The sequence below is a fragment of the Pseudarthrobacter niigatensis genome (assembly GCF_030812615.1).
Classification (GTDB): domain Bacteria; phylum Actinomycetota; class Actinomycetes; order Actinomycetales; family Micrococcaceae; genus Arthrobacter; species Arthrobacter niigatensis.
Window position 1 is genome coordinate 1 of record NZ_JAUSTB010000009.1, and the last position, 172,009, is coordinate 172,009.

The 172,009-nt window shown below is 66.1% G+C and carries 150 protein-coding genes, 2 tRNA genes, 1 rRNA gene, 1 pseudogene and 3 riboswitches; of the genes and pseudogenes, 100 read left to right on the forward strand and 54 right to left on the reverse strand.

The genetic code is table 11. From position 1 onward, the window contains the following. Together rrf and J2T23_RS13550 are read left to right on the forward strand one after the other, a co-directional pair. Positions 1 to 96, forward strand: a 5S ribosomal RNA gene (gene rrf, locus J2T23_RS13545); the annotation flags it as partial. A gap of 104 nt (positions 97 to 200) precedes the next feature. Further along, a complete protein-coding gene (locus tag J2T23_RS13550) occupies positions 201 to 728 on the forward strand; it encodes an SRPBCC family protein (protein WP_307360720.1) in 528 nt (175 codons plus the stop codon). Between the two features lie 16 nt (positions 729 to 744). On the opposite strand, the gene J2T23_RS13555 is transcribed toward J2T23_RS13550, so the two are convergent. Both J2T23_RS13555 and J2T23_RS13560 read right to left on the reverse strand, forming a co-directional pair. Further along, a complete protein-coding gene (locus tag J2T23_RS13555) occupies positions 745 to 1,800 on the reverse strand; it encodes a LacI family DNA-binding transcriptional regulator (protein WP_307360722.1) in 1,056 nt (351 codons plus the stop codon). A gap of 2 nt (positions 1,801 to 1,802) precedes the next feature. Then, positions 1,803 to 3,548 (reverse strand): glycoside hydrolase family 13 protein, encoded by a 1,746-nt coding sequence (locus tag J2T23_RS13560; protein ID WP_307360724.1) that lies wholly within the window; start codon positions 3,546 to 3,548, stop codon positions 1,803 to 1,805. A gap of 177 nt (positions 3,549 to 3,725) precedes the next feature. Here J2T23_RS13560 and J2T23_RS13565 point away from each other — a divergent pair, with 177 nt between their 5' ends. Next, the gene (locus J2T23_RS13565) at positions 3,726 to 5,096 is read left to right on the forward strand and encodes an FAD-binding oxidoreductase (protein WP_307360726.1); all 1,371 of its coding nucleotides are present in this window, start codon (positions 3,726 to 3,728) and stop codon (positions 5,094 to 5,096) included. Between the two features lie 3 nt (positions 5,097 to 5,099). Here J2T23_RS13565 and J2T23_RS13570 read toward each other — a convergent pair whose 3' ends face one another. From J2T23_RS13570 to J2T23_RS13585, 4 genes are all read right to left on the reverse strand, one after another. Then, positions 5,100 to 6,518, reverse strand: coding sequence for a DUF4032 domain-containing protein (locus J2T23_RS13570; RefSeq protein WP_141158077.1), 1,419 nt, complete (start codon positions 6,516 to 6,518; stop codon positions 5,100 to 5,102). 106 nt (positions 6,519 to 6,624) lie between these two features. Next, a complete protein-coding gene (locus J2T23_RS13575; protein WP_018762103.1) occupies positions 6,625 to 7,707 on the reverse strand; it encodes an ABC transporter ATP-binding protein in 1,083 nt (360 codons plus the stop codon). A gap of 217 nt (positions 7,708 to 7,924) precedes the next feature. Next, positions 7,925 to 8,758 carry a trehalose-phosphatase gene (gene otsB, locus J2T23_RS13580; protein ID WP_307360730.1) on the reverse strand — a complete coding sequence of 278 codons (834 nt, stop codon included), beginning with the start codon at positions 8,756 to 8,758 and terminating at the stop codon, positions 7,925 to 7,927. Beyond that, a complete protein-coding gene (locus J2T23_RS13585) occupies positions 8,748 to 10,250 on the reverse strand; it encodes an alpha,alpha-trehalose-phosphate synthase (UDP-forming) (protein WP_307360731.1) in 1,503 nt (500 codons plus the stop codon). Before J2T23_RS13585 ends, otsB begins: the two co-directional genes overlap by 11 nt. A 179-nt stretch (positions 10,251 to 10,429) precedes the next feature. Between J2T23_RS13585 and J2T23_RS13590 the strand changes: the two genes are divergently transcribed. From J2T23_RS13590 to J2T23_RS13610, 5 genes are all read left to right on the forward strand, one after another. Continuing rightward, positions 10,430 to 11,317, forward strand: a complete 888-nt coding sequence (locus J2T23_RS13590; RefSeq protein WP_141158074.1) for a DsbA family protein — start codon at positions 10,430 to 10,432, stop codon at positions 11,315 to 11,317. A gap of 149 nt (positions 11,318 to 11,466) precedes the next feature. Continuing rightward, a tRNA-Thr gene (locus tag J2T23_RS13595) sits at positions 11,467 to 11,543 on the forward strand. A gap of 68 nt (positions 11,544 to 11,611) precedes the next feature. Then, positions 11,612 to 12,037 carry a ChaB family protein gene (locus tag J2T23_RS13600; RefSeq protein ID WP_141180793.1) on the forward strand — a complete coding sequence of 142 codons (426 nt, stop codon included), beginning with the start codon at positions 11,612 to 11,614 and terminating at the stop codon, positions 12,035 to 12,037. Between the two features lie 85 nt (positions 12,038 to 12,122). Continuing rightward, positions 12,123 to 14,294, forward strand: a complete 2,172-nt coding sequence (locus J2T23_RS13605) for an elongation factor G-like protein EF-G2 (protein ID WP_307360734.1) — start codon at positions 12,123 to 12,125, stop codon at positions 14,292 to 14,294. A 34-nt stretch (positions 14,295 to 14,328) separates the two neighbouring features. Beyond that, positions 14,329 to 15,579 (forward strand): MFS transporter, encoded by a 1,251-nt coding sequence (locus J2T23_RS13610; protein WP_307360736.1) that lies wholly within the window; start codon positions 14,329 to 14,331, stop codon positions 15,577 to 15,579. Positions 15,580 to 15,680: 101 nt separating this feature from the next. Here J2T23_RS13610 and mmsB read toward each other — a convergent pair whose 3' ends face one another. From mmsB to chvE, 3 genes are all read right to left on the reverse strand, one after another. After that, entirely contained in the window at positions 15,681 to 16,961 is a 1,281-nt protein-coding gene (gene mmsB, locus J2T23_RS13615) for a multiple monosaccharide ABC transporter permease (protein WP_141180796.1), read from the reverse strand. 4 nt (positions 16,962 to 16,965) lie between these two features. Continuing rightward, positions 16,966 to 18,495: a multiple monosaccharide ABC transporter ATP-binding protein gene (gene mmsA, locus J2T23_RS13620; protein ID WP_307360739.1), complete on the reverse strand. Its 1,530-nt coding sequence runs from the start codon at positions 18,493 to 18,495 to the stop codon at positions 16,966 to 16,968. 107 nt (positions 18,496 to 18,602) lie between these two features. Beyond that, positions 18,603 to 19,730 (reverse strand): multiple monosaccharide ABC transporter substrate-binding protein, encoded by a 1,128-nt coding sequence (chvE, locus tag J2T23_RS13625; protein WP_210411293.1) that lies wholly within the window; start codon positions 19,728 to 19,730, stop codon positions 18,603 to 18,605. 268 nt (positions 19,731 to 19,998) lie between these two features. Between chvE and araB the strand changes: the two genes are divergently transcribed. The 7 genes from araB to J2T23_RS13660 all read left to right on the forward strand — a co-directional run bounded on the left by araB (position 19,999) and on the right by J2T23_RS13660 (position 26,492). Beyond that, positions 19,999 to 21,759, forward strand: a complete 1,761-nt coding sequence (araB, locus tag J2T23_RS13630) for a ribulokinase (protein WP_307360742.1) — start codon at positions 19,999 to 20,001, stop codon at positions 21,757 to 21,759. Then, the gene (locus tag J2T23_RS13635) at positions 21,756 to 22,484 is read left to right on the forward strand and encodes an L-ribulose-5-phosphate 4-epimerase (RefSeq protein ID WP_307360746.1); all 729 of its coding nucleotides are present in this window, start codon (positions 21,756 to 21,758) and stop codon (positions 22,482 to 22,484) included. The genes araB and J2T23_RS13635 overlap by 4 nt, the downstream gene beginning before the upstream one ends. Positions 22,485 to 22,529: 45 nt before the next feature. Continuing rightward, positions 22,530 to 24,050 (forward strand): L-arabinose isomerase, encoded by a 1,521-nt coding sequence (gene araA / locus J2T23_RS13640; protein WP_307360749.1) that lies wholly within the window; start codon positions 22,530 to 22,532, stop codon positions 24,048 to 24,050. 43 nt (positions 24,051 to 24,093) lie between these two features. Then, positions 24,094 to 25,110, forward strand: coding sequence for a LacI family DNA-binding transcriptional regulator (locus J2T23_RS13645; RefSeq protein WP_307360960.1), 1,017 nt, complete (start codon positions 24,094 to 24,096; stop codon positions 25,108 to 25,110). A gap of 76 nt (positions 25,111 to 25,186) precedes the next feature. Next, positions 25,187 to 25,390, forward strand: coding sequence for a hypothetical protein (locus J2T23_RS13650; protein ID WP_307360750.1), 204 nt, complete (start codon positions 25,187 to 25,189; stop codon positions 25,388 to 25,390). A gap of 92 nt (positions 25,391 to 25,482) precedes the next feature. Continuing rightward, positions 25,483 to 25,785: a DUF4193 domain-containing protein gene (locus J2T23_RS13655; protein ID WP_018762118.1), complete on the forward strand. Its 303-nt coding sequence runs from the start codon at positions 25,483 to 25,485 to the stop codon at positions 25,783 to 25,785. A gap of 158 nt (positions 25,786 to 25,943) precedes the next feature. Further along, positions 25,944 to 26,492, forward strand: a complete 549-nt coding sequence (locus J2T23_RS13660) for an AMIN-like domain-containing (lipo)protein (protein ID WP_141158064.1) — start codon at positions 25,944 to 25,946, stop codon at positions 26,490 to 26,492. A gap of 69 nt (positions 26,493 to 26,561) precedes the next feature. On the opposite strand, the gene J2T23_RS13665 is transcribed toward J2T23_RS13660, so the two are convergent. After that, positions 26,562 to 28,118, reverse strand: coding sequence for an APC family permease (locus tag J2T23_RS13665; RefSeq protein ID WP_307360752.1), 1,557 nt, complete (start codon positions 28,116 to 28,118; stop codon positions 26,562 to 26,564). Positions 28,119 to 28,339: 221 nt separating this feature from the next. On the opposite strand from J2T23_RS13665, the gene J2T23_RS13670 reads away from it, so the two are divergent. After that, positions 28,340 to 28,819, forward strand: a complete 480-nt coding sequence (locus J2T23_RS13670) for a Dps family protein (RefSeq protein WP_307360754.1) — start codon at positions 28,340 to 28,342, stop codon at positions 28,817 to 28,819. Between the two features lie 87 nt (positions 28,820 to 28,906). On the opposite strand, the gene J2T23_RS13675 is transcribed toward J2T23_RS13670, so the two are convergent. After that, positions 28,907 to 30,463: an MFS transporter gene (locus J2T23_RS13675; protein WP_307360756.1), complete on the reverse strand. Its 1,557-nt coding sequence runs from the start codon at positions 30,461 to 30,463 to the stop codon at positions 28,907 to 28,909. 82 nt (positions 30,464 to 30,545) lie between these two features. On the opposite strand from J2T23_RS13675, the gene J2T23_RS13680 reads away from it, so the two are divergent. The 4 genes from J2T23_RS13680 (at position 30,546) to J2T23_RS13695 (ending at position 37,199) form a co-directional block, all read left to right on the forward strand. Beyond that, the gene (locus J2T23_RS13680; RefSeq protein WP_141158060.1) at positions 30,546 to 31,082 is read left to right on the forward strand and encodes a TetR/AcrR family transcriptional regulator; all 537 of its coding nucleotides are present in this window, start codon (positions 30,546 to 30,548) and stop codon (positions 31,080 to 31,082) included. A 91-nt stretch (positions 31,083 to 31,173) separates the two neighbouring features. Next, a riboswitch (glycine riboswitch) is annotated at positions 31,174 to 31,271 on the forward strand. Between the two features lie 193 nt (positions 31,272 to 31,464). Then, complete coding sequence (gene gcvP, locus J2T23_RS13685) at positions 31,465 to 34,323, forward strand: aminomethyl-transferring glycine dehydrogenase (protein ID WP_307360760.1); 2,859 nt, start codon at positions 31,465 to 31,467, stop codon at positions 34,321 to 34,323. Positions 34,324 to 34,335: 12 nt separating this feature from the next. Further along, positions 34,336 to 35,484 (forward strand): glycine cleavage system aminomethyltransferase GcvT, encoded by a 1,149-nt coding sequence (gene gcvT / locus J2T23_RS13690; RefSeq protein WP_307360763.1) that lies wholly within the window; start codon positions 34,336 to 34,338, stop codon positions 35,482 to 35,484. Positions 35,485 to 35,768: 284 nt separating this feature from the next. Continuing rightward, complete coding sequence (locus J2T23_RS13695; RefSeq protein WP_141158410.1) at positions 35,769 to 37,199, forward strand: L-serine ammonia-lyase; 1,431 nt, start codon at positions 35,769 to 35,771, stop codon at positions 37,197 to 37,199. A 10-nt stretch (positions 37,200 to 37,209) separates the two neighbouring features. Here the strand turns inward: J2T23_RS13695 and J2T23_RS13700 are convergent, their stop codons facing one another. Next, entirely contained in the window at positions 37,210 to 37,755 is a 546-nt protein-coding gene (locus tag J2T23_RS13700; RefSeq protein ID WP_307360766.1) for a TspO/MBR family protein, read from the reverse strand. Between the two features lie 120 nt (positions 37,756 to 37,875). Here J2T23_RS13700 and J2T23_RS13705 point away from each other — a divergent pair, with 120 nt between their 5' ends. The 3 genes from J2T23_RS13705 to J2T23_RS13715 all read left to right on the forward strand — a co-directional run bounded on the left by J2T23_RS13705 (position 37,876) and on the right by J2T23_RS13715 (position 41,970). Continuing rightward, positions 37,876 to 39,009, forward strand: a complete 1,134-nt coding sequence (locus J2T23_RS13705; RefSeq protein WP_307360770.1) for a lipid II:glycine glycyltransferase FemX — start codon at positions 37,876 to 37,878, stop codon at positions 39,007 to 39,009. Positions 39,010 to 39,131: 122 nt separating this feature from the next. Next, complete coding sequence (locus J2T23_RS13710; protein WP_307360773.1) at positions 39,132 to 40,448, forward strand: peptidoglycan bridge formation glycyltransferase FemA/FemB family protein; 1,317 nt, start codon at positions 39,132 to 39,134, stop codon at positions 40,446 to 40,448. Positions 40,449 to 40,482: 34 nt separating this feature from the next. After that, positions 40,483 to 41,970, forward strand: coding sequence for a threonine/serine exporter family protein (locus J2T23_RS13715; RefSeq protein ID WP_141158053.1), 1,488 nt, complete (start codon positions 40,483 to 40,485; stop codon positions 41,968 to 41,970). Positions 41,971 to 41,976: 6 nt separating this feature from the next. Here the strand turns inward: J2T23_RS13715 and J2T23_RS13720 are convergent, their stop codons facing one another. Next, the gene (locus J2T23_RS13720) at positions 41,977 to 42,816 is read right to left on the reverse strand and encodes a siderophore-interacting protein (protein WP_141158052.1); all 840 of its coding nucleotides are present in this window, start codon (positions 42,814 to 42,816) and stop codon (positions 41,977 to 41,979) included. A gap of 13 nt (positions 42,817 to 42,829) precedes the next feature. After that, the gene (locus J2T23_RS13725; protein ID WP_307360779.1) at positions 42,830 to 43,600 is read right to left on the reverse strand and encodes a uracil-DNA glycosylase; all 771 of its coding nucleotides are present in this window, start codon (positions 43,598 to 43,600) and stop codon (positions 42,830 to 42,832) included. 134 nt (positions 43,601 to 43,734) lie between these two features. On the opposite strand from J2T23_RS13725, the gene J2T23_RS13730 reads away from it, so the two are divergent. The 6 genes from J2T23_RS13730 (at position 43,735) to J2T23_RS13755 (ending at position 49,399) form a co-directional block, all read left to right on the forward strand. Then, on the forward strand, positions 43,735 to 44,064 hold the full coding sequence (locus tag J2T23_RS13730; RefSeq protein ID WP_141158050.1) for a DUF3263 domain-containing protein: 330 nt from the start codon (positions 43,735 to 43,737) through the stop codon (positions 44,062 to 44,064). A gap of 52 nt (positions 44,065 to 44,116) precedes the next feature. After that, positions 44,117 to 44,755: a LytR C-terminal domain-containing protein gene (locus J2T23_RS13735; protein WP_307360782.1), complete on the forward strand. Its 639-nt coding sequence runs from the start codon at positions 44,117 to 44,119 to the stop codon at positions 44,753 to 44,755. A gap of 65 nt (positions 44,756 to 44,820) precedes the next feature. After that, positions 44,821 to 45,027 carry a cold-shock protein gene (locus tag J2T23_RS13740; RefSeq protein ID WP_307360785.1) on the forward strand — a complete coding sequence of 69 codons (207 nt, stop codon included), beginning with the start codon at positions 44,821 to 44,823 and terminating at the stop codon, positions 45,025 to 45,027. A gap of 29 nt (positions 45,028 to 45,056) precedes the next feature. Next, positions 45,057 to 46,295: an ABC transporter substrate-binding protein gene (locus J2T23_RS13745; RefSeq protein WP_307360789.1), complete on the forward strand. Its 1,239-nt coding sequence runs from the start codon at positions 45,057 to 45,059 to the stop codon at positions 46,293 to 46,295. A 290-nt stretch (positions 46,296 to 46,585) separates the two neighbouring features. Further along, complete coding sequence (gene groL, locus J2T23_RS13750; protein ID WP_141158046.1) at positions 46,586 to 48,220, forward strand: chaperonin GroEL; 1,635 nt, start codon at positions 46,586 to 46,588, stop codon at positions 48,218 to 48,220. Between the two features lie 168 nt (positions 48,221 to 48,388). After that, entirely contained in the window at positions 48,389 to 49,399 is a 1,011-nt protein-coding gene (locus J2T23_RS13755) for a ribonuclease HI family protein (protein ID WP_307360793.1), read from the forward strand. 8 nt (positions 49,400 to 49,407) lie between these two features. Here J2T23_RS13755 and J2T23_RS13760 read toward each other — a convergent pair whose 3' ends face one another. The 4 genes from J2T23_RS13760 to J2T23_RS13775 form a co-directional block, all read right to left on the reverse strand. Then, the gene (locus J2T23_RS13760) at positions 49,408 to 49,695 is read right to left on the reverse strand and encodes a WXG100 family type VII secretion target (RefSeq protein WP_141180814.1); all 288 of its coding nucleotides are present in this window, start codon (positions 49,693 to 49,695) and stop codon (positions 49,408 to 49,410) included. A gap of 104 nt (positions 49,696 to 49,799) precedes the next feature. After that, entirely contained in the window at positions 49,800 to 51,311 is a 1,512-nt protein-coding gene (locus J2T23_RS13765) for a sensor histidine kinase (protein ID WP_307360796.1), read from the reverse strand. 2 nt (positions 51,312 to 51,313) lie between these two features. Beyond that, complete coding sequence (locus tag J2T23_RS13770) at positions 51,314 to 52,024, reverse strand: response regulator transcription factor (RefSeq protein WP_056331118.1); 711 nt, start codon at positions 52,022 to 52,024, stop codon at positions 51,314 to 51,316. A gap of 73 nt (positions 52,025 to 52,097) precedes the next feature. Continuing rightward, on the reverse strand, positions 52,098 to 52,598 hold the full coding sequence (locus J2T23_RS13775) for a DUF427 domain-containing protein (protein WP_307360799.1): 501 nt from the start codon (positions 52,596 to 52,598) through the stop codon (positions 52,098 to 52,100). 243 nt (positions 52,599 to 52,841) lie between these two features. Here J2T23_RS13775 and J2T23_RS13780 point away from each other — a divergent pair, with 243 nt between their 5' ends. Together J2T23_RS13780 and J2T23_RS13785 are read left to right on the forward strand one after the other, a co-directional pair. Then, a complete protein-coding gene (locus tag J2T23_RS13780; RefSeq protein ID WP_141158041.1) occupies positions 52,842 to 53,099 on the forward strand; it encodes a hypothetical protein in 258 nt (85 codons plus the stop codon). A gap of 5 nt (positions 53,100 to 53,104) precedes the next feature. Next, complete coding sequence (locus J2T23_RS13785; protein WP_141158040.1) at positions 53,105 to 53,974, forward strand: FHA domain-containing protein; 870 nt, start codon at positions 53,105 to 53,107, stop codon at positions 53,972 to 53,974. 21 nt (positions 53,975 to 53,995) lie between these two features. On the opposite strand, the gene J2T23_RS13790 is transcribed toward J2T23_RS13785, so the two are convergent. The 3 genes from J2T23_RS13790 to J2T23_RS13800 are packed head-to-tail and all read right to left on the reverse strand — an operon-like array spanning position 53,996 to position 58,372. After that, complete coding sequence (locus J2T23_RS13790; RefSeq protein WP_141158039.1) at positions 53,996 to 55,642, reverse strand: DNA repair helicase XPB; 1,647 nt, start codon at positions 55,640 to 55,642, stop codon at positions 53,996 to 53,998. 11 nt (positions 55,643 to 55,653) lie between these two features. Beyond that, the gene (locus tag J2T23_RS13795; protein WP_307360802.1) at positions 55,654 to 58,128 is read right to left on the reverse strand and encodes a helicase-associated domain-containing protein; all 2,475 of its coding nucleotides are present in this window, start codon (positions 58,126 to 58,128) and stop codon (positions 55,654 to 55,656) included. A gap of 10 nt (positions 58,129 to 58,138) precedes the next feature. Then, entirely contained in the window at positions 58,139 to 58,372 is a 234-nt protein-coding gene (locus J2T23_RS13800) for a hypothetical protein (RefSeq protein ID WP_141158037.1), read from the reverse strand. A gap of 222 nt (positions 58,373 to 58,594) precedes the next feature. Here J2T23_RS13800 and J2T23_RS13805 point away from each other — a divergent pair, with 222 nt between their 5' ends. Then, on the forward strand, positions 58,595 to 58,978 hold the full coding sequence (locus J2T23_RS13805; protein WP_141158036.1) for a cold-shock protein: 384 nt from the start codon (positions 58,595 to 58,597) through the stop codon (positions 58,976 to 58,978). A 5-nt stretch (positions 58,979 to 58,983) separates the two neighbouring features. Next, positions 58,984 to 59,493, forward strand: coding sequence for a DUF3027 domain-containing protein (locus J2T23_RS13810; protein WP_246857356.1), 510 nt, complete (start codon positions 58,984 to 58,986; stop codon positions 59,491 to 59,493). Between the two features lie 112 nt (positions 59,494 to 59,605). Here J2T23_RS13810 and serC read toward each other — a convergent pair whose 3' ends face one another. Next, positions 59,606 to 60,736 (reverse strand): phosphoserine transaminase, encoded by a 1,131-nt coding sequence (gene serC / locus J2T23_RS13815; protein ID WP_307360804.1) that lies wholly within the window; start codon positions 60,734 to 60,736, stop codon positions 59,606 to 59,608. Positions 60,737 to 61,030: 294 nt separating this feature from the next. On the opposite strand from serC, the gene J2T23_RS13820 reads away from it, so the two are divergent. From J2T23_RS13820 to J2T23_RS13860, 9 genes are all read left to right on the forward strand, one after another. Next, positions 61,031 to 61,732 (forward strand): iron-dependent transcriptional repressor DtxR, encoded by a 702-nt coding sequence (locus J2T23_RS13820; RefSeq protein ID WP_141158034.1) that lies wholly within the window; start codon positions 61,031 to 61,033, stop codon positions 61,730 to 61,732. 138 nt (positions 61,733 to 61,870) lie between these two features. Further along, positions 61,871 to 62,081: riboswitch (cyclic di-AMP (ydaO/yuaA leader) on the forward strand. 10 nt (positions 62,082 to 62,091) lie between these two features. Then, a complete protein-coding gene (locus tag J2T23_RS13825; protein ID WP_141161358.1) occupies positions 62,092 to 62,913 on the forward strand; it encodes a M23 family metallopeptidase in 822 nt (273 codons plus the stop codon). A gap of 127 nt (positions 62,914 to 63,040) precedes the next feature. Next, positions 63,041 to 63,219: riboswitch (cyclic di-AMP (ydaO/yuaA leader) on the forward strand. Positions 63,220 to 63,289: 70 nt separating this feature from the next. Next, a complete protein-coding gene (locus J2T23_RS13830; RefSeq protein WP_307360963.1) occupies positions 63,290 to 63,964 on the forward strand; it encodes a C40 family peptidase in 675 nt (224 codons plus the stop codon). A 163-nt stretch (positions 63,965 to 64,127) separates the two neighbouring features. Next, positions 64,128 to 64,901, forward strand: a complete 774-nt coding sequence (locus J2T23_RS13835) for an NlpC/P60 family protein (RefSeq protein WP_307360806.1) — start codon at positions 64,128 to 64,130, stop codon at positions 64,899 to 64,901. A 271-nt stretch (positions 64,902 to 65,172) separates the two neighbouring features. Then, complete coding sequence (locus tag J2T23_RS13840) at positions 65,173 to 65,673, forward strand: HNH endonuclease (protein ID WP_056331149.1); 501 nt, start codon at positions 65,173 to 65,175, stop codon at positions 65,671 to 65,673. Between the two features lie 55 nt (positions 65,674 to 65,728). Then, on the forward strand, positions 65,729 to 66,736 hold the full coding sequence (locus J2T23_RS13845; protein WP_307360809.1) for an NTP transferase domain-containing protein: 1,008 nt from the start codon (positions 65,729 to 65,731) through the stop codon (positions 66,734 to 66,736). After that, a complete protein-coding gene (locus J2T23_RS13850) occupies positions 66,733 to 68,151 on the forward strand; it encodes a molybdopterin molybdotransferase MoeA (protein WP_307360811.1) in 1,419 nt (472 codons plus the stop codon). Before J2T23_RS13845 ends, J2T23_RS13850 begins: the two co-directional genes overlap by 4 nt. Positions 68,152 to 68,245: 94 nt before the next feature. Further along, the gene (gene fdhD / locus J2T23_RS13855; RefSeq protein ID WP_307360813.1) at positions 68,246 to 69,124 is read left to right on the forward strand and encodes a formate dehydrogenase accessory sulfurtransferase FdhD; all 879 of its coding nucleotides are present in this window, start codon (positions 68,246 to 68,248) and stop codon (positions 69,122 to 69,124) included. A gap of 125 nt (positions 69,125 to 69,249) precedes the next feature. Then, complete coding sequence (locus tag J2T23_RS13860) at positions 69,250 to 72,282, forward strand: alpha-mannosidase (RefSeq protein WP_307360815.1); 3,033 nt, start codon at positions 69,250 to 69,252, stop codon at positions 72,280 to 72,282. Between the two features lie 221 nt (positions 72,283 to 72,503). Here the strand turns inward: J2T23_RS13860 and J2T23_RS13865 are convergent, their stop codons facing one another. Together J2T23_RS13865 and J2T23_RS13870 are read right to left on the reverse strand one after the other, a co-directional pair. Beyond that, complete coding sequence (locus J2T23_RS13865; protein WP_141180823.1) at positions 72,504 to 73,241, reverse strand: hypothetical protein; 738 nt, start codon at positions 73,239 to 73,241, stop codon at positions 72,504 to 72,506. Then, on the reverse strand, positions 73,238 to 73,969 hold the full coding sequence (locus tag J2T23_RS13870) for a hypothetical protein (protein ID WP_307360818.1): 732 nt from the start codon (positions 73,967 to 73,969) through the stop codon (positions 73,238 to 73,240). The genes J2T23_RS13865 and J2T23_RS13870 overlap by 4 nt, the downstream gene beginning before the upstream one ends. Positions 73,970 to 74,215: 246 nt before the next feature. On the opposite strand from J2T23_RS13870, the gene J2T23_RS13875 reads away from it, so the two are divergent. Together J2T23_RS13875 and J2T23_RS13880 are read left to right on the forward strand one after the other, a co-directional pair. Next, entirely contained in the window at positions 74,216 to 75,877 is a 1,662-nt protein-coding gene (locus tag J2T23_RS13875; protein WP_141180824.1) for an ABC-F family ATP-binding cassette domain-containing protein, read from the forward strand. 2 nt (positions 75,878 to 75,879) lie between these two features. Next, the gene (locus J2T23_RS13880; RefSeq protein ID WP_307360821.1) at positions 75,880 to 77,793 is read left to right on the forward strand and encodes an ABC transporter ATP-binding protein; all 1,914 of its coding nucleotides are present in this window, start codon (positions 75,880 to 75,882) and stop codon (positions 77,791 to 77,793) included. Positions 77,794 to 77,817: 24 nt separating this feature from the next. On the opposite strand, the gene J2T23_RS13885 is transcribed toward J2T23_RS13880, so the two are convergent. From J2T23_RS13885 to J2T23_RS13895, 3 genes are all read right to left on the reverse strand, one after another. Beyond that, entirely contained in the window at positions 77,818 to 78,234 is a 417-nt protein-coding gene (locus tag J2T23_RS13885) for an NUDIX hydrolase (RefSeq protein ID WP_141180826.1), read from the reverse strand. Further along, positions 78,231 to 78,710: a DUF6314 family protein gene (locus J2T23_RS13890; protein ID WP_307360824.1), complete on the reverse strand. Its 480-nt coding sequence runs from the start codon at positions 78,708 to 78,710 to the stop codon at positions 78,231 to 78,233. The genes J2T23_RS13885 and J2T23_RS13890 overlap by 4 nt, the downstream gene beginning before the upstream one ends. Position 78,711: 1 nt before the next feature. Further along, positions 78,712 to 78,784 (reverse strand) — tRNA-Arg (locus tag J2T23_RS13895). An 82-nt stretch (positions 78,785 to 78,866) separates the two neighbouring features. Between J2T23_RS13895 and J2T23_RS13900 the strand changes: the two genes are divergently transcribed. Next, positions 78,867 to 79,640: a DUF998 domain-containing protein gene (locus J2T23_RS13900; RefSeq protein ID WP_141158023.1), complete on the forward strand. Its 774-nt coding sequence runs from the start codon at positions 78,867 to 78,869 to the stop codon at positions 79,638 to 79,640. On the opposite strand, the gene J2T23_RS13905 is transcribed toward J2T23_RS13900, so the two are convergent. Next, on the reverse strand, positions 79,637 to 80,263 hold the full coding sequence (locus tag J2T23_RS13905) for a hypothetical protein (protein ID WP_141158022.1): 627 nt from the start codon (positions 80,261 to 80,263) through the stop codon (positions 79,637 to 79,639). The genes J2T23_RS13900 and J2T23_RS13905 overlap by 4 nt on opposite strands. A 32-nt stretch (positions 80,264 to 80,295) precedes the next feature. On the opposite strand from J2T23_RS13905, the gene J2T23_RS13910 reads away from it, so the two are divergent. From J2T23_RS13910 to J2T23_RS13985, 16 genes are all read left to right on the forward strand, one after another. Further along, a complete protein-coding gene (locus J2T23_RS13910) occupies positions 80,296 to 81,126 on the forward strand; it encodes an inositol monophosphatase family protein (protein ID WP_307360829.1) in 831 nt (276 codons plus the stop codon). 83 nt (positions 81,127 to 81,209) lie between these two features. After that, positions 81,210 to 83,753: a DNA helicase PcrA gene (gene pcrA / locus J2T23_RS13915; RefSeq protein ID WP_370871449.1), complete on the forward strand. Its 2,544-nt coding sequence runs from the start codon at positions 81,210 to 81,212 to the stop codon at positions 83,751 to 83,753. Positions 83,754 to 83,775: 22 nt separating this feature from the next. After that, on the forward strand, positions 83,776 to 84,483 hold the full coding sequence (locus J2T23_RS13920) for a hypothetical protein (RefSeq protein ID WP_307360833.1): 708 nt from the start codon (positions 83,776 to 83,778) through the stop codon (positions 84,481 to 84,483). 224 nt (positions 84,484 to 84,707) lie between these two features. Further along, the gene (gene sucC / locus J2T23_RS13925) at positions 84,708 to 85,877 is read left to right on the forward strand and encodes an ADP-forming succinate--CoA ligase subunit beta (protein ID WP_141158019.1); all 1,170 of its coding nucleotides are present in this window, start codon (positions 84,708 to 84,710) and stop codon (positions 85,875 to 85,877) included. An 11-nt stretch (positions 85,878 to 85,888) separates the two neighbouring features. Next, on the forward strand, positions 85,889 to 86,791 hold the full coding sequence (gene sucD, locus J2T23_RS13930; RefSeq protein ID WP_018769572.1) for a succinate--CoA ligase subunit alpha: 903 nt from the start codon (positions 85,889 to 85,891) through the stop codon (positions 86,789 to 86,791). Positions 86,792 to 86,974: 183 nt separating this feature from the next. Next, the gene (locus tag J2T23_RS13935) at positions 86,975 to 87,706 is read left to right on the forward strand and encodes a FadR/GntR family transcriptional regulator (RefSeq protein ID WP_307360836.1); all 732 of its coding nucleotides are present in this window, start codon (positions 86,975 to 86,977) and stop codon (positions 87,704 to 87,706) included. A gap of 223 nt (positions 87,707 to 87,929) precedes the next feature. Continuing rightward, positions 87,930 to 89,279: an MFS transporter gene (locus tag J2T23_RS13940; RefSeq protein ID WP_141158017.1), complete on the forward strand. Its 1,350-nt coding sequence runs from the start codon at positions 87,930 to 87,932 to the stop codon at positions 89,277 to 89,279. 9 nt (positions 89,280 to 89,288) lie between these two features. Next, positions 89,289 to 90,065, forward strand: coding sequence for an SDR family NAD(P)-dependent oxidoreductase (locus tag J2T23_RS13945; protein ID WP_141158016.1), 777 nt, complete (start codon positions 89,289 to 89,291; stop codon positions 90,063 to 90,065). Between the two features lie 118 nt (positions 90,066 to 90,183). Beyond that, positions 90,184 to 90,873 carry a GntR family transcriptional regulator gene (locus tag J2T23_RS13950; protein ID WP_141158015.1) on the forward strand — a complete coding sequence of 230 codons (690 nt, stop codon included), beginning with the start codon at positions 90,184 to 90,186 and terminating at the stop codon, positions 90,871 to 90,873. Between the two features lie 130 nt (positions 90,874 to 91,003). Further along, the gene (locus J2T23_RS13955) at positions 91,004 to 92,002 is read left to right on the forward strand and encodes a sugar phosphate isomerase/epimerase family protein (RefSeq protein ID WP_141158014.1); all 999 of its coding nucleotides are present in this window, start codon (positions 91,004 to 91,006) and stop codon (positions 92,000 to 92,002) included. Between the two features lie 43 nt (positions 92,003 to 92,045). After that, positions 92,046 to 93,767 carry a dihydroxyacetone kinase subunit DhaL gene (gene dhaL / locus J2T23_RS13960; protein ID WP_307360839.1) on the forward strand — a complete coding sequence of 574 codons (1,722 nt, stop codon included), beginning with the start codon at positions 92,046 to 92,048 and terminating at the stop codon, positions 93,765 to 93,767. Positions 93,768 to 93,781: 14 nt separating this feature from the next. Then, positions 93,782 to 94,276, forward strand: a complete 495-nt coding sequence (locus J2T23_RS13965; RefSeq protein WP_141158012.1) for a ribose-5-phosphate isomerase — start codon at positions 93,782 to 93,784, stop codon at positions 94,274 to 94,276. Then, on the forward strand, positions 94,273 to 95,226 hold the full coding sequence (locus J2T23_RS13970) for a 3-hydroxyacyl-CoA dehydrogenase family protein (protein WP_141158011.1): 954 nt from the start codon (positions 94,273 to 94,275) through the stop codon (positions 95,224 to 95,226). The genes J2T23_RS13965 and J2T23_RS13970 overlap by 4 nt, the downstream gene beginning before the upstream one ends. A 17-nt stretch (positions 95,227 to 95,243) precedes the next feature. Further along, positions 95,244 to 96,011 carry an SDR family NAD(P)-dependent oxidoreductase gene (locus tag J2T23_RS13975; RefSeq protein WP_141158010.1) on the forward strand — a complete coding sequence of 256 codons (768 nt, stop codon included), beginning with the start codon at positions 95,244 to 95,246 and terminating at the stop codon, positions 96,009 to 96,011. Positions 96,012 to 96,096: 85 nt separating this feature from the next. Beyond that, complete coding sequence (locus tag J2T23_RS13980) at positions 96,097 to 97,443, forward strand: MFS transporter (protein WP_141180832.1); 1,347 nt, start codon at positions 96,097 to 96,099, stop codon at positions 97,441 to 97,443. A 29-nt stretch (positions 97,444 to 97,472) separates the two neighbouring features. Next, on the forward strand, positions 97,473 to 98,291 hold the full coding sequence (locus J2T23_RS13985; RefSeq protein ID WP_307360843.1) for a triose-phosphate isomerase family protein: 819 nt from the start codon (positions 97,473 to 97,475) through the stop codon (positions 98,289 to 98,291). Here J2T23_RS13985 and J2T23_RS13990 read toward each other — a convergent pair. Then, positions 98,249 to 98,731, reverse strand: a complete 483-nt coding sequence (locus J2T23_RS13990; protein WP_141180834.1) for an SRPBCC family protein — start codon at positions 98,729 to 98,731, stop codon at positions 98,249 to 98,251. The two genes, J2T23_RS13985 and J2T23_RS13990, sit on opposite strands and share 43 nt — an antisense overlap. Then, positions 98,728 to 99,087, reverse strand: a complete 360-nt coding sequence (locus tag J2T23_RS13995) for an ArsR/SmtB family transcription factor (RefSeq protein ID WP_141161354.1) — start codon at positions 99,085 to 99,087, stop codon at positions 98,728 to 98,730. The genes J2T23_RS13990 and J2T23_RS13995 overlap by 4 nt, the downstream gene beginning before the upstream one ends. Positions 99,088 to 99,239: 152 nt before the next feature. On the opposite strand from J2T23_RS13995, the gene J2T23_RS14000 reads away from it, so the two are divergent. The 9 genes from J2T23_RS14000 (at position 99,240) to J2T23_RS14040 (ending at position 109,713) form a co-directional block, all read left to right on the forward strand. Continuing rightward, positions 99,240 to 99,644 carry a tautomerase family protein gene (locus J2T23_RS14000; RefSeq protein WP_141158006.1) on the forward strand — a complete coding sequence of 135 codons (405 nt, stop codon included), beginning with the start codon at positions 99,240 to 99,242 and terminating at the stop codon, positions 99,642 to 99,644. A 184-nt stretch (positions 99,645 to 99,828) separates the two neighbouring features. Then, positions 99,829 to 100,845, forward strand: coding sequence for a 5-dehydro-2-deoxygluconokinase (gene iolC, locus J2T23_RS14005; protein ID WP_307360847.1), 1,017 nt, complete (start codon positions 99,829 to 99,831; stop codon positions 100,843 to 100,845). Continuing rightward, positions 100,842 to 101,780: a Cgl0159 family (beta/alpha)8-fold protein gene (locus J2T23_RS14010; RefSeq protein ID WP_307360849.1), complete on the forward strand. Its 939-nt coding sequence runs from the start codon at positions 100,842 to 100,844 to the stop codon at positions 101,778 to 101,780. Before iolC ends, J2T23_RS14010 begins: the two co-directional genes overlap by 4 nt. Before the next feature lie 2 nt (positions 101,781 to 101,782). Further along, positions 101,783 to 103,753, forward strand: a complete 1,971-nt coding sequence (iolD, locus tag J2T23_RS14015; protein WP_307360852.1) for a 3D-(3,5/4)-trihydroxycyclohexane-1,2-dione acylhydrolase (decyclizing) — start codon at positions 101,783 to 101,785, stop codon at positions 103,751 to 103,753. Positions 103,754 to 103,784: 31 nt separating this feature from the next. Further along, entirely contained in the window at positions 103,785 to 105,299 is a 1,515-nt protein-coding gene (locus J2T23_RS14020; protein ID WP_307360854.1) for a CoA-acylating methylmalonate-semialdehyde dehydrogenase, read from the forward strand. A 75-nt stretch (positions 105,300 to 105,374) separates the two neighbouring features. Next, positions 105,375 to 106,286, forward strand: a complete 912-nt coding sequence (locus J2T23_RS14025) for a sugar phosphate isomerase/epimerase family protein (RefSeq protein ID WP_307360856.1) — start codon at positions 105,375 to 105,377, stop codon at positions 106,284 to 106,286. A 29-nt stretch (positions 106,287 to 106,315) separates the two neighbouring features. Beyond that, positions 106,316 to 107,329 (forward strand): Gfo/Idh/MocA family protein, encoded by a 1,014-nt coding sequence (locus tag J2T23_RS14030; RefSeq protein WP_307360858.1) that lies wholly within the window; start codon positions 106,316 to 106,318, stop codon positions 107,327 to 107,329. A gap of 72 nt (positions 107,330 to 107,401) precedes the next feature. Next, positions 107,402 to 108,277 carry a sugar phosphate isomerase/epimerase family protein gene (locus tag J2T23_RS14035; protein ID WP_307360860.1) on the forward strand — a complete coding sequence of 292 codons (876 nt, stop codon included), beginning with the start codon at positions 107,402 to 107,404 and terminating at the stop codon, positions 108,275 to 108,277. Further along, positions 108,274 to 109,713 carry a sugar porter family MFS transporter gene (locus J2T23_RS14040; RefSeq protein WP_307360862.1) on the forward strand — a complete coding sequence of 480 codons (1,440 nt, stop codon included), beginning with the start codon at positions 108,274 to 108,276 and terminating at the stop codon, positions 109,711 to 109,713. The genes J2T23_RS14035 and J2T23_RS14040 overlap by 4 nt, the downstream gene beginning before the upstream one ends. Positions 109,714 to 109,801: 88 nt before the next feature. Here J2T23_RS14040 and J2T23_RS14045 read toward each other — a convergent pair whose 3' ends face one another. After that, positions 109,802 to 110,251 carry a MarR family winged helix-turn-helix transcriptional regulator gene (locus tag J2T23_RS14045; protein WP_141180842.1) on the reverse strand — a complete coding sequence of 150 codons (450 nt, stop codon included), beginning with the start codon at positions 110,249 to 110,251 and terminating at the stop codon, positions 109,802 to 109,804. 164 nt (positions 110,252 to 110,415) lie between these two features. On the opposite strand from J2T23_RS14045, the gene J2T23_RS14050 reads away from it, so the two are divergent. Further along, on the forward strand, positions 110,416 to 111,618 hold the full coding sequence (locus tag J2T23_RS14050) for an MFS transporter (protein ID WP_307360864.1): 1,203 nt from the start codon (positions 110,416 to 110,418) through the stop codon (positions 111,616 to 111,618). Here the strand turns inward: J2T23_RS14050 and J2T23_RS14055 are convergent. The 3 genes from J2T23_RS14055 to J2T23_RS14065 are packed head-to-tail and all read right to left on the reverse strand — an operon-like array spanning position 111,615 to position 114,329. Next, positions 111,615 to 112,631, reverse strand: a complete 1,017-nt coding sequence (locus tag J2T23_RS14055; protein WP_307360867.1) for a LacI family DNA-binding transcriptional regulator — start codon at positions 112,629 to 112,631, stop codon at positions 111,615 to 111,617. The two genes, J2T23_RS14050 and J2T23_RS14055, sit on opposite strands and share 4 nt — an antisense overlap. Before the next feature lie 46 nt (positions 112,632 to 112,677). Further along, positions 112,678 to 113,571 carry a 5-deoxy-glucuronate isomerase gene (iolB, locus tag J2T23_RS14060; RefSeq protein ID WP_141180845.1) on the reverse strand — a complete coding sequence of 298 codons (894 nt, stop codon included), beginning with the start codon at positions 113,569 to 113,571 and terminating at the stop codon, positions 112,678 to 112,680. 17 nt (positions 113,572 to 113,588) lie between these two features. Next, the gene (locus tag J2T23_RS14065; RefSeq protein ID WP_141180846.1) at positions 113,589 to 114,329 is read right to left on the reverse strand and encodes a GntR family transcriptional regulator; all 741 of its coding nucleotides are present in this window, start codon (positions 114,327 to 114,329) and stop codon (positions 113,589 to 113,591) included. Between the two features lie 316 nt (positions 114,330 to 114,645). Here J2T23_RS14065 and J2T23_RS14070 point away from each other — a divergent pair, with 316 nt between their 5' ends. Further along, on the forward strand, positions 114,646 to 116,043 hold the full coding sequence (locus J2T23_RS14070; protein WP_168225703.1) for a sugar porter family MFS transporter: 1,398 nt from the start codon (positions 114,646 to 114,648) through the stop codon (positions 116,041 to 116,043). Positions 116,044 to 116,105: 62 nt separating this feature from the next. Then, the gene (locus tag J2T23_RS14075; protein WP_141157980.1) at positions 116,106 to 117,242 is read left to right on the forward strand and encodes an LOG family protein; all 1,137 of its coding nucleotides are present in this window, start codon (positions 116,106 to 116,108) and stop codon (positions 117,240 to 117,242) included. 40 nt (positions 117,243 to 117,282) lie between these two features. Here J2T23_RS14075 and J2T23_RS14080 read toward each other — a convergent pair whose 3' ends face one another. After that, positions 117,283 to 118,422, reverse strand: coding sequence for a VIT1/CCC1 transporter family protein (locus J2T23_RS14080; protein WP_370871447.1), 1,140 nt, complete (start codon positions 118,420 to 118,422; stop codon positions 117,283 to 117,285). 266 nt (positions 118,423 to 118,688) lie between these two features. On the opposite strand from J2T23_RS14080, the gene J2T23_RS14085 reads away from it, so the two are divergent. Continuing rightward, entirely contained in the window at positions 118,689 to 118,913 is a 225-nt protein-coding gene (locus J2T23_RS14085) for a hypothetical protein (RefSeq protein ID WP_141157978.1), read from the forward strand. Positions 118,914 to 118,987: 74 nt separating this feature from the next. Here the strand turns inward: J2T23_RS14085 and J2T23_RS14090 are convergent, their stop codons facing one another. Further along, positions 118,988 to 120,514: a sodium:solute symporter family protein gene (locus J2T23_RS14090; protein ID WP_307360872.1), complete on the reverse strand. Its 1,527-nt coding sequence runs from the start codon at positions 120,512 to 120,514 to the stop codon at positions 118,988 to 118,990. 259 nt (positions 120,515 to 120,773) lie between these two features. Here J2T23_RS14090 and J2T23_RS14095 point away from each other — a divergent pair, with 259 nt between their 5' ends. After that, a complete protein-coding gene (locus tag J2T23_RS14095; protein WP_141157976.1) occupies positions 120,774 to 121,349 on the forward strand; it encodes a helix-turn-helix domain-containing protein in 576 nt (191 codons plus the stop codon). A 123-nt stretch (positions 121,350 to 121,472) separates the two neighbouring features. Here J2T23_RS14095 and J2T23_RS14100 read toward each other — a convergent pair whose 3' ends face one another. Then, positions 121,473 to 122,303, reverse strand: a complete 831-nt coding sequence (locus J2T23_RS14100) for a DUF559 domain-containing protein (RefSeq protein ID WP_307360876.1) — start codon at positions 122,301 to 122,303, stop codon at positions 121,473 to 121,475. 283 nt (positions 122,304 to 122,586) lie between these two features. On the opposite strand from J2T23_RS14100, the gene speB reads away from it, so the two are divergent. The 10 genes from speB (at position 122,587) to J2T23_RS14150 (ending at position 136,549) form a co-directional block, all read left to right on the forward strand. After that, positions 122,587 to 123,651 (forward strand): agmatinase, encoded by a 1,065-nt coding sequence (speB, locus tag J2T23_RS14105; RefSeq protein ID WP_307360879.1) that lies wholly within the window; start codon positions 122,587 to 122,589, stop codon positions 123,649 to 123,651. Positions 123,652 to 123,654: 3 nt separating this feature from the next. Further along, positions 123,655 to 125,343, forward strand: a complete 1,689-nt coding sequence (locus J2T23_RS14110) for a thiamine pyrophosphate-binding protein (RefSeq protein ID WP_307360883.1) — start codon at positions 123,655 to 123,657, stop codon at positions 125,341 to 125,343. Positions 125,344 to 125,498: 155 nt separating this feature from the next. Next, on the forward strand, positions 125,499 to 125,993 hold the full coding sequence (locus J2T23_RS14115; RefSeq protein WP_141157973.1) for a MarR family winged helix-turn-helix transcriptional regulator: 495 nt from the start codon (positions 125,499 to 125,501) through the stop codon (positions 125,991 to 125,993). Continuing rightward, entirely contained in the window at positions 125,986 to 128,187 is a 2,202-nt protein-coding gene (locus J2T23_RS14120) for an MDR family MFS transporter (RefSeq protein ID WP_307360886.1), read from the forward strand. Before J2T23_RS14115 ends, J2T23_RS14120 begins: the two co-directional genes overlap by 8 nt. Before the next feature lie 208 nt (positions 128,188 to 128,395). Continuing rightward, the gene (locus J2T23_RS14125) at positions 128,396 to 130,129 is read left to right on the forward strand and encodes an ABC transporter ATP-binding protein (protein WP_141180855.1); all 1,734 of its coding nucleotides are present in this window, start codon (positions 128,396 to 128,398) and stop codon (positions 130,127 to 130,129) included. After that, on the forward strand, positions 130,126 to 132,207 hold the full coding sequence (locus J2T23_RS14130; protein ID WP_370871448.1) for an ABC transporter ATP-binding protein: 2,082 nt from the start codon (positions 130,126 to 130,128) through the stop codon (positions 132,205 to 132,207). The genes J2T23_RS14125 and J2T23_RS14130 overlap by 4 nt, the downstream gene beginning before the upstream one ends. Before the next feature lie 38 nt (positions 132,208 to 132,245). After that, positions 132,246 to 132,662, forward strand: a complete 417-nt coding sequence (locus tag J2T23_RS14135; protein WP_141157970.1) for an acyl-CoA thioesterase — start codon at positions 132,246 to 132,248, stop codon at positions 132,660 to 132,662. A 95-nt stretch (positions 132,663 to 132,757) separates the two neighbouring features. After that, positions 132,758 to 133,015, forward strand: a complete 258-nt coding sequence (locus J2T23_RS14140) for a PLD nuclease N-terminal domain-containing protein (RefSeq protein ID WP_141180857.1) — start codon at positions 132,758 to 132,760, stop codon at positions 133,013 to 133,015. Positions 133,016 to 133,086: 71 nt separating this feature from the next. Further along, positions 133,087 to 135,318 (forward strand): McrB family protein, encoded by a 2,232-nt coding sequence (locus J2T23_RS14145; protein WP_307360894.1) that lies wholly within the window; start codon positions 133,087 to 133,089, stop codon positions 135,316 to 135,318. Then, positions 135,305 to 136,549 carry a 5-methylcytosine restriction system specificity protein McrC gene (locus J2T23_RS14150; RefSeq protein ID WP_307360897.1) on the forward strand — a complete coding sequence of 415 codons (1,245 nt, stop codon included), beginning with the start codon at positions 135,305 to 135,307 and terminating at the stop codon, positions 136,547 to 136,549. The genes J2T23_RS14145 and J2T23_RS14150 overlap by 14 nt, the downstream gene beginning before the upstream one ends. Here J2T23_RS14150 and J2T23_RS14155 read toward each other — a convergent pair. After that, positions 136,527 to 138,182, reverse strand: coding sequence for a sensor histidine kinase (locus J2T23_RS14155; RefSeq protein WP_307360900.1), 1,656 nt, complete (start codon positions 138,180 to 138,182; stop codon positions 136,527 to 136,529). The two genes, J2T23_RS14150 and J2T23_RS14155, sit on opposite strands and share 23 nt — an antisense overlap. Before the next feature lie 94 nt (positions 138,183 to 138,276). Here J2T23_RS14155 and J2T23_RS14160 point away from each other — a divergent pair, with 94 nt between their 5' ends. Further along, positions 138,277 to 139,041 carry a response regulator transcription factor gene (locus J2T23_RS14160; RefSeq protein WP_210411285.1) on the forward strand — a complete coding sequence of 255 codons (765 nt, stop codon included), beginning with the start codon at positions 138,277 to 138,279 and terminating at the stop codon, positions 139,039 to 139,041. Here the strand turns inward: J2T23_RS14160 and J2T23_RS14165 are convergent. Next, positions 139,014 to 139,424, reverse strand: coding sequence for an Hpt domain-containing protein (locus J2T23_RS14165; RefSeq protein WP_141157966.1), 411 nt, complete (start codon positions 139,422 to 139,424; stop codon positions 139,014 to 139,016). The two genes, J2T23_RS14160 and J2T23_RS14165, sit on opposite strands and share 28 nt — an antisense overlap. Before the next feature lie 278 nt (positions 139,425 to 139,702). On the opposite strand from J2T23_RS14165, the gene J2T23_RS14170 reads away from it, so the two are divergent. Further along, positions 139,703 to 140,887 (forward strand): glycosyl hydrolase, encoded by a 1,185-nt coding sequence (locus tag J2T23_RS14170; protein ID WP_442439576.1) that lies wholly within the window; start codon positions 139,703 to 139,705, stop codon positions 140,885 to 140,887. Positions 140,888 to 141,001: 114 nt separating this feature from the next. On the opposite strand, the gene J2T23_RS14175 is transcribed toward J2T23_RS14170, so the two are convergent. Together J2T23_RS14175 and J2T23_RS14180 are read right to left on the reverse strand one after the other, a co-directional pair. Then, a complete protein-coding gene (locus J2T23_RS14175) occupies positions 141,002 to 141,484 on the reverse strand; it encodes a very short patch repair endonuclease (protein WP_307360905.1) in 483 nt (160 codons plus the stop codon). 19 nt (positions 141,485 to 141,503) lie between these two features. Further along, the gene (locus tag J2T23_RS14180) at positions 141,504 to 141,938 is read right to left on the reverse strand and encodes a pyridoxamine 5'-phosphate oxidase family protein (protein WP_141157963.1); all 435 of its coding nucleotides are present in this window, start codon (positions 141,936 to 141,938) and stop codon (positions 141,504 to 141,506) included. A 186-nt stretch (positions 141,939 to 142,124) separates the two neighbouring features. Between J2T23_RS14180 and J2T23_RS14185 the strand changes: the two genes are divergently transcribed. The 4 genes from J2T23_RS14185 to J2T23_RS14200 all read left to right on the forward strand — a co-directional run bounded on the left by J2T23_RS14185 (position 142,125) and on the right by J2T23_RS14200 (position 146,864). Then, on the forward strand, positions 142,125 to 143,852 hold the full coding sequence (locus J2T23_RS14185) for a purine-cytosine permease family protein (protein WP_307360906.1): 1,728 nt from the start codon (positions 142,125 to 142,127) through the stop codon (positions 143,850 to 143,852). A gap of 355 nt (positions 143,853 to 144,207) precedes the next feature. Beyond that, positions 144,208 to 144,732 (forward strand): DUF6318 family protein, encoded by a 525-nt coding sequence (locus tag J2T23_RS14190; protein ID WP_307360908.1) that lies wholly within the window; start codon positions 144,208 to 144,210, stop codon positions 144,730 to 144,732. Positions 144,733 to 144,941: 209 nt separating this feature from the next. Then, positions 144,942 to 145,676 (forward strand): hypothetical protein, encoded by a 735-nt coding sequence (locus J2T23_RS14195; RefSeq protein WP_307360910.1) that lies wholly within the window; start codon positions 144,942 to 144,944, stop codon positions 145,674 to 145,676. A gap of 117 nt (positions 145,677 to 145,793) precedes the next feature. Then, on the forward strand, positions 145,794 to 146,864 hold the full coding sequence (locus J2T23_RS14200; protein WP_141157961.1) for an alkene reductase: 1,071 nt from the start codon (positions 145,794 to 145,796) through the stop codon (positions 146,862 to 146,864). A gap of 233 nt (positions 146,865 to 147,097) precedes the next feature. Here J2T23_RS14200 and J2T23_RS14205 read toward each other — a convergent pair whose 3' ends face one another. Next, a complete protein-coding gene (locus J2T23_RS14205; protein WP_141157959.1) occupies positions 147,098 to 147,415 on the reverse strand; it encodes a hypothetical protein in 318 nt (105 codons plus the stop codon). 138 nt (positions 147,416 to 147,553) lie between these two features. Between J2T23_RS14205 and J2T23_RS14210 the strand changes: the two genes are divergently transcribed. Further along, positions 147,554 to 149,977, forward strand: a complete 2,424-nt coding sequence (locus J2T23_RS14210) for a Tex family protein (protein WP_370871451.1) — start codon at positions 147,554 to 147,556, stop codon at positions 149,975 to 149,977. Between the two features lie 33 nt (positions 149,978 to 150,010). Here J2T23_RS14210 and J2T23_RS14215 read toward each other — a convergent pair whose 3' ends face one another. From J2T23_RS14215 to J2T23_RS14235, 5 genes are all read right to left on the reverse strand, one after another. Continuing rightward, on the reverse strand, positions 150,011 to 150,817 hold the full coding sequence (locus J2T23_RS14215) for a YqjF family protein (RefSeq protein WP_141157957.1): 807 nt from the start codon (positions 150,815 to 150,817) through the stop codon (positions 150,011 to 150,013). A gap of 63 nt (positions 150,818 to 150,880) precedes the next feature. Next, a complete protein-coding gene (locus J2T23_RS14220; protein WP_141157956.1) occupies positions 150,881 to 151,660 on the reverse strand; it encodes an isocitrate lyase/PEP mutase family protein in 780 nt (259 codons plus the stop codon). A 64-nt stretch (positions 151,661 to 151,724) separates the two neighbouring features. Beyond that, positions 151,725 to 152,120 (reverse strand): DUF1622 domain-containing protein, encoded by a 396-nt coding sequence (locus tag J2T23_RS14225; protein ID WP_307360927.1) that lies wholly within the window; start codon positions 152,118 to 152,120, stop codon positions 151,725 to 151,727. An 81-nt stretch (positions 152,121 to 152,201) separates the two neighbouring features. Then, positions 152,202 to 153,062 (reverse strand): SDR family oxidoreductase, encoded by an 861-nt coding sequence (locus J2T23_RS14230; protein ID WP_307360929.1) that lies wholly within the window; start codon positions 153,060 to 153,062, stop codon positions 152,202 to 152,204. Positions 153,063 to 153,065: 3 nt separating this feature from the next. Next, positions 153,066 to 153,986 (reverse strand): MSMEG_6728 family protein, encoded by a 921-nt coding sequence (locus J2T23_RS14235; protein WP_307360931.1) that lies wholly within the window; start codon positions 153,984 to 153,986, stop codon positions 153,066 to 153,068. Between the two features lie 156 nt (positions 153,987 to 154,142). Between J2T23_RS14235 and J2T23_RS14240 the strand changes: the two genes are divergently transcribed. Further along, positions 154,143 to 154,730, forward strand: coding sequence for a hypothetical protein (locus tag J2T23_RS14240; protein WP_141157952.1), 588 nt, complete (start codon positions 154,143 to 154,145; stop codon positions 154,728 to 154,730). Positions 154,731 to 154,911: 181 nt separating this feature from the next. On the opposite strand, the gene J2T23_RS14245 is transcribed toward J2T23_RS14240, so the two are convergent. After that, complete coding sequence (locus tag J2T23_RS14245) at positions 154,912 to 155,553, reverse strand: LysM peptidoglycan-binding domain-containing protein (protein WP_141157951.1); 642 nt, start codon at positions 155,551 to 155,553, stop codon at positions 154,912 to 154,914. 335 nt (positions 155,554 to 155,888) lie between these two features. Between J2T23_RS14245 and J2T23_RS14250 the strand changes: the two genes are divergently transcribed. From J2T23_RS14250 to J2T23_RS14260, 3 genes are all read left to right on the forward strand, one after another. Beyond that, the gene (locus tag J2T23_RS14250; protein WP_246857364.1) at positions 155,889 to 156,950 is read left to right on the forward strand and encodes an adenosine deaminase; all 1,062 of its coding nucleotides are present in this window, start codon (positions 155,889 to 155,891) and stop codon (positions 156,948 to 156,950) included. A gap of 261 nt (positions 156,951 to 157,211) precedes the next feature. After that, complete coding sequence (locus tag J2T23_RS14255) at positions 157,212 to 158,132, forward strand: pullulanase X25 domain-containing protein (RefSeq protein ID WP_307360934.1); 921 nt, start codon at positions 157,212 to 157,214, stop codon at positions 158,130 to 158,132. Between the two features lie 104 nt (positions 158,133 to 158,236). Beyond that, entirely contained in the window at positions 158,237 to 158,563 is a 327-nt protein-coding gene (locus J2T23_RS14260; RefSeq protein WP_307360937.1) for an acylphosphatase, read from the forward strand. 22 nt (positions 158,564 to 158,585) lie between these two features. Here J2T23_RS14260 and J2T23_RS14265 read toward each other — a convergent pair whose 3' ends face one another. The 4 genes and pseudogenes from J2T23_RS14265 to J2T23_RS14280 form a co-directional block, all read right to left on the reverse strand. Then, positions 158,586 to 162,236 carry a TM0106 family RecB-like putative nuclease gene (locus J2T23_RS14265; RefSeq protein ID WP_307360938.1) on the reverse strand — a complete coding sequence of 1,217 codons (3,651 nt, stop codon included), beginning with the start codon at positions 162,234 to 162,236 and terminating at the stop codon, positions 158,586 to 158,588. A gap of 146 nt (positions 162,237 to 162,382) precedes the next feature. Then, positions 162,383 to 163,585 carry a TerC family protein gene (locus J2T23_RS14270; protein WP_307360940.1) on the reverse strand — a complete coding sequence of 401 codons (1,203 nt, stop codon included), beginning with the start codon at positions 163,583 to 163,585 and terminating at the stop codon, positions 162,383 to 162,385. Positions 163,586 to 163,622: 37 nt separating this feature from the next. Then, a pseudogene (locus J2T23_RS14275) lies at positions 163,623 to 165,289 on the reverse strand (RecQ family ATP-dependent DNA helicase). Positions 165,290 to 165,411: 122 nt separating this feature from the next. Beyond that, entirely contained in the window at positions 165,412 to 166,386 is a 975-nt protein-coding gene (locus tag J2T23_RS14280) for an aldo/keto reductase (RefSeq protein ID WP_307360942.1), read from the reverse strand. Between the two features lie 304 nt (positions 166,387 to 166,690). On the opposite strand from J2T23_RS14280, the gene fdhA reads away from it, so the two are divergent. Together fdhA and J2T23_RS14290 are read left to right on the forward strand one after the other, a co-directional pair. Next, positions 166,691 to 167,902: a formaldehyde dehydrogenase, glutathione-independent gene (gene fdhA / locus J2T23_RS14285; RefSeq protein WP_141157944.1), complete on the forward strand. Its 1,212-nt coding sequence runs from the start codon at positions 166,691 to 166,693 to the stop codon at positions 167,900 to 167,902. 112 nt (positions 167,903 to 168,014) lie between these two features. Then, positions 168,015 to 168,368, forward strand: a complete 354-nt coding sequence (locus tag J2T23_RS14290; protein WP_307360945.1) for a GNAT family N-acetyltransferase — start codon at positions 168,015 to 168,017, stop codon at positions 168,366 to 168,368. Positions 168,369 to 168,437: 69 nt separating this feature from the next. Here the strand turns inward: J2T23_RS14290 and J2T23_RS14295 are convergent, their stop codons facing one another. Further along, positions 168,438 to 168,896: a hypothetical protein gene (locus J2T23_RS14295; protein ID WP_307360947.1), complete on the reverse strand. Its 459-nt coding sequence runs from the start codon at positions 168,894 to 168,896 to the stop codon at positions 168,438 to 168,440. 374 nt (positions 168,897 to 169,270) lie between these two features. Between J2T23_RS14295 and J2T23_RS14300 the strand changes: the two genes are divergently transcribed. Beyond that, positions 169,271 to 170,224 (forward strand): serine hydrolase, encoded by a 954-nt coding sequence (locus J2T23_RS14300; protein WP_307360950.1) that lies wholly within the window; start codon positions 169,271 to 169,273, stop codon positions 170,222 to 170,224. 68 nt (positions 170,225 to 170,292) lie between these two features. Next, positions 170,293 to 171,654 (forward strand): MFS transporter, encoded by a 1,362-nt coding sequence (locus J2T23_RS14305; protein ID WP_307360955.1) that lies wholly within the window; start codon positions 170,293 to 170,295, stop codon positions 171,652 to 171,654. A gap of 6 nt (positions 171,655 to 171,660) precedes the next feature. Here the strand turns inward: J2T23_RS14305 and J2T23_RS14310 are convergent. Next, positions 171,661 to 172,009, reverse strand: a 349-nt coding sequence (locus J2T23_RS14310) for an integrase core domain-containing protein (RefSeq protein WP_307360957.1), incomplete at its 5' end; no start/stop codon positions are given.

A 172,009-nucleotide genomic window follows, 5' to 3' on the forward strand; every position in this document is an offset into this window, starting at 1 on the left:
GAAACGCCCGGTCCCATTCCGAACCCGGAAGCTAAGACCCACAGCGCCGATGGTACTGCACCCGGGAGGGTGTGGGAGAGTAGGTCACCGCCGGACATACATTACGAAGGGCCCTGACAAGGAATGTCAGGGCCCTTCGACTTTAACCACAAGACCGATGCCGACGGAGGGCCAAACGACCGCCGGTAGGATTGACCCTCATGAGCAGCATCTTCAGCCACGCCCAGGACCCCTCCCAAGACGACGGCCGGCAGGCTTCGGATCCCTTGGAGCCGGTGGTGAACACGGTCCGGGTTCCGGGCCCCGTCTCCCGGGCCTTCGCAGGCTTCACCGACCATACGCACTTGTGGTGGCCCCTGGAAAAGCACGGCGTTTACGGGGCCGGCTCCTACGTGGAGTTCGAGGAGAACCTCATCCTTGAGACGGCTGACGATGGCCGCACCAGCATCTGGGGTACCCTCGACGACTGGCAGCCGCCACTGTCCTTCCATGCCTCCTGGCACCCCGGAACCACGGCGCTCTGGTCCACCGAGCTCCTGGTGGCGTTCCGTGCTGTTGGGCCGGAGACGGAGGTCCGTGTGTTCCATGAGGGGTGGGAAGGGGCCGAGGATCCCGTTGCCGCCCGCGAAGCGTACGTGGAGGCGTGGCCCCTGATCCTGGAAAGGTTCGCACGGTTCATGGGTGCCGGCGACTCAACGGATGCGGTCCCCTCCGAAGACCTGTCCTAGGCTGTCCGCGCGGCTCCTAGGCTGTCCGCGTGGCCGGGCCCGGTGCTACGGCGGTGCTGTGCCGGATCACGAATTCCGTGGGGTATTCCTGGTCTTGTGCTGACGTAGCCGCTGTACCGCCGTCGGAATCCCCGACGGCGCCTTCCAGCAGGGCCAAAGCCGTGGCTGCCGCAAGCCTTCCCTGGCCGCGTGGATCCTGGCTGACGGTGGTCAGCCCGAAGGTTTCCGAGAGCTCGTGCCCGTCAATTCCCACCACGGAAAGATCTTCCGGGACCCGAAGCCCAAAGTCGCGCGCGGCAAGCATGATGCCCACCGCCATCTCGTCGGACGCGGCAAAGACGGCCGTAGGACGCTCGGTGGAGGTCCCCAGCAGCCGGCGGCCAGCTGCGTACGCGCCCTGGATGGTGAAGTCGGCAGTCACATGCCACTCCGGCCGGAACTCCAGTCCCGCTCCTGCCAGGGCCGCGCTGAAGCCCTTCTGCCGAAGCTGGGGTAACTTGAAATCCCGGTTCAGCCCCGCGTCACCGGTGATGTGGGCAATCCGGGTATGTCCCAGGCCAATCAGGTGGCGGGTGGCCATCATGGCCAGTCCTTCGTCATCGATCCGGATGGTAGAGGCTCCGCGCAGGGCACCTCCGATGCCCACAATAGGACGGTGCACGGCCAGCAGCTGGCCGATTTCCTCTTCGCTGAGCACCAGTGCCACCGTGATCACCGCATCCAGGCGCTTGCGCAGCAGGAAGTCAGTCAGGATGCTGTTTCGCCGCTCCGGCTGCTCACCCACGTTGTACAGCGTCAGGTCGTAGCCGGCGTCGAGCAGGGTTTCGGAGACGCCTTCGAGTACCGACGAGAAGTACCAGCGCTGGACGTTGGGCACCACCAGCCCGATGTTGTGGTTCCGCCCGGACGCGAGGCTCGACGCATGGTACGAGGGGACGAATCCGAGTTCCCGGGCGGCTTCCTGGGCCAGCCGGCGGCTCTTGGAAGAGACGTTGGACTTGCCGCTCAACGCCCGTGAGACCGTGGCAACGGACAGGCCTGCCCGGCTGGCAACTTCTTTGATGCCTGCCATCGTCAGAAAGCTGCTGCGGCGTCCGGTCCAAGCTGTATCCACGCGGTCTCACCGGAGGCAAGGGCGTGGCCCGCGCCTGCGGGCAGGCTGCGGATCAGGACGTTGCCGGCGGGCATTTCCAGCGGCTCGTGGTTCAGGTTCATAAGCACCAGCGTAGTGCCGTTCACGTAGCCCAGGGAGGAGCCGGTGCACCAGTCCTCGGCCCATGACAAGGACCCCCGGCCCAGGTCCAGTTCACGACGGCAGGCCAGGGCCTGGCGGTACAGGGAGAGGTGCGACGCCGGTGATTCCGCCTGCAGGTCCCTTGCCAGTGCTTTGAAGGAGTCAGGGATTGGCAGCCAAGGATCCCTTCCCGAACCGAATCCCAGATGCGGGTCCTCGCCGCGCCACGGCAGGGGAACCCGGCAGCCGTCGCGGCCAAGCCGCTGCCCGCCGGTGCGGGCGAACGTGGGGTCTTGGCGGAGGTGGTCCGGAATCTCAATCCCGTCAGGCAGTCCCAGTTCCTCGCCCTGGTACAGGTAGGCGGCCCCGGGCAGCCCCAGCATGAACATCGAAGCAGCGGCCGCGCGGCGGCGGCCAAGGTCATGGTCCGGCTGGGGGTCTGCGAAGCCGATGCCGTCCCCGTCCCGCGGACCCAGCCCGTTGTAGCCAAACCGGCTGGCGTGGCGGACCACGTCATGGTTGGAAAGTACCCAGGTGCTGGGGGCTCCGACGCCGTCAAGGACGGTCAATGAGTCGGTGATGACGGAGCGGAGCCGGTAAATGTCCAGGCCAGCGTGGAGATAGGGGAAATTGAAAGCCTGGTGCATCTCATCCGGTCGGACCCAGTGGGCAAGCCGGTGGAGGTCCACGCTGGCCTCGGCGCAGAGAATGCGGTCGGGGCCGTATTCGTCCAGGAGCATCCGCCACTTCCGGTAGATGTCGTGGACGCCGGGTTGACCGAACATGGGTGCCTCGTGGCCGGGATAGCCGTCGCTGCTGCCGCCGTCCGCGCGTCCGCCCCAGGCCGGCAGTCCCGGAGCCTTGACCAGGGCGTGGGCCACGTCCACGCGGAAGCCGGAAACGCCGCGGTCCAGCCAGAACCGGAGCACCCGCTCGAACTCTGCGTGGACGGCCGGGTTGTCCCAGTTGAAATCGGGCTGCGAGGAGTCGAAGAGGTGCAGGTACCACTGGCCGGGCCGTCCACCCTGCCCTTCCACCTGGGTCCATGCAGGGCCGCCGAAGTGGGACTGCCAGTTGTTCGGCGGTTCCTGCCCGTCGGGACCGGTCCCGTCACGGAATATGAACATGTCCCGTTCCGGGCTTCCATCCGGCGCTGCAAGGGCCGCTTGGAACGCGGGATGCTGGGCAGAGCAGTGGTTGGGGACCAGGTCCACGATCACCCGCAGGCCCAGGCGGTGGGATTCGGCCATCATGACGTCGAAGTCGCCAAGCGTGCCGAAGATGGGATCCACGTCGCAGTAGTCGCTGACGTCGTAGCCGGCATCCCGCTGCGGGGACTTGAAAAAGGGAGACAACCACACGGCGTCGACGCCCAGGTCCGCCAGATGCGGCAGTTCCTCGGTGATCCCGGCGAGATCGCCAATGCCGTCGCCGTTCAGGTCACGGAATGACCGGGGATACACCTGGTAGATCACCGCGGAGCGCCACCAGCCCGGGACGGTGTCAGCAGTGTGGATGAGCGTCAGGGGACCGGCGGAGGCGGTAGTGTCCTGGGTCACAGTTTCGACAGACATGCAAGCCAGCATAACGGCGAAGGGCTAAATAACTGAAAACGCTTCCATAAATGTTTCCGGCCACCTATTCCTGGATGCGGCCCAGCGGCAGGGACGGAACTGGAAGCGATTACAGCAGGGAAAGCTTCAAGGCTCCGCATGCTGCGCACCTAGACTGGTTAGGTATGTCCGACGACGGATGGAGGCTTTGTGGGAAGCATCGTTGACGAGCTGGAAGCCATCCTGGCACCTGGCCAGGTGGACACGGGCGAAGTCCCGCTCCGCCGGTACGCCGTGGACCAGGCGCCCGTGATCGATTTCCAGCTTCCGCTGGCCGTGGTGTTCCCCGAGTCGGTGGCCGACGTGCAGTCGGTAGTGAAGGCCTGCGCGGACAGCGGCGTGGCCATCGTGCCCCGGGGAGCCGGCACGGGCGTATCCGGGGGCGCCCATGCCACCGCCAACTGCATCATCCTCTCACTGGAGCGGATGGACCGGATCCTCGCCCTGAGCCCGGATGACGAAACAGCGGTGGTGGAGCCCGGCGTCGTGAACGCCGTGCTCAACGAAGCCGCGGCGGAGCACGGCCTCATGTACGCGCCGGACCCTGCCAGTTTCCGGAGCTCTACAATCGGCGGCAACGTGGCCACCAACGCCGGCGGCCTGCGGTGTGCCAAGTACGGCGTCACCAGGGACTCTGTCCTGGCGCTGGACGTCGTCCTGGCGGACGGCTCCCTCATCCACACCGGCCATCAGACCTTCAAAGGCGTGGCCGGGTACGACCTCACGGGCCTCTTCGTGGGGTCGGAAGGCACGCTGGGGATCGTCGTCGGGATCACGGTGCGGCTGAAGTACCTGCCCCGGGAAGTGCATACCGTCGCCGCGTTCTACCCGGACTTCAGGCTTGCCGCTGCCGGCGTCCTGGCGGTGGGACGGGCCCGCGTCCAGCCCGCCATCATGGAACTGCTCGACGGCGGTACGCTGGCGCAGCTCGACGACATCCATGGGTCCGACCTCACCGCCCGCGGGAAATCATTGCTGCTGGTCCAGACCGACGGGTTTGGGGCTGCGGCCGAGGCGGAGGTGGTGCGGCGGGTCCTGCGCGACGGCGGGGCCACGGTCACCACCGAGGCGAGCGCCGAGGCGGAGCGGCTGGTGGAGTTGCGGCGGCACAGCCGCGGTACGGAGGTGGACGACGAGTACCGGGTGGGCGAAGACGTCGCTGTTCCGCGCTCCCGCCTGGTGGACTACGTTGCAGCGCTTGAAGCTATGGCCGCCGGGCAGCAGGTGCACCTCAAGGTGGTGGCACACGCCGGGGACGGAAACCTGCACCCCACGTTCTGGATCGACAGGCAGGGCCCGGACGTGGAACCCGGTGCAATGGATCGGCTCCAGGTGGCCCTGGACGAGTCCATCACCGCGGCCCTGGCCATGGGCGGGACCATCACGGGGGAGCACGGCATAGGCCAGTACAAGCTGCGCTGGCTGGGCCAGGAGCAACCGGAGGCCGTCCGGGAACTCCAGCGCAGGATCAAGGACTTGTTCGATCCTGCCGGAGTCCTCAACCCTGGGAAGGCCATCTAGGAGTCAGTCGTCCGAATCCGGGTATTCGTCATCGGATTCATCGGCACCATAGCGGGACTCCTCGTTTTCCACTTCGAGGATCTTTAGCAATTCGGTGTCCGGGTTGAGCATGATCGCTGCTTCGTCGCGCCGGTGCCGCAGGATCGAGTCGATGTAGGACTGCACGGCTTCTGCCAGCGGGATGTGGCGCTCCTGCTTCTCCGACATGTACCACCGGTGCTCCAGGACCTCGTGGACCACCTCGGCGTGCTCGAGCTTGCCGGAGAGGTCCCGGGGGATGGAGCGCACGATCGGCTCGAAGATCTGGCTGACCCAAAGGTGGGCGCTGTATTCCTCGTCCATCTCCGGGTTGTTGTCCGCCCGGAACGAGTCCATGTCATTGAGGAGGCGGCGGGCCTGGTTCTCCTGCGCGTCCAGGCCGGTCAGCCGGAGGAGCCGCCGCTGGTGGTGCCCCGCGTCCACCACCTTGGGCTGCAATTGGATGGTGGAGCCGTTTTGGGTGGTCTTGATGGCATATTCCTCGACGTCGAAGCCGAGTTCGTTCAGGCGCCGGATGCGGGCGCCCACCCGCCAGCGTTCGCCCAGCTCAAAGGATTCCTTCTCCGTCAGTTCAGCCCACAGCCGCCGGTAACTGTCCATGATCAACTCACTGGTGGCTACGGGGTCCACCTTCTCCTCGATCAGGCCGCCGTCCAGCAGGTCCATCAGCTCCCCGGCGATGTTGACCCGCGCAATTTCGAGGTCGTATTCGCGCTGGCCCGTGGACAGGTCCGGGTACAGCTCGCCCGTTTCGGCGTCCACCAGGTAGGCGGCAAAGGCTCCGGCGTCGCGGCGGAAGAGGGTATTGGACAGCGACACGTCTCCCCAGTAAAAACCGATCAGGTGCAGCCGCACCAGCAGCAGGGCCTGCGCGTCGATGAGGCGCGTCAGTGTGTCCTTGCGCAGCATTTGGGAGAACAGCGCGCGGTAGGGCATGGAGAACTTCAGGTGCCGGGTTACCAGGACCGGGTTGAGCGGACGCCCGTCGGGGGTGGTCCGCCCGGTGATCACCGCAACAGGCTCCACGCAGGGCACATCGAAGCGGGCGAGCTTGCGGAGCATGTGGTATTCGTGGCGGGCCACATGCTCGGAGGTTTCCTTAATGGCGATGACAGAGCCGCCCAGGTGGGCAAAGCGCACGATGTGCCGCGAGATGCCTCGGGGGAGGGCCGCCAGGTATTGCGCCGGCCACTCCTCCAGGGCGATATGCCAGGGAAGGTCCAGCAGTTCCGGATCCGCTGCCGCGGCAGTGATGTTCAGCGACGAGGCTACCGAGGCCGCCTTGTTGTCATCTGCACTGGCCGCCACGAACCGCGGCAGCTTCCCGATCTGCGCGTAGTCGGTGGGTTCGTCGTGCCACTGGGCGCTGTATTCCTCGGTCATGGCTCAATTCTTCCGTACTTGGGGGTACCGCGCCTAAAATTTGCCGCTTAAAAACCGACGGCGGCCCTCCCGGAGGAGGACCGCCGTCGGTCTCTAAGCTGGAACGTCAGTCGCCGAGGCGCAGGCCGGTCTTGGTGTCGAACAGGTGCACGTGGCCCGACTGCGGGCGGACGTAGATGACCTCACCCTTCATCGGAGGGCGGCGGCCGTCGACGCGGGCCACGATGTCGTGGTCCTTGCCGTCGAGGGTGGTGTGGCCGTAGACGTAGGCGTCGGCGCCGAGTTCCTCGACAACGTCCACCTCCACCTTCAGGCCTTCACCCTGCGGAGCGGTTTCCAGGTCCTCCGGGCGGCTGCCCAGCGTGACCGTGGAGCCGTGTGCCTCTTCGAGGACGTCGCGCGGCACGGGGTAGACGGTGCCGCCGAACTGCACGCCGCCGTCGACCACGGGAAGCTCCAGCAGGTTCATGGCGGGGGAGCCGATGAAGCCGGCAACGAAGACGTTCTTCGGGCGGTCGTAAAGGTTGCGCGGGGTGTCCACCTGCTGCAGCAGGCCGTCCTTCAGCACAGCCACGCGGTCACCCATGGTCATGGCTTCAACCTGGTCGTGCGTCACGTAGACGGTGGTGACGCCGAGGCGGCGGGTCAGGGACGCGATCTGGGTGCGGGTCTGGACGCGGAGCTTGGCGTCCAGGTTGGACAGCGGCTCATCCATGAGGAAGACCTGGGGGTTACGGACGATGGCGCGGCCCATGGCAACGCGCTGGCGCTGGCCGCCGGAGAGTGCCTTTGGCTTGCGGTCCAGGTACTGCTCAAGGTCAAGGAGCTTGGCGGCTTCGCGGACGCGCTCGGCGCGCTCTTCCTTGGAGACACCGGCGATCTTCAGGGCAAAGCCCATGTTGTCGGCCACAGTCATGTGCGGGTACAGCGCGTAGTTCTGGAAAACCATGGCGATGTCGCGGTCCTTCGGCGGAACATCGGTAACGTCACGGTCACCGATCAGGATGCGGCCGGCGTTGACGTCCTCAAGGCCTGCGAGCATGCGCAGGGAGGTGGACTTGCCGCAACCGGAGGGTCCCACGAGGACCAGGAATTCGCCATCGGCGATGTCGATGTTGAGCTTATCGACGGCGGGCTTATCTGTGCCCGGGTACAGACGCGTAGCGTTATCAAAAGTAACTGTAGCCACAGTTATCAATCCCTTCACCGGCAGGTACGTGCCGGACGATCCGTTGTGAATGGTTCATGTTTATTCAGTTTTGTTCCTGCAAAGCGCTCCGAGCCTGGGCCCGGAGCGCAGAATGACGCCGCACGGTGCTTGTGCGCCACATCACACCTAGAGTATGCCAGAGGTTGCGCTTCCTCGCCGAAATGTTACGGACGTCACATGTGCCGCCAGCCACGTCCTAACCGGACGCGGCCTGCGGATCCTCTTCGGCAACAGCAATGCTCCGCTCCTGAAGCAGGGCCTCCAGCAGTTCCGCAATGTGGACGGGAGCCTCCACCCGATACTGGGCCTGGGTGAAATCAAGGCCCACCTTGACCCCCACGTCGCCCGGTTCGAGCCGGCCAAAAGCGTCCTCGTCCGTGACGTCGTCGCCGGCGAACAGCACGGCAGTGGCCCCGGTGGCCTGCCGCAGGAAGGCGACACCTTCGCCTTTGGAGGCATTGACAACCGAAGTCTCCAGGACGCGTTTGCCTTCCTTCAGGAAGACTCCCTTGCGGTCCCGCAGCACCGACCGTGCTGCCGCTACTGCGTCTTCTGCCACGTCGTCCCCAGCCTGGCGGGTATGCAGGACGACGCCGGCAGGCTTGTCCTCAAGGGAGGTGCCGGGCGCCTCGGCAACGATGCCGGCCAACTCGGCGCGGACCTCTTCAAGGAGTGCCTTCTGGTCCTCTTCAAGAGCCAGTTCGGTGGAACCGGGCCCCAGCCATGCCTCGGCGCCATGGCTGCCGATCAGGAGCGTGTCGACCGGCGGGGAGGCGACCTCCCGCAGGCTGGCGAGGGCGCGTCCGGAGATGAGGGCCGTCGTCGTCCGTGGAAGGACGGCGAGGCCTGCGAAAGCGGTGGCCGACCGGGGAAGCGGCCGTGCGTCCTGCGCCCGGCCGACGATGGGTGCCATGGTGCCATCGAAATCCATGGCCACGAGCAGGTGCTCCGTGCCGGCGATCCGGCGCAGGGCTTCGCGGAGTTCGGGGGTGAGCGCCAATGGCGCGCTACCGGGGCGCTCAGGAGTCATCGCGGACCACTTTCTCGTTCAGGGCGCGCAGGAAGTCCGCTGACCAGTGGTCTACGTCGTGGTCCAGGATCTGCTTGCGCATGGCCCGCATGCGGCGCGAGGCCTCCCTCGGGGTGAGTTCCACGGCGGCCATGATGGTGTTCTTGAGGCCGGCGATATCGTGCGGATTGATCAGCAGCGCCTGCTTCAGCTGATCGGCCGCCCCGGCGAATTCGCTGAGGACCAGCGCGCCGTCGTTGTTGTTGCGGGCGGTGACATATTCCTTGGCCACAAGGTTCATTCCGTCGCGCAGCGCGGTGACCAGCATGACGTCCGCGGCCAGGTACAGCGCCACCATCTCCTCCACGGGGTAGCTGTGGTGCAGGTAGCGGACGGCGGTGTTCTCCAAGGTGTCGTAGGTGCCGTTGATGTGGCCCACGGTGCCTTCAACTTCCTCGCGCAAAAGCCGGTACTGTTCCACGCGCTCCCGGCTGGGGGAGGCAACCTGGATGAGGGTTGCATCGCCCACCGTGAGCCTGCCGTCCGCAAGGAGTTCCTCGAAGGCCTTCAGCCGGTGGCGGATGCCCTTGGTGTAATCCAGGCGGTCCACTCCGAGCAGGATGGTCTTGGGGTTGCCAAGGTCCTGGCGTATCTGGCGGGCGCGTTCGATGATGTCCGGCCGGGCGGCGAGTTCGGTGATCTGCTTGACGTCGATGGAGATGGGGAAGGCCTGGGACCGGGCGATGTGGGTCAGTTGGCCGTTGTGGTCCTTGACGTGAACCTGCTGCTGCTTGACGCTGGCTCCGAGGAAGCGGCGGGCGGAGCGCATGAAGTTTCCCGCGTCGCTGGGCCGCTGGAAGCCCACCAGGTCCGCGCCCAGCAGCCCGTCGATGATGGCCTGGCGCCAGGGAAGCTGGGCGAAGATCTCCGGCGGCGGGAACGGGATGTGGTTGAAGAAACCGATCCGCAGGTCCGGCCGTGCTTCACGGAGCAACCGGGGGACCAGCTGGAGCTGGTAGTCCTGCACCCACACCGTGGCGCCCTGGTCCGCGTGGCGCACCACGGCGTCGGCGAACCTGCGGTTAACCCTGCGGTAGGCGTCCCACCAGGTGCGGTGGAACTCCGGCGGGGCGATGACGTCGTGGTACAGCGGCCAAAGGCTGGCGTTGGAGAACCCTTCGTAGTACAGCTCCACGTCATCGGTGCTGAGCTGGACCGGGACAAGGTCCATGCCTCCGTGGCTGAACGGCTCGACCGTTTCGTCAGGGGCGCCGTGCCAGCCCACCCAGGCGCCGTCTGTCTTGGTCATCATCGGCGCCAGTGCAGTCACCAGGCCGCCGGGCGACCGGCGCCAGCCGGAGCCGTCGTCGCTGTCGTCCCCTGGTGCCACCCGGTCCACGGGCAGCCTGTTGGAGACCACCATGAAGTCGTATTTCGTATGGCCGGCGTGGCCGGAACCGGAACTGCCGGCCGTAGCTGTTCCGGCTGGTTTTTCCTGGACGGGTGTTTGCATTGCGGCCCCCTGGGGTTGCTTGTGCCTCTAAGCCACCCTAGCCGGACGGAATCATCGGGGCTATTCGTCCGTTGGTCAACCCGGAAGAATGGTTGAAACCGCAAGCTCTCAGCTTTCTCCCCTAAAATGTTTGGGGTGCCACCAAGTGGTCCCCCTACGTCGACCGACCCAAGGAACTCATGAGCCCCGCAAACGAAGTACGTAAGTCCAAGGCTGAGCGAACCGCGGAGGCGCGCGAAAAGGCGCGCCTGATCCGCGAAGCGCAGGTAAAGAAGGACAAGCGCAACAAGCTCCTCATTGGCTGGGGCATCGTGGCGGCGGTTGTGGCCATCCTTGTGGTGGTGGCCCTGGTTGTGACCAACAGCCTCAAGCAGAACGCGCCGATAGCCGACCAGGGCCCGGTCCCCGCCAACGCCAACGCCCACGGGGGCGTGACCCTGCTGGCCAACACGGACGTGGCCAAGACGGGACCGGCTACCGTCGACGCAGCCTCCCTGGGGGACGCCCCCAAGACCCCGCCGGCCGAGGTAGTGGCCCCCGGCGCCGAAGCTGAGGCGGGCAAGCCGGTGAAGGTTGTCCTCTACATCGACTTCATCTGCCCCGTCTGCAAGAATTTCGAGGCCCAGTACAACGACCAGCTCACCTCGCTGCGCAATGACGGCAAGATCACCGTGGAATACCGGCCGCTGGGCTTCCTGGACAGCCGGTCCACCACCAACTACTCATCGCGTGCGGCCAATGCGGCGGCCTGCGTTGCCAACACGGCTCCGCAGAAGTACGCCGACTACTTCAATGCCTTGTACGCCCAGCAACCGGCTGAAGGAAGTGCCGGCCTCTCGGACAACGACCTGAAGAAGATGGCCTCCGACATGGGCGTGGATATCGGTTCCTGCGTCGATGACAAGACGTACCGCCCGTTCGTGAAGTTCACCACCAAGGAAGCGGCGGCCATCGGCGTGACGGGTACGCCCACCGTGTTCGTGGACGGCAAGCAGTGGGGCAAGGGGGACAGCGCCCAGACGCCGTTCCCGGACTTCCTGCAGGCAGCCATCGCGGCCAAGGGCTAACGGGAAACAGCCCGTGCAGGGGCCCGCTCCGGATTCGCTCCGGGGTGGGCCCTTGCGCATCCACCGCCGGTTCAGCGGGCGTTTTTACCCCCGGCTGGAGTTGGGCTAACCTTATCTAGCGCCTGCGGGCGCACGCCCTTCCGGGGCATGCCTCCTTAGCTCAGTTGGCCAGAGCACCGCTCTTGTAAAGCGGGGGTCGTCGGTTCGAATCCGACAGGGGGCTCCATATCACCTCCGGGTCTAAGCTGGATCCATCCGAATAATCAGCCTGCTGACTAAAGGAGGATGGGTGCCATGCCCAAGACCGGCAAGAACGACCATGCCCGCAAGGACGAACTGCCGTCCACACTGCAGCGTTCCGACCAAAAGGCCCAGGACACGTTCGCGAAGACCTATGACTCCGCCCTCGAGTCCTACGACAACGACGAAGAGCGCGCTGCCCGTGCAGCCTACGCCTCACTGAAGCACAGCTATGAGAAGGTGGGCGACCATTGGGAGCCCAAGGAAAAGCGCGGCCCGTCTGACAAACGCGCGGAGCAGGGCGTCCGGTCATCCGAGCCCACCGCCGGCGGCGTCGACGCCAATGCGTCCAAGGAGCACCTCTACAAGCTGGCCAGGGAACTGGACGTCAAGGGCCGGTCGAAGATGGACAAGGACCAACTGGTCCACGCCCTCCAGAAGGCCAACGACGCCGCCACCCGCAAAGCCCGCAGCAAATAGCCTGGGCACTTGCCGTCCCGCCGTCCCAAGGTGTCGAATCAGAGGACACATCCGGTCCGGTCGGCAACGATGCCAGGAGGTTCCAATGTCGGTGAAGAGCACCAAGGAGTCCGCGCGGGGTGCCGGCGGCAGGAACGGGCCTGACGCAAAGCGGGCAGACCAGGCCACCGGGATCGCGGCGGAGGACCCGGCCCGGATCCGGAACGTGGCGCTGGTGGGGCACTCCGGCGCCGGGAAGACCTTGCTGATCGAGGCACTGCTCGCAGCCACCGGGGTGATCACCCGCAAGGGATCCATTGCTGACGGCTCCACGGTCAGCGACTCGGATCCGGCCGCGGTGCACCAGCAACGCTCGGTCACGCTGTCATTGGTTCCGTTGCTGGTGGGCGACGTCAAAGTGAACCTCCTGGACACCCCCGGCTACCCGGATTTCATCGGGGAACTCCGGGCCGGACTGAGGGCTTCGGACGCCGCCCTGTTCGTGGTCTCGGCCGTGGACGGCATCGATGCCACCACTACGGCGCTGTGGGGCGAGTGCGCGCACATGGGGCTGCCACGCGCCGTCGTCATCACCAGGGTGGACCATCCGCGGGCGGATTACGACGGCGCCCTGGCCGCCTGCCGGAAAGCGTTCGGCGACGGGGTCCTCCCGCTGTACGTCCCGGTGCCCGCCGAGGGTGGGGCGGCCGGCCTCCTGGGCCTGCTGTCCCAGGAGGTAACGGACTACTCGTCCGGCGATCCGTCACCGGATGTCCGTCCGGCCGCACCGGAGGAACTCGCTGCCGCCGGGACCGCCAGGGGCGCCCTGATCGAGGGCATCATCGCCGAGAGCGAAGACGAAACCCTGATGGACCGGTACCTGGACGGGGAGGACATCGATACCGCGGTGCTGGCAGACGACCTGGAAACCGCCGTCGCCCGGGGCTCGTTCTTTCCCGTCCTGCCAACGTCTGCTGTTACGGGACTCGGCACGGCAGAGCTGCTCGAGGTCCTGGTGCGCGCCTTCCCGGCACCGTTGGAAGGCAGACTGCCGGACATGACCGACCTCGCGGGGGAACCGGGTGGAAGGCTGTCCTGCGATCCTGATGGCCCGCTCGCCGCTGAAGTGGTGCGGACCTCCAACGATCCCTTCCTGGGCCGCATCTGCCTGGTGCGGGTTTTCTCCGGGACGCTGCGGGAAGATACTCCCGTCCACGTGGGCGGACACGGCCTGGCTGACCGCGGGCACCAGGACCACGACACCGATGAACGGGTCACCCACATCTACTCCCCGCTGGGCGCCAGCCTGCGGCCTGTCCCCTTCTCCGTGGCAGGGGACATGTGCGCCCTGGCGAAGCTGGGCAGCGCTGAAACCGGGGACACCATTTCCGCCCGGGAAAGCCCGCTGTTGCTGGCCACGTGGGAGATGCCCGAACCGCTGCTGCCGGTTGCCGTGGAAGCGGATTCCCGCAGCGACGAGGATGCGCTGGCCCGCAGCCTCGGCCGGATCGCCGCCGGGGATCCCACCCTGCGGGTGGACCGGAACGCGGAGACCCACCAACTGGTGCTGTGGTGCATGGGGGAGGCACACGCCGAGGTGGTCCTGGACCGGCTGCGCGAGCAGGGCGTGAAACTGCATACCGTTGACGTGGTGACACCGCTGCGGGAAACCTTCGCTGCCCCCGCCTCCGGCCACGGACGCCACGTCAAGCAGTCCGGCGGCCATGGCCAGTACGCCGTGTGCGATATCGAGGTGGAACCGCTGGAGCGCGGCGGGGGATTCGAGTTCGTGGACAAGACGGTGGGCGGCGTCATCCCGGGAACGTTCATTCCGTCCATCGAAAAAGGGGTCCGGGCGCAAATGGAGCGGGGGGTGTCGGCAGGTTTTCCCGTCGTGGACCTGCGGGTGACCCTTACCGGCGGCAAGGCCCACAGCGTGGATTCGTCGGATGCGGCGTTCCAGGCGGCAGGGGCCTTGGCGCTGCGCGAAGCTGCGGCCGCCGGGAAGGTCCAGTTGCTGGAACCGGTGTCCTCCGTGACCATCACCGTTGCCGACGAACACGTGGGTACCGTAATGAGCGATTTGTCGGGCCGCAGGGGGCGCCTCACGGGCACCACCTCATCAGGCGAAGGACTGACGGAGATCAGCGCTGAAGTCCCCGACCAGGAGCTCCTGCGCTACGCGGTGGAACTGCGGGCCCTCACGGCAGGCACCGGCCGGTTCCGGCGGCAGTACCTGCGCCACGACCCCGTCCCGCCAAATTTCAGCCCGTCCTGATCCGCCCCGGAACAGTCCGAAGGAACGGCCGCCGGTGAACGCCGCAGCACGAAAGATCCAGAACGTCTACCTGACGCTGACGTTGGGAAACACGCTTGCGGCGTCCTTCATCTGGGGAATCAACACACTCTTCCTGCTCGACGCGGGGCTCAGCAACCTCGAGGCCTTCGCCGCGAACGCCTTCTTCACCGCAGGGATGGTTCTCTTCGAGGTGCCCACCGGGGTGGTGGCGGACAGCTGGGGACGCCGCGCATCCTTCCTGCTGGGCACCGTGACCCTGGCGGCGTCTACCTACCTGTACTACCTCCTCTGGCAGCTGTCGGCCCCGTTCTGGTGGTGGGCAGCCGTGTCTGCGCTGCTTGGCCTTGGCTTCACCTTCTTCTCCGGAGCCGTGGAAGCCTGGCTGGTGGATGCCCTCCACTTCTCCGGCTACGACGGCGGCCTGGAAGCCGTCCTGGGGCGGGGCCAGATGGTGTCCGGAATCGCAATGCTGGCCGGATCCGTGGCAGGCGGCGTCATTGCCCAGGCCACGAACCTTGGCGTCCCTTTCCTGCTGCGGGTGGGAGTTCTGGTGGCGATGTTCGCCGTTGCGTTCCTCCTCATGCACGACGTCGGCTTCACCCCCGAGCGGTCGGCCCACCCGGTGCAGGCCACGCGGGCAGTCCTGCGCGCCTCGTTGGAGGGCGGACTGAAGAACCCTCCGGTGCGGTTCATGATGTTGGCGGCCCCGTTCACCGAGGGGGTGGGGTTCTACGTCTTCTACGCCCTCCAGCCGTACCTGCTGCAGCTCTTTGGCGACCCCAAGGCCTATGCCATCGCAGGACTGGCAGCTGCGATCGTTGCCGGCGCGGACATCGTTGGTGGTTGGCTTGCGCCGCTGGTCCGGAAACTGGTGGGCCGCCGCACCACGGTCTTGATCGGCTCCACGATTGCCAGCTCAGTGGTCCTGGTGGCGCTCCTGGCCACCCACTCCTTCTGGCTTGCCCTGGTCCTGCTGTCGCTGTGGGCCGTGGTTGCCTCCGCCGGCACCCCTGTCCGCCAGGCGTACCTGAACGACATGATTGCCTCGAAGCAGCGGGCCACGGTCCTGAGCTTCGCGTCGCTCATGGGTTCGAGCGGGGGAGTGGTGGTGCAGCCGGTGCTGGGCAGGACCGCGGACCTTTACGGCTACCCGGCGTCCCTGGCCCTGGGCGGCGCGGTGCAGCTGCTGGCGGCGCCCTTTATTGTGCTCAGCCGGCGCCGGCGCTCGCCGGCTGATGTTGCCACCGGCCTGGCTGCCCCTTAAAGAGCTGCCTGGGCGTTTGCTTCCCGGCGCCGGACGCAGGAAGGCCCCCGTTGCCGGGACGTCGTCCGGGCAGCGGGGGCCGGCAGGTGCGCGTGACCCGCCTACTTCACGCCTGCCTCCACCGTTTTGCTGGCGGCCGGCGCCGGCTTTTCCTGGGCCGGCGGAGGGCTGGTCTTGAGCTTGAAGCGCTTGCCAATCTCCCCTCCGCCGCCGCTGCGGTTCTTGTTGAAGATGTCGAACCCGACGGCGACCAGGAGGACCAGGCCCTTGATGAGCTGCTGGTAGTCGGTGCCCAGTCCCAGGATGGACATGCCGTTGTTCAGTACGCCCATGATGAGGCCACCGATCATGGCTCCGGCTACTGTTCCGATACCGCCGGTGACAGCTGCTCCACCGATGAATGCTGCCGCGATGGAATCGAGCTCGAAGCCGGTTCCGCCGGCGGGCTGGGCGGAGTTGAGCCGGGCGGTGAACACCAGGCCGGCCAGCGCGGAGAGGACGCCCATGTTCACGAAGAGCCGGAACGTGACGGCCTTGGTCTTGATGCCTGACAGTTCGGCGGCGTGGAGGTTGCCGCCGATGGCGTACGTGTGGCGGCCGAAGACGCTGTTGTTCATGAGGGCGGTGTAAGCGATCACCAGGGCAGCAAGGACCACCAGGACGATCGGAGTGCCCCGGTAGGACGCCAGAAGGAACGTGATGACCAGCATGAGCAGCGCGGTGAAGGTGGTCTTGATGACAAACCAGACCAGGGGTTCGCTTTCGAGGTCGAACTTGCGGCGGATCCTGCGCTCCTTGAAGGCCTGGATCAGCAGGGCCGCCGTGGCGCCGAGGCCCAGGATGACGGTGAGCCATTCCAGCACGGAAGTGCCGCCGGAAATGTCCGGAAGGAAGCCGCCGCCCAAGGCCCGCAGTTCGGCGGGGAACGGGGTGATCTGCTGGTTCTTGAGCGTGATGAGCGTCAGCCCGCGGAAGATCAACATGCCGGCGAGGGTGACGATGAAGGCGGGAATCCCCACGTAGGCGATCCAGTAGCCCTGCCACGCGCCGACCAGGGCTCCGACCAGAAGGCATGCCGGGATGGCTGCCCACCACGGCCAGCCCCAGTGCACGATCATGACCCCGGCCACGGCGCCGATGAACCCTGCCACCGATCCAACGGAAAGGTCGATGTGCCCGGCGATTATGACCATCACCATGCCGATGGCCAGGATGAGGATGTAGCTGTTCTGGACCACCAGGTTGGTGACGTTCTGCGGTTCCAGCAGGATTCCGCCGGTCAGTCCCTGGAACAGCAGGACGATCAGGATCAGGGCAACGAAGATGCCAACCTGGCGGAGGCGGCTGGTGAGGAATCCAAGCGATTCTCGTAAGGCGGACATGTCGCTATTCCTTCTCTTTGGTCATGTAGTGCATCAGGGTTTCCTGGGTGGCGTCGGCGATGGGCACTTCGCCTGTGATGTGCCCGGCGGCGAGGGTGTAGATGCGGTCGCAGATTCCCAGGAGCTCGGGTAGCTCCGAGGAAATGACAATGACGGCTTTTCCTTCGGCGGCGAGCTTGGCGATGATCGTGTAGATCTCGTACTTGGCGCCGACGTCGATGCCGCGGGTGGGTTCATCAAGGATGAGCACGTCGGGATCGGAGAACATCCATTTGCTGAGAACCACCTTCTGCTGGTTTCCACCGGACAGCTTCCCGGTAACGGCAGCCACCGACGGGGCTTTGATGTTCATGCTCGTGCGGTAGCCGTTGGCCACCACCGTCTCCTGGTTCTTGTCCACGAAGCCGCGTTTTGCCAGCTTGCGCAGGGATGCCAGGGAAATGTTCCGCTTGATGTCCTCGATAAGGTTCAGGCCGTAGTGCTTGCGGTCTTCGGTGGCATAGGCAATGCCGTGCCTGATGGCGTCAGACACCGTGGCGGTGTTGATTTCCTCGCCGTACTTGTAGACCTTCCCGGAGGTGGCGGTGCCGTAGGTCCGGCCGAAGACGCTCATGGCAAGCTCGGTGCGCCCGGCGCCCATGAGGCCGGCCAGCCCTACCACCTCGCCTTTCCTGACGTGCAGGTTGGCATTGTTGACCACCATGCGGCTGTGGTCCTGGGGGTGGCGCACGGACCAGTCCTCGATCCGCAGCACTTCCTCGCCGATGTTCGGTTGGCGGTCCGGATACAGGCTTTCAAGGTCGCGGCCCACCATGCCGCGGATGATCCGCTCCTGGGTGATCTGGCCTTCGTCGAGCCGCAGGGTCTCGATGGTCTTGCCGTCACGGATGATGGTGACGGCGTCCGCCACCCTTCGGATCTCATTGAGTTTGTGGCTGATGATGATGCTGGTGACGCCCTGTCCCTTCAGATGCAGGATCAGGTCCAGGAGGTGGCCGGAGTCCTCGTCATTGAGGGCGGCCGTGGGTTCGTCCAGGATCAGCAGCTTCACCTCCTTGGACAGGGCCTTGGCGATCTCCACCAGCTGTTGCTTGCCCACGCTGATGTGCTGCACCGGTGTGACGGGGTTTTCGTCGAGGCCCACGCGGGCCAGCAGCTTGGCGGCCTCCAGGTTGGTCTTGCGCCAGTCCACCCAACCGTTGGTGGCCTGTTCGTTGCCCAGGTAGATGTTCTCGGCGATGGAGAGGTACGGGCTCAGGGCCAGTTCCTGGTGGATGATGACGATTCCGCGCTTCTCGCTGTCCGAGATGCTGGAGAAGTTGCACGGTTCGTTTTCGAAGAGGATCTCCCCGTCAAAGGAGTTGTGTGGATAGACGCCGGACAACACCTTCATGAGCGTTGATTTGCCGGCTCCATTTTCGCCGCAGATGGCGTGGACCTCGCCGCGGTTTACGTCCAGGGTGACGTCCTGGAGGGCCTTCACGCCCGGGAACGTCTTGGTGATTCCTCGCATCTGAAGAATGGGTGTGTTCATCGGTCAATTCCCACTGACTGGTCGGAGCTGGGCCGTCCTGCTGCTGCAGGAGGCTGCGGGAGGGGCTGTGGCCGGATGGAGGTCCGGCCACAGCCTCCGGACGCTGACTACTTGACGTCGGAGTCCTTGTAGTAACCCGAGTCGATCAGTTCCTTCTTGTAGTTGTCCTTGGTGATGATCAGGGACTTCAGCAGGAAGGCCGGGACAACCTTGACCTTGTTGTTGTAGGTCTTGGTGTCGTTGGTCTCCGGTTCCTGGCCCTTCAGCACTGCATCGACCATCTTGACGGCCTGCGCGCCGAGCTGGCGGGTGTCCTTGAAGATGGTGGAGTACTGCTCGCCGGCGATGATGGACTTGACGGAGCCCTTTTCGGCATCCTGGCCGGTAACAACCGGGAGGCTGCCCTTGGCGTAGCCGCCGGTGCTGGTGAGGGCCGAGATGATGCCGATGGACAGGCCGTCATACGGGGACAGGACGCCGTTCAGCTTGGTGCCTGAGCTGTAGGCGGAGGTGATGATGTCCTCCATGCGCTTCTGGGCCACGGGGGCCTGCCAGCGAAGAATGGCGGCCTGTTCGAACTTGGTCTGGCCGCTGGGGACCTTCAGGGTGCCGGCGTCCATGTACGGCTTGAGGGTGTCCATGGCGCCGGTCCAGAAGAAGTTGGCGTTGTTGTCGTCGGGGCTGCCGGCGAAGAGCTCAATGTTGAACGGGCCCTTGCCGTCGACCTTCTTGCCGCTGGCATCAACGAGGCCGAGGCCGGTCAACAGCGAAGTGGCCTGCTGGACGCCAACAGTGTAGTTGTCGAACGTGGTGTAGTAGTCGACGTTCGGCGTGCCGTTGATGAGGCGGTCGTATGCGATCACTTTGACGTTCTGCTCCTTGGCCTTGGCCAGGACGTCGGTCAGGGTGGTGCCGTCAATGGCGGCAATGATCAGGGCCTTGGCGCCCTTGGTCAGCATGTTCTCGATCTGCGAGACCTGGGTGGGGATGTCGTCATTAGCGAACTGGAGGTCTGTCTTGTAGCCGAGGTCCTTCAGGGACTTTTCCACGTTGGCGCCGTCGGCGATCCACCGTTCGGAAGTCTGCGTCGGCATCGAGATGCCTACCAGTGAATCGCTGGGCTTCGCGGCACCGCTGGATTCGCTGGCCCCGCCGCGGGAGCCACAACCGGTGGCGCCCACCGTCAGGGCGACGACGAGGGCCACCGCGCCCATCAGTTTCTTGATTCTCACCATTTTCTCCTTCCGCGGCAGCACTGCCACGAAGCGTTGGTGGACCAGGCAGCACCAGTGCTCCCTGGTCCTGGCCACATTGTTGATGTGTCGGTTCAATATAGACTGATTTGTGAACGCTAACAAGAGTGTCCAGCCGGAATCCCCGAAAACTTTCCAGCTCATTGACTTCCGGTTTGTTAGCGTTCACACTAGCTGCAGCACGTAGCTCCACCCTGACCCCTACAAACCCGGTAATGAGGCCTATGCCTCCCGGACGGAGGCAACCCCCATGCCAGATGCGCTGACCACGTCCAGCTCCGAGCCCAGCCATGACCCCTGCGTCATCGGCGTGGATTACGGAACCCTTTCAGGCCGCGCCGTGGTGGTGCGCGTCCGCGACGGCGCGGAACTGGGCAGCGCCGTCCATGAGTATGCCCACGCGGTGGTCACCGGCGTCCTGCCCCGGGATACAGCGGGCGACGACGGCGCCCGGCTTCCCGGGGAGTGGGCACTTCAGGTGCCCAACGACTACCGGGACGTCCTGCGTACCGCCGTCCCCGCCGCCGTGGCCGACGCCGGGATCGACCCGGCCGCCGTCGTCGGTATTGCCACCGACTTCACCGCCTGCACCATGGTGCCGGTCACGGCCGACGGCACACCCCTGAACGAACTTGCCGCATTCGCGAACCGCCCGCACGCCTACGTAAAGCTCTGGCGCCACCACGCCGCGCAGGGCCAGGCCGACCGGATCAACCGGCTCGCCGCCGAACGCGGCGAAGACTGGCTTCCCCGCTACGGAGGACTGATCTCCTCCGAATGGGAGTTCGCCAAGGGACTGCAGCTGCTGGAGGAGGATCCGGAGGCCTACGCCGCCATGGATCACTGGGTGGAGGCGGCGGACTGGATCGTCTGGCAACTCTGCGGCCGGTATGTCCGCAACGCATGCACCGCCGGTTATAAGGGCATCTACCAGGACGGCCGGTATCCGTCCGAAGAGTTCCTGGCCGCCCTCAACCCTGACTTCAAGGATTTTGTCAGCTCCAAGCTGGAGCACACCATCGGCCGGCTGGGTGATGCCGCCGGCACCCTGACGGCGGAGGCCGCCGCCTGGACCGGGCTGCCGGAGGGCATCGCGGTGGCCGTGGGAAACGTTGACGCCCACGTCACCGCCCCGGCCGCGAAGGCCGTGGAGCCCGGCCAACTGGTGGCGATCATGGGCACCTCCACCTGCCACGTCATGAACGGCAGCGAACTGCGGGAAGTGCCGGGCATGTGCGGCGCCGTGGACGGTGGAATCGTTCCGGGCCTGTGGGGCTACGAGGCAGGACAGTCAGGGGTGGGGGACATCTTTGGCTGGTTCACCAGGCACGGCGTCCCGCCCGAATACCACCAGGCCGCCAAGGACGCCGGGCTGGGGATCCACGAGTACCTGACCGAACTGGCTTCCCGCCAGGCCATCGGGGAGCACGGCCTGATCGCGCTCGACTGGCATTCGGGAAACCGCTCGGTCCTGGTGGATCACGAGCTATCCGGCATGGTGGTTGGCCAAACCCTGGCCACCAGGCCCGAGGACACCTACCGCGCCCTTCTGGAAGCCACGGCCTTTGGAACCCGCACCATCGTGGACGCCTTCCGCGACGCCGGAGTCCCGGTCAAGGAATTCATCGTTGCCGGCGGGCTGCTGAAGAACCGGCTCCTGATGCAGATCTACGCCGATGCCACCGGCCTGCCTCTGTCCACCATCGGCTCGGAACAGGGGCCGGCACTGGGTTCTGCCATCCACGCCGCCGTCGCAGCGGGCGCCTACGCGGATATCCGCGAAGCCGCCGCGGCCATGGGCGCCGAGCCCGGCGAGGTCTACACCCCAATCCCGGAAAACGCGGCCGCCTACGACGAACTGTTCCAGGAGTACCGCACCCTGCACGACTACTTCGGCCGGGGCAGCAACGATGTCATGCACCGGCTCAAGGCCATCCAGCGCAAGGCCGCCCAGGCGGCCCGGCCCGGAGCAGGCGTCGCCGCCAAAGCAACCGTGGGGGTGTCCGCATGACCGCCGGAACAGGCGCCGGAACCGGCCTCCTGGAAACCATCGCCCGGATCCGGACGGAAGTGTGCGCCCTGCACGCCGAGCTGACCCGGTACGGCCTGGTGGTGTGGACTGCGGGCAACGTCTCGGCGAGGGTGCCCGGCACCGACCTCATGGTGATCAAGCCGTCCGGTGTCTCCTACCAGGAACTCACCCCGGAGCAGATGATCGTGACCGACCTGTACGGCACCCCGGTCAGGGGCACCAATGTTGGCGGCAGCGGCACGGTGGACTGGGGCAATCCCGCGCTGTCGCCCTCGTCGGACACCGCCGCGCACGCCTACGTGTACCGGCACATGCCGGAGGTGGGCGGGGTGGTGCATACGCACTCAACGTACGCCACCGCCTGGGCTGCCCGGGGCGAGGCCATCCCCTGCGTGCTCACCATGATGGGGGACGAGTTCGGCGGTTCCATCCCGGTGGGACCGTTCGCCCTGATCGGTGACGACTCCATTGGCCACGGGATCGTGGAGACCCTGAAGAATTCCACGTCCCCGGCCGTCCTGATGCAGAACCACGGCCCCTTCACCATCGGCAAGGATGCCCGCGCCGCCGTCAAGGCCGCCGTCATGTGCGAGGAAGTGGCCCGCACCGTGCACATTTCCCGGCAGCTGGGTGAGCCGCTGCCCATCGACCAGGCCCACATCGACTCCCTTTACGCCCGCTACCAGAACGTCTACGGCCAATAACACGCACCGGCCACCAACCGGCCAGAAGATCTTTCCAGGAGAATCATGAGTACCGCTGCAACCACTTCCCTCGACGGCTACGAAGTCTGGTTCCTCACCGGCAGCCAGCACCTCTACGGCGAGGAAGTCCTCAAGCAGGTGGCCGCGCAGTCGCAGGAGATCGCCAACCAGCTCAACGCGTCCGCCACCGTCCCCGTGCGGATCGTCTGGAAGCCGGTGCTCACCGACTCGGATGCCATCCGCCGCACCGCGCTGGAGGCGAACGCCGATGACTCGGTCATCGGCGTGACGGCCTGGATGCACACCTTCAGCCCCGCCAAGATGTGGATCCAGGGCCTGGACCTCCTGCGGAAGCCCCTGCTGCACCTGCACACCCAGGCCAACCGGGACCTGCCCTGGGCGGACATCGACTTCGACTTCATGAACCTGAACCAGGCAGCACACGGTGACCGCGAGTTCGGGTATATCCAGTCCCGCCTGGGCATTGCCCGGAAGACCGTCGTCGGGCATGTCTCCAACCCCGAGGTCGCCCGCCAGGTGGGATCCTGGCAGCGCGCCGCCGCTGGCTGGGCAGCCGTCCGCACCCTGAAGCTCACCCGCTTTGGCGACAACATGCGCAACGTCGCCGTCACCGAAGGCGACAAGACCGAGGCCGAGCTGCGGTTCGGCGTTGCGGTGAACACCTGGTCCGTCAACGAACTCGCGGACGCCGTCCACGGCGCGGGGGAGGCCGACGTCGACGCGCTGGTGGCCGAGTATGAGGACCTTTACGATGTGGTGCCGGAGCTTCGCGCAGGCGCGGCCCGGCACGAATCGCTGCGGTACGGCGCCCGGATCGAACTGGGCCTGCGCAGCTTCCTCGAAGCCAATGGTTCGGCCGCGTTCACCACGTCCTTCGAGGACCTCGGTGCCCTCCGCCAGCTGCCCGGGCTCGCCGTGCAGCGGCTCATGGCCGCCGGTTACGGGTTCGGCGCCGAAGGCGACTGGAAGACCGCCATCCTGGTGCGCGCCGCGAAGGTAATGGGCGCGGGTCTGCCCGGCGGTGCCTCCCTCATGGAGGACTACACGTACCACCTGGAGCCCGGGTCCGAGAAGATCCTGGGCGCCCACATGCTCGAAGTTTGCCCTTCCCTGACGGCAGCAAAGCCGCGGCTGGAAATCCACCCGCTGGGCATTGGCGGCAAGGAAGACCCGGTCCGCCTGGTGTTCGACGCCGACGCGTCCGCGGGCGTCGTCGTCGCCCTGTCCGACATGCGGGACCGGTTCCGCCTGGTGGCCAACGCCGTCGACGTCGTCCCGCTCGACCAGCCGCTGCCCAACCTCCCCGTGGCCCGCGCTCTCTGGCAGCCGAAGCCCGACTTCGCTACCTCCGCCGCCGCCTGGCTCACGGCCGGCGCAGCCCACCACACCGTGCTCTCCACCCAGGTGGGCATGGACGTCTTCGAGGACTTCGCCGAGATCGCCAAGACCGAACTCCTTACTATCGACGAAGGCACCACCATCCGCCAGTTCAAGAAGGACCTGAACTGGAACGCCGCCTACTACAAACTGGCCGGCGGGATCTGATCCGGTGGCCAAGGTCCCGGCGGCGGCCAGGGACGGGAACCCCGTGACGGACAGCGTGCCGCGGCGGCTGCCCAGGCTCGAGGATGTGGCGGCACGTGCCGGGGTATCGCACCAGACCGTCTCACGGGTGGTCAACAACCACCCCAACGTGAGTCCCGGCACCCGCCGGAAGGTGGAAGTTGCGATCGCGGAACTCGGCTACCGCCGCAACTCTGCCGCCCGAAGCCTGGTCACCCGGCGCTCGCAGATCATCGGTGTCCTGGGCAGCGAGCTTTCGCAGTACGGCCCGGCCAATACCCTGCTCGGGGTGGAACGGGCTGCGCGGGATGCCGGCTACTTCGTCAGCGTCGCGGCGCTGCGCGAGGTCACCCGGGACGCGATCCTGGACGCCGTCCGGCACTTCCTGGACCAGTCGGTGGACGGAATCGTGGTCATCGTCCCGCATTTGGAAACGCTGGCTGCCCTGGCGGAACTGCCCATCGGAGTGCCGGTGGTGGCCGTGGGACCTGACGGCAATGACACCGTGGGCGGGGTCAAGGTGGACCAGCGGCGCGGCGCCGAACTGGCGGTGGAACATCTCATCGCCCAGGGGCACGTCCGGATTGGACACGTTGCGGGGCCGCAGGACTGGATCGACGCCGTAGCCCGCGCCGAGGGCTGGCGGGCAGCCCTCTGCTCGGCCGGGCTCGCGGCAGACCTGGTCACCGAGGGTGACTGGAGCGCGGGCAGCGGATACGAGATCGGCCGGCGGCTGGCTGCCGGCCGCCGCGCCACTGCCCTTTTCGTCGGCAACGACCAGATGGCCCTTGGGGTCCTGCGTGCCCTGAACGAGGCGGGCATCAGGGTGCCGCAGGATGTTTCGGTGGTGGGCTTCGACGACCAGCCGGAGGCCGGCTACTTCAGTCCGCCCCTGACGGTGGTCCGCCAGGACTTCGAAGAGCTGGGCCGGCGGTGCATGGACATGATGCTCACCGCGTTCCAGGGCGGGGACGGGCCGCGGACCCTGGTGGTGGAGCCTGAGCTCATCGTGCGCAGAAGTACGGCGCCACCCGCCCCGTAGCGTGGCCGGCGCCGAATTAATCAGCGGGAGACCCGCGCGAAACGTGGCCACAACAATAACTGCGTAGTTTTCAGGCATGACCGCTACCTTGCTCATCCGCCTCCGCGACTGGCTGCTGGACTCCGTCACCTTCGACTGCGAAACGGACGCTGCCGGTGCCATGGCCGACGCCACCCTCTGGGGCTGGCTGCCGGCCTTGAGCGGGGTGTCCATCGGAGCCGGCCACGCCCGCTCGGAGCACGCAGGAACAACGGCAGAAACCGGCCCAGTGTCTGGTTAAGCACACTATTGCGCCGGTAGAGGGATCATGCCCTAAACTGCTTCACTGAGGTGCCTGAAATGGCGCTGCGCAGCAACGAAAGTGAACATGCTATGGCTACCGATTACGATGCTCCACGCAAGCAGGAAGAAGAGTCGCCGGCTGACTCCCTCGAGGCCCTCCAGGCATCACGGAGCGGCAACGCGCAGACCGCGGTTATCGATGTCGACGAGAACGACACCGCTGAAGGTATCGACCTGCCCGGCGCAGACCTGTCCAATGAGGAACTGACGGTCATTGTGGTTCCCGAACAGTCGGACGAGTTCACCTGCTCGTCGTGCTTCCTGGTCCGCCACCGCTCGCAGGTCGCCCGCGAAAAGGACGGCCTGAAGTACTGCCGCGACTGCGAAGGCTAGAATCCCATCCTGGTTTTCCCGGCGCCGGCCACCACACCCGAGGTGGCCGGCGCTTCTTTGTCCCCGGACGCCGTCGTTATCAAAATGGACCTCGTTTCCGCCCGCCAACGCTCCTACGCTGGAAGCATCCAATAGCCCTTATTTTGGGTGGCACCACAATGAAAAAGTTCTCCATCTGGCTCGCGGCCATCCTGCTGGCGGTCGGGCTGGGAATCGTCGTCGAGGGGCCCGCCTCCGCGGCTCCCTACTGCGGACTCACATGGGGTTCGCTGATCAAGTCGGACGGCGCCATGGGCCGCGTGCCCGTGACGAACGTCCGGACCGGGCAGCACTATTGCTTTGACCGGCTGGTGGTTGACCTGGGCGGCGCGCCGGCCCCCGGCTACACCGTGCGCTACGTCCCGCAGGTCATCCAGGACGGCTCGGGCGCAATCGTGCCCACCCGGGGCGGCGCCCGGCTGCAGGTCGTCGTCAAAGCGCCTGCCTACGACGCCAACGGCCAGCCTACCTACACACCCGCCGACAAGGCCGGGCTCTCCGACGTTTCCGGATACCAAACCTTCCGCCAGGTGGTCTGGGCCGGAAGCTTCGAGGGCCAGGCCACCATCGGCGTGGGCGTCCGTGCCCGCCTCCCGTTCCGGGTGTTCGCCCTTGACGGTCCGGGCGCCGGCTCCCGCCTGGTCATCGACGTGGCGCACTACTGGTGAGCGTCCGTCGCCGCCACACCGAAAAGGTGCCGGGCCCCGGTGGGGGCGCGGCACCTTTTGGGTTGGAAGTTATTCCGGAACCACCAGCGCGGGGGTGTCCTGCTTGAGGGTTTCGCCGCGGAAGAAGCCCGGGTGCGTACGGGACATGACCAGCATGACCACGGCGCCCAGGGCCAGGATGCCGACGCCCAGGATGAATACCAGGCCTATGCCAAACACCTCTGAACCGCTGCCAAACTCAGGTGCCAGGCTGTCCATGGCGGTCTGGACGAATACTACGAACAGCCCCACGCCGCCCATCACCGGGCACACCAGCCGCAGCACGAAGTGCCGCATGCTGTTGAACAGGCTGTAGCGGAAGTACCACGTGCAGGCCAAGGCGGTGAGCCCGTAATAGAAGCAGATCATCAGGCCCAGGGCCAGGATGGTGTCGTTCAGGACGTTCTCGCTGACCACATGCATGACTGCATAGAACCCCGCAGACATGACGCCGGCGGCGATGGTGGCGAAGCCCGGCGTGGAGAACTTGCTGCTGATGCGGCTGAAGGGTGCCGGCAGCGCGCCGTAGTGTGCCATGGCCAGCAGGCTGCGCGAGGGCGACATGAAGGTTGACTGCAGGGACGCGGCGGAGCTGGACAGCACGGCCAGGGACATCAGGATGGCGAATGGGCCCATGATGGGGGAGGCCAGCGCCGTGAAGATGTTCTCGTGGTTCTCGGCGTTGTTCAACCCGTTCCCGGTATCGCCGACGCCGGCGAACATCATGGTGGCGATGCTGACCAGCAGGTAGATGGCAAGGACGATGACGGCGGTCAGGGTACCGGCCACGCCGGCGGTCTTCTTGCCGTTGGCTGTTTCCTCGTTGACCGTCAGGCAGACATCCCAGCCCCAGTACACGAAAATTGAGAGGGAGATGCCGGCGGCGATCTGTCCGAACGTCTCGATCTTGGTGACGTCGAACCAGTCCCAGCTGAACGGGATTGCTGTTTCCGAGGTGGACCAGTTGGCGAAGGCCATGGCCACGAACAGGCCCAGCACCAGCAGTTGGAAGCCCACCAGGCTGTATTGCACCAGCTTGGTGGTGTGCAGGCCGCGGTAGCTGACCCAGACGGCCAGCGCCACGAACACGAAGCATGTGATGACGTTGAGCGCCTTGTTGTCCGCCAGGTCTGCCAGTTCGGGGGAACCGGTGAGCTGGGAGAGGAAGAGGTAGAAGAAGTCGACGGCGACGCCGGCCAGGTTGGACAGCACGATGATGTTGGCGGCGAGCAGGCCCCACCCGCCCATCCAGCCGATCCACGGACCGAAGGCCTTGGTCACCCAGGTGAAGGTGGTGCCGCTGTCCGGGGAGTCGGCATTGAGCTCCCGGTAGGCGAGCGAGACCAGGATCATGGGGATGAACCCAATGAGGAAAATGACGGGCAGCTGCAGGCCGGCTTCATTGACGGTGGGTCCCAGTGCGCTGGTGAGGGTGTAGGCGGGGGCAATGGTGGAAATACCCAGGACGACGACGGCCAGGAGCCCGAGCTGGCCGCCCTTGAGTCCCTTGGCGCTGACGCCGTCCGCGGAGGGCGCGTGCGCGTGCGGGCCGGGTTTGGCAGTACTGGTGCGGATTGTCTCTGTCATGGCACCACTTTCTGGAAGGCTGTGAGACGGAGGTCACTATATGAATGGCGTTCATTTAGTATGGGGGTGCCCCGCCTGTGATGCAAGACGCAATATGAATCACATTCGTTTATGACTGGTTTCCGAAATTAGTAAGCTCACTGAGAAATTGCCTTTTGCCCTGCCGCCGCGCCGTTCGGGGCTGGTAGCGTCTGCCGTACTGGACCAATTGAGGAGGATGCATGAAAGCTTCACCGACACTGACCAACAACCTGCAGGCCGTCCTGGCGGACCTGATCGAGCTCCACGTTCAGGGCAAGCAGGCGCACTGGAACATCGTGGGCACCAACTTCCGCGACCTTCACCTGCAGCTTGACGAGATTGTGGACGCTGCCCGCCAGTTCGCCGACGACACCGCCGAGCGCATGCGCGCCCTGCACGCGCTTCCCGACGGCCGCAGCGCCACCGTTGCCGAGACCACCAGCCTGGCCCAGTTCCCGGAAGGGCTGATCAGCACCGCGGATGCCATCGAGCGGATCGTCGCTGCCATGGAGGCAGCCGTGGGCACCATGCGCAAGGTCCATGACGAAGTGGATGAGGAAGACCCCACCTCCGCGGACCTCCTGCACGAGTTCATCGCCCGGCTGGAGCAGTTCGCCTGGATGGTGCAGGCGGAAAACATGAAGCCCAGCGCCAAGGTCACCGCGGCCGACTCCAAGTAGCGGGCAGTCCACACGGGCGTCCGGCACCGGCGGATCCCGCCGCGCCGGACGCCTGGCTGTTGTCCGGACAACACTGCGGATGTTCCGCTAAGCCGCTTTGGGCACTTTCCGGAGGACGACGGCGGCGAGCACTGCCGCCGTCGCCATGAGGACCAGCCCAATTGCCGCCGTAACATGCACGCCGGAATCGAAGGCGGCCGCCGCAGCGTCCTTGAGGGCTCCGGCGAGCGGTGCCGGCACCAGGTTGGCTGCGTCCACCGCACCGGCCAGCGTTTCCCTGGCGTTGTGCAGCGAGGTTCCGGGCAGCATGGCCTCCAGCCCCGCCGGCAGCCGGAGGTTCTGCTGGTAGGACGCGGTCAGGATGGAACCCAGCACCGCGGTCCCCAGCAGCGATCCCACCTCGTAGCCCGTCTCGGAAATCGCTGCCGCAGCGCCGGATTTCGCCGGCGGGGCCGAGCCGAGGATGAGGTCGTTCGAGATGGTTTCCGCCGTGCCTACGCCCAGCGCCAGGACCAGCAATGCTGCCAGCAGCAGGGGCGGGCCCCCGCCGTCGTTTCCGAACGCCACCATGCTGTAGCCGACGGCGCTGAAGGACAGGCCCGCGGCCACGACGTACCCCGGACGGACCTTCCGGACCAGCGGGACCACCACCAGCCCTGCCGTCACTGTGGCTGCCAGGGCCGGGAGCATGGCAATGCCCGCCGCCGACGGTGTCATCCCCTCCAGGAGTTGGAGGTGCTGGGCAAGGAAAAGGATGAACCCGTTGAAGGAAAACAGGGCCAAAACGTTGGCGCTGATGGCCATGCTGAACACCCTGTTGCGGAACAGTGACATGTCCAGCAGCGGGTGCTCCAGCCGGTGCTGGCGCCGCACGAACACAATGCCCATGGCCAGGCCGAAGGCGATGCTTCCCAGCCCGGCCGGCCCCGGACCTTCGGTGGCTACCGACTTTATGCCGTAGACCGCGGGCACCATGACCAGCATGGAGAGCAGGACGCTGGGAATATCCGCTCTTCCCGGCGCGGGATCCCTGGACTCCGGAATGAAGGCCGGCCCCAGCGCCAGCAGGGGCAGCATGAGTGGCACGGCCACCAGGAACACGGCACCCCACCAGAAGTGCTCCACCAGCCATCCACCGAGGATGGGGCCCAGGGCGGCGCCGCCGGAGAATCCGGCAGCCCAGATGGCAATGGCCATCCGCCGGCGGTTGGGCTCCGGGAAAATGTTGCGGATCAGCGACAAGGTGGACGGCATCAGCATGGCGCCGAAGAACCCGAGCGCCGCGCGGCCGGCGATCAGCCACTCCGGGGTGGGCGCGAATGCCGTGGCGGCGGACAGCCCTGCGAAGCCCAGGCTGCCGACGACCAGCAGCCGCCGCCGCCCAATCCGGTCGCCGAGGCTTCCCATTGATACCAGCAGCCCTGCCAGGACCAGTGGATAGGCGTCCACGATCCACAGCAGCTGCAGGCCCGTCGGTTCCAGGGCGCGGGCGATGGCGGGCAGGGCGAAGGTCAGGGCGGTATTGTCCACTGCCACCAGCAGCACGGGAAACATCAGCAGCCCCAACGCAAGCCAATCCCGCCACGGTGGCCGCATGGCGGAGCTGTCCCTTTGTACGGAGGCCGGGCTGATGGAGGTCGTCATGTAATAACTGTACCGTCTGGACGGTACAGTTTGAAACCGAAGCATTCCTTCTTCCCTGCCGGTGGAGGGCATGATGGAAGGCATGCCCCGAAAGCCTGTAGCCCGTGATGCGGTCCTTGACGCCTTCGAGTCCCTGCTGATCGAAGTGGGGGAGCGCGCTGCAACCCTCGACGCCGTAGCCCGTAAGGCCGGGGTGTCCAAAGGTGGCCTCCTCTACCACTTTCCCAACAAGGAAGCGCTCATCGCCGTGCTGCTGGACCGCCTTGAGGGGTTGGCCAAGGCGGATGCCGACGCGATGGCTTCGGCCAGCGAAGGTGCCGCCGCGTATTTCATCCGTTCCTCTGTCTGGGCGGATACTCCTCTGGACCGGGTCATTGTGGCCGCCACGCGGCTTGCCGAGGTGGCGCATGAGGAGACCCGCCGCCGGTTCGCCGCCATCCAGCAGCGGTGGCTGGACGAGATTGCTGCGGATGTGGGGCCCGGCCTGGCAAGGGCTGTCCTGTATATGGGTGACGGTTTGTACTTCAATGCCATGCTTTCCGTGGGCCCTGCGCCGGAAGGCGGAGCAGCCGCTGACGTGGAGGAACTCCTGGCCGCGTTGGAACGGCTCCGCAGGTAGTTTTCCATTTGCCGGAGGGCTTCTGGCGTAGGACAATGGAGAGTTGTGAGGGCTGTCACCGGCCGTCATGATCCAACAAATGAATAGCCTTTGATCTGCGGCGGGAGAGTTCTGCCGGAAGTACAGGCAGGCGCCGTAGGAGCAAATCCTCCCCAGGAATCTCGCAGGCCCCTGTACCGCCGCGGCGAGGCACCTCTGGAAAGCAGCAGGCAGTTGTCCGGCCTCCCTTGGGGGGAAGCGGGACGGCTGTTGTGCTCACCGACGGTGCAAGCGGTTCCTGCGCAGGCAGGCAACGCGGAAACTCTCAGGTCCAATACAGAGCGGGGAGGGACCCGAATAGCTGTGGCGTACCCTGCGCCGCCTGAATAAATGGAGTTCCTTCGTGTCGGTTACCCCAGCCTCCACCACCTTCGTAGACCGCCACATTGGCGCACGCCGCCAGGACGACGTCGACACCATGCTCAAAGCCGTGGGCTACGGCACGGTCGATTCCCTGGTGGACACGGCCGTGCCCAAGGTCATCCGCCAGGACACTGCCCTCCGCCTGCAGGATGCCCTCAGCGAGGTTGAGGTGCTTGCTGAATTGCGCCGGCTGGCCGCCAAGAACAAGACCGCGGTCCAGATGATTGGCCAGGGCTACTACGACACCATCACCCCTGCCGTGATCCGCCGGAACATCCTCGAGGCCCCGGCCTGGTACACCGCCTACACCCCGTACCAGCCCGAAATTTCCCAGGGCCGGCTTGAGGCACTCCTGAACTTCCAGACCATGGTCCAGGACCTGGTGGGCCTGCCCATCGCCAACGCCTCCCTGCTGGATGAAGCCACCGCCGTGGCCGAAGCGGTGCTGCTCATGCGCCGCGCCAACAAGACCAAAGACGCCCACGACGGCAAGACCGTCCTGGACGCCGACGTCCTGCCCCAGACCATTGCCATCGTCAAGGGCCGCGCCGAGGCGCTCGGCTTCGAGGTTGAGGTTGCCGACCTGTCCAAGGGCCTCCCTGAAGGTGCGATCAACGGGATCGTGCTCCAGCAGCCCGGCGCCTCAGGCCGGGTCTGGGATCAGTCCGCCACCATTGCGGCGGCGAAGGACCGCGGTGCGCTGGTTACCGTGGCCGCCGACCTGCTGGCCCTGACCCTGATAACGCCTCCGGGCGAGCAGGGCGCCGACATCGCCGTCGGCTCCACGCAGCGTTTCGGGGTGCCGCTGTTCTTCGGCGGGCCGCACGCCGCCTACATGGCCGTTCGCAAGGGCATGGAGCGTTCGCTGCCCGGCCGCCTGGTGGGCGTGTCCAAGGATGACTCAGGGATGCCCGCGTACCGCCTCGCGCTGCAGACGCGCGAGCAGCACATCCGCCGCGAAAAGGCCACGTCCAACATCTGCACCGCGCAGGCCCTCCTGGCCATCGTCTCCTCCATGTACGCCGTCTACCACGGCCCCGACGGGCTGAAGGCGATCGCGGAAACCGCCCACGGCCACGCGCGAACACTGGCGGCCTCGCTGGCGGGTGCCGGCGTGGAGGTGCTGCACACGAGCTTTTTCGACACCCTGACGGTCCGGGTCCCGGGACGCGCTGCCGCGATTGTCGCCGCCGCCGAAGCACGCGGGATCAACCTGCGTCCCGTCGACGCCGACACCGTGGGCATTTCCCTGGATGAAACCACGACGCCGGCCATCGTCGCCGAGGTTGCCGACGTCTTTGGCGCCACCGTTGCCGGGATCCGCGGCGAGGGCCGGGGCTTTGGGCTGGAGGCCGCCGTGGAGCGTTCCACCGACTACCTGCAGCACCCGGTCTTCAACACGTACCGGTCCGAAACCCAGCTCCTGCGCTACATCCGGAAGCTGTCGGACCGGGACCTGGCGCTGGACCGCACCATGATCCCGCTGGGCTCGTGCACCATGAAGCTGAACGCCACCGCCGAGATGGAAGCCATCTCCTGGCCGGAGTTCGCCTCCATCCACCCCTTCGCCCCGGACTCCCAGACCGAAGGCTGGCGCGAACTCATCGCGGACCTGGAAGCGGACCTGACCACGATCACCGGGTATGACCAGGTGTCCATCCAGCCCAACGCGGGCTCCCAGGGCGAACTGGCCGGGCTGCTGGCTATCCGCGGGTACCACCACTCCCGCGGCGAGCAGCAGCGCAACGTCTGCCTGATCCCGGCCTCGGCCCATGGCACCAACGCTGCCTCCGCCGTCCTGGCCGGCATGAAGGTCGTAGTGGTTGCCACCGCCGCGGACGGCACCATCAATCACGATGACCTGACGGCCAAGATCGAAGCCAATAAGGACGTCCTGTCCTGCATCATGATCACCTACCCGTCCACCCACGGCGTCTATGACGGGGACGTCCGGGAGGTTTGCGACGCCGTGCACGCTGCCGGCGGCCAGGTCTATATCGACGGCGCCAACCTGAACGCCCTGGTGGGCCTGGCCCAGCCCGGCCAGTTCGGCGGGGATGTGTCCCACCTGAACCTGCACAAGACCTTCTGCATCCCGCACGGCGGCGGGGGACCCGGCGTCGGGCCGGTCGCGGCGAAGGCCCACCTGGCACCGTTTATGCCCGGCGACGCGAACAAGGCAGCGCATGAGGAAGGCCACGGGGTAGCCATCTCGGCGTCCCGGTTCGGTTCGGCGGGTGTGCTGCCGATCTCCTGGGCCTACGTGAAGCTCATGGGCGGGGAAGGCCTGACCGAGGCCACCAAGGCAGCATTGCTCGCGGCGAACTACGTTGCCGTGCGCCTGAACGACTACTTCCCGGTCCTCTACACCGGCGAAGGTGGCCTCGTGGCGCATGAATGCATCCTGGACCTGCGCGAACTCACGGCCAGGACCGGCGTCACCGCGGAGGATGTGGCCAAGCGGCTGATCGACTTCGGTTTCCACGCCCCCACCCTGGCGTTCCCCGTAGCGGGCACGCTGATGGTGGAGCCCACCGAGTCCGAGGACCTGGCCGAGATCGACCGCTTCATCGAGGCCATGATCACCATCCGCAGGGAGATCGACCAGGTGGCCAACGGCGACTTTGCCGTGGCGGATTCACCCTTGCGGCGCGCACCCCACACGGCAGCCGCCGTCGTCAGCTCCGACTGGGACCGTGCCTACCCGCGCGAGCAGGCCGCGTTCCCTGCCCACCACAAGCAGGACAAGTACTTCCCGCCGGTGGGCCGGATCGACGGCGCCGCCGGAGACCGGAACCTCATCTGCTCCTGCCCGCCGCTCGAAGAGTTCGAAAACTGACGGACCGGCACCGTGACCGAGAAATACACCGCCCTTTACGACGAACACAAGAAGCTGCGCGCTTCCTTCACCGACTTCGGCGGCTGGCAGATGCCGCTCAAGTACAGCTCCGAACTGGCCGAGCACCACGCCGTCCGCAAAGCTGCGGGCCTGTTCGATCTCTCCCACATGGGCGAAGTCTGGGTCACCGGGCGGCAGGCTGCCGCCTTCCTCGACTTTGCCCTGGTGGGAAAGATCTCCGCCATGGCCGTGGGCAAGGCCAAGTACTCGCTGATCTGCAACGAGGACGGCGGCATCATCGACGACCTCATCACCTACCGCCGTCCCGCCGCTGAAGACGGCACGGACGTCTTCCTGGTGGTGCCCAACGCGGGTAACGCCGCAGTGGTGGCGGCAGCCCTTCAGGAACGCGCCGCAGGGTTTGACGTGCTGGTGGAGGACGCCTCGGCCCGTACATCGCTGATCGCGGTGCAGGGCCCCAAGGCCCAGGAACTCCTGTTGCGCCTGGTCCCGGCCGCACAACACTCCCTGGTGGTGGACCTGAAGTACTACGCCGCCGTGGAGGTTCCGTTCCTGGTGGGCGGGGCCGGCAAGGAACTCCTGCTCGCGCGCACCGGGTACACCGGTGAGGACGGGTTCGAGATCTTCGTGGCCAACGATGACGCCCCGGCACTGTGGCAGGCACTGGCCGCCATCGCCGACGACGGGGAACTGACCCCCGCCGGCCTCGCCTCCCGCGACTCCCTCCGCCTGGAAGCGGGGATGCCGCTGTACGGCAACGAACTGTCGCTGCAGGGTGACCCGTTCGCTGCCGGCCTGGGCCCCGTCGTCGCACTCTCCAAGGAGGGCGACTTCGTTGGCAAGGCCGCGCTGGCAGCAAAGAAGGAAGCCGGCGCCGGCAGCACCTCCGGCCGCCGCCTCGTGGGCCTCAAAGGCAAGGGCCGCCGCGCAGGCCGGGCCCACTACCCCGTACTCAAGGACGGGGACACAGTCGGTGAAGTCACCTCCGGCCAGCCATCACCCACCCTCGGCTACCCGATCGCCATGGCCTACGTCGACGTCGATTACTCGGCACCCGGCACGGCCTTGGACATCGATCTCCGCGGCAAGGCAGAACCGTTCGAAGTGGTCGACCTCCCGTTCTATCGCCGCGCCAAGTAGCTTTTGGTGCCCCTCCGTGGTCACCTTCGCGACGGCGGACTGGACATTTTCACGCCTGCTGCTCCTTCGTCGCTTTGACGCAGGCTTTCGAAAAGTCCGGCTCCGCCGGCCCTTGTGCGCACCCCGCCTTGGTGACGTGCTTGCGGAGTGGGCGGGGCATCCGGCAGCGTGCGTCTAAGGGAGCGTCACGTCCGCGCAGCGGGCGTCTTCGCGACCGAGCACGCAGAGGATGTCCTGCTCCCTTCCCACCCAACCAAACACCTGTCTAGTTAGGAACCGATCGCGTGGCTGTTGGCGTTTTTGATCTTTTTTCGATCGGGATTGGCCCGTCGTCTTCGCATACTGTGGGGCCGATGCGGGCTGCTGCTGTGTTCGCTGAGGAGTTGAAGGCCTCGGGGAAGCTGGCTGGGGTGGCGGGGTTGCGGGTGGATTTGTATGGGTCGTTGGCAGCGACGGGGCACGGGCATGGGACGATGACGGCGGTCCTGCTGGGCTTGGAGGGGTTCCATCCGGAGTTGATCCTGCCCGAAGAGGTCGAGGAGCGGCTGGCCTCGATCGCGGAGACCGGGGTCCTGAACCTGGCCGGGTCGGTGGCGCTGCCGTATGGGGTGAAGGACATGGTGTTGCGGCCGTTGACGGTGCTGCCGCGGCACACGAACGGGATGACGTTCACGGTCACCGACGCGCAGGGTTCGGTGGTGCACGCGGCGACGTTCTTCTCGGTCGGTGGCGGGTTCATCGTCCGGGAGGGGGAGGAGGACGCGGCGCAGCAGGAACTGGACGCGTCCAAGGACGGGCTGCCGCTGCCGTTCCGGACCGCGGCGGAGTTGTTGGCGCACTGCGCGGTGACCGGGCTGGGCATCGCCGACGTGATGTCCACGAACGAGTTGGCCTCCCGCTCCGGGGAGGAGATCCGTGCCGGGCTGCTGCACATCTGGTCCGTGATGGAGAACTGCGTGCAGACCTCGCTCAAACGCGAAGGGGTGCTGCCGGGCGGGTTGAAGGTCCGCCGCCGCGCCCCTGACTGGTACGAGCGGTTGAAGAAGGAAACCGCCCGCCCCGAAGACACCGGCCAGGACGGGCAGGACCACTACGACCCACGGTATTGGCAGGAGTGGGTTAACTTGGTGGCGTTGGCCGTGAACGAGGAAAACGCCTCCGGCGGCCGGGTGGTCACCGCGCCCACGAACGGGGCGGCCGGGATCATCCCCGCGGTGTTGTTCTACGCCCTGCATTTCGCCCCGGGCATGGACCAGGCAACGCAGGCGGACCGGGATGATGTGGTGGTGCGGTTCCTGCTCGCTGCCGGCGCCGTGGGGGTGCTTTACAAGGAACAGGCCTCGATCTCCGGGGCCGAGGTAGGCTGCCAGGGCGAGGTAGGCTCCGCGTCCTCGATGGCCGCCGCGGGCCTGGCCGAAGTCATGGGCGGCACCCCCGCCCAGGTGGAGAACGCCGCGGAAATCGCGATGGAACACAACCTGGGCCTGACCTGTGACCCGATCGGCGGGCTGGTCCAGGTCCCCTGCATCGAACGGAACGCGATCGCGGCCGCGAAAGCGATCAACGCCGCGAAAATGGCGCTCTGGGGCGACGGCACCCACCGCGTCTCCCTCGACGAAGTCATCATCACCATGCGCGAAACCGGCAAGGACATGAGCGACAAATACAAGGAAACCGCCATGGGCGGCCTCGCCGTCAACGTCGTCGAATGCTGACCCAAGGTGCCTAGTTGTGGACGGCCGCCCACCAGTTGAGGCTGGCCGCGAACACCAGCCATGAGATGTATGGCAGCAGGAGTAACCCTGCCATCCGGTTGATGGGACCGAAATGCAGCACCGTCACCGTAACGGCAGCAATCAGGGCCAGGATGATGGCCAGGCCCAGCCACAGCGCTGCCGTGCCAAGGGCAGGATAGAGGGCGAAGAACGCCGGGGTCCAGGCCAGGTTGAGGGCCAGTTGGATGCCGTAAACCACCATGGCCTGCCGTGTCCCATCGGCACGTTGGCGCCATACCAGCCACGCTGCAAGGGCCATTGCCGCATAGAGGATGGTCCATACGGGGCCGAACACACCATTGGGCGGGGACCAGGGGGCCTTGTCCGCGGCGGCGTACCAGCCCGTGACGTTTGCCGCCGAAGCGAGTCCGCCCAGCGCCGCCACGAGCAGTGAGGCCAGCAGGAAACCGGCAAGCCCAGCAGCCTGCACGGCTGCGCTGTACGGCCGGCTTCCGCCTCCCGCGGCAGCCATGCCTTGTTCCCCATCCAGCTTCATACCCCAACCCTTGTTGACCCTGCTGAGCTCCGTCAAGGTGGCTCGCCACAACGGGGTGGTGTCGCTCCAGGGATGCTGAAGAAGAGCCGGAGCCGCCCGAGGCTTTAGACTTGAGGCTGCATGTCCGCACGCATCCAGAAGTACCGAAACCGCGCACAAACCCGATTGGACACGGCCCCCTTGCGAGAATTCACCGCACGTTTTGCCACAGCCGAGGAAATTGAGAACTGGGACAAGCACGTCACGGCCAACCCGAACGGCGGCAACATGCTGCAATCCGCCGCCTACGCATCGGTCAAGAACGGAAGTGGCTGGAAAGTCCGGTTCCTGGTGCTGGAAGGCGGAGGGAACTCCAGCTACAACCTGGTCCTGGAAAAGAGCTTTCCCGTCCTGGGCCGGCTCTGGTACCTCATTAAGGGCCCTGACCTGGCAGGGGCAGCGGACCTGGGACCTGCCCTCGAAGCGTGCGCCCGGTTGGTCCGCGGCAGGAGGCTGAACGTCTTCACCATCAAGGTGGAACCGGACATCATCGACTCCGACGACGCGCGGCGGGAACTCGCAGCGGCCAACCTGGCCAAGGCCCCCAACATCCAGTCCAACGACTCCACCGCCCTGCTGGACATCTCCGGCACGGAAGAGGAAGTGTTCAAGGCCGTCTCCTCCCGCGCACGGAACGCCATCCGGCGTGCAGAGCGTGAGGGCTGCCAGGTGGTCCGGCAGGAGCATGGGCCGGAAACCTACCGGACGTTGTACGACCTGATGGCCAATACCGTCAGCGCAAAGGGATCCATGCCGCTCCGCAGCTACGACTACTACGCCCGGTTCTGGGACGAGTTCTGCAACCGCGGCCAGGGCAACTTCTTCTTCACCTACGAGGACGGAAAACCCAGCGTCGGCGCCTTCGTGATCAACTACGGTGCCAAGGCAACCTACAAGGACGGCGGCTCCACCCAGAACCGCAAGCAATACGGGGATTCGCACCTGGTGCAGTGGACTGCCATTAAACGGATGCAGGAACTCGGCTGCACGGAATACGACTTCTGTGGAACCCCGCCTGCTGAGCGCATCAAGGACAAGGCCCACAACCTCTACGGCATGGGGATGTTCAAGACCAGCTTCACCAAGACCGTCACCGACTTTGTGGGCTGCCACGACTACGTCCTGTCCCCACTCCGGCACCGGCTCTGGGTCAACGGAGGAGAAAAGGTGTTCCGCCGGATCGAAACCGCACGCACCGGCCAGCAGTTCTACTGACCAGCCCCCACCACGCGCCAACACCCAGGCACCCGCCGGGCCGCACCCCTGTGCAGCCTGCCCCGAATACCGTCCGCCCCGTGAGCCCCCCGGCCGCGAAGAGTCGAGAAGAAGGTCACCCCTTGAACACAGTTTCCGCCGCTACCGGGCTTCAGTACGCCAACCTCAGCGACGCCGACTTCGAGGCCTTCGCCCTGAAGCACCCGCAGAACAGTTTCCTGCAGTCCATCGACTTTGCCCGCTTCCAGCGCGCCCGTGGACAGCAGGTGGAACTCTTCGGAGTCCGGCGCGACGGCGAACTTGTCGCCGCCGGAAAGCTCAACTTCACCACCACCCGGCTGGGATACACCGTCTGCGAATGCGCCAAGGGCCCCCTCATGGACTACACGGACCGCGAACTGGTGGGCGCCGTCGTCGGGCTCCTCCGCAAGCATGCGGCCGGCCGCAAAGCCGCTGAGCTGCGGATCTCTCCCAACATCCGGTACATCGCCCGGGACGCCGACGGCGCGGAGCAGCCGGACGTCGAAGACAACCGGCCGCTGGTGGCAGACCTGGAGCGACTGGGCTTCCAGCACCAGGGCCTGGACATGAACTTCGTCAACGTCAACTGGATGTTCATCAAGAACCTGGTAGGGATCCAGGACGCCGAAGAACTGATCATGGGCACCAGCTACCGGACGCGGAAAGCCATCCGCAAGGCGGAGAAGAACGGCGTCTTCCTCGAACAGGCCACCCTGGAAACCCTCGAAGATTTCTACGGCGCACTGAGCCGCGCCGGCGACGAAAAGGGCTTCGTGTACCGCGAACGCGCCTACTACGAGAACCTGCTCCGCACCACCTCCGCGGAATTCACCAAGCTGATGATGGCCAAGATCGACATCCCGGCCTACCGCAAGTCCATTACCGAACGCCTGGCCGCGGAGTCAGCCACGGCAGCCGAACTCCGCCGCGAGGTTGAGGAGACAGGCAGCAAGAAGAAGGCCAACCGGCTCAAGGTGGTCCAGGACCTGGTGGACAGCTACGAGCGGAGCCTGAAGGACATCGAGCGGTTCCCCGACTCGGTCGGAACGGCAACCGTGGCAGCCATCCATTTTGTTTGCTACGGCGACGAGGTGGTGTGCGTCATCGGAGGCACCGTCCAGGACTACATCTACTTCAACGGCGCAACCTCCCTCTACTGGGGAATGATGCTGCACGCCCTGGAGAAGGGCTACCCGCGCTACAACTTCTATGGCACGTTCGGCATCTCCGGGCAGGACGAGGAAGGCCACGGCGGCTACGAGTTCAAGAAGGGCTTCGGCGGTGAGGTGGTCCAGCTGGTGGGCGACTTCGTCCTGCCGGTGCGTCCGGCCATCTTCCATGCCAACAAGCTCGCCAGGTCCGCCGCGGCGGCCGCCCGCACACTGCTGGGCAAACTGCCGCTGAAGCGCGCATCCTGACAGTCCATCAACCGCGCACAGGGAGGAACCGGGCATGACCAACCGGCCCGAACGGCCCGGGTCCAGGCCGACAACTGACGGCCTGCCCAAGACTGAACCGCTGACCCCTGCGCAGCTCCGGCAGGATGCTGCGGCCAAACGGATGCTGCGCCGCCTGGTCCAGGGCGAGAACCCTCCCACGGCTCCGTTAAGCATTGTGGACCGGCTGGCGGGCAGCCCGTACGCCAACCCCACCATCCAGGTGGGCGGCGTGGACACCTCAGCGCGCAAGACCTTGGACTTTGCCTTGCACCTGGCGGAAACCATGTTCCGTTACGGCGCCGGTGCCCTCGAAGTCGAAACCAGCATCATCGCGGTCACGGCCGCCCTGGGGCTGAAGAACATCGAGGTGGACATCACGAACCAGTCCGTAGGCATCAACTACGCACCCAAGGACCAGACTCCCATCGCCCTGCTGCGCGTGGTGAGGTCATGGACCAACAACTACGCGGGCCTGGCAAAGGTGCACCAGCTGGTCACCGACATCGTCGCCGGCGGCGTGGGCCGTGACGAAGCGATCCGCAGGCTCAACGAGGCCATCACCAGTCCCAAACCGTACCCCCGGTGGATGGTTACCGTGGCGTTCGGCATCTTCGCGGCGGTGTTCGTGGGAGTTCTGGGCGGCGGCCCGGTGTCATCGGCGATCGCGTTCGCGGCAAATATCGGAATCAGCCTGCTGGCCCGGCAGTTGGGACGCTGGCGGGTCCCTGACTTCTTCATCACCGCCAGCTGCTCCTTTGTGGTCACCATCCTGGCGCTGCTGTTGTGGCAGCTGGGGCTCACCACGTCACCGTCAATTGTGGTGGTGGGCGGCATCCTGCTGCTCCTGCCCACCGGCCGCCTGGTGTCCTCCGTGCAGGACGCCATCAACGGCTTCCCCGTAACCGCGGCGGGCCGGTTCCTGTCCACCCTCCTGACCTTCGGCGCCATCGTGGCAGGAATCGCCGTTGCCTTCGTCGTGGGGGAGCTCACCGGCCTGCAGCGCATCGACGTCACCCAGACTTTCCCGCCCGCCTACGACCTCTGGGTCCTCATTCTCTTCGTGGCCGCAGCGGTGATGGCCATCGGCATCACGGAACAGACCACCTGGAAGCTGTTGCTGCCCACGGCGGCCGTTGGCGTCGCCGGTTACCTGGTGCTGCTCGGCTGCGGAGTGTTGGGTATCGGCGACCGGTTCTCACCTGCCATCGCCGCCGTCGTCATTGGCCTGCTGGCCCGGGTGGTGGCACTGCGCATGGGCGCACCGCAGCTGGTAGTGGCGGTGCCCGCGGCACTGATCCTGCTGCCTGGCCTCACAATATTCCGGTCAATGTACGTGCTCACCGTTGAGGAATCAGAGGTCCTGGCGGGCGCCGGCGGGATGCTCAGTGCCGGTGCCATCGTGCTGGGCACGGCAGGGGGCATCGTCCTGGGCGACGTGCTGGCCCGCCCCCTGACCCGCAGCCTTGCCAGCAACGAGCGGCGCCGGGCGCGCCGCCGCTAGCAAAACCTAGATCTGGCCGACCGGAAGTTTCTTTTCAGCCTGGAACACGTCCTCCACCCGGCCCTGCGCCCAGTAACCGGAGAGGGACACCTGGCCGCGTTCGAGGCCGCGCTGCTTGAACAGGACCTCCCGCAGCGCCTTCATGTAGCCGCGTTCGCCGTGCGCAAAGACGTCCACCATGCCGCTGGGCCATTCGGCGTCCGCCACGGCCTTGACCAGCAGGTCGCTGGAACCGGCCGGGGTGCCGTTGCGGGGCAGCCAGGTCACCTGCAGACCCGCAGGCGCCGAAAGGGGCTGGATGTCGGCTTCGGAGCCCACCTCCAGGAAGGCAAGGCCGGTTGCCCCGGCCGGGAGGGCCTCGATGCTGGCGGCGATGGCGGGCAGGGCCGCTTCGTCACCGGCAAAGAGATACCAGTCGGCCCCGGGATTGGGATTGTACGCACCGCCCGGGCCGGTGAACGTTAGGGTCTCGCCCGGCTGGGCCTTGGCCGCCCAAGGACCGGCGAGCCCTTCGTCGCCGTGGACCACGAAGTCGATGGCCAGTTCCCGGGTTTCCGGGTCCACCCAGCGGACCGTATAGGTGCGGGTGAAGGGCCACTGGTCGCGCGGCATGGTTTCCCGGACAACCTCCAGGTCCAACGGGGAGGGGTACTGCACGTCCGGCTGCGGGAAAATGATCTTCACGTACCGGTCAACGAACCCGTTGTTGATGAAGTCGCCGAAACCCTCTCCGCCGGCAACGATCCGGACCATGTGCGGGGACAGCTGCTCCTTGCGCAGTACGGTGAGGTTGACCTGCGGACGGCTCTTCTTGGTTGCGCTGGTGGCGGCGGGGACAGTGCTCATAGGGCAAGCCTAGCTAGGGCAGCGGCGGGAGTTCCCAGGTTACGCCAGATGCCCCTTGTTCCCGGAGCAGTTGGTTCACCCGGCTGAACGGCCTCGAGCCAAAAAACCCGCGGGACGCGGACAGGGGACTGGGGTGGGCGCTGGCGACGGCCGGGGCGCCGGCAAGCAGCGGCCGGACCCCCTCAGCCTCCTTGCCCCACAAGAGGGCCACCAAGGGCAAGCCCGTCCCGTCCGGGGCTTTCCGTGCGGCCAGCGCCGTGACTGCCGCCGTCGTAATTTCCTCCCATCCCTTCCCGCGGTGGGAGCCGGCCGCACCGGCCCTGACGGTCAGGACCCGGTTCAGGAGCAGCACGCCCTGCTGCGTCCACGCCGAAAGGTCGCCATGGACGCGCGGGGGAATGCCCAGATCGGATTCCAGCTCCCGGTAGATGTTTACCAGGCTGCGGGGGAGGGGGCGGGTGCGGGAGTCGACGGAAAACGACAGGCCGACGGCGTGTCCAGGCGTGGGGTAGGGGTCCTGGCCCACGATGAGGACCTTCACACCGGCGAGCGGCTGGCGGAAAGCGCGCAGGACGTTCGACGGCGCCGGCAGCAGCTGGTGTCCGGCCGCCTCCTCGCCTGCCAGGAAGGCCAGCACCTTCCGCAGCTGGGCTTCCACGCCCTGCAGTGCCGCGGCCCAGTCCGGAGCCATGAGCTCTGCCAGCGGCAGCTCGGCCAGGCCGGCGAAGCTGAGCGTGTCCGCCGGGTCCTGCTGGAGCTCGAACAGCGCATCCGATTCAACCATCGTTCCATTGTCGCAGGGACCATGTGGAGACCAGGCACCGTGCGGCGGCGGCCCGGGGCGCCGAATGACACTGCTGTTATTCGGCGGCTAGCATAGGGGTAAGACATTGACCGTAACCAGCGAAGGAGTGCGCCGTGGCGGAACCGGCCCGGGAACACCTGCCGGAGCAGGATCCGCAGAAGTCCCTCCTGGCGGATTTCATCCTCCGCGAGTCCTCCCTGTCGGAGCGCGAACAACAGATGCTGGCGCTGGAACGGCAGTGGTGGAAGTACGCGGGAGCCAAGGAACAGGCCATCCGCGAGCTCTTTGACCTCTCCGCAACCCACTACTACCAGCTCCTCAACGCACTGATCGACCGCGAGGACGCCGTGGCCCACGATCCCATGCTGGTCAAGAGATTGCGTAGACTACGTACGTCGCGCCACCGTGCACGTACTGCCCGGCGCCTGGGATCCGACGCTTAGAGACGCCCCAGGCCGGGACAACAGCCGCAATCAACAAGGATGTCCTTCCACCATGACCAGATACGCCCGCGATGAATTCGACAAGGTCCCCGAGGCCGCGTCGCGACAAGGTGTCCACCGGACGGCTTCGGCCCCGTCCCGGGTACGGCTTTGGCCCATCCTGGCGGTGGGAATGGCAGCCCTTGCCATTGGGCTGGTGTCCTTCCTGATCCTTCCCAAACTCGGCTTCAACGCCAACGCGAGCCAGGCATCGGCAAGCGTGGAGTCAGCTCCGCTGGCCGGCACCGGATCCACGCCCACGGCCACGCAGGCTGCCGGCTCCGCCGCCACGGGGACACCCACGCCGTCCCCCTCTGCCGGGCCAACCCAGGTCAGCGAGCCAGCGCCCACGTCGTCGGCCACCCAGCAGGCCGTGGTCGACAGGACGCAGGCAGTGGCTGTCTATAACGCCGCCGGTACGGCCGGGCTGGCCAGCCGGGTGGGCGGCACGGTCCAGGCCGACGGCTGGCGGCTCGGCCCGGTGGGCAACTGGTCCGGCGCCCCGCAAAAGTCCTCCGTGATTTTCTATGCCGGCCCCCAGCAACTGGCAAGCGCCCAGGAACTCGCCGGGCTGTTGAATATCCCCACCGTTGTGAGCAGTACCGAGTTCCAGGTACCACTCGTCGTGGTCCTTGGCCCGGGTTACCGGTAGCCGCACCCCGTCCAGTTACGCCGGTCTGGTCTCCACCCGGCCCCCGATGGAAAGAGTTGTTGATCATGGCACTGGGAACCGTCAAATGGTTCAACGCTGAAAAGGGCTACGGCTTCATCACCGTTGACGGTTCCGGTGACGACATTTTTGTCCACTGGTCCGCCATCCAGGGGGAGGGCTACCGTGCCCTGGCCGAAGGCCAGCGGGTCCAGTTCGATGTCGGCGAGGGCGAAAAAGGTCCGCAGGCTGAAAACGTCCGGCCCGCGCAGTGATGCCCGCATTGCGTCCCGGAGCCCGAGCCATGCCGGTACTCGCGCTGTCCCTGGGAGCCGTCCTTTCGCTGGGTGCATGCGCCGGCACCGGCGGCAACGCCAGGGTGGAACCTGCCGAGGCTTCCGGCGACGGTGTGCTCCGGGTGGGCGTCATCCTGGACAACTCCGGTGACAACGCCTTCCTCAACGCCCCGCAACTGGCTGCCGCCAAGCTTGCCATCCAGGACATCAACGCCGCCGGCGGACATAAAGGCCGGCCAGTGGAGCTCCTTCCGGTGCACCAGGACCAGGACACGGCGAAGCAGGCAAGCGACGCAGCGGCCGCCAAAGCGGACGTGGTGATCGGGCCCACCGACTCCAGCCACGCCCCGGCAGCAGCGGACATCCTGTCCCGCGCACACATCCCCCTGATCTCGCCGGCCAATACCGCTGCCGGTCTTTCCGGGCTGGCGAGCGGAGGCTACTACTTCCGGACCGCAGCGGCCGACGTCGCGCAAGGACCCGTGCTGGCCAAACTTGCCAAGGACGCCGGCGCCGCCACGATCAGCGTGCTGTACCAGGAAGGCTCCTACGGCAAGGACCTCTCCGGAGCAGTCTCGGAGGCAGCCAAAGGGGCCGGACTCACGGTCCTGCCCGGCGCCCGTTTCAAAGCCGGTGCTGCCGCCGAGGCCGCCCGCTCCGCGTCCAAGGCCAAGCCGGACGCCGTCGTCGTGATTGCCCGCGAGGGTGCACGGGACGCCCTGGTGGAGCTGAACAGTGCAGGCGTTGCCGGCTCCCGGATCATCCTCAGCGACGGCGCGTTTGCCCGCTACGGGTCCGGGCTCGCACCCGGGACACTCGAAGGTGCCCGCGCCGTCGTGCCCGGGCAGTTGCCCGGCGCTGCGTTCCAGGCGAAACTGCTGGCCGTTGACCCGGCACTCAAGGATGTCTCCTTCGCCGCTGAAACCTACGACGCCGTCACACTGGCGGCCCTGGCCGCGGCCCGTGCACAGGATGACGCCGGCCGCTCCATTGCCGCGAACCTGGTCCCGGTCTCCGGGGGAACGGCTTCCTCCGGTGCCGGCGCGCCGGCCGCCCCCTGCCTGAGCTACAAGGAGTGCCTCGGTGGTCTCGCAGGCACCCCGGACATCAATTACGACGGCGAATCGGGCCCGGTTGCCTTCGATTCCAATGGGGACATCACCTCGGCCGCTTTCTCCGTGTACACCTTCGGGGCCGACAACAACCCCTCTCTGTCCGGCCGGGAGACGGCGGGCCACTCCGGCTGATCGCCCTGGGCGAAGCGGACCCTGCCTGCGGGGCGTTACGCGTCTTTTCGCTTGCACTCTCACCTGGGGAGTGCTAATTATTGACTTAGCACTCTGACGTACCGACTGCTAAAGCAACGCCTGGTTCCGGCCGGCAGCGCACGGCACCGGTCGACGAGCGAAAGAAACACCTCACTTCAGTGAGATCCCCGCCCGGAGGCATACAGAGGCCCCCGGCAAAGGATCGTCCGTCGCGGGCACTGCAGCGAAGGTTCATTCTTAACGACTGTCCCGAAAGGACTATTGCCGTTATGGCCAAGATCATTGCATTTGATGAAGAGGCACGCCGCGGCCTTGAGCGTGGCCTGAACACCCTCGCCGACGCCGTTAAGGTCACCCTCGGCCCGCGTGGACGCAACGTCGTCCTCGAAAAGAAGTGGGGCGCCCCCACGATCACCAACGATGGTGTCTCCATCGCCAAGGAGATCGAGCTGGACGATCCTTACGAGAAGATCGGCGCCGAGCTGGTCAAGGAAGTTGCCAAGAAGACCGACGACGTTGCCGGTGACGGCACCACCACGGCAACCGTCCTGGCCCAGGCCCTGGTCAAGGAAGGCCTGCGCAACGTTGCTGCCGGCGCCGACCCGCTGTCCCTCAAGCGCGGCATCGAGAAGGCCGTTGACGCCGTCACCGCCGAACTGCTGAACTCCGCCAAGGAAATCGAAACCAAGGAAGAGATCGCGGCCACCGCCTCCATCTCCGCCGGTGACGACGAGATCGGTGCCCTCATCGCCGAAGCCCTGGACAAGGTGGGCAAGGAAGGCGTCATCACGGTCGAGGAATCCAACACCTTCGGCCTGGAGCTGGAACTCACCGAAGGCATGCGCTTCGACAAGGGCTACATCTCCGCCTACTTCGTCACCGACGCTGAGCGCCAGGAAACGGTCCTCGAGGATCCGTACATCCTGATCGTCAACTCCAAGATCTCCAACGTCAAGGAACTGGTTGCTGTCCTGGAAAAGGTCATGCAGTCCAACAAGCCGCTGCTGATCATTGCCGAGGACATCGAGGGCGAGGCCCTGGCCACCCTGATCGTGAACAAGATCCGCGGCACCTTCAAGTCCGTCGCCGTCAAGGCTCCGGGCTTCGGCGACCGCCGCAAGGCCCAGCTCGCCGACATCGCCGTCCTCACCGGCGGCCAGGTCATCTCCGAGGAAGTTGGCCTCAAGCTGGAGACTGCCGGCCTGGAGCTCCTGGGCCAGGCCCGCAAGGTAGTTGTCACCAAGGACGAGACCACCATCGTCGAAGGTGCCGGCGACGCCGACCAGATCGCCGGCCGCGTTTCCCAGATCCGCGCCGAGATCGAGAACTCCGACTCCGACTACGACCGCGAGAAGCTGCAGGAGCGCCTGGCCAAGCTGGCCGGCGGCGTTGCAGTCATCAAGGCCGGAGCCGCAACCGAGGTTGAGCTCAAGGAGCGCAAGCACCGCATCGAAGACGCAGTGCGCAACGCCAAGGCTGCCGTTGAGGAAGGTATCGTCGCCGGTGGCGGCGTGGCCCTGATCCAGGCCGGCGCCAAGGCATTCGCCAACCTGCAGCTCTCCGGCGACGAAGCAACCGGCGCCAACATCGTCCGCGTTGCCATCGACGCGCCGCTGAAGCAGATCGCCTTCAACGCCGGCCTCGAGCCGGGCGTTGTGGTCGACAAGGTCCGCGGCCTGCCCGCCGGCCACGGCCTGAACGCAGCAACCGGCGAGTACGTCGACCTGCTGGCTGCCGGCGTCAATGACCCCGTCAAGGTGACCCGCTCTGCCCTGCAGAACGCGGCCTCCATTGCCGGCCTGTTCCTCACCACCGAAGCAGTGGTTGCTGACAAGCCGGAGAAGGCTGCAGCACCCGCCGGTGGCGACGACATGGGCGGCATGGGCGGCATGGGCGGCTTCTAAGCCTCCCGGCCGGGACCTGCCCGCCAAACCGCAAAGTGCGGCCCCCTCTTCGGAGGGGGCCGCACTTTCCGTTATGGCGGGGATCCTGTTGCGGCCGGAACCGCATCCGGTGGACACCCCGCTGCGGAGGCAGGGCCGGGTGTCGGCCGCTTCTGGCAGGATGGACCAGTGACGATTACTGCAGCGGCTGATGGTTCGGCCTTGGGAAACCCCGGCCCGGCCGGCTGGGCCTGGTATGTGAATGACGATTGCTGGCGTGCCGGCGGCTGGCCCCACGGGACCAACAACCAGGGGGAGCTGATGGCTGTCCTTGACCTCCTGCGCGCTACCGCGCACCTGCCGGGGGAAGACCTTCGCATCCTCTGCGACAGCCAGTACGTGATCAATTCCATTACCAAGTGGATGCCGGGATGGAAGCGCAAAGGATGGCGCAAAGCCGATGGCAAACCCGTCCTCAATGTGGAACTGCTGAAGGAACTCGACCGCGAACTGGCCGGACGCACCTACACGTTCGAATGGGTCAAGGGCCACGCCGGGCACGACCTTAATGAAGCTGCCGATGAACGGGCCAGGGCCGCGGCCACGGCGTACCAGCAGGGAGTGGCGGCACGGTCCGGCCCCGGTTTCCCCGGCGGCCATCACCCGGGGGCCTCCGAGCGCCCGGCGGCGGCCCGGGCGGCGCGAGGCGCAGGCTCCCCGCCGGCAACGCTGGATATCCCGGCCGCGGCGCCGGCCCGTTCCACGGCGCCGGTGTCTTCCTACGAGGAACCTGACCTGTTCAGTGAACTGGACAATGAAGCCCTCGAAGCGTCCGAAGCAACCCAACAGGCGGGCTCCATACCGCCGGAAGCGCTGGTGGAGGAGCTCGAACGTGAGCTTCTGGGCCCGCTGGTGCGCGGGGACATCGGGCGGACCGCCGTCCTCCTCCATCCGGACTTCATGGAAATCGGAAGTTCGGGAAGGGTGTGGACCCGGGATGCCATGATGATGGCACTGGAAGAGGACCCGGGGGAACGGACCGACATCGAAATCCTGGGTGCTGACCGTATCGGCACCAGCGCGGTCCTGCTGACGTACCGAAACTTTGCGCGTACCGGCACGACGCTCCGCAGCTCACTGTGGGTCCTGGACGGGGAACGGTGGCGGCTGCGGTTCCACCAGGGAACCCCGGAGGCCTGACCGGCAGGTCAGCTGAACCGCTGGGCGTTTCCCTGTTCGGCCTGGGCATAGGTGGCAGCGGCAGAGGAAAGAGCGGCGTTGATGGATGCCAGCGAGGCCTCCACCCGGCCCTGGGTGATGGTCCACTCAGTGACGAGCGCCTGGAAGTTTGTGGCTGCGGAACCCCGCCATGAACCCTGCAGCTCGTCCAGGCCGCGCTTCATGGCGTGGACGTCGGCGCTGATCCGGTCCACGGTGGCCTGCACGTTGGCGGACTTTAGCTGCAGCAGGTCTGTGTCGACGGAAATGATGGTCATGGCTGTGCCTCTCGGATACAGCGGGGCTGCCCCCGCGCCCGGCGGTTCCGGGCTGCTGGGACGAGCCTATGGAGCCGGGGAAGGCGTGGGCCACGGCCGGCAGGCTATATGTGGATAACCGATCCGTCGCCGCCCCTGGAAGCGGGAATGCTGCCATCCGCTTCTTCCCGGCCGTCTCCTCCGCCATCGCGGGGTGCGTCTTCGCGCCGCGGCAGGCTGACCACCAGGGTGGCGCCGCCGCCGTCGGTCCTTTCCACCCGCACCGTCCCCCCGTGGGAGCCCACGATTGCCGCCACGATGGCGAGGCCCAGGCCGCTGCCGCCGGTCTCCCGGGTGCGGGACGTGTCAGCCCGGTAGAAGCGTTCGAAGACCTTGGCTGCGTCCTCTTCCGATATACCGGGCCCATGGTCACGTACTTCAATCACGGACCGCTCGCCGCCGCCTGTTCCCCGGACACCGACGGCAAGCTCGATCGGAGTGCCCTCAGGGGTGTAGCGCAGCGCGTTGCCCACGAGGTTTCCCACCACCTGGCGCAGCTTGGCCTCATCACCCAGAACGGGGGCCGGTCCCGCCGGCCCGCCGTCGAGCCCGGTCAGGGAGATCACCCTGGAACGGTCGCTTGCCTGGGTGTCCACTACGGCATCGTGCGCAATCAGTTGCAGGTCCACCGGCTTTTGCTGCAGCGGGCGCTGCTCGTCGAGCCGGGCCAGCAGGAGCAGGTCCTCCACCATGGACCCCATGCGCTTGGCTTCGCTTTCGATCCGGCCCATGGCGGTGGCCACGTCCTCGTCCGTGGCCAGGGCGCCGTGGCGGTACAGCTCGGAGAACCCACGGATGGTCACCAGCGGGGTACGCAGCTCGTGGGACGCATCCGCGGCGAAGCGGCGCATCCGTGCCTCCGAGGCAGTCCGGGCCGCGAACGCGGTCTCAATATGCGCAAGCATGGCGTTCAGTGAGCTGCTCAGGCGGCCCAGTTCTGTGGTGGGGTTTTCCACTTCCACGCGCCGGGAGAGGTCCCCGGCGGCAATGGCGGCCGCCGTCTTCTCCACCCTGGCCAGCGGCCGGAAGGACCGGGACACAGTCCAGCTGGCAATGAGCGAGGCCAGCAGCAACGTCAGCAGGCCCACTCCGGTGACCACCAGGGTGGCATGCTTGAGGACGTCGTCAACACTCTCCAGGGGCAGGCCGATGACCACCACGGCCATGGTCTGGCCGTTCTGGACCGTCACCGCCACTACGCGCCAATTTTCCCCGTCCGTCCCGCGGACCTGGAAGGGAGTCTGCCCGCGCGCCTGGGCCTGCTCCACCGTGAACGCATTGATGTCCGGGTGGTAGTCAGGATCCCCGCCGAAGGTGTACGGCTGCTCGCCGGGGGCGAAGAGCATCAGCGAGTAGTCGGTGGGTATGGAGCTGGGTGCCTGCAGCTGGGTGAAGGAGCGCTGTTTCCGGGCAGAGTCGACGGCGGCGTTCAGTTTGTCATCCACCTGGCCCTGGAGGTAGCTGTGCAACAGCGTCAGGGTGACCGCACCGGTCACCGTCAGGGCCACGATCAGCAGGGCCATGATCATGGCCACCAGCTGCGACCTGAGGGAGGCCGACTTCCACCGCTTCAGCAAGGTCAGCGCTTTTCAGCCGTCCGCAGGACGTAGCCCACGCCGCGCTTGGTCTGGATCAGGGCGGGCGCCTCCGGGTCGATGTCCACTTTCCGCCGCAGGTAGGAGATGTAGGACTCCACGATGGACGCGTCGCCGTTGAAGTTGTACTCCCAGACGTGGTCCAGGATCTGCGACTTGGACAGGACCCGGTTGGGGTTGAGCATGAGATAGCGCAGCAGCTTGAACTCGGTGGGGGACAGTTCGATGACCGTTCCGCCGCGCCGCACCTCGTGGGCGTCGTCGTCGAGCTCCAGGTCGTCCACCCGGATCACGGCGTCGTCGTCCAGCAGGGGCTGGGTGCGGCGGAGCACGGCCCGGATCCTGGCCACCACTTCGTCCAGGCTGAAGGGTTTGGTGACGTAGTCGTCACCGCCAACGGTCAGGCCGGTGACCTTGTCCTCGGTGTCGTCCTTGGCGGTCAGGAAGAGAACAGGGAAGTGCTTGCCGGAGGCGCGGAGCCGGCGGGTCACGGTGAAGCCGTCCATGTCGGGGAGCATGACATCCAGCACGGCCAGGTCAGGGGCGTGGGTATCGGCAGCGGCGAGGGCATCGCGGCCGTTGGCGGCGGAGACCACTTCAAAACCGGCAAACCGCAGCGACGTGGAGAGGAGCTCGCGGATGTTGGGTTCATCATCAACGACGAGCAGCCGGGCTTCTGGACCGTTCTTGTTCATGTTCCCATCATGCTCCCAGTCTCTGGGAGTTGTCTGGATATTCGTTGTGAGCATGGTGATGGTGGGCTTGCGGTTACCAGTCCATGGTCCCCGGTTCGCCCTTGAATGGGCCCACCACCTTGCTGGTGATCCAGCCGCCGTAGAAGCGGCCCGGTTGCGCCTGGACCCGCTCCCCATCCACCTCGCAGTAATCCATCCGGCCGGGGTAGACGGCCACCCGGTCGGCGAGGGCCTCGAAACCGGACGCCGGCTCAGGGTAGGACCAGGCGGCGCTCTCCGCTTCCTTTCCGCCGCCGCGCACGGTGAGGTACTTTGCCGAGCCCTTGAACTCGCAGAAGCTGCTGCCCGACGCGGGCTCCAGCGCGCCCTCGGCGAATGCTGACCTGGGAACGTAGTACACCGGCGGATGGCTGGTCTCAAGGACCCGCAGGGAATCGGTGGTGTCCAGGATCAGCTCCCCGCCCAGGACGATGCGTACCCGTTCGCTGCTGTGTTCGATCCGGGGCGGGCGGGGGTAGTCCCACACCGACTCCTGCCCGGGCCCGGGGACGGCCGGAACGATTCTCGTTGTCATGGTTCCAGTGTGCATCCGCGTGCGGCGTTCCGCATCCGGGAACCCAATCGGCGTCGAGAACGTTCCGGTTCCCGCATCTTCCCCAGCCCCGGGCGCGGGAATACAGTGATCCTTGCCGGACGGTCAAGCCCGGCACCAGCGCTCCACAGGACCACCGGCAGCTGCTCCCTGCCGCCCCGGTGGCTCATTCCAATAGCGATAGTTATCCGATAGCTCCTGGCCCATCGAAGGGGATTGACCATCATGACTGATCTGAGTGCCACTGAAAAGCCCGCTGCCAGCGAACGCAGCATTCGGGACTGGGCGGACCTTGCCGAGGAGATGTGGTCCTATCTCACCGGCAAAGGCGCGGCCATCAATTACCAGTTCGTTGACATGACCGTTGAAGTTCCGCGTGACATCGGACCGGACGCACCGCGTGCCACCTGGAAACTCAACGGAAGCCTGCGCGTCACCACCAGCGACCGGGACGCGGCAGGATCGGACTCGAACCGCGGTTGACGGAGATGACGGAGAACCGCCTGGACATCGATCTGGACTTCTCGTACACGGATGAGTCCGGGGCGGTCACCAATGGGCGTGCCACGGCTGCCGGTACGGAAGTTACCGTGTCCCTGGACCGCCTGGCGCCACTTGCAGGCGCTGGACTGCCGCCCCTGGAGGAGATCAGGCCGCTGGCGGACCTGCTGGCCCGCAAGGGGGTCAGCGTCACGGTGGCAGGTCCAGACGGAAACATTGTCAGCCTGGGCAAGGTGGATGCACCGGCATCACAGCGGTTGGTGACGCGCTCGCCGCATATCAAGCTGGGCAACCTCGGCTCCCTGCTTCCGCTGCTCCGGCAGGGCAGGCGGCGGCCCAGGGGCGTGCCCCTGCTGCCCCCGTCCACGCCGTTGCCGTTGGTCCCCACTGTCCAGCGGAAGATCATCCGGCGCATCACTACCACCCACTACGCCAGGGGCGGCGGCCGGCCACGGCTGATCTTTGTCCAGGATGCCGCCACCTGGACCGGCCAGATCCCCCGGGAAGTTGCCCTCCCGGAGGACGTCACCACGATTGGCAGCGGGCCAGGATCAGATATCCAGCTGGAGGGCCTGGAAGCACTCCACGCCGAGATCAGGCACGACGGGCAGGATGAATACGTCCTGGTGCCGCACGGACCGGTCAGCGGCAGCGTGTCCAGAACCGGACCCTCGGTCCTGCGGACCGGAGCGAGGATCCAGATGGGCCAGTGGTGCCTGGCTTTCTTCCGCGAGGAATTTGCCGATCACGGCCGCCCCTACGGTGGCAGGAGCGGCGGTGAGCTGGCATACGAACGTCCGCAGCTCGATCCCCGGACGGGAACCATGGAACGGGACAGCTCCGAGGGCGTGCGGTGATTGGGGGGTGCACGTTGCGGACTACTCCGCGGCGTGCACGTCCTTGGCATCCATGATCCGGTAGGCGTAACCCTGCTCGGCAAGGAACCGTTGGCGCTTGGCAGCAAACTCCTGGTCCAGGGTGTCCCGGGCCACCAGGGAGTAGAAGCGGGCGGCGCGGCCGTCCTTCTTGGGCCGAAGCAGCCGGCCCAGCCGCTGTGCTTCCTCCTGCCGGGAACCGAAGGAGCCGGAAACCTGGATGGCCACGGAGGCCTCCGGCAGGTCGATGGAGAAGTTCGCCACCTTGGACACCACCAGGGTCTGCAGTTCCCCGGAACGGAACGCGTCAAAGAGCTTCTGCCGGACCTTCACCGGGGTATCGCCCTTGATGACGGGTGCCTCCAGGCGCTCGCCGAGCTCGTCAAGCTGGTCGATATATTGGCCGATGACCAACAACTGCTCTCCGGCGTGCCGCGCCACCAGCTGTTCCACCACCAGCGTCTTGGACTCGGACGTGGCGCAGAGCCGGTACTTGTCCGCATCGTCGGCCATTGCATAGGCAACCCGCTCATCCTTGGGCAAGTCCACACGGACCTCCACGCAGTCTGCAGGTGCGATATAGCCCTGCGACTCGATGTCCTTCCACGGCGCGTCGTAGCGCTTGGGCCCGATGAGGCTGAAGACCTCGCCCTCGCGCCCATCCTCCCGGACCAGCGTCGCGGTGAGCCCAAGGCGCCGCCGGGCCTGCAGGTCTGCGGTCATCCGGAAGATCGGCGCCGGCAGGAGGTGGACCTCGTCGTAGATGATCAGTCCCCAGTCGTGTCCGTCGACGAGTTCCAGGTGCGGGTAGATGCCGCCCCGCTTGGTGGTGAGCACCTGGTAGGTGGCGATGGTCACCGGCCGCACTTCCTTGAGCGCGCCCGAGTATTCACCCACCTCCTCCTCGGTGAGGGAGGTGCGCCGGAGCAGTTCGTCCTTCCACTGACGGGCCGCCACGGTGTTCGTGACCAGGATCAGCGTGGTGGTGGATCCGGTGGCCATCGCAGCGGCTCCCACCAGGGTCTTGCCCGCGCCGCAGGGAAGTACCACCACGCCGCTGCCGCCTGCCCAGAAGTTCTCGCTGGCCAGGCGCTGGTAGGGGCGGAGCTCCCAACCGTCCTGGTTGAGGGAAATAAGGTGCGGGGTGCCATCCACGTAGCCGGCAAGGTCTTCCGCAGGCCAGCCGATCTTCAGCAGCAGCTGCTTGAGCTGGCCGCGCTGGGAGGCGTGCACCACCACCGTCTCACCGTCGATCCTGGGCCCCAGCAGCGGTGCGATTTTCTTGGCACGGATTACTTCCTCCAGGACCGGGTAGTCATCCGTCCGCATGACCAGGCCGTGGCGGGGATCCTTTTCGAGGCGCAGCCGGCCATACCGCGACATGGTTTCCTCGACGTCGATCAGCAGGGAATGCGGGACCGGGAAGCGTGAATACTTCAGGAGGGCGTCCAGCACCTTTTCCGCGTCCAGTCCGGCGGCGCGCGCGTTCCAGAGCCCCAACGGGGTCAGCCGGTAGCTGTGCATGTGCTCGGGTGCCCGTTCCAGCTCGGCGAAAGGCGCGATGGCATGCCGGGCCTCGGTGGCCAGTTCGTGGTCCACCTCGAGGAGGATGGTCTTGTCGCTTTGGACGATCAGGGGTCCGTCGGTCACGCGGGAATCCTTTACTGGCGCAGTTCCTCTGCGGCCTCAATGTCGATGATGCGGTGCACGGACAGGACCCGCTCTGTGTCCTTCGCGGGATCGAACACCCGGACCCTGCCCCCGCTCACAGAGAGCGGAACAACGATTTCCAGGCTGGCATTCCCCAGGCTGTCCACCACGTTCATGTGGATCCGCTGCTTCAACCGGATGGCCCTCTGCAACGCTTCAAGCCCCAGCTGGGTGGCCGCCTCGCTGCCGGCAGCGGTGCCGGAAAGATGTCCGACGCCGGGGCCCGCCTTCCGCAGGACCGCCAGTTGGGCTTCTACGTCCTCCGCCGGGGGCGCCATCCGGGGTGCGGTATAGACCGGGCGCGCGCTTTCCTGCCCCGGGGCGGCACGGCGCGGGTGGGCGGCTTCGGCGCCGTCAACGGACGGGGACAGGCCCAGGCTCCGGAGGGCGGCGGCGAGTTCGCGCGGCGGCGACGACGACGTCAGGACGGTCGGCGACAGCCTGGCCAGGCCCAGCTGGGCGGCCTTGGGTCCGGCCAGCAGCTCGCGCAGGGCTGCTTCGTCATCGCTTTGGATGAAGCTGGCAGCCTGGCCCACGCGGAGCCTGCCGTGCCGGGAGGCCGTATCCTCCACGAGGTACTCCAGGGGCTGGGGTACCGCTGTCGCGGAGTGCTCGCGCAGGAAGCGCAGCAGGCCTGCGGCGTCGTATCCGTGGTCCAGTGCCCGTTTGACGGAGGCCGCGGAAAACCGGTAGATCGTGGCCGGGCCCTGCCCTTCGGCGTCGGCCATGGCCAGGAGTTTTTCGGTCAGCGCGGGAGTGAGGTAGCCGGGCGCGACCGCCGTGAGGTCAGCCTGCAGGAGCACATGGTTGAGGGCCGCCGGCAGGTGTTCACCAAGGATGGCGAGGGCGGCATCCGGGTTGTCTTCGGCGAAAGCGCTCCCCAACTGGCTCAGCGCCCCGGAACCCACCAGGCCCAGCAGCTCCGCTTCGGCCAGCACGCCGCGGATCAGCGAGCTGAAACGCCTGGCCATCCGCGGCTGCGACCACTCCGCGCGCTGCAGGACAGCGGCGGCGTCCAGCACCGGGGCGGTACCGTCGGACGCGGACACCTCCTGGGTGAGCTCATGCAGGATCTCCAGGATCCGCTTGCGGACCACCGGAGCGTCAGGCCGCTGCGCTCCGGCGGCCAGTGCGGCGATGGTGGTTCCGGCCGCGGACCGGCCGGCCGCTGCGCCAGGGGCTGAGTTCACGGGCTGGCCCACCATGGACGGCACGCGTTCGCTGGCCAGCCAGGCGTTCACCAGCCACAGCCATTGTTCCTGCCGGGGAAGGACCAGCCATTCCAGTTCCGGCGGCTGCACCCACGATGAGGAGTCGACGTCGAGGCGGATCAGGCCGGCCAGCCCGCACAGCTCCAGGAGCAGGCCTGCGGCGCTTTGGTCTGTCCGCAGGTGTTCGGCCACGCGGCGCACTTCGCGGACGCCCACGCCGCCACTGCGCAGTGTGGCAAGCGGCTGTTCCCGGACGGCATGCAGCAGCTCGGAGACCAGCCGCAGGGTTTCGGAGATGGCGCTCAGGGCCGCGTTCCTGCGCAGCGCCGCCGTGGTCCGGCCAAGCTCCGGGACCGGCGGCGACAGAGTGAAGTCATTGATGATTGCCCCGCCGCGCAAAGCCAGTCCTACGCTGTGGGGCAGTTCCACATGGGCGGCGTCCAGCGGAACCAGCAGCCCGCGGGCAAGGAGCCAGTCAACAGGCCCGACGTCGGCCGCCTCCGTCGTGACCGACGCTTTCCGCTGTGCCTGGGGGACGGCACCCATGGCCCAGTTCCGGAACCTGGCGAGCAGCGCCGTCGTCCGTTCCGGGGCGCCGGCGAGGATGTCCTGCAGGGCCTCCGGTGAGGACGTCCAGTGCTGAAGGGCCAGGGCTGCTTCCATGGGCGTGGTGGCATCGTGGATCGCGAAGCCGCTGCGGTGCAGTTCTGAGACCAGTTGCACCGCCCGCTGGGCGAAGGCCGGTTGCAGACGGACCAGTTCGGTATAGCTGCGCCCCAGGCCGGCGGGATAAATTCCCACCACATCCTTGAGCGAGCCCACGGGGAGGTAGTACGGCTGGCTGGCCGCAGGGGGCGGCGTGCCGTGCGGGGGAGCGGCGGGGTGCACCAGGCCGAGCTCCTGCAGGCCGGCCAAAATACCGTCGACAGTGGCCAGTGTGGAACCGTGGATCAGTTTGTGCACGGCCTCCGCTGAGGCGCTGTGCCCGGTATCGGTGTTGGTGCACAGGTGCAGGGTCTCCAGTACCTGCATGTGAGGCTTGTTGAGCCGCTCCAGGGCGCGCTGGACGCTGACCCTGGAACTTGCGCGGGCAGCCAGCGCGGCGAAGTCAGGAACCGAAGGGGTGATGAGGTCCGGCCGCGCGGCGAACAACGCCCGCAACGAATCGTCGCTGCGTGCCTCCAGGTCCTTGCCAAGCGCGCGAATGAGGGACATCAGTCCAACGTTACCGCTGCTGGGGCCTTCCCGCCCGCCGCCGGGCGGCAACTCCGTCCAGGACCAGCAGGAGCATGAGGATGAAGGCTGCTGGCAGGCCGTACAGCGCGGTGTAGGTGATCCAGGCGGGAGCTACCGAGCCGGCGAAGGCCAGGGCCATGACAGCTGCCACGGCTATCAGGGACAGCACGGCAACAACTGCGGCGAGGACCATCAGGGGCCGCCGGTAACGCGAGGGAGTCATGGACGCAACGCTACCGCGCCTGGCGCGGTGCGGGTAAAGCGGGGCCTTGCGCCTGCGGCGGAACAGTGCCGCCCAAAGCGTCGATAGGCCATGCGGCAGGATAACCTTGAAGCATACAGACCAACACGGTCCCGGTTCGCCATACCCTGAACCCGCACAACCATGCGGATGCGGTGGTGGCCGGCCGTGTCTCATGACAGCAGAACGAAGAAGGTTGATTACGTGCCTACCGGCAAGGTCAAGTGGTATGACAAGGACAAGGGCTTTGGGTTCCTCGCGGGCGAGGACGGCCAGGAGGTCTTCCTGCCCAAGTCGTCGCTGCCCGACGGCGTCAGCGAGCTCAAAGCCGGCACCCGCGTGGAGTTCGGCGTAGCGGACGGTCGCAAGGGCGCCCAGGCGCTGGGCCTGCGCGTCCTGGACAAGACTCCCTCGATTGCCAAGGCCAAGCGGCCGAGCGCCAAGGACCTTGCCCCGCTGGTCCAGGACCTGGTGACGGTACTGGACAACCTGTCCGGGACCTTGTCCAAGGGCAAGTACCCGGACGGCAACAAGGGCAAGGCCATTGCTGCCGCCCTCCGCAAGGTCGCCGACGAGCTCGACGTTTAGCGCCGATGACTCCCGATTCCGAACAGCCGGGCACGCCGGTGCAGGAGCAGGCTGCCAGGACGCCGCCCAAGCGCAAGGCAGGCGTGCCCGTGTGGCGCACGGGCAAGCCGGACGCTTTCCTGGCCGCCGCCGTGGACACTGCCCGGACCGCCGTGGAGGGCATCACGCCTGCGGCCACCATCGGGCCGCACCTGGCGGCCAAGAGCGAGGGCGACCGGCTGGTCACCCACCTGTTTGAGTCCCGGCTGCCCGGATACGCGGGGTGGCAGTGGTACGCGGTGCTGACGCGCAACTCCCGCTCAAAAGTGGTCACGGTCAATGAGCTGGGCCTCCTGCCGTCGGAAGATTCGATCCTGGCCCCGGAGTGGGTGCCCTGGGCCGAACGTGTCCGCCCCGAGGACCAGCAGCAGGAGTCCGAAGCGGACAGCCAGGTAACGGCCGCCGCGGAAACTGAAGGCCACGCAACAGCGGCTGACGATCCAACTGACGACGCCGGCACGCAAGCGGAAGCCTGACCGCACCTCGCCACCGGGAGTCCGGCCACCCCGGAAGGGGACAACGAAAACGGCGCCGTCCGGGATGAACCCGGGCGGCGCCGTCGTACGTTGTCCCGACTGTTCTCCGCGCCTACTTCCGCAGCTCGCCCACCACGTAGTCGATGCTGGACAGCAGGGCTGAGACATCGCTGGGCTCGATGGCCACGAAGGTGGCGATCCGCAGCTGGTTGCGCCCCAGCTTCCGGTAGGGTTCGGTGTCAACGATGCCGTTGGCGCGCAGGACCTTGGCCACGGCCGCTGCATCAACCGATTCGTCGAAGTCGATGGTGGCGATGACATTGGAGCGTGCCTCCGCCTTGGCCACAAACGGGGTGGCAAACTCGGAGGCCTCGGCCCAGCTGTAGATGCGTCCGGCGGAGTCTGCGGTGCGTGCGGCGGCGAAATCCAGGCCGCCGTTGGAGTTCAGCCACTGGACCTGGGCGTCCAGCGTGACCAGCGTGGACAGCGACGGCGTGTTGTACGTCTGGTTCAGGCGGGAGTTGTCGATGGCGGTCTGGAGGTCCAGGAAGTCCGGGATCCAGCGGTTGCCTGCCTTGATCCGCGCGGCGCGCTCGAGGGCGGCCGGGGAGAACAGGCCCAGCCAGAGGCCGCCGTCGGAAGCGAAGTTCTTCTGCGGGGCGAAGTAGTAGACGTCGCTTTGGGCAACGTCCACTTCCAGGCCGCCGGCCGCGGAGGTGGCGTCCACCAGGACCAGCGATCCCTCGTCGGCTCCGGAAACGCGCGTGACAGGGGCAGCAACACCGGTGGAGGTCTCATTCTGGGGCCAGGCATAGACATCAACGCCTGCCTCGGCCTGGGCCGCCGGCCGCGTGCCTGGCTCGGACTTGATGATCGAGGAAGCCTCCAGGAAGGGCGCCTTGTTGGTGGCGGCCGCAAACTTGGACCCGAACTCGCCGAAGGACAGGTGCTGGGCCTTCTTCTCCACGAGGCCGAAGCTCGCGACGTCCCAGAATGCCGTGGAGCCGCCCACGCCGAGGACCACTTCATAGCCCTCCGGGGCGCGGAAGAACTGGCTCAGCCCTTCGCGGACGGATCCCACCAGGTTCTTGACCGGCGCCTGCCGGTGCGAAGTGCCGAGGATGGTCTTGGACGCTGCTGCCAGCGCATCGATCTGTTCCTGGCGGACCTTTGACGGGCCGGCGCCGAACCGCCCATCCTTCGGCAGGAGGTCGGCGGGGATCGTGATGCTGGTGTCGCTCACAGGTGCTCCAATTCGGCGGGGACGAAAGTTTGGTCCGGACGGGCGGGTCATGGCTCGGCCGGCAGCAGGCGATGGCTGCGCAGCGGGCCTTCACCATTCTGCCTGAATGGCAGGGGCGGCGGGAGCCGGCGGGCCCAAAGTCCAGACAATGAGACGCGCCGTCCGGGCGACGCCGCCCGACGCTCGGCTATTCGGACAAACTCAAAATAGGCTAAGCTGGCCCCCGGACTACCTCGCGGGAAGAGGCGATACGGTGGGACAACGCAAGGTACTGCGCTCGAGGAGCTGAGCTGGATGACGGATCTGATCGACACTACGGAGATGTACCTCAGGACCATCCTGGAGCTTGAGGAAGAAAACATCGTTGCCCTCCGGGCCCGTATTGCCGAGCGCCTGCGCCACTCCGGCCCTACCGTGTCCCAGACCATCGGAAGGATGGAGCGCGACGGGCTCGTGGTGGTCTCCGGTGACCGGCATCTGGAACTCACTGACACCGGCCGCAAGCGGGCAACCGAGGTCATGCGCAAGCACCGGCTGGCCGAACGCCTGCTGGCCGACGTGATCGGCCTGGACTGGGCCTACGTGCATGACGAAGCCTGCCGCTGGGAACATGTCATGAGCGAGCGGGTTGAGCGGCGCATTTACGAGATGCTGGACCACCCTACCGAATCGCCCTATGGCAACCCCATCCCCGGGCTCGCCGCCCTGGGTGGACAGCCTGCCACCGGCGGCGCCGACGGAGCCATCAGCCTGGTCGAAGCCATGAAGGGCTACGCATCGGCCTCTGTTGTCACCATCAGCCGGCTCGCTGAACCGATCCAGGTGGAGCCGGAACTGCTGGCGCAACTGGACGAAGGTGGAATCCGGCCCGGTGCCGCCGTGGCGCTGGAACGCGTGGGTGACTACATCTCCGTGCGGGTCCCGGGCATCGAGGGCGCACTGGAGCTGCCGCCCGAGGTTGCCGCCCACGTTTTCGTGGCCGTGTCCCAGCCCTGAGGCCCAGCCTTTTACCCCGGCAAGGCACTTCCACGCAAAGATAACGGAATTGTTACCTAGGGTCTAAAGGCCCTATAGTGGAACCAATCGTTGATACTTAAGCGTTACCCGATCCGGAGCCGAGCTCTGCCAGCGGATCGGGTGCACGAGTCGTTACTGGCAGAGGCGGGGGAACCACAAGCGGCAGCGGGGGACTGCCTTGGGGTGAAGTCCGTCAGCAGCAAGCCTCTCCAGTGAAGGATTCTTCCGGGAATACCCCTGTGCAGAAGCTTGCCGCGGCGGGCCGGGTCTTTGATCTCTCTGACCCGAATCCGACAGCTAACTCCGCAGGCTTTTCCAGAGAGGAACCCTTCTTGACCATGCAGACCTCCAGGGGGCGCCGCCGCGCAGCCAGCCCCCCTTCGGCACCCCGGGTTGTCGAAGACGCAGCAGTGGAGCGCCCCCGCGATCTGCATCGCGACGCGCGCCGCCGTCGGGGGCCCTTGCGGCAGGTAACGGAGTTCGCCGCCGCAAGCGGGATTGGCCAGAAGGCCGGAATCGCTCTGGCTGCCACCGGACTGGTGCTGACGGTCACAGTGCCCGCCACCAGCCCGGTCATGGCCACTGATGCGTCCGGCAACGCGCCCCTGGCAGCTTCCTCCGTCAGCCCGCAGCCGCAGATTTCCGCCGATGTTGGTGCCCAGATCGACTTCAGCCGCTCCGCCGTGGTGACCCAGGCCGACCCGGACGGGAAGCTCAAGCAGCTCCTGAGTGCCCAGTCCGCCGGCTCCGTCACGCGGGCGGCGTCGGCCGGCACCCTGGCTGCACCACTAGCCTCCCTCGTGACCGCGTCACCGTTCGGATACAGGGTGAGCCCGATTACCGGGGGCTCCGGCGACTTCCACCGGGGCCAGGACTTCGTGGCTCAATGCGGGACGTCCGTCCTTGCCGCTGCGACCGGCACCGTTACCTTCGCAGGCTGGCACCAGTTCGGCGGCGGAAACCGGGTGGTCATCGACCACGGCAACGGACTGGAAACCACGTACAACCACCTGTCCTCCTTCAACGTCAAGGTGGGCCAGACGGTCTCTCGTGGAGAAGTCGTGGCGCTCAGCGGCACCACAGGTGCCTCCACCGGCTGCCACCTGCACTTCGAGGTGCAGGTCAACGGCGAAGTGGTCGACCCCATGGGCTGGCTGTAACGAATGATTGCCCACTCTCAGATCGCAGCGACCTGCCGTGACCTGAATGTGACATTGAAACAAAACTGCTGTACCGTCTAACTCGCGTCAACTTTTCCGAAGTTGACGCTCTTGAGTGGATTGCCTAACTCTGCCACCGCTCAAGGTCCGTTCGCATTTCATCGTCTGGCAGGGGCGGGGGAACCAATTTTGGCCTTCTCTTCAGAAGGCCTTGGGGTTAAGTCACCAGCTTCCCAGGAAGCTGTGTGGCCGGGTGACTCCCATCCGAATCCGACAGCTCACCTCGCAGGCATTGGGAGAGGCTACCTTCGTGTCTTCACGCCATCATTCTGCGCGCCACCGTGCGCAAACGGTTCGCACCAGCCCCTTGGACGCCGTGTCCAAGGCCGTGAGTGCAAATGCCGGGACCGTAGGCCGCCAGGCTGCCGTAGTGGCAGCCGCATCGGGCCTGATCCTGAGCATGGGCCTGCCAGCAAACGCAGCTGACACCACCGCCGGTGTCTCTGCATCCACCGAGTCCGGCTCGGCACAGACGGCACTGGCCGTCACGGCCGCCCCCACGGCCACGGTTTCCTTCGAGCGCCCGGTCGTCAAGACCACCGCCGCTCCGAAGGTGGAGGCGGTACGTCCCCAGTCCACCGCGCCGGCCGAACGCGCCGCCACCGCTGGCCAGGACGCCGCTCCCGCCGCCAAGGCTGCCGAGACTGTCTCCGCCGCAACCTCCGGCATTGCAGCCATCGCCTACACCGGCATCGGCCACTCCTATGTATGGGGCGGCACCAGCCCGGTCACCGGCTGGGACTGCTCCGGGTTCGTCCAGTGGGTCTACGCACAGGCCGGGATCAGCATCCCGCGCACCAACGCGTGGAACATCATGACCCCGACCTCCACCCCGCAGGCGGGCGACCTCGTTGTCCAGAACGGCGGCGCGCACGTGGGTATCTACGTCGGCAACGGCATGATGATCAGCGCGCTCAACCCCTCCCAGGGCACGCTGCTGCACTCGCCCGCAGCCACCGGTACCTCGTCGTACTACCACCTCAACAAGTAGTTCTTGGGCTTAGCGCTCCAAGGGCTATTTCTTTGCCCACAGCTCTTCCGCTAGAAACCAGATCCCCGTTCGGGATGCGCCGGCTTACCCCCAAGATGCCGGCGCGTCCAGCCCCCTTTGCCTGCCTACACGCGGTCCGAAGGAAAAACGAAAGAGAGAACTCATGACGACTCGTGCTACCGCACGGCACCGCGCCGAGGTCACCAAAACCAACTCGATCGCCATCATTGCCAAAGCTGTCAGCGACAACGCCGGTGGCATGGGCCGCCAGGCTGCTGTTATCGCCGCGGCTTCCGGCCTGGTCCTGACCAGCGGGCTCGCAGCGAACGCTGCCGACGCCAACGTCAAGCGCGATTCCGCTCCGGCGTCCCAGCTCGAAGTTGAATCGGCCGTCGACGCCCCGATTTCCGCGGCTTCCACCATTGCCATCAGCTACGAGAAGCCTGCTGTCACCACCACGCCGGCTCCCGTCGTCGAGCCCGAGCCCCAGGTCCAGGTGCAGGAAGCTGCTCCCGCGCCTGTGGCGCAGCCTGTTGCTGCTGCCAAGGTCACGGCCAAGGTTGTTACCGCCGCTGCTCCGGCTGCTCCCGCCGCCCAGGTTTCCGCAAGCGGGAAGGGAGCAGCCATCCTTTCCGCCGCATACGCCCAGCTCGGCGTGCACCAGGACTGCACCATGCTGGTGACCAACGCACTGGCTGCCGTCGGCATCCATTTCCACGACTGGCCGGCAGGCTACCTGTCGCTGGGTGACACCGTGCCCATGTCCCAGGCCCAGCCCGGCGACCTGCTGTACTACGCCGACGGTGGCGGCGGCATGGCCCACATTGCCGTTTACGCCGGTAACGGCATGGCCGTCCACGGCGGCTTCAATGGCAACGACACCGTGGTCTTCAGCGCCAATGTTGGCTCCGGACCGGTAGCCATCCGCGTACGTTAGGCATTCCTGTGCCGGCCTTAACCAACGCCGGCCCGCGTGCTGCTTGCCAGAGGACCCCCGCCAGCAAGGCGGGGGTCCTTTGCGCTTAAGGGCTTTGCCGCCGGCGTCCCCGCCTTTTCCCTGGCATGGTGACGGAAGGGGCCTCCGGGGCGGCGATTACCTGATTCTGCACTTCTTTGTTTACTCTTGTGATGTCGATCCATAGCCCGGACATGCCGAGGGCAGCCGGCCCTCGTGCCCCTGACGGGTGCGGCCGTGAAGAGGTAAGTGCATGCGCACTCTCGTTCTGAATGCTGGATATGAACCGCTGGCGGTTATCACTTTCCGCCGGGCGCTGGTGCTTGTGCTCACGGGCAAGGCAAGCGTCGTGGCCGAAGGGGACGACCCGGTGGTGGGGCCCACCGACGTCCTGGGCCGCCCGTCCGTGATCCTCCTCAACCGTTACATCCGGCCCAGGTACAACCACTCAACGGCCGTCAGCCGCAGGGGCGTACTCCGGCGGGACGGTCACAAATGTGCCTACTGCGGCAAGGCTGCGCACACAATCGACCACGTTCACCCAAAGTCGCGTGGAGGTGCCGATTCGTGGGAGAACCTGGTGGCCGCCTGCCTGCGGTGCAACAACGTCAAGGGCGACCACACTCCCGCCGAGATGGGGTGGACCCTTCGGTTTGTTCCCGAGCCGCCGCACGGGACGATCTGGCAGATCAAGGAACTGGAGAAGCCGACCCCCGCATGGGATCCGTTCCTGCTGCCGGAGCGCGCTGCCTGACAGTTTCCCGGCGCCTCCCGGCGCCGGAAAGGGTGCCGGTCGCTAGGCTGGGGAAGTGCACAAGAACAGCGTGGCTTTTGATGCCCTGATCCTTGCCGGGGGACGATCATCGCGCCTGGGCGGCGTGCCCAAGCAGTCGTTGGTTTTCCACGGCCAAACCCTTCTGGAGCGCGCCGTTGCCGCGGCGGCCGGTGCCCGGCTGACCGTGGTTGTCGGCGATGCGGGAGTCCTGCCGGGTGAATCCGGGGAGGGCCACCCGCTGCCACTGTCGGTCCGCCCTGCCAACCTGCTTGCATGCCGGGAGGAGCCGCCCTTTGCTGGTCCGGCGGCTGCGATTGCCGCAGGCCTGGATACCCTGGCGAGGAACGGGGGAGGGGCCCCCTACTCCCTGGTGCTGGCCTGCGACATGCCGTTGGCCGCCCAGGCGGTGGCAGTGCTGCGGGACGCATTGCTGCAGTCCGATCCCGGCGTCCGCCCAGGTGGGGTGGTGGCCCGTTCCGAGGACGGCAGGACCCAGCCGTTGGCAGGTTTCTACAGCACGGCTGGGTTAAAAAGGTCCTGCGCTGACCTGGCTTCACGCAACGCCCTGGTCAACGGCTCGGTCAGGGCGCTCCTTGCTAGTCTGGACGTGCAGCTTGTCACAGTCCCCGCCGGGTCCACCGCCGATGTGGATACCTGGGACGATGCTGCCGCGCTGGGTGTTGCCGCCGGGAACCAGCACGCATGGGAAAGTCCGGCGCACAGCCGGAGACAACGTGGGAGGCAAGTCGTGAAAAGCCAGGACGAGACACTGGAAGAGTGGTGCAGGGCGCTCCTCCAGGCGTACAAACTTGAGGACGTTCAGGTGGATATCAACGCCGTGCTGGCGCTTGCAGGCGTGGCCGCCCACTCTGTTGTGCGGCCCGCCGCACCGCTGACTACCTTCATCGCAGGCTTCGCCGCCGGACTGGCTGCCGCACCCGGCAGGGAGATGGATGCGGCATCGATGGACGCGGCACTGGCCGTGGCCCGTTCGCTGGCGGCCGACTACGACGCTGAAGCCGCCGGGACTCCCGGCGAATGACCGCAGAACCCCATCACGGTCCTGACGCGCCGCCGGGAGCGGAGCCGCAGGCGCGCAGGGGCGAAACTGAACACACGCCTGCTGACCATCACCAGGCAGCGCACACCTGGCAGGAAGCCCGGCAGGCTGCCTTCGATGCAGCAACCCCCATTCCGCCAGGCCCCGTTGCCCTGCGGATAGCCCTTGGCCGCAAGCTCGACCGGGACATCGTTGCCCTCCAGGACATGCCCCATTACGCCTCCTCAGCCATGGACGGCTGGGCAGTCAATGGAAGCGGCCCGTGGATCCCGGTGGAGGCCGGTAGCCGGCTGGCGCCGCACCAGGCCAGCCCCATTGCCACCGGTGGCCTCATCCCGCCCGGTGCAAAGGCGGTGCTTCGCAGCGAGAACGCGGTCCTGGGGCAGGATGACGAGGGGCTGCCCGTCCTGATGACCGGCGGCAAGGCGCGTCCGGGCGAGCCCCGCGCGGGAGAGCACATCCGGAAAGCCGGGGAGGAAGCCCTCGAAGGGGACATCCTGGTCAAGGCCGGGGTATCGCTCAACCCCGCACACTTGGCCCTTGCCGCCCTGGCAGGCTACGACGAAGTCCCGGTCCAGGGTAAGCCCGTGGTCCGCCTGGTCCTGACCGGATCAGAGGTGGTGGACCAGGGCACGCCCGCCCCCGGCCAGGTACGCGATACCTTCGGCCCGCAGCTGCCTGACGTCGTGGCAATGCTGGGCGGCATCGCCGCCGGCCAGCAGCGGATCGGCGACTCGTACACCGAATGGCTGGCGGCGCTCGAAGACGTGCTGCCAGAGGTGCCCGGCGCGCCGGACCTGCCTGCCGACGTCGTCATCACCACCGGGGGTACCGGACGCTCCGGAACGGACCACCTCCGCCGGGCAGTGGCCGAACTCGGCGGCCGGCTCATCATCGACGGCGTGGCAATGCGGCCGGGACACCCCGCGGTCCTCGCCGAACTTCCCGACGGCCGTTTTGTCCTGGGACTTCCCGGCAACCCGCTGGCGGCAATGATGGCCCTCTCCACCGTGGGTGCCCCGTTGCTGGCTGCCCTGGGGCACCATCCCATGCCGCCGGTGGAAGACGTGCCGTGCGGAACGATGATCGAGCCCGACCCCGGCCGTACCCGGCTGATGCCCTTCCGGCTGCTGTATGGCATGGCATCCCCGGCGCAGCACACGGGGCCCGGCATGATGCGTGGGCTGGCAGCCGCGGACGGCGTACTGGTGGTGCCGCCGCACGGGGTGCAGCTGGGTGAGCTGGTGCCTGCCTTTGCGCTGCCGTGGGGGGCGCCCATCCCGCGGCCCGGTGAAAGTGATGCCAAGGCCAAGCCCCGAACGGGCGCCCGCACGGGCCAGCCCAAGGCCAAACCGGCAGCCAGCGGACCCGTCGACTGGAGTGCGCTCCTGGGCTGACGCACGTCAGGGCCGGTGCCCCCGGAAGGCGCTACCTGGGACAGGGCAGGCTTTGTTGGTGCCATGATGGAGTAATGAACAAGCAGGGTGGAATATGGGACGGGTAACCCAGCGCCGGAAGGTGCACAAGTATGTCCTGGATGGTTCCCCGAGTGCCCTGGAGTACCCGGTCCGCCACCGTGAAGACGTCCTCGCCGTGGAGGAACCGCTGGAAATCCGGCTCGGCGGCCTGTCCTATTCCGTAACCATGCGCACCCCCGGCGATGACTTCGACCTGGTGGCCGGCTTCCTGGTGTCCGAGGGCGTCATCTGGGCCCCAGAGCAGCTGGTGTCGCTCCGGTTCTGCGCCGGCGAGGACGAAAACGGCGTCCAGACGTTCAACGTGGTGGAGGCCCAGCTGCGGCCGGACGTCCCGCTCCCGGACACGGGCCGCCGGGTCTACACGTCCAGCTCCTGCGGCATCTGCGGAACGGATTCCATCGAGGCCGTCCAGAAGTCCTCGCACCACAGTCCCCAGCCGGACCCGCTGACCGTGGATGCCAGGGTCCTGGCCTCCCTGCCCGGCCTGTTGCGGGAGTCCCAGCGCGTCTTCGACGATACCGGCGGCGTACACGCGGCGGGCCTGTTCAGGATCGACGACGACGGCGTCCCCCGGCTCCTGTGCCTGCGCGAGGACGTAGGGCGCCACAACGCCGTGGACAAAGTGGTGGGCTGGGCACTGCGTGAAGGCCTCCTGCCGTTGGCGGGGACTGTCCTCCAGGTGTCCGGCCGGGCGTCCTTCGAACTGGTACAGAAAGCCTCGCTTGCCGGAATCCCCGTACTGGCCGCCGTGAGTGCGCCATCGAGCCTTGCCGTGGAACTGGCAGAGGCCAACGGGCTGACCCTGGCAGGCTTCAGTCGGGGCAGCAGTTTCAATATCTACGCCGGGAACTCCAGGGTCCTCGGGCCCCAGCCCGCCGTGCCAAGGCCTTAGCGCGGGTAACGCCTTGGCCCGTCCCACACCACCAGCCCAGGGGGTTGGACGCAGTGCCGCCAACAGGTAGATTTGTCCATCGAATGGACTCGATGATCCAGTCTCCAGCCTAAAGAGGACCTATATTGCATGACGACCGCAGGATCACGGAAGTCCGCCTGGCGAGGTTTGTGCGGGAGCGCATTGCCCCTGCCGTTTACAGCAGGACGGTCCCGCTTACCCTGAGCAGCTGGGAAGTGCCCGGTGAGCCGGTCCCGGCGCTTGAAGCGATGCGGCAGGACTTCCAGCCGCAGGAGCACGGCGCCTCCTGGGGACGGCCGTGGGGCACCACCTGGCTGCGGCTGCAGGGGGAAGTGCCCGAATCCTGGGGCGGCAGCCCTGACACCGCCGTGGAGGTGGTGGTGGACCTGGGATTCACCACCGAAGCCCCCGGGTTCCAGTGCGAGGGAATCGCCTGGCGGTCGGATGGCAGCATCATCAAGGCCATCTCACCCCGCAACCAGTACATCCCGCTCAAGCTGCTGGGCAGCGGCATGGCCGTGGACTTTTACGTGGAGGCGGCCGCCAACCCGGACATGGCGCAGGGCTGGACCTTTGCCGCTACCCCTTTGGGGGACAAGGCGACCGCAGGAGACGCCCCGCAGTACCGGCTGGGAACCATCGCCATCGCCGAGCTGAACCAGACCGTGTGGGAACTCCAGCAGGACGTCTGGACCCTCGCCGGCCTCATGGAGCAGCTTCCCCTGGAGCTCCCGCGCCGCCACGAGATCCTCCGCGCCCTCGAACACATGATGGACGTGATGGACCCGGAGGACGTTGCCGGGACCGCGGCAGCCGGGCGCCGGGCGCTCGCCGACGTCCTGACCAGGCCCGCCTACGCCTCCGCCCACCAACTGGTTGCCACCGGGCACGCCCACATCGACTCCGCCTGGCTCTGGCCGGTCCGTGAAACCATCCGCAAATGCGCCCGGACCTTCTCCAACGTGGTGGCCCTGATGGATGAAGACCCGAATTTTGTCTTCTCCTGCTCCTCTGCGCAGCAGCTCGCCTGGATCAAGGAGCTGTACCCGGACCTCTTCAGCCGGATCCGGGAAAAGGTACGCGCGGGGCAATTCGTCCCGGTCGGCGGCATGTGGGTGGAATCGGACACCAACATGCCCGGCGGCGAAGCCATGGCCCGGCAGTTCGTGGAGGGCAAGGGCTTCTTCCTTGCCGAGTTTGGCATTGAGTGCCGGGAAGCGTGGCTCCCGGATTCGTTCGGCTACAGCGCTGCCCTTCCCCAGATCGTGAAGTCCGCCGGCAGCCGCTGGTTCCTCACGCAGAAGATTTCCTGGAACCAGACCAACAGGATGCCCCACCACACTTTCAACTGGGAGGGGATCGACGGCACCCGGCTGTTTACCCACTTCCCGCCGGTGGACACCTACAACTCGGATCTCAGCGCCAGGGACCTGGCGCACGCCGAGCGCAACTATCGGGACCATGGCCGCGGCACCGTATCGCTGGTCCCGTTCGGGTACGGCGACGGCGGCGGCGGGCCCACCCGCGAAATGCTCGCCGCAGCTGCACGCACGGCGGACCTGGAAGGCTCTCCAAAGGTCCGGGTCGGATCCGCGGAAAGCTTCTTCCAGCAGGCCGAGGAAGACTACTCCGCACTTCCGGTCTGGGTGGGCGAGATGTACCTGGAACTCCACCGCGGCACCTACACCAGCCAGGCACAGACAAAGAAGGGCAACCGGCGCAGCGAGCACCTCCTGCGCGAAGCCGAATTGTGGTGCGCCACGGCTGCCGTCCGCGGCGGCGGTGCCTACGACTATCCGGGCGCCGAGCTTCAGCGACTCTGGCAACTGGTGCTGCTCCAGCAGTTCCACGACATCCTTCCCGGCAGCTCCATTGCCTGGGTCCACCAGGACGCCGAGCGGAATTACCAGGCTGTCGAGAGCGCCCTTGAGGCGTTGATCAGCCGCGCCGCCGCCGCGATGCTGGGCACCGGCAGCCGCCAGTTGGTGTTGAACGCCGCACCGCATCCCAGGGACGGGGTCCCCGCGCTGGGGGCGGCCGAACCGGCGTTGAGCCCGGAACCAGTACGGGCCACACCGCATGACGGCGGCTACGTCCTGGACAATGGTGTTATCCGGGCCGTGGTGGATGCGGACGGGCTGCTTTCCTCCCTGCGCGACCATGCCAGCGGCCGCGAAGCGATCGCCCCCGGCCAGCGCGGCAACCTGCTCGAACTGCACCGTGACACCCCCAACGAATGGGACGCATGGGACATCGATGAGTTCTACCGGCGCAACGTCACCCCACTGGTCCACGCAGAATCGGTCCGGCTTGACGGCGGAGGCGGCAGTGCCGTCGTGGTGGTGGAGCGATTGGCCGGGACCTCGCCGCTGACCCAGCGCATCACGCTTGCCCCCGGCAGTGCGTCCCTGGAGATCACCACCTCCGTGGACTGGCAGGAACGCGAAAAGCTGCTGAAGCTCGGCTTCGCACTGGATGTGCGGGCGGACCGGTCGGCTGCCGAAACGCAGTTCGGCCACGTCTTCCGGCCCACGCACACCAACACGTCGTGGGAGGCAGCAAAGTTCGAAATCTGCGCCCACCGGTGGATCCATGTGGGTGAACCCGGCTACGGCGTCGCCGTGTCCAACTCATCCACTTACGGCCATGACGTGGGAAGGAGCATCAGGGAGTCCGACGGCGGAACCACCACCACGGTGCGGCTGTCCCTGCTGCGGGCGCCCAAGTTCCCCGACCCCGACGCAGACCGGGGACGTCACGAGTTGACCGTGGCCATCCGCCCGGGTGCCGGCATTGCCGATGCCGTCCAGGAAGGGTACCGGACAAACCTGGCACCCCGGCTGGTCACCGGCGCCCACGGAGTGGAGCCGCTTTTCTCCGTCAGCAATCCTGCCCTGGTCATCGAAGCCGTGAAACTGGCGCAGGACGGTTCCGGCGACGTAGTGGTCCGGCTGTATGAGTCACTGGGACAGCGTTCGGCGGGGAACATTACGGCAAACTTCCCGGTGCGGGAGGTTGTGCCCACGGACCTTCTGGAGCGACCTGCCGAAGCCCCCGGGGTCGAGCCCTGCGACAACCGGGCCGTGCTTCAGCTCCGGCCTTTCCAGCTCGTCACGTTGAGGTTTGCCCGGAAGTAGGAGTTCCTTGCCCGGGCTGGAGGCAGGTTGGGGGCCTTAAACAGGCTGAGTGGGGGCGGTCCCCAACGATCCGCCACCACTCATCCCCCCAATGTGTGCAAAGGCCCCCGGAGCTGCCGGCGTTTTGGAATTTATCCCCGTTCGAAAACACTGGGACAGCCCCGCCTTCACACATTCATGATTGTGTCACACTCTAATGATTTTGTGAAAGCGGGTGCAGGTTACGTTTCGGTAGATGTCTTTTGGCGGGCCCCGCTTCGTCCATTTACCACCCGGGCGGCCCAAATTAGGGCCAGGCCAACTACGAAGCACAGCACCGCCGTGTAGTTGATGATGAACTCAATGTGGCCGAGGGCCGGCGGGATCAGAGGGAACGACAAGGTCAGCCCCGTCGCCACGGCGCCAAGGGCCAGCAGGGCGGCGGCAGCCCGGATTAGGGCGGGTAGCCGACTCGATACGGCGCGGACCATGGCCGGGAGCAGGGCGAGCGCAACAAAGGCGGGGTACGCGCGGCCGGCAGCCCCGTAATATTCGAGCAGCGCGGAGTTCCAGGGGTCGGTGCCCACTACGCCCGTAAGTCCCGCGGCGGAACCGCTGGTGTCCATCAGGAAGAACAGTGTCACGGCGACCGCGGATATGACGGCGAGGACTGCCATTCCTGTCCGGCCGGTGATGAGCCGGTAGGCGTCCTTTGCACCAAACCCACGGGAAATGCGGATGCCCATGAAATAGATGGCGGCGAAGATCACGAACCGGAGCAGCAGGTTGGCCAGGTTGATTCCCCCCAGCGCCTGGTCGATCACCAGATAGGGGCCCTGGATGCTCAACAGGATGGCCAGGGTCATCATGGCAAAGATGCCGAACAGCGACCGGTTCTCACCGCGGAGGGTGCTGGGAATGCGGGCCGCTGCAACGAATGCGCAGACGGCCAGCGTGGTCCATTGAAGGGTCTCGATCATCCCAGGTTCTCCCAAATCTTTTCTGTCTGCGCCTGGTCCTGCTCCTGGCGGCGCAATACTTTGCCCAGTGCCTGGAGCCTGTCCCCGGCAAGCACGGTGAGTTCTCCGTCAGAGAGGCTGGCCAGGGCAGCCTGCCGGGCTCCAGGGGGCCAGCCCGCCTCCTCCTCTGTGATGATTCCCGTAGCGACCAGTCCGCCGGCCGGTCCAACCCCCGCGGCAGCTGCGGTGGCCATGGCGAGCTCGGGCGACAGCCGGTTGGCGGTCAACTGCGCGGAGTAGTTTTGCGGGGCCACCCCGGTGGCGGCGGACACGCGGTGCCGGACCTCGCCGTCGTCAATGGCATCCACCCAGTTCTTTACGGAGGTCGCGTGCGGGGCCGGGCTGAGGGCAGGGGCGGCTGCTCCGCGGGGGGCGTCCATGGCCGGCCGCGAGAGGAGCGCCCGGAGAAGGTCAGCGCTGGAAATCTGGCTTACCAGTTCGTTCCTGGTGGGCGGACGCGGTGGGCCTGCCAGGGCACTGTAGGCATCGAACCCGGCCAGCGCGGATACCGGGTTGATCTTGTAGGCCCGGCTGATGCTGACCACGGTGGTGACGGAGACCTTGCCCCGGACCAGCTGCTGGGCGAGGGTGGTCCGCTTGATTCCTGAGACCCGGCAGACGTCGGCAGTGCTGGCATCCGGTGCGATGCCTTGCAGCCAGCGCTGGAACGCCTTGGCGGAAAGGGTCATGGACGGCTCTCTGCAGAACGGGTGGTGCTGACGATTTTACCGTGCCCCGCCGGACGCTCCGTGCCGCTGATTTTGTCCGCGGCCCACAGTCGTCTATAGTTGATGGTCGAGCCCGTTGGTCCGTACACCCCCCAAGTCCGGACCAGCGGGTTCTTCTATGTCCTGCAGCCCCAGCGGCGCCGCGGCCTGTTTGTGCCGCCTCTGCCGGCCGTCAACGGCTGTCCGGGCAGCGGCGAAAGGACCACCATGACTGCAACGCTTGTCGCCAAGGACATTTCCGGCGGCCACGGCCACCGCACCCTTTTTTCCGGGCTCTCCCTGACCGTAGCCCCCGGCGACGTCGTCGGGGTCGTGGGCGCCAACGGCGCCGGGAAGTCCACGCTGCTGCGCCTCCTGGCCGGTGTTGACCAACCGCAGGAAGGCTCCGTCAGCCTTGCCCCGGCCGATGCCTTCGTCGGCTGGCTGCCCCAGGAACACGAACGTGTTCCAGGCGAAACGGTGGCAGGGTACATCGCCCGCCGGACCGGCTGCGCCGAAGCCACCCACGAGATGGAGTCCACCGCCGAGGGCCTTGGCTCCGGTGCCCCCGGGGCAGATGATGCGTACGCCCGGGCCTTTGACCGCTGGATGGCCTCCGGCGCCGCCGACCTGGATGACCGCATCCCTGCCGTGCTTGCGGAGCTGGGCCTGGACGCTGGTCCCGAAGCGCTGATGACCGGGCTTTCCGGCGGCCAGGCGGCGCGGGTGGCGCTCGCAGCCCTGCTGCTGAGCCGTTTCGACGTGGTGCTGCTGGACGAGCCCACGAATGACCTGGACCTCGCCGGGCTGGCCACGCTCGAAAACTTTGTGACGGGATTGCGCGGCGGGGTGGTGCTGGTCAGCCATGACCGTGAGTTCCTGGCCCGCTGTGTGACGCGCGTGGTTGAGCTGGACCTGGCCCAGAACAGCGTGGCAGTCTACGACGGCGGCTACGACGCCTTCCTCGAGGAGCGCGCCGTGGCGCGGCGGCACGCCCGCGAGAAGTACGAGGACTTCGCCGCCACCAAGGCAGACCTGGTATCCCGGGCCCGGACCCAGCGTGAGTGGAGTTCGCAGGGCGTCCGGAACGCCATGAAGAAGAACCCTGACAACGACAAGATCCGGCGCGCCGCGAGCACCGAGTCCTCCGAGAAACAGGCCCAAAAAGTCCGGCAGATGGAATCACGCATCGCCAGGCTGGACGTGGTGGAGGAGCCCCGGAAGGAATGGCAGCTGCAGTTCAGCATTGGGCAGGCGCCGCGCTCCAGCGCCGTCGTCGCCACCCTGCGCAACGCCGTGGCACGCCAGGGCAGCTTCACACTGGGACCCGTAAACCTCCAGCTCAATGGCGGTGAGCGGATCGGGATCACGGGCCCGAACGGCGCCGGGAAGTCCACCCTGCTGCGCCTCCTGCTGGGAACCCAGGCACCGGACGACGGCGACGCCTCCCTGGGTGCCACCGTCGCCGTCGGCGAAATCGACCAGGCCCGCGGCCTGCTTGACGGTGCCCAGCCGCTGGGCGACGCCGTCGAAGCCGTACTGGCCGACTGGAACAGCGCCGACGTCCGCACCCTTCTGGCCAAGTTCGGCCTCAAGGCGGACCACACGTCGCGGACCGTGGATTCCCTCTCGCCGGGGGAGCGGACGCGGGCAGCCCTGGCCCTGCTCCAGGCGCGCGGCGTGAACCTGCTGGTGCTTGACGAACCCACCAACCACCTCGACCTGCCCGCCATCGAGCAGCTGGAAGAGGCCCTTGAAAGCTACGACGGAGCGCTGCTGCTGGTCACCCATGACCGCCGGCTGCTCGAAAATGTCCGACTCGACTACCGGTGGCACCTGGAAAACGGCACGGTCCAGGAGCTCCACCACACTGCAAGCCAGGAGAAATAACCATGAGCATGGACCGCGTTGCGTGGAGCTCGCTCTACAACATCAGCACCGCCAAGAGCGGCTCCAAGCCGTTCTCCAAGGAGACCCTGAAGCGGGTGCTGGCCTTCGCCGCTCCGCACAAGGGCAAGCTCATCGCCTTCGTGCTCTCCTCCATCGCAGCGGCCTTCCTGGCCGTCGCCACCCCGGTGCTCGCCGGCCAGGTGGTTGACGCCATCATCGCCAAGACGGATGCCGGCACCGTGATCTGGCTGGCCGTGCTGATCGCCATCGTGGCCGTGGGCGAAGCCGGGGTGGGGCTGCTGACCCGCTGGCTGTCCTCGACCATCGGCGAAGGCGTCATCGTGGACCTGCGCACCCGGGTGTTCGACCACGTGCAGCGCATGCCCATTGCCTTCTTCACCCGCACCCGGACAGGAGCATTGGTCAGCCGCCTCAACAACGACGTCATCGGGGCGCAGTCCGCCTTTGCCGGCACGCTCTCCGGCGTGGTGAGCAACTCCGTGGCTCTGGCCCTGACCCTGGTCGTGATGCTCAACAAGTCCTGGCTGGTCACCGTGCTCGCCATGGTGCTGCTGCCGATCTTCCTGATCCCGGCCCGCCGCATGGGCTCCAAACTGGCGGACCTGCGCCGCGAAGCCGCTGCGCACAACGCCGCCATGGGCACCCAGATGACGGAGCGGTTCTCCGCGCCCGGCGCCACACTGGTGAAGCTGTTCGGCCGCCCGGATGAGGAATCCCGCGAGTTCGCCGCCCGCGCGGGACGCGTCCGCGATATCGGCGTCCGCATGGCCATGCTGCAGTTCACGTTCGTCACGGCCCTGACGCTGGTGTCAGCGCTCGCGCTCGCGCTGGTCTACGGACTGGGCGGCTGGCTCGCCCTGGGCGGCCAGCTCGCGCCCGGGGACGTAGTGGTCCTGGCGCTGCTGCTGACGCGGCTCTATGCCCCGCTCACGGCGCTGTCCAACGCCCGCGTTGAAGTCATGAGCGCACTGGTCAGTTTTGAACGGGTCTTTGAGATCCTGGACCTGAAGCCGCTCATCCAGCAGAAACCGGACGCCGTGCCCGTTCCGGCCGGGCCCGTGTCCGTGGAGTTCGACAACGTCCGCTTCGCCTACCCCTCGGCGGACAAGGTCTCCCTGGCCTCCCTGGAGGAAGTCTCCACCCTTGACACCCGGGGCGGCGAGGAAGTGCTGCACGGCGTCAGCTTCCGGGTGGAACCAGGACAGACCGTGGCCCTGGTGGGCTCCTCCGGGGCCGGAAAGTCCACCATCGCCCAGTTGCTGTCGCGCCTTTACGACGTCGATTCGGGCGCCGTGCGTCTTGGCGGCACCGCGCCGGGGACGGGGCTGGACGTCCGGGACGCCACCTTCGATTCGCTGCGGGATACCCTGGGCATGGTCACCCAGGACGGCCACCTGTTCCACGAAACCATCGCCTCCAACCTCCGGCTGGCCCGGCCCGACGCCACGGACGAAGACATGTGGGACGTCCTGCGCCAGGCACGCCTCGAGACCATGATCAGGTCCCTGCCGGACGGCCTGGAGACCGTGGTGGGCGAGCGCGGGTACCGGCTTTCCGGCGGCGAACGCCAGCGCCTGACCATCGCCCGGCTCCTGATCGCCCAACCCCGGGTCGTCATCCTCGATGAGGCCACTGCTGCACTGGACTCCACGAACGAAGCCGCTGTGCAGGCAGCCCTGGGCGCCGCGCTCGAGGGCCGGACCGCCGTCGTGATTGCGCACCGGCTCTCCACCGTGCGCGCGGCGGACGCCATCCTGGTGGTGGAAGGCGGCCAAATCGTGGAACGGGGAACCCACACCGAACTGCTGGCGGCGGACGGCCGCTACGCCGAGCTGTACCGGACACAGTTTGCCGAGGCCACGGCTGTGGCGCAGGAGTCGGTCCCCGAATTCTAGCGGTTCCTCGTCTCCCGCTGGTTCTCAGACTGCCCGCGCCGCCAGCAGGGGCAGGATGTGCTCAGTCAGCAGCGGCGCGAGGTCGTGGGGGAGGGCCGCGCCCGCCGGAGCGCTGATGTCCAGCCAGCGGATCTCCGCGATTTCAGCGGCGGGCGTGGCCTGCCATGTGCCCGGGGCGATGAAGACGGTAGCTTCGATGTCGGTGGCGGCCTCGTTCGCGGCGTCGGCGATCCACACCCCCATCAGTTCAAGCTCCTGCGGTCGGACCACGATCCCGACCTCCTCGGCGAGTTCCCTCGCAGCCGCCTGCACAGCGGTTTCGCCCGGCTCCGGCTTGCCTCCGGGATGCATGAACATGCCGGTCCCGCGCTTCCGAACGGTCAGGAGGCGCCCGGCGTCGTCAAACACGCAGACAGCGGAGACCACGATCCGATCCTTCATACGGTGATCCTTGCCAGGCGCGAGACGAGCAGCAAATCCTTGCGGGGACCGGTCACGTCCCAGCTGTAACTGAAGGCGTCCGGGCCCTGGCGTGTGTAGGAAACACGGTAGGTGTCGGGATCGCACCAGTGGCTGTCCTGGCTGGTACCGGGGGCGAAGCCCATGCGGTGGAACGGCCTGCCGTCGGGAAAGAATACGTCCAGCGCATCGGGCTGCGGCAGGGGTTTCAGGACGTACTCGCGGGAGGCGGGGCCCGTGAAAGTAGGCCACCGCATGGTGCCTTCCTCGCGAAGGGCCAGGCCGCCGTCGTCCGTGGGGGTGAAAATCGCGACGCCGGAAAAGGTCCCGCGGGTGCCGTCCGACCTGTCCAGCAGGTCCCGCTCCACCAGCCAGCGGCCCGGCTGCCCCGGCTGGCTTGTTGGGCGGCGGCCCAGGAGGTAGGCGCGGAGGCTTGGCTCCGGGGAAGGAGAGTTCAAGTGCCCTCGATTGGAATCGAACCAACGACACCGGCTTTAGGAGAGCCGTGCTCTATCCACTGAGCTACGAGGGCGCGCACCCGGGGGCCGGCGGGGCCGGTCCGTCCGGACACGGTTACAAGCATACAAGGTGCCGGGCCGTACTACGCTCAAGGCATGAGTCCAGCACCCACTGCCACTCCCGCCACTGCCGTCACCCCGAACGTGGCGTCCACCCGGCAGTACATCGGGGCGTGGGCGGTGTTGAGCGTGCTGCAGTATTTCGCCGCCGAGGCTGCCGTGGCCATGGCGTGGGCGGGACCCCGCCCGTACGACCTGCGGACGGGGTACATCAGCGACCTGGGGGCGCTCCACTGCGGCATCTATTCCGGACGGGATGTCTGCTCGCCCCTGAACTGGCTCATGAATGCCTCGTTCGTGGTCCAGGGCCTGGGGCTGCTGGTGGGGGCGGTACTGCTGACCTCGGGCCTGCTGCGCGTGGCCGCGCGGCCTGGCACGCGGGTGGACTGGCGGCGCCGGGAGCCCTGGCTTGCGGCCTCCGCAGTCCGGCTGCTCACCGGAGCCGCCGGCGCGGGAACCGTGGTGGTGGGGCTGGTCCCGGAGGATACGGGCTCACCCTGGCACTACGCCGGCGCCATCACATATTTCATCTCCGGCGGGCTGGCATTGCTGGTGCTGGGCGTCCTGTGGCTTCGGAAGACCGGGATGGCGTGGTTCCTGCTGGTGTGCGGAGGCGTGTCGCTGGCGGCCACGGCCACGGGTGGACTGACCCGCATGGGGGTTCCCGAGCCTGGCACTTTGGAGCGGCTGATGGGTTATCCGGTCACGGTGGGGATGGCCGCAGCGGGGCTGGTCATCGCCCAGCGGGTGCATCGGCACCGGATGCAGCGGCGGGCGGAGGCAGCTGCCGCAAAGGCAACTGCCGTTTAGGGCTCTTTCCTCTTCCTGCTGTTGAGGAACACCGCCGCGGCCCCGGCCAGGAGGCTCAGCACCAGAAGGACCCAGCCTGCAATGGTGAGGCCGGATGCCAGGGCCACCTGGCCGGCGTCGGGACCTTCCGTGCCCATCATGGCGTCGATGGCCACGTTGCCCCACAGCCGCACCACGACGAACAGCATGGGCAAAGCCCAGAGCGCCCAGCGCACCGCCTTCCGCGCCACGTTGGTCCCAATGAGCAGCAGCCAGGTGAACCCGAAGATCAGCGGGAAGAGGGTGCCCGCGGTCTTGTGGACATAGTTCAGCTGGCCCAGGGCGTCGCTGTTCATGACCCCCTGCAGCCGGCCGATGTAGCCGGGGTCAAAACCACCAACCAACGAATCAGGCATGGCCATTTCCTGGGAGAGCTGCGTGAGCTGGGACAGGGTCAGCAGGTGCAGGTACCAGAACAGGAACAGGCTGGCCACCACGCCGGCAATGACGATCAGGTTGCTGTTGCCCTGCGCCTTTTCCGGCGTGCGCGCAGTGGTGGGGTTGACCACCGGTGGCAGGTGATGTTGCGGCACCGCCGCGTTGGCGCCGTGCTTCTTGATCCGCTGGGCAGGGGTTTTGGCCATGCCACCATTATCCCGCCCCATAAACTGAACCCATGACCACTGGCCGACACAGCGCAGCTGTTCTTGACCCCGCATTGGACGACTACGAACTGGCCTCGGCGCTGGTCCGTGAAGCCGGACAGCTGGCGCTCCTCATGCGCATGGCCGGCCTGCAGTCTGAACAGAAGACCTCCGTCTCCGATGTGGTGACCGCGGCGGACCGCGCCGCGGAGGCTTACGTGCTGGAACAGCTCCAGCGCTGCCGGCCGGAGGACGGCATCCTGGGCGAGGAAGGCGCCTCCGTCCAGGGAACCAGCGGACGCACCTGGGTGATCGACCCCGTGGACGGCACCTACAACTTCCTGCACGGCTCCACCTACTGGTGCTCCGCCATCGCACTCAAGGACCACCGCGATGTGCTCCTGGGCGCCGTCTTCCAGCCTGAAGAGGACAAGCTGTGGCTTGGCGGGCACGACCGGCAGGCAACGCTCAACGGCGATCTGCTGACGACATTCACGGCGGACAGAGGCAGGCGCAACACCACCGGCGTTGCCGAACTTGGTGCCGCCACCTACATCCACCCCACCTGGTTGATGGACCCCATGTGCGCCATGCCGTGGCACGCTGCGGCCACCTCCGCCGCATCCCTCCGCATGCTCGGATCCGGTTCCTGCGACCTGGGCCGGGTAGCCGACGGGCAGCTGGGGTGCTGGTTCCAGCACAGCTGCCCGGAATGGGACTGGCTGCCGGGCAAGGCGATCGTCCGTGCGGCCGGCGGGGCCGTGGACACCGTCCACGTCAACGGGCTGGAGTGGTTCATCGCAGGAGGAACGACGGCGGTCCGCGAGCTGCGTGCGGCCCTCGAGTCAGGCTCGGTGGCCTAAGGCAATTGCCCGTGCACCGGGAGTAATCCACAGCCTGGAAGGCGTTGTCGGTCCCACCGCCTAGACTTGTAGGCACCATGGATATGTTGTTTGACCCGTACTCTGACGGACCGTTCAAGGCCGCTCCTGCCTCCACCGCCCGCACCAGGACGGAGCCTGAGGGCGTTGCCACCACGGCGGGGCCGGGCGGGATGCCGGATCCGCAGGATGGCGGTCTTCACCGCTCAGGCGGCTGGCAACAGTCCAGCCGGAACGCCGGTAACCGGCAGGACGACGGCCACCATGGCAGCCGCCGCCCGGATGCTGCCCAGCTGCTGGAAGGGCTGAACCCGCAGCAGGAGGAAGCGGTCAAGCACGGCGGATCCGCGCTGCTGATCGTCGCCGGCGCGGGCTCGGGCAAGACCCGCGTGCTCAGTAACAGGATCGCCTACCTGATCGCCACCGGCCGGGCGCACCACGGCGAAATCCTGGCCATTACCTTCACCAACAAGGCGGCCGCGGAAATGCGGGAGCGCATCGAGGCCCTGGTGGGCGGACGCGCCAAGATCATGTGGATCTCCACGTTCCACTCGTCCTGCGTGCGGATCCTGCGCCAGGAAGCGGCGAATGTCGGCCTCAAATCCAACTTCTCCATCTACGACTCCGCCGACTCCCTGCGCCTGGTTACCCAGGTTTCCAAGTCCCTTGACCTGGACCCCAAGAAGTTTGCGCCCAAGGCCATCCAGCACAAGATTTCCGCGTTGAAGAACGAGCTCATCGACGCCGACTCCTTTGCCTCGGAAGCCAACTATAACGACCCCTTCGAACACGCGGTGGCGGACGTCTACAAGGGCTATACCCAGCGCCTCCGGCAGGCCAACGCCATGGACTTCGACGACCTCATCGCCGAGACCGTCTACATGTTCCGCGCCTTCCCGGCCTTGGCAGAGTCATACCGCCGCCGGTTCCGCCACGTCCTGGTGGACGAATACCAGGACACCAACCATGCCCAATACGCCCTGGTCAGGGAGATCGTGGGCGAAGGCCCTGGCGCGTCGGAGCTTACCGTTGTGGGCGACTCGGACCAGTCCATCTACGCCTTCCGCGGCGCTGACATCCGGAACATCGTGGAGTTCGAAAAGGACTACCCCGAGGCCCGAACCATCAAACTGGAGCAGAATTACCGCTCTACCCAGAACATCCTGAGTGCCGCCAACTCGGTGATCTCGCGCAACCCCAACAGGCCCGAGAAAAGGCTGTGGACGGCTGAAGGCGAAGGCCACAAAATCATCGGCTACGTTGGCGAAAACGAACACGACGAAGCGCAGTTCATCGCCAAGGAGATCGACCGGCTCCAGGACGAGGAGAACCTCCGCCCGGGCGACGTCGCCATCTTCTACCGCACCAACGCCCAGTCCCGTTCCATCGAGGACGTGCTGGTGCGGGTGGGCCTGCCGTACAAAGTGGTGGGCGGCACACGTTTTTACGAGCGCAAGGAAATCAAGGACGCCCTCGCGTACCTGCGCGTCCTGGTGAACCCGGACGACGACGTCAACCTCCGCCGGGTGCTGAACGAACCCAAGCGGGGCATCGGGGACCGTGCCGAAGGCGCCGTGGCGGCCCTCGCCAGCCGCGAACGCACGTCCTTCATGGCAGCCGCCCGCCGCGCCGACCAGGCTCCGGGCATGGCCACCCGTTCGGTCAACGCCGTCCTGGGCTTCGTGAAAATGCTGGACGACCTCGCCGAGGTGGCTGCCGGGTCCGGGGCTGCCGCAGCACTCGAAGCGGTCCTTGAACAGACCGGCTACCTCGCGGCGCTGCGCTCCAGTACCGATCCGCAGGACGAGTCACGCGTGGAAAACCTCGCCGAGCTCGTGGCCGTGGTCCGCGAGTACGAGCAGGAGAATCCGGAGGGAAGCCTGGGCGCCTTCCTTGAACAGGTGTCCCTCGTGGCAGACGCCGACCAGATCCCGGACGCCCCCGGCGCGGACATTGACGCCGCCGTGGCCGAAGCCAAACGGCTGGGCGTGGTGACACTGATGACCCTGCACACGGCCAAGGGCCTGGAGTTTCCCGTGGTGTTCCTGACCGGCATGGAACACGGGCTCTTCCCGCACCAGCGCTCAGCCACCGACCCCAAGGAGCTCGCCGAGGAACGTCGGCTGGCCTACGTGGGGCTCACCCGTGCCCGGAAGCGGCTGTACGTGACCCGGTCCGAGGTACGCAGCATGTGGGGCCAGAGCCAGTACAACCCCGCCAGCCAGTTCCTCGAGGAAATCCCCGCAGAGCTCCTGGAATGGAAACGGGAGGGAACCAGCCGCCAGTCATGGGCCGGGGGTGGTTCGATTGGTTCGGGCCGGTACAGCGGTTCGTTCTGGGGCGCCGGCACCTCACGCGGAACGGCCGCGGACTCATCGGCCGGCTTCAACGCCGACGTACCGGCTTTCATTGCCAAAAACAGGGTGCAGCCGCAAAAGGAGATCATTGCCGTGAGCGTGGGGGACAAGGTCAACCACACCAGCTTCGGCAACGGAACGGTCCTGGCCCTTGAAGGAGCCGGAGACAAGACCGTGGCGAAGGTGAAGTTCGACGTCGGCGAAAAGCGCCTGCTGCTGCGCTACGCCCCCCTCACCAAACTCGACGCCTGATGGGCGCGCCCGCCCGGGCATAATGGAGGCCATGCGACGGACTGTATGGGGGATGCTCGCCGCCCTTTTCCTTATCATTGCCACGGGCTGCACGGTGACCACCGAAGACCCCGCCTACGTTCCGCCGGCTCCGCTGCAACCCATGGAGCAGCTGGAAAAGGCACCGCTGGCTGATGCGAAGACATTCTCCAGCGGCGACGACGTCCTCTCTTTCATCACCGCCGACCGGACCGTCGCGTGCTCGCTCACGTCCGCCCGCGGGGAACACCTGAACCTGCCCTACGAGCAGAACCGTTACAGCGACGCCGCCAACAACAAGCTGCCCATTGTCCCGGTAGCCTACTGCGAGCTCGCCACGTATCCGGCGCTCCAGCTGGACGACACCAAGGGCGACTGCGCCGGAACCCATTTGGGCTACCTGGGCGGCGTGGCCCTCCTGACACCGGACAATGCCCGCTACGGCGAATGCCGCTCCGGCGTCACACCCATGGAAGCCGCTTTCGGGCCCAAGGGGAGCAAGACCGGGCCCCTGGCCCAACTGCCTGTGCTGGCGGACGGGCAGAACCTGGAACGCAACGGGCTGCGCTGCTCCGCGTACAACGACGGTGTGGCATGCGGAAACGTCTCCGCCGGCGTCGGATTCTTCGTTTCGCCCAAACGTTACGAGCTGATTCAGGGGCCAGCCAAAACCAGCCACCCGCCGCAGTCCGAGGGCCAAAAAACCCCGTAAATCCGCGGTTTTTCTACCGTCCATAGAATAGTGTGCTTACTCACATAAGGGGTAGTCTGGGACGGCCCGGTCCCTCCAAAGGACTAGAGTTCCCCATGGAGCATTACGCCGCGTGGCTCGTTTCCAGACAGGCCGCCGGTGCGTGCAATCCGCAGCCCGGTCATCGTCGTACAGATGGTGTCCGACTGTACAGAAACTACTTCGACGTAGAAGGACACTAAACCGTGGACCTGTTTGAATACCAGGCGCGCGATATGTTCGAGGCGCACGGTGTACCCGTGCTTGCCGGCATCGTGGCGTACACCCCAGAAGAAGCAAAGGCAGCTGCCGGGAAGATCGGCGGCGTTACCGTTGTCAAGGCACAGGTCAAGGTAGGCGGCCGCGGCAAGGCCGGCGGCGTCAAGGTCGCAAAGTCCGCTGACGAGGCGTTTGAGCACGCCACGAACATCCTGGGCATGGACATCAAGGGCCACACCGTCAAAAAGGTGATGATTGCCCAGGGTGCAGACATTGCCGAGGAGTTCTACTTCTCCGTCCTGCTCGACCGCGCCAACCGCAACTACCTTGCCATGTGCTCGGTTGAAGGTGGCATGGAGATCGAGCAGCTCGCCGTCGAACGTCCCGAAGCGCTGGCCAAGATCGCCATCGATCCCGCCGTGGGCATCGACCAGGCCAAGGCCGACGAAATCGTCGCCGCCGCAGGCTTCGCCGAGGAACTGCGCGGCAAGGTCGCCGCCGTGATCCTGAAGCTCTGGGATGTCTTCAAGAAGGAAGACGCCACCCTGGTGGAGGTCAACCCGCTGGTCAAGACCGGCGCCGGCGACATCGTGGCACTGGACGGCAAGGTCTCCCTGGATGAGAACGCCGACTTCCGGCACGCCAAGCACGCGCAGCTCGAGGACAAGGACGCTGCCGACCCGCTTGAGGCCAAGGCAAAGGCGCAGGACCTCAACTACGTCAAGCTCGACGGCGAAGTAGGCATCATCGGCAACGGTGCAGGCCTGGTTATGTCCACCCTCGACGTCGTGGCCTACGCCGGCGAGAACCACGGCAACGTCAAGCCCGCCAACTTCCTGGACATCGGCGGCGGCGCATCGGCCGAGGTCATGGCCGCCGGCCTGGACGTCATCCTGGGCGACGAGCAGGTCAAGTCCGTGTTCGTGAACGTCTTCGGCGGCATCACTGCATGCGACGCTGTCGCCAAGGGCATCGTCGGCGCACTGGCTGAGCTGGGCCACGCTGCCAACAAGCCGCTGGTAGTCCGCCTCGACGGCAACAACGTCGAGGAAGGCCGCCGCATCCTCAACGAGGCCAACCACCCGCTGGTTACCTTGGCCGCCACCATGGACGAGGGCGCCGACAAGGCCGCCGAGCTCGCCAACGCAGCGAAGTAAAGGGACGCACCATGTCTATCTATCTGAACAAAGACTCCAAGGTCATCGTCCAGGGCATCACCGGCGGCGAAGGCACCAAGCACACCGCCCTGATGCTCAAGGCCGGCACCAACATTGTTGGCGGCGTCAACGCCCGCAAGGCCGGCACCACGGTCCTGCACGGCGACAAGGAAATCAACGTCTACGGCACCGTCAAGGAAGCCATGGCTGAAACCGGCGCCGACGTCTCCATCGTCTTCGTGCCGCCGGCCTTCACCAAGAACGCGGTCGTCGAAGCCATCGAGGCAGGCATCGGCCTGGTCGTGGTCATCACCGAAGGCGTTCCCGTCCAGGACTCCGCCGAATTCTGGGCGCTGGCCCAGTCCAAGGTGGACGCCGACGGCAACCAGGTCACCCGCATCATCGGCCCGAACTGCCCCGGCATCATCACCCCCGGCGAAGCACTGGTGGGCATCACCCCCGCCAACATCACCGGCAAGGGCCCCATCGGCCTGGTCTCCAAGTCCGGCACGCTGACCTACCAGATGATGTACGAACTGCGCGACCTTGGCTTCTCCACCGCCATCGGCATTGGAGGCGACCCCATCATCGGCACCACGCACATCGACGCCCTGGCTGCGTTCGAGGCTGATCCCGAGACCAAGGCCATCGTCATGATCGGTGAGATCGGCGGCGACGCCGAAGAGCGCGCAGCCGACTTCATCAAGGCCAACGTCACCAAGCCGGTCGTCGGCTACGTTGCCGGCTTCACCGCCCCGGAGGGCAAGACCATGGGCCACGCCGGCGCCATCGTCTCCGGTTCCGCAGGCACCGCACAGGCCAAGAAGGAAGCCCTCGAGGCCGCCGGAGTGAAGGTCGGCAAGACGCCGTCCGAGACCGCCAAGCTGCTCCGCGAGGTCTACGCCGCCCTGTAGGCAGCACTTCAGAACGCGGGGCCATCCCCGGGTCCGTTTCCAGTCATGGGACGGACCTGCGGGTGGCCCCGCTTTCGTTGTTTAACAACCGGCGACGACGGCGGGCGGCGCCTGCCCAGCCCCGTCGAGTAATGTTGGCACAGGAAAACAGGGCGCCCCGGGCGCGCAGGCAGGGGATTATCGATGGCAGAAAAACGACCCACGCTGGTCGACGCCGTCGTGGACAAGGTCCTCGAGCACATCATCAGCGGGGACATAAAGGCCGACGACGCCCTGCCGCCTGAGGCTGACATCGCCAAGGAATCGGGTGTCAGCAGGCTGACGGCCCGGGAAGCCATGAAGGTGCTCAAAGCGCAGGACGTTGTCTACGTCAAGCGCGGCCTGGGCACCTTCGTCAACCCGCCGGAGCGCTGGACCGGGCTGGACGCCATCATGCGCGCAGCATCCAGGGGAGTGGCCTCCGACCAGGTGGCCCTGCGCCTGCTGGAAGTCCGCCGCATGGTGGAGACCGGGGCGGCCGAACTCGCTGCCTCCCGCCACCGGCCCGCCGACCTTACCGCCCTGCAGGACAGCGTGGAGCAAATGGAAGCGGCACACCAGGCCGGAGACGTGGACGCGCTGACCGTGGCCGACATCGCCTTCCACGACAGCGTGCTGCGGGCCTCCGGAAACCCCTTCGTGCCCGCCCTGCTGGGACAGCTCTCCACCCTGCTGTATGCCATGCGTCGCGAAACCTCGGCATTCCCGGATGTGCAGCGCCATGCCATCCACCACCACAAGATGGTCCTTGCTGCCATCGCGGCCGGCGATCCTGCCACGGCCCGGTCCACCATGGATGCCCACATCACCCAGACCTTTGAGGACTACGAGCAGTTCCTTGCCATGTCCAGCCGGAGCGAAACGACGGCCCGTTAGGATCCCTCCGGTGCAGCCTCCAGGGGGGGCGGCAGGCAATCCACCAGATCTGCGGAGGGGACTGCCATGCGTCTGGTGTTGACGACCACATTTACCTGTGACTAGAATCTCAGTCAGACATCTGACATCTGATGTCACCCCCGAAAATGCCGCCAGCCAAAGGAGTCGTCATGCGCGCGCATTCCCCTTTTGAGGGTCCCCACACCACCACCGGAGGCCTGCGATGACCTCCCGTGCCACTGCCCCCGCACTCAGCCAACTGGGCGAGACCACCCTCCGCAAGGTCCGCCGGCGGCTGATGCCCCTGATCGTCCTCCTCTACTTCATCGCCTACCTGGACCGGAACAACGTGGGCTTTGCCAAGCTCGGCATGCAGGGCGACATTGGCCTGACCGAAGCTGCCTACGGCCTGGGCGCCGGCATCTTCTTCCTCGGCTACGCACTGCTGGAGATTCCATCCAACGGCGGCATGTACCGCTTCGGCGCCCGCAAATGGATCGCCCGCATCCTGATCAGCTGGGGCATCTTCGCCACCGCGATGTTCCTGGTGAACGGTGAAGCCACCTTCTACGTCATCCGCTTCCTCCTCGGCGCGGCAGAGGCCGGCTTCTTCCCGGCGATCCTCTTCTACCTGACGCTGTGGTTCCCGGCAGCGCAGCGCGTGACGGTGCTCGGCATCTTCATCCTCGCCCAGCCCATCTCCAACGCCCTGGGCGCGCCAGTGTCCGGCATGCTCCTGAACCTCGAGGGCGTGGCCGGCCTGCACGGCTGGCAGTGGCTCTACATCCTCGAAGGCATCCCGGCCATCATCCTGGGCATCATTACGCCTTTCGTCATGACGGACCGCCCCGAACACGCCAAGTGGCTCAAGCCGGAAGAACGTGATTGGCTCTCCACCACCATGGCTGCGGAGCTGGCGGACAAGCAGAAGGCCGGCAACCACAACTTCCTCGCCGGCCTGAAGGACTCCCGCACCATTGCCTATTCGGCGCTGTACTTCGGCCTGGTCTGCGGCATCTACGGCCTTGGCCTTTGGCTGCCCACCATCGTTAAGGCGCTCGGAACGTTCGACTCAACGCAGGTGGGATTCATCGTCTTCATCCCGTACGCCATCGCTGCCGTGTTCGTCTACTTCTGGAGCAAGCGTTCGGACCGCACCGGCAACCGCGTTTGGCACGCCAGCGCCAGCATGGTGCTTGCCGCCGTCGGACTCCTGGGCGCCGGCTTCCTGCTCCCCGTCAACGCCGTGCTCGCCATGGTCTTCCTGACCCTGGCAGCAATGGGCATCTACTCCGCAATTGCGCCCTTCCTGGCTATGCCGTCCGCCGCCCTCACCGGCGCCGCGGCAGCAGCCGGACTGGCCATGGTCAACTCGCTCGGCAACCTGGGCGGCTTCGTGGCCCCCTACATCGTGGGCATCCTCAAGGACGCCACCGGAAACTCCCAGACCGGCCTGGTGTTCCTGGCCGCCTGCCTCGCCGTGACTGCCGCCGCCACCTACCTTTACGCACGCAAGCGGCCGGAAGGTGTCTCCGCACCCGGAGCCACCGTTCCTGCCGCCGATACCCACTAGGAAACAGCAATGACTACAGAGCACGCATTCCCCGCAGAACGTACCGCGGTCCTCACCGGGGCGGCATCCGCCCGGGGCATTGGCCGCGCTACCGCAGACCGGCTGGCCAGCCAGGGCTGGTCCATCGCCATCCTGGACATCAACGCCGAAGACGCCAGGGCGGCAGCGGCGGAAATCGGCTCCAGCCGTGCCGTCAAGGCGATCGGCGTAGGCGCCGACGTCTCGGACGAGGCTTCGGTGGACCGTGCCATCACGGAAATTGAGCAGTCCCTTCCGCCCATCGTGGGACTGGTCAACCTGGCCGGAATCAGTTCCCCCACTCCCTTCATGGAGACCACCGTGGCGGAATGGGACAAGGTCTTCGCCATCAACATGCGTGGCACCTTCGTGGTGTCCCAGCGGGTCCTCAAGGGCATGATTGAGCGGGAGCTCGGGCGGATCGTCAGCATCTCCTCCATCTCCGCCCAGCGCGGCGGAGGAACGTACTCCAAGGTCGCCTACAGCGCTTCCAAGGCCGGCATCCTCGGGTTCACCCGTGCCCTGGCGCGCGAAGTCGGTGAGCACAACATTACGGTGAACGCCATCGCGCCCGGCCCGATCGATACGGACATCATGGGTGGAACGCTGAGTGACGAGCGCAAGGCCCAGATGTCAGAGGGGATCATGATGGGCCGGGTGGGAACCCGCGAGGAAGTGGCTGCCCTGATCGCGTTCCTCCTCAGCGAGGATGCCGGCTACATCACGGCCGCGACCTATGACATCAACGGCGGCCTGCAGGTTTCCTGACGTCCGCTTTCCCGGTACCCCGGCGCACGGTGCCGTACGGCCCGCCGGCCGCACGGCACCGCCGCCGCGGTGTGTCATCCGCAACGTCCCGCCCCTGCAGCGGCTATAGGATTTCTACATGGCAACCAAGAGCAAGGCCACCGGCGGGGTGAGCAGGCAGGTCCTCGCGGACCACGTCTACGAGGCGCTTTTGGTTGCCCTTATGGACGGCCGGCTGGAAGCGGGTACGCCGGTCAGCATTGACGGGATGGCCAGGGAGCTGGACGTCTCGCCGACGCCGGTGCGGGAGGCGCTTGCCCGGCTGGAAGCCACCGGCATGGTTCGAAGGATGGCGCTGCGGGGCTACCGGGTAGCCCCGCTGTTTTCTCCGGAAGAGCTGGCGGACCTGATGGACGCCCGGCTTGTGATCGAACCAGCCAACGCCTTCATGGCCTGCAAGCACGCAGACCAGGAGCTCACCGGGCAGCTTCAGCAGGCCATCGAGGACCTGAAAGCCGCGCCGCGCGGCCCGTCCTTTGCCGAGTTCCGGGCCTACTGGGAAGCGGACGAGCGCTTCCACCGGCTCATTGCCGAGTCGGCGGAAAACCAATTCCTGCTGTCCGCCTACAACGCGTTGGGCGGCCAGGTACAGCGTTTCCGCTTCTTCGGTGGCCTGGGCGTAACCGACGCCGACTACGCCATCGCCGAACATACCGAGATCCTCAAGGCCTTTGAAGCCGGCGACGCCGAACTTGCCCGGCAAAAAATGATCGACCACATCGAGGGCGTCAAGCAGCGCTCGCAGCACGACAGCGAAGTGCGCAGCTAGCAGCACGCCCGGGGTCCGGAAAGGCCCCCAACCCACGACTCCCCCCAGGGGAATCCACCCGCAAACCCTTGACAGGATCCCTTATCAGCGTAGATCCTATAGGAAATGCGATTCATGATCTGGAGTGACAATGCCGTACACCGCTGAAAACTGGCCCATCGCCGCCGCCCTGCTGCAGTTCCCCGGAACCCGGCCGGACGGGACCGCCGTCCAGGACGCCCCTGCCAGCGAATGGCAGCAGGTCTTCGAAGAAGTGGCGGACGCCGGTTTCACCAATGCCGACCTCACAGACAGCTGGGTCCGTCCCGGCGACCTTTCCAGCGCCCGGCTGGACGAGCTGAAAGCCGCCGCCACGGCTGCGGGCCTCGGCCTTCCCTCCATCTCCGCGATCCGCCGCAGCGTGATCGAGGAAGGGAACTGGGAGGAAAACCTGGCCTACACCCACCGGACGCTCGAAGCCGCGGCACAGCTTGGCTGCGAGGTTGTCTCGATCGGGCTCCACCAGGCCATTACCCCGGAGCAGCGGAAGCAGCTGTGGTTCTGGACCGTCGAAGGCCACAAGGACCCGGTGGGTGACAAGGAAAGCTGGAACAACGCCGTCACCCGCATCCGCGAAGTGGGCAAGCACGCCGCCGAACTTGGCCTGCTGGTGTCGCTGGAGATGTACGAGGACACGTACCTGGGCACCGGCGACTCCTCTGTGCAGCTGGTCCAGGACATCGACCTGCCCAACGTTGGGCTGAACCCGGACCTGGGCAACCTGATCCGCCTGCACCGCCCCATCGAAGACTGGCGGGAGCTGGTGCACAAGACCCTGCCTTACTCCAACTACTGGCACGTCAAGAACTACATCCGCGATGAAGACCAGGCCCGCGACCAGTACGTCGCCATGCCGGCTCCCATGGAATCAGGCCTGATCAGCTACCGCGAGGCGTTCCAGTTCGCCATCTCGGTCGGCTTCCAGGGCGTGATCTGCACGGAGCACTACGGCGGCGACGGCCTGAGCGTGACAGCCGCCAACCAGGACTACCTCCGCCGCCAGGTCCTGCCCAAGCGCGACGGCTACACCCTGGGCACCAGCCTGGTGGCCCAGGGCCGGCAAACCCCCGCGGCAGTCCCTGCACGCTAGCCGGCAGGCTTCCCAACCGATCCAACGGGTTTAACGAGGAATCATGACAAAGATATTTGATGATCCAGCGCAGTTCGCAGACGACGCCCTTGACGGCTTCGTGGCCGCCAACCGCCAGTATGTGGCGCGTGTCGACGGCGGTGTTGTCCGCTCCACCGAATCACCCGCCGGCCAGGTGGCCCTGGTCATCGGCGGCGGCTCCGGCCACTACCCGGCTTTTGCCGGCCTTGTGGGCGCAGGGCTGGCCGCCGGAAGCGCCTGCGGCAATATGTTTGCGTCCCCCTCCGCGGGGCAGGTGTACCGCGTGGCCAAGGCATCCCAGGCCGGCGGGGGAGTCCTGCTCAGCTATGGAAACTATGCTGGCGACGTCCTTCACTTTGGCCAGGCCCAGGACAAACTGAACGCCGAAGGAATCGAGACCCGGACCGTCTTGGTCACCGATGACATTGCCAGCGCCCCGCTGGAGGAAATCACCAAGCGCCGCGGCATCGCCGGGGACCTGACGGTCTTCAAGGTGGCCGGCGCGGCAGCGGAAGCGGGCCTGGACCTGGACGAGGTGGAGCGCCTCGCCATCAAGGCCAACCACCACACCCGCTCGCTCGGCGTTGCCTTTGCCGGCTGCACCCTTCCCGGGGCAGCCGAACCTTTGTTCACGGTGCCTGAGGGCATGATGTCGGTGGGTCTGGGCATCCACGGTGAACCAGGCATCTCCGAGCAGCCCCTGCCATCCGCCAGCGAACTTGCCCGGCTCCTGGTCGACGGCCTGCTGAAGGACAAGCCGGACGCCGCGGGCACCAGGGTGGTGCCGATCCTGAACGGCCTGGGAACGGTCAAGTACGACGAACTCTTCCTGCTTTTCGGCAAGATCGAGGCGCTGCTGACCGGGGCCGGACTGGAAATCGTGGAGCCGGAGTGCGGCGAGCTGGTGACCAGCCTGGACATGTCCGGGCTGTCCCTGACGCTGTTCTGGCTGGACGCGGAACTGGAGACATTCTGGGCAGCGCCTGCCGACACCCCTGCCTTCCGCAAGGGCAACCTGGCTCCGCGCCGGGCCCGCTCCGTGGAGGCACTCGCCGAAGCTGGAACGGCGCCCGCGCTGGCCGCCACGCCGGCATCGACTGCCCTGGCCGCGACGGCGGTGGGCGCGCTGAAGGAAGCCCGGTCCGTCGTCGTCGAACACGAGGACGCGCTTGGCAAACTGGACGCCATCGCCGGGGACGGCGACCACGGCATCGGCATGCGCCGCGGCGTTGATGCCGCCGTTGCCGCCGCAGAGAAGTCCCACGCGGCCGGCGCCGGTCTCGAGGAACTCCTCACGGAGGCGGGCGAGCAGTGGGCCGAGCGCGCCGGCGGCACCTCCGGCGCCCTGTGGGGCGCGGCCGTCGCCGCCGTCGGCAAAACCTTGGGCAGCAAGGATTCCTACACCGCCTCGGATGCGGCCGCAGCCGTCAACGCCCTCCGCGATGCCATCATCACCCTGGGCAAGGCGGAAGCAGGGGACAAGACCATGGTGGATGCGCTGCTTCCGTTCGCCGAGACCTTCAACCGCGCAATTGACGACGGCGGCAGCCTGGCCGCAAGCCTCCGTGCGGCAGCGGAGGCGGCAGCAAAAGCCGCTGACGAGACCGCCGGGCTCAGCCCGAAGAAGGGCCGGGCACGCCCGCTGGCCGAAAAGAGCCTGGGCCATCCCGACCCCGGTGCTGTGTCCTTCGGCCTCATCGCCCGGCGGCTGGCCGATTACGCCGCCACCATCGAAAGCCACTAAAGGAGAGAACCCTGATGACTGAGCAATCCCAGCCGGGCTGGCGCATCGTTGTCGGCAATGACGAAGCCGGTGTCGAATACAAGAATGCCCTGCGCAAACTGCTGGAGGCGGACCCCCGCGTCGCGTCGGTGGAAGACGTGGGAGTCGGCGCCGACGACACCACGGCCTACCCGCACCTGGCCGTCGCCGCCGCCCGCAAAGTGGCTGCCGGCGAAGCGGACCGCGCCCTGCTGATCTGCGGCACGGGCCTGGGCGTCGCCATCTCCGCCAACAAGGTGCCGGGCATCCGGGCCGTCACAGCGCACGACAGCTACTCCGTGGAACGCTCCGTGCTGTCCAACAACGCACAGGTCCTCACCATGGGCCAGCGCGTCATTGGCCTTGAACTGGCCAAGAAGCTGGTGGGCGAGTGGCTCAACTACCGCTTCGATGAAAACTCCGCATCCGCGGCCAAAGTAGACGCCATTTCCTCCTATGAGGACGCGTCGGAAGGACTTGAGGACAAATGACCACTCGCAACATCGCCGTCGTCGGCTCAGGCTACATGGGCGGCGGGATCGCCCAGGTCCTGGCACTGGCAGGAGCCCGCGTGGCACTCGCCGACGTCTCCGCCGAAATCGCCCAAAGCAACTACGAGCGGCTTTTGAAGGAATCCGACGAATTCGTGGCGGCCGGCCTCTTCCCGGCCAACGCCACGGACCTGCTCAAGGAAAACCTTTGGGCCGCCAAGGACATCGAAGAAGCCGTGGCCGGCGCCGAATACATCGAGGAGGCGGTGCCGGAGATCCTCGAGATCAAGCACGCCACTTTGGGCCGGATCAGCGCCGCCGCCCGGCCGGACGCCATTATCGGTTCCAACACCTCCACCATCTCCATCGCCAAGCTCGCCGAAGTGGTGGAGAATCCGGAGCGCTTCCTGGGCGTCCACTTCTCCAACCCGGCCCCCTTCATCCCCGGTGTGGAAGTCATACCGCACGAAGGGACCTCGGAGGCCACGGTCCAGGCCGCGCGCACCATCGTGGGGGAGACCGGCAAGGAAACCGCCACCGTCAAGGACGTCACCGGCTTCGTGCTGAACCGGCTCCAGTACGCCCTGTTCCATGAGGCAGCCCAGGTCGTGGAGGAAGGCATTGCCACCGCGGAGGACGTGGACACCCTGGTCCGCACCACCTTCGGCTTCCGGCTGCCGTTCTTCGGGCCGTTCGCGATCGCCGACATGGCCGGCCTGGACGTTTACGCGTTCTGCTACAAGTCCCTCCAGACGGGGTTCCCGGAACGGTTCGCCACCCCGAAGATCCTGCAGGAAAAGGTCGACGCCGGCCAGCTGGGCACCAAGACCGGGTCCGGATTCCTGGACGTCCCGGCAGACCGGACCGCCGCCCTGGTTGCCTACCGGAACAAGGCGTACGTCGCCATGCAGAAGCTCATTGAAGAGCTGGGCCCGGCCCCGCTTTCCTGATCCCTAAGGAACCCTCCATGACAGCATTTCCCACAGACCGCACGGTGATCGTTACCGGCGCCGTCTCCGAGCGCGGCATCGGGCGCGCCACCGCGGACTACCTTGCAGAGCGCGGCTGGAACATCGGCGTGATCGATATCGACGACGCAGCCTGTAAGGCCGCGGCCAAGGAGCTTGCCGAAAAACACGGAATCAAAGCCCACGGTGCCGGTGCAGACGTCAGCGACGAGGCGTCGGTCCGGGCGGCCATCGACGGGATCGAGGCCGAACTTCCGCAGCTTGTGGCCCTCGCCAACATTGCCGGCGTGAGCTCCCCGGTGCCGTACCTTGAGCTGGACGCCGCCGAATGGGACCGCGTACTCAGCATCAACCTGAACGGTGTCCACTACGCCACCCGTCGCGTGGCCGAATCGATGGTCAAGAACCGGGTGGGCCGGATCGTCAACATCTCCTCCGTCTCGGCGCAGCGCGGCGGCGGAACCTTCAGCAAGACCCCGTACTCGGTGGCCAAGGCCGGCGTCATCGGCCTGACCCGCGCCACCGCCCGCGAGCTGGGCCCGTACGACATCACGGTCAACGCGATCTCACCCGGTCCGATCGACACCGACATCATGGGCGGCACCCTCAGCGAGGAACGCAAGGATGAACTCGTCAAGGACCTGGTGGTGAACCGGGTGGGCTCCACCCGCGACATCGCGGCGGCCATTTCCTTCCTCATCGGCGAGGACGCCGGCTACATCTCCGGCCAGACGCTGAACGTCGACGGCGGCCTGTACATGCACTGACGGCACCCCGACCAGGGTGCCACCACAAGCCCCGCGGACCGCCGGCCCGCGGAACCACCAACGTCACCACTCGAAGGAGAGTGTCGTGTCCGAAACCACCGCAACATCCAAGGAACTCCTGGCCCGTCCGGTCCTGAAGTCCGCGATTTCCAAGGCAGCCCGCCGGCTTATGCCGATGCTGGTCATCCTGTACGTCGTGTCCTTCCTGGACCGCACCAACGTCGGCTTTGCCGAGGCCGCCCTAGGGGCGGACAAGGGGGTGTCTGCCGCGGCCTTCGCCCTCGGCGCCGGCATCTTCTTCATTGGCTACGCGCTTTTCGAGATTCCCAGCAACCTGCTGCTCAAGAAGGTCGGCGCCAAGATCTGGCTGGCGCGCATCGCCATCACCTGGGGCATCGTCTCGGCATGCTTCGCGTTCGTGCAGGGCGAGACCTCGTTCGTGATCCTGCGTTTCCTCCTGGGCGTAACCGAAGCCGGGCTGTTCCCCGGTGTGATCATGTACCTCGCCGAATGGTTCCCCAACAAGGTGCGCGTGCAGATGTTCGCCATCTTCTACCTGGCCCAGCCGTTCTCCCAGATGATCGGCAACCCCCTCTCCGGCTGGCTGATCAACATCGGCGACCAGGTGCCGGGACTGCGTGGCTGGCAGGTCATGTTCTTCGTTGAGGGCCTGCTGGCCGTCCTGGCCGGCATCGCGGCGTTCTTCTTCCTGATCAACGGCCCCGCAAAGGCCAAGTTCCTTAACAGCGAGGAAAAGTACGCGCTGAAGGAGGTCATGGCCCTGGAGGACACCATCAAGGACGAGACCGGGCCCCGCGGCATCCTCGCCGCCATGCGCAACGGCCGGGTCTGGTACTTCACCGTGATCTACTTCTGCCTGCAGGTCGCAGTGTACGGCGTGACGTTCTTCCTGCCGCAGCAGGTGTCCTCGCTGACCGGACAGAAGGTGGGGCTCGCCGTCGGCCTGCTCATCGCCGTCCCGTGGTTCTTCGGCATCTTCTCCTGCTACTTCATCGGCAAGGCCGCAGACACGGTGGCCAAGCGCCGCAAGTTCGGCACCGTCCTGTTTATCTCCACCGGCCTGTGCATCTTCGGGTCGGCCTGGGCAGGTACCAACCACCAGCCCGTCCTGGGCATGATCTTCATAACCCTGGCCGTCTGTAGCTTCCTGGCCGTGGGCCCGGTGGTGTGGTCCTATCCCACCGCGTTCCTTGCCGGGTCTGCTGCCGCCGCAGGTATCGGACTGATCAACTCCCTGGGCAACCTGGGCGGCTTCGTGGCACCCATCCTGCGGACCGCTGTCAATGAGGCCACCCAGTCGCCAACGGGTTCCATGGGCGTCTACGCACTGGGCGTCCTGCCGTTCGTGGCGGCGGCGATGATGTTCGCCACCAGGCGGTTCAAGAACAAGGCCGACGACCTGCTCGACTGAGCGCTCCACACCATCCACGCAAGGAAACCATGAGCACCTCCGGCAGCAGCACAGGCAACAGCCCCCTTTACATCGGTGTCAGCACCAAGATGTACCTGGGCTACCAGGCAAGCCTGCGCTGGCTGTCGGAGGTGCGTTCCATCGTGGACAACATGCCCGGACTGGGCATGGATTCTGCCACGGAGTCCCCGGTCCGGGTCTTCGTCATCCCTTCCTTCCCTGTCCTGGAGCCCGCCGCGCGGATCCTGGCAGGTTCGCCCGTACTCCTCGGCGCGCAGAACTGCGCCTGGGGCGACGGGCCACTGACCGGTGAAGTCAGCCCCGGCATGCTGGCCGAACTTGGCGTCTCCCTCGTCGAGATCGGCCATGCCGAACGCCGCAAACTTTTCGCGGAGGACGACGCCGTGGTGGCACGCAAGGTTCGTGCCGCCGTCGAAAAGTCCCTCACCCCGCTGCTCTGCATCGGCGAGCCGGACAGGCTCGACGACGGAGCTGCCGCCGCCTTTTGCGTGCAACAGGTCCGCGCCGCCACGGACGGCGACCCCGCCCTGCTGAACCGCCTGGTCCTGGCCTACGAACCAGTCTGGGCCATCGGTGCGGAGGAGCCCGCCCCACCGCGCCACGTCAACGCCGTCCTGGCGCGGATCCGTGCAGAGCTTGGCCCTGCCTGCCCCCTTATCTACGGCGGCAGCGCCGGGCCCGGACTGCTTCCCCGGCTGCCGGCCGCGGACGGACTCTTCCTGGGCCGTTTCGCCCACGATGCCGACAACCTTGGCCGTGTGCTGGACGAAGCCCTCCTCCTGCGTCAGACCGATGCGCCCGCCAACAGTTCGTCCAGCCGCTCGTAGCCTTCGGACATGCCACCCTCCATGCCTGAGTGCAGCATGCCGTCGCGTGCCTCCATGCTCTGGTACATGGCGTGGCCCCGCAGCCGGCACCGGCCGCCGTCGAGCTCCTCGAACGTCATGGACTCCAGGCTGACCGAGTCCGGATAGCCGCCGAACTCGAAGGTCTGCAGGGCGAACTCGTTCTCGCGCACCGTGTGGAAGATGCCACGGAATTCGTACGGCACCCCCTCCGGGCCGGTATGGATATACCGGTAGCTTCCGCCCGTGCGGAAGTCGTAGTGGTCCATTTCCATCTTCATGCCCCGCGGGCCAAGCCATTGGACCACCAGTTCCGGGTCCTTGTGGGCCCGGAACACGTCCGCGACCGGAAAGTCGAACTCACGCTCGAAGTCGATGTAGGGGAGCCCCTCGGGGGCGGTGATCTTCAGTTCGTTGGTCATTTCCTGTCCTTTGCCTTTGGCGCCGTTTGCCCGGCGCTGGATTCAAGCACCGCATCGAGGCTGCGGAACTGCCCTTCGCGGACCAGCCTGTACTGGTCGATCCAGGCAGTGAGCGCCTCCAGCCGTGCAGGGTTCAGGTGGACGGGCCGGCGCTGGGCGTCCCTGCTGCGGGTGACCAAATTTGCCTGCTCGAGTACCTGGATGTGCTTCGAAACTGCCTGTTTGGAAATCTCGAAGGGTTCGGCCAGGTCATTGACGGTGGCCGGACCACGGCTCAACCGGGCGATGATGCGTCGACGAACGGGGTCGGCCAGGGCAAGGAAAGCCACGTCCAAAGCCGCGTCGTCATCCGCCACGATTCCCACCCTCTCATAATCAACCTAAATATTTATAAACCTCTAGGTTGATTAATACTAGGCCTGCCTGTCATCATCCGCAAGAGGTGTCTTGCGATATCAAAATCGTGTTTGTTAGTATGTCAGCACAAACTACGTAAAGGAGAAGCTCCATGCCATTGGTTCGCATTGACGTTAACGAAGGCCGCACCGCGGGCGAGCTGCAGCAGCTGAGCCGCGGAATCCACGACGCGATCCTTGCGGAGTACGGCATTCCGGAGCGGGACTACTTCCACATCCTTACCGAGCACCCGCGGGGGCAAATCTTCGCGCAGGACGCCGGACTGGGGTTCGAGCGCACCGGGGGAGTGGTGATGATCCAGATCTTCACCCAGGGCGGCCGGTCCCAGGAGGCCAAGCAACAGCTCTTTGCTGCAGTGGCTGAAAAGCTTGCCGAAGTTGGGGTTGCCGGCGAGGACGTCTTCATCGGCTATGTCGAAAATACTGCCGGCGACTGGTCTTTCGGCTTTGGCCGCGCCCAGTACGTGACGGGCGAATTGGCCGTTCCGCGGAAGTAGCGCGGGCGTGCCCATCCGGGGCGGCTTGTTCGAATCCATGTTGTAAGTATGTCAGTACAAACCTTTGACAGGACATTCGATCTAGGGCAAAGTAGTCCGTGTGGCCCACGCCACGGCCTGCCAGTCCCGGACCTCCTGCTCCGCAAAGGACCCGAGTTCCACACCAGAAAGGTCCACGATTCCCGTGACCCACGAGCTTCTTACGATCGGGCGCATCAGCGTTGATATCTACCCGAACGACATCGGGGTTGGCCTGGAGGACGTCAACTCCTTCGGCAAATACCTGGGCGGTTCACCGTCCAACGTCGCCGTCGCCGCTGCCCGGCACGGCCGCCGGACGGGCGTCATCACCCGCACCGGGGACGATGCGTTCGGCACGTACCTCCACCGGGAACTGCACAAGTTCAACGTCGACGACACATTCGTTACGCCGGTCGCCGGCCTGCAGACACCGGTGACATTCTGCGCCATTAAACCGGCCACAGACGAGTTTCCGCTGTACTTCTACGGCCGTTTTCCCACCGCTCCGGACCTGCAGATCAAGGCTGAAGAGCTGGACCTCGAAGCCATCCGCGGGGCCCGCATCTTCTGGTCCACGGTGACCGGCCTGTGCCAGGAGCCTTCCCGCTCCGCGCACCTCGCTGCCCATGAGGCCCGTCCACGCACCGGCCTGGCCGAGGGGCAGTTCACCATCCTGGACCTGGACTACCGGCCCATGTTCTGGGCCTCCGAGGAAGAAGCCTGCGCAGAAGTGGCCAGGATCCTCCCGCATGTCACCGTCGCCATCGGCAATGACAAGGAATGCGCCGTGGCCGTAGGGGAGGGAACCCCGGACGAGCAGGCGGACCGGCTGCTGGCCGCCGGCGTCGAGATCGCCGTCGTCAAGCTCGGTGCCGAAGGCGTGATGGCCAAGACGCGTACCGAGCGCGTGGTCTCCGCCCCCGTCCCGGTGGAAACCCTCAACGGCCTGGGTGCCGGTGATTCGTTCGGCGGCGCGTTCTGCCACGGGCTGCTGTCCGGCTGGCCGCTGGAGCAGGTCCTGGACTACGCGAACGCCGCGGGAGCGATTGTGGCCTCCCGCTTGTCCTGCGCCGATGCGATGCCGACGCCGGACGAAGTCACCTCGCTGCTGGCCGAACGCGGCCGTACCGTGCCGGGTGCGGCTTCCGGCGCTTCAATTCCCGAAGGAGCAGCACTGTGACCCTCACGCACGCCGCCTCGACCAACGCCGTGGATGACAATCCCCGCCGCTACGAGCACCTGAGCACCATCCGCCTCGAAGACCCGGACGCCGTGGCCCGCGCGGCGAAGTCACGCCGCCACCACCCCGGCGTAAAGGCCGGCCGGCAGAACTTCATCGTCGCCGCCGACCACCCGGCGCGCGGTGCCCTGTCCGTCGGCAGCGATCCGGTGGCCATGGCGGACCGGCGCCAGTTGCTGGACCGGCTGCAGATCGCCTTGGCCAACCCGGCCGTTGACGGAGTCCTGGCTTCCCCGGACATCATGGACGACCTCCTCCTGCTGGGCGCCCTGGACGGCAAGCTGGTGTTCGGATCGATGAACCGCGGCGGCCTGTCCGGCCTGGTCAACGAGTTCGACGACCGGTTCACCGGCCACACCGCCGCCGCCCTCGAAGCGCTCGGTGCGGACGGCGGCAAGATGCTGACCCGTATCTGCCTGGGCGACCCGGACACCGTGGTGACCCTGGAAGCGACAGCCAAGGCCATCGATTCCCTGGCGGAGCGGAAATTGATCGCCATGGTGGAGCCGTTCCTGTCCTTCCGCGAAAATGGCCGGGTCCGCAACGACCTTTCCACCAACTCCGTGATCAAGTCCATCGCCATCGCCGAGGGCCTGGGTTCCACGAGCGCCTACACCTGGATGAAGCTTCCCGTGGTGGCGGAGATGGAACGCGTCATGGCCGCCACCACCATGCCAACCGTCCTCTTGGGCGGGGACCCGGACGGATCCCAGGACGAAGTCTTCGCCACCTGGGGAGCTGCCCTGTGCCTGCCCGGCGTCCAGGGCCTCACCGTTGGCCGCACCCTCCTTTACCCTGCGGATGGGGACGTCGCCGGCGCCGTTGCCGCGGCAGCCTCGCTCCTGCACCACACCACAGAACTCCCGGAGAACTAGCCATGGGCACAACTACGCGCAGGATGACGGTGGCCCAGGCCGTCGTCGAATACCTTTCCACGCAGTACACCGTGGACACGGTGGGCGGCGTTGACTACCGTGAGCGGCTGATTCCGGGCACGTTCGGAATTTTCGGGCACGGCAACGTGGCCGGCGTGGGCCAGGCGCTGAAGCAGTACCAGCAGCAGGACCCGGCCCTGATGCCGTATTACCAGGGCCGGAACGAGCAGGCCCAGGTCCATCAGGCCGTCGGCTATGCCCGGCACACCCGCCGCCGCCAGACCTACGCCATCAGCACCTCGATCGGTCCGGGTTCGTCCAACCTCCTCACCGGCGCCGCCCTGGCCACCACCAACCGGCTCCCGGTGCTGCTGCTGCCGTCCGATACGTTTGCCACCCGCGCGGCCGACCCCGTCCTGCAGCAGCTGGAGCAGCCGTACGCCTATGACATCACCGTCAACGACGCGTTCCGGCCGCTGTCCAAGTTTTTCGACCGGGTGAACCGTCCGGAGCAGCTCTTCTCCGCGTTCCACCACGGACTGCGGGTCCTGACGGACCCCGCCGAGACCGGCGCTGTCACGATTTCGCTGCCGCAGGACGTCCAGGCCGAAGCCTTCGACGTCCCCGCCGAGTTCCTGGCGGAGCGGGAGTGGCGGATCCGCCGCCCCGAGGCCGACGACGAGGACATCGCCCGCGCCGCCGCAGCGATCCGCGCGGCGAAGCGTCCGCTGATCATCGCCGGCGGCGGCGTCCTCTACGCCTATGCCAACGAGGAACTGGCAAAGTTCGCCGAGCTGACCGGGATTCCGGTGGGTAACACGCAGGCCGGCGTCGGCGTGCTGCCATGGGACCACCAGTTCTCCCTCGGTGCCATTGGTTCCACGGGCACGACGGCGGCGAACGCCATCGCCGCCGGGGCGGACCTGGTCATCGGCATCGGTACCCGCTACGAGGACTTCACCACTGCGTCCCGGACCGCGTTCCAGAACCCCGACGTGAAGTTCGTGAACATCAACGTCGCCCCGATCGACGCCTACAAGCACGGCACCGCGCTGCCGATCGTTGCCGATGCCCGCAAGGCCCTGGTCAAGCTCAACGCAGCTTTGGGCGGTTACCGGGTCGGGGCAGACCTGGAAGAGAAGGTCGCCGCCGAGAAGAAGCGCTGGAACGCCACCGTGGACGAGGCGTTCGACACCCGGTACACCCCGTTGCCGGCGCAGAACGAGATCATCGGCGCCACCAACCGGGCCATGGACGCCCGCGACGTGGTCATCTGCGCCGCCGGGTCCCTGCCTGGTGACCTGCACAAGATGTGGCGCGTGCGGGACCCGTTCGGCTACCACGTCGAATACGCCTACTCCTGCATGGGCTACGAGATCCCTGGCGGACTTGGAGTCAAGCGCGCCGCCATCGCCGAAGCAGCACGTACGACGGCGGCAGGCGGGCCGGGTGATCAGGTGCGGGACGTCGTCGTGATGGTGGGGGACGGCTCCTACCTGATGATGCACACGGAGTTGGTCACCGCCGTCGCCGAACGCATCAAGCTGATCGTGGTCCTGATCCAGAACCACGGCTACGCCTCCATCGGCTCCCTGTCCGAATCCCTCGGGTCCCAGCGGTTCGGCACCCAGTACCGGGCGCTGGACGAGGAGCAGCACAGCTTCGACAACGGCGAGACCCTGCCGGTGGACCTGGCCCTTAACGCCCAGTCCCTGGGCGTGAAGGTCATCCGGATCGAGCCCGGCGGGAAAGTCATCGCCGAACTGGAACAGGCCATCCGCGACGCCAAGGCCGCCCCCGAGAACAGTGGCCCGATCCTGATCCACGTCGAATCGGACCCGCTCCTTGACGCCCCGTCCTCCGAGTCATGGTGGGACGTCCCCGTTTCGCAGGTCTCCGAACTGGACTCCACCAAGCAGGCCTTCCAGACCTACGTCGACCACAAGTCCCGCCAGCGCAAACTGCTCGGCTAAGCACACTTTCCACTACTCAAGGAAGAGTCACATGACTGCCACCACCACCGAAACCACGGTTATCAACCACTTCATTAACGGCGCCGAGACCGCCGGCGAAGGCGACCGAACCACGAACGTGTACAACCCGGCCACCGGTGCGGTGACCGGCGAACTGCGCCTGGCCAACCGGGCCGACCTGGACACCGCCGTCGCCGCCGCCCGCAAGGCCGCCGACACCTGGGGCGACATTTCCCTGGCCAAGCGCACCGCCGTGCTGTTCAAGTTCCGCGAACTCGTCGCCGCCCACGTCGATGAACTGGCCCAGCTGGTCACCGCCGAGCACGGCAAAGTCCTCTCCGACGCCAAGGGCGAGATCGGGCGCGGCCTGGAAGTCGTCGAATACGCCTGCGGGATCCCCACCCTGCTCAAGGGCGACTACTCGGACCAGGTCTCCACCGGCATCGATGTGTTCTCCTTCCGCGAGCCGCTCGGCGTGGTCGCGGGCATCACGCCGTTCAACTTCCCGGTCATGGTGCCGCTGTGGATGGCGCCGATGGCGATCGCCACCGGCAACGCGTTCATCCTCAAGCCCTCCGAACGCGACCCCTCCGCCTCGCTGCTGCTGGCCAGTCTGTGGAAGGAGGCCGGGCTGCCGGACGGTGTGTTCCAGGTCCTGCACGGCGACAAGGAAACGGTCGACGGGCTGCTGACCCACCCGGACGTGGACGGCATCTCCTTCGTCGGGTCCACCCCGATCGCCCAGTACGTCCACGAAACCGCCACGAAGCACGGCAAGCGCGTCCAGGCCCTGGGCGGGGCAAAGAACCACGCCATCATCCTGCCCGACGCCGACCTGGACAACGCGGCCGACCACCTCGCCGCCGCTGCGTTCGGCTCCGCCGGGGAACGCTGCATGGCCATCTCGGTCGCCGTCGCCGTTGGAGACGCCGCCGACGCCCTGGTCGCCAAAGTCCAGGAGCGCGCCGAAGCCGTCCAGGTCAACAACGGCACCGAACCCGGCGCCGAAATGGGGCCGGTCATCACCCCGGCGTCCAAGGAACGCATCGTCAAGATTGTCACAGAGGCGGAAACTGCCGGCGCCGCCATGGTGGTGGACGGCCGCGACCTCGTGGTCCCGGGCCACGAGAACGGCTTCTGGGTGGGCCCCACCGTCATCGACCACGTGAAGACCGAAATGACCGCTTACAAAGAGGAAATCTTCGGACCCGTCCTCGTCGTGGTCCGCGTCGACACCCTTGAAGACGGCATCACGCTGATCAACGCCAACCCCTACGGGAACGGCACCGCCATCTTCACCTCCTCCGGCGCCGCCGCCCGCAAGTTCCAGCGGTCGGTGACCGTGGGCATGATCGGCATCAATGTGCCCCTCCCGGTCCCGGTGGCGTACCACTCCTTCGGCGGCTGGAAAGCATCCCTCTTCGGCGACAAGCACATCTACGGACCCGAAGGCGTATCCTTCTACACCCGCGGCAAGGTGGTCACTTCCCGCTGGCCCGAAACCCACCACGCCTCCGGCGCCTCCTACAACTTCCCCTCCAACTGATCCCCACCGCCACCCTCGGCTCGCAAGCCCGGCCAGGGAACCCTGGCTGGGTGGCCCCTATCAAAGAGACAGACAATGACTGAGAACAAGCTGATCATCGGCACGGCGCCGGACTCCTGGGGCGTCTGGTTCGCGGATGACCCCAAACAGACCCCGTGGGAACGCTTCCTGGACGAGGTGGCCGAATCCGGCTACAAGTGGATCGAACTGGGCCCCTACGGCTACCTGCCCACAGACCCCGCCCGCCTGGCGGAGGAACTCAAGCAGCGCGACCTGCAGATCTCCGCCGGCACGGTGTTCACCGCCTTCCACCGTGGCCTGGACCAGTGGGAAACAGCCTGGGAGCCGGCCCGCAAGGTGGCTGAACTGACGGCGGCCATGGGCGGCGAGCACATCGTGGTCATCCCGGCCATGTGGCGCGACGACGTCACAGGCGAAGCCGTGGAAAGCGGCACCCTGGACGACAAGGCCTGGAGCGACCTGTTTGACGGCCACAACCGCCTGGGCAAGACCCTCCTGGAGGACTTCGGCCTGAAGCAGCAGTTCCACTCCCATGCCGACTCCCACGTGGGCGCGCAGGCGGACATCGAGACGCTGCTCGGTGCCACGGACCCGCAGTACCTGAACCTCTGCCTGGACACGGGCCACGCCGAATACTGCGGCGCCTCCAGCCTGGAACTGATCAAGAATTACCCGGACCGGATCGGCTACCTGCACCTGAAGCAGATCAACCCGGACATCCTCAGGCGGGTCAACGAGGAAAACATGACATGGGCAGCTGCCAACCTGGCCGGCGTCATGACCGAACCGCCCAACGGCCTGCCGGACCTGCGCGCCGTCATCGACGCCGTGGAAGCGCTCAACCGGCCCATCTTCGGCATCGTGGAGCAGGACATGTACCCCGTGGCCTTCGACGTCCCCATGCCCATTGCCAAGCGCACGCGCAACTACCTGCTGTCCTGCGGCTCCCGCACCGCCGTCAGCTAACCCGCCACAGACACTGAAGGAACAAAACAATGACTGAAACCCTCCGCGTCGCCGTCATCGGCGCAGGCCGCATGGGCGCCGACCACATCCAGCGCCTCAACAAGCGCATCCACGGAGCCGAGGTTGCCGCCGTCGTCGACGTTGATCTCGCCCGAGCCCAGGCCGCCATCCAAGGCATTCCGGGCGCCGTGGCCCTCGCCGATGCCGAAGAAGCGCTCAACAACGGTGATGTCAACGCCGTCCTGATCGCCACCCCCGGTTTCCTGCACGAGGACATCCTGCTCAAGGCCCTCGCCAGGGATATCCCCATCCTCTGCGAAAAGCCGCTCACCCCCGACGCCGCATCCTCCTGGAAGATCGTCGAGGCAGAGGTGGCTCTGGGCCACAAGCGGATCCAGGTGGGCTTCATGCGCCGCTTCGACGCCGAGTACGCCACGCTGGGTTCGATCATCCGCAACCACGAACTCGGCGAACTGTTGATGCTGCACCACCAGCACCGCAACCCGAGCACCCCCGAGGGCTTCACCAACGAGATGCTGATCAACGACTCCGTGGTCCACGAGTTCGACGCCATCCGGTTCTTCACGGGTGAGGAAATCACCAGTGTCCAGGTTCGCCTGGGCAAGGCCACCCGGAACGCCCCGAACGGCCAGCACGACCCCCAGCACGTCCTGCTGGAGACCGAGTCCGGCGTGCTGGCCGACGTCGAAATCTACGTCAACGCCAAGTTCGGCTACGAGGTGGCCACCCAGGCCTCGTTCGAGGACGGCATCGTCAGCATCGGCGGCGACAAGGGGCCCTACACCCGCAGCTCCGGCCGCTGGGGCGGCAACGTTACTCCGGGCTTCGAAGAGCGCTTCGGTGCGGCCTACGACGTCGAAATCCAGTCATGGGTTGATGCGGCACTTAAGGGCGGAATCGGCGGCCCCTCCGCCTGGGACGGGTACGCCACCGCGGCGTGCTGCGAAGCAGGCGTCGAAGCGCAGAAGAATGGTGAAAAGGTCGCCGTGAAGCTGGCCGCAAAGCCCGACCTCTACAAGTAGGACAAACAAGGGGACGGAATGCATTCCGTCCCCTTCTCCTGCCCCCTGACTGATCCACAATGGAGTGTTTTCGTGAAAATCGCACTTGACCCCACCCCGTTCCACCACTCGCACAGCCTGCTGGAGTTCCCCAAGGTGGTGGCGGACCTTGGCTACAAGTACATGCAGATGACCCCGCACGCGGACTTCATCCCCTTCTTCAACCACCCCAAGGCGGACGATGAGCTGGTGGGCCAGCTGAAGAAGGCCTGCAAGGATGCCGGAATCGAGATCGCCTCGGTCCTGCCGGTGCTTCGCTGGTCCGGCCCGGACGAGGACGCGCGTGAGGCCGCCGTCCGCTACTGGAAACGTGCCATCCAGATCACCGTGGACCTGGGCGTCAGCACCATGAACACCGAGTTCAGCGGCAGGCCGGAAAAGGCCGAGGAATCCGAGCGGGCGTTCTACCGTTCCATGGAGGAACTGCTGCCCATCATCGAGCGTGAGGGCATCGACTTGCTGGTCGACCCCCACCCCGACGACTTCGTGGAGGAAGGCCTCGCCGCCATCCGCGTGATCCGGGGCGTGAACTCGAAGAACGTCGGCATGGTCTACGTGGCGTCGCACAGCTTCCACATGAAGAACTCCCCGCTGGACATCATGCGGGCGGCGGGGGACAAGCTCCGCCTGGTCCACGTGGCCGACACCATGGACCACCACGCCTCACACGGGCTGCGCTACATCACCAACCCGCCGGGCAACCCGGTCCGCGTCCACCAGCACCTGAAGATCGGCGACGGCGACGTCAACTGGGACGAGTTCTTCGGCGGCCTGAAGGAAATCGGCTTCCTGGACCGCGAGAATACTGTGATGGTCTCCAGCGTCTTTGCCGAAAACGAATATGCCGAAGAGGTCTCCCGCTACCAGCTGGAAACCATGAAGCAGTACGTCCAAAAGGTAAGCCTATGAGTTCGCCTGCCTCCGGGAGGTCAGCGTCCATGCAGCCCGGCAACCATCACCGGGCCCTGCGGACCGTCACCATCATCTCCACCTTCGGCGGCCTGCTGTTCGGCTACGACACCGGCGTGATCAATGGCGCACTGCCGTATATGCAGGAGGACCTGGGCCTTACGCCGCTCACCGAAGGCCTGGTCACATCGTCCCTGCTGTTCGGTGCAGCCTTCGGCGCCCTGTTCGGCGGACGCCTGGCGGACCGCAACGGCCGACGCAAAATGATCATGGTGCTGGCGGTCATTTTCCTCGCGGGCACCATCGGCTGCACCTTCGCGCCCAACACCGGAGTGATGATCGCCGCCCGGTTCATCCTGGGACTCGCCGTGGGCGGGGCATCGGTGACAGTGCCCGTGTACCTGGCGGAGGTATCGCCGAGCAACCGGCGCGGCCGGATCGTCACCCAGAACGAACTCATGATCGTCACCGGGCAGCTGCTTGCGTTCATCTTCAACGCCTACCTGGGCAACTCCTTCGGTGAATCGCACGGCATCTGGCGCTGGATGCTGGTCATCGCCACCCTGCCGGCCATCGCGCTGTGGATCGGGATGAACTTCATGCCCGAGAGTCCACGCTGGCTGGCCTCCATCGGCAGCTTCGGCGAGACGCTCAGCGTGCTGCAGCGGATCCGGTCGCAGGAGGAAGCCCGCAGGGAATTCGAGGAAGTCAAAGCCATGGCCGTGGAGGACTACAAGTCCAAAATGGGTTCATGGAAGGACCTGGGCATCCCGTGGCTCCGCAGGATCTTCGTGGTGGGCCTGGGCCTCGCGGTGATCCAGCAGATCACCGGCGTGAACTCGATCATGTACTACGGCACCCAGATCCTCTCGCAGTCCGGCTTCGGACGCGAAGCTGCCTTGACGGCCAACATCGCCAATGGCGTCATTTCGGTACTGGCCACGTTCGTGGGGATCTGGCTGCTGGGCAGGGTGGGGCGGCGCAGGATGCTGATCACCGGGCAGGTGGGGACCACCACGGCACTGTTGCTGATCGGCTTCTTCTCGCTGATCCTGCCGGAGGGCTCCGCCCGGGGCTTCGTCATCCTGGCACTCACTGTGACGTTCCTGGCCTTCCAACAGGGCGCAATTTCCCCGGTCACCTGGCTGATGCTCTCGGAAATCTTCCCGCTGAAGATCCGCGGCCTGGGCATGGGGGCCTCGGCCTTCCTGCTGTGGATCGTGAACTTCCTGATCGGATTCGGATTCCCGCAGTTGCTGGCCGCCATCGGCATCTCCAACACGTTCTTCGTGTTTGCAGTCCTTGGCGTGGGAGCCATCGCCTTCGCCGCGAAATACGTTCCCGAAACCAGGGACAAAAGCCTTGAGGACCTGGAGCACTACTTCAAAAACGTCGCCGACGGCAAAGCTGAGGCGTCCGCCGCAAAGATTTCCTGACCGGACCAGCCACACCCGGTTCTTCACAGCAACGCCCCCACGAGCATCCGCGCGGGGGCGTTGCTGGTGTCTTTAAGGAGCCGGTGTCCTAGGCGCGCGCGTGCAGCCGCGGCAGCGCATCCACCAGCGGTGCCAGCTCGGGGATGTCCCGCGCCGCTCCCAGGGCACGTTCCAGGGTGGCGTCGTGCACCGGCCTCGCTTCCTCAAGGAGGCTGAGGCCGCTCGGCGTTAACTCCGTGTAGATGCCGCGGCGGTCGTCGTCGCACAGGATCCGGGTCAGCAGGCCCCGGTCCTCCAGCCGGTTCACCAGCCGGGTGGTTGCGCTGGGGCTCAGTGCCGTGGCGCGCGCCAGCTGCTGCATCCGCATGTGCCAGCCGTCCTGCCGGCTCAGGGCATCAAGCACCGTGTATTCCACCACGGACAGCTTTGACTCGGCCTGGAGGCTGCGTTCCAGTTCGTTTTCGATCAGCCCGTGCAGGGCTGCCAGGGTGCGCCAGCCCTGGGCACGGACCTCAACGGCGTCGTCCTTGATGCCCATGGTTGCTCCTTCGAAGACGGCGGAAGGCGCCATCCATTGCTGCGGTCATAGATAGTTGCTTGCGCGGTATATTTGCATGTACAACAATAAATACCGCGCCTGCAACTATCTTAGGCGCCTTCCCGCCTCGGGAACAACCACGAACAGCTCAAAGGAGCATCCTCATGCCTGTTGGCCTGATAGCACTCGCCCTGGGCGGGTTTGGCATTGGACTCACGGAATTCGTGATCGCCGGCCTCCTCCCGCAGGTAGCCGCGGACTTTGCAGTCAGTGAAGCGTCCGCGGGCTGGTTCATCTCCGGCTACGCACTCTCCGTGGTGGTGGGAGCGCTCGGCCTGACCGCAGCCGTAACCCGCTTCCAGCGCAAACCCGTGCTGGCCGCCCTGCTGGTCCTGTTCATTGCCGGCAACCTGCTCTCCGCTACGGCGGACGGTTACTGGGCCATGATGCTGGGCCGCGTCATCGCAGCCCTTTCGCACGGCGCCTTTTTCGGAATCGGAGCCGTGGTGGCGGCCGGCATGGTTCCGCCCAGCAAGAAGGCAGGGGCCATTGCCCTGATGTTCACCGGGCTGACGGCCGCCAATGTCCTGGGCGTCCCGTTCGGAACCCTGCTGGGCCAGGCGGCCGGCTGGCGCGCCACGTTCTGGGCCATCACCGTCATTGGCGTAGCCGCGCTCGCCGGGATCCTTGCACTCGTCCCCGCATCTGCCGGTGGAACGGAAGAGGCGCCCAGCCTCCGCTCCGAACTGCGTGCCTTCCGCTCCGGGCAGGTATGGCTGTCCATCGTGGTGACCATCCTGGGCTTCGGCGGCATGTTCGGTGCGTTCACCTACATCGCCTACACCCTCACGGAGGTATCCGGATTTGCCGCCTCCACCGTGCCGTGGCTGCTCATTGTCTTCGGCGTGGGCCTCTTCGCCGGCAACACCCTGGGCGGGAAGGCCGCCGACCGCAACGTGGACAGGACGCTGCTGGTGGTGCTCGCCGCGCTCACCGTGGTCCTGGTGGCGTTCGCCCTGACGGCCACCAACCCCGTCCTGACGATCATCTCTTTGGTGCTGATGGGCGGCTTCGGCTTCGCCACCGTCCCGGGCCTGCAGATGCGCGTCATGAAGTACGCCGCCGGTGCTCTCACCCTCGCCTCCGGCGCCAATATCGGTGCCTTCAATGTGGGCAACGCCCTGGGCGCCTGGCTGGGCGGCGTCACCATCACCGCCGGCTTCGGTTACACCTCGCCCATCTGGGCAGGCGCAGCCATTACGCTGGCCGGCGTGGTGGTGATGGCCCTCGCCGCGGCGGGCGCCAAGCGGGGCGAACAGCAGCCGGGCAAAGAGGTGCGGGCCGTGGACGAGCTGGCCGTCCGCTAAGCGGCGGGATCCGAGGAGCGGCGCACCATCAGGGCGGGTTCAAGCTTCCGGGTCCCGGCCTGTCCGGCCGTCCCGGCGACCCGCTCCAGCATGGCTTGCGCCGCCAGCCGGCCCAGCTGCCCCGCGTGCTGGTCAATGGACGTCAGGCCAATCAGGAGGGAGGCCGCTACTTCGATGTTGTCGCAGCCGACGATCGCCACGTCGCCCGGAACGGACAGTCCGCGCGACGCCAGGGCCTCCATGATGCCGATGGCGGTGAGGTCATTGTGCGCAAAGACGGCGGTGGGGAGCGTGGCGCCGGAGTCCAGGAACTGCTCCATCACGGCCCGGCCGCCGCGTTCGGTCATGTCGCTGTGGACCAGCTGTGGCTCCAGCCCGAACTGTTCCATGGCGTGCAGGTAGCCCTCCCGCCGCGCGGTATAGGGGAGCCAGTCCGAGATGTCCACGTGGGCGATCCGCCGGTGCCCCAGTCCGTACAGGTGCTCCACGGCAAGCGCTCCGGAACGGAAGTCGTCGGTCAAAACGGAATCCACGCCGTCGACCTCCAGCTCCCGGGTGATGACGACGGCGGGCGTCCCCCGCAGTGCCCCGGCCAGCTCCGCCGAGGTGCCGGTATAGCCCGCCAGCAGGACGCCGTCCACGCGCAGGTCCACGAAGGACCGGACGGCTTCCAGTTCCGTTCCCGGATCAGCCGAGCCGACGGCGACCATCACCTGGTTGCCGCTCCCCGCCAGGCCTTCGGTGATGCCGTCATAGATGTCTGCGAAGACCGGGTTGTGCAGGTCGAGGAAGAGGACTCCGATGGTGTTGGTCCGGTGGCTGGCCAGCCGGCTGGCCAGCCTGTTGGGCGAGTAGCCCAGGGCGGCGGCTGCTTCCAGCACGGCCGTCCGCTTGGCGGGGGAGACCTTGGGGGAATCCCGCATGACCAGGGACACCAGGGCGCGGCTCACCCCGGCGTCCCGTGCCACATCCTCCATGGTCACGGACCGCGGCGCAGGAGACGTCTGTTTCACAAGACTCCACTATGCCAGCCTGCCGCCACCTGCCGGGCAAGGTTCCCTACGCGCCGAACGGCAGCCGGGGATCGATGTTCTGGCTCTCCCACGTCTGCCGGACCCAGCCGTGGTGCGGGTCGTCGCTGATCAGCCACTCCCGCACGGGCCCGGGCCCGGCCATGACGTTGAGGTAGTAGAGGTCGTAGCCGGGAGCCGCCATGGCCGGGCCATGCCAGCCGTAAGGGACCAGGACCACGTCCCCGGTCCGTACTTCGGCGGAAACATCGATGGGCCGCTCATCGGAGGCGTAGACACGCTGGTAGCCGATGGCGTCGGCGTCTGCAGGTGCTCCCGGTCCGGCGCCCACCTGCGTCTCGAAGTAGTAGATCTCCTCAAGGGAGGTTTCGCCGTCTTTTTCCTCGTCATGCTTGTGGGGAGGGTAGGAGGACCAGTTGCCGGCGGGAGTGAGCACCTCACACACGATGAAGCGGTCAGCCTCGAGCGCGGCAGGGGTGCCGAAGTTGTGGACCTGGCGCGAGCAGTTGCCCGCGCCGCGCAGCTCCACCGGAGTTTCTGCGGCGGACACCAGCCTGGTGGGGTAGGAAGCCTGGGCCGGTGCGGTGGCAACCGCCACCCTGCCGCCGTCGGCCGAGCTGATGCCAACTGCGCGGCCGGTGCCGGAATACAGCACATCAGTCGGACCTGCGAACACCGAGCGGCGGCCCTGCAGCGGGTAGTCCGTGCCGTCAACGGTGACGGTGAAGGACCCGTTGAGCGGCACCACGATGCGTTCCTCGTCCGCGGCGGGGAGTTCGACGGCGGCCCCCGCCGGCAGGGTGGCCACCTTCAGTCCGGTGTGCGCCCAGCCGTCCACGGCCAGGGGGGAATCTGAGGTTCCGATGGACACGTCCCAGGTGCCGTCGGCGGCGGTGCCCAGGGGGTAGACCCAGTTGGTCATGGAGTTGGCTCCTTGGATTATCGCTGTACGAGTGTCATTTCAAAGCTGTAGGAATCGGCGCGGTACACGTGGTGGCCGGTTTCAACCCGCCGGCCGGTATCGTCCACCGCGGTGCGTTCCATGGTCACCAGCGCCGAGCCTGCCGGGGCGTCCAGCATGGAAGCCTGGTACTCGTTGGCGGTCATCGCACCGATGCGCTGGGTGGCGAGCCGGAAGTTCACGCCTCCGCGGCGGAGGATCGAGTAGAGGCCTTCTGCCTTGAGCATGGCTTCATCCATCTCGGCAATGTCGTCGCGCACCCAGTTCTCCATGAGGGCCAGGGGCTTGCCGCCCACCTTCCGCAGCCGGGTGAAGTGGTACACCTTCGAGCCTGCGGGAAGCTGCAGGGTAGTGATCGTGGCGTCATCCGCCTCGAGGTGCGAGAAGCTCAGCACCTCGGTGGTGGGCTTCTTGCCATTGTTGGTCAGGTCGTCATAGAGGCTGGAAAGCTCCAGCGGCCGGCGCACCTGGCTCGACACCACCTGCGTTCCCACGCCCCGCTTCCGCACCAGCAGCCCGGAACGGACCAGCTCATCCATGGCCTTGCGCATCGTGGGCCGCGACAGGTTCAGCTGTGCGGCGAGATCGATCTCGTTGTCCAGCCGGCTGCCGGGCTCCAGCACCCCGCTGTAGATTGCCGCTTCAATGCCCTGGACCACCTGGTGGTACAGGGGCACGGGGGAGGAGCGGTTGATGGTGAGTCCCAGGTTGTTCGCCACGGTGCGTTCCCCTCGTCTTTGGTGCGGGCGCCTCCGCCCGGTCTGGACAGCCGGCCTGCGGGCAGTTTTACGCTATATGTTCGCTTGATAGGACATAGTTCCTTCCTTGATCGTAGCAGGCGCGCCCGGGGGGTCAAGGGTGGCTGTGCCGCGCTTCAGCCAAAGGAAATAAAAAAATATTGTGCTGACATTAAGACTTTTTATTGACGGGTCCGATTAGAGCGCTCTAACGTAGGTGGCACGCATCACATTCCCGACCGGTCATCCGGTCCCCGAGAGAATTTGAGAGGCAACAATGCTGTTGCAAAAACAAACCATGGCTGCCACCGGCAGCAGGCGCCGCGGCTACCTCGCCCGGCTCACCGTGATCTCCACCCTGGGCGGCCTGCTCTTCGGGTACGACACCGGCGTGATCTCCGGCGCCCTGCTGTACATGAACGACTCCCTCAACATGAACGCCGTAGAGGAAGCAACCGTGGTGAGCGCACTGCTGTTCCCCGGTGCCGCCGTCGGCGCCCTTACCGGCGGGCGGATGGCTGACAAGCTGGGCCGTCGTGGCTCACTGCTGGTCTGCGCACTGCTATTCCTGCTGGGTGCCATGGGCTGCGCCCTTGCGCCCAGCGTGACCTTCATGATTGCCGCCCGCATCGTGCTGGGCCTGGGGGTCGGCGCCGCCGCCGTGACCTGCCCGCTGTACCTGGCGGAGATGGCTCCTGCCCATCTTCGTGGCCGGATGGTCACCATCAACGAACTCATGATCGTGACCGGCCAGATGCTGGCATTCGCCATCAATGCGCTCCTGGATGCCCTGATCCACGACAACGAGGTCTGGCGGAGCATGCTGGGCATCGCTTCCATCCCTGCCCTCGCACTGCTCGCCGGCATGCTGATGCTGCCGGAATCGCCGCGCTGGTACGCCATCCGCGGCCGCCTGGAAGACAGCCGCCGGGTCCTGAACCTGAGCCGCAGCCCGGAAGAGGCAACCGCCGAGTTCGAGGAAATCGCCCACGCAGCGCGCACGGCCAAGGAAGAACGCGGTCACGCCCTCCGCGACCTGAAGAACAACCCATGGATGCGCCGGCTGCTCTGGATCGGTATTGGCCTGGCCACCGTCCAGCAGGCAACCGGCATCAACACCGTGAACTACTACGCCCCCACCATCCTGGAAAAGAGCGGGCTTGGCATCAGCGCATCGCTGGTGGCCACCATCGGCGTCGGTGTTACCTCAGTGCTCATGACCGTCCTGGGTATCTGGTTGCTCGGCTTTGTTGGCCGCCGCCGGATGCTGGTGATCGGATTCTCCGGAGTTGTCGGTGCCCAGGCCCTGCTGGCCGTCGTCTTCCTCCTCCCGCAGTCGGACCTTGCCAGCTACACCATCCTGGCCGCGATGATGCTGTTCGTTGCCTTCGTCCAGTGCTTCATCGGCACCTGCGTCTGGCTCCTGCTTTCCGAAATGTTCCCGCTGGCCATCCGCGGGTTCGCCATGGGAATCGCGGTCTTCGCCCTCTGGACCGTGAACGCGGCCATCTCCTTCCTGTTCCCCATCGTGGTCAACGCCCTGGGATCCACGGGTACCTTCGGCCTCTTCGTCCTGGTCAACGTGGCGTCCCTGGCGTTCGTCATCAAGTTCGTGCCGGAGACCAAGGGCCACTCCCTTGAGGACCTCGAAGCGCACTTCCGCGATGGTGAGGTGCCGGCGAAGCTTTCGGCGTAGCCGCCGCCGTTGCGGTTGGTGGCCTAGGCTGGCTGCATGATGTGGAGCGCGGGGCAGCAAGCATGAATTTCGCCGGAAGCCTTGGTCCCCGCCCCCGCAACCTCGAAGTCCAGGACCTGGCCAGCTTCGACAGCCTGGTGGCCGGCGGTGCGGTCAACCTGCACGGCTGGCATGCGCAGTCGCTGGACCTGCGGGGCCGGTCCGCGGCACTCAAAAACGTCCGCGTCGAGGGCGCGATGTTCCTGGGCTGCATCTTCGACGACGGTATGGAAGCCAACCTCCGCAGCCGCGGCGCCTTGATCTTCCCCAGGCTTGAAGGAGTCCCTTTCGACCCATACCGGGCCGTCCTGTATTCCCCGGCCGAACTGTACGCCGGACTGGCAACCGCACCGTATGAGGAATTGCCGGATGCGCGCATCTACCACTGGAGCATCCAGCCCGGCCAGCGCCACCGCGTTGACTCGACGCTGGCCTCGGCCCTGCATGACCATGCGATCGGCGATGCGCTGGATGAGCTGACCCGGTCCGGAGCGTGGCACCGCCGCTCTATCGTCGGCGTGATGGGCGGCCACGCAGCGCCCCGCGGCAGCCGGGAGTTTGCGGACGCGGCCCGGCTGGGCAGGCTCCTGGCCCTTGACGGCCATTCGGTGGCAACGGGCGGCGGCCCAGGGGCCATGGAGGCAGCGAACCTCGGCGCGTACCTGAGCCGGGCGTCCGACGGTGACGTGCAGGCAGCGCTTGCCACGCTCGCCGCTGTTCCCGGCTTCCGTCCCTCGGTCTCGGCGTGGGCACGTGCGGCGGCTGCCGTCGTCGAACGCCATCCGGACGGGACGCCGTCCCTCGGGATCCCCACCTGGTTCTACGGACACGAACCGCCCAACTACTTCGCCACGCACATCGCCAAATATTTCGCCAATGCCATCCGCGAGGCCATCCTTCTGGAACTGTGCCACGGCGGAATCGTCTTCCTGCCGGGAGCGGCCGGTACGGTCCAGGAGATCTTCCAGGACGCCTGCGAGAACTACTACGGCGCCCGCGAGAAAGTGGCCCCCATGGTGCTGGTGGGCCGCCGGCACTGGGAGCAGGAATACCCGGCGTGGCCCATGCTCCGCAGCCTCGCCGCGGGCAGGGCCATGGCGGACTATATCCACCTCGTGGACACGGTGGAGGAAGCAGTGGAGGTCCTCCGGCAGCGCTGAACGCTGCCGGAGGACCTCCACGAAGTGTCCTTGCCTGGTGCTAGCCGACCGCGGTGCCGAAGAGCAGGCCCAGCAGGTAGGTGATGGCTGCCGCGCCCAGGCCGATGGCAAGTTGCCGCAGGCCGCGGGTCAGCGGGGAAGTGCCGGACAGCAGGCCGACGGCGGCACCGGTGGCAAGGAGTGCGACGCCCACCAGGGCGCCTGCCACCACGAGCGCGGCGACGCCGGTCAGGCCGAACAGGAACGGCAGGATGGGGACGATGGCGCCGGAGGCGAAGAAGCAGAAGCTGGACAGCGCCGCACCCCAGGCGGTACCCACTGCCTCGTGCTGGTCCTCTTCCTCCGGCAGCTCAGGCTGCAGGGAAAGGCTGGGATCGCAGTCGCAGGGCAGCAGCCCCATGCGCTCGGCCACACGGTGCTCGGCCGCTTCCCGGGACATCCCGCGGGCCAGGTACACCAGGAGCAGTTCGTTGTGCTCGAGGTCAAGCTTGGGCGCGGCCGCCAGCGTGACCTGCGTGGGCCGGGTTGCGGCCAGCAGTTCGCGCTGGGAGCGGACGGAAATGAATTCGCCCGCGCCCATGGACATGGCACCGGCCAGGAGTCCGGCGATGCCGCTGAGCAGCACCACGCTGCTGGCCACGCCGGAGGCAGCCATGCCCATCACCAGGGAGAGGTTGCTGACCAAGCCATCGTTCGCGCCGAACACCGCGGCGCGGAAGGTGCCGGCCAGGCGGTTGCGGCCGCGGGTGGCCAGGCCCCGGACCACTTCCTCATGGATCTGTTCATCGGCGGCCATCGCGGCGGTGGCGTTCGGGTCCTTGGCGTAGGGGGAGCGGCCTTCGGCGCGCTGGGCCAGGGCCAGGACGAAGACGGAGCCGAAATGCCGGGCCAGGAACCCGAGGAACCGGCTGCGGGCGGAGGCCCTCTTCGGCTTGCCGGCGTGCTCGCCCAGCAGCGCGAGCCAGTGGGCTTCGTGCCGGCCTTCGGCTTCGGCCAGGGCCAGGAGGATGGACCGTTCCTCACCTTCGCGGTTCTGGGCCAGGTCCCGGTAGACGGCGGCTTCCGCGCGCTCGTCGGCCAGGTACTGGCGCCACCGCTTGATGTTCGACGGCGAGGGCTGGCCCACGCCGCCGGCCTCCGGGGGCGTGGCGTGGGAATGGGACTGGGCGTGCTGCGACACTGTAACTCCTGGGCTGGAAAGGGCATGAACTCGCGCCTTTGCCCTGCCAGCCTACTGCGGATTTCCGCGGTTTTTTGGCTGGCAAACCTCGCTGGAAAGTTTCGGTTGACCTTAAAAAACGCCCGGCACGATATCCCTGCGGAGGGCAGCTCCGGGCACCGCCGCGGCTATTGACCCGTCCGCCCGGGCGGTGCTCTGATGAAGGTGTGGCGCAGGCTGCGCCCTACCTGAAAGAGCACGTCAGGCGAACATACGGAGGTTGAATCATGAGCACCACCGGACAGCACCCGGACATGCCGCACCTGGACGCCGTCGAAGCGGACCCCGCCTACGATTACGCCGAGGATGCACCGGTAGACGACGCGGACTGGGACTCCGAAGACGGGTTCATTGACCAGGAAGAACCGGTGGTCCAGCCGGCACCGGTAGTCGTCGACGCCGAGGACCGCGAGGTCCCGCTGGATGACGACGAGCGCGACACGGGGGAGTAGGACTGACGACGCCGGCACCTCCTTCCGCTTGTTGGCGGGAGGCGGTGCCGGCGTCGTACTTTAATGCCTGGCAGTCAGTGGCCGGCGAGGACTTCCTGGGGAGTCCCTTCCTGCTCCTGCCCGGCAACGCGGCGCTGCCAGGCGCGCATGACCGCAGGATCGGTGGGGCGCGTCAGCAGCGAGGCGGCAACGTACACCGCGGCGGAGGCCAGCAGGCCGTAGTAGATCGGTTCGTTGGCGTAGATGCCGTCCAACGGAACCTCGGCGTTGACCTCAAGGATGATCATCGTCCCAAGGGTGATGACGGAGCCGACGGCCATCGAAGCAGCGGCGGCGATGCCGGTTCCGCGCTTCCACACCAGGCCGCCGAGGATCGCGACCAGCAGCCCGCCCACCAGGATGTCGTAGGCGATGGTCAGTGCCGCAACAACGTCCTTGGTGACGATGGCGATGATGATCGCCACAACGCCCAGGCCAAGGACCCATACGCGGTTGGCCTTGACGTCGTGCTCGGGGTTGTCGGAGTCGTCGGTGTTGATGGTCTTGCCGAACCAGCCGGCGACGAAGGGCACAACGTCGGCGCGGGCCACCGTGGCGGCCGCGATCAGGGCCCCGGAAGCCGTGGACATCATGGCGGCGACGGCGGCGGCGAGGACCAGGCCGCCGATTCCGATGGGCAGCAGGTTGGTGGCAACCTCCGCGTAGACAACGTCCTTGCCCAGGGCCTTCACGTCGATGGCGGGCAGCGCCACGCGGGCTCCCAGGCCAATCATTGCGCCGGCAGCACCATAGAGGATGCAGTAGAGGCCGGCTGTCGAACCGCCCCACTTGGCCACCTTGGGTGTTTTGGCAGTGAACACGCGCTGCCAGATGTCCTGGCCGATCAGCAGGCCCAGGGTGTAGACCACAAAGTAGGTGATGATCGTTTGGACGCCGATGCCGTCGATTTGGAAGAAGCTGGCATCAACCCGGCTGCGGATCCCGTCGAGTCCGCCGGCGGCGTTCAGTGTGAAGGGCAGCATGAGGAAGAAGATGCCCACCGTTTTGATGACGAACTGGACCTGGTCCGCCAGCGTGATGGACCACATGCCGCCGATGGTGGAGTACACCAGCACGATGGCACCGCCCACCGCTATGGCCAGCGCCCGGTCCCAGCCGAACAGGACGACGAAGATGGTGGCATAAGCACCAGTGGACGTGGCGCAGAGCATCAAAGTGTAGGCGAGCATCACGATGCCGGATGCCTCGGTGGCCCTGCTGCCGTAACGGAGGGTGAGCATCTGGGACACCGTGTAGATCTTCAGCTTCTGGATGGTCCCGGCGAAGAGCAGGCTCAGGAGCAGGACTCCGGCGCCAATGGCCACCACCAGCCACATTCCCGAGATGCCGAACTTGTAGCCCAGCCCCACGCCGCCCACCGTGGACGCTCCGCCCAGGACGACGGCGGCCATGGTGCCGGTGTAAAGGAACGGGCCCAGGCGGCGGCCGGCCACCAGGAAGTCGCTGTTGTTCCTGGTGCGGGACTTGCCCCACCAGCCGAAGGCCAGCATTGCGAGGAGGTACACCACCACTATGGCGATGTTGATGGCACTTGCATCCATAAATGGCTCCTTGGAGCTGTTGGGGCCGGGTGTAATGACCCGGGGCGGGACGCCGGGAACCGCTGCGGACGAATACGGAGAAGACCTGTAATTGCCCTATAGGCAACAGGAGTTTTCAAAGACTAGGGTGTGACGTGGGTGACAGTCAAGGAGATCGCGCCTGCAGCGGCGTGGGTGTGGCATGCGCGTGTCACAAAAGCGGTGCCGATTAGTATGGCTCGAGAGTGGAGCCGGGCTGCCGGCCGTGAAAGGTTCGTAGATGAAGGCACTGCCAGTTGAGCCGAGCAATGTTCCCGTTGCCATTGGCTCCAGGATCCGGGCCGCCAGGCAGTCCCAGCGGCTCACCATCGAGCAGGTCGCGGATGCCACCGGCCTGACCAAGGGCTTCCTCAGCCGTGTGGAGCGGGACTTGACGTCTCCGTCCGTCGCTTCCCTGGTGACGCTGTGCCAGGTGCTCTCCATCTCCATCGGGGACCTGTTCGTGGCGCCGGAAACCCACCTCACCAAACGCAATGACGGTCCGCGCATCTCGCTCGGCGGCCAGGGCATCGTGGAGCGGCTTTTGACGGCCCGCTCGGAGCGTCGGGTCCAGATTATCCAGGCCGTGATCGAGCCGCATGGCCGCGGCGAGTCCGAGTTGTACGCAGTGGATTGCGACGTGGACGTCCTGCATGTCATCAAGGGCTCCATCAAGCTGATCCTCACCAACGAGGAATACGACCTCGATACAGGTGACACCGTGACCTTCCCGGGCCGGGAACCCCACACCTGGGTCAATCCCACGGACAAGCCGGTCGAGGTGCTCTGGGTCCTGGTGCCCGCCGCGAGCCGCTAGCTTGTTGCTGGTGCGCTCCAGCCCAGTTACCTTCGGTAGTCCCTTTCTCAGCTGCCGCATTCCGCGGAAAGCGCTTAAGCGCGGAGCGCCCTTGGCCCGGGGTAACTGGGCTGGATTGCACCTCTACCGGAGGGGTTTTCGTTGACCTCCGGCCAGGACGGCACTGATCTCGGTTAGCACCATGCCGGGGTAAAACCAGATGTGCTCCGGCATGAAGCGAAGGACGGCGTAACCGCTGACGGCTGCAGCGTTGTTGCGCTTCCGGTCCCGAAGCATATCGGTGCGTTTGGAATGGTAGGCAAAGCCGTCGATCTCCACGATCAAGAAGCCATCCAGCAGGAAATCCACGCGACCGATTCCCGGCAGGAAGACCTGGGTGTCGTAGGCGATTCTGTTGGCACGGAACAGGTGCTGTGCGTCAACCTCCACGATTGACTCTGCTCGCACGTCAAGTTCGCGCAGGATGCGAAGCGCGTAACCGGAGCGGTCGGCCTGCAGCTGGGACGCCAGCAGCTCGCGTGGCACGCCGTGCAATCTGATGGCCGAGGTCGCCAAAGCGGCGGATGCCGGAGCCGGTAGGCACCCCAAAGCGTGAAGCGCCACATCTTCCACGCCGGCCAGGGGCAGGAACGGATGACCGGGGAACCGAACTGTGCGATGCCGGACGAAGCCGGAGCCGTGACCATGATTGCACGCCAGATGCGGGCGTTCGGGAGGTTTGCGCAGCCAGAGTCCGTAGTGGCCCGCGGCGCTGGCGCAGGTCAGCCGACCGTTGTTCAGGACTGCAGCGAGGAGTCCGTTGTCGCATTCCGGGAGGACGAAGATGCCGCGCCGGGGCTGGGTAGCGCCCAGTTCGGTGAGTCGAAGGAGTTCCCGGCGCCGGAAACCTGCGTCCAGGAGTTGGCTGGATCGGGCTACACCGCCGCGCGTATGCAGGTATTCGAGGATGTCCATGTGGCCATTGGAAGGTTTCGGTTGGATGAGTGGAACCTTAGTTCAGGCGTATGTGGGTAAGCGGTGGCCCGGGGCGGGCGTGCGGTCCTGCCCAGTTGCCCATGGTCCGTGCAGGGAACGTTGCCGGAACGGCGCGGATCGCGGGAGTGCATCCTGTCCACGTGCGGGAGTGAGTGGGCGGGAGCGCACGGGTTCATAGGTAAACAGTTGGTGTCTCTTGGAAAACCAGGGTGTATGATGGCAATCACAGAAATCCCCAACTCCTCGAAGGAGAGGCCTCCCATTGGAAGAGCTGCGCATTGAAGCCAACGGCAACCTCGGCCCCATTGATTCATCCCGGATCCCCCGCTATGCCGGGGCTGCCACCTATGCCCGCCTTCCGCGGCTGGACCAGGTAGCCAAGGCTGATGTGACGGTGGTGGGAGTGCCTTTCGATTCGGGGGTCTCCTACCGTCCGGGTGCCCGCTTCGGCGCAAACCACGTCCGCGAGGCCAGCCGGCTGCTGCGCCCCTACAACCCCGCCTGGGACGTCAGCCCGTTCGAGAACATCCAGGTGGCCGATGCCGGGGACATGGCGGTCAACCCGTTCAACATCAATGAAGCCATTGAGACCATCCAGCAGAACGCACTGGACCTCACCGCCGCCGGGAGCAAGCTGCTGACCCTGGGTGGCGACCACACCATCGCCCTGCCGCTGCTGCGCGCCGCTGCCGAACGCGCCGGCGGACCCATCGCCATGCTGCATTTCGACGCCCACCTGGACACGTGGGACACCTACTTCGGTGCCGCATACACCCACGGCACGCCCTTCCGCCGCGCAGTGGAGGAAGGCATCCTGGACACGGAGGCCATCAGCCATATTGGGACCCGCGGCCCGCTGTACGGCAAGAAGGACCTCGACGACGACCACCGCTTTGGGTTCGGCATCGTTACCTCCGCGGACGTGTACTACCAAGGGGTGCTGGAAACCGTGGCCAAGGTCCGTGACCGCATCGGCAACCGCCCGCTCTACATCTCCGTGGACATTGACGTCCTGGACCCTGCCCACGCGCCCGGCACGGGAACGCCCGAAGCAGGTGGCATCACCAGCCGCGAACTCCTGGAAATCATCCGCGGCTTCCGCGGCATGAACCTGGTGGGCGCCGACGTCGTCGAAGTGTCCCCGGCCTACGACCACGCCGAGATTACCGGCGTCGCGGCCAGCCACGTCGCGTACGAGCTGGTGACCCTGATGGCGGACAATGCAGTGCCCGGCAGCCGGTTCGGTAAGGAGACCGGGTACCAGGCCCAGGCGATCGGCCAGGAAGCCCGCCGCCCCGCCGGCTTCGCTGCCGCCACCAAGGAGTAGGCCGTGACGGAAATTGCCCCGGCGTCCCCGGCCCGGGGGAGCAGCGTCCGCAACGGCGGGGACCTCGTCGTCGAAACCCTCGAAGCGCTGGGCGCCAAGACCGTGTTCGGCATCCCGGGCCAGCACGCCCTGGGACTCTTTGATGCCATGGGCCGCGGCAACCTGCACTTTGTCTCCTCCCGGGTGGAGAACAACAGCGCCTTTGCCGCGGACGGGTACTCCCGCGCCACCGGCGAAGTTGGCGTGCTGTTCCTGTCCACGGGCCCCGGCGCGCTGACGTCACTGGCTGGACTGCAGGAGGCCTATGCCACGGGCGTGCCCATGGTGGTGGTGGCCAGCCAGATTCCGTTGGAGGGACTCGGGGCCCGGCGCAAGGGCATGCTGCACCAGCTCGATGACCAGAAGGCCTCCGCGGCCAACGTCACCAAGAGCCAACGGCTGATCCAGCACGCTTCCGGAATCCCGTCGGCCATCCAGGACGCCTGGACCGAGGCCATCTCCTCCCCGCAGGGCCCGGTGTGGCTCGAGATTCCGCAAAACGTCCTGCTGGATCCGATCATGGTCCCGCCGGTGGAGGATGCCTTGGCGGAGGCGGCGGACAATCCACCGCGGATTGAACTGGTGCGCGAGGCCGTGAAGTGGCTGGAATCAGCCAAGCGCCCGGCCATCATCGCCGGCGGTGGAACCCGGCGCGGCAAGGCGGAGAAGTCCCTGTTGTCCATTGCCGAGAAGCTCCATGCGCCGGTCATCTGCACTCCTGGCGGCAACGGTGCGTTCCCCTGGAACCACGGGCTGTCCCTTCAGTCCTGGATCGAGGACCGGTACATGACCGACCTCCTCGAAGACGCGGACGTCCTGGTGGTCATCGGATCGTCCCTGGGCGAGGTTACGTCCAACTACTTCACCTTCGAACCGCGCGGCATGATCATCCAGATCGACGCCGAACCCCGGGTACTGGAGTCCAATCGGCCAGGCTTGGGGATCCGCGCCGATGCTGGCCAGGCGCTGGCAGCCCTGGACTCAGCTCTTGGATCCGGCAGGGCAACGATGCCGGACTGGCACGGCAGCACGCCGGAAGAGCTGGTCAAGGAGTCGCTTGCCAAGGTCCGTGCCCGGCTGGAATCGCAGGACCTTGCCAAAGAACTGACGTTCATGGCCGCCATCCGGGAGGCCGTTCCAGCGGATATGCAGACGTTCTGGGACATGACCATCGCCGCCTACTGGGGCTGGTCCTGCTGGGACGCCCGTGAAGGGCAGTTCCACTCCGCACAGGGCGCCGGTGGCCTGGGCTATGCGTTTCCCGGTGCCATTGGAGCGGCGGTTGGGCTGGAGACTGCGGGTAAGCCCGGCCGGGTCCTGGCGGTCTCCGGTGACGGTTCGTCCATGTATTCCATTGCAGAACTGGCCACCGCCAAGCAGCACAACGTTCCGGTCACCTGGCTGATCGTGGACGACGGCGGCTACGGCATCCTGCGCGAATACATGGTGGGCGCGTTCGGCAAGGCCACGGCCACGGAATTGGCCCGTCCTGACTTCGTTGCGCTCGCCGAATCCTTTGGCGTGCCGGCCACCAGGGTGGCCCCGGAAGGCGTGGGGGACGCGCTCCGGGCCGGCTTCGCCGCTGACGGACCCAACGTCGTCGTTGTTGAAACCCTCCTCAAGATGTTCGGGCCTACGCACCTGGCCCCCTGACCGGGCACCAACCTTAAGCTCCCCCACGTCCTGGACACCGTCCCGCGGACGTGGGGGAGCTTGGCATTTAAGCTGCCTGCTGGAACAACTTCGTTTCCCTAAGCAACCTTTTCCTGATACAGTTGCTTGCAGCAACTAATTCTTTAGGGAGGATCATGTCTGTCGCACCGGCCACTGCAGCCGACCTCGTCAGCAATATTTATGACCTCCAGCGCGCGCTGCGCTGCGTCACCATGATCAACATCAAGGGCCAGGACACTGGCATCGCCCTCCAGGGCGTGCTCAAGTTCATCGGCGAAGGGGAGACCCGCGCAGCGCACCTGGCCGAGCGATTGGGGGTCAGCCCGCCGGTGCTAAGCCGGCACGTGGCCGAACTGGCCGACGCGGGGCTGGTGCTCCGCACCCCGGACCCGGACGATGGCCGGGCCCAGCTGCTGGCGCTTTCCCCGCGGGGCAAGGAAAAGCTGGCGGAGCTGGTGCGGCACCGGGCGGAGACGCTGCAGGCGTACCTCTCCGACTGGAACGAGGACGACGCCGTTGCAACAGCCGCGATGCTGAACAAGCTCACGGCATCCCTGAAGAATTCCATCCGGGCAAGGGCGGCCGGAACCACCACTGAACAGAAAACGCAGGAGTCCATCAATGGCTAACGTCACCGCCGCCGCGGACCAGGAGCAGGAGCGCCAGCGCGAACGCACCGCCAGACAGGAATCGCGGCAATCCAAGCGCCACGAGCCCGGCGCGCCCATGAACCACCGGCAGATCATGGAAGCCCTGACCGGCCTTCTCGCTGCCTTCTTTACCGCCATCCTCAGCAGCACCATCGTTGCCAACGCGCTGCCCACGATCATGTCCGAGCTCAAGGGCACCCAGACGGACTTTGCCTGGGTCATCACGGCAGCACTGCTGGCCAACGCGGCCACCACCCCCATCTGGGGCAAGCTCGCGGACCTCTTCGACAAGAAAGTCCTGGTCCAGCTCAGCATCGTGATCTTCGTTGCCGGCTCGGTCATGGCAGGTTTCTCCGAGAACATCCCGTTCCTGCTCACCGCCCGCGTGATCCAGGGCATCGCCATGGGTGGCCTGACCGCCCTGGCGCAGGCGATCATCGGCTCCATCATCCCGCCGCGCGAACGCGGAAAGTACTCCGGCTACATGGGTGCCGTCATGGCCGTGGGCACCGCCGGTGGTCCTCTGCTGGGCGGCTTCATCGTGGACAGCTCGCTGGGCTGGCGCTGGACCTTCTTTGTCTGCGTGCCCCTGGCCGTCGTCGCCCTGATCCTGCTCCAGGTCACGTTGAAGATTCCGCACGTCAAGCGCCCCGCCAAGATCGACTGGGTCGGTTCGATCCTGCTGACCTCCGGCGTCAGCCTGCTCCTGATCTGGGTTTCCTTCGCCGGCAAGGCCGACTACTACGACTGGTGGTCATGGCAGTCAGCCGTCATGGTAGGCGGCGGCGTCCTGCTGCTCGCGCTGCTGGTGCTGGTGGAGTCCAAGGTGCCGCAGCCGATCATCCCGCTGAAGATCATCTCGGAGCGCACCACCGCGCTGGCCATCGTGGCGTCCGTCGCTGTGGGTGTTGCCATGTTCGGTTCCTCCACCTTCCTGGGCCAGTACTACCAGGTGGCCCGCGGTGCCACGCCCACCGAGGCCGGCCTGTTGACCTTGCCCATGATCGCCGGCAACCTGATCGGTTCGGTCGTTTCCGGCCAGCTGATCAGCCGCTACGGTAAATGGAAGCGCTTCCTGATCGGCGGCACCGTCCTGCTGATCGGCGGCCTGGCGCTCGCCGGAACCATGGACCACACCACCGAACTGTGGCTGACGGGCCTGTACACGGGCATCTTCGGTATCGGTTTGGGCATGCTCATGCAGAACCTCGTCCTGGCCGTCCAGAACACGGTCCGCGCCTCCGACATCGGTTCCGCAAGCGCTTCCGTTGCATTCTTCCGCTCCGTGGGTGGCGCCATCGGCGTTTCCGTCCTGGGCGCCGTCATGGCCAACCATGTCAAGGACCTGGCCACCGACGGGCTGGCCAAGCTGGGCATCCCGGCCGGCGGCAACAGCGGCGCCACGCTGGACCTGAAGGACCTGCCGGCGCCGATCGCCGAGGTCATGCGTGCCGCCTACGGCGATGCCACGGCCGGGATCTTCATGATCTCCGCCATCGTTGCAGCCGTGGCCCTCATCGCCGTCATCTTCATCAAGGAAGTACCGCTGCGCAAGACCGTTGACATCACACCGGAAAAGGCGCTTGAGGCCAACGCCGCCGGTGAGGCCGGCATGACCGCAACCATGACAGGTCAACTGCCCATGGTTTCCAGCGACGTGCCGGACGGGACGGCCGCTGAGTCGACGGGTGCCCGGAGTGCCCTGCGTCCGGCCGCGGCACCTGCCAAGGTGTACGACGGCGGTGCTGCCGCAGCCGCGGCGGCGTCCGGCAGGGTTGCCACGGAGGACTTCGAGGAAGTCTTTGCACGGAGCTTCCGCTCCGAGGAGCTGGACCTCAGGTCCGCCGACAGCGTGGACAGGGCTGCCGATGCGATCGCCAGTGCCGCGGCCACCCTGCAGAAGCTGCAGGACACCCAGGACCTGCTGGCGCGGCAGCAGGCCGAGCTCGGGACCCTGGTGCTGGACATCCAGCAGCAACTGCGGTCCCAGCAGGAAGTGGCAGCCGGGCAGGCAGCCACGGCCGCAGAGCTCAGCCGGCTGCAGCGCAAGCTCCTGAAGGAACGCAAGATCCAGGCAGCAGCCGCCCTGTACCTGGCCGGGCACGGCAAGCACAGCGCCGCCGCACCTTCCCCGTCCGGCGGGGAAGGTTCTGCCCCGGTAACGGGACGGTAAGCCATTCCGTCCGGGGCTGCCCGCCTTGGACGGCACCCATCAACACCGCAGCCCGCAGCCGGAGGACCTTCCGGATGTGGGCTGCGGCGTTCCTGCATGGGTGGGGATGGCGGCCCCGGTGGAGACGACGTTTTCTTGAGTCAATCCAGCGGGGAATTATGCTCCCGTATGGAACCAAATGTCGGTGGGCATTACTAGAGTTGAGTGCATGCTCCTCACCCTCATACGGCGCTATTCCAAACCGTATTTCCCCTTTATCGCCGCCGTGGTTGTTTTCCAGCTCGCCTCCACCATTGCAGCCCTGTACCTGCCAAGCCTGAACGCCCAAATCATCGACCAGGGCGTGGCGCGGGGCGACACGGATTTCATCTGGCGCACCGGTGCCCTGATGCTCCTGGTGGCCTTCGCGCAGGTAGCCGCGGCAATCGCCGGCGTCTACTTTGGCTCGAGGACGGCCATGGCAGTGGGCCGGGACCTGCGCCGTGCCGTGTTCCGCAAGGTCACCAGTTTCTCCGCCAAGGACGTCAACGCCTTTGGTGCGCCCACGCTGATCACGCGCGGCACCAACGATGTCCAGCAGGTGCAGATGCTCCTCCTGATGGGGCTGAACTTCATGGTGGCCACCCCCATCATGTGCATCGGCGGCATCATCATGGCCCTGCGCGAGGACATCAACCTGTCCTGGCTGGTGTGGGTGTCCGTCCCGCTCCTGGCTGTGGTGGTGGGCTACCTTGTGGTCCGGCTGATGCCACTCTTCCGCTCCATGCAGCGGAAGATCGACCGCATCAACGCCGTGCTGCGGGAACAGATCATCGGGATCCGCGTGGTCCGCGCCTTCGTGCGGGAACCGTATGAAACGGACCGGTTTGGTGCGGCCAACAAGGAACTTACGGACGTCTCGCTCCGCATCGGTGCCCTGTTCGTCCTCATGTTCCCCGCCATCAGCATGATCCTGCACCTGTCCACCGCAGCCGTGCTCTGGTTTGGCGGGCAGCGGGTGGACACCGGCGCCATGCAGGTGGGGTCGCTCACCGCGTTCCTGCAGTACCTGCTGCAGATCCTGATGGCCGTCATGATGGGCACCTTCATGGCCATGATGATCCCGCGCGCCTCCGTCTGCGCCGACCGCATCGGCGAGGTGCTCGACGTCGAGCCCTCCATCCACGACCCCGAACGCCCCGAAGCCCCGGCCGCCCTGGCCGGCGTGGTGGAATACCGCAACGTGACGTTCGCGTACCCCGGCGCCGAGTCCCCGGTGCTCAGCAACATCAGCTTCACCGCCCGGCCGGGCCAGACCATCGCCATCATCGGCTCCACCGGCGCCGGAAAGACCTCCCTCCTGTCCCTGCTGCCACGGCTGTACGACCCCGCCGAAGGCCAGGTGCTGCTTGACGGTGTCCCCGTCGACAGACTCGACCGCGCGGAGATCACCAAACGCGTGGCCCTGGTGCCGCAGCGTCCCTACCTGTTCTCCGGCAGCATCGGGCACAACCTCCGCTTCGGCAAGACCGAGGCCACGGACCAGGAACTGTGGGACGCCCTCCGGGTGGCGCAGGGAGAGTCTTTTGTCCGCGAAAAGAAGAACGGACTGGACTCCCGGATCTCCCAGGGCGGCACCAATGTCTCCGGCGGCCAGCGCCAGCGCCTGTGCATTGCCCGTGCCTTGGTGACCAAGCCGCGGGTATACCTGTTCGACGACTCCTTCTCCGCCCTTGACGTCGCTACTGACGCCCGGCTCCGCGCCGCCCTCAAGCGCACCACCTCGGACGCCACCGTGATCATCGTGGCCCAGCGGATTTCCACCATCACCGAGGCCGACCAGATCCTGGTGCTGGACAACGGACGCATCGTTGACCGCGGCACGCACGAAGAACTCCTGGAAACCTCACCGACCTACCAGGAAATTGTCGAATCCCAACTGAGCGTGGAGGAAGTGGCATGAGCCCCCGCAAGAAGGACCACGCCTCCGTGGAAGAATCCACCCAGTCCCTCCAGCCGGTCGACGGCGAAGCGGAAGCAGGCGCCGGCCTGCCGGAGGACGACGACTACTTCGAGGAGGAATTCACCCCTTCCGAAGCCGATGGGGACATGTTCGGTGGGATGCCTGCAAAGAAGGCCCAGCACTTCTGGCCTTCCGCCAAACGACTCATGGGCCTGCTGAAGCCCGAAGCCCTGGGCATCTACGCGGTGGTGGGCCTGGTGGTGGTCTCGGTGGTCCTGAACGTGATCGCCCCCAAGATCCTGGGCCAGGCCATGGACGTCATTTTCGCCGGAGTGGTGGGCAAGCAGTTGCCGTCCGGTGTCAGCAAGGAACAGTTTGTGGCAGGCCTGCGCCAGCAGGGCCAGGACAACTTTGCGGACATGGTCTCCCGGATGGAGCTGGTGCCCGGCACCGGGATCAACTTCGGCAAGCTCAGTATGCTCATTGCCATCGTCCTGCTGATGTACTTCGTGGCCAACATCTTCATGTGGCTCCAGGGGTACGTGCTGAACCGCATTGTCATGAAGGTGATCCGGCGGCTGCGCGATGACACCGAAAGCAAGCTGAACCGCCTGCCGCTGAACTACTTCGATACGCGGCAGCGCGGCGATGTGCTGTCACGCGTGACCAACGACGTCGACAATATCCAGCAGGCGCTTCAGCAGGCGTTCGCCCAGCTGGTGAACTCTGTGCTGACCGTGGTGGGCATCGTGGTCATGATGTTCATCGTCTCCTGGCAGCTGGCCTTGATCGCGCTCGTTGCGCTGCCGCTGTCCGGAGTGGCGGCCGGGCTGATCGGTGCCCGGAGCCAGAAGCTCTTCGCAGCCCAGTGGAAGAACACCGGGTCGCTGAACGGCCAGATCGAGGAATCCTTCTCCGGCCACGACCTGGTCCGCGTCTTCGGCCGGGACGCGGACATGCTGGCCCGGTTCGAGGAACGCAACGAGGCACTGTACAAGGCAAGCTTCGGAGCGCAGTTCGTCTCTGGAATCATCTTCCCCGTGATGCAGTTCGTGTCCTACCTCAGCTATGTTGGCATCGCCGTGGTGGGCGGCCTCAGGGTGGCCTCCGGCGCCATGTCTTTGGGCGATGCGACCGCTTTCATCCAGTACTCCCGGGAGTTCACGCAGCCTCTGGGCCAAATGGCCGGCATGGCCAATATGCTCCAGTCCGGCGTGGCATCCTCGGAGCGCGTTTTCGAATTCCTGGACGCCGACGAACAGGACGTTGAAACGGCCACCGAACACCTGCCCGCCAAGACCGACGGGCACGTGGACTTCAGGAACGTGACCTTCAGCTACAGCCCGGACAAGCCGCTCATCGAGAATCTGTCCTTCACCGCGGAGCCCGGGAACACGGTTGCCATCGTCGGGCCCACGGGAGCCGGCAAGACCACCCTGGTGAACCTAGTAATGCGTTTCTACGAGCTCAATGCGGGCTCCATCATGCTGGACGGTGTGGACATCACCCACCTGAGCCGCTCCGAACTGCGTTCCAAGGTGGGCATGGTGCTGCAGGATGCATGGCTGTTCGGCGGGTCCATCTACGACAACATCCGGTACGGCAACCTCGAGGCCACCGAAGAGCAGGTCATGGCGGCAGCGAAGGCCACGTTCGTGGACCGATTTGTCCGGGCGCTCCCCGAGGGCTACCAGACCGTGATCGACGAAGAAGGCAACAACGTCAGCGCCGGCGAGAAGCAGCTGATCACCATAGCCCGCGCATTCGTGGCCAACCCGTCACTGCTGATCCTGGATGAGGCCACCAGTTCCGTGGATACCCGCACCGAGCTCCTGGTGCAGAAAGCCATGGCTGCGCTGCGATCGGACCGCACCAGCTTCGTCATCGCGCACCGGCTCTCCACCATCCGGGATGCCGATACCATCCTGGTTATGGAGAACGGACGAATCGTGGAACAGGGCAACCACCACATGCTGCTCGCCGCCGGCGGGGCATACCACCGCCTCTACATGTCGCAGTTTGCCGGGACCGACGCCGGGGACGTACCGGTGGATGATTCGACGGCGGTGCACAGCTGAGCGCGCATGGCGGCCAGCGGATCGAGGTGCTGGTGCCAATGCGCTGGGGCGACATGGACGCCTATGGCCACATCAACAACGTCCAGATCGTGCGGATGCTGGAGGAAGCCAGGATCGCGGCTTTCGGACCGCCGCGGGGCGCGGGCCTTCCCGGCATTGAACCACCGGTGTCCCTGTTTAACGACGTCCCCGAGGGCACCCTCGCCCTGGTGGTGGACCACAAGATCCGCTATGTCCGGACCCTGGAGTACCGCAACGTTCCGGCGGTGGTCCAGGTATGGATCGGTGCCGTCAAGGGCGCCAGCTTCGACATCCACTACCTGCTCCAGGACCCCGTCACGCGGGAGGACTGCGTGAAGGCCAGCAGCCATCTGGCGTTCGTGGATGAAGCGACGGGCCGGGTGCAGAGGCTCAGCCAGGAGCAGAAAGACCGGATGGCTCCATACAGGCACTAAGACTCTGGACGGGGCTGCCCCGGACCCGTGGACTGGAACCAGGTCCCCAGCATCACCCAGACCTGCAACACGTTGTACAGCGAAAGGAAGCCGCCATGGCCAGCAACAAGAACCGCGCCGCCCGGAAGAAGAAGACCTGGAAGGAGATGTCACCGGGTGCCAAGATAGGCACCATTGTGACGGGCCTGGTGCAGGTCTCCCTGCTGGTTGCCGCCCAGCGCGACATCTCCCGGCGGCCGGCAGAACTCATCAACGGTCCCAAAGCCGCGTGGCGGGCGGCGTCCTTCGTCAATTTCATCGGCCCCATGGGCTACTTCATCTTCGGCCGGAAGCACTCCGCCGCCGCCAAGTAGCCCAGTCCGGCGGAAGGGCGGCCGGGCGCCCGTGGAGCGGCCGCCCAGCTTGACCCTGTAAATTTGAGGGCATGACCCCCACTGCCACTGTTGCCATGACCCGCGCCCTCGGCATCTCCAGGGAGATCGAAGACGCAGCGTGGTTCGTCCTTGGCCCGGGTCTGCAGGGGAAGGCGTCGCCGCTGGACGGGCGGACCCGGACGTGGTCGGTCGCGGCGGCCTCGGAGCTGCTGGACCGCCTGGAACGGGGCATCCCGGACGCCAAGGCCCCGATGATGACCAACCTCCGCGAGAACCTGGACGGCGCCACCCGTGGAGCCAAGCAACTGGCGGTGGAGCTGCTCTTCCTGCAGTCCCTTCCGCTGGCCCACGAAGTGAAATCCCTCAAGGTCAAGCGCGCCCGCGTGGCCGAGGCCGCCGGCTGGCTGGAGCCGCCGCTGGAGCTTCCCGAAGAGCTTTACGCGGGCATGACGGACCACGGCGTGATCCGTGACCGGACGGCTGAATTCAACTGGACCATCTGGGACCACCTGAAGTGGCTGTGCCGGTTCGTCCGGAACGTCGCACAGCGGCCGGCCGCTGTGGTGCAGGCCGCCATCAAGGATCCGCTGCAGTTCCACCGCCTCGCGGCCTCCACCCCGGATGACCAGCCTGCCATCCGCCGCAGCATCGAGTTCCTGGCCTGGCCCAGCTACTTCGAGCCCGTGGTGGCGGACGTGGAACGCCAGGAAATCCGTGACGCGTTCGCCTCCCTGGTGGGCGGGGCGAAAGGTGACGGGGAAGAGGACATCACCGCTGACATCCACTGCATTCGGCTGCACCTGGACGAGCAGGCGGGCCAGCGGATCGATTGGTACTCCCGCCAGCTGGTCAGCCAGTGGCGCAAGGTGGGCGACCCCGGCCGGCGCGCCTGGCTGCTTCGGACGCACAGCGATCACGCCGACCTGCTCACTGCCTGGCACGGAGAGGAGAAGGTGACCCTCGACGTCGAGCATCTCCGCACACTGGACCCCGGCGTGACCGCCGGCCTGGTGCAGCATGCCGTGGACGAGGACTACAAGCACCTGGGCTACGTGGAACGCGAGGACACCAAAACCGCGGTTTTTGCCTTCCTGACCGTCATGAAGCCCGGTGACCTGGTGCTGTACCAGCACGCCGGAACCGTACGGCTTGGCGGCGTGCTGGGGGAGCCCGAGTACAACGACGACAACCGGCGCCTGCGCCGCAAGGTGCGCTGGTTCGACGACGGCCACACCACCACCAGCCTTCCCCGCCACGTGCAGCGGCAGCTCGCCACCCCGGGCATTGTGGTGGACGTAACCCGCGTGGTCCAGGCGCTGCAGGCGCTGCTGCCGGCCGAAGCGGAAACCGAGCCCGACGGCGACACTGAGGGCGCCGTCGTCGTCCTCCCTGTCCAGGAGGGCTTCCGCCCGCTGACGCAGGAATTCGCAGCCTCGCTGCACATGGAGCTGGAGCCTCTCCAGGAGATCGCCGACCTGCTGGAGGAAAACCGCCAGCTGGTGCTTTACGGCCCTCCCGGCACGGGCAAGACGTACTTGGCCAAGCATCTCGCCGCGGAACTGGCGGATGACACCACGGACGAACGCGTCAAGCTGGTCCAGTTCCACCCGTCCTACGCCTACGAGGACTTCTTCGAGGGCTACCGGCCGGATAAGACGGACGAAGGCCAGGTGTCCTTCAAACTGGTGGCCGGGCCGCTGCGCCGGTTGGCGGAGGAAGCCGCCAAGCCAGGGAATGAGAAGAAGCCGTACTTCCTGATCATCGATGAGATGAACCGCGCCAACCTGGCCAAGGTGTTCGGCGAGCTGTATTTCCTGCTGGAGTACCGCGATGACCGGATCTACCTGCAGTACAGCCCCAACGAGCCGTTCACGCTGCCGGACAACCTCTACATCATCGGCACCATGAACACCGCCGACCGTTCCATCGCGATGATGGACGCGGCTATCCGCCGGCGCTTCTCCTTCATCGAACTCCACCCCCAGACGGAGCCGGTCAAGGGCTCCCTGCTCCGGTTCCTGGAGGCGAGGGAGCTCGATACCACCCCGGCGCTGCTGCTGGACGCGCTCAACGGGGCCATTGACGAGTGGGACCGGGACCTGATGATCGGCCCGTCGTACTTCATGAAGCCGGCAGCCCAGACCCCTGCCGGCCTGCGCCGGATCTGGAAGTACGAGCTCATGCCGCTGCTGGAGGAGCACTATCACGGCCAGCTGACGCGGGCCCAGCTGGAGGAGCGGTTCGGGCTGGACCAGCTGCTGGGACGCGTTGCAGCGCGCTGACCCCAGGGCGTCCGTGCGTCACCTGGTCCTGGACGAGCTGTCCAGCGGGCTGGTGGAGCGGCTGGATGCGCCCAGCGCTTCCTTCCTGAATTCCAGTGGCCTGGCCAAGGCCTCGCCCATGGGCATGGGGCTGTACCGGATCGAGCCGGTGGGCAAGGTAGGCTCTGTGCGCACCTCAACGCTGCAGCTGGACGTCCGGCCCAAGGACCGTCTGGGCCTCAGCCGGCTCCTCTTCCTGCTCGGCTATGCGGGGGAGCAGGGCTTCCGGCCGGACCTGGTGGCTGCCGAGGAAGACCAGGACCTGTGGAGCGCGCTGGCGGAGTCCCTGGCGCAGCTCGCCGAACGTGCCCTGGGCCGCGGGGTCCTGCGGGGCTACCTGACCGTGGACGAATCCCTGCGCACGGTCAAGGGCCGGATCCGGATCTCGGACCAGATCTCCCGCCGCCCCGGCATGCTGGTTCCGCTGGAGGTCTCCTACGACGAGTTCACCGAGGACATCGCCGAGAACCGGATCCTGCGGGCGGCCCTGGAACGGATGGGCCAGGTGCCCGGCGTGCGGCCGGAGGTACTGGGCCGGCTGCGCCAGCTGAAGGGAAAGCTCGACGCCGTCACCCGCCTTCCAGCCGGCAGCCCGGTGCCGCCGTGGAAACCCACCCGGATGAACCTGCGCTACCACTCCGTGCTGCGCCTGGCTGAGCTGGTCCTGCGCAACGCGTCCGCGGAAGCGGGTGAGGGCAGGCAGCAGACGGCGTCGTTCGTGGTGGACATGGCCCAGGTTTTCGAAGACTTCGTGGGAACGGCGCTGCGCAGCGCCATGGCGTCATATCCAGGGGAACTGCGGCTGCGGTACAACGCCCTCCTCAGCGAGGCGGTGCGCGACTCCGACCGGCTGTCCGTGCGCCCGGATGCCGTCCACATGCTCGGCGGACGCCCTGTGGTGGCCTACAACGCCAAGTACCGGGCGGCGTCGGACGCCGGTGCGTCCCTGACCGCCGACCATTACCAGATGCTGGCGCACTGCACCGCCCTGGCCGTGCCCACCGCCTGGCTGGTCTACGCGGGCAAAGGCGAGATGAAACTCCGCCGCATCCTGAACACCGACATCGACATCGTGGAGTTCCCGCTGGACCTCAGCCAGCCGCCGTCGGCCATCCTGGCATCCATCCGGGAACTTGCCTCCCAATCCTGGGGCGAGGTGCTCAGGACTGCTACACCGGAACCCGGAACGTAAACGTCGTCCCCTCGCCCAGCGTGCTTTCGACGTCGATGGTCCCGCCGTGGGCCTCTACGATCGCCTTGCTGATGGGCAGGCCCAGGCCCACGCCCGGGATGGCAGTGCGCCGGACGTTGCTGGTCCGGAAGAACTTGGCGAACACCTCGGAAGCGTCCTCCGAGCTCATGCCCATCCCGGTGTCACTGACCCGGCACGCCAAATGGCCGTCTTCCCGTGCCAGCGACACCACCACCTCGCCGCCGTCGGGGGAGTATTTGATGGCGTTGGACACCAGGTTGTCCAGTACCTGGGAGATCCTGGCGCTGTCCACGCGGGCCTCCAGCCGTTCCGGGGTCTCCGCCCGCAGATCCACGCCGGCGGCGGCTGCGCGGGGCAACGCCGAGGACACGCTGCTGCGTACCAGCTCGGCAACATCCACGGCGTCCGGCGAGACGATCAGCTGGCCGTTCCGGCTGGCCAGCAGGTCTGACACCAGTGTCAGGAGGCGCTCAGAATTGCGGCGGATGATTTCCAGCATTTCCCGCTGGGGATCGTCCTGGTCTTCGGCGAGCAGAATTTCGACGTAGCCCAGGATGGATGTCAGCGGGGTCCGGAATTCGTGCGAGACGCTGGATACGAAGTCGTCCTTGGCGGTGAGTGCGTTCACCAGGTCCGTGACGTCGCTGAAGACGACCACCGAGCCGGTGAAGTTGCCGTCCGAGTCCTTCATGGCACGGGCGGTGGTCACGAGTGCCCGCTGGTCCTTCCCGTCACCCAGCCACACCAGGTAGTCGGTGAAGGTTTCCCCCAGGACGGCCCGCCTGACCGGACGTTCCCGGACGGGGACCAGAGTCTTCCGGTCCGGGCCGTAGACCAGCAGTTGCGATTCGTTGGGGTCAGCAATGTTCTTTGGCCGGGCCAGTTCATGGTTGGCGCGCTGCTTCCGGTTCATCAGGATGTCGTGGCCGTCCGCATCGACAGCCAGCACCCCCAGGTGGACGGTGTCCAGCACGGTGTTCAGCAGCGATTCCTGGCGCTTGCTGGTCCGCAAGCTGGCACGCAGCTGCTCGTCCTTTTCTTCCAGCTGCGCCTGCTGGCGCATCATGCTCAAGGTCAGGACGCTCACCGACACGCCGATGCCCAGCATCATGACGGGCAACAGCAGTGAACGGGCGAAGTCCTGCGGCGTGTAGTTGCCCTTCAGGAGCAGCGGCACCCAGATGATGGCCAGCGGACCGAGGAAGGAAAACCACAGTGCAGCCCGCGGGTAGTAACCCGATGCGCAAAGCCATATGACGGGGAACACGGCCAGCAGGCTGATTCCCGTCAGGCTTTCCTGGCCGCCTTCCCTGCCTGCGGCAATGGAGACAAAGTCGAGCAGCGGGATCGCCAGGAAACTGGTGTAGGGCAGCCGCTCCCAAGGAATGATGTAGCAGAGCGCCATGATGGCCAGTTGGGAGACGAGGAACGTGACGAACAGGGGATTGTCCATGGTGTCCGGGAAAAACGCCCACACGAGGAATGCCGTGAGGAGCGTAGTTACGAACAACGGCATCTGGCTTAGCGCCACCCGGTCCGTCAGCCGGTACTCATGGAACGGCCGCCTGAAGAACCGCAGCCGTCCCGAGGACCAGGCGGTGGGGTTGCTCATGCGGCGGAGGACGCGGACGCGGGGGTGTGCGGGACCATACCAGCAGGATATCCGCAGCCAGCTATACTTCAGACGTTGGCACTGAGGGGGCTCTATGAGTGAGGCACGTGTGGGTCTGGTCATCGAGGATGACCACGACATTCGGGAATTGGTTCGCACTGTGCTGAGCCAGGCTGGATTTGACGTGACCGTCGCCAGCGGGGGCGCTGAGGGCGTCCTGATGGCCAAGAGCCTCAATCCCGATGTCATCACCCTGGACCTGGGGTTGCCGGATATCGACGGCTTTGAGGTTTCGCGGCAGATCCGCGAGTTCTCGGATGCGTACATCGTGATGCTGACGGCGCGCACCGAGGAACTGGACACCCTGATCGGGCTTGAATCGGGGGCCGATGACTACCTCACCAAGCCGTTCCGCCCGCGCGAGCTGCGCGCCCGGGTGGCGGCGATGATGCGCCGGCCGCGGACTGCTCCTGACCCGCAGGAAGTTTCAGTGGATGCCGGCGCGGACAGCGCGGCCCATCCGGAGCGCGGAAACTTCAGCCACAACGGCCTGGAACTCAGCTACGCCTCCCGCACCGTCACAGTTGACGGCAAGGAGATGAACCTGACCCGCACGGAATTCGAACTCCTGTATGCCCTGCTGGAAGCCGGGCGCACTGTCAGGACCAAATCCGACCTGGTGCGGCGGCTCCGGGACGAGGATTACGACGTCGGCAGTTACATCAGCGAGGCCGACGAACGTTCTGTGGAAGTCCACATGGGAAACCTGCGCAAGAAGCTGGGTGACTCACCGCAGCAGCCGCGGTGGCTGCAGACGGTTCGCGGGGTGGGTTACCGCTTGGCGCCGGGGCAGCACTGAGCCTGCAGCCGGTGCATGGTTTGCCTGCTGCACTGGGTGATGGGCCGCAAGTACGTGGCGGCCAGCCGGGGCAGCGCCACCGCCATGTCCGCGTGGCGGGCTTCGGTCCGGATCTCGTTCTCCAGTTCGAGGGCCAGGCCGGCCAAGCGTTCGGCGCCAACCATCTGGCTTGAGGTTTTCAGGCTCAGGACCGCGTCCATGGAGCCTTCCAGGTCGCCGGTGGTCAGGGCCAGCCGCAACCGCCCCAACCGTTGCGGCAGGAAGTCGATGAAGTTCCCCACGAAGACCCGGCTGTAGCCCTCCTCCTCCTCGAGTTCATCCCGCAGCCGGTCCAGGACGGACTGGTCTACCAGCGGCCTGGGGGCATCATCTGATGTGCTCATGACACTCCTTTCTGCTGGCTTTGTTGACTCGGGAAACAGGGCGGTGGGGCCGGAACGCTTGCTCTTTTTCAGGTTAGGACTGTTCCCATGACCTCGCAGAAGACTCGGCAAGAATTGTGGTTTTCTTGATGGGAGTGCGGATTTCTGCCCTTAGGATCAAGGCCAGTGCTTTCTGCATTGACGCCACCGGCGGCCGCGGCCGCATTTCAATCTGGGGATAGATTGCCGTGTTCCGAATACTGAGGTCCTTGTTTGTCGCGCTCATAATCGGGGTTGGATTGGCGGTGTCCGTCATCCAGCCGGCCAGCGCAGCAGCCACGTCACCGCAAGTTTCGCTCAATCCCACTTCCGGTCCGGCTGGTGCCGCCGTGACAGTCACCGGAACCGGGTTCAAAGCCTCTACCACCGGGACCGTGATTGTGGGTTCCGCAACCTTTGCGTTCCAGACCACCTCGCAAGGGGCATTCAGCACGGGCATCACCATTCCGGCAGCGCCCACCGGGAATCTCACCATCACCGCCAAGACGTCGTCCATCAAGGCATCCGCAACCTTCGTGGTGCAGGCGGCGCCCGTTCCGGCCCCGGCGCCGGCTCCAACAATCAGTTCTGCCCCCTTGCGTTTTGGAGCGGCCACTCCGGGGGGACCCCTGGCCAGCAGTGAACTGGACGAGGTAGCCACAGTGTCCGGGGAGATCCCTTCCATCGTGATGAGTTACAAGGATTTCCTGCAGTCCCCGCCCATCACTGAGCTGGACGCTGTCCGCTCCCGCGGAGCCACGCCCCTGGTCACCTGGGAGCCCTGGGCATGGGGAGGCGGCGTCAACCAGCCCGCGTATTCGCTGGCCCGGATTACTGCCGGGGACTTCGACGGGTACATCAGCCAGTGGGGCCAGTCCCTCGCGGCCTGGGGCAAGCCGGTCATGCTGCGATTCGCCCACGAGATGAACGGCAACTGGTATCCCTGGGCTGAAGGCGTCAACGGCAACCAGGCCGGAGATTACGTGGCCGCGTGGCGGCACGTCCACGACGTCGTTGCCGCCACGGGCGCCGCTAATGTCCAGTGGGTATGGTCGCCGAACGTGCCGTACTCGGGCTCCACCGACCTGGCAGGCCTGTACCCCGGTCCGGGGTACGCGGATATTGTGGCCCTGGACGGCTATAACTGGGGCACCTCGCAAACCTGGAGCAGCTGGGTTTCCCCGGTGGACCTCCTCGGCCCCGGCATCTCCCAGCTCCGCACCGTGGCCCCCGGGAAACCCGTGCTGATAGCGGAAACGGCGTCCAGCGAACTGGGCGGTTCCAAGGCGGCCTGGAACACGGACCTGGTGTCCTACCTGGCCGCCCAGCCGGACGTCATGGGCTTCGTCTGGTTCCACATGCAAAAGGAAACAGACTGGCGCATCAACAGCAGTGACTCGTCGGCGTCGGCGTTCAAGTCCGCCCTGTCGGCACGGAGAAGCTAGGGGATAGGGGATAGGCTGCTCCGAAACTGTCAGTGGCGGCGCCCGATCGCCGGCAACCCGTTCATCGTGCCGTGCCAGGATCAAGGACAGTGCCGGCAGCAGCTAAAGATTGCCTCAAGATTTCCTTAATTGCTTGGCCCAGGCGCCGGCTTCGAGGAAGTGCACCAACTGGTCCTCGAGGGCTGAGCGGTCCTTCAGCTCGCACTCCCAGACCGTCAGCACTTCCCAGCCGGCGTCTTCGAGCTGCCGGCGCTGGCCGGCGTCACGCTCGCGGGTCCGGGTACGTTTCGCAGCCCAGAACTCGGCGTTGGCCTTCGGGGCATGCAGGCCCACCCGGCAGTCGTGGAAATGCCAGAAGCAGCCGTTGACGAAGATTACCTTGTGCCGGGCGGCGAAGACGAGGTCGGGATTCCCCGGCAGCCTGTTGCCGCCGGAACTGCCGTGCAGCCGGTACCGGTAGCCCCTGGCGTGCAGCAACCGGCGCACCACCAGCTCAGGCTTGGTGTTCTTTCCGCGGATCCGGGACATGTTCCAGCTGCGCTGCTCGGGCGTGAGCTTGTCAGCTGAGGCGTTGTCAGCGCTGGAAGTGTCCGGCATCTTCCCAGTCTAGGAGTGCCTAGATCTCCCGTTCCGGCTGTTCGCCGAACACGAAGTGGCGGCCGCTGACGGACTTGGGGTCGATCTCCACGTAGAAGTCCTTGAGCGTGGGGACCCAGGTTTTCAGGCCGAGTTCCTCGATGGCGGCGAGTTCGTCCGAATTACTGAGCACCCGCGCCGTCCCCCGCAGGACAACGGACCAGGCCTCCTGGGACAGGATGCCGTCGGTTTCGAACAGTACCTTGGCGTTGATGGTCAGTTGCGCCAGTTTGTTTCCGGGCGCCGTGCGCAGGTAAAGCTTCCGGTTGGAGGTTACATAGTTGACCGGGAAGATATCCGGCTCCCCGGCAACGGAGACCACCAGCCGGCCGTGCTGCGTTGCCGCCAGGAGCCGCCACGACTGCTCATCATCGAGTTCAAGGACAGGATTGCCGTCCGCGTGTTCAAACATCATGCGGCCATTCTTCTACGTGAGGTAGAAACGCGCCAGAGGCTTTGTGCCCCCATTTCGCTGTGTTTTTGACAACACCGTCAAGGCTTAACAGTCCGGAAACAGGGCTGTGACCGGGTTGTATTTCCGGCTGGATAGCGTCGCACGCAGGGCCATGACGGCTGACTGCAAACGAAAGCGACGCACCCAATGGGCAACGACACAGACACAACCCAACTGCTGGAACCGGCGGCACCTGCTGGTGCCGCCGTCGTCGGACGCTCCCCGGCGATCCCCACGGCAGGCAACACCGCCGCACTGAACGCCACCAAGGAAAGCCTGGAGGACTATACGCTGCGGTTCGCGCCGCGGTCCTACCGCAAATGGAGCGCGGGAGTGGTGGCCACCAGCGCGCTGGGCGGTATCGCCTACCTGGCGGACTTCTCGATCGGGGCGAACATCGGCATCTCCTACGGGACGGTCAACGCGATCCTGGGAATCCTGGTGGCAGCCGTGGTCATCTTCGCCACCGGCTTTCCCTTGGCCTACTACGCGGCCCGCTACAACATCGACCTGGACCTGATCACCCGCGGCTCGGGCTTTGGCTACTACGGTTCAGTGGTCACCAACGTCATCTTTGCCACGTTTACCTTCATCTTCTTCGCGCTGGAGGGCTCCATCATGGCGCAGGGGCTGGAGCTGGGACTGGGCATTCCGCAGTGGCTCGGGTATGCCGCGTCTACTGTGCTCATCATTCCGCTGGTCATTTACGGCATGAACACGCTGGCCAAGCTCCAAGTATGGACCACTCCGCTGTGGCTGCTCCTGATGGTGGTGCCTGTGGGTTACCTTCTGGTCTCGCACCCGGAGAGCATCGACAGCTTCTTCGCCTACACCGGTGCAACGGGCGACGGCGGTCCGAACCTTGCGTCCGTGATGCTCGCCGCCGGCGTGTGCCTGTCCTTGATGGCGCAGATTGCCGAGCAGATCGACTACCTCCGGTTCATGCCGCCGCGCACCGATGCCAACCGGGCCGCCTGGTGGCGGGCAGTGATCCTGGCCGGGCCGGGCTGGGTGATTTTCGGGGCCATCAAGCAGATCGTGGGCCTGTTCATCGCCATCTACCTGATCGCCACGCTGGATCCTGCCGCCTCCGCCACCGCCAATGAGCCCGTGCACCAGTTCCTTGGCGTGTACCAGGAGATGATGCCGGCCTGGCTGGCCATGACCCTGGCCGTGGTGCTGGTGGTCATTTCGCAGATCAAGATCAACGTCACCAACGCCTACTCCGGCTCGCTGGCCTGGACCAACTCCTTCACGCGCATCACCAAGACCTACCCAGGCCGGATGGTGTTCGTGGTGGTCAACCTGCTGATCGCGCTGGTGCTGATGGAAGCGAACATGTTCGATTTCCTGAACACCATCCTCGGGTTCTACGCGAACTGCGCCATGGCCTGGGTTGTCACGGTGGCGTCCGATATCGCGATCAACAAGTACCTCCTCAGGATTTCCCCCAAGGTGCCTGAGTTCCGCCGCGGCATGCTGTACGCCGTGAACCCTGTTGGCTTCGTGTCCATGCTGGTGTCCGCAGGGGTTTCGATTGCCGTGTTCTTCGGGGCCTTTGGTGCCGCGATCCAGCCGTACTCGCCTATCTTCGCCGTAGGACTGGCGCTGGTCCTGCCACCGGTACTGGCCGTTCTGACCCGCGGCAAGTTCTACCTGCGGCGATTCGACGACGGGATCGACCTGCCCATGTTCGACGCCGACGGGAATCCCAGCGACGCCAAGCTCCTGTGCCACGTGACGGGGTTGGAGTTTGAGCGGCCGGACATGGTGCGTTCCGCCCAGGACGCGTCCGACGGCGGCCCGCAGTATGTTTCATCGCTCGCCTTGTCGACGGACAAGACGGGGGAGCTGGTGCTGCCCGCACCAAAGTAGGGCGGTTTATTAGGAAGCCGGTGCACTTAGGTGCGCCGGCTTTCTTTGTGACTTCGTTTGTCGGATTCCTGGTGGTAGACAACTCTTGGGCTCTAGGGCTGTGGATAACTATCCCGCCGAATTGTGACGTGGGCTACCCTTAAGTCACTGTCCGGAACAAGCCGTCTTGAAACTACTGGGGGATTAGCGGCCCATGACATCACAGAACTCCTTCGCGTCACGCGTTGCCCCGTCGGGGGCCTTCCACTCCAGAGTTTCCAGGTCCGGTGCCGCGGCCCTTGTTGTCGGTTTGGCCCTCGCCTTGTCCGGCTGCAACTCCGGAGGGTCGCCAGGACCGGGCGGCACGTCGTCCCAGATGGCCGACGAGACGCCGACAGCCACCGCCGCCGCCACTCCCACTTCAACGCCGAGTGCCGTCTACAAGCCCGCCGACGCTTCCGGCCCAGCCCAGAACGTCCCGGTTCCTGTGCTTCCGGAAGTGGCCAAGACGGAGACGAAAGAAGGCGCAGAAGCCTTCACTAAATACTGGTTCTCGGTTCTGAGCTACGCGTACGAGACTGGTGACACGGATGCCTTGTCGAAACTCTCGAAGCCTGGCTGCGCTTTTTGTCAGGGGCTCGTTGCTGATATCGAAGCCGCTTGGGCCGAGGGCAAGTGGGTATCTGGTGGCCAAATAGAAATCCCCGTTGCGACCGCAACGCCTTCAACGGACGGCTCAACACAGGTGGTTCTCCAAGTTCTCCAGAAGGAACTGGTCATTCGTAACCAAGACGGAAGCCCGTATCAAGAGAAGACAGCTGCAACGAATTCCGGCAGCGTAGCGATGTTGAACTTCGCAGACTCCGGATGGGTAGTCAATGATTTGGGTCTGATCCGGTAGCGGTGGGTTACTTGGGTAAGATCCTCGTAATTCTCGCCAGTTGCATGGTGCTCTTAACGGCCTCTTTCGTGACCGCATATGCCGAAGATGGATCAAAACAGAATCCACGGATTGGTGGGGGATTTGTGGACTCAGGGATAAAGATAGGCGCTGACGACTGGGTACCTGACCCGGATACAGGCAAGTTCCGCCGAGCGGAACCTGGCGCCGTGAGTACAGACCCCAACGAGTACAAATACGAGCTCCAGTGCCACCTTGGCGGCGGCGACTTCGATACGCCCTGCCTCGCCCGCCAGCTCGACTGCAAAGACCGGGAGGACGGCGCCAAGGGCATCCCTGTTATGTGGCTGTCGCGGCCGCGGGGTGTGCCGGGAGCAGTGTGGGCGCACCATTCCGGCCCCACCTGCCTCTACGATCCGAAACCCGAGGACCTCCTGCCCCGGATTGCTGCCGACATCCAACGGCAGTTCCAGAACCTCCCGGTCAGTGCTGGTGCGGTCGTGGCCCAGCCCAGCCCCAACACGCTGCGCGGCGCCGAGACGAACTTCTACGCAGAAGCCACTGAACAGCAGTTCGACATCACCATGTTCGGCCAGAAGGTTCACGTGGTCGCCACGCCGGTCCAGTACATATGGAACTACGGAGACGGCACAGTCTTCGGCCCGCAACCTTCCATGGGCGGCCCGTTGCCGCAGGACCGTTGGGGCGAGAAGACCCGGACCAGCCACGCGTATGCCTCCACAGGCGACTTCCGGGTGGTCCTGACCACCTCGTTCCAAGGCACCTACTCGGTGAATTCCGGGCCGCCGCTGCCGATCCCGGGCCAAGGCCAGTTCAACGCCACACCGCAAACCATCAGCGTGTGGCGGTCCCTCACCCGCAACTATGCCGACGACTGCAACGCCAATCCGCAGGGCCAAGGCTGCCCGGGCGTGGGCGGATAGCGCGGGCCCTGAGGTGGACCTGTGATCCCCGTCCCACCATCGACTGGCACGGAATAGTTGCATGCGCCCCACAGTTGCTAAGGACAGTACGTCTTCAGCCTTCGAAAGGAACTGCGCATGCTGTTTTCCCCGCTCACCCTCGGTGAACTGGAACTTCCCAACCGTTTGGTGATGGCGCCCCTGACCCGCCTTCGCGCGGGTGAGAAAGGCGTCCCCGGCCCGCTCCTCGCCGAGCACTACCGCCAGCGCGCCTCCTTGGGCCTGATCGTCAGCGAGGGCACCTACCCCGCGCCGGTCGGCCAGGCTTACCCGGGCCAGCCCGGTATCGTCACCGAGGAGCAGGTTGCCGGGTGGAAGAAGGTTACCGACGCCGTCCACGCCGAAGGCGGCCGGATGTTCGCCCAGATCATGCACGGCGGCAGGGTTTCCCACTCTGATATCACCGGTGGCCTGCCCATCGTCGCCCCCAGCGCAGTAGCCATTGATGGCGTGGTCCGGACACCGGCAGGCAAGCAGCCCTATCCTGTGCCGCACGCCCTCACCACTGACGAGCTCCCCATGGTCATCCAGGAATTCGTCAACGCATCGCTGAACGCGATTGAGGCAGGATTCGACGGCGTGGAACTGCATGCCGCCAACGGTTACCTCTTGCACGAGTTCCTGGCGCCGAACTCCAACGTCCGGACGGACAGCTACGGCGGGTCACCGGAAAACAGGGCCCGCTTCGTCATCGAAACCATCAACGCCGTCGTGGCAGCCGTCGGCGCGAACCGGGTGGGCGTGCGCATTTCCCCTGAGCACAACGTGCAGGGCATCGCCGAAACCGACGCAGCCGACGTGCGCGCCACCTACGAGGTCCTCGTGGACAGCATCGCACCGCTCAACCTGGCCTACCTGAGCATCCTGCATCACGAACCCACCGGCGAACTGGTCCAGGACCTCCGTACACGCTTCGGCGGCACCTTCCTGGTCAACACCGGCTTCGGTGTCATCACCACCCGGGAAGAAGCCGTGAGCCTGGTGGCCGAAGGCCACGCAGACGCCGTCGTGGTGGGACGCCCGGCAATCGCCAACCCGGACCTGGCCCGGCGCTGGAAGGAAAGCCTCCCGCTCAACGAACCTGACGCCTCCACCTTCTACGCAGATGGCGCCACCGGGTACACGGACTACCCGGTGTACCAGGGCTAAGCGACCCACTGGCCAACCCGGACAAGACAACGACGGCGGCACCCACCGTGGGTGCCGCCGTCGTGGGCTGTCAGGGGTGCTGGTCCCGGGCAGCTGTACCGGAAGGTCATCCGACGACTTTCCGGCAGAAGGATAATGTGGCCCGCCGGACTCCATCGGATGCCGGCGGTGATCAGATGATACTCCAACGAATGGACTCCTGCCAGAGCCAATTTCGCCGCTTGGAAAACGGGCTAAAGAACAGCCTCGCGGCCTGTGCCTTCCTTCATCAGCAAGCGCCCATCCTCGATCGATACCAGCACGCTCTTCGGCTTCCCGCTGACCTTGGTGATGGCCTTCAGGCCCCGATTGGTGACTTCGACCCCCACCTGTGCACCCTTCGCCGGGAGCTCGACGGACACCTCGGATGCGATCCCGAGCAGCGGATTGGTCGAGATCCCCAAGTCCCGGCGGACCTCCTTGCCGTTGACGGTCACGGTAACGTTGGCCTCGTCGAACCCCTCCTGAAACACCACAAGCAATTCCCGCATGATGGCCTCTTCCTCGAGCATGGGTACCAGTAACGGCATGTCCACTACAGCACTTTGCCGGGCCCAGCGGAATACCTCCCTTGCCCCGCCGAACCCCTATCCGCACGGATTCCGGTGGAGCCCGGCAGCGCGGTAAGGCAAGATGTTCTGGTGACTCAACTGCCTGCCCCCGCCACCACGTCCGCCCCCTCCCGCGCATCGGAGGAGGACGCGATCTTCGCCCAGATCGCTGCCGAGCTGGAGGTCAAGGACTGGCAGGTCAAGGCTGCGGTTGGATTGCTCGACGGCGGGGCGACGGTTCCCTTCGTCGCCCGCTACCGCAAGGAAGCCACCGGCACGCTGGACGATACCCAGCTTCGCGACCTCGACGAACGGCTCCGCTACCTCCGCGAACTGGCGGACCGCCGTCGTGCAGTCCTCGACGCGATAGAAGCGCAGGGCCAGTTGACACCGGAGTTGCGGAAAGCGGTCCTGGCCGCAGACACCAAGTCGCGGCTCGAAGACATCTACCTGCCGTTCAAGTCCAAGCGCCGGACCAAGGCCCAGATGGCCCGGGAGGGAGGCCTGGAGCCCCTCGCGGACACGCTGTTGAAGCGGCCGGACCTGGACCCCGAACACGAGGCCGGGAAGTACCTCAACAGTGAGCACGCCATCAGTGATCCTGCCGCCGCGCTCGCGGGTGCCCGCGCCATCCTGGTGGAGCGCGTGGCCCAGGACCCTGACCTCGCCGCCAACCTGCGCGACAGGATGTGGACCCAGGGGCGGATGGTCTCCCGCGTCAAGAAGGGCAAGGAAGCCGAAGGCCAGAAGTTCGCGGACTACTTCGAGTTCGCGCAGGCGCCGGACCGGATGCCGTCCCACCGGGTGCTTGCGCTGTTCCGCGGCGAGAAAGACGGCGTCCTTGAGCTGGACCTCGCTGAAGCCGACCCTTCGGACGACGCTGCCCTCACTGCCGCCCGCGCCCGTTACGAGTCTGCGGTGGCCAGGTTCCTCGGGGTCGCCGACCGGGGCCGCCCCGCCGACGCATGGCTGATGCAGACTGCCCAGGTGGCCTGGCGTTCACGTGTGCTGGCCCGCCTCACCTCCGACCTCCGCGCCAGGTTGTTCGCCGCAGCTGAGGACGAAGCGGTCCGGGTCTTCGCCGCCAACCTCCGGGACGTCCTGCTGGCCGCACCAGCCGGCAACCGTGCCACCCTGGGCCTTGACCCAGGGCTTCGGACCGGGGTGAAGGTCGCCGTGGTGGACGGCACCGGGAAAGTGGTTGCCACTGACACGGTCTACCCGCATGCCCCGGCGCGGAAATGGGACGAAGCTTTGGCCACCTTGGTGCGTTTGGCGCGGCAGCACGCCGTCGAACTCGTGGCCATCGGCAACGGGACCGCCTCACGGGAGACGGACAAACTGGCTGCTGAACTGATCAAGCTGCTTCCGGAGGTGGACCGGAAACCCCAGAAAATTGTGGTGTCCGAGGCCGGCGCATCGGTCTACTCCGCCTCGGCGCTCGCCGCGGCGGAGCTCCCCGGGATGGATGTATCGCTGCGTGGCGCAGTTTCCATTGCCCGCCGGCTGCAGGATCCGCTCGCTGAACTGGTGAAGATCGATCCCAAGTCCATCGGCGTCGGCCAGTATCAGCACGCCGTGACAGCGTCGAAGCTCGACCGGAGCCTGGATGCCGTGGTGGAGGACTGCGTGAATGCCGTGGGTGTCGACGTCAACACTGCCTCGCCGGCGCTGCTGAGCCGGGTAGCCGGCGTCGGTCCCCTGCTCAGTGAGAACATCGTGGCCTACCGGAATGAACACGGACCCTTCAACAAGCGGACCGACCTCAAGAAAGTGCCGCGGCTGGGCGCCAAGGCTTTCGAGCAGTGTGCAGGCTTCCTGAGGATCACCGGGGGAGCAGAGCCGCTGGACGCATCGAGTGTGCACCCCGAATCGTATGCGGTGGCGAGGAAGATCCTCGTGGCAGCCGGTTCCGCCCCGGCCTCCTCCCTGGACCCACAGAAGTTCGTTGACGGTACGTTCGGCCTCCCCACCGTCAAGGACATCCTCGCAGAACTGGACAAACCCGGGCGCGACCCCCGGCCCGCCTTTGCCGCTGCCACGTTCTCGGAAGGCATTGAGAAGATCTCGGACCTGGTGCCGGGCATGATCCTCGAAGGAACGGTAACCAACGTTGCTGCATTTGGGGCGTTCGTGGACGTTGGAGTCCATCAGGACGGCCTTGTCCACGTATCCGCCCTGTCCAACCGCTTCGTGTCCGATCCGCGCGAGGTGGTGAAGTCCGGCCAGGTGGTCCGGGTGAAGGTGCTGGAGGCGGATCCGGAGCGGAAGCGGATTTCGCTGACGTTGAGGCTCGACGACGAACCCGCCGGCGGCGGCGCAGGTTCAGGCCGACGCGATTCCGGTTCCGGTCGCCGCGATTCCGGGAGCCGCACGCCCGAGCGTGCCGGGCGTCCGGACCGCCAACAGCCGGCCAAGCGGGGAGCAGGCCTGTCCGGCGGGAGCGTCCGGTCAAGCCCCAAACCCCAGCCTGCCAACACGGCCATGGCCGAGGCACTTCGGAAGGCGGGCCTGGGCAAGTAGTCCACGGTGTTGGGCGGTCCAGGATTAGGGTCCCTAACCGTTAGTTCCCAGCACGCGTGGCCGGCCGAACCTTGTCCGGACTCCGGGGGAGTAGAGGGCGGACTCTGGCGGGCCCTTGACGTTGATACCGGCCGCCCCCACCAGTCCGTCACGGAGCCGATGGACCTTGGCGCTAAAAAGTGGCCATTCGTGGTGAGTGTTCGGGACGTAGATGCTCCTGCCGTGAAAGCGCCCGTGCATGCCGTACCTCGCCGTCAGGAAGATGGATAAAGGGTCGACGGCCGCGGTGTGCAGATCGGGGATTACCCCGAAGTTGCTGCGTGCGCCGGCGGCGCCGAGCCGGCGCACCGAATAGCCGACCGTGGATTGATTCGCACTTCCAGGTGTACGAGCTGCTCCAGTTGCCTGCTGCCGCGCGTCGCCGCCGGGAAAGGACGGCCATTGCCGGATCTGCGACCACACGTATGGGATTCCGGCAGCCCGCGTGGCCAGAACCACCGGCAGCCTGGTGGCGTCGAGGCTTAGGAAGACTACTCCGCGCGTCCCATTCGGTTCGCGGGAGTAAAGCCGGACGTTCACCTCGTTGAAGCTGCCCAGGTACGGGATGCCGGGGCCGGTTCCGAGTCCCGCTTGTTCCATGCGGAAGCCGATCAGGCCCACCCAGGAACTGCCGTCGAAAACATCGGGTTGAACCCCCTCAGGCATGTACGCGGCGGCGGCGGCCTCCGGAATGCGCCAGTGAAGGAAGACGGCATCAAGCCACCTCTGGTCGGAAAATACCGGCCTGGGAAGTGCCGGCGGACGCGGCCACACTCCTGCGGCATTCAGGTTTCCGGTCAAGGTCCTCCCACTCCTTCGCTCGGTCCGGATGGCTAAGCGCCCTGTTATTCGGCTCCGCAGCTCTCAGTTCAGCGGGCGGGTGTCTGCGGGAAGCTGGCCACCGGCGAGAAGTTTGGCAGCTGTGTCAGCCAGGGCAGTCAACGCCACCCTCTGGGTCCAGGGACCGTACGAAATGCGGGCCACGCCTAGTTCCTCCAGCTTCGCCGGCGGCAGGGACCCGGGCACGTTGATGACCGAGACCTTGTTCCAGCCAATGGCTTCCACCAGGGCCGTGACCGTGGGCTCGTCCAGGAGGCCAGGGACGAAGACCGTGGTGGCACCGACGTCCAGGAAGGCCTTGCCGCGCGCGATGGCATCGGCAAGAACGTCTTGAGGATCCCGGTCCTTTCCCTTGAGGAAGGCGTCGGTCCGCGCGTTCAGGACAAAGTCGATTCCTTCTGCAGCGCCAGCGTGCACGACGGCTGCCATCTGGTTTACGGCGTCCTCGAGCGGGCGCATCTGGTCCTCGATATTGGCTCCAACGATTCCGACTCCGATGGCTTTGCGGGTTGTCTCCCCGGGGTTCCCATAGCCGGACTCAAGGTCAGCGCTGACCGGCAGGTGGGTGGCCGCCGCGATGCGGCCCACAAAGCTGATCATCTCGTCGACGGGAATGTTCTCGCCGTCCTCGTAGCCCAGCGTCGCGGCGATCGAGTGGCTTGCCGTTGCCAGGGCAGTAGTTCCCGGGATGTCCGTGATGACTTTGGCCGTGATGGCATCCCATACGTTGACCACCTGGAGGATCTCAGGGGCCTGGTGTAGGCGGAGAAGTTCGGAGGCTCTTGCGCTGCTGTTTTCGGTCATGGGTGAAGCCTAACGGACAGTCTTTGGACACACTTCGCTGGGGTGGGCTCACCCCAGCGGGCCCTCAGCTGGGCGCGGCGGTGGAATGGGGACGGGCAGCCGACGGGTCCTTTTGCCACGGCCAGCGCCCGGTGATTTCCAACTCGAGGGAGAAGCTGAGGAACGTCCTGATCAGCACGATGATGGCCAGCACTCCGACGCTGGCGAACGTCGGCGTGACGGCAACTGTGCGGATGATGTCGGCAGCGACGAGTAGTTCGAGGCCCAGCAGGATGGATCTTCCCAGCAGTTGGCGGTAGGAACGGTAGAAACTCAGTTTCTCATTGCCCGCCGGAAGCTGCCGCGGCTGATGGCCCCGGAGCGCCATGGGGAGGGAAACCACTGCTCCAACGACCATGACTGCGACTCCTGCGAAGTCGACCAGCTGCCCAACCGTCTCAATAACCTGCCGAAACTCCATGCCCTGCCCCAGTCCGTGCCAAGCTTGTCCAAGCCCGTGCGCGGGCCCCGCTTGGCGGTCACTTTGGAACGGCGGCCCCGGTCACGGGTGGCGGACGCCGTTCCCTGCCATAACGTCCCTGTACCCTTCGCGGAACGTCGGAAACGCGAAGGTGAACCCCGTGCTGCGGAGCAACTCGTTCCGGCACCGTTTGTTGCCCCCACGGGCCGGCCCGGCATCGCCAACGCGGGGTGAAGGGAGGCCCAGTTGGGCCGCCAGGAAACGCAGCACGCTTCCCAGGTCGGCCGGCTCGTTGTCCACGCCGATGCAGACGGGGCCCGGTGCGGCTGCCTTCCCGGCAAGATGGACGATGGCAGCCGCGGCGTCGTCGCGGTGGATCCTGTTGGTGTAGCGAACGTCCTCAGGGACCACGGCAGAGCCCGCCTTCACCTGGTCAATCAGGCGCGTCCGGCCCGGCCCGTAGATGCCTCCCAGCCTGAGCGAGACGCCGGCTGTGCGGCTCCCCGAGAGCCTGGCCTGCAGGAGTCCCTCGGCTTCCAACAACACCCGCCCGGAAAATCCGCCGGGCTCCGGTGGGGTGTTTTCGTCCACCCAGCCGCCACCCGCATCGCCGTAAACAGCAGTGGAGGAGACAAAGATGACCCGCTCCGGCGTCACCTTGTCCCGGTCCAGCGCATCAAGAACGTTTGCCACCCCGCGTACATACGCAGACCGGTATGCCTCCTCCGTAGGGGAGTCCGCAGCAACAGCGATGACGACGGCGGTGGTGTCCGCGGGGACGGGCGGCAGGTCCGTCGAGCCCAGGTCAGCCGCGGCGCCTTCAATGGCTGCCGGCAGTTTCGTGGGGGAGCGGCGCCAGCCCACCACGCGGTGGCCCAGGGCAGCAAACCGCAGCCCCGCCTCGGTGCCCAGGTCCCCGCACCCCGCCAGGAGAACCGTCATGGCCTACGGTGCCTCCACCGGGAAGAACACGCGGGGATCCTGCAGCAGCGCCGGATAGGTGAATGCCGAGCGGTCGATGATCTCGGTGACTTCAAAATTCCTGCCAAAACGGCCGTCGGCCAGGGTAATGGGACGCCCCACCACCTGGCCCACTGCAAACCTGGCCCCGTTTTCGAAGGGGACAGCAACCGGAGTCTTGCCAGGAAGGGTACGGAACGCCTCCTCCTGCGCCTGGCGTTTGCGGGTGGGCTTCTTCGCCTGGGGCCTGGGCGGCGCTTTCTTCGGCGCACGCGACGGCCGCCGCGAGCCGTCCTCGACGTAGACGGGCGAATAGCCGTCGTCCCCGGCGGACATCGCGGCCGCGGCAGCAGCGCTCCGGTTCACGGGCGGGAGCGCCACAGTGGAAAGGGACTGGGGATCGACGTCGTCATGCGGTTCGCGAAGGATCCACAGCAGGTCCCCTTCCGGCTCCTGCGGCAGGAATTCGTGCCGGGGTTCGGGCCAGAGATAGTCCATTTCAGGAATTGCATCCGGGAAGACAGGAGCATAGAACTTGGGTTCCTTGTGCACCAACTTTGAGCGGTGGCTCAGGTGGAAGTCCGGGTCTCCGAGCCATGGCGGCATCACGATTTTGGCGGCGTAGTCGGGGTGCCCGGCCTGCGGCGCGAACTCTGCGATGTTCGCTCGTGTGTTGTCCGGGTGGCCGCGTTCGAGCCATTCGTCCACCATGGCCAGTCCGTACATGGTGAGGGCGGGCACGTGGCCCATCCACATCCGGATGGCGGGGTGGGTCTGCCAGCCGTACCCGGGAATCACCAAGGCACGGAGGGTTTGCAGGGCTTCGACCCGCTGCTTGCCCAGCCGTGCGGTGTCCAGGGCTTTGGCGCTTTCGCGGAAGTCAGGGTACGGGAGGAAGGTTTGCATCTATTCAGTCTGACGGCATGCGGCGGATGTTCCAATTACAGTGCCCAGGACCACTTGGGGCATGACGGTGTGTCCAAATAATGGACACCTGCATACGGCTCCCAGCTTGACCCACTAAGATCACCGCAACCACCCCCGCGTTTTGGAAGCTCTCTCATGACATCTACACCTGACAAAGCCGTCGACCACGCCCGAGCCGCACTGCCCCGCTACGGACAGATGTTGGGGCCGGAAGCCCAGGGAATCCTGGTTCTCGACGAGTTCACAATCGATCCTGCCACGGCGCGCAAGGATCAGCACCGGTTCCGCGACGGCATGGCTGCCGTTGCCAGGACGGTCCGCCGCATTGCTGCCCTCAGGGTGGTCATTGCCCTCGTAGCCATCGGAAACCTGCCCCTCTTCCTGCTCTCCAGCGGCTGGTGGATCTATGGCGTTTCGCTGACCCTCGTGGTTGCAGTGCACGCCGCCGTGACGCTGCTCAACCGGCACGAGCCGCGGCTCAAGCAACGGTCCGCCCTGGAACTGCACATGCACCGGGAACGCAGCGCCAACTACCGTCAGCTGCGGGACGCCGTGAAGTACATGATCGACACCCCCAGCCGCATGAACGAGCACCTCTACTTGGAGCTGCTGGCCGTGAAGCGGGTGGCACTGAACCTTGCGCATGGCACTGTCGCCTTGCTGGACACCAGTGACGAGTCCGCCTGGAAAGTTCGGATCGTCCGCGAGCTCCCCGCCAGCTGACCGTCCGGACCCTGCCGCCCACGGCGGCAGGGCTTGGCGGTTAAAGTACGACGCCGGCACATCCCTCGTGGGGGTGTGCCGGCGTCGTACTTTGGTCAACGGAATTTGTCTATCGCCGACCTGCCTGTGTCGCCTTGGAAAGGCAATGCGGCCAAAGCCGCTGGTGAAGCGTCCGCTGGTGCTACGCGGGAAGCTGGATGACCTGTCCCGCGAACACGAGGTTCGGATCCGAGATGGTGTCCAGGTTGGCGTCGGCAAGGTGCTGCCACCCACCCTGGATGCCCAGCTTCTGCGCAACGATGCTCAGGGTGTCCCCGGCCTGCAGGGTGTACGTCTCGCCGCTGAGCGGAACCGAGGTTGCGTGCCGCGGCGCGGGGGCCTGCCTGACCGGAGCGTTCTGGACCGGCGCGCTCTTAGCCTGGGTGCTCTGCACCGGTGCGCTCTGTACGGGGGCGCTCTGGACCGGTGCTCCGCCGCCGCCGCTCAGTCCCAGCTGCGACGAGCAGGACGGCCAGGCACCCCAGCCCTGGGAAGCCTGAACCCGCTCGGCTACAGCGATTTGCTGTTCACGGCTGGCGTTTTCGGGGGAGCCCGTTCCGCCATACGCGGACCAGGTGCTGGAGGTGAACTGCAGGCCACCGGAGAAGCCGTTGCCCGTGTTGGTGGACCAGTTGCCACCGCTCTCGCACTGCGCGAGTGCGTCCCACGTGGACGTGGGGGTAGCTGCGTTGGCCGCCGTGGCGGAAAGGGCCAAACCTGCCGCGGAGACGGCGGCCAGGGTGACTCCGCGGCGCGCGGCAGTACGGAATTTGGTGTTTTTCATGATGGGGATGCTCCTGAAGGCCACCAGCGCTGGTTCCGTCCCCGGAGATCGTCGCGCCACTGCCCGCCCCTGACGAATAGAGGTCACTGTCGGTGGCTGCCGCTGGGCAGTTCTGGTGAAGGCAGCACCGGGCAATCAAGTCGCCCGCCGAACGGGCATGTATTTCACGCTAAGACATCGTCTGGGCGTTATCAAATCGAGATTCCGCCGGCGCGCTGGGGATGGGCCCTCGCATAGATAGCCACCACCGCGCCGGTGTGCGTTCAGGAGCGCGGGCGGACTGCCTCCGCGAGTGCGGACGGGCGCGAATCGCGCGGGGGCACTATTCTGTCCCGATGGACAACTTTTCCGGCGGCAGCGCCATGCCCGAAACCGAGACGGACTCCGTGGAACCCGCGGTACCCGCCAAGCCCCTTCCGGTGGCCGAACTTCACCTGCACATCGAAGGCACGCTGCAGCCCGAACTCATCTTTGCCCTGGCTGAACGCAACGGCATTGAACTGCCCTACTCGGGCCTGGACGAGCTCCGCGAAAAGTATGAGTTCACCGATCTGCAGTCCTTCTTGGACCTCTACTACGCCAACATGGCCGTGCTGCGCACCGAGCAGGACTTCGCGGACATGACGCGGGCATACCTTGAACGGGCTGCCGCCGCGGGCGTCCGGCACGCGGAGATCATGATGGACCCGCAGGCGCACCTCTCCCGCGGGATTTCCTTGGAGGCGTGCGTCAGCGGTGTCGCCTCGGTGCTGGCAACCTCGGAGGACGAATTCGGCATCTCCACCATCCTCATTGCGGCGTTCCTGCGTGACCTGCCGGAGGAGTCGGCGCTGGAAGTCCTGGACCAGCTGCTGGCCATGGATGCCCCCATCGGCGCCATTGGGCTGGACTCGGCAGAGGTGGGAAACCCGCCCTCCAAGTTCGAGCGGCTGTACGCGAAAGCGCGTGAAGCAGGCCTGCGGCTGACGGCGCACGCAGGGGAGGAGGGCCCGGCGTCGTACATTTACGAAGCCCTGGACATCCTGGGTGTGGAGCGGATCGACCATGGCATCCGCTGCATGGATGATCCGGAGCTGGTGGAGCGTCTGGTGGACGCGCGCGTTCCGTTGACGGTGTGCCCACTGTCCAACGTCCGGCTCCGTGCCGTTGACACCCTCGCTGACCATCCGTTGCCCGCCATGCTGGCCGCAGGATTAAACGTGTCAGTCAACTCAGACGATCCCGCCTACTTTGGCGGCTACGTGGATGACAACTTTGCCCAGCTCACCGCGGTGTTCGAGCTGTCCGATTTCGACAAGGCGCGGCTGGCAGCGAACTCCATCCACTCTTCCTTCGCAACGGAGGAGCGGAAGGCGGAGCTGGTAGCGGAATTGAACGGCAGGGAAGTAGCCGACTGACCGCTGCGGTACCGGGCGCAACAGCCGGTCTTTCCGCCCGGTAAACTAGGTGCCGCAGGCGTGTCTGGGGAGTGCAGGGCAGCACCCGTGTCAGCGCTTGAGGGTTATGCAGACAGCCCTTACCCGAGACCTCCGCCTCACTTGCGGCACCATCCGCTTCATAGTCGGTCACGACACGCAGAGTTAACCAATTAAAGTCGCGCGATTTAATGGGCAGTTGGCAAGATGCCTAAGACCGATCGCTTTTATATAAGGGGAATCATGGCCAAGTCCACCGCAGAAAACACCTACCTTCGACTCAAGACCGTCCTGGATGTCCTGACCGAAGGCGTGTGGTCCGGCGATGCACTGAATGCGGGCCAGGTCCTGGCGGAAGCAACCGCCCGGGTACCGTTCAACGACCATGAGTCCGAGCTCCTCAGCGGCGGAATCCCGCGCGGACACAAGACCCTCACCTCGGCCACTGCCAAACTGGTCAAGGCGGGCTGGCTGGTTAAGGGCCGCTCGGGCTGGACCATCACCGAGGACGGTATGCGGGCCACGGTCGCCTTCCCTGATGCGGACTCCTTCGCGGCCGCGCTCGACGCCGGCACTCCCGTCCCTGCCGACACCCCGGTTCCCACGGCTCCCGCAGGTTTCGTCCGGCCGGTCTCCGCCGCTGCGGCAACACTGGAGGTTCCGGCGAAGGCGGAGGCTCCGAAGAAGACCACCCGCAAAGCCTCCGCCAAGAAGGCGGCCTCCGTTGTGGGCAAGGCAGCCAAGGCACTCGAGGACGCCGTTGAGCCCGTGGTTGCAGCCGTCCGCAAGAAGGCCCCTGCGAAGGACACGGCCGGAACGGCTGCTGCCGCCGAGCCGCTGGAGGGCCCTGACGTCGAAACGCTGCCGCAGCCCGAGGCCGTGGCACTGGCCGGCGATTTCAACACCATCCTGGGTGCGCCGGAGAACTGGGCACCGCAGTACGACGAAGCACAGATGGAATTCGACATCCTGGACCAGCTGTGGAAGAAGAGCGCCGAACTGCCGGCAGGCTACTACACGTTCAAGATCGCCCTTAACCGCTCCTGGACCGAGAACTACGGTGCCTTCGGCACCTTCGACGGACCCAACCACGAGCTGCACCACACCGGCGGCACGGTCACCATCCGTTACAACCACGCCACCCGCGATATCACCATCAACTAACCGGCCTGCAACCCCTTCTTGGGTCGCAGGCGCCCGTCCCATGGCATTACGGCGGCGGTCACTGCGACCCGATGGGGGGCAGCAGGGTTTGGGAGAGGAACAGCATGGGCAGGCACGCAGGTTCTCCGCACGATCCAGCGCGGGGCGGTTCTGCGCAGGACACTGTCAGGCTGGACGCCAAGGTCTTCGGCATGGTCCAGGGTGTGGGTTTCCGTTACTGGACCATGGGCACGGCGGAGGAGCTTGGATTGTCAGGCGAGGTAAGCAACCTCGACGACGGTTCAGTTCGGGTGATTGCCGAAGGCGCCGAACCGCAGGTCAAGAAACTGCTGGACTGGCTCAAATCGGACCGGACTCCCGGCCGGGTGGAGCGGGTCGAGTCTGACTTTTCTGCTGCCCGGGGGACTTTCAACAGATTCCGGGCCCACTGACCGGCGCTTGCCGCCGGTGCGGCTACTCCCGCGGGCTGAGCCCGATGAAGGCACCGAGTTCCTCCAGCGCCGCTGGCTTGTGCGGCATATAGCTGGTGAGCTCGGGGGAGCGGACCATCACGGCACGCCATTGTCCGCGCGACACGGCCACATTGATGCGGTTCCGGTTCAGCAGGAACTCAGCTCCACGCGGAGCCTCAGCCACTGCCGAACAGGCCATGGAAACCAGCACCACTGGAGCTTCCTGGCCCTGGAACTTGTCCACCGTGCCCACCCGCACCTCCGGCAGCCCGGCCTCGGCCAAATGTTTGCGGATCAGATGGACCTGGGCGTTGTAGGCAGCGACCACCAGCAGGTCCTGCTGCTCGAGCGGGCGGGACTCAGAGTCCGCGCCCGGCGTCCATTTCAGGCCGAGATGGCGGCGCGCCTGCCGGACCACTTCCTCTGCTTCTTCCCGCGAGGCAGTGGCATTGCCGCTGTGACCAACGAAGACCGTTTCCACTCCAGGCGGCAGCCCCTCGAGCTCGCGAAGCGATGCAGCAGGAGCAGAGTGCAGCTTTCCTTCGTAGCTGAGGTTGGATACCGCCCGGCACAGGTCCGGATGCATCCGCCAGGTATCTGCCAGGAAATACCCCAGGCTTGAAGGCAGGGTGGCGTGGCCGGCCGCCAACCAGCCCAGCGCTGACTCATCCACGGGTTCGGGGTGCGTGCCCTGGGTAACCTGCGGAAGCTGTTGCGGGTCGCCCAGCAGGAGCAGCCGCTTGGCTGCCACAGAGACCGCCAGGGTGTTGGCGAGGGAGAACTGGCCTGCCTCGTCAATGACCAGCAGATCCAGTGACCCGGACGGGACTTCCTTGCCCGTCATAGTCCAGGCAGTGCCGCCGACCAGGCAGCCGGAAGGCGACTCAAGGAGACGGGCCACGTCGCCTTCCGATGTGAGGCCCCAGGGAACGTGATGTGGCGCGGCCAATTTCTTGGCCACCGCGTGCGGATCCACTCCGCCGGTTTCGATGGCTCGGCAGAGCAGGTTTTCCACCACGTTGTGCGACTGCGCCACCACGCCAACCTTCCATCCGCGGGCCACGAGCCTGGCGATAACGTGGGCGCCTACGAAGGTCTTGCCTGTCCCCGGCGGGCCCTGGACGGCCAGGTAGGAGTGGTCCAAATCCTGCAAGGACTCCGTAATGGCCCCGGCGTAGTCGGCAGCGCCATCCCCGCCGTGCAGCACCTCCGCGGGACCCGGCCTGGAACGAAAACGCGGTGGCAGTTTGCGCAGGATGTCCAGGCCCGGCTGGGCTGGAAGGACCGGGGCAGAAGCCCCCACCGTCCGGGCTATTTCCGCGATGGCTGCTTCGATACTGGCGGTGGCCAGGGGCTGGTCCTCGGTCAGGGCCACGGGCAGTTGCGGGTAGGCGCCCACCTTTCCGGTCTCCCGCTCCGCAATGGTGACCAGGTGTTCCGGGCTGTCCGGCGCCGCCTCAAGCTCACTGATCCTGGTCCCGAACGTGAAAGCCCTTGTTCCGGACGCGGCCTGCGGGTCAGCCATCCCATCAGGCCCGGGTGCGTCATACAGCCGGCACCAGCTGGAGCCGGGGCGGAAATCGGAACCCTCTGCCATAGTGCCCCGGAGCTTCAGGACGCGCGTGCGCATCCGTTCCCGGGGCTTGGCCAGAGCCCAGTCTGAGACCACTTCCGCGGAGGACACAATGAACACGTTCCGTTGGTCGGCCCAGGTGTCCAGTGGCGCCTCGACCCGGTCGAAGTGTTGCCACCAAAACTGCTTGCGCTCCCGCCGGTGGTATCCGGTGGCGGCTGCCACCATGGCGAGGGCCCTCTCATCATCGGTCCAGGGCCGGTCATCGGGAAGGCTGGCCAAGTACTCCCGCAGCTGCGTCTCTTCCTGGGTTTCCCCGGGCCCCCGCCTGACGCCGCCCTCGCCTTCCCCTCCGGCGGCCATCACTTCCATGGGTCGCCCGTTGGCGGCGACCGCTCCGCCACCGGCTCCGTCTTTCTGCGCCCGCGGTGCGATTTCCAGCAGCCAGTCCCGAAGCCGAAGGGTGGAGAGGCAGTCGTAGTGGTTGTAGTCGGAGATGGAAGCCAGGATTGTGGCGGCTTCCTCATGCCGTCCGGCGTCACGCGCAGCGCAGTAGGCGGCGTAGGCCACCACGGAGGCGCCGGCATCCTTGACGTCGCCGGACCGAAGGTTGTCTCCCATGTAGAGCGGTTCGAGCTTCTTGATGGAGTAGGAGGCCTCCGAGATGCGGATCGAGTGCCGGACGGTGGCATACAGGTCCACCAGCAAGCCCTGCCTCAGCCAGTCATCCACCGTGTCCTCGCCGGCCTGGTGGGCCAGGGACAGGTTCCGCAACGCAGTTTTTTCGTAGGCAGCGTAGTGGTAGACATGCATGTCCGGGTAGACGGCACGGCGTTTCTCGACGTACTCCAGGAAATCCAGGAAGGCGCGGCGTTCCCCGGACCGGGAGTGCGCCCAGAACGGCCGGAACACCGGATCATCGGCGGCACCCGGCACCGGAGCTTCGACGACGCCAAAGAGGTACTCGATGCCCCACGCGCCCGTGGCCGGATCCTGCCATAGCGGATCGCCCTCGAAGTCGAAGAAGATGTCACCGTCGCTGGGGGCAGGAAGCGAGCCGATGGCATTGTCCGGCAGCACGCTGAACGACACTGTATGCGGCTGTCCATCCTTCGTGAACGTCCGGGACCCTGCGGTTCGATCCAGGCCGAGCTGCATCCGCGCCTGGGCACGGAGCCTGGCCACCGAGTTCCTTGCCTCGCCGGCTGGCATCGCAGCCAGTTCGTCGATGGTGGTGATGCCGGTCCCGTGCAGTTTCCGCCGCTGGGCCACCGACATGCCCGCTACCATCAGGAGATCCCTGTGGAGCTGCACCTGTTCCGCGCAGTAGTCGCAGCGTCCGCAGTGCACGACGCCGGGCTGTTGCCACTCCACTGCGCCGTCAGCGGCGCGGTGGCTGGCTGTGAGGTGGCGGAAGCGCCGGCGTCGTTCCCGGAAGACGGGCAGCAGGTCCGGCAGTGAATGGCTGCTCCGCAGCCAGTCCTCACCTACCCGCGTTCCAAGGACCAGCGTGACGACGGGGGAGGGGTCCAGCCCCATCCCCAGGAGTTGATCGCCGTAGGCGGCCAGCTGCAGCAGTGCCCCAACTTTGGCGTGACGGGCAAGTTTGGTGTCCCAAACCTCGTAGCGGCCCGGGTTGCCGGTGCCCGCAGCCTCGTTGACCAGGAAGTCGGCGTAGCCGAGGAACTCGCCGTCGAAAAACGTCGCCTGAAAGACCACATCTGCCCCGGAGCGGAGGGCGAGCTCGGTTTCCGCCTGCTTTGCCTGCAGCTCCCCGCGCAGGTTCTGGCCACGTTCGAGGGAGTAGACCCCGGCGCCGCGGCTCGCGTCCCACTCACCGTACTTGGCCACCAGGCTGGCGAGCACGGTCTGCTCGTGTTGGTCGCCCAACTCGCCGGCGCGCTTCTGCATCTCGTCAGTTGGGAACTCTGCCTTGGGAGCACGGCCCAGCTTTTCGTCCACGACCCGGAGCGTGCGGTACTCACATTCGGAGGCCGCCACAAGGTCGCTCGCGGAGAAGACCAGGTCCGGCGGCGCGTCGGACCCGGCATGATGACCGGCAGCGTCCAGCAGAAACACGGGGCCTCCCCAACTGTTTGCGGGCCCGGAGTCGGTTCCCCCGGCCTGGAATCAAACCTAGCAAGCGGGGCCGACAAACACTCCTGTAAGCCTCAGGACGATTCAGATCCGGCACATTCCACGGTCCCGAAACTGGGCCGGTAACCTCAGCCCTCGGCCGCGGCGGCCCGCACCTGGGCCTTGTCGTGCTCGTCATGGGCTTTCCGGATCAGGTCCATGAACTCCGTTTCATGGCGGACCAGCCGCTTGTACTTCTCGGGAAGCTTCCGGATCTGGTCCTCCTCACGGACCATCTTGGCGAAGATCTTGTCCCGCTCCGCCATGTCCGTTTCGTAGTTGAGGTCCACGTACTCGGTGGCGTGGCGCCTCGCCCCCGATACTGCGTTCTTGGCCTTGCCCATGGGGCTGAAGACCGAAGCGAGGATGGTCACCACCAGCACCCCGAGGATCACGCTGAGTGACAGTCCGGTGCTGACCTCCACCACGTTGACGTGCCCGCCGTCGTTAATGAAGGGCAGCGTGTTTTCGTGCAGGGCGTGCAGGATGAGCTTCACGCCGATGAACCCCAGGATAGCGGCAAGGCCGTAGGAGAGGAAGATCAGCCGGTCCAGCAGGCCGTCGATCAGGAAGAACAGCTGCCGCAGGCCCATCAGCGAGAACGCCGTGGCAGTGAAGACAACAAAGACGTTCTGGGTCAGCCCGAAAATTGCCGGGATGGAGTCCAGGGCAAACAGGATGTCAGTACCGCCGATGGCCACCATTACCAGCAGCATCGGCGTCAGAACCCGCTTGCCGTTCTCCACCGTGAACAGTTTGTCGCCATCGTAATGTTCCGAGGCGGGCAGCAGTTTCTTGGCGAGCCGGACCACCAGCCCGTCGGAGTCGTCGTCGTGGTCGTCCGGTTTGAGCAGGTTTCCCGCCGTAACCAGCAGGATGAGCCCAAAGATGTAAAACACCCAGGCGAAGCTGTTGATCAGCGCCGCACCCAGGAAGATGAAGGCCGTACGGGCAATCAGGGAGAAGACAATGCCGAAGAGCAGCACCTTCTGCTGGTCAGCCCGCGGCACCTTGAAGCTGGCCATGATGATCAGGAACACGAAAAGGTTGTCCACGGACAGGGCCTTCTCCGTGACGTAGCCGGCGAAGTACTCGGTGCCCATGTCGGATCCGCCGAACACAAGCACAACCAGCCCAAAGAGCACCGCGATGGTCACGTAGACGGCGGACCAGGTGGCTGATTCCTTGAGTGAGGGGGTGTGGGCCTTACGGACGTGGAAGAAAAAGTCGAAGGCCAGCAGCGCAACGATCGCCGCGATGGTCAGGGTCCAGGCATAAACAGGTACGTCCACGCGGCGGGCCTTTCGTTGGGGTGTACCCCCAGCCTACCTAAGCGGGTTTCAGCAGCTGGTGCTCCACGACGGCTGCCCTGGACAGCGTTTTGTACCCTTCCTGCTCGAAGAGCACCGTGATGACATCGTCCTCGTGCCGCATCACCAGGCCGAGGCCCCAGTCCTTATGGACCACCGTGGACTGCAGCGGGAAAGGCTCGCCGGCAGCGGACGCCGGCGCGCCGCCGTCGGACTCCTTCGCCGCCGCCTGGTTGGCGGCTTCAGCACACCCGTCACAATTGCCGCAGGGTCCGGCAGGTCCTCGCCAAAGTAGCCGAGCAGGAACTTCCGGCGGCAGCCGTCCGTCTCGGCGTAGGCGCGCATCATGGTCAGCCGCGACTGGTCAACCCGCTGCCGGGCTTCGGCCAGCTCGACGGCGTCACCCACCAACGCGGGCAGCTTGGCTTTGGACGTGAGCCGCACCCCGCGCTTCCCGGTGCTGACGGCATCGATTTCCTCCAGCTGGTTCACAAGGGACGTGATGCGCCGGGCCTTGAACCCCGTCAACTCCGCAAGGGAGGACTTGGGCGTGGGTGCATGGGCGGCCTTGAGGACCTTCAGGACGGCAAGGAGAGACCCGGGATCGGGGGAGTGGGTGCCGAAGAATTTCCGCAGGCCAAGGTCCTCTGACCGGTAGTGCAGGACGGCTGAGGCGGGTGCGCCGTCCCTGCCTGCCCGTCCGATCTCCTGGTAGTAGGAGTCCAGCGATTCCGGGATGTCAGCGTGCACCACGAAGCGCACGTTGGGCTTGTCGATTCCCATGCCGAACGCGGTGGTGGCCACCACCACGTCCAGCTCGTCGTTCAGGAACAGCTCGTGGATGCGTTCCCGGTCCCCGGCGGAACGGCCCGCATGGTACGCCTCGGCCCGCAGCCCCTCCGCGACCACTTTGGCGGCGTATTTCTCCGTGTCCTTCCGGGTGGCGGCGTAGAGGAGCCCATGCCCTTTGCGTGCCAGGCCAGCGACCTGCACCAGCACGGCTTTACGCTTGTCCTTGTCTTCGTGGTGCCGGACCACGTCGAGGCTGATGTTGGGCCGGTCGAACCCATGCACCAGCACCAAGGGCTTGTTCATACCAAGCCGCTCCATAATCTCGTCCCGGACCGGAGGGGAAGCCGTAGCTGTCAGGGCAGCCACGGGCGGGTTCCCCAGCTGCGCGCGGACATGTCCTAGCGCCAGGTAGTCGGGCCGGAAGTCGTGTCCCCAGGAGGAGACGCAGTGTGCCTCATCCACGACGAACAGCGTGATGTCCAGTGCCTTGATACGGTCCACGGTTGCCTGCTTGGCCAGCTGTTCCGGGGCGAGGAACAGGAACACGGCCGAGCCTTCCCCGGCAGCGCGCCAGGCATCCTCGATTTCGGCATCGCTGTGTGAGGAATTGATGGCTACGGCGGCATCCGGTCCGAGGAGCTGGGACAGGCCGTCCAGCTGGTCCTCCTGCAGGGCAATCAGTGGTGAAACCACGACGGCGGGACGTCCCGTTGCCTTGTGCAGGTGCAGTGCTGCGACCTGGTAGATCGCTGATTTGCCGTAGCCGGTGGGCATGACGGCCAGGACATCGCGGCCTTCCGCGAGCGCGGCCATGCCGGAAAGCTGCCCGTCCCGAAGGTCCGGCAGGTTGAAGGAGGAAGCAGCAAGGGCCCGAAGGGCAGGTTCGTCGGACATGGAACTGGGCTCCGCACAGAAGGAAACTGCGGCCGCTTGCTTCAGCCGTAGGAACCACCCTACGCCAGCCCCGCCCCGCCGTCGTAAACCATTGCAGTGGCCGGCCGTGCGTGCTTCCCTGGCTACGTGTCGATAGAGGACATGTTGGGGTAGCGGGCACCGGCAGTGGAGCCCGCCGGTGCCAGCTCGTCCAGGAGTTGGAGCTCGTCCTGGGTCAGCTCCACGTCCACGGCGCCGAGGTTCTCGTGCAGGCGTTCGCGTTTCTTGGTACCGGGGATCGGCACGATGTGTTCGCCCTGTGCCAGCAGCCAGGCGAGGGCCAGCTGGCCGGGAGTGCACTGTTTCCGGTCCGCCAGCTCCTTGACCCGGTCCACGAGTTCCAGGTTCCGTGTGAAGTTCTCCCCCTGGAAGCGGGGGGAGTGCCTGCGGAAATCGTCCTCGGCGAAGTCGTCCACGCTGCGGATCTGGCCGGTGAGGAAACCACGGCCCAGGGGGCTGTACGGCACGAAACCGATGCCCAGCTCCGCGAGCACGGGGAACACCTTGGTCTCGGGCTCCCGCTCCCACAGCGAGTACTCCGTCTGCAGCGCGGTGATCGGGTGCGCGGCGTGGGCCCGCCGGATGGTTTCCGCGGATGCTTCGGAGAGGCCCAGGAAGCGGACCTTCCCGGCCTGGACCAGTTCCGCCATGGCGCCCACCGTGTCCTCGATGGGAACCGTCTTGTCCACCCGGTGCTGGTAGTAGAGATCGATGTGGTCCACCCCCAGCCGCTGCAGGCTGGCGTCGCAAGCGGACCGGACGTAGTCGGGCCGGCCGTTGATGCCCACCCAGGAACCGTCCTCGCGGCGTTCATTGCCGAATTTAGTGGCGAGCACAACGTCTCCGCGGCGTCCTGCAATGGCGCTGCCCACAAGTTTCTCGTTCGTGAAGGGGCCGTACATGTCGGCCGTGTCCAGCAGCGATCCGCCGGCGTCCAGGAACTCGTGGATCGTGGCCACCGACTCCTGCTCGTCACCGGTGCCGTAGAACTCGCTCATGCCCATGCAGCCAAGGCCAAGGGCGGAGACTCTCAGTTGTCCAATAGTGCGCGTTTTCATGCCGTTCTCCTCAACGGTAGAACTTGCCTGGGAACCGGCCGTCCTGCATGTGCGGAGCCGGTTGGTACAGCGTACGCCGCGAATAAGAGTTACCCGTTGGAAGCCCCCGGCAAACAAGGGGCACTTACCCCTAGACCGCTCTGGGGGCCATGCCTAGACTGGGCGGATCCCCACCCCGGGAACCGGTACCTGACCACGACAAACATCAGGATGCACCAACCGGCCAGGACTGTTCCCCACGCGGGATGTCTCACCTACCCAGATCACGGCCGTCCCACCGGACGCCTGACTACAGGAGCGATAGATGACAGGGAACAAAGCCGTTGCCTACAAAGAAGCCGGCAAGGTCGAAGTAATTGACATTGATTATCCAACGTTCGAGCTCAAAGACGGCCCCGGGGTCAATCCCGCCAATGTGGGACGCCCGGTCAACCACGGGGTCATCCTCAAGACCGTGGCCACCAACATCTGCGGATCGGACCAGCACATGGTCCGCGGCCGCACCACAGCCCCGCCCAACCTTGTGCTGGGCCATGAGATCACCGGCGAAGTGGTGGAGGTGGGCCGCGACGTCGAGTTCATCAAGGTGGGCGACCTCTGTTCCGTGCCGTTCAACATCGCCTGCGGACGCTGCCGGAACTGCAAGGAACGCAAGACCGGCATCTGCCTGAACGTGAACCCAGACCGGCCGGGCAGTGCCTACGGCTACGTGGACATGGGCGGCTGGGTGGGAGGCCAGGCCAACTACGTGCTGGTCCCGTATGCAGACTGGAACCTGCTGAAGTTCCCGGACAAGGACAAGGCCATGGAGAAGATCCTGGACCTTGCCATGCTGTCGGATATCTTCCCCACAGGGTTCCATGGTGCGGTCACAGCCGGTGTCGGCGTTGGCTCCACCGTATACGTGGCCGGTGCCGGTCCTGTTGGCCTCGCAGCGGCCACCAGCGCGCACCTGCTGGGTGCCGCCGTCGTGATTGTGGGCGACATGAACGAGGGCCGGCTGGCGCAGGCACGCAGCTTCGGCTGCGAGACCGTGGACCTTTCCAAGGGTGACCCGAAGGACCAGATCGAGCAGATCCTCGGCGTCCCGGAGGTGGACTGCGGCGTGGACGCCGTCGGTTTCGAAGCGAAGGGCCACGGCCATGACGCCAAGGAGGCACCGGCGACCGTCCTGAACTCCCTGATGGAGCTCACGGCCGCCGGCGGAGCGCTCGGCATCCCCGGCCTGTACGTCACCGGTGATCCGGGCGGCATTGATGACGCCGCCAAGAAAGGTGCGCTGTCGCTGAGCCTGGGCACGGGCTGGGCCAAGTCCCTTAGCTTCACTACGGGCCAGTGCCCGGTCATGAAGTACAACCGGCAGCTGATGATGGCCATCCTGAATGACCGGGTCAACATCGCCAAGAACGTCAACGCCAAGGCGATTCCGCTGGAGGAGGCACCGAAGGGCTATGCGGAGTTCGACGCGGGCGCAGCCACCAAGTACGTCCTGAACCCGAACGGCTACCTGAGCTGACGCGGCGGCGGGCGGGGGTGTCGCGATAGACCGCCGGTTGCGGAAATAAGTGGTGCCCCGTGCAGGTTAGGCTTTGCACGGGTCAGCACCATCCGCAACCGAAGGAGTTCCCTTGAGCGACATCACCGTCCGCCACAACCCCGGGCGCGAACGCTTCGAGATTCTTGATGCCGGCAATGTGATCGGCAAGGCGGCGTACAAGGAGTACGACGGCGGGGAGTCGCCGCAGCGGATTTTCTACCACACCGTCATCAATGAGGAATACGGCGGCCAGGGCCTGGCCGGCCGCTTGGCCACGGTTGCCCTGGACAGCACGGTGGAGGAGGGCATCGGCATCGTCCCGGTGTGCCCCTTCATCAAGAAGTTCCTGGCCAAGCACCCTGAATACCTGGCCAGCGTGGTGGCCGTGGCCCCTGCGCACCTGGAATTCCTGGACACGGCGCTCGCCGCGCGCACCCGGGGCTAGGCTTCGGCAGGCAACGGCCTGCCGCGCTCCTTGGCTTTCACATGGGCAGCCCACTTTCGAGCTGAGGCCTTAGTGCCGGAAACGCTCCCGGGCCGTTCGGGCGGATGTGCCGAGCGCGGCGCCGATGGCCTCCCAGGAGTCTCCGTTGGCGCGGGCCGCCCGGACGGCCGCCTCCAGCTCGGACTCCGCGTTCTCGGCAACCGTCCGGGCAGCGGTGATCCGGCGGAAGCCTGCGGCGCTTTTGTCAATACGTGGCGTCGGGCCCAGGCGAAGGAGAGTACCGTCAACCCGTAGCGGCGCCGCCAAATGCTCCACCTGCAGCACGTATCCGTCGTCGGGGCCGCGCTGGATGAAGAGGGTGAGGACGGTCTGTCCGTCGCCATCGTCAAAGTCGACTTTTCCGTAACCCTCACGCGGTCCAACCGGCCATGGGCGCGGCTTCAGCCGCCCTGTCGATTCGTAGGTGGCCCCCTCGTGGACGTCGTGCGCGACACGCGCGTGCGGGGCTGGTGCTTCAGGCGGGTTCATGCACCGTTCTCCTTCGAGTTGTCCTGCTGCTTCACGATCGGTTCCCCTAACAACGTGATGCCCGTGGCGGCATGCGGCACCGCCCCCGTACAGGTACCAGTAGACGCCACCCCGATTTGAAGCGCACGAGTACCCTGTACTCGAAGTTTTCGACCCCAAAAATTGTTACTGAACCGGAGACTCCCTGGTGCGGGCGGCGCCAGGGAAATTGCGCGTCGGCAAAGATTCGGCGGGTCGCCGGAACGGCCCGGCGGAACGTCCGGCAAGCCTTCAGGAAGCTCCCAAATTCCGGTGATTTAATCAGCATCTGTCAGCGCGGCACACCCCCGCGCTGACGTTGTTTGAAATTGCCGAAGCGGACCAGGAGCCCTTGTATGTCCATGCACCCCATGGTGCCCAAACCCGGCCGCGATGCTCCGCCGCCGGTGCCGGGCAAGCCGCCGGCTCCGGGTACGCCGTCAGCCGGCAGGCGGCAGGGGCATAAGAGGCTGCTCATCCTGGCTGTCGCCTTGGTGCTGGTGATCATCGGCACCGTGACCCTCGCGGTGGTCCGGTCGGAGCCGCGCTCGGGCGCCGTAGTTCCCACGCAGCCCGCGGTTCCCGCCTCACCGGTGGCGGCCGCCCCGCCGTCGTTGCAGGACAGCGTGGACAACATCCTTGGTGAAGCGGACCAGTACCGGATCGGGCTGGCGCTCGCCGACGTGTCCGGCGGTGCTGAACGGACGTTTGGCGATGCGGAAACCTTCACGGCGGCCAGCACGGCCAAGATCCTGACCGCCGCCGCCTACTACCACCTGGTGGAGAACGGCCAGGCGAGCCTGGACGATCCCATGGGCGACTACGATGCGGCGTTCCAGCTCAAGGCCATGGTCAACGACAGCAGTAACGATTCCTGGCTGCTCCTGATGGATGCCGTCGGCTACCCGCAACTCATTGCCTACGCGGCGTCAATCGGGGTCACCTACGATCCCGAACAGAACATGCTGACCGCGGCGGACATGGCCCTGATCCTCAAGAAGCTGTATGCGGGGGAGCTCCTGGACAAGGACAACACGGAGCAGTTGTTGAGCTACATGCAGGACACCAACAACGAGGACCTCATACCCGCAGGATCACGTTCCGGAGTGGACGTCTACCACAAGTACGGGGAGGTGGGCGGGGAACTGCACGATGCAGCGCTCCTGAGCTACCGCGGCTCCACTTTCGCACTGGTCATCTACACCGAGAACCCGGAAGGCGTGCCGGATGACGGGCAGGCCGAGGTGATCCGGGACCTCACCAGGGCCGTCGAGGACGCGCTGTTCCCGGTGGGACTGACCGCCAAGTAGCCAACGCCACACCACGATTGGCGTCCGCCAAGTCGTTCCCGGCGCCTGCTGTGGGCCAGACTGTTACCGTGAGCAACAAACCCAGGACTGCCCTGGCCGTCGCCGGACTCAGTCTGGGCACGGCACTGAACCCGCTGAATTCCTCCATGATCGCCGTGGCCCTGGTGGTGCTGCGTGCCGACTTTGGGCTCGACGTCGCGGCCGTCACCTGGGTGGTCACATCCTTCTATCTGGCCTCTGCCGCCGGCCAGCCGGTCATGGGCAGGCTGGCGGACCGGTTCGGCCCGCGGCGGATGTTCCTGCTGGGCATGGGACTGGTGGCCATCACGTGTGCGCTGGCTCCGCTGGCCCCCAACTTCGCGCTCCTCTGCGTCGCGCGTGCGGTCATGGCCCTCGGCACGGCCACCGCATATCCGAGTGCGGTAGTGATGGTGGGCACGCTGGCACACCAGGCAAACGTGGAGGCGGCGCGCCCCCTGGGGCGGCTGCAGATGGCCAACACGTCGGCCGCCGCTGTGGGTCCCGTGGTAGGTGGTTTGCTGGTGGGTTTTGTGGGCTGGGAGTCGCTGTTCCTGGTCAACGTGCCGTTGTCCCTGGCGGCGCTGCTGATCGTCGCGAGGGCGGCACCGCCGGACAAGGCCAGGGAACGCGGCAGCGTGGCCGAGCTGGTGCGGGACTCGGATCTCCCGGGCATCGCAGGTTTCATCGGCGCGCTGTTGCTGGTCATGATGGCGGCGCTGAACGTGGCACCGGACTACCGCTGGCCGATGCTGGCTGGCGGAACCGTGCTCGCAGCGCTGTTCGCCTGGCGCGAGCTGCGCTTCGCCAAGCCCTTCCTGGACCTGCGGCTGCTGGGCCGGAACCGGCCGCTGATGCTGGTGTACCTGGCCTTCGCCGTATTCAGCAGCGTTTACTACTTCGTTTTCTTTGGCCTCCCGCAGCTGCTCCAGGAGGCCGGCGGCTACGACCCCGGTGTGGTGGGCCTGCTGATGCTGCCCCTCGCCGGGATGTCGGTCGTAGCCACCCCATGGGCGGTTGCGGCGATGGGACGGTTCGGTGTCCGGCGGGTGTTGCTGGCCGGCGTCGTCCTTTTGACGGTGGTGGCGGCGCTTATGTGGGTACTGACCGGCACCCTGGCCATCCCCTTCGTGGTGGTCCTGACAGCCCTGATGGGCATCCCCTACGGAACCGTGGGCATCGCCTCCAACCAGGGCATGTTCGTCTCGACGCGGCCGCAGGACCGGGGCGTCGCGGCGGGCATCTACCAGACCTGCCGCTATGTGGGTGCCATCACCGCCACCGTGATGATCGGGGTTTTCGCGTCCGGCGGGGTGCACCAGGACAGCTGGATGCGGATGGTCCTGGCCATGCTGGTGCTGTGCGTGGTGACGTTCGGGATTTCCGTATTCTGGCGGCAGCAAAAGGCCTAGCTGTACTCAGTCAGTAGGTTGGTTGCACCTACTGATCGGTGGTTTGCCTCCGAGGCTGCCGTGTGGCCGGTGGTTGTTGTAGAAGTTTAGCCAGGGCTGGAGCGCGTCCGTGCGGGCTTGGTTGGATGTGAAGGGTTGCCGGTAGGCCCAGCCTTCCTGGAGGGTGCGGTTGAAGCGTTCTGCTTTGCCGTTCTGCCAGGGGTGGCGGGGTTTGATCAGGATGTGTTTGGCGCCCAGTGCAGCGAGTGCGTCCTGGAAAGCTTTCGATAACCGGTAGGCGAAGGCGTTGTCGGTCATGACTCTGCGGACGGGGGCGCCGTTGGCTGCCATGGCCGCTGCCGCACGGGTGAGGAAC

Coding starts and splice junctions, on each gene's coding strand:
- J2T23_RS14000 (WP_141158006.1), top strand. CDS start 99,240: ATGCCATTGGTTCGCATTGACGTTAACGAAGGCCGCACCGCGGGCGAG.
- J2T23_RS14295 (WP_307360947.1), bottom strand. CDS start 168,896: ATGAACCCGCCTGAAGCACCAGCCCCGCACGCGCGTGTCGCGCACGAC.
- J2T23_RS13605 (WP_307360734.1), top strand. CDS start 12,123: ATGTCGGTGAAGAGCACCAAGGAGTCCGCGCGGGGTGCCGGCGGCAGG.
- J2T23_RS13590 (WP_141158074.1), top strand. CDS start 10,430: ATGAGCCCCGCAAACGAAGTACGTAAGTCCAAGGCTGAGCGAACCGCG.
- J2T23_RS14160 (WP_210411285.1), top strand. CDS start 138,277: ATGAGTGAGGCACGTGTGGGTCTGGTCATCGAGGATGACCACGACATT.
- J2T23_RS13670 (WP_307360754.1), top strand. CDS start 28,340: ATGAAAGCTTCACCGACACTGACCAACAACCTGCAGGCCGTCCTGGCG.
- J2T23_RS13570 (WP_141158077.1), bottom strand. CDS start 6,518: ATGACCGAGGAATACAGCGCCCAGTGGCACGACGAACCCACCGACTAC.
- J2T23_RS14050 (WP_307360864.1), top strand. CDS start 110,416: ATGCCTGTTGGCCTGATAGCACTCGCCCTGGGCGGGTTTGGCATTGGA.
- J2T23_RS14280 (WP_307360942.1), bottom strand. CDS start 166,386: ATGAAAACGCGCACTATTGGACAACTGAGAGTCTCCGCCCTTGGCCTT.
- J2T23_RS13700 (WP_307360766.1), bottom strand. CDS start 37,755: ATGAAGCTGGATGGGGAACAAGGCATGGCTGCCGCGGGAGGCGGAAGC.
- J2T23_RS14220 (WP_141157956.1), bottom strand. CDS start 151,660: ATGACCGAAAACAGCAGCGCAAGAGCCTCCGAACTTCTCCGCCTACAC.
- J2T23_RS14095 (WP_141157976.1), top strand. CDS start 120,774: ATGAAGGCACTGCCAGTTGAGCCGAGCAATGTTCCCGTTGCCATTGGC.
- pcrA (WP_370871449.1), top strand. CDS start 81,210: ATGTTGTTTGACCCGTACTCTGACGGACCGTTCAAGGCCGCTCCTGCC.
- J2T23_RS13920 (WP_307360833.1), top strand. CDS start 83,776: ATGGAGGCCATGCGACGGACTGTATGGGGGATGCTCGCCGCCCTTTTC.
- chvE (WP_210411293.1), bottom strand. CDS start 19,730: ATGGTGAGAATCAAGAAACTGATGGGCGCGGTGGCCCTCGTCGTCGCC.
- J2T23_RS14255 (WP_307360934.1), top strand. CDS start 157,212: ATGGCCAAGTCCACCGCAGAAAACACCTACCTTCGACTCAAGACCGTC.
- J2T23_RS13885 (WP_141180826.1), bottom strand. CDS start 78,234: ATGAAGGATCGGATCGTGGTCTCCGCTGTCTGCGTGTTTGACGACGCC.
- J2T23_RS13655 (WP_018762118.1), top strand. CDS start 25,483: ATGGCTACCGATTACGATGCTCCACGCAAGCAGGAAGAAGAGTCGCCG.
- J2T23_RS14120 (WP_307360886.1), top strand. CDS start 125,986: ATGGCTAACGTCACCGCCGCCGCGGACCAGGAGCAGGAGCGCCAGCGC.
- J2T23_RS14145 (WP_307360894.1), top strand. CDS start 133,087: ATGACCCCCACTGCCACTGTTGCCATGACCCGCGCCCTCGGCATCTCC.
- J2T23_RS13970 (WP_141158011.1), top strand. CDS start 94,273: ATGACCACTCGCAACATCGCCGTCGTCGGCTCAGGCTACATGGGCGGC.
- J2T23_RS14040 (WP_307360862.1), top strand. CDS start 108,274: ATGAGTTCGCCTGCCTCCGGGAGGTCAGCGTCCATGCAGCCCGGCAAC.
- J2T23_RS14085 (WP_141157978.1), top strand. CDS start 118,689: ATGAGCACCACCGGACAGCACCCGGACATGCCGCACCTGGACGCCGTC.
- J2T23_RS14155 (WP_307360900.1), bottom strand. CDS start 138,182: ATGAGCAACCCCACCGCCTGGTCCTCGGGACGGCTGCGGTTCTTCAGG.
- sucD (WP_018769572.1), top strand. CDS start 85,889: ATGTCTATCTATCTGAACAAAGACTCCAAGGTCATCGTCCAGGGCATC.
- J2T23_RS14165 (WP_141157966.1), bottom strand. CDS start 139,424: ATGAGCACATCAGATGATGCCCCCAGGCCGCTGGTAGACCAGTCCGTC.
- J2T23_RS13900 (WP_141158023.1), top strand. CDS start 78,867: ATGAGTCCAGCACCCACTGCCACTCCCGCCACTGCCGTCACCCCGAAC.
- J2T23_RS14140 (WP_141180857.1), top strand. CDS start 132,758: ATGGCCAGCAACAAGAACCGCGCCGCCCGGAAGAAGAAGACCTGGAAG.
- J2T23_RS13770 (WP_056331118.1), bottom strand. CDS start 52,024: ATGAACAAGAACGGTCCAGAAGCCCGGCTGCTCGTCGTTGATGATGAA.
- J2T23_RS14190 (WP_307360908.1), top strand. CDS start 144,208: ATGGCCGACGAGACGCCGACAGCCACCGCCGCCGCCACTCCCACTTCA.
- iolB (WP_141180845.1), bottom strand. CDS start 113,571: ATGACCAACTGGGTCTACCCCCTGGGCACCGCCGCCGACGGCACCTGG.
- dhaL (WP_307360839.1), top strand. CDS start 92,046: ATGACAAAGATATTTGATGATCCAGCGCAGTTCGCAGACGACGCCCTT.
- J2T23_RS14205 (WP_141157959.1), bottom strand. CDS start 147,415: ATGCTCGAGGAAGAGGCCATCATGCGGGAATTGCTTGTGGTGTTTCAG.
- J2T23_RS13680 (WP_141158060.1), top strand. CDS start 30,546: ATGCCCCGAAAGCCTGTAGCCCGTGATGCGGTCCTTGACGCCTTCGAG.
- J2T23_RS13870 (WP_307360818.1), bottom strand. CDS start 73,969: ATGACCCTTTCCGCCAAGGCGTTCCAGCGCTGGCTGCAAGGCATCGCA.
- J2T23_RS14070 (WP_168225703.1), top strand. CDS start 114,646: ATGGCTGCCACCGGCAGCAGGCGCCGCGGCTACCTCGCCCGGCTCACC.
- J2T23_RS13740 (WP_307360785.1), top strand. CDS start 44,821: ATGGCACTGGGAACCGTCAAATGGTTCAACGCTGAAAAGGGCTACGGC.
- J2T23_RS13850 (WP_307360811.1), top strand. CDS start 66,733: ATGACCGCAGAACCCCATCACGGTCCTGACGCGCCGCCGGGAGCGGAG.
- J2T23_RS13550 (WP_307360720.1), top strand. CDS start 201: ATGAGCAGCATCTTCAGCCACGCCCAGGACCCCTCCCAAGACGACGGC.
- J2T23_RS13880 (WP_307360821.1), top strand. CDS start 75,880: ATGAGCATGGACCGCGTTGCGTGGAGCTCGCTCTACAACATCAGCACC.
- J2T23_RS13725 (WP_307360779.1), bottom strand. CDS start 43,600: ATGGTTGAATCGGATGCGCTGTTCGAGCTCCAGCAGGACCCGGCGGAC.
- J2T23_RS14130 (WP_370871448.1), top strand. CDS start 130,126: ATGAGCCCCCGCAAGAAGGACCACGCCTCCGTGGAAGAATCCACCCAG.
- J2T23_RS13985 (WP_307360843.1), top strand. CDS start 97,473: ATGAGCACCTCCGGCAGCAGCACAGGCAACAGCCCCCTTTACATCGGT.
- J2T23_RS13800 (WP_141158037.1), bottom strand. CDS start 58,372: ATGACTCCCTCGCGTTACCGGCGGCCCCTGATGGTCCTCGCCGCAGTT.
- J2T23_RS13955 (WP_141158014.1), top strand. CDS start 91,004: ATGCCGTACACCGCTGAAAACTGGCCCATCGCCGCCGCCCTGCTGCAG.
- J2T23_RS13975 (WP_141158010.1), top strand. CDS start 95,244: ATGACAGCATTTCCCACAGACCGCACGGTGATCGTTACCGGCGCCGTC.
- J2T23_RS13875 (WP_141180824.1), top strand. CDS start 74,216: ATGACTGCAACGCTTGTCGCCAAGGACATTTCCGGCGGCCACGGCCAC.
- J2T23_RS13715 (WP_141158053.1), top strand. CDS start 40,483: ATGACCAACCGGCCCGAACGGCCCGGGTCCAGGCCGACAACTGACGGC.
- J2T23_RS13650 (WP_307360750.1), top strand. CDS start 25,187: ATGACCGCTACCTTGCTCATCCGCCTCCGCGACTGGCTGCTGGACTCC.
- J2T23_RS13735 (WP_307360782.1), top strand. CDS start 44,117: ATGACCAGATACGCCCGCGATGAATTCGACAAGGTCCCCGAGGCCGCG.
- J2T23_RS14185 (WP_307360906.1), top strand. CDS start 142,125: ATGGGCAACGACACAGACACAACCCAACTGCTGGAACCGGCGGCACCT.
- J2T23_RS14100 (WP_307360876.1), bottom strand. CDS start 122,303: ATGGACATCCTCGAATACCTGCATACGCGCGGCGGTGTAGCCCGATCC.
- J2T23_RS14260 (WP_307360937.1), top strand. CDS start 158,237: ATGGGCAGGCACGCAGGTTCTCCGCACGATCCAGCGCGGGGCGGTTCT.
- J2T23_RS13840 (WP_056331149.1), top strand. CDS start 65,173: ATGCGCACTCTCGTTCTGAATGCTGGATATGAACCGCTGGCGGTTATC.
- J2T23_RS14230 (WP_307360929.1), bottom strand. CDS start 153,062: ATGACGGTTCTCCTGGCGGGGTGCGGGGACCTGGGCACCGAGGCGGGG.
- J2T23_RS13745 (WP_307360789.1), top strand. CDS start 45,057: ATGCCGGTACTCGCGCTGTCCCTGGGAGCCGTCCTTTCGCTGGGTGCA.
- J2T23_RS14025 (WP_307360856.1), top strand. CDS start 105,375: ATGACTGAGAACAAGCTGATCATCGGCACGGCGCCGGACTCCTGGGGC.
- J2T23_RS14020 (WP_307360854.1), top strand. CDS start 103,785: ATGACTGCCACCACCACCGAAACCACGGTTATCAACCACTTCATTAAC.
- J2T23_RS13990 (WP_141180834.1), bottom strand. CDS start 98,731: ATGACCAACGAACTGAAGATCACCGCCCCCGAGGGGCTCCCCTACATC.
- J2T23_RS14125 (WP_141180855.1), top strand. CDS start 128,396: ATGCTCCTCACCCTCATACGGCGCTATTCCAAACCGTATTTCCCCTTT.
- araA (WP_307360749.1), top strand. CDS start 22,530: ATGAGTACCGCTGCAACCACTTCCCTCGACGGCTACGAAGTCTGGTTC.
- J2T23_RS14090 (WP_307360872.1), bottom strand. CDS start 120,514: ATGGATGCAAGTGCCATCAACATCGCCATAGTGGTGGTGTACCTCCTC.
- J2T23_RS13810 (WP_246857356.1), top strand. CDS start 58,984: ATGACTCCCGATTCCGAACAGCCGGGCACGCCGGTGCAGGAGCAGGCT.
- J2T23_RS14240 (WP_141157952.1), top strand. CDS start 154,143: ATGACATCTACACCTGACAAAGCCGTCGACCACGCCCGAGCCGCACTG.
- J2T23_RS13665 (WP_307360752.1), bottom strand. CDS start 28,118: ATGACAGAGACAATCCGCACCAGTACTGCCAAACCCGGCCCGCACGCG.
- mmsB (WP_141180796.1), bottom strand. CDS start 16,961: ATGTCCGCCTTACGAGAATCGCTTGGATTCCTCACCAGCCGCCTCCGC.
- J2T23_RS13635 (WP_307360746.1), top strand. CDS start 21,756: ATGACCGCCGGAACAGGCGCCGGAACCGGCCTCCTGGAAACCATCGCC.
- J2T23_RS14200 (WP_141157961.1), top strand. CDS start 145,794: ATGCTGTTTTCCCCGCTCACCCTCGGTGAACTGGAACTTCCCAACCGT.
- otsB (WP_307360730.1), bottom strand. CDS start 8,758: ATGACTCCTGAGCGCCCCGGTAGCGCGCCATTGGCGCTCACCCCCGAA.
- J2T23_RS13935 (WP_307360836.1), top strand. CDS start 86,975: ATGGCAGAAAAACGACCCACGCTGGTCGACGCCGTCGTGGACAAGGTC.
- J2T23_RS13825 (WP_141161358.1), top strand. CDS start 62,092: ATGCAGACCTCCAGGGGGCGCCGCCGCGCAGCCAGCCCCCCTTCGGCA.
- fdhA (WP_141157944.1), top strand. CDS start 166,691: ATGACAGGGAACAAAGCCGTTGCCTACAAAGAAGCCGGCAAGGTCGAA.
- J2T23_RS13905 (WP_141158022.1), bottom strand. CDS start 80,263: ATGGCCAAAACCCCTGCCCAGCGGATCAAGAAGCACGGCGCCAACGCG.
- J2T23_RS13865 (WP_141180823.1), bottom strand. CDS start 73,241: ATGATCGAGACCCTTCAATGGACCACGCTGGCCGTCTGCGCATTCGTT.
- mmsA (WP_307360739.1), bottom strand. CDS start 18,495: ATGAACACACCCATTCTTCAGATGCGAGGAATCACCAAGACGTTCCCG.
- J2T23_RS13910 (WP_307360829.1), top strand. CDS start 80,296: ATGACCACTGGCCGACACAGCGCAGCTGTTCTTGACCCCGCATTGGAC.
- J2T23_RS13600 (WP_141180793.1), top strand. CDS start 11,612: ATGCCCAAGACCGGCAAGAACGACCATGCCCGCAAGGACGAACTGCCG.
- J2T23_RS13585 (WP_307360731.1), bottom strand. CDS start 10,250: ATGCAAACACCCGTCCAGGAAAAACCAGCCGGAACAGCTACGGCCGGC.
- J2T23_RS14175 (WP_307360905.1), bottom strand. CDS start 141,484: ATGCCGGACACTTCCAGCGCTGACAACGCCTCAGCTGACAAGCTCACG.
- J2T23_RS14030 (WP_307360858.1), top strand. CDS start 106,316: ATGACTGAAACCCTCCGCGTCGCCGTCATCGGCGCAGGCCGCATGGGC.
- iolD (WP_307360852.1), top strand. CDS start 101,783: ATGGGCACAACTACGCGCAGGATGACGGTGGCCCAGGCCGTCGTCGAA.
- J2T23_RS13660 (WP_141158064.1), top strand. CDS start 25,944: ATGAAAAAGTTCTCCATCTGGCTCGCGGCCATCCTGCTGGCGGTCGGG.
- J2T23_RS14075 (WP_141157980.1), top strand. CDS start 116,106: ATGAATTTCGCCGGAAGCCTTGGTCCCCGCCCCCGCAACCTCGAAGTC.
- J2T23_RS13560 (WP_307360724.1), bottom strand. CDS start 3,548: ATGCTGGCTTGCATGTCTGTCGAAACTGTGACCCAGGACACTACCGCC.
- J2T23_RS14225 (WP_307360927.1), bottom strand. CDS start 152,120: ATGGAGTTTCGGCAGGTTATTGAGACGGTTGGGCAGCTGGTCGACTTC.
- fdhD (WP_307360813.1), top strand. CDS start 68,246: ATGGGACGGGTAACCCAGCGCCGGAAGGTGCACAAGTATGTCCTGGAT.
- J2T23_RS13835 (WP_307360806.1), top strand. CDS start 64,128: ATGACGACTCGTGCTACCGCACGGCACCGCGCCGAGGTCACCAAAACC.
- J2T23_RS13705 (WP_307360770.1), top strand. CDS start 37,876: ATGTCCGCACGCATCCAGAAGTACCGAAACCGCGCACAAACCCGATTG.
- J2T23_RS13785 (WP_141158040.1), top strand. CDS start 53,105: ATGACGGAGAACCGCCTGGACATCGATCTGGACTTCTCGTACACGGAT.
- J2T23_RS13675 (WP_307360756.1), bottom strand. CDS start 30,463: ATGACGACCTCCATCAGCCCGGCCTCCGTACAAAGGGACAGCTCCGCC.
- araB (WP_307360742.1), top strand. CDS start 19,999: ATGCCAGATGCGCTGACCACGTCCAGCTCCGAGCCCAGCCATGACCCC.
- J2T23_RS14245 (WP_141157951.1), bottom strand. CDS start 155,553: ATGAAAAACACCAAATTCCGTACTGCCGCGCGCCGCGGAGTCACCCTG.
- J2T23_RS13775 (WP_307360799.1), bottom strand. CDS start 52,598: ATGACAACGAGAATCGTTCCGGCCGTCCCCGGGCCCGGGCAGGAGTCG.
- J2T23_RS13555 (WP_307360722.1), bottom strand. CDS start 1,800: ATGGCAGGCATCAAAGAAGTTGCCAGCCGGGCAGGCCTGTCCGTTGCC.
- J2T23_RS13780 (WP_141158041.1), top strand. CDS start 52,842: ATGACTGATCTGAGTGCCACTGAAAAGCCCGCTGCCAGCGAACGCAGC.
- J2T23_RS13820 (WP_141158034.1), top strand. CDS start 61,031: ATGACGGATCTGATCGACACTACGGAGATGTACCTCAGGACCATCCTG.
- groL (WP_141158046.1), top strand. CDS start 46,586: ATGGCCAAGATCATTGCATTTGATGAAGAGGCACGCCGCGGCCTTGAG.
- J2T23_RS13965 (WP_141158012.1), top strand. CDS start 93,782: ATGACTGAGCAATCCCAGCCGGGCTGGCGCATCGTTGTCGGCAATGAC.
- J2T23_RS13760 (WP_141180814.1), bottom strand. CDS start 49,695: ATGACCATCATTTCCGTCGACACAGACCTGCTGCAGCTAAAGTCCGCC.
- J2T23_RS13795 (WP_307360802.1), bottom strand. CDS start 58,128: ATGTCCCTCATTCGCGCGCTTGGCAAGGACCTGGAGGCACGCAGCGAC.
- J2T23_RS14250 (WP_246857364.1), top strand. CDS start 155,889: ATGGACAACTTTTCCGGCGGCAGCGCCATGCCCGAAACCGAGACGGAC.
- J2T23_RS14045 (WP_141180842.1), bottom strand. CDS start 110,251: ATGGGCATCAAGGACGACGCCGTTGAGGTCCGTGCCCAGGGCTGGCGC.
- J2T23_RS14235 (WP_307360931.1), bottom strand. CDS start 153,986: ATGCAAACCTTCCTCCCGTACCCTGACTTCCGCGAAAGCGCCAAAGCC.
- J2T23_RS14115 (WP_141157973.1), top strand. CDS start 125,499: ATGTCTGTCGCACCGGCCACTGCAGCCGACCTCGTCAGCAATATTTAT.
- J2T23_RS13945 (WP_141158016.1), top strand. CDS start 89,289: ATGACTACAGAGCACGCATTCCCCGCAGAACGTACCGCGGTCCTCACC.
- J2T23_RS14300 (WP_307360950.1), top strand. CDS start 169,271: ATGTCCATGCACCCCATGGTGCCCAAACCCGGCCGCGATGCTCCGCCG.
- J2T23_RS14180 (WP_141157963.1), bottom strand. CDS start 141,938: ATGATGTTTGAACACGCGGACGGCAATCCTGTCCTTGAACTCGATGAT.
- J2T23_RS13720 (WP_141158052.1), bottom strand. CDS start 42,816: ATGAGCACTGTCCCCGCCGCCACCAGCGCAACCAAGAAGAGCCGTCCG.
- J2T23_RS14135 (WP_141157970.1), top strand. CDS start 132,246: ATGCGCTGGGGCGACATGGACGCCTATGGCCACATCAACAACGTCCAG.
- J2T23_RS13950 (WP_141158015.1), top strand. CDS start 90,184: ATGGCAACCAAGAGCAAGGCCACCGGCGGGGTGAGCAGGCAGGTCCTC.
- J2T23_RS13940 (WP_141158017.1), top strand. CDS start 87,930: ATGACCTCCCGTGCCACTGCCCCCGCACTCAGCCAACTGGGCGAGACC.